This window comes from Streptomyces tibetensis, assembly GCF_040647715.1.
Classification (GTDB): domain Bacteria; phylum Actinomycetota; class Actinomycetes; order Streptomycetales; family Streptomycetaceae; genus Streptomyces; species Streptomyces tibetensis_A.
In genome coordinates this window covers 1-229,928 of record NZ_JBEZCR010000005.1, presented here as the reverse complement: position 1 = coordinate 229,928, position 229,928 = coordinate 1, and the positions used below count along the sequence as shown (strand labels likewise).

192 protein-coding genes and 2 pseudogenes (1 of these 194 running past the window's edge) are annotated in these 229,928 nt (G+C 72.0%); 102 read left to right on the top strand and 92 right to left on the bottom strand.

All coding sequences use genetic code 11. The annotated features are described in order from the left end of the window. Positions 1 to 999: the 5' portion of a sensor histidine kinase gene (locus AB0B29_RS15510; protein WP_362239215.1), read on the bottom strand. 1,575 nt of this gene lie to the left of the window's left edge; 999 of the gene's 2,574 nt are visible here — the first part of the coding sequence; the start codon lies at positions 997 to 999; its stop codon lies off the left edge, out of view. 194 nt (positions 1,000 to 1,193) lie between these two features. Further along, positions 1,194 to 2,204, bottom strand: coding sequence for a substrate-binding domain-containing protein (locus AB0B29_RS15505; protein WP_362239212.1), 1,011 nt, complete (start codon positions 2,202 to 2,204; stop codon positions 1,194 to 1,196). Positions 2,205 to 2,565: 361 nt separating this feature from the next. Here AB0B29_RS15505 and AB0B29_RS15500 point away from each other — a divergent pair, with 361 nt between their 5' ends. Next, a complete protein-coding gene (locus AB0B29_RS15500) occupies positions 2,566 to 2,910 on the top strand; it encodes an ArsR/SmtB family transcription factor (RefSeq protein WP_362239968.1) in 345 nt (114 codons plus the stop codon). Continuing rightward, positions 2,900 to 5,410 (top strand): magnesium-translocating P-type ATPase, encoded by a 2,511-nt coding sequence (gene mgtA / locus AB0B29_RS15495; protein ID WP_362239209.1) that lies wholly within the window; start codon positions 2,900 to 2,902, stop codon positions 5,408 to 5,410. The genes AB0B29_RS15500 and mgtA overlap by 11 nt, the downstream gene beginning before the upstream one ends. On the opposite strand, the gene AB0B29_RS15490 is transcribed toward mgtA, so the two are convergent. Further along, complete coding sequence (locus AB0B29_RS15490) at positions 5,401 to 6,981, bottom strand: LCP family protein (RefSeq protein WP_362239965.1); 1,581 nt, start codon at positions 6,979 to 6,981, stop codon at positions 5,401 to 5,403. The genes mgtA and AB0B29_RS15490 overlap by 10 nt on opposite strands. A gap of 77 nt (positions 6,982 to 7,058) precedes the next feature. On the opposite strand from AB0B29_RS15490, the gene tatA reads away from it, so the two are divergent. Then, positions 7,059 to 7,304 (top strand): Sec-independent protein translocase subunit TatA, encoded by a 246-nt coding sequence (gene tatA, locus AB0B29_RS15485; protein ID WP_362239206.1) that lies wholly within the window; start codon positions 7,059 to 7,061, stop codon positions 7,302 to 7,304. Here the strand turns inward: tatA and AB0B29_RS15480 are convergent. From AB0B29_RS15480 to AB0B29_RS15470, 3 genes are all read right to left on the bottom strand, one after another. Further along, positions 7,261 to 8,505: a cytochrome P450 family protein gene (locus tag AB0B29_RS15480; RefSeq protein WP_362239204.1), complete on the bottom strand. Its 1,245-nt coding sequence runs from the start codon at positions 8,503 to 8,505 to the stop codon at positions 7,261 to 7,263. The genes tatA and AB0B29_RS15480 overlap by 44 nt on opposite strands. Positions 8,506 to 8,629: 124 nt before the next feature. After that, entirely contained in the window at positions 8,630 to 9,085 is a 456-nt protein-coding gene (locus AB0B29_RS15475) for a DUF6114 domain-containing protein (protein ID WP_362239202.1), read from the bottom strand. Next, complete coding sequence (locus AB0B29_RS15470) at positions 9,085 to 9,756, bottom strand: DUF6230 family protein (RefSeq protein ID WP_362239199.1); 672 nt, start codon at positions 9,754 to 9,756, stop codon at positions 9,085 to 9,087. The genes AB0B29_RS15475 and AB0B29_RS15470 overlap by 1 nt, the downstream gene beginning before the upstream one ends. A gap of 631 nt (positions 9,757 to 10,387) precedes the next feature. Here AB0B29_RS15470 and AB0B29_RS15465 point away from each other — a divergent pair. Further along, complete coding sequence (locus AB0B29_RS15465) at positions 10,388 to 11,029, top strand: Tat pathway signal sequence domain protein (RefSeq protein WP_362239197.1); 642 nt, start codon at positions 10,388 to 10,390, stop codon at positions 11,027 to 11,029. A 19-nt stretch (positions 11,030 to 11,048) separates the two neighbouring features. On the opposite strand, the gene AB0B29_RS15460 is transcribed toward AB0B29_RS15465, so the two are convergent. After that, complete coding sequence (locus AB0B29_RS15460) at positions 11,049 to 11,963, bottom strand: lytic polysaccharide monooxygenase auxiliary activity family 9 protein (protein WP_362239194.1); 915 nt, start codon at positions 11,961 to 11,963, stop codon at positions 11,049 to 11,051. Positions 11,964 to 12,327: 364 nt separating this feature from the next. Between AB0B29_RS15460 and AB0B29_RS15455 the strand changes: the two genes are divergently transcribed. The 5 genes from AB0B29_RS15455 (at position 12,328) to AB0B29_RS15435 (ending at position 19,468) form a co-directional block, all read left to right on the top strand. After that, positions 12,328 to 14,127, top strand: coding sequence for a S8 family peptidase (locus AB0B29_RS15455; RefSeq protein WP_362239192.1), 1,800 nt, complete (start codon positions 12,328 to 12,330; stop codon positions 14,125 to 14,127). Between the two features lie 290 nt (positions 14,128 to 14,417). Then, a complete protein-coding gene (locus AB0B29_RS15450; RefSeq protein WP_362239189.1) occupies positions 14,418 to 15,065 on the top strand; it encodes a ScbR family autoregulator-binding transcription factor in 648 nt (215 codons plus the stop codon). 55 nt (positions 15,066 to 15,120) lie between these two features. Further along, a complete protein-coding gene (locus AB0B29_RS15445; RefSeq protein WP_362239186.1) occupies positions 15,121 to 16,311 on the top strand; it encodes a damage-control phosphatase ARMT1 family protein in 1,191 nt (396 codons plus the stop codon). Positions 16,312 to 16,443: 132 nt separating this feature from the next. Then, complete coding sequence (gene cyc2 / locus AB0B29_RS15440) at positions 16,444 to 18,609, top strand: germacradienol/geosmin synthase Cyc2 (RefSeq protein ID WP_362239184.1); 2,166 nt, start codon at positions 16,444 to 16,446, stop codon at positions 18,607 to 18,609. Between the two features lie 298 nt (positions 18,610 to 18,907). After that, positions 18,908 to 19,468, top strand: a complete 561-nt coding sequence (locus tag AB0B29_RS15435) for a PDZ domain-containing protein (protein WP_362239181.1) — start codon at positions 18,908 to 18,910, stop codon at positions 19,466 to 19,468. A gap of 24 nt (positions 19,469 to 19,492) precedes the next feature. Here AB0B29_RS15435 and AB0B29_RS15430 read toward each other — a convergent pair. Further along, positions 19,493 to 19,810: pseudogene (locus AB0B29_RS15430) on the bottom strand (metallophosphoesterase); the annotation flags it as partial. 179 nt (positions 19,811 to 19,989) lie between these two features. Between AB0B29_RS15430 and AB0B29_RS15425 the strand changes: the two are divergent. From AB0B29_RS15425 to AB0B29_RS15415, 3 genes are read left to right on the top strand one after another with little or no spacing between them, the layout of a single operon-like run. Beyond that, on the top strand, positions 19,990 to 21,117 hold the full coding sequence (locus AB0B29_RS15425) for a M24 family metallopeptidase (RefSeq protein ID WP_362239178.1): 1,128 nt from the start codon (positions 19,990 to 19,992) through the stop codon (positions 21,115 to 21,117). 46 nt (positions 21,118 to 21,163) lie between these two features. Continuing rightward, entirely contained in the window at positions 21,164 to 22,153 is a 990-nt protein-coding gene (locus AB0B29_RS15420; RefSeq protein ID WP_362239963.1) for an aminoglycoside phosphotransferase family protein, read from the top strand. A 39-nt stretch (positions 22,154 to 22,192) separates the two neighbouring features. Next, the gene (locus AB0B29_RS15415) at positions 22,193 to 22,894 is read left to right on the top strand and encodes a hypothetical protein (protein WP_362239175.1); all 702 of its coding nucleotides are present in this window, start codon (positions 22,193 to 22,195) and stop codon (positions 22,892 to 22,894) included. 57 nt (positions 22,895 to 22,951) lie between these two features. On the opposite strand, the gene treZ is transcribed toward AB0B29_RS15415, so the two are convergent. Beyond that, positions 22,952 to 24,697 carry a malto-oligosyltrehalose trehalohydrolase gene (gene treZ, locus AB0B29_RS15410; RefSeq protein WP_362239173.1) on the bottom strand — a complete coding sequence of 582 codons (1,746 nt, stop codon included), beginning with the start codon at positions 24,695 to 24,697 and terminating at the stop codon, positions 22,952 to 22,954. A gap of 173 nt (positions 24,698 to 24,870) precedes the next feature. Here treZ and AB0B29_RS15405 point away from each other — a divergent pair, with 173 nt between their 5' ends. Then, positions 24,871 to 25,422, top strand: coding sequence for a DUF1707 and FHA domain-containing protein (locus tag AB0B29_RS15405; protein WP_362239170.1), 552 nt, complete (start codon positions 24,871 to 24,873; stop codon positions 25,420 to 25,422). 330 nt (positions 25,423 to 25,752) lie between these two features. Next, positions 25,753 to 27,099 carry a M14 family zinc carboxypeptidase gene (locus AB0B29_RS15400; RefSeq protein WP_362239167.1) on the top strand — a complete coding sequence of 449 codons (1,347 nt, stop codon included), beginning with the start codon at positions 25,753 to 25,755 and terminating at the stop codon, positions 27,097 to 27,099. A 34-nt stretch (positions 27,100 to 27,133) separates the two neighbouring features. Here the strand turns inward: AB0B29_RS15400 and AB0B29_RS15395 are convergent, their stop codons facing one another. Both AB0B29_RS15395 and lpdA read right to left on the bottom strand, forming a co-directional pair. After that, complete coding sequence (locus AB0B29_RS15395) at positions 27,134 to 28,381, bottom strand: M14 family zinc carboxypeptidase (protein ID WP_362239164.1); 1,248 nt, start codon at positions 28,379 to 28,381, stop codon at positions 27,134 to 27,136. 56 nt (positions 28,382 to 28,437) lie between these two features. Continuing rightward, positions 28,438 to 29,928, bottom strand: coding sequence for a dihydrolipoyl dehydrogenase (gene lpdA / locus AB0B29_RS15390; RefSeq protein ID WP_362239162.1), 1,491 nt, complete (start codon positions 29,926 to 29,928; stop codon positions 28,438 to 28,440). A gap of 85 nt (positions 29,929 to 30,013) precedes the next feature. On the opposite strand from lpdA, the gene AB0B29_RS15385 reads away from it, so the two are divergent. Continuing rightward, a complete protein-coding gene (locus tag AB0B29_RS15385; protein WP_362239159.1) occupies positions 30,014 to 30,952 on the top strand; it encodes a LysR family transcriptional regulator in 939 nt (312 codons plus the stop codon). Between the two features lie 2 nt (positions 30,953 to 30,954). On the opposite strand, the gene treY is transcribed toward AB0B29_RS15385, so the two are convergent. Then, positions 30,955 to 33,324, bottom strand: a complete 2,370-nt coding sequence (gene treY / locus AB0B29_RS15380; protein WP_362239156.1) for a malto-oligosyltrehalose synthase — start codon at positions 33,322 to 33,324, stop codon at positions 30,955 to 30,957. A 108-nt stretch (positions 33,325 to 33,432) separates the two neighbouring features. Then, positions 33,433 to 35,601 carry a glycogen debranching protein GlgX gene (glgX, locus tag AB0B29_RS15375; protein ID WP_362239153.1) on the bottom strand — a complete coding sequence of 723 codons (2,169 nt, stop codon included), beginning with the start codon at positions 35,599 to 35,601 and terminating at the stop codon, positions 33,433 to 33,435. Positions 35,602 to 35,780: 179 nt separating this feature from the next. Between glgX and AB0B29_RS15370 the strand changes: the two genes are divergently transcribed. The 4 genes from AB0B29_RS15370 (at position 35,781) to AB0B29_RS15355 (ending at position 40,207) form a co-directional block, all read left to right on the top strand. Then, the gene (locus tag AB0B29_RS15370; RefSeq protein ID WP_362239150.1) at positions 35,781 to 36,626 is read left to right on the top strand and encodes a Tat pathway signal sequence domain protein; all 846 of its coding nucleotides are present in this window, start codon (positions 35,781 to 35,783) and stop codon (positions 36,624 to 36,626) included. A 57-nt stretch (positions 36,627 to 36,683) separates the two neighbouring features. Beyond that, positions 36,684 to 38,009 (top strand): copper amine oxidase, encoded by a 1,326-nt coding sequence (locus AB0B29_RS15365; RefSeq protein ID WP_362239147.1) that lies wholly within the window; start codon positions 36,684 to 36,686, stop codon positions 38,007 to 38,009. A 72-nt stretch (positions 38,010 to 38,081) separates the two neighbouring features. Next, positions 38,082 to 39,353, top strand: a complete 1,272-nt coding sequence (locus AB0B29_RS15360) for an SAV2148 family HEPN domain-containing protein (protein WP_362239960.1) — start codon at positions 38,082 to 38,084, stop codon at positions 39,351 to 39,353. Between the two features lie 131 nt (positions 39,354 to 39,484). Continuing rightward, on the top strand, positions 39,485 to 40,207 hold the full coding sequence (locus AB0B29_RS15355) for a 3'-5' exonuclease (protein WP_362239145.1): 723 nt from the start codon (positions 39,485 to 39,487) through the stop codon (positions 40,205 to 40,207). Between the two features lie 39 nt (positions 40,208 to 40,246). Here the strand turns inward: AB0B29_RS15355 and AB0B29_RS15350 are convergent, their stop codons facing one another. After that, positions 40,247 to 41,110: an aminoglycoside phosphotransferase family protein gene (locus tag AB0B29_RS15350; RefSeq protein ID WP_362239142.1), complete on the bottom strand. Its 864-nt coding sequence runs from the start codon at positions 41,108 to 41,110 to the stop codon at positions 40,247 to 40,249. Positions 41,111 to 41,270: 160 nt separating this feature from the next. Between AB0B29_RS15350 and AB0B29_RS15345 the strand changes: the two genes are divergently transcribed. The 5 genes from AB0B29_RS15345 (at position 41,271) to AB0B29_RS15325 (ending at position 46,477) form a co-directional block, all read left to right on the top strand. Continuing rightward, on the top strand, positions 41,271 to 42,251 hold the full coding sequence (locus tag AB0B29_RS15345; protein WP_436845847.1) for a carbohydrate ABC transporter permease: 981 nt from the start codon (positions 41,271 to 41,273) through the stop codon (positions 42,249 to 42,251). Then, positions 42,248 to 43,081: a carbohydrate ABC transporter permease gene (locus AB0B29_RS15340; RefSeq protein WP_362239137.1), complete on the top strand. Its 834-nt coding sequence runs from the start codon at positions 42,248 to 42,250 to the stop codon at positions 43,079 to 43,081. Before AB0B29_RS15345 ends, AB0B29_RS15340 begins: the two co-directional genes overlap by 4 nt. Continuing rightward, on the top strand, positions 43,081 to 44,355 hold the full coding sequence (locus AB0B29_RS15335) for an ABC transporter substrate-binding protein (protein ID WP_362239134.1): 1,275 nt from the start codon (positions 43,081 to 43,083) through the stop codon (positions 44,353 to 44,355). The genes AB0B29_RS15340 and AB0B29_RS15335 overlap by 1 nt, the downstream gene beginning before the upstream one ends. Before the next feature lie 71 nt (positions 44,356 to 44,426). Further along, positions 44,427 to 45,050: a TetR/AcrR family transcriptional regulator gene (locus AB0B29_RS15330; RefSeq protein ID WP_362239132.1), complete on the top strand. Its 624-nt coding sequence runs from the start codon at positions 44,427 to 44,429 to the stop codon at positions 45,048 to 45,050. Further along, the gene (locus AB0B29_RS15325; protein WP_362239129.1) at positions 45,047 to 46,477 is read left to right on the top strand and encodes an MFS transporter; all 1,431 of its coding nucleotides are present in this window, start codon (positions 45,047 to 45,049) and stop codon (positions 46,475 to 46,477) included. Before AB0B29_RS15330 ends, AB0B29_RS15325 begins: the two co-directional genes overlap by 4 nt. A 103-nt stretch (positions 46,478 to 46,580) precedes the next feature. Here the strand turns inward: AB0B29_RS15325 and AB0B29_RS15320 are convergent, their stop codons facing one another. Then, on the bottom strand, positions 46,581 to 47,531 hold the full coding sequence (locus tag AB0B29_RS15320; protein ID WP_362239126.1) for a zinc metalloprotease: 951 nt from the start codon (positions 47,529 to 47,531) through the stop codon (positions 46,581 to 46,583). Positions 47,532 to 47,766: 235 nt separating this feature from the next. Here AB0B29_RS15320 and AB0B29_RS15315 point away from each other — a divergent pair, with 235 nt between their 5' ends. The 3 genes from AB0B29_RS15315 (at position 47,767) to AB0B29_RS15305 (ending at position 50,477) form a co-directional block, all read left to right on the top strand. Continuing rightward, positions 47,767 to 48,084 (top strand): hypothetical protein, encoded by a 318-nt coding sequence (locus tag AB0B29_RS15315; protein WP_362239124.1) that lies wholly within the window; start codon positions 47,767 to 47,769, stop codon positions 48,082 to 48,084. Positions 48,085 to 48,270: 186 nt separating this feature from the next. Further along, complete coding sequence (locus tag AB0B29_RS15310) at positions 48,271 to 48,663, top strand: hypothetical protein (protein ID WP_362239121.1); 393 nt, start codon at positions 48,271 to 48,273, stop codon at positions 48,661 to 48,663. Then, on the top strand, positions 48,660 to 50,477 hold the full coding sequence (locus AB0B29_RS15305) for a caspase family protein (protein WP_362239119.1): 1,818 nt from the start codon (positions 48,660 to 48,662) through the stop codon (positions 50,475 to 50,477). The genes AB0B29_RS15310 and AB0B29_RS15305 overlap by 4 nt, the downstream gene beginning before the upstream one ends. Before the next feature lie 124 nt (positions 50,478 to 50,601). Here AB0B29_RS15305 and AB0B29_RS15300 read toward each other — a convergent pair whose 3' ends face one another. Next, positions 50,602 to 52,872, bottom strand: coding sequence for an MMPL family transporter (locus tag AB0B29_RS15300; RefSeq protein ID WP_362239117.1), 2,271 nt, complete (start codon positions 52,870 to 52,872; stop codon positions 50,602 to 50,604). Positions 52,873 to 53,211: 339 nt separating this feature from the next. Here AB0B29_RS15300 and AB0B29_RS15295 point away from each other — a divergent pair, with 339 nt between their 5' ends. Together AB0B29_RS15295 and AB0B29_RS15290 are read left to right on the top strand one after the other, a co-directional pair. Continuing rightward, entirely contained in the window at positions 53,212 to 53,760 is a 549-nt protein-coding gene (locus tag AB0B29_RS15295; protein WP_362239114.1) for a DUF1697 domain-containing protein, read from the top strand. Further along, positions 53,753 to 54,127: a DUF4440 domain-containing protein gene (locus tag AB0B29_RS15290; protein WP_362239112.1), complete on the top strand. Its 375-nt coding sequence runs from the start codon at positions 53,753 to 53,755 to the stop codon at positions 54,125 to 54,127. The genes AB0B29_RS15295 and AB0B29_RS15290 overlap by 8 nt, the downstream gene beginning before the upstream one ends. On the opposite strand, the gene AB0B29_RS15285 is transcribed toward AB0B29_RS15290, so the two are convergent. Then, entirely contained in the window at positions 54,108 to 54,965 is an 858-nt protein-coding gene (locus tag AB0B29_RS15285) for a transglutaminase-like domain-containing protein (RefSeq protein WP_362239110.1), read from the bottom strand. The two genes, AB0B29_RS15290 and AB0B29_RS15285, sit on opposite strands and share 20 nt — an antisense overlap. 152 nt (positions 54,966 to 55,117) lie before the next feature. Between AB0B29_RS15285 and AB0B29_RS15280 the strand changes: the two genes are divergently transcribed. Next, complete coding sequence (locus AB0B29_RS15280; protein WP_362239107.1) at positions 55,118 to 55,945, top strand: GvpL/GvpF family gas vesicle protein; 828 nt, start codon at positions 55,118 to 55,120, stop codon at positions 55,943 to 55,945. Between the two features lie 22 nt (positions 55,946 to 55,967). On the opposite strand, the gene AB0B29_RS15275 is transcribed toward AB0B29_RS15280, so the two are convergent. From AB0B29_RS15275 to AB0B29_RS15220, 12 genes are all read right to left on the bottom strand, one after another. Then, entirely contained in the window at positions 55,968 to 56,708 is a 741-nt protein-coding gene (locus AB0B29_RS15275) for a sirohydrochlorin chelatase (protein ID WP_362239105.1), read from the bottom strand. Positions 56,709 to 56,713: 5 nt separating this feature from the next. Next, positions 56,714 to 57,610 (bottom strand): ABC transporter permease, encoded by an 897-nt coding sequence (locus AB0B29_RS15270; RefSeq protein ID WP_362239102.1) that lies wholly within the window; start codon positions 57,608 to 57,610, stop codon positions 56,714 to 56,716. Then, positions 57,597 to 58,385 carry an ABC transporter ATP-binding protein gene (locus tag AB0B29_RS15265; protein ID WP_362239100.1) on the bottom strand — a complete coding sequence of 263 codons (789 nt, stop codon included), beginning with the start codon at positions 58,383 to 58,385 and terminating at the stop codon, positions 57,597 to 57,599. The genes AB0B29_RS15270 and AB0B29_RS15265 overlap by 14 nt, the downstream gene beginning before the upstream one ends. 47 nt (positions 58,386 to 58,432) lie before the next feature. Then, positions 58,433 to 59,536: an aliphatic sulfonate ABC transporter substrate-binding protein gene (locus AB0B29_RS15260; RefSeq protein ID WP_362239097.1), complete on the bottom strand. Its 1,104-nt coding sequence runs from the start codon at positions 59,534 to 59,536 to the stop codon at positions 58,433 to 58,435. Between the two features lie 222 nt (positions 59,537 to 59,758). Further along, complete coding sequence (locus AB0B29_RS15255) at positions 59,759 to 61,093, bottom strand: sulfate adenylyltransferase subunit 1 (RefSeq protein WP_362239095.1); 1,335 nt, start codon at positions 61,091 to 61,093, stop codon at positions 59,759 to 59,761. 2 nt (positions 61,094 to 61,095) lie between these two features. Beyond that, positions 61,096 to 62,034: a sulfate adenylyltransferase subunit CysD gene (gene cysD / locus AB0B29_RS15250; protein ID WP_362239092.1), complete on the bottom strand. Its 939-nt coding sequence runs from the start codon at positions 62,032 to 62,034 to the stop codon at positions 61,096 to 61,098. Next, entirely contained in the window at positions 62,031 to 62,567 is a 537-nt protein-coding gene (gene cysC, locus AB0B29_RS15245; RefSeq protein ID WP_362239090.1) for an adenylyl-sulfate kinase, read from the bottom strand. The genes cysD and cysC overlap by 4 nt, the downstream gene beginning before the upstream one ends. Positions 62,568 to 62,590: 23 nt before the next feature. After that, a complete protein-coding gene (locus tag AB0B29_RS15240; RefSeq protein WP_362239087.1) occupies positions 62,591 to 63,301 on the bottom strand; it encodes a phosphoadenylyl-sulfate reductase in 711 nt (236 codons plus the stop codon). After that, positions 63,298 to 63,486, bottom strand: coding sequence for a hypothetical protein (locus tag AB0B29_RS15235; RefSeq protein ID WP_362239084.1), 189 nt, complete (start codon positions 63,484 to 63,486; stop codon positions 63,298 to 63,300). Before AB0B29_RS15235 ends, AB0B29_RS15240 begins: the two co-directional genes overlap by 4 nt. After that, entirely contained in the window at positions 63,483 to 65,180 is a 1,698-nt protein-coding gene (locus AB0B29_RS15230) for a nitrite/sulfite reductase (protein WP_362239081.1), read from the bottom strand. Before AB0B29_RS15230 ends, AB0B29_RS15235 begins: the two co-directional genes overlap by 4 nt. Positions 65,181 to 65,351: 171 nt before the next feature. Beyond that, positions 65,352 to 65,435 (bottom strand): putative leader peptide, encoded by an 84-nt coding sequence (locus tag AB0B29_RS15225; protein WP_311241247.1) that lies wholly within the window; start codon positions 65,433 to 65,435, stop codon positions 65,352 to 65,354. A 126-nt stretch (positions 65,436 to 65,561) separates the two neighbouring features. After that, positions 65,562 to 66,134, bottom strand: coding sequence for a GNAT family N-acetyltransferase (locus tag AB0B29_RS15220; RefSeq protein ID WP_362239078.1), 573 nt, complete (start codon positions 66,132 to 66,134; stop codon positions 65,562 to 65,564). Positions 66,135 to 66,417: 283 nt separating this feature from the next. On the opposite strand from AB0B29_RS15220, the gene AB0B29_RS15215 reads away from it, so the two are divergent. The 7 genes from AB0B29_RS15215 to AB0B29_RS15185 all read left to right on the top strand — a co-directional run bounded on the left by AB0B29_RS15215 (position 66,418) and on the right by AB0B29_RS15185 (position 76,097). Further along, on the top strand, positions 66,418 to 66,951 hold the full coding sequence (locus tag AB0B29_RS15215) for a hypothetical protein (RefSeq protein ID WP_362239075.1): 534 nt from the start codon (positions 66,418 to 66,420) through the stop codon (positions 66,949 to 66,951). A 43-nt stretch (positions 66,952 to 66,994) separates the two neighbouring features. Next, positions 66,995 to 67,948: a hypothetical protein gene (locus AB0B29_RS15210; protein ID WP_362239072.1), complete on the top strand. Its 954-nt coding sequence runs from the start codon at positions 66,995 to 66,997 to the stop codon at positions 67,946 to 67,948. 57 nt (positions 67,949 to 68,005) lie between these two features. After that, positions 68,006 to 69,292, top strand: a complete 1,287-nt coding sequence (locus tag AB0B29_RS15205) for a peptidoglycan-binding domain-containing protein (RefSeq protein WP_362239069.1) — start codon at positions 68,006 to 68,008, stop codon at positions 69,290 to 69,292. Next, positions 69,289 to 70,059: an ABC transporter ATP-binding protein gene (locus tag AB0B29_RS15200; protein ID WP_362239066.1), complete on the top strand. Its 771-nt coding sequence runs from the start codon at positions 69,289 to 69,291 to the stop codon at positions 70,057 to 70,059. The genes AB0B29_RS15205 and AB0B29_RS15200 overlap by 4 nt, the downstream gene beginning before the upstream one ends. After that, complete coding sequence (locus tag AB0B29_RS15195; RefSeq protein WP_362239063.1) at positions 70,056 to 71,315, top strand: ABC transporter permease; 1,260 nt, start codon at positions 70,056 to 70,058, stop codon at positions 71,313 to 71,315. The genes AB0B29_RS15200 and AB0B29_RS15195 overlap by 4 nt, the downstream gene beginning before the upstream one ends. Before the next feature lie 106 nt (positions 71,316 to 71,421). After that, positions 71,422 to 75,537 (top strand): SGNH/GDSL hydrolase family protein, encoded by a 4,116-nt coding sequence (locus AB0B29_RS15190; RefSeq protein WP_362239060.1) that lies wholly within the window; start codon positions 71,422 to 71,424, stop codon positions 75,535 to 75,537. Between the two features lie 89 nt (positions 75,538 to 75,626). Continuing rightward, complete coding sequence (locus AB0B29_RS15185) at positions 75,627 to 76,097, top strand: hypothetical protein (RefSeq protein ID WP_362239057.1); 471 nt, start codon at positions 75,627 to 75,629, stop codon at positions 76,095 to 76,097. Here AB0B29_RS15185 and AB0B29_RS15180 read toward each other — a convergent pair. From AB0B29_RS15180 to AB0B29_RS15170, 3 genes are all read right to left on the bottom strand, one after another. After that, entirely contained in the window at positions 76,094 to 77,404 is a 1,311-nt protein-coding gene (locus AB0B29_RS15180; protein WP_362239055.1) for a hypothetical protein, read from the bottom strand. The genes AB0B29_RS15185 and AB0B29_RS15180 overlap by 4 nt on opposite strands. Positions 77,405 to 77,651: 247 nt before the next feature. Continuing rightward, positions 77,652 to 78,929: a GAF domain-containing protein gene (locus AB0B29_RS15175; protein WP_362239052.1), complete on the bottom strand. Its 1,278-nt coding sequence runs from the start codon at positions 78,927 to 78,929 to the stop codon at positions 77,652 to 77,654. A gap of 474 nt (positions 78,930 to 79,403) precedes the next feature. Next, on the bottom strand, positions 79,404 to 81,038 hold the full coding sequence (locus AB0B29_RS15170; protein ID WP_362239050.1) for an acyl-CoA dehydrogenase family protein: 1,635 nt from the start codon (positions 81,036 to 81,038) through the stop codon (positions 79,404 to 79,406). 110 nt (positions 81,039 to 81,148) lie between these two features. Between AB0B29_RS15170 and AB0B29_RS15165 the strand changes: the two genes are divergently transcribed. Together AB0B29_RS15165 and AB0B29_RS15160 are read left to right on the top strand one after the other, a co-directional pair. Beyond that, positions 81,149 to 82,330 (top strand): YihY/virulence factor BrkB family protein, encoded by a 1,182-nt coding sequence (locus tag AB0B29_RS15165; protein ID WP_362239047.1) that lies wholly within the window; start codon positions 81,149 to 81,151, stop codon positions 82,328 to 82,330. 383 nt (positions 82,331 to 82,713) lie between these two features. Next, the gene (locus AB0B29_RS15160) at positions 82,714 to 83,397 is read left to right on the top strand and encodes a helix-turn-helix domain-containing protein (protein WP_362239045.1); all 684 of its coding nucleotides are present in this window, start codon (positions 82,714 to 82,716) and stop codon (positions 83,395 to 83,397) included. Here the strand turns inward: AB0B29_RS15160 and AB0B29_RS15155 are convergent. From AB0B29_RS15155 to AB0B29_RS15115, 9 genes and pseudogenes are all read right to left on the bottom strand, one after another. Continuing rightward, positions 83,383 to 83,781, bottom strand: coding sequence for a VOC family protein (locus tag AB0B29_RS15155; protein ID WP_362239042.1), 399 nt, complete (start codon positions 83,779 to 83,781; stop codon positions 83,383 to 83,385). The two genes, AB0B29_RS15160 and AB0B29_RS15155, sit on opposite strands and share 15 nt — an antisense overlap. A gap of 217 nt (positions 83,782 to 83,998) precedes the next feature. Beyond that, positions 83,999 to 84,136: pseudogene (locus AB0B29_RS15150) on the bottom strand (RidA family protein); the annotation flags it as partial. 157 nt (positions 84,137 to 84,293) lie between these two features. Further along, a complete protein-coding gene (locus tag AB0B29_RS15145; RefSeq protein ID WP_362239039.1) occupies positions 84,294 to 85,337 on the bottom strand; it encodes a LacI family DNA-binding transcriptional regulator in 1,044 nt (347 codons plus the stop codon). A 184-nt stretch (positions 85,338 to 85,521) separates the two neighbouring features. After that, positions 85,522 to 87,279, bottom strand: coding sequence for a glycoside hydrolase family 43 protein (locus AB0B29_RS15140; protein WP_362239036.1), 1,758 nt, complete (start codon positions 87,277 to 87,279; stop codon positions 85,522 to 85,524). A 91-nt stretch (positions 87,280 to 87,370) separates the two neighbouring features. After that, positions 87,371 to 88,285 (bottom strand): carbohydrate ABC transporter permease, encoded by a 915-nt coding sequence (locus AB0B29_RS15135; RefSeq protein ID WP_362239033.1) that lies wholly within the window; start codon positions 88,283 to 88,285, stop codon positions 87,371 to 87,373. After that, positions 88,285 to 89,169, bottom strand: coding sequence for a carbohydrate ABC transporter permease (locus tag AB0B29_RS15130; RefSeq protein ID WP_362239031.1), 885 nt, complete (start codon positions 89,167 to 89,169; stop codon positions 88,285 to 88,287). Before AB0B29_RS15130 ends, AB0B29_RS15135 begins: the two co-directional genes overlap by 1 nt. 8 nt (positions 89,170 to 89,177) lie before the next feature. Next, complete coding sequence (locus AB0B29_RS15125; protein ID WP_362239029.1) at positions 89,178 to 90,515, bottom strand: ABC transporter substrate-binding protein; 1,338 nt, start codon at positions 90,513 to 90,515, stop codon at positions 89,178 to 89,180. Between the two features lie 409 nt (positions 90,516 to 90,924). After that, complete coding sequence (locus AB0B29_RS15120; protein ID WP_362239026.1) at positions 90,925 to 92,013, bottom strand: LacI family DNA-binding transcriptional regulator; 1,089 nt, start codon at positions 92,011 to 92,013, stop codon at positions 90,925 to 90,927. 450 nt (positions 92,014 to 92,463) lie between these two features. Continuing rightward, positions 92,464 to 93,477: a hydroxyacid dehydrogenase gene (locus AB0B29_RS15115; protein ID WP_362239024.1), complete on the bottom strand. Its 1,014-nt coding sequence runs from the start codon at positions 93,475 to 93,477 to the stop codon at positions 92,464 to 92,466. Between the two features lie 427 nt (positions 93,478 to 93,904). Here AB0B29_RS15115 and AB0B29_RS15110 point away from each other — a divergent pair, with 427 nt between their 5' ends. The 9 genes from AB0B29_RS15110 (at position 93,905) to AB0B29_RS15070 (ending at position 107,043) form a co-directional block, all read left to right on the top strand. After that, positions 93,905 to 95,254 (top strand): extracellular solute-binding protein, encoded by a 1,350-nt coding sequence (locus AB0B29_RS15110; protein WP_362239021.1) that lies wholly within the window; start codon positions 93,905 to 93,907, stop codon positions 95,252 to 95,254. Continuing rightward, positions 95,251 to 96,246 carry a carbohydrate ABC transporter permease gene (locus AB0B29_RS15105; protein ID WP_362239018.1) on the top strand — a complete coding sequence of 332 codons (996 nt, stop codon included), beginning with the start codon at positions 95,251 to 95,253 and terminating at the stop codon, positions 96,244 to 96,246. The genes AB0B29_RS15110 and AB0B29_RS15105 overlap by 4 nt, the downstream gene beginning before the upstream one ends. Continuing rightward, positions 96,243 to 97,106, top strand: coding sequence for a carbohydrate ABC transporter permease (locus tag AB0B29_RS15100; RefSeq protein ID WP_362239015.1), 864 nt, complete (start codon positions 96,243 to 96,245; stop codon positions 97,104 to 97,106). The genes AB0B29_RS15105 and AB0B29_RS15100 overlap by 4 nt, the downstream gene beginning before the upstream one ends. A 41-nt stretch (positions 97,107 to 97,147) precedes the next feature. Further along, entirely contained in the window at positions 97,148 to 98,671 is a 1,524-nt protein-coding gene (locus tag AB0B29_RS15095; protein WP_362239012.1) for a right-handed parallel beta-helix repeat-containing protein, read from the top strand. A gap of 41 nt (positions 98,672 to 98,712) precedes the next feature. Next, complete coding sequence (locus tag AB0B29_RS15090) at positions 98,713 to 102,051, top strand: alginate lyase family protein (protein ID WP_362239957.1); 3,339 nt, start codon at positions 98,713 to 98,715, stop codon at positions 102,049 to 102,051. Positions 102,052 to 102,075: 24 nt separating this feature from the next. Next, positions 102,076 to 103,332 carry an alginate lyase family protein gene (locus AB0B29_RS15085; protein WP_362239009.1) on the top strand — a complete coding sequence of 419 codons (1,257 nt, stop codon included), beginning with the start codon at positions 102,076 to 102,078 and terminating at the stop codon, positions 103,330 to 103,332. 102 nt (positions 103,333 to 103,434) lie between these two features. Then, a complete protein-coding gene (locus tag AB0B29_RS15080) occupies positions 103,435 to 105,051 on the top strand; it encodes a carboxylesterase/lipase family protein (RefSeq protein ID WP_362239006.1) in 1,617 nt (538 codons plus the stop codon). A 172-nt stretch (positions 105,052 to 105,223) separates the two neighbouring features. Further along, entirely contained in the window at positions 105,224 to 106,195 is a 972-nt protein-coding gene (locus AB0B29_RS15075; RefSeq protein ID WP_362239003.1) for an ABC transporter ATP-binding protein, read from the top strand. Then, a complete protein-coding gene (locus tag AB0B29_RS15070) occupies positions 106,192 to 107,043 on the top strand; it encodes an ABC transporter permease (protein WP_362239000.1) in 852 nt (283 codons plus the stop codon). The genes AB0B29_RS15075 and AB0B29_RS15070 overlap by 4 nt, the downstream gene beginning before the upstream one ends. A 22-nt stretch (positions 107,044 to 107,065) precedes the next feature. Here the strand turns inward: AB0B29_RS15070 and AB0B29_RS15065 are convergent, their stop codons facing one another. Continuing rightward, positions 107,066 to 108,139 carry a LacI family DNA-binding transcriptional regulator gene (locus tag AB0B29_RS15065; RefSeq protein ID WP_362238997.1) on the bottom strand — a complete coding sequence of 358 codons (1,074 nt, stop codon included), beginning with the start codon at positions 108,137 to 108,139 and terminating at the stop codon, positions 107,066 to 107,068. A 437-nt stretch (positions 108,140 to 108,576) separates the two neighbouring features. Beyond that, a complete protein-coding gene (gene mmuM, locus AB0B29_RS15060; RefSeq protein ID WP_362238995.1) occupies positions 108,577 to 109,488 on the bottom strand; it encodes a homocysteine S-methyltransferase in 912 nt (303 codons plus the stop codon). A 130-nt stretch (positions 109,489 to 109,618) separates the two neighbouring features. Between mmuM and AB0B29_RS15055 the strand changes: the two genes are divergently transcribed. Next, positions 109,619 to 111,010 (top strand): amino acid permease, encoded by a 1,392-nt coding sequence (locus tag AB0B29_RS15055; RefSeq protein ID WP_362238993.1) that lies wholly within the window; start codon positions 109,619 to 109,621, stop codon positions 111,008 to 111,010. Between the two features lie 188 nt (positions 111,011 to 111,198). Here AB0B29_RS15055 and AB0B29_RS15050 read toward each other — a convergent pair whose 3' ends face one another. Further along, positions 111,199 to 111,360, bottom strand: coding sequence for a hypothetical protein (locus tag AB0B29_RS15050; RefSeq protein WP_362238990.1), 162 nt, complete (start codon positions 111,358 to 111,360; stop codon positions 111,199 to 111,201). Positions 111,361 to 111,530: 170 nt separating this feature from the next. On the opposite strand from AB0B29_RS15050, the gene AB0B29_RS15045 reads away from it, so the two are divergent. Together AB0B29_RS15045 and AB0B29_RS15040 are read left to right on the top strand one after the other, a co-directional pair. Beyond that, positions 111,531 to 112,646, top strand: coding sequence for a glycoside hydrolase family 43 protein (locus tag AB0B29_RS15045; protein WP_362238987.1), 1,116 nt, complete (start codon positions 111,531 to 111,533; stop codon positions 112,644 to 112,646). Position 112,647: 1 nt separating this feature from the next. Further along, positions 112,648 to 114,060 (top strand): RICIN domain-containing protein, encoded by a 1,413-nt coding sequence (locus AB0B29_RS15040; protein ID WP_362238984.1) that lies wholly within the window; start codon positions 112,648 to 112,650, stop codon positions 114,058 to 114,060. A gap of 24 nt (positions 114,061 to 114,084) precedes the next feature. On the opposite strand, the gene AB0B29_RS15035 is transcribed toward AB0B29_RS15040, so the two are convergent. After that, on the bottom strand, positions 114,085 to 115,749 hold the full coding sequence (locus AB0B29_RS15035) for a rhamnogalacturonan lyase B N-terminal domain-containing protein (RefSeq protein WP_362238981.1): 1,665 nt from the start codon (positions 115,747 to 115,749) through the stop codon (positions 114,085 to 114,087). 191 nt (positions 115,750 to 115,940) lie between these two features. Between AB0B29_RS15035 and AB0B29_RS15030 the strand changes: the two genes are divergently transcribed. The 3 genes from AB0B29_RS15030 to AB0B29_RS15020 all read left to right on the top strand — a co-directional run bounded on the left by AB0B29_RS15030 (position 115,941) and on the right by AB0B29_RS15020 (position 119,643). Beyond that, on the top strand, positions 115,941 to 116,984 hold the full coding sequence (locus tag AB0B29_RS15030) for a rhamnogalacturonan acetylesterase (RefSeq protein ID WP_362238978.1): 1,044 nt from the start codon (positions 115,941 to 115,943) through the stop codon (positions 116,982 to 116,984). A gap of 79 nt (positions 116,985 to 117,063) precedes the next feature. Continuing rightward, positions 117,064 to 118,746 (top strand): DUF2264 domain-containing protein, encoded by a 1,683-nt coding sequence (locus AB0B29_RS15025; RefSeq protein ID WP_362238975.1) that lies wholly within the window; start codon positions 117,064 to 117,066, stop codon positions 118,744 to 118,746. A gap of 78 nt (positions 118,747 to 118,824) precedes the next feature. Further along, the gene (locus AB0B29_RS15020; RefSeq protein ID WP_362238973.1) at positions 118,825 to 119,643 is read left to right on the top strand and encodes an isocitrate lyase/PEP mutase family protein; all 819 of its coding nucleotides are present in this window, start codon (positions 118,825 to 118,827) and stop codon (positions 119,641 to 119,643) included. On the opposite strand, the gene AB0B29_RS15015 is transcribed toward AB0B29_RS15020, so the two are convergent. From AB0B29_RS15015 to AB0B29_RS14955, 13 genes are all read right to left on the bottom strand, one after another. Next, entirely contained in the window at positions 119,640 to 119,792 is a 153-nt protein-coding gene (locus AB0B29_RS15015; protein WP_362238970.1) for a hypothetical protein, read from the bottom strand. The two genes, AB0B29_RS15020 and AB0B29_RS15015, sit on opposite strands and share 4 nt — an antisense overlap. Then, positions 119,789 to 120,376: a TetR/AcrR family transcriptional regulator gene (locus AB0B29_RS15010; RefSeq protein ID WP_362238967.1), complete on the bottom strand. Its 588-nt coding sequence runs from the start codon at positions 120,374 to 120,376 to the stop codon at positions 119,789 to 119,791. The genes AB0B29_RS15015 and AB0B29_RS15010 overlap by 4 nt, the downstream gene beginning before the upstream one ends. Before the next feature lie 248 nt (positions 120,377 to 120,624). Continuing rightward, a complete protein-coding gene (locus AB0B29_RS15005; RefSeq protein WP_362238964.1) occupies positions 120,625 to 120,777 on the bottom strand; it encodes a hypothetical protein in 153 nt (50 codons plus the stop codon). A gap of 12 nt (positions 120,778 to 120,789) precedes the next feature. Beyond that, on the bottom strand, positions 120,790 to 121,134 hold the full coding sequence (locus AB0B29_RS15000) for a hypothetical protein (protein WP_362238962.1): 345 nt from the start codon (positions 121,132 to 121,134) through the stop codon (positions 120,790 to 120,792). Between the two features lie 307 nt (positions 121,135 to 121,441). Next, complete coding sequence (locus AB0B29_RS14995; protein ID WP_362238959.1) at positions 121,442 to 122,248, bottom strand: ABC transporter permease; 807 nt, start codon at positions 122,246 to 122,248, stop codon at positions 121,442 to 121,444. Between the two features lies 1 nt (position 122,249). After that, on the bottom strand, positions 122,250 to 123,053 hold the full coding sequence (locus AB0B29_RS14990) for an ABC-2 family transporter protein (protein ID WP_362238956.1): 804 nt from the start codon (positions 123,051 to 123,053) through the stop codon (positions 122,250 to 122,252). Between the two features lies 1 nt (position 123,054). Next, positions 123,055 to 124,050 carry an ABC transporter ATP-binding protein gene (locus AB0B29_RS14985; RefSeq protein ID WP_362238953.1) on the bottom strand — a complete coding sequence of 332 codons (996 nt, stop codon included), beginning with the start codon at positions 124,048 to 124,050 and terminating at the stop codon, positions 123,055 to 123,057. Between the two features lie 126 nt (positions 124,051 to 124,176). Next, positions 124,177 to 127,050, bottom strand: a complete 2,874-nt coding sequence (locus AB0B29_RS14980) for a glycoside hydrolase family 2 TIM barrel-domain containing protein (protein WP_362238950.1) — start codon at positions 127,048 to 127,050, stop codon at positions 124,177 to 124,179. A 12-nt stretch (positions 127,051 to 127,062) separates the two neighbouring features. After that, the gene (locus tag AB0B29_RS14975) at positions 127,063 to 127,947 is read right to left on the bottom strand and encodes a carbohydrate ABC transporter permease (RefSeq protein WP_362239954.1); all 885 of its coding nucleotides are present in this window, start codon (positions 127,945 to 127,947) and stop codon (positions 127,063 to 127,065) included. Between the two features lie 8 nt (positions 127,948 to 127,955). Further along, complete coding sequence (locus AB0B29_RS14970) at positions 127,956 to 128,921, bottom strand: carbohydrate ABC transporter permease (protein ID WP_362238947.1); 966 nt, start codon at positions 128,919 to 128,921, stop codon at positions 127,956 to 127,958. 20 nt (positions 128,922 to 128,941) lie between these two features. Further along, on the bottom strand, positions 128,942 to 130,207 hold the full coding sequence (locus AB0B29_RS14965) for an ABC transporter substrate-binding protein (RefSeq protein ID WP_362238945.1): 1,266 nt from the start codon (positions 130,205 to 130,207) through the stop codon (positions 128,942 to 128,944). Between the two features lie 220 nt (positions 130,208 to 130,427). Then, the gene (locus tag AB0B29_RS14960) at positions 130,428 to 131,675 is read right to left on the bottom strand and encodes an ROK family transcriptional regulator (RefSeq protein WP_362238942.1); all 1,248 of its coding nucleotides are present in this window, start codon (positions 131,673 to 131,675) and stop codon (positions 130,428 to 130,430) included. A gap of 201 nt (positions 131,676 to 131,876) precedes the next feature. Continuing rightward, positions 131,877 to 132,608 carry an ANTAR domain-containing protein gene (locus AB0B29_RS14955; protein WP_362238940.1) on the bottom strand — a complete coding sequence of 244 codons (732 nt, stop codon included), beginning with the start codon at positions 132,606 to 132,608 and terminating at the stop codon, positions 131,877 to 131,879. Between the two features lie 236 nt (positions 132,609 to 132,844). On the opposite strand from AB0B29_RS14955, the gene AB0B29_RS14950 reads away from it, so the two are divergent. Beyond that, a complete protein-coding gene (locus tag AB0B29_RS14950; protein WP_362238937.1) occupies positions 132,845 to 133,192 on the top strand; it encodes a helix-turn-helix transcriptional regulator in 348 nt (115 codons plus the stop codon). A gap of 47 nt (positions 133,193 to 133,239) precedes the next feature. Here the strand turns inward: AB0B29_RS14950 and AB0B29_RS14945 are convergent, their stop codons facing one another. After that, positions 133,240 to 134,505 (bottom strand): D-arabinono-1,4-lactone oxidase, encoded by a 1,266-nt coding sequence (locus tag AB0B29_RS14945; RefSeq protein ID WP_362238935.1) that lies wholly within the window; start codon positions 134,503 to 134,505, stop codon positions 133,240 to 133,242. A gap of 180 nt (positions 134,506 to 134,685) precedes the next feature. Between AB0B29_RS14945 and AB0B29_RS14940 the strand changes: the two genes are divergently transcribed. The 6 genes from AB0B29_RS14940 (at position 134,686) to AB0B29_RS14915 (ending at position 142,224) form a co-directional block, all read left to right on the top strand. Next, the gene (locus tag AB0B29_RS14940) at positions 134,686 to 135,693 is read left to right on the top strand and encodes a hydroxyacid dehydrogenase (protein WP_362238932.1); all 1,008 of its coding nucleotides are present in this window, start codon (positions 134,686 to 134,688) and stop codon (positions 135,691 to 135,693) included. A 126-nt stretch (positions 135,694 to 135,819) separates the two neighbouring features. Further along, positions 135,820 to 137,139 (top strand): radical SAM protein, encoded by a 1,320-nt coding sequence (locus AB0B29_RS14935; protein WP_362238930.1) that lies wholly within the window; start codon positions 135,820 to 135,822, stop codon positions 137,137 to 137,139. A 235-nt stretch (positions 137,140 to 137,374) separates the two neighbouring features. Further along, positions 137,375 to 138,865 (top strand): cellulose-binding domain-containing protein, encoded by a 1,491-nt coding sequence (locus tag AB0B29_RS14930; protein ID WP_362238927.1) that lies wholly within the window; start codon positions 137,375 to 137,377, stop codon positions 138,863 to 138,865. A gap of 208 nt (positions 138,866 to 139,073) precedes the next feature. After that, positions 139,074 to 140,180 (top strand): ribosome small subunit-dependent GTPase A, encoded by a 1,107-nt coding sequence (gene rsgA / locus AB0B29_RS14925; protein WP_362238924.1) that lies wholly within the window; start codon positions 139,074 to 139,076, stop codon positions 140,178 to 140,180. Between the two features lie 89 nt (positions 140,181 to 140,269). Next, on the top strand, positions 140,270 to 141,682 hold the full coding sequence (locus tag AB0B29_RS14920) for a DNA-3-methyladenine glycosylase 2 family protein (RefSeq protein ID WP_362238921.1): 1,413 nt from the start codon (positions 140,270 to 140,272) through the stop codon (positions 141,680 to 141,682). After that, complete coding sequence (locus AB0B29_RS14915) at positions 141,682 to 142,224, top strand: methylated-DNA--[protein]-cysteine S-methyltransferase (protein ID WP_362238918.1); 543 nt, start codon at positions 141,682 to 141,684, stop codon at positions 142,222 to 142,224. Before AB0B29_RS14920 ends, AB0B29_RS14915 begins: the two co-directional genes overlap by 1 nt. Here the strand turns inward: AB0B29_RS14915 and AB0B29_RS14910 are convergent. After that, entirely contained in the window at positions 142,203 to 143,441 is a 1,239-nt protein-coding gene (locus AB0B29_RS14910) for a multidrug effflux MFS transporter (RefSeq protein ID WP_362238915.1), read from the bottom strand. The genes AB0B29_RS14915 and AB0B29_RS14910 overlap by 22 nt on opposite strands. Before the next feature lie 56 nt (positions 143,442 to 143,497). On the opposite strand from AB0B29_RS14910, the gene AB0B29_RS14905 reads away from it, so the two are divergent. Further along, positions 143,498 to 143,995: a MarR family winged helix-turn-helix transcriptional regulator gene (locus tag AB0B29_RS14905; protein ID WP_362239951.1), complete on the top strand. Its 498-nt coding sequence runs from the start codon at positions 143,498 to 143,500 to the stop codon at positions 143,993 to 143,995. Positions 143,996 to 144,080: 85 nt separating this feature from the next. Here AB0B29_RS14905 and AB0B29_RS14900 read toward each other — a convergent pair whose 3' ends face one another. After that, positions 144,081 to 144,563, bottom strand: a complete 483-nt coding sequence (locus AB0B29_RS14900; protein ID WP_362238912.1) for a DUF456 domain-containing protein — start codon at positions 144,561 to 144,563, stop codon at positions 144,081 to 144,083. 211 nt (positions 144,564 to 144,774) lie between these two features. Between AB0B29_RS14900 and AB0B29_RS14895 the strand changes: the two genes are divergently transcribed. Together AB0B29_RS14895 and AB0B29_RS14890 are read left to right on the top strand one after the other, a co-directional pair. Beyond that, entirely contained in the window at positions 144,775 to 146,592 is a 1,818-nt protein-coding gene (locus AB0B29_RS14895; protein ID WP_362238909.1) for a protein phosphatase 2C domain-containing protein, read from the top strand. 66 nt (positions 146,593 to 146,658) lie between these two features. Beyond that, the gene (locus AB0B29_RS14890) at positions 146,659 to 148,401 is read left to right on the top strand and encodes a pyruvate dehydrogenase (protein WP_362238906.1); all 1,743 of its coding nucleotides are present in this window, start codon (positions 146,659 to 146,661) and stop codon (positions 148,399 to 148,401) included. Positions 148,402 to 148,507: 106 nt separating this feature from the next. Here AB0B29_RS14890 and AB0B29_RS14885 read toward each other — a convergent pair whose 3' ends face one another. After that, complete coding sequence (locus tag AB0B29_RS14885; RefSeq protein WP_362238904.1) at positions 148,508 to 149,938, bottom strand: helix-turn-helix domain-containing protein; 1,431 nt, start codon at positions 149,936 to 149,938, stop codon at positions 148,508 to 148,510. Between the two features lie 231 nt (positions 149,939 to 150,169). Here AB0B29_RS14885 and AB0B29_RS14880 point away from each other — a divergent pair, with 231 nt between their 5' ends. Both AB0B29_RS14880 and AB0B29_RS14875 read left to right on the top strand, forming a co-directional pair. Beyond that, positions 150,170 to 150,790, top strand: coding sequence for a hypothetical protein (locus AB0B29_RS14880; protein WP_362238901.1), 621 nt, complete (start codon positions 150,170 to 150,172; stop codon positions 150,788 to 150,790). A gap of 424 nt (positions 150,791 to 151,214) precedes the next feature. Beyond that, complete coding sequence (locus AB0B29_RS14875; protein WP_362238898.1) at positions 151,215 to 151,697, top strand: ATP-binding protein; 483 nt, start codon at positions 151,215 to 151,217, stop codon at positions 151,695 to 151,697. Positions 151,698 to 151,754: 57 nt separating this feature from the next. On the opposite strand, the gene AB0B29_RS14870 is transcribed toward AB0B29_RS14875, so the two are convergent. Both AB0B29_RS14870 and AB0B29_RS14865 read right to left on the bottom strand, forming a co-directional pair. Then, a complete protein-coding gene (locus tag AB0B29_RS14870) occupies positions 151,755 to 152,795 on the bottom strand; it encodes a DUF2637 domain-containing protein (RefSeq protein ID WP_362238896.1) in 1,041 nt (346 codons plus the stop codon). A gap of 308 nt (positions 152,796 to 153,103) precedes the next feature. Further along, positions 153,104 to 153,955, bottom strand: coding sequence for a (2Fe-2S)-binding protein (locus AB0B29_RS14865; protein WP_362238893.1), 852 nt, complete (start codon positions 153,953 to 153,955; stop codon positions 153,104 to 153,106). Between the two features lie 174 nt (positions 153,956 to 154,129). Between AB0B29_RS14865 and AB0B29_RS14860 the strand changes: the two genes are divergently transcribed. Both AB0B29_RS14860 and AB0B29_RS14855 read left to right on the top strand, forming a co-directional pair. Continuing rightward, on the top strand, positions 154,130 to 154,948 hold the full coding sequence (locus tag AB0B29_RS14860; protein ID WP_362238890.1) for a GntR family transcriptional regulator: 819 nt from the start codon (positions 154,130 to 154,132) through the stop codon (positions 154,946 to 154,948). 310 nt (positions 154,949 to 155,258) lie between these two features. Continuing rightward, positions 155,259 to 155,828 carry a DUF3291 domain-containing protein gene (locus AB0B29_RS14855; protein WP_362238887.1) on the top strand — a complete coding sequence of 190 codons (570 nt, stop codon included), beginning with the start codon at positions 155,259 to 155,261 and terminating at the stop codon, positions 155,826 to 155,828. A 19-nt stretch (positions 155,829 to 155,847) separates the two neighbouring features. Here AB0B29_RS14855 and AB0B29_RS14850 read toward each other — a convergent pair whose 3' ends face one another. Together AB0B29_RS14850 and AB0B29_RS14845 are read right to left on the bottom strand one after the other, a co-directional pair. After that, complete coding sequence (locus tag AB0B29_RS14850) at positions 155,848 to 156,615, bottom strand: hypothetical protein (protein ID WP_362238884.1); 768 nt, start codon at positions 156,613 to 156,615, stop codon at positions 155,848 to 155,850. A 165-nt stretch (positions 156,616 to 156,780) separates the two neighbouring features. Further along, positions 156,781 to 158,454: a PucR family transcriptional regulator gene (locus AB0B29_RS14845; RefSeq protein ID WP_362238881.1), complete on the bottom strand. Its 1,674-nt coding sequence runs from the start codon at positions 158,452 to 158,454 to the stop codon at positions 156,781 to 156,783. Between the two features lie 306 nt (positions 158,455 to 158,760). Between AB0B29_RS14845 and AB0B29_RS14840 the strand changes: the two genes are divergently transcribed. From AB0B29_RS14840 to AB0B29_RS14820, 5 genes are all read left to right on the top strand, one after another. After that, entirely contained in the window at positions 158,761 to 159,651 is an 891-nt protein-coding gene (locus AB0B29_RS14840; RefSeq protein WP_362238878.1) for an FAD binding domain-containing protein, read from the top strand. Next, entirely contained in the window at positions 159,651 to 160,232 is a 582-nt protein-coding gene (locus tag AB0B29_RS14835) for a (2Fe-2S)-binding protein (RefSeq protein ID WP_362238875.1), read from the top strand. The genes AB0B29_RS14840 and AB0B29_RS14835 overlap by 1 nt, the downstream gene beginning before the upstream one ends. A 2-nt stretch (positions 160,233 to 160,234) precedes the next feature. Then, positions 160,235 to 162,622, top strand: coding sequence for a xanthine dehydrogenase family protein molybdopterin-binding subunit (locus AB0B29_RS14830; protein WP_362238873.1), 2,388 nt, complete (start codon positions 160,235 to 160,237; stop codon positions 162,620 to 162,622). Between the two features lie 202 nt (positions 162,623 to 162,824). Further along, a complete protein-coding gene (locus AB0B29_RS14825; RefSeq protein ID WP_362238870.1) occupies positions 162,825 to 164,282 on the top strand; it encodes an NCS2 family permease in 1,458 nt (485 codons plus the stop codon). Between the two features lie 43 nt (positions 164,283 to 164,325). Next, positions 164,326 to 165,477 carry an XdhC/CoxI family protein gene (locus AB0B29_RS14820; RefSeq protein ID WP_362238867.1) on the top strand — a complete coding sequence of 384 codons (1,152 nt, stop codon included), beginning with the start codon at positions 164,326 to 164,328 and terminating at the stop codon, positions 165,475 to 165,477. A gap of 69 nt (positions 165,478 to 165,546) precedes the next feature. Here the strand turns inward: AB0B29_RS14820 and AB0B29_RS14815 are convergent, their stop codons facing one another. Next, positions 165,547 to 165,987 carry an SRPBCC family protein gene (locus AB0B29_RS14815; protein ID WP_362238864.1) on the bottom strand — a complete coding sequence of 147 codons (441 nt, stop codon included), beginning with the start codon at positions 165,985 to 165,987 and terminating at the stop codon, positions 165,547 to 165,549. A gap of 28 nt (positions 165,988 to 166,015) precedes the next feature. Continuing rightward, positions 166,016 to 166,783 (bottom strand): polysaccharide deacetylase family protein, encoded by a 768-nt coding sequence (locus tag AB0B29_RS14810; protein WP_362239948.1) that lies wholly within the window; start codon positions 166,781 to 166,783, stop codon positions 166,016 to 166,018. A 166-nt stretch (positions 166,784 to 166,949) separates the two neighbouring features. On the opposite strand from AB0B29_RS14810, the gene AB0B29_RS14805 reads away from it, so the two are divergent. The 3 genes from AB0B29_RS14805 (at position 166,950) to AB0B29_RS14795 (ending at position 169,655) form a co-directional block, all read left to right on the top strand. Then, positions 166,950 to 167,951: a glycosyltransferase family 2 protein gene (locus tag AB0B29_RS14805; RefSeq protein ID WP_362238861.1), complete on the top strand. Its 1,002-nt coding sequence runs from the start codon at positions 166,950 to 166,952 to the stop codon at positions 167,949 to 167,951. Beyond that, positions 167,948 to 168,547 carry a D-glycero-alpha-D-manno-heptose-1,7-bisphosphate 7-phosphatase gene (locus tag AB0B29_RS14800; RefSeq protein WP_362238858.1) on the top strand — a complete coding sequence of 200 codons (600 nt, stop codon included), beginning with the start codon at positions 167,948 to 167,950 and terminating at the stop codon, positions 168,545 to 168,547. Before AB0B29_RS14805 ends, AB0B29_RS14800 begins: the two co-directional genes overlap by 4 nt. Before the next feature lie 130 nt (positions 168,548 to 168,677). Next, complete coding sequence (locus tag AB0B29_RS14795) at positions 168,678 to 169,655, top strand: glycosyltransferase family 9 protein (protein WP_362238855.1); 978 nt, start codon at positions 168,678 to 168,680, stop codon at positions 169,653 to 169,655. A 15-nt stretch (positions 169,656 to 169,670) separates the two neighbouring features. Here AB0B29_RS14795 and AB0B29_RS14790 read toward each other — a convergent pair whose 3' ends face one another. Then, a complete protein-coding gene (locus tag AB0B29_RS14790; RefSeq protein WP_362238852.1) occupies positions 169,671 to 169,991 on the bottom strand; it encodes a DUF3040 domain-containing protein in 321 nt (106 codons plus the stop codon). A gap of 103 nt (positions 169,992 to 170,094) precedes the next feature. Beyond that, positions 170,095 to 171,021, bottom strand: a complete 927-nt coding sequence (locus AB0B29_RS14785; RefSeq protein WP_362238849.1) for a polysaccharide pyruvyl transferase family protein — start codon at positions 171,019 to 171,021, stop codon at positions 170,095 to 170,097. 159 nt (positions 171,022 to 171,180) lie between these two features. On the opposite strand from AB0B29_RS14785, the gene AB0B29_RS14780 reads away from it, so the two are divergent. Further along, a complete protein-coding gene (locus tag AB0B29_RS14780) occupies positions 171,181 to 171,303 on the top strand; it encodes a hypothetical protein (RefSeq protein WP_362238846.1) in 123 nt (40 codons plus the stop codon). Between the two features lie 36 nt (positions 171,304 to 171,339). Here AB0B29_RS14780 and AB0B29_RS14775 read toward each other — a convergent pair whose 3' ends face one another. Further along, on the bottom strand, positions 171,340 to 172,869 hold the full coding sequence (locus AB0B29_RS14775) for an MFS transporter (RefSeq protein WP_362239946.1): 1,530 nt from the start codon (positions 172,867 to 172,869) through the stop codon (positions 171,340 to 171,342). Positions 172,870 to 173,168: 299 nt separating this feature from the next. Between AB0B29_RS14775 and AB0B29_RS14770 the strand changes: the two genes are divergently transcribed. Both AB0B29_RS14770 and pntB read left to right on the top strand, forming a co-directional pair. Further along, on the top strand, positions 173,169 to 174,725 hold the full coding sequence (locus AB0B29_RS14770; RefSeq protein ID WP_362238844.1) for a Re/Si-specific NAD(P)(+) transhydrogenase subunit alpha: 1,557 nt from the start codon (positions 173,169 to 173,171) through the stop codon (positions 174,723 to 174,725). A gap of 6 nt (positions 174,726 to 174,731) precedes the next feature. Next, the gene (pntB, locus tag AB0B29_RS14765) at positions 174,732 to 176,165 is read left to right on the top strand and encodes a Re/Si-specific NAD(P)(+) transhydrogenase subunit beta (RefSeq protein WP_362238842.1); all 1,434 of its coding nucleotides are present in this window, start codon (positions 174,732 to 174,734) and stop codon (positions 176,163 to 176,165) included. A gap of 238 nt (positions 176,166 to 176,403) precedes the next feature. Here pntB and argG read toward each other — a convergent pair whose 3' ends face one another. The 4 genes from argG to AB0B29_RS14745 form a co-directional block, all read right to left on the bottom strand. Next, positions 176,404 to 177,858, bottom strand: a complete 1,455-nt coding sequence (argG, locus tag AB0B29_RS14760) for an argininosuccinate synthase (protein ID WP_362238839.1) — start codon at positions 177,856 to 177,858, stop codon at positions 176,404 to 176,406. 73 nt (positions 177,859 to 177,931) lie between these two features. Further along, positions 177,932 to 178,924: a methylmalonyl Co-A mutase-associated GTPase MeaB gene (meaB, locus tag AB0B29_RS14755; protein WP_362238836.1), complete on the bottom strand. Its 993-nt coding sequence runs from the start codon at positions 178,922 to 178,924 to the stop codon at positions 177,932 to 177,934. Beyond that, positions 178,921 to 181,095, bottom strand: coding sequence for a methylmalonyl-CoA mutase (scpA, locus tag AB0B29_RS14750; RefSeq protein WP_362238833.1), 2,175 nt, complete (start codon positions 181,093 to 181,095; stop codon positions 178,921 to 178,923). Before scpA ends, meaB begins: the two co-directional genes overlap by 4 nt. Continuing rightward, entirely contained in the window at positions 181,095 to 182,906 is a 1,812-nt protein-coding gene (locus tag AB0B29_RS14745; RefSeq protein ID WP_362238830.1) for a methylmalonyl-CoA mutase subunit beta, read from the bottom strand. Before AB0B29_RS14745 ends, scpA begins: the two co-directional genes overlap by 1 nt. 368 nt (positions 182,907 to 183,274) lie before the next feature. Between AB0B29_RS14745 and kdpF the strand changes: the two genes are divergently transcribed. The 5 genes from kdpF (at position 183,275) to AB0B29_RS14720 (ending at position 188,445) form a co-directional block, all read left to right on the top strand. Further along, entirely contained in the window at positions 183,275 to 183,364 is a 90-nt protein-coding gene (gene kdpF, locus AB0B29_RS14740; RefSeq protein ID WP_009326374.1) for a K(+)-transporting ATPase subunit F, read from the top strand. Position 183,365: 1 nt separating this feature from the next. Beyond that, positions 183,366 to 185,030 (top strand): potassium-transporting ATPase subunit KdpA, encoded by a 1,665-nt coding sequence (gene kdpA / locus AB0B29_RS14735; RefSeq protein ID WP_362238827.1) that lies wholly within the window; start codon positions 183,366 to 183,368, stop codon positions 185,028 to 185,030. Positions 185,031 to 185,068: 38 nt separating this feature from the next. Continuing rightward, a complete protein-coding gene (gene kdpB / locus AB0B29_RS14730; RefSeq protein WP_362239944.1) occupies positions 185,069 to 187,144 on the top strand; it encodes a potassium-transporting ATPase subunit KdpB in 2,076 nt (691 codons plus the stop codon). A 2-nt stretch (positions 187,145 to 187,146) separates the two neighbouring features. Further along, entirely contained in the window at positions 187,147 to 187,779 is a 633-nt protein-coding gene (locus AB0B29_RS14725) for a potassium-transporting ATPase subunit C (protein ID WP_362238825.1), read from the top strand. 171 nt (positions 187,780 to 187,950) lie between these two features. After that, positions 187,951 to 188,445, top strand: coding sequence for an ATP-binding protein (locus AB0B29_RS14720; protein WP_362238822.1), 495 nt, complete (start codon positions 187,951 to 187,953; stop codon positions 188,443 to 188,445). A 31-nt stretch (positions 188,446 to 188,476) separates the two neighbouring features. Here AB0B29_RS14720 and AB0B29_RS14715 read toward each other — a convergent pair whose 3' ends face one another. Continuing rightward, complete coding sequence (locus AB0B29_RS14715) at positions 188,477 to 189,904, bottom strand: hypothetical protein (RefSeq protein WP_362238819.1); 1,428 nt, start codon at positions 189,902 to 189,904, stop codon at positions 188,477 to 188,479. Positions 189,905 to 190,017: 113 nt separating this feature from the next. On the opposite strand from AB0B29_RS14715, the gene AB0B29_RS14710 reads away from it, so the two are divergent. Beyond that, a complete protein-coding gene (locus tag AB0B29_RS14710) occupies positions 190,018 to 191,259 on the top strand; it encodes a molybdopterin-dependent oxidoreductase (RefSeq protein ID WP_362238817.1) in 1,242 nt (413 codons plus the stop codon). 313 nt (positions 191,260 to 191,572) lie between these two features. Here the strand turns inward: AB0B29_RS14710 and AB0B29_RS14705 are convergent, their stop codons facing one another. The 3 genes from AB0B29_RS14705 to AB0B29_RS14695 are packed head-to-tail and all read right to left on the bottom strand — an operon-like array spanning position 191,573 to position 193,820. Beyond that, positions 191,573 to 192,331 (bottom strand): class I SAM-dependent methyltransferase, encoded by a 759-nt coding sequence (locus tag AB0B29_RS14705; protein WP_362238814.1) that lies wholly within the window; start codon positions 192,329 to 192,331, stop codon positions 191,573 to 191,575. Then, positions 192,328 to 193,023 carry a TIGR04282 family arsenosugar biosynthesis glycosyltransferase gene (locus AB0B29_RS14700; protein ID WP_362238812.1) on the bottom strand — a complete coding sequence of 232 codons (696 nt, stop codon included), beginning with the start codon at positions 193,021 to 193,023 and terminating at the stop codon, positions 192,328 to 192,330. Before AB0B29_RS14700 ends, AB0B29_RS14705 begins: the two co-directional genes overlap by 4 nt. Continuing rightward, positions 193,020 to 193,820, bottom strand: coding sequence for a glycosyltransferase family 2 protein (locus AB0B29_RS14695; protein WP_362238810.1), 801 nt, complete (start codon positions 193,818 to 193,820; stop codon positions 193,020 to 193,022). Before AB0B29_RS14695 ends, AB0B29_RS14700 begins: the two co-directional genes overlap by 4 nt. A 122-nt stretch (positions 193,821 to 193,942) precedes the next feature. Here AB0B29_RS14695 and AB0B29_RS14690 point away from each other — a divergent pair, with 122 nt between their 5' ends. Further along, the gene (locus AB0B29_RS14690; protein ID WP_362238807.1) at positions 193,943 to 194,731 is read left to right on the top strand and encodes a response regulator transcription factor; all 789 of its coding nucleotides are present in this window, start codon (positions 193,943 to 193,945) and stop codon (positions 194,729 to 194,731) included. Further along, the gene (locus tag AB0B29_RS14685; RefSeq protein WP_362238804.1) at positions 194,728 to 195,840 is read left to right on the top strand and encodes a sensor histidine kinase; all 1,113 of its coding nucleotides are present in this window, start codon (positions 194,728 to 194,730) and stop codon (positions 195,838 to 195,840) included. The genes AB0B29_RS14690 and AB0B29_RS14685 overlap by 4 nt, the downstream gene beginning before the upstream one ends. Before the next feature lie 203 nt (positions 195,841 to 196,043). Here AB0B29_RS14685 and AB0B29_RS14680 read toward each other — a convergent pair whose 3' ends face one another. Beyond that, positions 196,044 to 197,048, bottom strand: a complete 1,005-nt coding sequence (locus AB0B29_RS14680; RefSeq protein ID WP_362238801.1) for an NAD-dependent epimerase/dehydratase family protein — start codon at positions 197,046 to 197,048, stop codon at positions 196,044 to 196,046. Positions 197,049 to 197,172: 124 nt separating this feature from the next. On the opposite strand from AB0B29_RS14680, the gene AB0B29_RS14675 reads away from it, so the two are divergent. After that, positions 197,173 to 197,904, top strand: a complete 732-nt coding sequence (locus AB0B29_RS14675; protein WP_362238798.1) for a flavodoxin family protein — start codon at positions 197,173 to 197,175, stop codon at positions 197,902 to 197,904. 159 nt (positions 197,905 to 198,063) lie between these two features. Here AB0B29_RS14675 and AB0B29_RS14670 read toward each other — a convergent pair whose 3' ends face one another. Further along, positions 198,064 to 198,633 (bottom strand): isochorismatase family cysteine hydrolase, encoded by a 570-nt coding sequence (locus AB0B29_RS14670; RefSeq protein WP_362239942.1) that lies wholly within the window; start codon positions 198,631 to 198,633, stop codon positions 198,064 to 198,066. Positions 198,634 to 198,887: 254 nt separating this feature from the next. Here AB0B29_RS14670 and AB0B29_RS14665 point away from each other — a divergent pair, with 254 nt between their 5' ends. Next, positions 198,888 to 200,036, top strand: coding sequence for a winged helix DNA-binding domain-containing protein (locus AB0B29_RS14665; RefSeq protein ID WP_362238795.1), 1,149 nt, complete (start codon positions 198,888 to 198,890; stop codon positions 200,034 to 200,036). A gap of 80 nt (positions 200,037 to 200,116) precedes the next feature. Here the strand turns inward: AB0B29_RS14665 and AB0B29_RS14660 are convergent, their stop codons facing one another. The 3 genes from AB0B29_RS14660 to AB0B29_RS14650 all read right to left on the bottom strand — a co-directional run bounded on the left by AB0B29_RS14660 (position 200,117) and on the right by AB0B29_RS14650 (position 204,977). Next, entirely contained in the window at positions 200,117 to 200,908 is a 792-nt protein-coding gene (locus tag AB0B29_RS14660; RefSeq protein WP_362238792.1) for a S1 family peptidase, read from the bottom strand. A gap of 202 nt (positions 200,909 to 201,110) precedes the next feature. Then, on the bottom strand, positions 201,111 to 203,963 hold the full coding sequence (locus AB0B29_RS14655; RefSeq protein WP_362238789.1) for an ATP-binding protein: 2,853 nt from the start codon (positions 203,961 to 203,963) through the stop codon (positions 201,111 to 201,113). Between the two features lie 204 nt (positions 203,964 to 204,167). Continuing rightward, entirely contained in the window at positions 204,168 to 204,977 is an 810-nt protein-coding gene (locus AB0B29_RS14650) for a helix-turn-helix transcriptional regulator (protein WP_362238786.1), read from the bottom strand. 126 nt (positions 204,978 to 205,103) lie between these two features. Here AB0B29_RS14650 and AB0B29_RS14645 point away from each other — a divergent pair, with 126 nt between their 5' ends. Continuing rightward, positions 205,104 to 206,783 carry an AMP-binding protein gene (locus AB0B29_RS14645; RefSeq protein WP_362238784.1) on the top strand — a complete coding sequence of 560 codons (1,680 nt, stop codon included), beginning with the start codon at positions 205,104 to 205,106 and terminating at the stop codon, positions 206,781 to 206,783. Next, positions 206,780 to 208,366: an AMP-binding protein gene (locus tag AB0B29_RS14640; RefSeq protein WP_362238781.1), complete on the top strand. Its 1,587-nt coding sequence runs from the start codon at positions 206,780 to 206,782 to the stop codon at positions 208,364 to 208,366. The genes AB0B29_RS14645 and AB0B29_RS14640 overlap by 4 nt, the downstream gene beginning before the upstream one ends. An 18-nt stretch (positions 208,367 to 208,384) precedes the next feature. Here the strand turns inward: AB0B29_RS14640 and AB0B29_RS14635 are convergent, their stop codons facing one another. Both AB0B29_RS14635 and AB0B29_RS14630 read right to left on the bottom strand, forming a co-directional pair. Then, complete coding sequence (locus AB0B29_RS14635; protein ID WP_362238778.1) at positions 208,385 to 208,891, bottom strand: GNAT family N-acetyltransferase; 507 nt, start codon at positions 208,889 to 208,891, stop codon at positions 208,385 to 208,387. A 28-nt stretch (positions 208,892 to 208,919) separates the two neighbouring features. Next, positions 208,920 to 209,678, bottom strand: coding sequence for a hypothetical protein (locus AB0B29_RS14630; RefSeq protein WP_362238775.1), 759 nt, complete (start codon positions 209,676 to 209,678; stop codon positions 208,920 to 208,922). 209 nt (positions 209,679 to 209,887) lie between these two features. Between AB0B29_RS14630 and gcl the strand changes: the two genes are divergently transcribed. Then, complete coding sequence (gene gcl, locus AB0B29_RS14625; RefSeq protein WP_362238772.1) at positions 209,888 to 211,672, top strand: glyoxylate carboligase; 1,785 nt, start codon at positions 209,888 to 209,890, stop codon at positions 211,670 to 211,672. Positions 211,673 to 212,431: 759 nt separating this feature from the next. Here gcl and AB0B29_RS14620 read toward each other — a convergent pair. From AB0B29_RS14620 to AB0B29_RS14605, 4 genes are all read right to left on the bottom strand, one after another. Further along, on the bottom strand, positions 212,432 to 212,668 hold the full coding sequence (locus tag AB0B29_RS14620; protein ID WP_362238770.1) for a hypothetical protein: 237 nt from the start codon (positions 212,666 to 212,668) through the stop codon (positions 212,432 to 212,434). Between the two features lie 308 nt (positions 212,669 to 212,976). Continuing rightward, the gene (locus AB0B29_RS14615) at positions 212,977 to 214,434 is read right to left on the bottom strand and encodes a catalase (protein WP_362238767.1); all 1,458 of its coding nucleotides are present in this window, start codon (positions 214,432 to 214,434) and stop codon (positions 212,977 to 212,979) included. A 232-nt stretch (positions 214,435 to 214,666) separates the two neighbouring features. After that, complete coding sequence (locus tag AB0B29_RS14610; protein WP_362238764.1) at positions 214,667 to 215,557, bottom strand: 2-hydroxy-3-oxopropionate reductase; 891 nt, start codon at positions 215,555 to 215,557, stop codon at positions 214,667 to 214,669. A gap of 25 nt (positions 215,558 to 215,582) precedes the next feature. Next, a complete protein-coding gene (locus AB0B29_RS14605; RefSeq protein ID WP_362238761.1) occupies positions 215,583 to 216,404 on the bottom strand; it encodes a TIM barrel protein in 822 nt (273 codons plus the stop codon). 154 nt (positions 216,405 to 216,558) lie between these two features. On the opposite strand from AB0B29_RS14605, the gene AB0B29_RS14600 reads away from it, so the two are divergent. The 9 genes from AB0B29_RS14600 (at position 216,559) to AB0B29_RS14560 (ending at position 223,150) form a co-directional block, all read left to right on the top strand. Further along, positions 216,559 to 216,810, top strand: a complete 252-nt coding sequence (locus tag AB0B29_RS14600; RefSeq protein WP_361879652.1) for a thiamine-binding protein — start codon at positions 216,559 to 216,561, stop codon at positions 216,808 to 216,810. Beyond that, positions 216,807 to 217,175 (top strand): helix-turn-helix domain-containing protein, encoded by a 369-nt coding sequence (locus tag AB0B29_RS14595; protein ID WP_362238758.1) that lies wholly within the window; start codon positions 216,807 to 216,809, stop codon positions 217,173 to 217,175. Before AB0B29_RS14600 ends, AB0B29_RS14595 begins: the two co-directional genes overlap by 4 nt. A gap of 133 nt (positions 217,176 to 217,308) precedes the next feature. Then, positions 217,309 to 217,821, top strand: coding sequence for a 2-oxo-4-hydroxy-4-carboxy-5-ureidoimidazoline decarboxylase (gene uraD / locus AB0B29_RS14590; RefSeq protein WP_362238755.1), 513 nt, complete (start codon positions 217,309 to 217,311; stop codon positions 217,819 to 217,821). A gap of 4 nt (positions 217,822 to 217,825) precedes the next feature. Next, the gene (gene uraH, locus AB0B29_RS14585) at positions 217,826 to 218,224 is read left to right on the top strand and encodes a hydroxyisourate hydrolase (protein ID WP_362238753.1); all 399 of its coding nucleotides are present in this window, start codon (positions 217,826 to 217,828) and stop codon (positions 218,222 to 218,224) included. Between the two features lie 4 nt (positions 218,225 to 218,228). After that, positions 218,229 to 219,152 (top strand): factor-independent urate hydroxylase, encoded by a 924-nt coding sequence (pucL, locus tag AB0B29_RS14580; RefSeq protein ID WP_362238750.1) that lies wholly within the window; start codon positions 218,229 to 218,231, stop codon positions 219,150 to 219,152. Positions 219,153 to 219,269: 117 nt separating this feature from the next. Then, positions 219,270 to 220,649 carry an 8-oxoguanine deaminase gene (locus AB0B29_RS14575; RefSeq protein WP_362238747.1) on the top strand — a complete coding sequence of 460 codons (1,380 nt, stop codon included), beginning with the start codon at positions 219,270 to 219,272 and terminating at the stop codon, positions 220,647 to 220,649. Positions 220,650 to 220,912: 263 nt separating this feature from the next. Continuing rightward, positions 220,913 to 222,301 (top strand): nucleobase:cation symporter-2 family protein, encoded by a 1,389-nt coding sequence (locus AB0B29_RS14570; protein ID WP_362238744.1) that lies wholly within the window; start codon positions 220,913 to 220,915, stop codon positions 222,299 to 222,301. A gap of 226 nt (positions 222,302 to 222,527) precedes the next feature. Next, positions 222,528 to 222,905: a hypothetical protein gene (locus AB0B29_RS14565; RefSeq protein WP_362238741.1), complete on the top strand. Its 378-nt coding sequence runs from the start codon at positions 222,528 to 222,530 to the stop codon at positions 222,903 to 222,905. 62 nt (positions 222,906 to 222,967) lie between these two features. Then, positions 222,968 to 223,150: a hypothetical protein gene (locus AB0B29_RS14560; protein WP_362238738.1), complete on the top strand. Its 183-nt coding sequence runs from the start codon at positions 222,968 to 222,970 to the stop codon at positions 223,148 to 223,150. Between the two features lie 12 nt (positions 223,151 to 223,162). On the opposite strand, the gene AB0B29_RS14555 is transcribed toward AB0B29_RS14560, so the two are convergent. Then, positions 223,163 to 224,644: a hypothetical protein gene (locus AB0B29_RS14555; protein ID WP_362238735.1), complete on the bottom strand. Its 1,482-nt coding sequence runs from the start codon at positions 224,642 to 224,644 to the stop codon at positions 223,163 to 223,165. 203 nt (positions 224,645 to 224,847) lie between these two features. Here AB0B29_RS14555 and AB0B29_RS14550 point away from each other — a divergent pair, with 203 nt between their 5' ends. Next, positions 224,848 to 227,877, top strand: a complete 3,030-nt coding sequence (locus tag AB0B29_RS14550) for an AfsR/SARP family transcriptional regulator (RefSeq protein WP_362238732.1) — start codon at positions 224,848 to 224,850, stop codon at positions 227,875 to 227,877. Positions 227,878 to 228,023: 146 nt separating this feature from the next. Here the strand turns inward: AB0B29_RS14550 and AB0B29_RS14545 are convergent, their stop codons facing one another. Next, complete coding sequence (locus tag AB0B29_RS14545) at positions 228,024 to 229,634, bottom strand: glycosyl hydrolase (RefSeq protein WP_362238730.1); 1,611 nt, start codon at positions 229,632 to 229,634, stop codon at positions 228,024 to 228,026. Positions 229,635 to 229,928 lie beyond the last annotated feature (294 nt).

Here is a 229,928-nt window from a genome sequence, read left to right as displayed (position 1 = left end):
CAGCAGTGCGAGCAGCCCGCCGGCGCTCAGCAGGGCAGCCTTGAGCAGCAGGGCGTCCGCCTTGTCGGCGCTGCGCTGCAGCAGGCTCGCCGTCTGCTGCTGGATGAGGGCCGTGTACTGATCGGACAGCTTGTCCATGGCGGCGGACCACTGCTTCTGCGCAGGGGGCAGGGCGATCCGGTCGGCGGTGCCGCTCGCGTTGCGCGAGGCCAGCACCCGGTCCTCGACGGACTGCAGCGTCTGCCAGTCCCGGCTCGCCAGGATCCGCTCGGTCTGCGTCTTGGCGCTGCCCGTCAGCTGCGGCACGACCTGGTCCTGGACCAGCCAGCGCCGGGTGTTCACCAGCTCCGTGAACTGCGTCCACGTCTTGTCGTCCAGGTGCCCGTCCGGCCAGGCCAGGGTCAGCTGCGCGTCCTCCCGGGAGACCAGCTCCGCCGCGTGCTCGAGACCGATCAACGGGCCGGCCTGCGAGGTGAGGTCGCCGTCGTCGACCTGGGACAGCTCCTGGAAGGCGTGGATCTGGTCGTCGATGATCGACGAGTACTGGTCCAGCGCCTGCTGCGCGGTGATGTCCGTCGGGTGGTCCACCTGGTCCCGGTAGTACTCCAGGCTGCCCACCGAGCCCAGCACCGAGTACAGCCGGTCGGATATGCGCGCGGGTGCCTTCTCGATCGCGTCCGCCTGCCCGACCAGCTTGGCCACGGCCTTGTCGGTCTCCTCGCGCTGGGCGTCGAGGGCCGCCCGGGATCCCTTCGCTGAGGCCAGCCAGGCGGCCGACAGGCTGCGTTCCCGCTGCAGCGCGAGCGTCGCGTCGGTGCCCATGGCGCCGGTCGACCGGCTGAGCTCCGTCTGGTCGCGCAGCCTCAGGCCCTCCGAGAACATCTGGATCGTCGTCACGCCCCACATCGCGGCGAGGGTGACGCTGGGCACGAGGGCCAGGAGCACCAGGGAGAGGCGTATGGAACCGAGGCGGCGCCGGGCACCTGTCCGTCGAGGCATCGTCGTCCTAGGGCGATCAGCGGGGGCTGAGGAACGGGGAGGAGGGGGAGCGGTCGGGGGGTGTGGGGGACGGGCGAGGGGGTGGTGCCGTCCCGGGCACGGCACAAGGGATGCGCAGGATGTTATCCGTACAAGTGGACCTGCGGGCCGGGCCTGACCGAATCTTTGGCGACACCGTCACGGGAAGCGTCCGGTCACCGGGTTCCGGCGGCCGCGAACCTCGCCACCGCGGACACGTTCGACCTGGTCACGAACGCGGGGCCGGTGAGCACCGGCGCCGTCCCGCCGCCGCTGACGTTGCCGTTGGTCCGGTACAGCCACAGGGCGTCCACCGCCAGGTAGCCCTGGAGATAGGGCTGCTGGTCCACGGCGAACTGCACCTCACCGCTCTTCACCGCCTCGACCAGGTCCTTGTTCAGGTCGAACGTGGCGACCTTCGCCCGGCTGCCCGACTCCCGCACGGCCTTGACGGCACTGAGCCCGTACTGGGCGCCCAGGGTGACGACCTCGTCGATGCTCGTGTCCTGCCGCAGCCGGGCGGCGATCGTGGCGGTCACCGCGTTCATGTCGCTGCCGTCCACGTACAGGTTGTCGGTGTCGCCGCGGAACGTCTTCCGCATTCCGGCGCAGCGCGCCTCGAGGGCGACGTTGCCCCGCTCGTGCACCACGCACAGGGCGTGCTCGGCCTTGACGTCGTCCAGCTTGTCGCCGACGGCCCGGCCCGCGACGGACTCGTCCTGGCCGAAGTACTCCAGCAGCCCGGCGGGCCGCCAGGCGTCGATGCCGGAGTTGAGCCCGACCACGGGGATGCCGGCCGCCCTGGCCCGGGCGATCGGGCCCCGCATCGCCGCCGGCTTGGCCAGCGTCACCGCGATGCCGTCGACCTTGTCGCGGACCGCGTCCCGCACCAGCCCGGCCTGCGCGGTCGGGTCGGCGTCGCCCGCGTACGTCAGGTCGACGCCGTCCTTGGCGGCGGCCGTCTCGGCGCCCTTGCGCACGAGGTCCCAGAAGGCGTCCCCCTCGCCGCCGTGGGTGATCAGGGCGACCTTCATCCCGCCGCCCGGCCCGCCCGCGGCGTCGCCGCCGGCTCCGTCGTCGGCCGCGCCCAGGACGGAGCAGCCCGACACCAGCAGACACAGGGCGGACAGCAGAGCCGCGACACGGATGCCTCTGCCGGAGGTGGGAGGCGGGCAAGGAGTGTTCATGGGGGGCGGACCTCGCTGTGCGGCCGAGCAAGAGCAGGGTGAGAGCGCAGACGGGGCCGCAGGGCTGCACCGACCGGATGACTCTCGCTGGCCCGGAGCCAACCGTGTGTGACCACCGGTAGTCAAGTGAGCGGCCACATGCCGTGAGTTGATGCTGCCGCATCGTGATGATCTGTCCGGCCGGTCGAACGAAGGGGGGCGTGGTGCCTCCCACCTCGGCTTTTCCATACCGTCCGTGCGGTTCGGACGCCCGTGCGGACCGGCCTGACGACGTCAGGAACGCTCGCGCGGTGGGTCCTTCGGGCCCGCCTAGACTGGGGCGGCGCACGCAGCGAGGCAGACGACGGAAGGGGCGGTGACGGTGGCGGCAGCCGGCGGTGGTTTCGAGGACCCCTCCGAGGACGTGCTCGCCCAGGCGGCCGCGTCCTTCGCTCTGCTCGCCTCGCCCGCCCGGCTGCACATCGTCTGGGCGCTGGCGCAGGGCGAGAGCGACGTGACCGGGCTCGCCGAGCGGGTCGGCGGCGCGCTGCCCGCGGTCAGCCAGCACCTCACCAAACTGAAGCTGGCCGGACTCGTCCGCTCCCGCCGTGAGGGCCGCCGGCAGGTGTACTACGTCGACGATCCCGACGTCGTCGAGGTCGTACGGCTCCTGGTGGACCGGCTCACCGACCGCGCCGCACCGGCGCGCCGCCTCCATGGCCTCTGAGCCCGCCGAGGGCACCACACTGGAGGTGCTGCGGCGGCTGGAGTCGGGGCCCCGCGGGCTGACCGACACCGAAGCCGCCTCCCGGCTGGCCGCGTTCGGCGAGAACACGCTGCCGGACCGTCGCACCCCCTCCTGGCCCCGCCGGTGCGCACGCGCCCTGCGCGACCCCTTCACCGCCGTACTCCTCTGCCTGGGCCTGGTGTCCGCCGCCGTCGCCTCCTGGGGCACCGCCGTGGTGATCCTCGCCCTGGTCGCGGTCAGTTGTGTGCTGCGGGCGAGCGGGGAGCACCGGGCCGACCGGTCCCTGGCCGCCCTGCGCGAACTGGTCGCGGGCACCGCCACGGTGCTGCGCCGCACCGGCCCCGCCGCGCAGCCGGACCCCCGGGAGGTGCCGGTCGCCGAACTGGTCCCCGGCGACGTGCTCCGGCTCGGCCCCGGCGATCTGGTCCCGGCGGACGTACGGCTGCTGCGGGCCCGCGGGCTCATGGTGCAACAGGGGGCGCTGACCGGGGAGTCGGCACCGGTGGCGAAGCGGGCGGCCGACGACGACGCCCCCGACGAGTCCCGGCTGTGCTTCCAGGGCAGCACGATCGCCTCCGGCGGTGCCACCGCCGTCGTGACCGCGACGGGGGCCGCGACGCGGTTCGCCGCCGCCCACCGGGTGCCGGACGCGCCCCGGACGGGCGGTGCCTTCGACCGGTCCGTGCACGGCATCTCCTGGGTGCTGATCCGGTTCATGCTGCTGACGCCGCCGCTGGTGCTGATGGCGAACGCGACCCTGCGCGACCGCGGCCTGGAGACACTGCCCTTCGCGGTCGCGGTCGCCGTCGGGCTGACGCCCGAGATGCTGCCGGTGATCGTCACGACCTGCCTGGCCAAGGGCGCCGCCCACCTCGCCCGCGCGCACGCCGTGATCGTCAAACGGCTGCCCGCCCTGCACGACCTGGGCGCGGTCGACGTGCTGTGCGTGGACAAGACCGGCACCCTCACCCAGGACCGCCCGGTCGTCGAGGGCGCCCTCGACCCGGCCGGGCGGGACGACCCCGCGGTGCTGCACTGGGCCGCCGTCGCCGCCTGGTGGACCCTCCAGCTCGCCGAACTTCCGGCCCCCGACGCCCTCGACGAGGCCCTGCTGGAGGCGGCCGGGCCGGTGGGCGAGGAGTACGACGGGGTGGACGCCGTGCCGTTCGATCCGGTGCGGCGCACCTCGGCGGCGGTGGTACGCGGCGGCCTCGGACAGCACACCGTCGTCCTCACGGGCGCCGCGGAAGCCGTTCTGGAGCGCTGCGCGGCAGCGCCCGGCGAACGCGAGCGGTTGCTCGCCCTCGCCGCCCGGGAGGCGGACGCCGGGCTGCGGGTCCTGGCCGTCGCCACGGCCGACCGCCCCGCCGGCCCCCGCACGGCCGACGCCCGGGACCTGGCCTTCCGGGGCCTGGTGACCTTCCGGGACGCCCTCGCCCCCACCGCCGCCGAGGCGCTGCGCGCCCTTGCCGACCGTGGCGTCGCCGTGAAGGTCCTCACCGGCGACCACCCCGCCACGGCGGCCCGGGCCTGCCGGGACCTGGGCCTGGACCCGGGCGAGGTACGGACCGCAGCACAGGTCGCCGACGGCACCGGCGGGGTCGACTGCCCCGGCGGCTCGGTGGTCGTCGCCCGCTGCACGCCCGAGGACAAGGCCCGCGTCGTCACCGCCCTGCGCGCCGCCGGGCACACCGTGGGCTTCCTCGGCGACGGCGTGAACGACGTGGCGGCCCTGCGCGCCGCCGACGTCGGCATCGCACCCCGCTCCGCCGTCGGCGTGGCACGCGAGAGCGCCGACGTCGTGCTCGCCGACAAGGACCTCACGTCGATCGGTCACGCGATCACCGTGGGCCGGCACGCCAGCGGCAACATCGCCTCCTACCTGCGCGTCACGCTCTCCTCGAACCTGGGCAACGTCGTCGCCATGCTCGCCGCCGGTCTGCTCCTGCCCTTCCTGCCGATGCTCCCGGCCCAGGTCCTCGCCCAGAACCTGTGCTTCGACGCGGCCCAGCTCGCCTTCGCCCACGACCGTCCGGGCGCTGCGGCCCTGCGTGGCCCGGCGGTGCTGAGGCCGCGCGCCTTCCTCCGGTTCGCCCTCGGCTTCGGGATGATCAACGCGCTCGCCGACCTCGCGACCTTCGCCGTCCTCGCGCTGGCCCTGAACGGCCCCGACGCCGTGAACGACGAGGCCGTGTTCCATTCCGCCTGGTTCACCGAGAACCTGCTCACCCAGGCCGCGGTGATGCTGCTCCTGCGCACCGGCAGGCGTGACGCGGCGGGCCGCCCGCCGGGCCCGGTCGGCCTGGCGGCGGCCGCCCTCGCCGTCGTCGGCCTGCTGCTGCCGCCGAGCCCCCTCGGGGCGGCCCTCGGCATGACGGCGCTGCCCGCCGCGTACTACCTGCTGCAGGCCGCCGTCCTCGGCCTGTACGCCCTGGCCCTGGCGGCGGCCCGGACCCGGCACCGGCGGCGTCAGCCGTAGGTGAGGTTCGAGCAGGGGTTGTCGTCCGCGGACCTGGCCCCGTCGGCGACCTCGGACGGCACGGCGGTCGGCGCCGGGGAGGCCGCGGCGCCCGCGGCCGGGGCGTCCGCGTACGACTGCCCGAGGACGAGGCTGATCCCGCTGCCGGTCGTGGACCGGAGCTCGGCCCCGGGGAAGGCCCGTGCCACCGTCCGGGCCCGGTCCTCCAGGCCCGGTCCGTACTCGACCAGCGTGGTCGTGTGGTCCTGCTCGGCCGCCGTCGCGGTGCCCGTCACGGTGAAGCCGTCCCCGGTCAGGGTGGCGGCGGCGCGGGCGGCAAGACCCGGGACGGCGGTGCCGTTGTAGACGGCGACGTCGACTCCCTCACCGGAGACCGGCGCAGGGGAGGCGGAAGACGCTCCGGAACCGGAAGACCCTCCGGAGCCGGAAGCTCCGCCCTTCTTCCCGCCGGCGTTCTTGCCGTCGATCGTGCGGTCGGACCTGAGCGCGGCCCACAGGGCGTCCGCGTCCGGCTGGACGATCGCCACCCGGGATCCCTCGTAACGCCAGGGCAGGGTGACGAACTTGGTGTTGTGCAGGTCGATGTCCTTCAGGGACATCGCGAAGGAGATCAGCTTGTCGGCGGAGCCCAGGCCGGGGTCGACGGTGAGCGACTTCGTGGCGGCGTCCGCCAGCGGCAACAGCTTCGTGGGCGTGAGGCCCTTGCTCTTGACCTCCTTCAGCAGGCTCGCCACGAACGCCTGCTGGCGTTTGATCCGGCCGATGTCGGAACCGTCGCCGATGCCGTGCCGGATCCGGACGTAGTCCAGCGCCTTCTGCCCCGACACGGTCTGCTCCCCCTTGGGGAAGAGCAGCTTGCCCGGGGCGGTGAGGTGGGGGTTGAGGTCGTTCTCGTAGACGTTCTGCGGCAGGCACACGCGCACCCCGCCCACCACGTCCGTCAGCTCCGCGAAGCCCTTGAAGTCGACGACGACGGTGTGGTCGACGCGCAGCCCGGTGAGCTGTTCCACGGTGTTCTGCGTGCAGGCCGGGTTGCCCTCGGGGGTCTGGCCGACCGAGTAGGCGGCGTTGAACATGGTGTTCGGCCGGGCCTCGGTCCAGCTGCCGTCGGGCAGTTTGCAGGGCGGGATCGTGACCAGCGTGTCACGGGGGATGGAGACGGCGATCGCGTGCCGGTGGTCGGCGTAGACGTGCAGCAGGAAGGCGGTGTCGGAGCGGCCCACGTCGTCCTTCTCGCCGCCGCCCAGGGCGTTGTTGCCGCCGGTGCGTGAGTCGGAGCCGATGACCAGGACGTTCTGGCCCTTCGACGAACCGGCGTCGGGGCGGTTGTCGGAGACTCCCCCGGAGTCGAACGTGCTGATGTCGCCGTCCAGCTTCAGATACAGCCAGCCGGCACCGCCGGCGGCGAGGACGAGCAGCGCGAGGGTGACCAGGAGGGCGGTGCGTATGCCCCCTCCGCGGCGACGGCCGCGCCGGCGTTTGTGGTCCCGGGGCGCGCCCCGGTTGCCGCGGCCGGTGCCCCCGCTCCGGTGCCGCGGCGGGTCCGTCGTCCGATTGCTGGTGACCGTCATCGGCGTCTGTCTGCCTCTCACCCGTGGGTTGTACAGTTGCGCAATGTAGCAACTGTCGACGAGAGGAAGGGCAGGACGTGCTGCGCAACGGACTGGAGCCCTGGCATCTGCTGATCGTGGCGATCGTCGTGATCGTCCTGTTCGGATCCAAGAAACTGCCGGACACGGCACGATCGCTGGGCCGCTCGATGCGGATCCTCAAGAGCGAGGCCAAGGCTCTGAAGGAGGAGGGCGCCGCGGAGCCGCAGGGCCCGGACGCGGCGCCCGCCGCACCGCCCGTCAGCCGGTCAGGACCGGCAGCGACCGATGGCCGTGCGAGATGAAGGAGTCCACCGGCGCCAGGTCGCCCGCGGGTACGGCGAGAGTGAGGCCGGGGAACCGGTCGAACAGCGCCGGCAGGGCCACGCGCGCCTCCAGCCGGCCCAGCGGTGCGCCCAGGCAGTGGTGGACCCCGTATCCGAAGGCCAGGTGATCCTTCGAGGCTCGGGTGACGTCGAAGACGTCGGCGTCCGGGCCGTGCTGCTCCGGATCGCGTCCGGCGGCGGCGTACGCGGCGAGGATCGCCTCCCCCTTGCGGATCACCGCGCCGTCCGGGCCGCCCAGTTCGCCCAGGGGGAGGTCCTCGACGGCGTACCGCAACGGCAGGCTGGCCACCGGCGCCTCGGCCCGCAACGTCTCCTCGATCACGTCGTCCCAGGAGGCCCGCCCCTCGCGGACGTGCCCGAGCTGGGCGGGATGGGTGAGCAGCGCGTGGACGGCGTTGTCGAGCAGGTTGACCGTCGTCTCGTGACCGGCGCTGATCATCAGCATCAGCGTGTCGAGCAGCTCCTGTTCGCTGAGCCGGGTGCCGCTCTCCTCCTCGTGGGCCGAGATCAGCGCCGAGGTCAGGTCGTCGCCGGGCGCGGCCCGTTTCGCGGTGACCAGTTCCCCGAGGACGGCGTAGAACCGGGCGTAGATGTCGGCGACCTCGGCCGCGTCGGCCGAGGTGTGGAAGACGCCGTCCACCACGACCCGCAGCTCGGCACCCAACTCCTCGGGTAAGCCGAGCAGTTCGCCGATGACCTGGATGGGCAGCGGATAGCAGAACTCCTCCCGCAGATCGACCGCGAGCCCGTCGGCCCCCGCCTTGGCCACACGGTCGAGGAGCGCCGCGGTGATCTCCTCGATCCGGGGCCGCAGCGCGGCGGTGCGGCGGGCGGTGAACGCCTTGGAGACAAGCGTGCGCAGTCGTTTGTGATCGGTGCCGTAGGCCGTGAACATGTTCCGCACGGCGACCCACGTGTACAGCGGCCAGTCAGGTGAGACCTCGCCGTCGATCCAGCGCTGCCAGTGCCGGCGTGCGTCCTTCGACACCCGCGGGTCGGTGAGCAGCCGCTTCAGCAGCGGCGCGCTGCTGACCGCCCAGGCCGGCACACCGTGGGGGAGTTCGACGGGTGTGACCGGTCCGCGCTCACGGATCCGGGCGGCCTCGCCGTGGATGTCGCGGCCGGTCGGGTCGATCACCATCGGGCGGCTGAACTCCATCGGACTCTCCCTGGGCTGACGGCTGGTCGCGGGGCGCGCACACGCCGGTGGGCGAGCGCGCGACACGTCCAGCCAAGTGGCCGCGGCCGGGCGGCGCCAGGGAACGGGGCATCACTGACCTGATTCAGGCGGTCTGGCCGGTCCTCGCCTCCAGCGGCTGTGTGGCCCGCGCGGCCTTGGCCTCCCTGCGGCGCTGCCGGCGGCCGACGCGGGGTTCCTGGTCCGGGAGCCAGCCGAAGGCCAGGCAGCTGCCCACCATGCCCAGGAGCAGGCCGACGAAGAAACCGCCGAGGTTGGAGGTCAGCCAGGTGCCCAGGGAGGCCAGGACCCCGATGACCGAGTAGAACAGGCGCTGGGCGGGGTTGAAGAGGATCAGCACGCCGCACAGCAGCATCACGACCGGGAGCAGGTAACCGGCCAGGCCCTGCATGCCGACGTGCAGGATGACATCCAGCGACGCCTTCAGCGTGAGCAGCACCTCCGCCCCGCCCAGGGCGAGCAGCAGCCCGCCCCAGAACGGGCGGCCGGCCCGCCACTGCCGGAAGGCGGGCCGGACTCCCTCGCGCGGACCGCGCGACATCAGCAACCCGATCCGCTGAAGCCGAGCTTCAGACCGGGCAGCTTGAACACGCCGGCCGTCGTGGCGTAGTTGGTCTGCCGCAGGTTGGCGATGTGCACCGTGTCGGACTGCTGGCTGAACACGCCCTTCGGCCCGCGGCCCTTGGGACCGGCCTTGTTCAGGGTGCTGGCGTCGTTGCCGATCTCGATGTTGTTGAACGCGGCGTCACCGGTCAGCTCCGTGGAGTCGGTCGTCAGGTCGCTGGCGGAGACCTTCTGCGCGCCCTCACCCGCCCTGATGACCAGGTTCGTGCCGCCCAGGTCCACGCTCTGGCACAGCTTGGAGAGCGTCGCGTTCTTGATCACGGACGTGACGACCAGCACCTGGCCGCCGGTGTCGCCCGCGTTGGGGCTGCCTTCGGCCATCTCGTCCAGGCCGCCGAACTGCGCGAAGCCGGTGCCGTTCAGCTCGGTCGCGGTGACGGTGAACGGCATGCCGGAGATGGCGAACTGCACACCCAGCGCTCCCTCGGCGGTGAGGACCGCGAGGCCGGCGGCGGCCAGGGTGGCCGGTACCGCCATCACGGCGGCGCGGCGTGCCCGGACCCGCCCGCGTCGCGCGGGAGCGTTCCGGACGTCGGGGTCGGTGGCGCCGTCCGGTCTTTCGGGGGTGCGCTCGGCGGAGGAGGTCATGTGTGCTCCAGGTGCATGTGGGTGCGGATCGGACTTCGGTGGCACGTTGCCCTGGCGCGGACATCGACCGCGTACGCACGTCTCCCGCAACTCCCGGCGGTTGCAAGGGCTTTCTCGTTACGCCGCAGTAGCCGTCGAGGAAGTTACCGGGGGTTACATGAGGGGTCAAGGGAGTTGTGAACAAAGAGTGTCGATTCTGCGCCAGGGGTGAGCCACCCGTGCTCCGCAGGGCTCAGCCCACGTACAACTCCCTTGCAGAGTCTTGACGTTGACAGAGCCGCAGGTCTACAACTCTCCTCGTCCCACCGGATCCGTGGCGCCGGATCCGTCACGCGGCACGTCCTCGTGTCCCGGACCCCGCCCGTCCCCGTACGGGCATCTCGTCGCCCGGCGCGTCCGCACGGGCTTTCCTTCGCCCGAGCCCACGCCACGGCATGGCCGCTTCCCTGGCGCCGTGCCATCAGCCACCCCCCGCCCGGCCCGGCCGGAGGACCCCTCCCGTGTGAGCCTCCGGCCGGTGTCCGGCCTGCCGTTGCCGGGCCGTCACGTACGGAGAAGGCGTGACGGGCCGGCAACGGCGGACGCCCGGCGCCACCCCCTCACCCCCCGCTATGGAAAGAGGCACACCCGCATGCGTACACGCACCCTCCTCGCCCTCACCGCCGCCGTCGCCGCCCTGGGCCTCGCCGCCCCCGCCTCCGCGGCCGACACCCCCGTCCTGACCACCACCGACGGCTCGTCCGTCGCGGTCGGCGACGTCCTCGACGCGTCCCTGGCGAGCGGCACCGCCGCCACCTTCTACTCCAGCGCGACCGGCACCAGCGGCATCTCCTGCACCAAGTCGGCGTTCTCCGCCACCGTCACCGACAACCCGGCCGCCCCCGGCACCGCCACCGAGTCCCTGACCTCGCACAGCTTCGACACCAGCGGCTGCACCACCAACGTCATCGGGGTGCTCGGTGTCAGCGGCATCACCGTCGACAACCTGCCCTACACCACCAGCGTGTCCTCCGGCGGCGCCGTCTCCGTCACCCCGGCCGCGGGCTCCACCGTCCAGTCCACGGTCAAGCTGCGCACCCTGCTCGGCAGTGTCACCTGCGTCTACCAGGCCCCCGGCCTGTCCGGCACGGCGAGCAACACCGACAACAGCATCTCCTTCACCAACCAGCAGTTCACCAAGGTGTCCGGCTCGTCGCTGTGCTTCGCCAACGCCTTCTTCACCGCCAAGTACGCCCCGGTGACCAAGGGCGGCGTCGCCGTCAACGTCAACTAGGCGGCTGCCGGGCCCTGATTCAGCGCCGCCGTAGTCGTACGGCCAGGGCGGCGCCGCCGGTGAGCAACAGCACCGCCGCGGCGCCGCCCGCCAGCATCGGCGCGGACGGACCGGAGGCCGGAGCGGAGGTGGTGGCCAGCGGTGTGTGGTCGTCCTGCGGCGCGGGCCCCGAGGCCTGCGCGGCGGGGCTCGCCGCCGGCTTCTGCTTCTCCGGCTCGCTCGTCTGCCCGGCCTCCCCCTCTTCCCGCTCCTCGTTCTTCTGCTCCTTCTCCCGCGTCCGCGGCTGCCTCTGCGTCTCCGGGAACACCACGTCCGAGCACGAGTAGTAGGTGTCCGGCGTGCTGCTGTTCTGCCAGACCGTGTACAGCACATGGCGCCCGGTGCGGTCCGACGGCAGCCTCGCCTCGAAGCGGTACGCGCCGTCCGTCAGCGCCGGGTCCGTCACCTGGGCGAACGGCTTCTCGGGCAGGTCCGACCAGGACAGCGGCCCGGCCGGGTCGTAGCCGGGCTTGGTCAGATACATACGGAACGTACCCGTGTGCGGGATCGTCGAGACGTACCGCATCCGCAGGGTCGCGCCGGGCGTCATCCGGGTCGACGGCCAGTCCGCGCGGGCGAGATCGAGGCCCCGGTAGGCGGGCAGGCCGCCGCTGCACAGCTTCCCGTCCGGGACGACCTCCCGGTCCCGGCCGTTCACGTTCGCCACCCGCAGGTTGTCCCAGGCCGTGAAAGGCCCGCCGTTCGCCGCGACGGCCGCACGGCAGGCCGCCGTGCCCGTGCGGTCACCACCCTCGGGTGAGCAGGCCACCACCCGGCTCACCGGGTCCGTCGGAGCCCCGTGCGCCCGGGCGGGCCCCGCCGCCCACAGCGGCAGCAGCAGCGGGGTCACGAGGGCGGCCGCGAGTGCGGTGCGGTGTGCGGTCGTACGAGGCATGCGTCGGCTTCTCCTCGGCCCGGGCGAACGACGTTCGGTAGTGCAGTACGGGAAATCGACCCGACGCGTTCATCCCGCCACGACCTGCTCGAAAAGGGGTCCATCGGGCGCCCAACTGCCCGCCATAAAGGGTGGTGTTCCCGCCTGATCGAGGGTTTCCCCCGTATCCCGGTGACCTTCCCTTTGCCTATCGTTCGACCACAGCTGACCCACAGGTAACCCCGAACGGGTCCGCTTTCGCCTCACGCCTGGCCGGCCATCGCGTCGCTCTTCGCTTTTCGAACCACCCCCCTGCGCTTCGAGGACGAAGCGAGTCCACCGCCGCTCCGCCCAGCCCGGAGTCCGGCCACGAAAGGCAACGACCGTGCGTACCTCCCCAGAGCTCAGACGGAAGCTGATATCCGTCGCCGCAGTCTCCGTCGCCCTGCTGACCGCAGCCCCCGCCTCGGTCGCCGTCGCCCAGGAGGCCGGCCCCCGCCCGGCCACGGTGCCGGCCGCCCAGACCGAGGCCGCCCCCGGCATCCAGGCCGAGCGCCTCATCGTCGGCTACAAGGCCGGCGCCACCGAGGCCGAGTCCAACAAGGCGGCGGCCGCCGACGCCGAGTCCAAGGCCGAGAAGTCCGGCGAGGACATCGACTTCCAGCGCCGCCTCGGCACCGGCGCCGCCCTCGTCGAGCTGGGTACCAACCCCACCCGTGCCTCCGTCGCCGACGTCGTCGCCCAGTACCAGGCCGACCCGCAGGTCGCCTACGTCGTCCCGGACCGCCTGAACAAGCCGACGGCCGTCACCCCGAACGACACCGACTACGGCAAGCAGTGGGACCTGTTCGAGTCCACCGCGGGCATGAACGTCCCCGGCGCCTGGGACACCACCACCGGCAGCGGCGTCACCGTCGCCGTCATCGACACCGGCTACGTGGCCCACTCCGACCTGGCCGCCAACATCGTCGGCGGCTACGACTTCATCTCCGACACCGCCGTCTCCGTCGACGGCAACGGCCGCGACAGCAACCCGGCCGACCCGGGCGACTGGTACAACGACAACGAGTGCGGCCAGGGCATCCCGGCCTCCACCTCTTCCTGGCACGGCACCCACGTGGCCGGCACCATCGCCGCCGCCACCAACAACGGCAAGGGTGTCGCCGGTATCGCCTACGGCGCGAAGATCTCCCCGCTCCGCGTCCTCGGCAAGTGCGGCGGCTACGACTCCGACATCATCGACGCCATCACCTGGGCGTCCGGCGGCACCGTCTCGGGCGTCCCCGCCAACACCAACGTCGCCAAGGTCATCAACATGAGCCTCGGCGGAGGCGGCGCCTGCTCCTCCGCCACCCAGAGCGCCATCAACGGCGCCGTGAACCGCGGCACCACGGTCGTCGTCGCGGCGGGCAACGAGAACCAGAACGTCTCGAACGCCTCCCCGGCGAACTGCAACAACGTCATCGCCGTCGCCGCGACCAACCGCGCGGGCAGCAGGGCCTCGTACTCCAACTACGGCTCGCTCGTCGACATCGCCGCCCCCGGCGGTGAGACCCGCACCTCCACCGCCAACGGCATCCTCTCCACCCTGAACTCCGGCACGAAGACGCCGTCGAGCGAGAACTACGACTACTACCAGGGCACCAGCATGGCCACCCCGCACGTCGCGGGCCTCGCCGCGCTGGTGAAGTCGGCCAACTCCGCCCTCACGCCGGCCCAGATCGAGTCCGCCATCAAGGCCAACTCCCGCCCGCTGCCGGGCACCTGCTCCGGCGGCTGCGGCGCGGGCCTGGCGGACGCCGCCAAGACGGTCCAGGCCGTGAAGGGCGGTACGTCCACCGGCACGACCTTCTCCAGCACCACCGCCGTGGCCATCCCGGACAACGGCGCGGCCATCGAGTCGCCGATCACCGTCACCGGCCGCAGCGGCAACGCCCCCTCCGCCCTCCAGGTCGGCGTGGACATCACCCACACCTACCGCGGCGACCTCGTCATCGACCTGGTCGCGCCGGACGGCTCGACGTACCGCCTGAAGTCCGCCGCGTCGGACTCCGCCGACAACGTGAACACCACCTACACGGTGAACGCATCCAGCGAGGTGGCCAACGGAACCTGGAAGCTGCGCGTCCAGGACACCGCGGCGCAGGACACGGGCACCCTCAACGGCTGGAAGCTGACCTTCTGATCCCCGTGATCCTTCTTCCGGAACTCTGAACGAGGCGGGCCACAGAGCGGGCGGGCCGGCCGGTGCGGATGGGGCACCGGCCGGCCCGCCTTTACGTATGGCGCCGCATCCCCCACAGTCAGATACCGAACGCGCTGTTTTCTTTGACCAGTTACGCTTGTTTTGCCGGGTGTGCACCCGCACTCCGGCACACTGGTGTGATGAGCGCCGTCTCAGGGTGAGTTATCGTGTACGGGGGGTAAAAACAAACGGCATGACCCGTTCATTTCCGTCCCGGGAGAGTTCAGTCGATGGCGAGGCAGTTGCGAGCCGAGCAGACCCGCTCGACGATCATCACGGCCGCCGCTGACCTGTTCGACCGTCGCGGCTACGAATCGACCAGTCTCAGCGACATCGTGGAGCACGCACACGTCACCAAGGGTGCTCTGTACTTCCACTTCGCGGCGAAGGAGGATCTCGCGCACGCCATCCTCGAACTCCAGTCGCACACCGCCCGCCGGCTGGCGACGGAGACCGACAACCGCGGCCACACCTCTCTGGAGGCGCTGATGCGCCTCACGTTCGGCATCACCCGCCAGTCTGTCGAGGACCCGGTCCTACGGGCCGGGCTGCGGCTCGCCACGGGCGGGATCCGGCCCCGGCCGCCGCTGAGCCACCCGTTCACCGAGTGGCTGGACATCGTCACGGCCCGGCTCGTCGGCGCGGTCAAGGAGTCCGACGTCCACCCCGACGTCGATATCGACGTCGTGGCCCACTCGTTGGTCTGCTTCTTCGTCGGCACCCGCGTCGTGGGGCGCTCCCGCGAGCCGGTCGCACGACAGCCCCGCAGGACGGCCGAGATGTGGAACATACTGATCCGCGGCCTGGTCCCGGTCACCCGCCGAGCCCGTTATCTGAGCCTGGCGGCGCGCCTGGAGCGGGAGATCGCCCCCGTGTGACCGGACGGCGGGAGGCTCGACCCGCGCGAGGAGCACGCGCGTTACCGTGAGGCCCATGCCCGACACCCCTTCCGCACCCCTGCTCCTCGGCAACCAGCCGGGCTCCTTCCCCCACAGCGTGCTGGCCGAGCGGCACCCCGCGATCATCCAGCAGGTCCGCGAGGCCTTCCCCTACGAACCCGCGCAGCACCGCGCCCTCGACGAACTGCTCGCCGACTGCACCGAGGGCGTGATCGAACCGCTCCCCGCCGACGCGCACGACCGGGACCAGTGGGAGACCTGGGGGCTTCACGAACACACCGGACGCTCCTGGTTCGACGTGCCGTGGCTGTGGTCCGAGAGCTGGTTCTACCGCCGACTGCTCCAGGCCGTCGGCTTCTTCGGCCCCGGCCCCTGGCAGGGCATCGATCCCTTCCGCCCCTTCAAGCTCGCCGAACTCGACTCCGCCGAGACCGACCAGGAACTCGCCGCCCTCGACGACCTCGCCGACCGCCCCGCCGCCGAACAGGCCCAGGCCCTGCTGCACGGCTCCCTGTGGGGCAACCGCGCCGACCTCGGCTTCCGCCTCTCCGCGGAAGGCGCGCGGGCCGCGGACGCCGCGCCCGGCCTGGTCGCCGACGACAGCGACCGGCTCTGGTCGCTGCTGGACAGCGCCGACGGGGGCACCCTGTGCCTGGTGGCCGACAACGCGGGCCGCGAACTCGTCCCCGACCTCCTCCTCGTGGCCCACCTCCTTCGGACCGGCCGCATCGGGCAGGCGGTTCTGCACGTCAAGCCCTACCCGTACTACGTCTCGGACGCCACCACCGCCGACGTGGTCGACGCACTGCGCCGGCTGACCGGCGCCGGGGGAGTGGCCGCCGCGTACGGGCGGCGGCTGTGGTCCGCCCTGGCCGAAGGCCGCCTCACCCTGCGCGCCCACCCCTTCTCCAGCGCCCCGCTGCCGTACGAGGAGATGCCCGGCGACCTGCGCGCCGAGTTCGCCTCGGCCACGCTCACGATCGTCAAGGGCGACCTCAACTACCGCCGCCTGGTGGGCGACCGGCTGTGGGACCCGACGACTCCCTTCCCGGACGTCACGGCCCACTTCCCCGGTCCGGTCGCCGCCCTGCGCACTCTGAAGTCCGATGTGATCACCGGCCTCGACGCGCGGACCGAGGCCGCCCTGGTCGCGGCGGAGGACCGGCGCTGGCGCACCGGCGGCACGCACGCGCTGATCCAGGTACGGGACCCCGCCAAAGGGTGAGAGGAGCCGCGGTCGGGGGCGGAACGCCACACGTCCCGTCCCCGACTCCCGTGTTGGCCCACGATTCACGCGATAGTGTGATCATGTCCGGTCCGGCGGATGCCACCGCGGGCCCCCGGGTAGGGCCCGGCCATGACGCAGCCGTTCGAACTCCCGCACTTCTACCTGCCGCACCCCGCGCGGCTGAATCCGCACGTCGACGCGGCCCGGGCCCACTCGACCGAGTGGGCGCGCGAGATGGGCATGCTGGAGGGATCCGGCGTCTGGGAACAGGCCGACCTCGACGCGCACGACTACGGCCTGCTCTGCGCGTACACCCACCCCGACTGCGACGGCCCCGACCTCTCCCTCATCACCGACTGGTACGTGTGGGTCTTCTTCTTCGACGACCACTTCCTGGAGATGTACAAGCGCAGCCCGGACCGTGCCGCGGGCAAGGCGCACCTGGACCGCCTCCCCCTGTTCATGCCACTGGACGTGTTCGCTCCCGTGCCCGCGCCCGAGAACCCGGTCGAGGCGGGCCTCGCCGACCTCTGGGCGCGCACGGTGCCGAGGATGTCCGAGGGGTGGCGCCGCCGCTTCGCCGTCGCCACCGAGCACCTCCTCAACGAGTCGATGTGGGAACTGTCCAACATCAACGAGGGGCGGATCGCCAACCCCGTCGAGTACATCGAGATGCGCCGCAAGGTCGGCGGCGCCCCCTGGTCGGCGGGGCTCGTGGAGTACGCGACCGCCGAAGTGCCCGAATCCGTCGCCGGGACCAGGCCGCTGAGGGTGCTGATGGAGACGTTCTCCGACGCCGTGCACCTGCGCAACGACCTGTTCTCCTACCAGCGCGAGGTCGAGGACGAGGGCGAGAACAGCAACGGCGTGCTCGTCCTGGAGACCTTCTTCGGCTGCACCACCCAGGAGGCCGCCGACACCGTCAACGACATCCTGACCTCCCGCCTCCACCAGTTCGAGCACACGGCGTTCACCGAAGTGCCCGCCGTGGCCCTGGAGAAGGGTCTGCGGCCGGACGAGCTCGCGGCCGTGGCGGCGTACACCAAAGGTCTGCAGGACTGGCAGTCCGGCGGTCACGAGTGGCATCTGCGCTCCAGCCGCTACATGAACGAGAACGCGGTACGCAGCGGCAGCCCCTGGCCCGGGTGCACCGGCTTCGGCACCTCGGCGGCCGACGTCCGCACCCTGCTCGCCACCGCCGGAGTGGAGAGGCTGCGTTCCTTCACGCACGTGCCGTACCAGAAGGTCGGGCCGTCGCGCATCCCCGACATCCGCATGCCGTTCCCGCTGGAGCTCAGCCCGCACCTCGACAACGCCCGCCGGAACCTGCGCGAGTGGACGGGGCGCATGGGCATCCTCGCCGAGGGCGTCTGGGACGAGGACAAGCTCCGCGCCTACGACCTCGCGCTCTGCTCGGCCGGCCTCGACCCGGACGCCACGTCCGAGGCCCTCGACCTGAGCGCGCAATGGCTCGCCTGGGGCACCTACGGCGACGACTACTACCCGCTGGTATTCGGCCACCGCCGCGACCTCGCCGCCGCCCGGCTGACCACGGCCCGCCTGTCCGACTGCATGCCGGTCGACGGCGAGGAGCCCCCGCTCCCGGCCAACGCCATGGAGCGCGGGCTGGTCGACCTGTGGACGCGTACCACCGACGGGATGACGCCCGAGGCGCGGCGCACGTTCAAGGACGCGGTCGACGCGATGACCGAGAGCTGGGTGTGGGAGCTGTCCAACCAACTCCAGAACCGCGTGCCCGACCCGGTGGACTACCTGGAGATGCGCAGGGCGACCTTCGGCTCCGACCTCACCCTGAGCCTGTGCCGGAGGGGACACGGCCCGGCCGTCCCGCCCGAGATCTACCGCAGCGGTCCGGTCCGCTCCCTGGAGAACGCCGCGATGGACTTCGCGTGCCTGCTCAACGACGTCTTCTCATACCAGAAGGAGATCGAGTTCGAGGGCGAGATCCACAACGCGATCCTCGTCGTGCAGACCTTCTTCGGCTGTGACTACCCGACCGGGCTCGGCATCGTGCACGACCTGATGAGCCAGCGCATGCGCCAGTTCGAGCACGTCGTCGCACATGAACTGCCCATCCTGTACGACGACTTCCGGCTCTCGGCGGAGGCGCGGGCGTTGATGGGGGAGTACGTGTCGGACCTGCGGAACTGGCTGTCCGGCATCCTCCACTGGCATCGGGAGGTGGACCGCTACAAGGACGCGTGGCTGTCCCGGCGCGCCCACGGCTTCCTCCCGGACCGGCCACCCGCCGTACCCGTCCCCGCCCTTCGCTGACGGCGGAGGCCCGCCCGGCCGCAGGGCCACCGGCCGCCCTCCTTCGTCGGGGTGGCGATCGCCCGGCCGGAGGGCCACACCGGCCGGGCGCGCACCGTCTGCTCCACGGCTCGTACCGCACCCGGATCACCGGGTGCGGTACGAGCCGTGTCCGCGTTCGGTGCCGCTCCTGGCCGCTGCGGTCCCCGGCCAGTCTCACTCGTTCGTGGCTCGTCGGCCGCCGATGCGCCGGGTAGAGCACCTGCCGAGATCGCTCCGGGATCCGCCGGAGCCGATCGGCACCGTCCGGAGGCGAGCCATGGAACAGACCGCGCTGCGACCCAAGCCGATGCCGGGGCAGGACCCCGGCGGGGCCGCGCCGGCGACGGGGCCCGGCCCGTCACGGCCGCGCCCGCACGCGGCCCGGCGCCGGGGGAGGCGGCTCCTCGACGTTCTGCTCGCCGGGTTCGCCGGCGCGGTCCTGGTGCTGTCCGGGATGGGCCTCGGAGCGATGGGGACCACGGTGCTCGGCAAGGGCGGCCGCCTCGACCCACGCGGATGGCACACTCCGTCACGGCCCGTTCCCTCGCCCGCCTCCGCTGCCTCGCCGCCGGCCGCCGTCTCCCTCGGTGTGCAGGTGATGGACGCCCGCAAGCCGGGGGCCGTGGTCGTGGGACTGCACGTCCCCGGGCCGGCCCAGGCCGCCGGTCTGGTGCGCGGCGACGTCCTCCTCGCCTTCGGCGCGACCCGGATCGACACGGCCGCCGATCTGGCCCGGGCCGTCGCCCGCGCCCGCCCGGGCTCCGAGGTCAGGCTGACGGTGCGCCACCGCAGCGGCGGCTACGAGCAGCTGACCCTCGTACCGGCCGTCGCCGCGTGAGCCGCGCCCTCACGTGACGACGTCGTCGAAGACCTGCACGCTGTTGACCGGCCCCTCGCCCCCAGGGCGGTCCAGCAGCGCCTTGCGGTAGGGCGTACGGCTGTCGTGGTTGCCGGGGCAGGTCAGCACGGGGAACGGGTCGTCACCGGCGCGCAGTCCCAGGATGCGGGCGGCCTCCTCGTACTCGGGTTGCGTGCCGTGCTCAGCGATGTCCCCGGTCACCAGCAGCGCGTCCACGGGGCCCGGCAGTTCCCAGAGGCGGTCGCGCACTCGCTCGGCGCGTTCGGTGGCCCGCGTGCTCCCGTCCAGATGCAGATCGCTGATGTGTGCGAGTACCAGCACGGTCGTGCGCCCCTTCGATCGAGCTAATGGAAAGACTGCATCTAAGCATTAGCTTTCATGTCCAGGTAATCGACTGCCGCCAGGAAGGTCCCGGACGAATGCCCGCAGACGGCTCGCGCCACCCCCTTCGGCCGGGCAGGATGCTGCCCGTAGCCCCTTCGTCCGTCTGGGAGGCCCGGATGACCGGAAGCACGGCAGCGTCCTTCACCGCCGACGACTACCGGGCCCGCATGGAGCGAGCCGCGCGCACGGCCGCCGACGCCGGTCTCGCGGGCCTGCTGGTCGCCCCGGGGCCGGACCTGGTGTGGCTCACCGGCTACACGCCCCCGGCGGTCACCGAGCGGCTCACCCTGCTGGTCCTCGCCGCGGGGCGGGACCCCGTCCTGGTCGTCCCCGCCCTGGAGGCCCCGGACGCGCGCCGGGCGGCCGGTGCGGCCGCGCTGACCCTGCGCGACTGGACCGACGGCAAGGACCCCTACGCCGCCACCGCGGCCCTCCTGGACACCTCGGGCCGGTTCGGCATCAGCGACAACGCCTGGGCCCTGCACCTGCTGGCCCTCCAGCGGGCCCTGCCCGGCAGCTCCTACGCCTCCCTCACCGAGGCCCTGCCGATGCTGCGCGCCGTCAAGGACGCCGCGGAGCTGGACCTCATGACGGCCGCGGGAGCCGCCGCCGACGCGACGTTCGAGGAGATCCGCAGCGTCCCCTTCGCCGGACGCCGGGAAGCCGAAGTCGCAGCGGACCTCGACCGGCTGCTGCGCCGGCACGGACACGAGCAGGTCGACTTCACCATCGTCGCCTCGGGCCCGAACGGCGCGAACCCGCACCACGAGGCGGGCGAACGCGTCATCGCCCGGGGCGACATGGTCGTCCTCGACTTCGGCGGCCTGCGCGACGGCTACGGTTCCGACACCTCCCGCACGGTCCACGTCGGCGAGCCCACCGACGAGGAGCGCCGCGTGCACGCCGTCGTGCGTGAGGCCCAGGAGGCCGGCTTCCGCGCGGTGCGGCCCGGAGCGGCCTGCCAGGACGTGGACCGGGCCGCCCGCCGGGTCATCGCCGACGCCGGCTACGGCGAGTACTTCATCCACCGCACCGGACACGGGATCGGCGTCACCACCCACGAGCCGCCCTACATGATCGAGGGCGAGGAGCGGCCCCTCGTGCCCGGCATGTGCTTCTCCGTGGAACCGGGGATCTACCTGCCCGGCCGGTTCGGGGTCCGCATCGAGGACATCGTGACCGTCACCGAGGACGGCGGGCGGCGACTGAACACCACCCCACGCGAGCTGGTCATAGTGGAGTGAGGCCCCGATGTCCCCAGCACGCCTCCCGAACGGCAACGGCGCGACCATGACCCAGGCACCCACACCCACCGCGGACACCGTCCGCCGGCTGGTCCAGTCCCTCCTCGACGACGCAAAGGAGGGCAAGAACGCCAAGGACGCCACGAGCGGCAGGAGCGGCAAGGAGGACCGGCAGGGCGGAAGCGGCCCGGGCCCCGACGTCCGGCCCGCCACCCCGGACGCCGAACCCGTCACCTGGTGGGTCGGCACCCGCCACGTCCTGCGCCTGGCCCCCGACCGGGAGGCCACCCTGCGCCAGCGCCGCGAACTGCGCCTGCGCGACCTCGTCCGCCCGCACGTCCCGGCGGCCGTGCCGGTCAGCGTCGCGCACGGCGAGTGGGCACCCGGCCTGAGCTACACGCTGGACACCAAGGTGCCCGGCGGTTCGGGGGAGGAGCACGACGTGTCCGCCGTCGGAGAGGCCGACCTCGCCGGGCTCCTCACGGGCCTGCGCGAGGTGCCGGTCCGGCAGGCCGAGACCCTCGGCGTGCCGCGCGCCGCGCCGCGCTCCCTGGAGGCGCTGCGCCGGGCCGCCGTGCGAGCCGCCGAACGCCTCGCCGGCGCCGACGAGTTCGACCCCGCCCGCCTGAACCAGCTCACCCCGCCCGCCGCGTCCCAGCTCGCCGCGCAGCCCGGCTCGGCGGTCCTCACCCACCACGCCCTCACGGGCGGCCACCTCGTGGTCAGCGCCGACGGCAGGGTACGCGGCGTGCTCGGCTGGGCGGGCACGGCCGTCGGTGACCCGGCCGAGGACATCGCCGGTCTCGCCCTCGCCGTCGGCTCACCCGCCGCCGTACGCGCCGCCACCCTCGCCGGCTACGGCGCCCGCCCCTGCCTGCGCGGCCTGTGGCTCGCCCGCTGCGACGCCGTGGTCCATCTCGCCGACGACCTCACGGGCAAGGACGCCGCCCTGCTGCGGACCCGGCTGCGCCGCGCCTGGGAGCCGATCCTGCTGGAACGGGTGACGGACCTGGGGGACGCCGACGACGTCCCCTAGGGCCCCGGCGTCGCGATGCCGTACGGCTATCCTCCGCACATGAAGCCCAGCGCCGCGGCCGTGTTTCTGCTGACCGCCGCCCTCACGTGTCTGGCCGGCTGCTCCGGCACCACCGCGCCCGCCGCGCCGGGCACCACGGCGTCCCCGGCACGGCAGCAGACACCGGCAGAGCGCCTCACCGCGCTCTTGGTCACGGCGGCAGACCTCGGCAGCGGCTACTCCGTGCGGCCCTTCGACCCGGCCGGGGAGATGCCCGTCTTCGCCCGGTCCGCGCGAGAGATCACCGGCAACGCCTGCACCCCGCTGGCCGCCATGACGCACCAACTGCCCCTCGGCAGGCCGCAGGCAGTCCTGAGCCGCCTCGTGACGACCCGGGAGGCCCCCGGCACCCGCATCCACGTCACGCTCGCCGTCTACGACGAGGGCGGGGCGGTGACGGCGATGGACAGCCTCCTCGCCGACGCCGTGCAGGGCTGCTCCCTCGGCTTCACCGTCCAGGCGCACGGCAAGAGCGAGCTGTACGACCCGTTCGAGCCCGAGGACACGCCCACGGTCGGCGACGAGGCCCTCGCCTACCGCGGCGTCGTCACACCCGAAGACGGCACACCCCGGCCGCTCCGCACCACCGTCGTACGCCACGGGGACGTCATCGCCGTCTGCACCGCGGTCGGCGGCGCCCGTATCGCGAGGCCGGGGCTCCTCGCACCCGTCATCGAGGCGCAGGACGCCAAACTGTCCTGACCTGCCGCGCACTGCCCTGACCCGCCGGGCGCCGCACTCCCCTGACGTGCCGCGCGCTCACTCCTGCAGCAGCACCACGGCCGACTCCCCGGGCAGCCGCACCACGCCGTCCGCGCCGGGCCGGTCCACCGGCTCCCACGCGGCCAGCACGCGCGCGTGGGGGACACCGAGCGGCAAGGCCGCCTCCTCGGAGGCCAGGTTCACGGCCACGAGGACGTCCCCGCGCCGGAAGGCGATCCAGCGGCGCTCCTCGTCGTAGGCCACCTTGGTGTCGGCGAGGTCGGGGTCGCTCAGGTCCGGCTGCTCGTGACGCAGGGCCAGGAGCAGCCGGTACCAGGCCAGCATGCGCGCGTGGGGCTCGCGTTCCGGCTCGGACCAGTCGAGGCAGGAACGGTCCCGGGTCGCCGGATCCTGCGGGTCGGGCACGTCCTCCTCCTTCCAGCCGTGCGCCGCGAACTCCCGCCGCCTGCCCCGCCGTACGGCGTCCGCGAGTTCCGGGTCGGTGTGGTCGGTGAAGAACTGCCAGGGCGTGCCCGCCGCCCACTCCTCGCCCATGAAGAGCATCGGGGTGAAGGGCGCCGTCAGGATCAGCGTCGCCGCGCACGCCAGCAGCCCGGGGGAGAGAAGGGCCGAAAGCCGGTCCCCCTGGGCGCGGTTGCCGATCTGGTCGTGGGTCTGGCCGTAGCCGAGCAGCCGGTGCCCGGCCACCCGTGTGCGGTCCAGCGGGCGCCCGTGGTGACGCTGCCGGAAGCTGGAGTACGACCCGTCGTGGAAGTAGCCGCCGGTCAGGGTCTTGGCGAGCCCGCCGAGCCCGGCGCGCGCGAAGTCGGCGTAGTAGCCCTGCGACTCGCCGGTCAGGGTGGTGTGCAGGGTGTGGTGGAAGTCGTCGTTCCACTGCGCGTGCAGTCCGAGGCCGCCCTCGGCGCGGGAGGTGATGAGCCGCGGGTCGTTCAGGTCCGACTCGGCGACCAGGAACAGCGGCCGGTCCGTCTCGGCGGCCAGGGCGTCCACGGCCGTCGACAGCTCCTCCAGGAAGTGGCACGCGCGCGTGTCCACCAGCGCGTGCACCGCGTCCAGGCGCAGACCGTCGATCCGGTAGTCGCGCAGCCACGCCAGCGCGCTGCCGATCAGGAACGCGCGCACCTCGTCCGAGCCGGGCGCGTCCAGGTTGACCGCGGCGCCCCACGGAGTGTGGTGGGTGTCCGTGAGGTACGGGCCGAAGACGGGCAGGTAGTTGCCGGAGGGCCCGAAGTGGTTGTGCACCACGTCGAGCACCACGCCCAGGCCGAGTTCGTGAGCCCGGTCGACGAAGCGTTTCAGTGCCTCGGGTCCGCCGTACGGCTCGTGCACCGCCCACAGCGAGACGCCCTCGTAGCCCCATCCGTGCGTGCCCGGGAAGGGGGTGAGCGGCATCAGCTCCACGTGCGTGATGCCCAGTTCGGCGAGATGCCCGAGCCGCTCGGCGGCGGCGTCCAGGGTGCCCTCGGGGGTGTACGTCCCCACATGCAGCTCGTACAGCACCGCGCCGGGCAGGGGGCGCCCCCGCCACTGCGCGCGCCACGGGTACCGCTCGTGATCGACGACCGCGCTCAGCCCGTCCGGGCCGTCCGGCTGCCGCCTCGAGCGCGGATCGGGCAGCACGCGCCCGTCGTCCAGCGCGAAGCCGTAGCGGGACCCCTCGCGCGCATCGGCCTCGCCCCACCACCACCCCGCCCGTTGCGGATCGCGTTCCAGTACACGGGTGACGTCGTCGCACCGGAGCGTCACACGACGGGCCTGTGGTGCCCACACCTCGAACTGCACGGACGGTTCCCCTTCGTCTGTTCACCGTGATGTAGCCCGTCCATGGTGCGTCACACGAGATCAATCCGCCGGTGCATCCACCCATTTGCGGCGGGTCTCACCGGCTACGCGCGTGTGGCGGCCGATTTCCCGTTTTCTGGACAGCCCGGCCGCACTGCCCGACAATCACCAGCGTGACGTCGTCCTTCGAGTTCAACACGTCCCCCGCGCGGCTCTCCGACGCGGAGCGCGACCGGGTGCTGAAGGTGCTCCGCGACGGCGTCGCCGTGGGCCGACTGTCCCACGACACGTTCGTCCACCGCATGGAGCTGGCGCTCGCCGCCCGCCGCCCCGACGAACTCGCCGCGCTCACCGCCGACCTGCGCACCGAGAGCCGTCTCTCGCGTCTGGTGTTCGGCACGGTCGAGGCCGTCTCCGGTTTCTCCCTGCGGCTGCGCAGGGCCTGGCAGGCCGAGCGGCTGCCCAAGCTGCAGCTGCCCCATCCCTCGCACGGCCATCCGCTGCGCATAGGCCGCGACCCCGCGAGCGGACTGCGCCTCAACCACGAGACGGTTTCCCGCGTGCACGCGGAACTCCGGCACCAGGGCGGCCTGTGGGTCCTGCGCGACCTCGGCTCCACCAACGGCACGACGGTGAACGGCAGGCGCGTGGTCGGAGCGGCCGTCGTCCGCGAGGGCGACCAGGTGGGCTTCGGGCGCATGACGTTCCGACTGTCGTCGGGCTGACCTTCAAGCTGTCCTCACGCAGTCCTTCCGGCTGTCCTCCGGCAGTCCCTCCGGCTGTCGTCGGGCTGACCTTGCCGCTGTCCTCCGGTGTCGTTCCGGCCGTCGGCCGCCCGGCCTTCCGGCCGTCGGCCGCCCGGCCTTCCGGCCGTCGGCCGGCTGACCGGAAACGGAACCACGCCTCAGCTCTGGCCTGGGCCTTACCGCATGCGCGTCCCGGGAGGATGGCCGAAACCCCATCACGGCCCGCGGTGTTGACGGTGTTGACGTACCCCTCAAGTCGTGACTGACTGTGCGTACACCGTCTACACCTGGTGAAGCGACGGCACCGCATTGGGGAGGTGTGCCCTGCCGCCCCTGCTGCGTTACCCGACCGTCGACGAACTGGGTGCCCGGGCCGCCGCCCTCGTCGCCCGCCATCCCCGTGACGCCCGGCTGCGCCGGGTCGGCACCTCCCGCGCGGGCACCCCCATGTGGCTGCTCTCCGTGGGGCACGGCAGCCGCCAGGCGCTGGTCGTGGCCGGCCCCCACGCCAACGAACCGGTGGGCGGCGCCACCGTGCTGCGACTGGCCGAGCGGGCCCTGGCCGACCCGCGGCTCACCGAGGGCGCCGACGCCACCTGGAACCTGCTGCTGTGCCTCGACCCGGACGCATCGCGCCACAACGAGGGCTGGCTGCCCGGCCCCTACACGCTCGGCCACTACATCCGGAACTTCTTCCGGCCCGGCTTCCTGGAGCAGCCCGAGTGGCTGCCCGACGGCGCGGCCGGCGCCGCCCTGCCGGAGACCCGGGCCCTGCTCGACCTCCAGGACGAGCTGCGCCCCTTCCTGCAGTGCTCCCTGCACGGCGTCGACATCGGCGGCGGCTTCGTCGAGCTCACCCACGACCTGCCGGGCCTCGACCGGCGCCTGGCCCACATCGCCGCCCGGCTCGGCATACCGCGCGAACTCGGCGCGTACGACGCCCTGTACTGGCCCGGCCTCGGACCCGCCGTCTACCGGATCCCGCCGCCGCGCCGGGCCGATCTGGTCGCGGCCATCACGGAAGCCGCCGTCGAGTCGACGTGGTTCCACCCGTACCGGCACGGCACCGTCACCGCGGTCGTCGAGGCGCCCATGTGGGGCGTGACGGCCGTGACGGACGGCTCCCCGCCCACGGACCGGGACGCCGTGCTCCGGGCCGTCAGCCGCACCCTGCGCCACGACACGGGTCTCCTGCGGCAGCTCCTGGCCCGGATCCGGCCGCACCTCGCCACCGTGCCCGACGCGGCCCGCCTGCTCGCCCCCGTCGACGACTACCTCCTGGTCTGCCCCGGCCTCGCCGACGCCTGGGACCCCGACACCGGCGACGGTCCGGCCCACCCCCTCCCGCCGCTGAGCACCGCCCACCTGGTCGCCCTGCGCATCTCCGGACGGCGGCTCGTGCTGCGCCCCGCGGGACTGCTGCACCAGCTCGTACGGGCCGCCGGCCGCGACCCGGCCGGAGTGCTGCCGGAGCTGGACCTGCTGATCGACCAGTGGTGCGCCGAGTACCGCGACGACTACGGGGCGCGCTGGATACCGGTGGCCCGGCAGGCGGAGTACCAGGCCCGCGTGGTGCTCGCCACGTTCGAGCTGGCCGGGCGGCACGCGCGCGCGTGCTCAGAGCCCGGCGAGCCGGTACCGGTGCAGCGCGACTGAGCCGGCAGCCGTCCGACCGTGTGCCCGAGTGCCGTTACGCCCTCTCTCGCGCGTGCAGTGCCGCCGCGACGACCGTGCGGGACTGGTGCTCCACCTGGTGCTCCAAGGGCACCCAGCGGGCCCGGAAGCGTTCCGCGAAGGCGCCGCTCCAGGACGACACCAGCCCCTCGAGCTGCTTCGCCGCCTCGTCGTCGGCCCCGCGCAGCACGCGCAGCAGCATCGCCGCCGCCCGCAGCGGCACCCGGCGCACGAACGCGTCCACGCTGCCGACGTACGCCCGGGTGAGGTCGGCGGGCGGGGTGTGCAGCAGGTCGGAGGCCAGCCCAGGCACCAGTTCGAGACCCCACCGGGCGGCCCGCAGCAACGGCCCGTCCAGGTCCGCCAGCCGGGGCAGCGCATGGTCGAGCACACGCGTGACCTCCAGCGCGTCCCGCTGCAGCCGGCGGGCCAGCAGGCCGATCGCCGCCGCCGGAGCCGGATGCGGAGCCGGGTCGTCCACCAGGTCGCTCGCCCACATCGGCACCTCGACCACAGCGGTCAGCCCGCCGTACCGGTGGGCGTGATACCAGGTGCTGTGTCGCGCGTCGTCCGGCAGGCTCGGGTAGGCCGGCCCGGTCCCCGGCGCCGGCATGACGTGGACGCCCGGCCCCGACGCGGGCCAGCCGGCGGCGTCGGAGGCGCCGGTCTCCACCGGGATGTGCAGCTCGGCCGCCGACTTCGCGAACGGCTCCGCCAGCCCGGGCACGTCCCTCGTCAGCTGCACCCAGCTGCCGCCCAGGTCCGTGCCGTGCAGGGTGACCTGAAGGTAGGGGCGCAGCTCGTCGATGACGCCCGTCAGGGCCCGGGTCTCGGGCGGCAGCCGGTCCGGCGGCAGCAGGGAGGGCGCCCACTCGGGCTGTTCCGGGCCCGCGGGCCGGAAGAACCCGAGGTGGTAGTCGAAGAGGCTGCGCGGCGCCGGCGTCACGTGCAGGCTCGCCCCGTCGGGGTCCGCGCACAGCAGGAAGTGCCAGGAGACGCCGTCGCGCAGCTCCCGCTGCTCCAGGACCCGCCGGGCGACCGCGAGCAGGGTGCAGGAGCCGGTCGGCTCGTTGGCGTGGGCGCCGGCGACCACCAGTACGGCACGGCGTGCCCGGCCCACGGACAGCAGGTGCAGAGGCCTGCCCGCGCGTGAGGCACCCACCTGCCGCAGGGTGCACACACCAGGGCGCTGAGCGGTCAACGCCCGGGCAGCTGAGACCTGTTCGGTCACCGTCGGGTAGCGCAGCTCCGGCAGGACACTCACCCCCGTCACATCCCCCCGAGTTCGCCATCGCAGTACCCCACGGCCATGGTGCGGTGTCAAGGGCGCGACAGGGTGGTCTCCCGGTGGCGCCCGGAAGCACGGCCTGCCGCCTCCTGCTGGTGCAGCCCCCGCCCCGCCAGGGTGAGGAACACCTCGCCGACCGCCTCGGAGAGGGTCGGGTGCGGGTGGATGTGCCGGGCCACGTCCGACGGCTCGGCGTCCCAGGCGACGACCAGCTGGCTCTCGGCGATCATCTCCGACACGTGGGGACCCACCAGGTGCACGCCGAGCACCTGCTCGCCGGCCTCGGTGACGACCTTCACCATCCCGCCCTGCCCGTGCACCATGCCCTTCGCCACAGCCGTCAGGGGCATCGAGTTGCTCTCCACCTCGTACCCGCGCGCGCGTGCCTCGGCCTCGCTCAGACCGACGGCCGCCGTCTGGGGTGACGAGTACGTGACCCTGGGCACGGCCGCGTAGTCCACGGGCGCGGACGGCAGCCCCGCCAGCGTCTCGGCCACCAGCAGGCCTTCCGCGAACGACGCGTGGGCCAGTCCGAGCGACGGCGGGGGCAGCAGGTCGCCCACCACGTGGACACCGGGCACGGCCGTCTCCAGCCGGTCCCAGTCGGCCGGTACGACGAACCCGCGCGCGTCCGTGGCGAGGCCCGCGGCGGCCACGTCCAGGCCGTCGGTGACCGGGGCCCGCCCGACGGCCACCAGCAGCCGCTCGGCCTCCACCGTGAAGGTCTCGCCCCGGGCGGTGCGCACGCGTGCCCGCACCCCGTCGGCGAGGACCTCGGCGTCCAGCAGGCGGGCGCCGGCCCGGACGTCGATGCCACGCTTCTTCAGACCCCGGGTCAGATGCCGGCTCACCTCAGCGTCTTCCAGCGGCACGATCCTGTCGGCCGCCTCGACCAGGGTGACCTCGGCGCCCAGGGAGCGGTGGAACGAGGCGTACTCCACGCCGATCGCGCCGCCCCCGAGCACCAGCACGGACGCCGGGAGCCCGGGGGCGAAGAGGGCGTCGTCGCTCGTCACCACGCGCCGCCCGTCCGGCTCGAGCCCGGGGAGCGTGCGCGGCCGTGAGCCGGTGGCCAGAACCAGGCCGCGGCGCGCGGTGATTTCATGTTCGCCGCGCAGGCCCGCGTGGCCGCCCGGCGTGCCCGGGCCCGTCACCCGCACCGAGCGCGGCCCGGTGAGCCGCGCGTTCCCCGCGATCACCCGCACTCCCGCGCGTGCCAGGTGCGCCTGCACGCCCCGGTGGTTGCGGGCCACGATGTCGTCGCGCGTGGCCACCAGGGCGGACCAGTCGACCGCGTCCAGGGTCGCCTTCACGCCCCAGCGTTCGCGGGCCTCGGCGATACCGTCGACGAGTCCGGCCGCGTGCAGCATCGCCTTGCTGGGGATGCAGCCGCGGTGCAGGCACGTCCCGCCGACCTTGTCCCGCTCGACGAGCACGACCTCCAGGCCGAGGGCCGCGGCGCGCAGGGCGGTGCTGTAGCCGCCCGTGCCGCCGCCGATGACGATGACATCCGGTGAGTCCATGACCCCAGCCTCCGCCCGGCCCTTGCCATGCGTCCAAGGCAATGTTCTTGTGGAATCGATGCAGGACCTTTATGGGGGAGGGGTCGTGAGCCTGCGCCAGATGGAGTACTTCCTGACGGTCGTCGAGGAGGCGTCCTTCACGCGCGCGGCGGAGCTCCTGCACGTCTCGCAACCTGCGCTCTCCCACCAGGTCAAAGCGCTCGAACGGTCCGTGGGCGGAGCCCTCCTGGAGCGCCTGCCGCGGGGCGTGCGCCTGACACCGATGGGGCGCGCGTTCCGGCCGCACGCGGAACTCGCGGTGCGCAGCGCGGCACAGGCGCGCCGCGCGGCCCGCGCCGCGGCCGGTGCCGAGGGCGGCGAACTCCACATCGCCGCCGTCCACTCCGTCGCGGTCGGCGTCCTCCCGGACGTCTTCGCCCGCTGGCGCGCCGCTCACCCCCGCGTACTGCTGCACCTCCACGAGTACGCCACCTCCGAGGCGCTGGAGGAGCAGATCCTGCGCGGCACCGCCGATCTCGCCGTCGGCCCTGCACCGGCCGACCCGCCGGGCCCCGTCGTACCGGTCGGCCAGGAGGAGATCGTCCTCGTGGTGCCCTTCGACGACCGCTTCGCGGGCCGGACGACGGTGACGCTGCCGGAGCTGGCCGACCGCCACTGGGTGCGCTGCGCCATGGAGCCCGTCGTCCACGGAGAGCGATTCCTCGACTGGGCGTGCGGCCGCGCGGGCTTCACCCCGCGCACCGCCGTTTTCACCGAGCACACCTCCACGGCGGTGCGGATGGCCGCCGCCGGGGTCGGCGTCTGCGCCGCGCCCGCACACCTCGTCCGGGAGGCGGTCGGCGGGGGCTGCGTCGTCCTGACCCCCGACCCCGCCTGGCGGCGCACCCTGACGGTGTTCTCGCGTCTGCCGCCGACCGGCGCGGCGGAGAGGTTCGTCGACCTGCTGCGGACGTCCTGGCCGCGCCCGCGAGCCCCGCTGCCCGTCTACGAGGACTGCCCGCAGGACGGCCCGGCGGTCGCCTGAGCTCAGTCGCCCACCCTCTCCAGCAACGCCACCGGCAGCCCCTCGAACAGCTCCTCCACGCGCGCGTGCCCCGAGAACTCGCGCCCCGGCTCCAGCACGTCCGCCCAGCGGCCCGGCGGCAGCGGAAGCCGGGTGTCCCGCCAGCCGCCGGCCTCCGCGAGCCGCAGGGACAGGCGGGTCACGGCCGTCAGCACCTCTCCGGAGCGGACGAAGGCCAGGCAGTGCGCGGCCGCAGGTCCCTCCGCCGGCAACGCCATGTACGTCGCCGTGTCACCGAAGGCGCCGGGCCGCCGGGCCCGCAGCCCCAGCGCCGCCCTCGTCACCACCGTCTTCTCACCGGAGGTGCCGTCGGACTGCGCGGGCGGGAAGTCCACCGCCCGCCGGTTGTCCGGGTCGACCAGCGCCCGGTACTCGGCCTCCGTGCCCTGGTAGACGTCCGGGACACCGGGCATCGTCAGCTGCACCAGGGCCGTGCCCAGCACGTTGGCCCGGACGTACGGCGCCAGCGACTCCCGGAACGCGGCGATCCGCTCGCCCGGCGCCCCGCAGGGCCCGGCCGCCACGAACCCCTCCACCGCCTCCTCGTACGGCGGCTCCTGCTCGGTCCAGCTCGTGTACAGGCCCGCCTCCCGCACGTGCTTCAGCAGCGCCCCCTGCACCCGCTCCAGCGCATGCTGGGCCGGTCCCAGCCCGAACACCGTCTGCCAGGCCGCCCACGCCAGTTGTGCGTCCGGCACGCCCTCCCCGGTGCGGGTCACCTCCGCGAGCACGTCCGCCCAGCGGTCCGGGCACTCGGTGAGCACGTGCAGCGCCGCCCGGACGTCCGCACTGCGCTTGGTGTCGTGCGTCGTGGCCACCGTCCCGGTGAGGGGCCAGTCGCGCTGCAGCCGCGCGCAGTACGCGTGGAACTCCTCCGGTGACAGCGTGGGAGCACCCGGATTCCCACCCACCTCGGTCGCCGACAGCAGCGGCACGTACCGGTAGAACGCCGTGTCCTCCACCGACTTGGCCCGCAGCGCCGACGAGGTCTGCGCGAACCGCGTCCGGAACTCCAGCTGCGCCGGTTCGTCGCCGTACCGTCCCAGCACCAGGTCCCGCACCACGTCCACCGCACCGGCCTCCTCGGGCACCGCGAAGGCGTGCCGCGCCTCGGCGGCGGCCTCCTCGGTGACCACGGACGCCGCGTCGCAGGACTCGTAGGGCCGGTAGACCTCCATGCGGACCAGGAGCTCCTGCAGGGCGGTGCGCAGCGCCCAGGGAGCGCGGTCGCGCAGGGCGGGCTCCGGGGAGGTCGCGCACAGCCGGCTCGCCACCCGGGTGAGCCGGTCCGTCTCGGTCGCCAGCTCGTGCGTGAGGACCTTGTACGCCGCCCTGCGCACCGTCGCCTCCCACTGCCCGCCCCGGTCCGTCTGCGGGGCCGCGAAACGCCGGTAGCGCCCCAGCAGGTCCCCGAACCCGGCCGGGTCCGTGAACACCCCGTCCACGTGCCGCAGCGCGTCGTAGCCGGTGGTCCCCGCGACGGGCCAGGACGCCGGCAGCCGCTCACCGTCGGCGAGGATCTTCTCCACGACCGTCCAGCGGCCCCCGGTCGCCTCGTGCAGCCGCCGGAGGTAGCCGTCGGGGTCGGCGAGCCCGTCGGGGTGGTCGATGCGCAGCCCGTCGATCACGCCCTCGTGCAGCAGCCCGAGGATCTTGTCGTGGGTGGCCTCGAACACCTCCGGGTCCTCCACCCGCACCCCGATGAGCTCCGAGATGCTGAAGAACCGCCGGTAGTTGAGCTCGGTCCGGGCCAGCCGCCACCACACCGGGCGGTACCACTGCGCGTCCAGCAGGTGCGGCAACGGCAGGTCCTCGGTGCCCTCGCGCAGCGGCAGCACGTGGTCGTAGTAGCGCAGCACGTCACCGTCGACGCGCAGCTCGTCGAGCACGTCGGCCAGCGGCCCGCCGAGGACCGGCAGCAGCACCTGCCCGTCCTGCGCCTCCCAGTCGATGTCGAACCAGCGCGCGAACGGCGACTTCGGGCCCTCGCGCAGCACCTCCCACAGGGCGCGGTTGTGGCGCGGGGCCATGGCCATGTGGTTCGGGACGATGTCCACCACCAGGCCGAGCCCGTGCTCGCGCGCGGTACGCGCCAGCGCCCGCAGCCCCTCCTCGCCGCCCAGTTCCTCGCGCACGCGCGCGTGGTCGACGACGTCGTAGCCGTGCGTCGAGCCCGGCACCGCCTCCAGGACGGGGGACAGGTGCAGGTGCGAGACGCCGAGCGAGGCCAGGTACGGCACGACGGCCGCGGCTGCTCCGAAGGGGAACTCGGGCTGCAGCTGCAGCCGGTACGTGGCCGTGGGCACCACCGGGTCAAGTCGCTCAGGTGTCATGAAGACCTACGTACCCGCCCTGCCGCCGTTCGTGTCATCCCCCGCGGCAGGTGCGCCGCGCGTCGCCCGGACGAGTGGCTTTCCGGGCGACGCGCACGCGCCGGGCGGTCACACGGGCCGCTGGAGCACCGTCATGCTCCGGTCCGTCAGAGTCAGCCGGTCCCCGGCCTGCACCTTGGCGCCGGTGTCCGAGGGCACACCGGCCGCGAGGGCGGTGTCGACCACAACCTCCCACTGCCGCCCGTGGTTGACCGGAACCACGAACTCCAGCGGCTTCGGCGAGGCGTTGAACATCAGCAGGAACGAGTCGTCGGTGATGCGCTCCCCGCGCGCCCCGGGCTCGGAGATCGCGTTGCCGTTGAGGAACACCGTGAGCGCCGACGCCTGCGCCGAGTCCCAGTCCCGCTGGGTCATCTCCCGGCCGTCCGGGGTGAACCAGGCGATGTCGGACAGGTCGTCGTGCGTGCCCTCCACGGGCCGTCCGTGGAAGAAGCGCCGGCGGCGGAAGACCGGGTGGTTGCGGCGCAGCCACACCATCGCCCGGGTGAAGGCCAGCAGCTCCGTGCTCGCACCGCCCTCGCCGCCCCCGGCCCCCCCGGCTTCCTCGTCGCCCTCGTCGCCCTCGTCGTTCTCGGGCCATTCGACCCAGGAGATCTCGTTGTCCTGGCAGTAGGCGTTGTTGTTGCCGCCCTGGGTGCGGGCGAACTCGTCGCCGTGGCTGATCATGGGCACGCCCTGGGACAGCATCAGCGTCGCGATGAAGTTCCGCATCTGCCGCGCCCGCAGCGCCAGCACGTCCGGGTCGTCGGTCTCGCCCTCGGCGCCGCAGTTCCAGGACCGGTTGTGGCTCTCGCCGTCCCGGTTGTCCTCGCCGTTGGCCTCGTTGTGCTTGTCGTTGTAGGCCACCAGGTCGTGCAGCGGGAAGCCGTCGTGGCAGGTCACGAAGTTGATCGAGGCCAGCGGGCGGCGCCCGTCGTCCTGGTACAGGTCGGAGGACCCGGTAAGGCGGGAGGCGAACTCCGCGAGCGTGCGCTGCTCGCCCCGCCACAGGTCGCGCACGGTGTCCCGGTACTTGCCGTTCCACTCGGTCCACAGCGGCGGGAAGTTCCCCACCTGGTAGCCGCCCTCGCCCACGTCCCACGGCTCGGCGATCAGCTTGACCTGGGAGACCACCGGGTCCTGCTGCACCAGGTCGAAGAACGACGACAGCCGGTCCACCTCGTGGAACTGCCGGGCCAGCGTCGCGGCCAGGTCGAAGCGGAACCCGTCGACGTGCATGTCGGTGACCCAGTACCGCAGCGAGTCCATGATCAGCTGGAGCACGTGCGGGGACCGCATGAGCAGGGAGTTTCCGGTCCCTGTCGTGTCCATGTAGTAGCGGGGGTCGTCGGTCAGCCGGTAGTAGCGCGAGTTGTCCAGGCCCTTGAAGGACAGGGTCGGGCCCAGGTGGTTGCCCTCGGCGGTGTGGTTGTAGACCACGTCGAGGATCACCTCGATCCCGGCCTCGTGCAGTGCCTTGACCGCCGATTTGAACTCCAGCACCTGCTGGCCCCGGTCGCCCCAGGACGCGTAGGCGTTGTGCGGGGCGAAGAAGCCGATGGTGTTGTAGCCCCAGTAGTTGTTCAGGCCCATGTCGACCAGGCGGTGATCGTTCACGAACTGGTGGACGGGCATCAGCTCCAGGGCCGTGACCCCGAGCTCGGTGAGGTGCTCGATGATCGCCGGGTGCGCGAGGGCCGCATAGGTGCCGCGCAGCTCCTCCGGAAGGCCGGGGTGGCGCATGGTGAGGCCCTTGACGTGGGCCTCGTAGATCACCGTGTGGTGGTACTCGGTGCGCGGGCGCCGGTCGTCGCCCCAGTCGAAGTAGGGGTTGACCACGACCGACGTCATCGTGTGCGGCGCGGAGTCGAGATCGTTGCGCCGGTCGGGATCGTCGAAGTGGTAGCCGTAGACCTCCTCGCCCCAGTTGATCGAACCGCTGATCGCACGCGCGTACGGGTCGAGCAGCAGTTTCGCGGAGTTGCAGCGCAGCCCGCGCTCCGGGGCGTACGGGCCGTGCACCCGGAACCCGTACCGCTGCCCCGGCATGATGCCGGGCATGTACGCATGCCGCACGAAGGCGTCGCTCTCCCGGAGCTCGATCGCCGTCTCCGAGCCGTCGTCGTGCAGCAGACACAGCTCTACTCGGTCCGCGGCCTCCGTGAAGACCGCGAAATTGGTACCGGCGCCGTCGTACGTGGCACCGAGTGGATACGCCTCGCCAGGCCAGACCTGCATGGATACGACTCTTTCAGGTGTGCGGCGCCGGTGGGGACGCCTTGGTCCCGAGTCTCCCCGAAAGTGAGGGAACCTCCTATGACTTATCTCCCTCTCACCGAGTGACCAGTGCATACGCGGTATGCCAAACCAATGGGGCAATCACATACTCCCGGGGCTTGGGGGAGTAGGGGGAAGACGTGCGCAACATAGTGCACCGCCACCTGGGCAAGATGGTGGCCGGTACCGCCATCGCGGTGGCCGGGACCGCCGTGATGGTGGCGGTGACCCTGCCGGGCACGGCGGGGGCGGACGACAGCGGGTCCGGGGCGGGGCGGTCCGTCCCGCAGGAGGCCGGAGCCGCGGGGGCGGGCGCCGCGGGATCGAGTGCCGCGGGGGCGGGCGGCCGGGCCGTGGCGCCGGGTGTCGTCGAGGCGGCCCCCGCCGAGGGACAGCAAGGCGAGGGCCGTGATCCGCTGACCGACGACGAGCTGAAGCGGGTCGAGAAGATCGCCCTCAGCCGGGAGCTGTTCCGCAGCGGTGAGAGCGTCGACGGGGAACGCGGCCCCGAGCGCCTCACCGTCGACCTCGCCGAACCGGAGGCCGACGAGGCCGGCAGGCCGGACGCGCCCCGGCGCGCCGACGTGACGTTCTACGACTACCGGGACGACACCCTCGTCACCCGGACCGTCGATCTCGGCACCGGCAAGGTGGTGCACACCGACACCCAGCACGGCGTCCAGCCGCCGCTCAGCCGCGCCGAGAAGGCCGAGGCGGCCGGCCTCCTGATCGCCGACCCGCTCGGCTCGGGCCTGAAGGCCGACTACAAGGACGCCACCGGCAAGGCGCTCACCTCCCCGGACCAGCTCCAGCTCAGCGGAGCCGTCTACCGGGCCGCACCGGGCGCCCAGCCCACCGCGCTCGACCGGTGCGGAGAGCACCGCTGCGTCCGGCTGTTCCCGAAGGTCAGGAACGGGCCGTGGGTCGACGCCAGGTCGCTGGTGATCGACCTGAGCACCCGCAAGGTCGCCCGGCTCGGCCACTGACCGGCCCGCTTCACTCACCGTCCACCTCGCTCCTCCTCGTCAGGGAGTCATCTCGTCATGCGCGTGAACAGCAACAGCAAGGCCCGCACCCGCGCGGCCGTGGGCCTGACCGTGGCCGCGCTGGCCGCGGGCGCCACCGCCGGCGCGGGCCCGGCCACCGCCCAGCCGAAGGCCGCCCCCGCCGCGCCGCCCGCCGCCGACTGCAGCGCCGCCTACCGCGTCGAGCAGAAGCTCTCCTCCGGCACGACCTGGCGGATGTGCTGGCGCTACGACGGCAAGGCCGGCCTCGTACTGGAGAACATCTCGTACCAGCCCAAGGGCGAACCCAAACCGATCAAGGTCCTCAACAGTGCCCGCCTCGGCCAGATCCACGTCCCCTACGACGACGGCAGGGTCGAGTACGACGACCTGACCGGCTTCGACTTCGCCCAGGGCCTGATGAACCTGGCGCCGGGCGAGTGCCCCGGCGGCACCATCAAGACCGTCAAGGTCCCGGACTCCTGGAACGAGGACCCGAACGTCAAGGGCCTGTGCACCACCACCCGCTCCCGCGGCCACGCCTACCGCATGCAGGGCGACACCGCGAACAAGGTCTTCCAGGCCGAGGGCAAGGACCTCCTCGTCTACACGGTGAACCAGGTCGGCTGGTACGAGTACATGACCGAGTGGCGCTTCCAGGACGACGGCACGATCACCATGAACGTGGGCGCCACCGGCAGCCTGTCCTGGGACGACTACGACGCCGGCGACGGCCGCGGCTGGCCGATCGGCAAGGGCGCGAGCGCCGCCAAGGCCACCAGCCACAGCCACAACGCCTTCTGGCGCCTCGACTTCGCGCTCGACGGCTCCACGAAGAACACCGTCGAGCAGTACGACTCCACCGTCACCGCGCCCACCCGGGGCCAGCGGGCGCCCACCACCAAAACCACGCGCACCAAGGTCGCCAAGGAACTGGCCGGAGACAGCAAGAGCTACCGCTGGTGGCGTGTGGTCAGCGCGACCGGCAAGAACAAGGACGGACACGCGCGCTCCTACGAGATCGTCCCAGGACCCACCACCAAGTACCCGGGCCGCAGCTACACCAAGCACGACGTGTACGTCACGCAGTACAACAAGTGCGAACTGTTCGCCAGCAACAACCCCGGCAACTGCGGGGCGGGCGCCGGGAAGTCCGTCGACAAGTGGGTGAACGGACAGGCCCTGACCCACCCGGTGGTCTGGACGAACATCGGCTTCCACCACATAGCCCGGGACGAGGACCAGCAGCCGATGCCCGTCCACTGGCAGGGGTTCTCCATCGTCCCGCGCGACGTCACGGCCATGAATCCGCTCACTCCGGCCGAGCTCGGCTGGCAGAACGGGCACTGGCGGCCCCGGGGTTGAGAACCACCCTGCCCATCCGGCTGCACCGCCGACCGCTCCCGGAGTACCCTTCCTTGATCGTTGACAAGGGCAGTGTGCTGGGGAGCGGAAGGCGGTGCGCGGGTGGGCTCGGGAGGGCTGGAGCTGCCCCCTGGTGACGAGGGTCACGAGGGGAACTCCACAGACGTCCCGGCCGGAGCCGTGTCCCTGGCACGGCCGATGGACGCGACGGGCTCGATCGGCCCGGAACTGGACTGGAACGCCGACGCCTGGCGCGAGGTGCGCACCCGCGCCCAGCGGGCCGGCCGGGCCTACATCTGGCTGAACCTCGTCGAACAGCGGCTGCGCGCGGTGGTCGCCGCCGTGCTGCGGCCCGTGTACGAACCCGTCCACGGCGAGGACTGGGTGGTGGCCGCCGCCGGACCGGCCGGCCAGGAGTGGGTGCAGCGCGCGGTGGCGGTCCGCGAGGTCAGCCGCCGCAAGGGCTATCTGCTCGACCCGGCCGACGACAACGTCCTCTCCTTCCTCACCCTGCCGCAGCTGCGCGAGCTGATGGTGCAGCACTGGCCCTGCTTCGAGCCGTACTTCGACGACCGCCGCGACGTCGAACTCGCCCTGGACGAGCTGGAGGTCACCCGCAACGTCGTCTCCCGCAACCGGGCCCTGTCCGAGGCCGTGCTGAATCAGGCCGAGCGGGCCTCGGCCCGGCTGCTGGAGATGCTCGGCGCGGGCGGTGACGTGCCCTCGGCGCGCCGGCTGCCGATCGACGCGGTCGAGGACCTGGTCGGCGACCGGTACGCCGACGTCGTCGCCGTCCACCCGGACCGGGTGCGGCTGATGCGGCAGTTCCCGGCCGAGGACATCTTCGGCGGGGCCCGCCGCCTCGACGCCATCGGCATCGGCCTCAACCTGCTCGTGCAGAACTTCTCCGGCCGGCGTCTGGTGCGGCTGGCCGAGTCCGGCTGCCGGGTCAGGCTGCTGTTCCTCAACCCGGCCTCCAGCGCGGTCAAGCGCCGTGAGCGCGAACTGGGCATCAAGCGCGGCGAACTCAGCCGGGCCGTGGAGATGAACATCCTGCACATGCGCCGGGTGCGTGCCCGGCTGCGCGACCCCGGCGCCTTCGAGATCCAGGTGTTCGACGAGACGCCCCGCTTCACGGCGTACCTGGTGGACGGCGACGGCGCGGACGGCATCGCGGTCGTGCAGAGCTATCTGCGCCGCACCCGGGGCATGGAGGCGCCGGTGTTCGTGCTGCGCAACGGCAGCAAGGTGGTCAAGTCGGGCGAGATGGACGAAAGCGGGCTCTTTCCCACGTACCGCGAGGAGTTCGAGGTGATGTGGGCGGATTCCCGACCGGTGTCATGAACTGCGTCCCGTTGCGCGGTGGTTCTCCCGCCCGCCGCCGGGCATGAGCGGAACGCGATCCTCTGATTGTCAGTGGTGCATGCGAAGGTGGGGACCACTGGGGGAACGCACCACAAGAAGGGGGACCGCCCATGGGCTGGCACCGGGAGCTGCTGGTCGGCTTCGACCTGGAGACGACGGGTACGGATCCGCGCGAGGCGCGCATCGTCACGGGGGCCGTGATCGAGGTCAGGGGCACCGAGCCGATCGGGCGCCGCGAGTGGCTGGCCGACCCGGGAGTGCCGATCCCCGAGGACGCGGTGGCGGTGCACGGCATCAGCAACGAGCGGGCGGCGGCCGAGGGCAGACCGGCCGACCAGGTCGCGGACGCCCTCGCCGACGTCCTCACCTCCTACTGGAAGACGGGCGTACCGGTCGTCGCGTACAACGCCGCCTTCGACCTCACCCTGCTCTCCGCGGAGTTGCGGCGCCACGGGTTGCCGTCCCTGCGGGACCGCCTGGGCGGCGTGGACCCGGCCCCGGTCATCGACCCGTACACCATCGACCGCTGGGTCGACCGCTACCGTCGCGGCAAACGCAACCTCGAAGCGGTCTGCGCCGAGTACGGCGTCGTCCTCGACGCCGCCCACGACGCCATGGCAGACGCCTTGGCGGCGGCCCGCCTGGCCGGGGCGATAGCCGACCGCCACCCCAAGATCGCCACGCTCGGCCCGGCGGCGCTGCACCACCGCCAGATCGAGTGGTACGCGCAGTGGGCGGCGGACTTCCAGAGCTTCCTGCGCGGCAAGGGAGACCCCACCGCCTCGGTCGACGGGACGTGGCCGCTGCGCGAGTTGGCGGACGAGCCGGTCTGAGACAGCGGTCGGGCGGTCAGGCGGTCGGGAGCCGGGCGGTCAGAAGGGGTACCACCGCACCGTCTCGTCGCCGTCCCTGAGGGACTTCACCCGCCGCTCGAACTCGGCCAGCGCCTTGGGGTTGCTCGGCGCATGCTGCGCGACCCACGCACAACTGGCCGTCTCCCGGGCGCCGCGCAGCACACCACAGCCCTCCCAGCCGCGTACGTCCCAGCCGTAGGTCCGCGTGAACGAGGCGTACGCCTCGCCCGGCAGCCCGTACCGGTCGTGCGACAGGGCCATCACCACGAGGTCGTGCTCCCGCAGGTCCGCGGACACCGTCTCCAGGTCCACCAGCACGGGCCCGCCGGGTCCGACGTGCACATTGCGCGGCAGCGCGTCCCCGTGGATCGGCCCCGGCGGCAGATGCGGTGTGAGCGCGGCGGCCCGATCGGCGAACCCGTCGCGCCGCTCGCGCAGATACGCCGCGTCCGCGGGATCGATCGCATCCCCGGCGAGCCGCAGCCACCGCTCCACACCGCCCAGCAGATCGCGGGACGGGAGGCCGAAGGGAGGGAGAGGCAGGGCATGCACGACCCGTAGCAGTTCGGCCAGGTCCCGCGGCTCGGCGGGCCGCACCGGGTCCGGCAGCCGGTGCCACACCGTCACCGGATGCCCGTCGACCAGCAGGGCCTTCGGCTCGGCCGCCCGCACGGCCGGCACACCCGCCTCGGCGAGCCATACCGCGATGTCCAGTTCGCGGCGCGCCCGGTCGAGGAGTTCGGCGTCCCGGCCGACCTTGACGACCAGGTCACCGGCGGCGAACACCGCGTTCTCGCCCAGAGCGAGCAGCCGCGCCGCCCCGGCCGCACCGGGCAGCACCCCTGCCGCGTCCAGTACGTCCCGTGCCCGTGCCTCGTCCATCGTCCGCCTCCGTCGTCCACGCCTCGACCGTCGGGTTCCGGCCATCCACCGGTCAGTGTCGCATCGGCACAGGTCGGACGGCGTACACGGTGCCTTGACGAGGCATAGGGCCTCCACGACCATGACCAGGCCGGCCGAGCCGCGCGAAGGGGCTGATTCCGTGACACCGGTGACCGAGGCAGCGTCCCCTTCGCCCCCTCCGCAGCCCTCGCCGACGTCGTCGTCGAGGTGGCGGGCCGGCCGCAGACCCGGCCGGGACCGGCCCCGGCACGCCGCCGGCCACGGCGCCTGGTTCCTGGTGCTGCCCGCCCTGATCCCGATCCTCGTCCTCAGTGTCGGTCCGCTGCTGTACGGCATCCTGCTGGCCTTCACCGACGCCCAGTCGGGCCGCGTTCAGCCCACCCGTTGGATCGGCGCCCTCAACTTCCGGGACCTGCTGCACGACACGCTGTTCTGGGAGTCGTTCCGGGTCGGGCTGGCGTGGGCGGTCGGCGTGACCGTGCCGCAGTTCCTGCTCGCGCTGGGCCTCGCCCTGCTGCTCAACCAGGACCTGCGGCTGCGCTGGCCGGCCCGGGCCCTGGCGATCATTCCCTGGGCCATGCCCGAGGTCGTCGTCGGCATCATGTGGCGGCTCGTCTACAACCCCGACGCGGGCATCCTCAACGAGACCCTGCGGGACCTCGGGCTGGGCAGCGACCGGGACTGGCTCAGCGGACTGGCGACCGCGCTGCCCGCCGTGATCGTCGTCGGCGTCTGGGCGGGCATGCCCCAGACCACGGTCGCGCTGCTCGCCGGGCTGCAGAACACCCCGCGTGAACTGCACGAGGCGGCGGCGGTCGACGGCGCGGGTGCCTGGCGCCGCTTCCGCACGGTCACCTGGCCCGCCCTCAAGCCCATCGCCCTGGCCATCACCGCCCTCAACCTGATCTGGAACTTCAACTCCTTCGCCCTGGTCTACGTCCTGACCAGCGGCGGCCCCGGCGGCAAGACCCGCCTGCCCATGCTCTTCGCCTACGAAGAGGCCTTCCGCTACGGGCAGTTCGGCTACGCGGCGGCGATGGGCTGCGTGATGGTGGCTGTGATCTCCATCGCCCTGGCCGTCTTTCTCGCCGGCCGCCTCAGGGGAGGTGACGACGCGTGAAGACCGGCCGCCCGGCCCGCGTCGGCCAGTACGCCGCGCTGCTCGCCTACCTCGTCTTCCTGGCCTTCCCGTTCCTCTGGCTGGTCTCCACCGCGTTCAAGTCACCGCGCGAGCTGGGCAGCCTGCACCCCACGTGGACCCCGAAGGACCCGACCCTCGACAACTTCCGGCAGGCCTTCGACGAACAGCCGCTGCTGCACGCCGCCCTCAACTCCCTGCTCGCCGCGCTCGCGGCGGCCGTCGTCGCCGTGCTCATCGCGACGCCGATGGCGTACGTCGTCGCCCGGCGCCGTACCCGGCTCGCGAAGGCGGTGACGGGCTGGGTGGTGGTCAGCCAGGCGTTCCCGTTTGTCCTGCTGATCATCCCGCTGTTCCTGGTGCTGAAGAACCTCCGTCTGATCAACTCGGTGCCGGGGCTGGTGCTGGTGTACGTGGTGTGGGCGCTGCCCTTCGCGCTGTGGATGCTCGCCGGGTACGTACGGGCCGTGCCGCCCGAGCTGGAGGAGGCCGCCGCGGTCGACGGGGCGGGCCGGGTGCGGACGCTGGTGTCGGTGACCGCGCCGCTGCTCGCGCCGGGCATCGTGGCGACCGGACTGTTCGCGTTCATCACCGCGTGGAACGAGTTCTTCTTCGCGCTCGTGCTGCTCAAGACACCGGAGAAACAGACGCTCCCCGTGGTCCTCACCCACTTCATCGGTGCCGAAGGCGTCGCCGACCTCGGCCCGCTCGCGGCCGCGGCGTTCCTCGCGACCCTGCCGTCCCTGGTCGTCTTCGCCCTCATCCAGCGGCGGATCACGGGCGGGATGCTCACGGGGGCGGTGAAGAGCTGATGCGCACACGCCTGGCGGCCCTGGTCCTGCTGCTGCTCCTCGCCGGCTGCTCCTCCGGCGGCACCCGCGACGACGGGCGGATCACCCTGCGCTTGCAGTCCCTGGCCTGGCAGGAGGAGTCCGTCGAGGCCAACAAGCAGCTGGTGGACGAGTGGAACACCACTCACCCGGACGTCCGCGTCGAGTACGTCCAGGGCACGTGGGACAGCGTCCACGACCAGCTTCTCACCGCCTTCGAGGGCGGTGAGGCACCCGACATCATCCACGACGCCTCCGACGACCTCGCGGACTTCGCCTACGGCGGCTACCTCGCCGATCTGACCGGCCTGCTGCCCGCGAGGCTGAAGTCGGACATCCCACGGCGCAGTTGGGAGACCACGACCTTCGGGGACGGCGTGTACGGCGTGCCGTTCCTCCAGGAACCGCGCGTGCTCGTCGCCAACGCGACGTGGTTGCGGGAGTCCGGGGTACGGATCCCGACACCCGCGAAGCCCTGGAGCTGGGCCGAGTTCCGCCACATCACCGAGCGCCTCAGCGGCGGGGGGAAGTACGGCGTCGCCTGGCCGCTGAAGGAACCCGTGTCCGCGACGCTCAACCTCTCGCTGTCGGCGGGCGGGCAGCTGTTCCACCGCGGGCCGGACGGCAGAGTGACGGTGCGGTTCGAAGCGGCCGACCAAGTGGTGCCGCGCACCGTCCACGCCCAGGCGAACACCGACCGCAGCGCCTCGCCCACGACCCTGGGCAGCGGCGGCTCCGACACACTGCCCGGCTTCTTCGCGGGCCGGTACGCGATGGTCCCGCTCGGGTTCTCCTACCGCCAGCAGATCGCGCGGCAGGCCCCCGAGGGCTTCGACTGGCAGGTGCTGCCCGCACCGGCGGGGGCCGGCGGACTCACCCAGGGCGTCAGCCCGCAGACGCTCTCCATCGCCGAGGACTGCCCGCACAAGAAGGAGGCCGCGGAGTTCCTCGACTTCTTCCTCAGGCCGCGGAACATGGTCCGCCTCGCTCTCGGTGACTGGATGCTGCCCACCGGCACACAGGCCCTGAAGGACCCCGCCCTGCACCGGACGAAGGACGGCTGGGACACCGGCACCGCCCTCGCCGGACACCTGAGACCGGCACCCGCCCAGTCCGTCCGCGGCTACCCGGAGTGGAAGGACAAGGTCGCCACACCGGCGTTCCAGGAGTACTACAGCGGAGCGATCGGCCTGCGTGAACTGCGCGGTCGGCTGGAGAGGGACGGCAACCTGGTGCTGGCGCGCTACCAGCGCTGAGAGCCGTCCCCGGGCACTGCCGCGATCAAGGACGTAGACAGTGTCTACGGCTTCCTGGTAGACACTGCCGCATGGATGCCGAGAGGACGCTGCGGGAGCGGCTGGTCGATGCCGGGGTGGAGCTGGTGCTGTCCGAGGGCAGCGGTTCGGTCGGGCTGCGGGAGATCGCCCGCCGGGCGGGTGTGTCGCACGGCGCGCCGCGTCGGTACTTCCCCACGCACCGGGCGCTGCTGTCGGCCATCGCCCGCCGGGGCTTCGAGGAACTGGGCGCGCGGGCCGCCGCGGCCGCCTCCCACACCGCCTCGCCGCGTGCTGAGTTGACTGCGCTGACGCGGGTGTACGTCGCCTATGCGCGGGAGCGGCGTGGCATGTTCGAGTTGATGTTCCGTCATGACCTCCTCGACAGCGACGGGCAGAGCGAGGCTCCGGCCGGGCCCCGGCTGCGGGAGGCGACACTGCCGATGTTCCAGCGGGTCGTGGCGCTCGTCGCCCGGTGCCGGGGAGAGGTCACGCAGTCCTCGGCGGCCCTCACAGCGGCCGCCCTGTGGGCGAATCTGCACGGCATCGCCGAACTGTGGTCCTGGGGCAGCCTCCAACTCGCCATGGGCGGCACTGCGGGCGTGGAGCCCGCCGACAGCCCCGACCGGATCATCGAGGCGGCGCTGGACGCCCATCTCGGCCCGGCAGCCTCATGACCGGAGGGTTGCGGCGCTCCGCACCGCTCCTCGTCAGCGCGGCCGGGGCGATGATCGTCGCGCTGGACGGCACCGTCCTGTTGGTGGCGCAGCCCGCCCTGCAGCGCGCACTCGCCGCCGGCCCCGCACAGGTCCAGTGGACCAGCACCGGTTACCTCGTCGCGGTGGCTGCTCTGCTCGTCCTCGCGGGCCGGCTGGGGGACCGGTACGGGCACCTGCGGCTGCTGCGCACCGGTCTGTTCGGCTTCGGCGCCGCCTCCGCCGGAATCGCCCTGGCGCCCTCGGTCGGCTGGGTGATCGCCCTGCGCGTGGTCCAGGGCGTGTTCGGCGCCCTGCTCCAGCCGGCGACACTCGCGGTGCTGCGGTCGGTGTACCCGGACCGCGAGCTGCGTCGGGCGGTCGCCGTGCGGACCGGAGCCATCGCGGTGGCAGCCGGGAGCGGCCCGGTGCTCGGGGGAGTGCTCGTGGCGCACTTCGGATGGCGGGCGGTGTTCTGGCTCAACGTCCCGGTCGTACTCGCCGCGGTGCTGCTCGCTCTCGCGGTCCGCATTCCCGCCCCCGGGCGAGCGGCCCCGCAGCCACTCGACCTCACCGGCGCGGTGCTGCTGGCGGGCACCCTCGCGCTCCTCGTCCACGCCCTCGCGGGCGTCTCGGCGCACGGCTGGACCGCCGCACCCGCACTGCTCGAACTGTCCGCCGCGGCGGTCCTGGCAGCCACGCTTGTCGTGAGTCAGCGCCGGGCCGCCCATCCGGTCGTGCCGTCGGCCGTGACACGTTCGGTCCCGGTGACGGCCTCCATGACGCTGCTCCTGCTCGTCGGCGCGGGTCTGTTCGGCAGCCTGTTCACCGCCACCTTCCTCCTCCAGGGCGTCCTGGGCCTGGACCCTCTCGCCACCGGACTCCGGGTCCTGCCGCTCACGGTGCTGATGGTGCTCGGGGCGCCGCTGGCGGGCGCCGCCCTGGGCCGGTGGGGCCCGCGACGGACCGCCGTCACCGGAACGCTCCTGGTCGTGCTCGGTGTCGCGGGCCTCGCACGGCTGTCCGCGAGTGACGCGGTGGGGCCCACGGGTGCCTTCTTCGCCCTGATCGGTGCCGGGTTCGCCGCCGTCATGGTCACCGCCACCGGAACGGTCGTCGGCGACGCGCCGCCCGAGTACGCCGGAGCCGTCGGCGGGCTCAAGCAGACGGCGACGAACATCGGCCCGACCCTCGGCATCGCCGTCGCGACGAGCGTGGGCGCCGCCGCCTCCGCCGGCCCCACCCTGTTCGTCCTGGCAGCGATCGCGGCCCTCGGTCTGCTCCCCGCGGCGCTGCTGCCCGGGCACCGGAAGGCGGACATGCCGCAAGGACCACCCGGGCACGAAGCCGAAGTCCCGCCTGTCGGCAAGAGTCATGTGCACCCGCGGCGCACTCGCGACAGCGTATGACCGGCGGACGGCGCAGCCCCTCCGCACGCCCTCCCCGATCGCCGGGAACGTGCCGTTCTCTCGGCCTGGTGCTGTCGGCCGTGGCCGCACCCGTCAGGTCTCGTCACACCGCGACGGCCTGACGGCTGAGGGTCAGCCGGGCGTGGTCGAGCGTGGCGTCCATGCGTGCCGACTGGCCCTTGGTGAACATGAACATCGCGGCGTCGTCGGTGTAATCCATGTAGTTCATGAACATGTCGCCGTCCGGTCCGTTGCCGCACGTGACATGGGGGAAGGTGGGGGAACCGGCGTTCGCGCCGGCCTGGTTGGGGGTGTCCGCCACGAAGTCGCTGCCGCTGCACCCCTCGTCGTCGTCGCCCCAGATGTGCCGCAGGTTCAGCCAGTGCGCGATCTCGTGCACGGCCGTGCGGCCGCCGTCGAAGGGGGCCGTCGCGGTGCCGGTGGTGCCGAGGGCGGTGTGGGTGATGACCACGCCGTCCGTGGAGGCGGCGCCGCCCGGGAACTGGGCGTAGCCCAGCAGTCCGCGGCGCAACCGGCAGACCCACAGGTTCAGGTAGATGTCCGCGGGCCAGGCGTCCTGGCCCCCGCTCAGGGTGAACTTGACCATATCGTCGGTGTCCCAGTCGTCGACCGCGCTCTCGGTGCGCGTGATGCCGTCCGTGGGGCGGCCCAGCGGATCGGTCCGGGCGAGGTGGAACTGCAGGCGGGCGTCGGCCACCAGGTCCTGCCAGACCGCGGGCACTTTGCTCACGTCCGGATTGCTCGCGCGGAAGTCCTGGTTGAGCACGTCGATCTGACTGCGTATCTGGGCGTCGCTCACATTCTGTTCGGGGTGGCTGTGGACGATGTGCACGACGACCGGGATGTCGATCAGGCCTTGCCGGGAGGAGACCTGGTCCATCGACTCGTAGGCGAACGCGGTGTTCTCGATCAGGGCCCGGTTCTCGGCGTACTCCGGGTTGAGAGTGAGGAGTCTGCGGTGCACCTCCATGGCGCCGCACCAGCGGCTGTAGTCGGGCGAGGTGGCGCGAAGGAATGCCTGCGCATCGGACATGGCGTGCCCCTTCGAGGGGAGCGGGTGGGCCGCGCACGCGGCTGCGGAACTGCGCGTCTGAGACGCGTCGCGAGGGCCGGGCGACGTCGGGCGGAGCGGTCGGTTGCCCGTTCCCTCCGAACCCATACACTGACAAGTCTAGTCACTTCGTCATGAGGGCGACAATCTCTGCTCCATGGTGACGATCTCAGTGGTGACCATACGGATGGCGTCGTACGAGTGAGGTGGCCGGGTCATGCGAGAGCCCCCGCCGGGCCTTTTCCGCTCGTGGTTCCACTCCTACGAGGAGGACCACGACGACGTGCGGGTCTACCGGCCGGAGGACTTCCCCTTCCCGCCCGCGCGCGGCCGTCGCGGCATGGAGTTCGCCTCCGACGGCACCCTTGTCGACCATCCGCTGGGCCGCGGCGACGCCCCCGGCGCCGTGCCCGGCCGCTGGCGGCTCGTGTCGGACCGTCACCTCGCGCTCACCTTCCAAGGCGCGCGCCCGGACCGGGAACTGGAGATCGTGCACTGCGACGAGCGGGTGCTCCGGGTGCGGAGGCTGGTGTAGGGCCCGGGGCGCGAAACCGGGCCGCCACAAGTTGAACAAGGAACCTTACGGTTGATCCGTCAACTTCATCTCGTCGAGCTGCACTTGCCACCCCACTCTGAGCAGCGGAAACTGTAAACGATGACGTAGAGCCCACCGACGCTCCGACTCTGCGCCGCCCCGAGGGACGAACAAGGGGGTGACCCGGTGGAGAACGAACTGCACATCCTCCTCACCGAAGAGGACGCGGAAGCCGAACGCGTCGCGGAGCTGACCGGCTATCTGCGCGAGGAGCTGCTCGACCTCGACGTGGACGACGTCACCACGCTCCCCGGCGGGGAGGCCCCGCCCGGAGCGCGGGCCGTGGACGTCACCCAGATCGGTGCCCTGCTGGTGACCCTGGGCAGCTCGGCGACCGCCCTGAACCAGGTGATCACCGTGATCCGGTCGTGGATGGGCCGTCGCCACGACACCCACCCGTCCTTGCGCCTGCAGATGGGGGACGACGTCCTGGAGGTCTCCGAGGCCACCGACGATCAGGTCGCCCAGGCGTTCAGGACCTTCGTCGAGCGCCATTCGAAGGCCGGAGCCGAGCCATGACGGACTCCAGACACGCGCTGATCATCGCCAACGACCGGTACACCGACCAAGGGCTCAAGAAGCTCAGGGCCCCCGCCCAGGACGCCGCGGCTCTCGAGCGGGTGCTGCACGACCCGCAGATCGGCGACTTCGAGGTGGAGGTCGTGCACAACGCCTCGGCCGACCTCATGCGCAGACGCATCCAGGGCTTCTTCAACGACCGCCGCCGCGCCGACACCCTCCTGCTGCACTTCTCCTGCCACGGCCTCAAGAGCGAGTCCGGCGAGCTGTACTTCGCCGCCAGCGACACCGAGCCCCCGCTGCTGGCCGCCACCGCTGTCGCCTCCCAGTTCGTCCGCGGCTGCATGTCCGGCACCCGGGCCGGCCGCAGCGTCCTGTTCCTCGACTGCTGCTACGGGGGCGCCTTCTCGCGAGGCTCGGCCTCGGTGCGCGCCGCGGGGGACGTCAACGTCCTCGAGTCGTTCGCGAAGGACGAGCCGGTCAGTGGGCGGGGCTGGGCCGTCATCACCGCGTCCGACTCCATGGAGTACTCCTTCGAGGGCAGCGAACTCGCCGAGAACTCCGCTCCGCGGCCGTCGGTGTTCACACACGCGGTGGTCGAAGGCCTGGAGACCGGCGAGGCCGACCTCGACGGGGACGGCAACGTCTCCCTGGACGACCTGTACGAGTACGTCTACCGGCACGTACGGGAGCAGAACCCCCACCAGACACCGAAGAAGGCGGCGGAGCTGCAAGGGGAGCTGCACCTGGCACACAGCCGGCGCGGCGGCATCAAGATCGTCGCCATTCCCTCGCCGCCCTCCTTGCGGGCGGCCATGAACAGCGACGAGTTCCTCACCCGGCGGGGCGCCGTCACGGAGCTGTGCACGCGACTGCAGCGCCCCGAACTGCCCGTGGCGGAAGGGGCGCGCCAGCACCTGGCGGAGGTCGCCCACAACGAGGTCCAGCCGCTCGCCGATCAGGCGGCCGCCGCCTTGAGCGAGATCCGCCTGGCACCGTCCCCGGACCACCTGGACTTCGGCCGGGTGAAAAGGGGCTCGGCCCCTCCCGGGCGGTCCGTGACCATGCAGGGCCCACCGCTGGCCCGTCACTGCGTGGTCCAGCCCCAACAGCCGTGGCTGCGGGTCGATCCGACCCAAAGCGGTCTGGAGGTCCACGTCGACACCGCTGCCACGGGGCACCTCTCCGGGAACCTCGTGCTCAGGGGCGTGGCCGACGAGTCGGTGATCCACGTCGAGGCGGAGGTGACCCCGGCGGACGAGGACGGTCCCCCGAAGCCCGAACCGGACGTCCCGAACGACTCACCACCGCCGAAGACCCGAGCGGAGGACAAGCGGCACACGGTGGTCGTCGAACCCCCGCGCACCCCGCCCAGGCCCGAGGAGCCGCCCAGGAGCACGGGGGACCGGGAGCGAACGGACCGGAAGACCCCGTCCCGGCGCGCTCCCGCCCTCGCCGGCGCAGCCCTCGCCCTCGCCGTCACGGCGCTCGCCATGCTGGTCATGACCATCCAGAGGGGAGCGGTAGCCGTCGCGGAGCGGGCCGACGCAGGGGTGTACGGCAACGTCGAGGACGACATCCGCGGACAAGGAGCACTCACACCGCTCATCGTGTGCCTGATCACCGGCGGGGCGGCGCTGATCGTCGGCGCGTTCGCCCGGCACGATCTGCACGAACGGCGGGAGCACTACACGAGCCGGGCGGCCGGCGGCACACACAGCCTGACCTCGCTCGCGAAGGGGCTGGCGATCCCCGCGCTGATCCTCGCCGTCCTCGCGGGCATCGCTTACCTGGTGGGCAGCAGTCACTGGTGACCGACCGCCGCCCCGATCACGGCCGGTCCGGCGCTCCGGGCACCTGCGGGGCACGAGGCGCGAGGCACACGGAAGGGCCCGTCGGTTTCCGGGGAAACCGACGGGCCCCTTCGCGCGGCGGCGATCAGACCTTGAGCGGCTCGCCCTCACCGTCCCGCGCCGCCGGCTCGGCGACCGCCTGCGGCGCCTCGTCGTGCGTGAGGTCCGGCAGCCGGTGCAGCCACTTCGGCAGGTACCAGTTGCGCTCGCCGAGCAACGCCATCACCGCCGGCAGCAGCACGCCCCGGATGATCGTCGCGTCGATCAGCACCGCGGCCGCGAGGCCGACGCCCATCTGCTTCATGGACTGCATGGACAGCGTCCCGAAGATCGCGAACACGGCGACCATGATGACCGCGGCACTGGTGACCACCCCGGCCGTGGTGACCACGCCGTGCCGGATCGCGTCCTTCGTCGCAAGCCCCCGCAACCTCGCCTCACGGATCCGGGAGACCACGAACACGTGGTAGTCCATCGACAGGCCGAAGAGGATCACGAAGAGGAACAGCGGCAGCCAGGTGATGATCGCGCCGACGCCCTCCGCACCCACCAGGGACGCGCCCCAGCCGTGCTGGAAGACCGCGACGAGAATGCCGTACGCGGCGCCCACCGACAGCAGGTTGAGCACGATCGACGTGACCGCGATGGTCAGCGAGCGGAACGACACCAGCATCAGCGCGAAGGCGAAGACCACGACGAAGGCGAAGACCGGGAGGACCGCCCCGCCCAGCTGGTCGTTGAAGTCCTTCGACCCGGCGACCTGCCCGGTGATCGGCGCCTCGACGCCGTCGACCCTGCCGAGCGTGGCGGGCCGCACCTCGTCGCGCAGCTTCTCCAGGCTCCCACCGGCCTTGTCCAGGTCGGAGCCGCCGACCAGCGGGACGTACACGTAGGCCAGGTTCTGCGCGTCGTGCAGCTTGATCTCGACCGGACCCCGTGAGGCGCCCGAACTGATCGCCCGCGCGCGGAAGTCGGCGAGCGCGGACTTCACCTCGGGGGAGTTGATGTCCTTCGCCTTGACGACCACCTCGGCCGGCTCGGAGCCGCCGGGGAAGGCGTCGTTGAGCCGGTTGTAGGTCTGCACGATGGGCAGGGAGTCGCCGAACTCCTGGTCCAGGGTGAGCTGCTGGGTCTTCATGCCGAGCGCGGGCGCCGCGACCGCGAGCAGCGCACCGGCCGCCACGACCAGCGAGACGGCGGGCCTGGCGAGCACGACCTTCAGAACGGCGCTCCAGAACCGGCTGCCCTCGGAGGTCCGGCCGCCGGTACCGTTCCTGCGGCGCTTGTCGGGGTGCAGGAACGGGATCCGGCCCTTCTCCACGCGCTCGCCGAGCAGCGAGAGCAGCGCGGGCAGCACGGTCACCGAACCGACCATGGCCACCGCGACCACCATCAGGGAGGCCAGGCCCATCGCCTCGAACGTGGTGAGCCCGGTGAACAGCATGCCCGCCATCGCCACGCACACGGTGACACCGGAGACGATCACGGCACGGCCACTGGTCGCCGCGGCGATCCGCAGCGCGGTCTCCGCGTCCCGGCCCGCCGCCCGCTCCTCACGCTCACGGCGCAGGTAGAACAGGCAGTAGTCGACCCCCACGGCCAGGCCGACCAGCAGCATCACGGAGCTCGCGGTGTCGTCCATCGGCTGCCAGTGGCTGACGATGCTCATCAGCCCCATCGTCGCCATGATCGCGGTGAGCGCGAGCGCCACCGGGAGCAGCGCGGCGACCAGCGCGCCGAACGCGATCAGCAGAATGCCCAGGGCCACCGGCACGGCGGAGTACTCGGCCTTCTGGAAGTCGTCGCCGAACGCGTCGGAGAACGTCTTCATCATGCTGGCGCCGCCGATCTCCTCGATCCGCAGCGACGAGTGTTCCTTTTGCACGCCCGCGACGGCGTCGAGCACGGGCTCGACCCGGTCGCCCGCGGTGTCGGAGTCACCGCGCATGTCGAACTGCACGAGCGCGCTGCGCCCGTCCTTCGAGATCGTCCTCGTGTCGTACGGCGACGTCACGTCGGTGACCCCGCCGGTCCCCTCGACGGCCTCGACGACCGAGGCGACGGCGTTCCTGAACTCCGTGTCCGTGGCCTTGAGGGAACCGTCCTTCGCCTGGACGAGGACGGTCTCATTGGCCGGCTCCTCGATGCCGGCGTCCTCGATGATCCTGGCGGCGGTGTGGGTCTCGCCCGACAGCTGGTCGCTCTCCTTGACGTCGACGGTACCCATCGCCGAGCCGATCCCCATCGCCAGGACGACGAACAGCACCCAGATACCGACGGCGGCCCATCGGTGCCGGGCGCTCCAGCCACCGGCCCGGGCGGCGAAGCCCCGCACCCGTATGTCTCCGTTCCCCATGACCGGCTTGCCCCCTCGTGATGCGGTGGCGGCCCCCTGCCGCCCCCTTCCGCTTCGAAGGTATGGGCCGGATAAAGCCATCTCGTCGTGCTGTCCGGTGAAGTGGCGGCGCCGGAACTCATCCCCACGGACCGAGCCGCCTCCCCACTGGGGAGGACCCCCGGAGACTGTGGTCCCTTACACCTATCGACAGACAAACCGGGCTCCTCGGGTGTGTGGATCCTGAGCAGACGGTTGTGCCCCGCGAAGAGCGATGAGTAATTTACGGGGCCGGGCAGCTGCCCGCGCGGCCGTCGTGCCCACCCCCACGGGGCACGAAGGCCGCTTTATCGTGAGCGGATGACGACGACATACGCGGCGCTGCTGCGCGGCATCAACGTGGGCGGCAGCAGGAAGGTCCCCATGGCCGACCTGCGCACGCTCCTGACGGACCTCGGCCACGACGACGTCCGCACCTACCTGCAGAGCGGCCAGGCCGTGTTCTCCTGCGGACACGGCGGCGAGGAGTCGCTCGCCGCCGAGATCGCGCAGGCCGTCGAGAAGCGCTTCGGGTTCGGCGTCGACGTGATCGTGCGCGACCACGCCTACCTCCGGGCGATCGCCGACGCCTGCCCGTTCCCGGCCACCGGCCTGGAACCCAAGCAGCTCCACGTCACCTACTTCTCCGCACCCGTCACTGCCGACCGCTTCGCGGAGATCGACCAGGACGCCTACCTCCCCGAGGAGTTCCGCCTCGGCGACCGGGCCCTGTACCTGTACGCCCCGAACGGTCTGGGCCGCTCCAAGCTGGCCGAGCACCTGTCGAAGCCGCGCATCAACAAGGGCGTGATCGCCACGACCCGCAACTGGAACACCGTCGTCAAGCTGGTGGAGATGACGGGTGCCTGAGCACAACCCCGCGGTCGAATCCGCGATGGAGGGCGAACTCGCCCTGCTCACCCCGGAGGTCCGCCGCTCGGCCGACCGGGTCGGGGCGCTGCTCCACCCCGACTTCCACGAGTTCGGCGCCTCCGGCCGGCACTGGAGCCGGGCCGCCATCATCGCCTCCCTGGCCGCCACCGCCGAGCCGGGGGACCGCCCCGTCGCCGTCTCCGCCCTGCGCGGCGTCCAGCTCGCCCCGGACCTCGTCCACCTCACGTACGACACGGAGTACGACGGCAGCCGCGCACACCGCAGTTCACTGTGGCGGCGCACGGAGGGCCGCTGGCTGCTCTGGTTCCACCAGGCGACCCCGTTCAGCGCCCGGACAACGTGATCCGGCGCTCTCCCAGGTAGGGCGCGTACGAGGTGATCCCGGCCGGCACGGTCAGCCGCGGATCCGCGAAGAGCCGCGGCCAGTCGTCCTCAAAGCGGGCCGCGGCGACCGCGTCGGCCGCCGCCAGATCGTCCTCGGTGAGAGGCGCGCCCTTGCGGAGCCCCGGCTCCCAGCCGTCCCAGGGGAGCAGCTCCACACCGTTCAGCGCGGCCAGGTCGCGCAGGACGTTGCCCCGAACGAACCACAGGCCGCGCAGGCCTTCGACGGAGCCGAGGCCGCACGTCCCGGGGTCCACCCGCCCCTCACGGCAGGCCCGCCAGACGTCACCGGCCACCAGGAAGGCGCTCCGCGGCACGTCCATCGGGTCGAACGGCACGTCGTACCCGCTGTGGACCTGCGCGTCGGCCAGCCGCAGGCCGCCCTCCGGCGTCCGGTACTCCGTGACCCAGTGGTCCTCGTACCAGCCATCGGCGAAGTAGGTGGCGAACCCGCAGCGCAGACGTGCCGGCGTCCCCGTGGCCCGCAGCAGCGAGCACAGCAGCAGCGAGAAGTCCCGGCAGGTGCCCACGAACCTCCCGCCGGGCGCCCGGGGTTCGGTGAGGGGGGTGTTCCCGCGCTCCCGCAGGATCCGCAGGATCTCCGTGACGTACCGGGACTCGGCGTCGTGGTGCAGCCGCTCCTCGGGCACGTCGTACCCGAACCGCCCGCCCTCGCACCGGTGGATGATCAGGCCCCTGACCAGCGCGGCCAGCAGGCGCGGGTCGCGGGGCAGCCCGCTCGTGTCCAAGTCCCCGGGGTCGCTGTACGGCGTCTGCCGCGAAGAGAAGTCCTCGTTCATGCCGGGACCCTCGGCCCTGCCCCTGGGGCAAGGTCAAGCCGTCGGCCGGTCACCTGAACACCGCCGCAGCCCCCTGCGTACCTAGGGGCGGACGGCACGAGAACGGAGTCTCGCGAGAGGAATCGCACGGCCACCGACAGGAGCCCGCAGTCATGAGCGACACGAACCTCGTCTACGCCTACGCGGTCCTGCGCCGCACCCCCGAGGCCGCGGCGGCCACGCCCCATCTGCGCGGTGTCGCCGGAGAACCGATCCATCTGATCACCCCGGCGGTCACCGGCCCCCAGCTGGCCTTCGCCGTCGGCCACGTCCCGCCCGCCGACTACGGCGACATCCCGCTCCAGGCCCACCTCCACGACGTGGACTGGCTGGAGGCCACGGTCCGCTCCCACCACGCCGTGGTGGCCGCCCTGGTCGCCTCCGGAGCCGCCGTACTGCCCCTGCGCCTCGCCACCGTCTACCGCGACGAGGACGGTGCCCGGCAGGCCCTGGACACCCGGCGGGGCTACTTCCTCTCCCTGCTCGACCGCCTCACGGGCCACGTCGAACTCGAGGTCAAGATCTACGCCGCCCAGGACATCACCCCACCCGGAGCCGACACCGAATCCGCACCGGACCCGGTCACGGGCCTCGGGGTCGGCCGCGCCTACCAGGTCATCCGCCGCCGCAGACAACGCCGCAACGACGAGGCCTGGCGTACCGTCGCCCAGGCCGCCGCCCGCCTCACCGACACGGCCGCCGCCCTCGCCGTCGACCGCGTCGCCCACACCCCCGAACGCGGCAGCCCGGCGAGCTCGGCCCCCGGCACCAACATCGGCAACGACTCCTACCTCGTCCCGGCCGACCGCGTCCACACCTTCCGCACGGGCATCCTCGCGACCGCCGAGGGCGTCCCCGGCCTCCGCGTGGAGATCAGCGGCCCCTGGGCCCCGTACTCCTTCGCCCTGCAACCGGAACCGTACGAGGAACCGGCGGCGTGAGCGTCCCGCAGCCCGGCCCGCGTCAGGCGCTCACAGCCGACGGCAACGGCGTCCGAGCCGCCTCGTACCGCTCCAGCACCACCCGTGCCACCTCCGGCGCCGGGCCCAGGACGTCCGCCAGCACGTCCGCCTCCGCCGCGCCGCGGGCGATACGGTCCGGGAGGAAGCCGGGGGCCAGGACGTACGGGGCGACGGCGACGCGGGAGCAGCCGAGGGCGCGCAGGTCGCGGACGGCGTCCTCGGTACGAGGCAGGGATGCGGAGGCGAACGCAGGCCGCACGGCGCACCAGCCGGTGTGCCGCCACTCCCGCGCGATTTCTGCGATCACTGCGATCGCCTCCGGGTCGGTGGACCCCGCCGAGGCCAGGACGACCCCGGTCGAGGACTTGTCGGCGGGCGTCAGGCCCGCCTCGTACAGGCGCCGCTCCAGCGCCGCCAGCAGCAGGGGGGAGGGACCGAGGACGTCCGCCAGGTGGATGCGCAGCTGCGGCGGCGCGTCCGCGAGGACCGCGGGGATGTCCGCCTTCGCGTGGAACGCCCGGGTGAGGAGGAGGGGCAGGGCGACGACGTCGCGCACGCCCTGCACCGCCAGGGACTCCAGGACCCCTTGTACCGAGGGGACGTTGAAGTCCAGGAAGCCCGTCTCCACCCGTACGTCGGGGCGCGTCGCGCGCACCCGGCGTACCAGGGCGTGCACCGTCGCGGCATGCCGCGGGTCGCGGCTGCCGTGGGCGATGACGAGGAGGACGGGCTTGTTCGTCATGGACTTCAGTTCTTCACCAGCAGGCCGCGGCTGCGCAGCACCCACCGCTCCAGCGGGCTGAAGATCAGCAGGTCGATGGCGATGCCGACGATCAGGATCAGCAGGATGGCCTCGAAGACCATGGCCATGTCGCTGGCGTTGCGGCCGTTCTCCAGCAGCTGGCCGAGACCCACGCCGAGGTCGGGGAAGGACGCGATGATCTCGGCGGCCATCAAGGAGCGCCAGGAGAAGGCCCAGCCCTGCTTCAGCCCCGCCACGTACCCGGGCAGGGCGGCGGGCAGGACGATGTGCCAGGTGCCCTTGAGTCCCGTGGCGCCGAGCGTGCGGCCCGCGCGCAGGAACAGCGGGGGCACCTGGTCGACGCCGGAGACCAGACCGTTGGCGATCGACGGGACCGCGCCGAGCAGGATCACCGCGTACATCATCGAGTTGTTCAGACCCAGCCAGATCACCGCGGGCGGCACCCACGCGACCGACGGCAGGGACTGCAGCCCCGACAGGATCGGGCCGATCGCCGCGCGGATGAACCTCACCCGGGCCACGATCAGGCCCAGCGGCGTGCCGATCAGCAGGGCGAAGAGGAAACCGAGCAGACCGCGCGAGACGCTGGTCCAGATGTAGCCGAGCAGCTCGCCCTGGAGCCAGGCCGTCTGCACGACGTCCCACACCGCGGACGGCGCGGGCAGCTTGGTCGGGTCGTCGACGACCTTGAACGAGACGAGCGCCTGCCAGACCGCCAGTACCAACGCCACGGCGAGGACGGGCGGAAGGATCTTCTGGGTGAAGGTGTGCCGGAAGGGGACCCGGCCCGTCTGCCGCGTCTCCAGCGCGTCGAGGCCCGCCTCCAGCCCGGCGAGATCGTTGCCGTCCTTGGCGACGGCCGTCGAATCAGTGCTGGCCATGACGGCGGATCTCCCCACGCAGTTCTTCGGTGATCTCGACGGACAGCTCCGCCACGGCGGTGTCCTCGATGCGGCGCGGGTGCGGGATGCCGACCGTCCACTCCCGCGCGATCCGCCCGGGGCGGGACGACAGCAGCACCACGCGCTGCGCGAGCCGCACCGCCTCGCGCACGTTGTGCGTGACGAACAGGACGGACACCTGCGTCTCGCGCCAGATGCGGGTCAGCTCGTCGTGCAGCACGTCCCGCGTGATGGCGTCCAGCGCCGCGAACGGCTCGTCCATCAGCAGCAGCTTGCTCTCCTGCGCGAGCGCACGCGCCAGCGCGACGCGCTGGCGCATACCGCCCGACAGCTCGTGCACCCGCTTGCCGTGCGCGCCCTTCAGCCGGACGAGTTCGAGCAGTTCCTCGGCCCGCTCCCGGCGCTCGGCCTTGGGCACGCCCCGCAGCTTCAGGGCGAGTTCGATGTTCTTGCCCGCGGTCAGCCACGGGAACAGCGCGTGCTCCTGGAACATCAGCGCCGGGCGGCCGTCCGTGGCGATCTCGCCGGCGGTGGGACGGTCCAGGCCCGCCACCAGGTTGAGCAGGGTGGACTTGCCGCAGCCCGAGGCCCCCAGGAGGGTGACGAACTCTCCGGGCGCGACATCGAGGGTGATGTCGTCCAGGACGAGCTGCTGTCCGGCGGGGCCCGCGAACGATTTCGACACGTGCTCGATCCGGGCGGCGTGCGTGACCGACTCGGTGCCGTCGGCGGCCTTGGTGAGGGTCGTGGCCATGGTCGTCACCTCCTGGGAACTCTTCACAATGCGGCTTCGGATCGGGCTTACTTCGCGCCGAGACCGGCGTCGTCGACCGCGGGCTCGCCCTCGGCCTTCAGAACCTTGTTCAGCGGCGCGAGGTCGTAGATGCCCTTCAGGTCCGGCTTCTGCAGCAGCCCCGCCTTCACCGCATGCTCCGCCTCGGTGTTGAGGGTGGAGGCCAGCGGGTCGTTGGTGAACTGGATGGACTTCCACGCCGGGTCCAGCACATCGGCGGGCAGCGCCTTGCCGGAGTCGGCCTCCAGCTGCTTGTTCGCCGCCGCCTTCGCCGCGTCCGGGTTGGTGTTGATCCACTTGTTGGTCTCGACCGAGCCCTTGAGCACGGCCTCGACGACCTTCGGGTGCTCCTTGAGGAACTGCTGCCGCACGATGATGTTCGTGATCACGAACTTCTTGTCCGGCCACAGCGTCGACTCGTCGAGCAGCACCTTGCCGCCCTCGGCGACCAGCTTGGACGCGGTCGGCTCCGGCACCCAGGCGCCGTCGATCGACCCGGACTTGAACGCGTCCGGGGTGACCTTGTTGTCGCTGCGGACGACCGTGACGTCACCCTTGCCGCTCTGCGGGTCGACCTTCCAGCCCTGGTCGGCCGCCCAGTTGAGGAACGCCACGTCCTGCGTGTTGCCGAGCTGCGGGGTGGCGATCCGCTTGCCCTTGACGTCCTGCAGCGACTTGATCTTGTCCGGGTTGACCACGAGCTTCACGCCGCCGGACGCCGAACCGCCGATGATGCGCAGGTTCTTGCCCGCGGACTTGGTGTAGCCGTTGATCGCGGGGGAGGGGCCGATCCAGCCGATGTCGATGGACCCGGAGTTGAGCGCCTCGATCTCCGAGGGACCGGCGTTGAAGATGGCCGGCTCGACCTTGGTGGCGCCCAGGGCCTTCTGGAAGAAGCCCTTCTGCATGCCCACCAGCGCGGTGCCATGGGTGAGGTTGCCGAAGTAGCCGATCTTGACGGTGTCGAGACCCTCGATCTTCTTGGCCCCGGCGGCGACCTTGGCGGCGCCGTCGTCCTTGGCCTCGGAGCCGTAGCCGCAGGCGGCCAGCGTGAGCAGGGGAAGTGCGGCGATGACCGCGAAACCGCGGCGCAGAGCGGATGAAGCAGGCACGGGAGGTGGTCCTCTCGGAGGCCCGGCGGTCACGGTCTTTCAGGTCGTGGCCGGGAGGTCGGAAGGTTTTCGTCTACGGCGGTGGGGGGTGAGGGCGCGCAGGCAGTGCGCGTACGTCAGCGCACACATCGCGCCACTCCGCCCTGCCCGCTGCCGAGAGCACCGCTGCCGACGCGGCCGCCCTCCTTCGCGAACGTGGAGTAGAAGTCGGGGGGGTTCATGTCAGAAGTCCCACCCGTCGTCCTCGGACTCGTCCTTGACCGGCTCCGGGGCCGCGAACGACTCACCGACCATGCCGGCGGTGAGGGTCTGGCCGTCGTTCGGGTCGATCAGGATGAACGAGCCGGTGCGGCGCGAGTCGGCGTAGGAGTCGACCGGCAGCGGCTCGGCGGTGCGGATCTTCACCCGGCCGATGTCGTTGGCGACGAGCTGTCCCGGATGCGGGTGCAGGGACAGGTCGTCGAGCGTGAGACGGGACGGGATGTCCTTGACGATCGCCTTGACCGTGCGGGTGCCGTGCTTGAGCAGCACCCGGTGCCCGACCGTCAGCGGGGCGTCGGCGACGTGGCACACGGTCGCCTCGATGTCCTGCGTGGTCGCGGGCGCGTCCTTGCTCGGCACGATCAGGTCGCCGCGCGAGATGTCGATGTCGTCCTCCAGCAGGAGGGTCACCGACTGGGTCGTCCACGCCACGTCGACCGGCTCGCCCAGCAGGTCGATGCCGGAGATCTTCGAGACACGGCCCGACGGCAGCACCGTGACGGAATCGCCGACGCGGAAGGAACCGGCCGCGATCTGACCGGCGTAACCCCGGTAGTCCGGGTGGTCCGGGTTCTGTGGGCGGATCACGTACTGCACGGGCAGCCGGGCGTGGCAGTGGCTCAGGTCGTGGCTGACCGGCACCGTCTCCAGGTGCTCCAGCACCGTCGGGCCGCCGTACCAGTCCATGTTCGCGGACGGCTCCACCACGTTGTCGCCGACCAGCGCCGAGATCGGGATCGCGGTGACCTCGGGGACGCCCAGCTCCGTCGCGTACGCCGTGAACTCCTCGGCGATGGCGGCGAACACCTTCTCCTCGTAGCCGACGAGGTCCATCTTGTTGACGGCGAGGACCACGTGCGGCACGCGCAGCAGGGCGGCGATGGCCGCGTGCCGGCGGGTCTGCTCGACCACGCCGTTGCGGGCGTCGACCAGGATCACCGTCAGCTCGGCGGTGGAGGCGCCGGTGACCATGTTGCGCGTGTACTGCACATGCCCGGGGGTGTCGGCGAGGATGAACCGCCGCAGGGGCGTGGCGAAGTAGCGGTACGCCACGTCGATGGTGATGCCCTGCTCCCGCTCGGCCCGCAGACCGTCGGTGAGCAGCGCGAGGTCCGGCGCCTCCTGGCCCCGGCTCGCGGAGACGCGCTCCACGGCCTCCAGTTGGTCGGTGAGGACCGACTTGGAGTCGTGCAGCAGCCGCCCGACCAGGGTGGACTTGCCGTCGTCGACGGAGCCCGCGGTGGCGAACCGCAGCAGGGTGGTCTCCGCGAGTTCCTCGGTGGTGATCGTGCTCATCTCTAGAAGTACCCCTCGCGCTTGCGGTCTTCCATCGCTGCCTCGGACATCTTGTCGTCGGCGCGGGTGGCGCCGCGCTCGGTGAGCCGGGAGGCGGCGATCTCCACGATCACCTTCTCGATGGTGTCGGCCTCGGAGTCCACCGCGCCGGTGCAGGACATGTCACCGACGGTCCGGTAGCGCACGAGCCGCTTCTCGACCCTCTCGCCGTCCTTCGGCCCGCCCCACTCGCCGGCGGTCAGCCACATGCCGCTGCGGGAGAACACCTCGCGCTCGTGCGCGTAGTAGATCTGCGGCAGCTCGATGCCCTCGCGGGCGATGTACTGCCACACGTCGAGCTCGGTCCAGTTGGACAGCGGGAACACGCGGACGTGCTCGCCGGGCGCGTGCCGGCCGTTGTACAGGTTCCACAGCTCCGGGCGCTGGCGGCGCGGGTCCCACTGGGAGAACTCGTCGCGCAGGGAGAACACCCGCTCCTTGGCCCGGGCCTTCTCCTCGTCGCGGCGGCCGCCGCCGAAGACGGCGTCGAACTTCTCCGCCTGGATCTTCTCGGTCAGCGGCAGCGTCTGCAGCGGGTTGCGGGTGCCGTCCGGGCGCTCCTTGAGGACGCCGCGGTCGATGTAGTCCTGGACGGAGGCGACGTGCAGCCGCAGCCCGTGCTTCTCGACCGTGCGGTCGCGGTAGTCGAGGACCTCGGGGAAGTTGTGCCCGGTGTCCACGTGCAGCAGCGAGAACGGCACCGACGCCGGCCGGAAGGCCTTCAGCGCCAGGTGCAGCATGACGATGGAGTCCTTGCCGCCGGAGAAGAGGATCACCGGCCGCTCGAACTCGCCCGCCACCTCGCGGAAGATGTGTACCGCCTCGGACTCGAGGGCGTCGAGGTGGGAGAGCGCGTACGGGCTTTCGGTTCCCTCGGAAACGGTGGCGACGGTCGTCGTCATGCCAGTCCCCTTTCGCTGAGCAGGGCGTAGACGGACGCCGCGGACTCCTGCACGGTCTGGTTCTGCGACTCGATGCGCAGGTCGGGCGACTCGGGCGCCTCGTACGGGTCGTCGACCCCGGTGAGCCCCGTGAGCTCGCCCGCGGCCTGCTTGGCGTACAGGCCCTTCACGTCCCGCTCGCTGCACACCTCGACGGGCGTCGCGACATGGACCTCGACGTACCCGGTGCCGTTCGCCTGGTGGCGCTTGCGTACCGCCTCGCGGCTGTCCTGGTACGGCGCGATGACCGGGACGAGGGCGAGCACGCCGTTGCGGGCGAGCAGCTCGGCGACGAAGCCGATGCGCTGCACGTTGGTGTGCCGGTCCTCGCGGCTGAAGCCGAGGCCCGCCGAGATGAACTCGCGGATCTCGTCGCCGTCGAGCACCTCGACCCGGTGGCCCTCCTCGCGCAGGCGGCCGGCCAGTTCGTAGGCGATCGTGGTCTTGCCGGCGCTCGGCAGACCCGTGAGCCAGACGGTGGCTCCGGTCGTCACGTCACTCTCCTGACTTGTCGTCGTCATCCGTGCAGCCCGCACTCGGTCTTGCTGCGGCCGGCCCAGCGGCCGGCACGGGCGTCCTCGCCCTCCAGGACCCGGCGGGTGCAGGGGGCGCAGCCGACGGAGGCGTAGCCGTCCATCAGCAGCGGGTTGGTGAGCACCCCGTGTTCGGTGACGTAGGCGTCCACGTCGTCCTGGGTCCAGCGGGCGATCGGGGAGATCTTGATCTTCTGCCGCTTCTCGTCCCAGCCGACCACCGGGGTGTTCGCCCGGGTCGGGGACTCGTCACGGCGCAGGCCGGTCGCCCAGGCCTGGTAGTCCTTCAGGCCCTCCTCCAGCGGCTGCACCTTGCGCAGCTTGCAGCACAGGTCGGGGTTGCGGTCGTGCAGCTTCGGGCCGTACTGCGCGTCCTGCTCGGCCACCGTCTGGCGCGGGGTCAGGGTGATGACGTTGACGTCCATCACGGCGTCGACCGCGTCACGGGTGCCGATGGTCTCCTCGAAGTGGTAGCCGGTGTCGAGGAAGACCACGTCGACGCCGGGCATCGCCCGGGAAGCGAGGTGGGCGACCACCGCGTCCTCCATCGAGGAGGTGACGCAGAAGCGCTTGCCGAACGTCTCGGCCGCCCACGTGAGGATCTCCAGCGCGGAGGCGTCCTCCAGGTCACGGCCCGCCTGCTCGGCGAGCTTCTTCAGGTCCTCGGCGGAGCGCTCGTCCTGAACGGTCGTCATATCTGTGCTCCTCCCGATGCGGATCGCTTCGCTCCCCGGGACAGCAGCCCGAGGAACTTCAACGAGAAGGCCCGGTTGCACGCCGCGCATTCCCATGCGCCGTGCCCGCCGTCGGCGGCCTCGCTCGGACGCAGGTCCTCGTCGCCGCAGTAGGGGCAGTAGAACGGGGCGGCTCGCTCGCTCACGACAGGGCCTCCTCGCCGGCCCGCGCCGCCCAGGTGGCGAACCGCTCGCCGTCCTCGCGCTCGGCCTGGAACCGCTTCAGGACCCGCTCGATGTAGTCCGGCAGTTCCTCGGAGGTGACCTTCAGGCCGCGCACCTTGCGGCCGAAGCCCGCCTCCAGGCCCAGCGCCCCGCCCAGGTGCACCTGGTAACCCTCGACCTGCTCGCCCTGGTCGTCGAGCATGAGCTGGCCCTTGAGACCGATGTCCGCGACCTGGATACGGGCGCAGGCGTTCGGGCAGCCGTTGAGGTTGATGGTGAGCGGCTCGTCGAAGTCCGGCAGGCGGCGCTCCAGTTCGTCGATCAGCTGCGCGCCGCGCTGCTTGGTCTCGACGATGGCGAGCTTGCAGAACTCGATGCCGGTGCAGGCCATGGTGCCGCGCCGGAACGTGGAGGGCCGGGCGGTCAGGTCGAGCGCCTCCAGGGCCTCGACGAGCGACTCGACCTGGTTCTCCTCGACGTCGAGGACGATCATCTTCTGCTCGACGGTGGTACGCACCCGGCCCGAGCCGTGGGCCTCGGCGAGGTCGGCGATCTTGGTGATCGTCGCGCCGTCGACGCGTCCCACGCGCGGGGCGAAGCCGACGTAGAACCGGCCGTCCTTCTGCCGGTGCACACCGATGTGGTCGCGCCACTGCTGCGACGGCTGCTCGGGAGCCGGCCCGTCCACCAGCTTGCGCTTCAGGTACTCGTCCTCGAGGACCTGCCGGAACTTCTCCGCGCCCCAGTCGGCGACGAGGAACTTCAGGCGGGCGCGGGTGCGCAGCCGGCGGTAGCCGTAGTCGCGGAAGATCGAGATGACGCCCTCGTACACGTCCGGCACGTCGTCGATCGACACCCAGGTGCCGAGGCGCACGCCCAGCTTGGGGTTGGTGGACAGGCCGCCGCCGACCCACACGTCGAAGCCCGGGCCGTGCTCGGGGTGCTCGACGCCCACGAACGCGACGTCGTTGATCTCGTGCACCACGTCCAGCAGCGGCGATCCCGAGATGGCCGTCTTGAACTTGCGGGGGAGGTTCGAGTACGCCGGGTTGTTCAGGACGCGGCGCTTCATCTCCTCCAGGGCCGGGGTGGCGTCGATGATCTCGTCCTCGGCGATGCCCGCCACCGGCGAGCCGATCATCACACGCGGGGTGTCACCGCAGGCGGTGACCGTCGACAGGCCGACGCCCTCCAGCCGGTTCCAGATCTCGGGCACGTCCTCGATCCGGATCCAGTGGTACTGGACGTTCTGCCGGTCCGTGATGTCGGCGGTGCCGCGCGCGAACTCCTGCGAGATCTCGCCGATGACCCGCAGCTGACGCGTGGTCAGCGCACCGCCGTCGATCCGGACGCGGAGCATGAAGTACTCGTCGTCCAGCTCCTCCGGCTCCAGGACGGCCGTCTTGCCGCCGTCGATGCCGGGCCTGCGCTGCGTGTACAGACCCCACCACCGCATACGACCGCGCAGGTCGTTGGGGTCGATCGAGTCGAAGCCCCGCTTGGAGTAGATCGTCTCAATGCGTGTCCGCACATTGAGACCGTCGTCGTCCTTCTTGAACTGCTCGTTGCCGTTCAGTGGGGTGTGGTGCCCCACGGCCCACTGACCCTCACCGCGGTGACGGCTCACCTTGCGGCGTGGAGTCGCGGCGGCAGGCTTCTGCGGGGTGGCGGCCATGGTTGATACGTCCTTCGGGACAGCAGTGGGCAGGTGTCGGCGCGTGGCGCCGTCGATGAGGGGTGACGGGCGGGAGGCTCTGACCTGCGCGCGTGGACGCATGGGCAGAGGGCGCGTCATTGCGCGGGAGTGAGGCTGGAAAGAAAGATGTCGGGCCCGGGCTGAGTACGCTCAGTGCGCCGGACAGATGGCGCTGGACATGCGGCCGAGGTCGACGTGCCGCCGACTCACCAAGGCAATTCCAGTTCCAGACATGACGGAAGCGTGTCACGGCGATCTGGACACAGTCCAGCTTTGTCCAATATGCGGACACTCCCGTCTCGCAGGGCAAGACGGGAGTGTCGTTGGTCACATCGGGTGCCCCTGAGGTGTCCGTCCAGGTCAGGTGGGGAACGCCCCAGGCCACGGTCCTGGAGCGGCAACCTCCGCCTCCTCCTCGACCTTGGTGTCGAACAGCTTGAAGCCGCGCCGCTGGTAGTTGTCCATCGCGTGCTCGCCGTCCTTGCTGCAGGTGTGCAGCCAGACCCGCTTGGTCGGCGTCAGCCCCGCCCAGCGGTCCGCGAGGTCCCAGGCGCGGGCCGCGCCGTACGACAGCAGGTGCCCGCCGATGCGCCGGCCCCGGAACGCCGGGAGCAGTCCGAAGTAGACGATCTCCACGACCGCGTCGTCCTGCGCCTCCAGCTCCACGAACCCCGCGGGCGTGCCCCGGTCGTACGCCACCCACGTCTCCACGCCGGGCCGCTCCAGGTGCTCCACCCACCGCGCGTACGGCCAGCCGAGCCGGTCCGTCCAGAGGATGTCGCCGCCCACCGACGCGTACAGGAACCGGCTGAACTCGGGCGAGGGCACCTCGGAGCGGACGACCCGGACGTCCCCGTCCGGCGCGGCGGCCGGCAGCAGGTCGGTCGGGGCGGTCTGCTCCAGAGACCAGGTGGTTACGGCGATGGTCGGCATGAGGGTCAGCAAACCATCAGCGGTGACGACCTGTCGAACGCCCCGTCCCACGGGAGGGGGCGTCCCGAAGCCGGTGGAAGAGGGCCTTCGGTCACGTCATCGCAAAACCCAAATTGCAAAACTAAAGACGGGATCAAGACTGCACCGGGGTCCCGGAAAAGCGTTGACCGGTGCGTCGCGATCATGCCAATCTCAGGCCGTTCGACAAGAAATTGCACGGCCTCCCCCCACCCCCTTTCCACGCCTGCCTCCGGGCATTCGGATGAATCGGAAGAAGTGCATCATGGCCAGTGCTCTCACCGCGGTTCGGCATGTCGAAAGACGGGCGGTGGCCCTCGCCCTCGCCGTCCTCTCCTGTGCGGCTGCCACCACGGTCGCCACCGGCGGCCAAGCCCACGCGACCACCCCGATCTACACCTCCTCGCCGTGCATCTCCCGTGACTCCCGGGGATACGACCCGGACTGCGAGGCCGACCTCTTCATCAACTACAACTCCTCGCCCCAGAGCGGCGTCAAGCCGGCGCCGGGCGCGGCGGCCTCCATGTACGGGGACGTCTACGACTTCTCCGGCGGCCTGGACGGCAACGGCATCTACGTCTTCGTCTTCAGTACCGGAGGCAGCCTCCCGGGCGCAGGGCAGAAGATCAAGAACAACGCCGCCGCCGCCGACCCCTGCGGTGTGAACAACTACCGGATCTACTACAACTCCGGCTACACCGGCCACTCCCAGTACTTCGGCTCCGACCAGTTCTGCGGCGCGGACTTCAACTTCGACTCCACGCTGAAGAACGAAGACGCCTCCGAGCACTGGTCCTGACGGCGCTCGTGACCGGGCGACCCGTCGCGGCAGGGGAGAGATGATGCGCAGGTCGAGGGCCGCACGGCCCCTGGTGGCCGTGGTGGCGGGCGCGCTGCTCGCCCTGGCCGGATGTTCCCCCTTCGGCGCAACCGGCGATCCCGCGGCGGGAGATGCCCGTCCCGCGGGGTCCGGCACCCCCGCCTGGCCCGCGACGACGCCCCGGTCGGGACTCGCCAAGGGCCTGGTCCTCCCGCTGGAGGCCTACATGGAGCCGTACGCGGACACCGTGGCCGTCCAGCAGGCCGTCGACCGGCTCACCGCGCGGTGCATGAAACGGTACGGCTACGCCTACACCGCCCCGGCCCGAGGCATGACCCCACCGCCCAGCAGCGACGACTCCAACATGCCCCGGCGCTACGGCATCACCGACCGGGACCAGGCGGCCCGGTACGGCTACTTCCTCGGCGACTCGGGCCGCACACCGCCCCCGGCGCCGAGGCTCACGGCCGCCGAGACGGCCGTGCTCACCGGGCGGCTGGCCGTCACACCTGGGGCGAAGAGGGCCCCGGCGCGGATCGACGGCAGGCGCATCCCCGAGGACGGGTGTCTCGGGGAGTCGATCCGCCGGATCGGTCCGCGCATCGACGAGTCGCCGGCCAGCACGCTCGACTACGAGAGCCTGCGCCGATCGCAGAGCGACCCCCGCGTCCTGGCCGTCGTCGGCGCCTGGTCGCACTGCATGAAGGCGAAGGGCTACACCGTCGACAGCCCGCTCGACGCCGCGAAGCTCACCCCCGACACCCACCACGGACAGGCCGACCGGGCCGACATCACCACGGCCCTGACCGACATCGACTGCAAACGCCGGACCGGTCTGGTCAAAACCTGGTACACCGTCGAATCCGCGATCCAGCGGCAACAGATCGAACAGAACCAGCTTCAGCTGCAGCAGCTGAAAGACCGCATCGCCGCAGAAGTCAAAACGGCCATGGCGGTACTCGGCCGGAATTCCTGAACCGCAAACCTCGAAAATTTCGAAATCGCTGTGTCCTCGAAAGGAATTCCCTTCTCCATGGGATCGCGAACAGTCCGGAGGCGACGCACCGTCGTGGGCGTGGCCACCGCCGCCGGGCTCCTGTCGGTCGGCGGACTGGCCGGGTCGGGACTCGTGCGGTCGCCCTCCCAGGCGGCGGCCGACACCCGCCCGCCACCGCCGAGCGTGATCACCGCGCCGGTGGTGCGGCAGGTCCTGCGCTCCACCGTGGTGCTGCGCGGCACCTTCGCCAACGGGCGGACGGTCTCCGCGCAGCCCACGTCCGTGGCCGGTACCGCGGCTCCGTCCCGGCCCGCGCAGCTCGTCGTGACGGGGGTGTTCACCCGCGCCGGCCGCCGGGTGGAGGCGGCCAGGACACTGGTGGAGTACTCCGGGCGGCCGGTGTTCGCGCTGCCCGGAGCGGTGCCGGCCTACCGCGATCTGGTCTTCGGCGAGCAGGGCGGTGACGTCGGTCAACTGCAGAAGGCGCTGACCTCGCTCGGCTACGGCACCGGCGGTGACGACCGGGGCGTCTTCGGCCCCGGCACCGAGCAGGCGGTGCGCGCCCTCTACCGGCACCTCGGCCGCCCCGTCCCCGTGTCGCGGGACGACGGCACCACCGGCGACGACGAAAGCGGCGGCCGGGGTGACGTGGCTGCCGCCGCGCCGGACGACGCCGGCGCGGCGACGGCGCAGCACCGCGTTCCGCCCGCCGAGCACGCGATGGTGCCGGCGTCGGAAGTGGTCTTCGTGCCGTCGCTCCCGGCCCGGGTGGTGTCCGTCCCGGTGCAGGTCGGGGACCCGGTCAAGGGGCCGGTCATCACTCTCGCCCGAGGCGGCCCGACCCTCACCGGGCAGCTGGACCCGGCCCAGGCAGGCCTGGTCACCGCGGGAATGAAGGTGTCCGTCCTGGCCGAGGCGACCGGTGCGCAGGCCCGGGGCACCGTCGAGTCGGTCGGCGCCCTCGTCACCCCCGGCGACGGCAAGGACGGCCCCGAGGGCTCACCGGACTCCGGCGGCGCGGAGGGCGGCGGGGCGTACCGGCCGCTGGTCGTGAAGCCGGACAAGGCGTGGAGCGCGACCTTCGCCGGCCAGGACGTACGGATCACGGTGACCGCCGCGGCGACCGCGAAGGAGGTCCTCGCCGTCCCGGAGGCCGCGATCACCGCAGGCGCGGACACCCGGACGGCGGTCACGGTGGTCACGGACACCGGTGGCCGGCGGACCGTACGGGTGACGACGGGGGTGTCCGCGGACGGCCTGGTGCAGATCACCCCGGTCGGCGCGCGCCTGGGACCGGGCGCACGGGTCGTGGTCGGCACATGACGGCGGCCCCCGCGGACCCGGCCCCCTCCGACGAACCGCCCGTGGTCCTGCGGCTCGCGGACTGCTCGAAGACCTATCCGGGTTCGCCGCCCGTGCACGCGCTGCGCTCGGCCGACCTGACCGTGCGGGCCGGTGACTACCTGACCGTGGTCGGACCGTCCGGCTCGGGGAAGTCCACCTTGCTGAACCTGCTCGGGCTGCTCGACCGGCCCACGGCGGGCACCTTCACCCTCGCCGGGGTGGACGTGGCCGGCCTGCCGGAACGCGAGCGCACCGCCCTGCGCGGACGCCGCATCGGCTTCGTCTTCCAGGAGTTCCACCTGCTGCCGTACCGCACCGCACGGGAGAACGTCGCGCTGGCCCAGCTCTACGTCACCGGCCGCGCCGCCGACCGCGACCGCGCCGCCACCGACGCGCTGGAGCGGGTGGGCCTGGGGCATCGTCTGCACGCCCTGCCCACCACCCTCTCCGGCGGCGAGAGACAACGGGTGGCCATCGCCCGCGCCCTGGTCAACGAGCCGGACCTGCTGCTGTGCGACGAGCCGACCGGCAACCTCGACTCCGCCACCGCCACCACTGTCATGGACCTGCTCGGGCGCCTCAACGCGGCGGGAGTCACCCTCGTCGTCATCACACACGACCCGGCCGTGGCCGCCCGGGCCCGCCGCCGCGTCACCATCCTCGACGGCCGGATCCTGGCACCCGACGAGCACCCAGGGGCGACGGCGGCCGGACACCCGGCCCTCGGAAAGGCCGGTGCCCCGTGAGGACCCTCCTGCCCCGGCGGGCCGGCACCCGCCCCCTCGCCATCGCCCCGACCCGGCTGCACGTCCGTGACCTGTCGGCCGAGGCCCTGACCGGCCTGGTCCAGCGCCCGGGCCGCTCGACCCTGACCATGCTGGGCACCGTCCTCGGCGTCTGGGCCTTCGTGGCGGTACTCGGCCTGACCTCCACCGCGACCGGCCAGATCACCAAGTCCTTCAGCCTCCTGGAGGAGACCACGGTCACCGTGACGGACGCGGCCCCCGGCAGCACATCGGCCACCGGCTTCCCGCCCGACACCGACGCCCGGCTGAAGCGGCTCAACGGCGTGGTGTCCGGAGGCCTTTGGTGGACCGTGCCGGTACGCGACCGGATCATCTCGCCACGACCGGACGTCACTTCCGCCGACGCGCGAGCCCAGGGATCCGGCATCGGTGTGTACGCCGCCTCACCAGGCGCCCTGCGCGCCATGCGGCCCACCCTCTCCACCGGCACCCTCTACGGCACCTTCCACCAGGCCAGGGGCGAGCGGGTGTGCCTGTTGGGCATCTCGGCGGCCCGGCTGCTGGGCATCAGCCGGCTCGACGGCAGCCCCGCCGTCTTCATCGACGGAACCTCCTACAGCGTCCTGGGCATCGTCGCCGACACCGAACGGCTGCCCCAGACCCTGCTCGGCGTGGTCATCCCCACGACCACCGCGCTGCGCGCCTACGGCGCCCCCGCCGACGCGCCCGCACAGGCACTGATCCGGACTCGCCCCGGCGCGGCCCAACTGGTCGCGCGACAGGCGCCGTCGGCGCTGCGCCCGGACCAGCCGGACCTGATGAAGGCGACACCGCCGCCCGATCCGCACCGCCTGCGGGACCAGGTGGACACCGACCTGTCCGGGCTGTTCCTGGTGCTGGCCGTGATCTGCCTGGTCGTAGGGGCGTTCGGCATCGCCAACACCACACTGGTCGCCGTCCTGGAACGGAGAGCCGAGATCGGCCTGCGGCGTGCCCTGGGCGCACGCCCACGCCACATCACCGCCCAGTTCCTGACCGAGTCCACGGCCCTGGGCACCCTCGGCGGCCTGATCGGCACCTGCCTCGGCGTCGGCACGGTGCTCGGCACCGCCCTGGCCCGGGACTGGACAGCCGTGCTCCAGCCCGCAGCCGTCCTGCCCGCGCCGCTCGTCGGCACCGTCACCGGACTGCTCGCGGGACTGTATCCCGCGCTGCGGGCCGCCCGGACCGAGCCCCTCACGGCGCTGCGCCGGTAAGCCGCCGGCTCTCGACCCCGACTCCGTTCCCGAGCAGCCCCGCCCGACTCCCTTCCCGAGCAGCCCGCCCCTTCGGACCCCCTGTTCTTCCGACCTAGGAGAACCCTTGAGGCTGAGACGCAGACCCCGTACCCCCTTCGCGCTCCTGGCCGCCGCACTCACGGTCACGGGCCTGACCCAGACCGGGCCGGCCTGGGCCGCCCCACCGGCCGCACCGAAGACGAGCGCCTCGACGACCCGCGGCGCCGCTGACAGCGATCCGAAACCGCCACCGCAGGACCAGTCCTCCAAGGTGCTCTCACCGGGCACCGTGCTGCCGAAGACCTGGAAGTCCTCCGCCGACACGGCCGTGACCGTGGCCGGCGACGGGTCCGGTCTGCACGTGCTCACCGCAAAGAGCCGCGACGCCTACCAGTGGCGCACGCTCGCCACCCTCTCGGAGCCCGGCTTCGGCACCGACCTGTGGATCGGCAACGCGTGCGTGACCGGCTCAGGCAAGCGAGCGGTGGTGGTCTACGCGCCCAGGGACTTCACCAACCGGCCGGACCTGATGGAGCGAGGCGGTTTCGCGGCCGTCGTCGACCTGACCAGCGGCAAGGTGACCAAGCTCGCCGACACGGTGACCCTGGCGTACTTCGACCCCGGTTGCGGCACCGGGGAGACGGCTGTACTCACGCAGGTCGGTGACGACCGGACCGACCAGACCCGGCTGCTGACGGTGGACACCGTCACCGGTGCCGTCACCCACCGGCAGACCGCGAAGGTCCGCGTCACCTCGGCCGTCCCCACCGGCACCACCGTCGTCGGCGCGGCGGCCGGACGGCTGATCCGCTTCGACCGCACGAACCACGCCACCCAACTCGTCACCACCTCGGGCCCCGCCTACGACCTGCGGGCCGACAGCGGCGGCGGCATCGACTTCCTGGACGGCGCGGGCGGCAAGTCCCGCGCCCGCCGCACCGCCCACGGCACGACCTCCACCTTCGCCGAAGGCGCCACGGGCTCGCTGGGCCTCGCGGCCGGAACCTCCGGGCGGGTCTTCCTCACGGGCAAGCCCACCACCGCCCATCCGCCCGCCACCGTGCGGCGGCTGAAGGCGGCGGCCCACGCCACGGTGTCCTCCACCGGCGCGCTCGCCGTGGACCAGGCGGTGTCCGCGAGCCTGCGCAGCCACGTCAGCAACCCGCTGGCGGCGACCGCCTGGAACACCCCGGCACCGCTCCAGATCAAGACGGAGATACCCGCGACCGGGAGAAAGGTCGCCTTCACGGTGGGCGCGGCCCCTGTCACGCCCGGCGGCACGGGCAGAAAGGTCTCACCGGCCCTGACGGCCGACCGCACCACGGCCGCGGCGAAGCCCACGACGGCCGAGCCCGCCTCGGTGACCGACGCCAAGCCCGCTACAGCGACGGCCGGCAGAACCACCACCGCGGCACCGGCGACACTGTCGGCCGCGGCGATGTCCGCGGCGACGGTCACCACGGCGGCGGCGGGCGACCCCGACTCCACCGTCGACACCGACCGCGCCTGCTCCCAGCCCCGCAACGACCCGGCGCAGCAGGCCTACCAGCCGACGCCCAACCAGGTCGAGTGGGCCGTCGACATGGCCGTACGCGGCGACCTGACCAGCTCCTGGGTCCGCCAGGGCGGCTGGCGCACGGCCGACGGACTCGGCACGGTGAACCCGCAGGCCATGTTCCCGCTGCCCGGACTCACCGGCACCTCGGGCGGACGCATCCCCGCCCAGGTCCTGCTCGGCGTACTGGCCCAGGAATCCAACCTCTGGCAGGCCGAGGGCGGCGCCCTGCCCGGCCAGACCAGCTCCACCCTGGCGAGCACCAACGGCTTCTACGGCCACCCGAACACCCCGGCGACCCCCGAGGACCACTGGCTGATCGACTGGTCCAAGGCCGACTGCGGCTACGGCATCGGCCAGCAGACCGACGGCATGAAGACCGGCGACGCCGACGAACTCCCGGCCGCGCAGCAGAAGGCCATCGCCCTCGACTACACCTCCAACATCGCGGTCGCCGCGCAGACGCTCGAGAAGAAGTGGAACGAGCTCCACGACACGGCCGTATCGCCCGGCGGCATCAAGCTCAACACCGACGACCCCGCAGCCCTGGAGAACTGGTTCGCCGCCCTGTGGGACTACAACTCCGGCCTCAACTACTACGTCCCGGCCAGCCCCACCGCCCCCTGGGGCCTGGGCTGGCTCAACAACCCGTCCAACCCGCTCTACCCGCCCGACCGGCACGCCTTCCTCGACCAGAACACCTACGCCGACGCCGGCCACCCGCAGGACTGGCCGTACGAGGAGAAGGTGCTCGGCTGGGGCGCCTGGCCCATCGACACCGGCCGCGCCTACGCCGACAGCGGCACCGCGAACAACAGCAACACCGCCGGCTACTCGCCGGCCTGGTGGGACAACGACCGCGACCGGTCCTCGGTCAAACCCGACCTCGACACCTTCTGCTCCCCGGCCGTCAACGACTGCGACCCGTCCGCCCCGCCGCGCTGCGAGGTGGACCACCTCGGTCCGAGCTGTGACCCGCCGCACTGGTACCACGCCCCCCAGACCACCTGGAAGGTCGCCTGCGGCACCAGCTGCGGCCACGAGTACCTGACCTACCAGACTCTCAAGACCGAACTGGGCAACGGCAACAACGGGTCGGGCCACATGTGCGACAACGCGGTGCCGTCCGGTGCCGTCGTCGTGGACGACGTACCGGCCTCGGTGCCCGCGATGACCGACGGCTGCTCCAAATCCGGCTGGAGCAACGGCGGCACGTTCACCTTCAGCCCCTTCCAGGCCGACGCCCAGAACCACTACGAGGCCAAGGGCGACCTGCACCAGATAGGCGGCGGGTTCGGCGACCACTTCTGGTACGCCCACACCAGAAACCTGGACACCGGTGCGAACAACCAGTACAGCTACGACCTCTCGCAGACCCCCGACGTCTCCGGCGTCATGGCCGTCACGGGCACCTGGAAGCTGAGCTCGCAGCTCAGCGGCTGGACCCGGGTCCTGGTCCATCTGCCCGACACCGGCTCCCAGACGCAGGACGCCGTCTACACCGTGCACCCGGGAGCGGGGCCGGCCCAGAACCGCATCCTGAACGTGCACACGCAGACCAACTCCTGGGTCAGCCTGGGCGTCTTCGACTTCTCCCCGTCGTCCGGCGCCTACCAAGGCGTCTCCCTCAGCAACTTCGCCCCCGACGGCACGGCCGACGAGGACATCGCCTGGGACAGCGTCGCCTTCCAGCCCCTCCCGGCCAAGCCCAAGGACATCGTGGTCCAGATGGGCGACTCCTACTCCTCCGGCACCGGCGCGGGCTCGTACGACTACGGCACAGCCACCGGCCCCTACGCCTCCATCCCCACCCAGTCCTCTCCCGGGCACAACTGGAACGCCTGCCTGCGCAGCACCAACTCCTGGGCGCGCAAGGCCGATCTGCCCGGCACGAGCACGTCGATCGGGTCGCGTGCCGACGCCCTCGACAAGACGCTCGACTTCCACTCGGTGGCCTGCAGCGGGGCCTTCTCCTACGACCTCGACACCTCCCTCGACACTTACGGCAACGGAGGCCCGGGAACGCTCGGCCAGTACGGCGAGGTGTCCCAGCTGGACTCGGGCTTCCTCAACGACGACACCACGCTCGTCGCCCTCACCGTGGGCGGAAACGACGCCAACTTCGGCGGCACCGTGGGCGCCTGCGGGGACCTCAGCCAGGGGTGCCCTTCCGACTCGACGGTGCAGCAGAACCTCACCTACGCCACCGGGAAGATCCCCCCGCTGCTGCAGCACATCCACGACAAGGCACCCCACGCCAAGATCGTCCTGCTCGGCTATCCGGAGCTGTTCGACACCGGCAGCCTCACCTGCGTCAGCGTCATGACGGCGGGCGCGCGGGCGCAGCTGAACGTGTGGGCGGACGACATGAGGGACAAGGAGCAGGCAGCGGCGGCCACTGCGAAGGCCGCCGGCGTCCCCGTGACGTTCTACTCGCCCGACAGCGAGTTCTCCGGCTACCGCATGTGCGACTCGCCGTCCGGCATCAACGACCTGGTGGCCGGCCCCGCCGCCGACAACCCGGCCGACTTCTCCTGCCCCGGCAATCCCATCTGCCCGGGGATGGAGAGCTACCATCCCACCACCACCGGCACCTCCCGATACGCCCTGGCCTTCCAGAACGCCATGGCGGCGGCGAACTACTGACCCCTGAGACGGGTGGCCGCCCCACGCGGCAGCCACCCGCCCCCTGGCCCTCCGGGCCGCCCCAGTCCTCCCGGCACGGAGAAACACCCATGAATTCCGGTGCTGTCCCCCCGCCCCGGCGGACCGTGTACAGAGCCGTGGCCGTCGGCGGCACCTTCCTCGTCGTGGTCGCGGTCATCGCGCTCTTCTGGTCCATGGCGACCTGGCCGCACCCCCCGCCCGCGGGGACCACCACCCGGGGACAGGCGCGCGCACACATGCGGCAGGACGCCGTGCGCTACGCCGACGCCCTAGCCGCGGCGGGCCGCGACGCCCCCCTCACCCGGGAAGAGCTGCGCACTCTGCCGACCCCGGCCGGTCTCGCCATCGGAACCGCGACCGTCACGACGCGCGCCGCGTCCACGGTCGTGACCTTCTCCACCCACGCGTCCTACGGCAGTCCCACGGCCCGCACCGGGATCACGGCCTGCTACCGGGCCACTCTGACCGAGGGACACCCCACACCCACGCTCGCCGAGGTGCCCGTCGCCGCCTGCGGCACCCCGGGAAAGGCGTCCTAGCCGAGGGCCCGGTCGACCGACGTCAGCGGCAGCGCGAACAGCATCCGCCCCGACTGGGACCAGACCTCGCCGGTCTCCTCCCAGTAGGACAGGGAGGCCGACCCGCCGCTCCAGCAGTTCCGCGTCTCGTCCGTGCCGCACTCCGCCGCCCGGGCGCCCTCGGTGTCCTGGCGCCACAGCGTCCCGTGCCCGCCCGCACTGCCCGCCGCGCGGTCCAGATACCAGCGCGAGCGGTACGCCAGCACACCGCGCACCTCGGTCGTCTTCGTCTCGTACGCCTCGGTCGGAGCCGCCTGCCCCGAGGAGTCGGTGGTGAGCGGGCCGGAGCGGTCCGGGTCCCGGTTCAGCGCGTAACGCCACAGCCGGGTGCGCCGGTCGCCGTCCGCGGGCACCCACTCGCTCGCGACCAGACTGTCGGGGGAGGTGCTGCGGTCGAGGGAGACGGTGGCCGGGCGGGACGTGTCGCCCCCGCCGGGCAGGGTGTACGAGCCGACGGCCGGCAGCACGAACCGGTAGCGGTGCGCCGCCCAGCCGCCCCGCACCCGGCCGACCGCGTCGGACTCGACGGTGGCGCGCTGGATGCGGTCCATGTCGTACACGTACAGCGCGTCCCGGCCGCCCTCGCGGGTCGTCACCAGCAGCTTGTCCTGGTACCAGACCATGCCGGACAGGGGGGAGACCAGCCCCCGGTAGTCCCGACCGCCGTCCACCGGTACGGCCAGCAGGGCCCAGGTGTAGCGCAGCGCGCGGGGGTCGTTCGCGTCGACGAAGGCGACCTTGGCCAGGCCCTGCCCGGGGGCCGGCCCCTCCAGGGAGCCGCCCTCGGCGCCGCGGGTCCAGCCGGAGAGGATCACGCGGTTGCCGCCCCAGCGGCCGTCGTCGTCCGCGTCGCCCGAGGTCGTGACCGCGCCGGCCCGCCAGCCGCGGGTGTCGGAGCCGCCGAAGCAGTACGCGCGGGTGGCCGTGGGTTCCACCGGCAGCCTGCGCTTGTCGGTGCTGGAGCAGCCGGCCGCGTCCCGCAGCGGGAGGTCCGCGCCCTCCAGTACCGCGCCGACGCCGACCGGGCGGCCCATCTTCGACGCGAGCCGGTCCAGCCACCGCCCGGGCACCCGGTGCTCGGCCAGCGACGGCTGCCCGGCCCCGTCGGACGCGGCGACCTGCTTGAGGGCCCCGGGAGCGTCGGCGACCGTGGCCTGCGAGGCGCTGATCAGGGTGGCGGCGGCGGTGAGCGCGAGAGCCGTCCCGGCCAGGGTCGCGCGCAGCGCCCTGCCCCGCCTGCGCCGCCGGTGTCTGCCGCGATGCTTCATAACGTCCTCCCAGACGGACCAACTGCGCCTGATGATCCGCACGTTGACGGAGGAGCAGGTGGGGTGGTCCGTAGAGGGATGCTACGGCAGGTGAGCGGTGTCGCGGACGAAGACTCCGCAAATATGCGAAAGACGCACCCCCGAAGCGGCTTGTACGGCACGCGCAGTGAACCTCAGGGCGGCTTGTGGAGCACGCTCAGTGAACCTCAGGGCGGCTTGAGGGCGCTTTTGACACACGCAGTGAACCTCAGGGCGCTGCTTCGGCGTCGCGCCGCCTGCTCACCGCCGGCGCGGTCGAGTGCGGCAGCAGATCCCGGGGGTCGGCGGGAAGCAGCACCTCGACCTCGGCCTCCTCGGCGAAGCGGTACGGCCGGTGCTCCAGGAACGCCCCCAGATACCGCCGCACCCGCGACATCTCGGCCCGTACCGTCACCGTGCGGGCCGGGTCCCCGAACACGTCCCCCGCCAGCCCCGAGGCGCTGCGGCCGGAGCGGTGGACGGCGAGGAGGAACAGCAACTCCGCGTGCCGGGGACTCAGGTCCCGGACCCAGGAGCCGGCCCCGCCGCCCACCTCCACCGACCAGCGCCGCGCCTGCCTGAGGTCCAGCACGATCCTGGCCGGACCGTGCGGCACCGGCTCGTCGGCGGCCGCCCGCACCAGCCAGCCCCCGGCGAGCGGCTCCACCGAGCACGGCCCGAGCGCCGGCAGCCGTGCCGGGCCCGCCGACAGGGACCTCGGCAGGGCCACGCGCCGCACGTACGGCATCCCGCTGACCGCGGCGGTCCAGCCGTCCGGATCGACGACCAGGGCACGGCCGCCGAGCCGGGCCAGCACCGGCGCCGCCACCGCGCGCAGCCGCTCCAGCGACTCCGTGTGCATCTCCCGCAGCCGGGCCTCGGCCAGTTTGGCCACCGAACCGACCCAGGCGAGCGTGGCCGGATGCATCGTCTCCAGCGGCCCGCTGACGTCCACCACGCCGAGCAGCCGGCCGTCCCGCGGATCCGTCAGCGGAGCGCCCGCACAGGTCCAGCCGGCCTGGGAGCGCACGAAGTGCTCGGAGGCGAAGACCTGCACGGGCCGGCGCACGACGGCCGGGGTGCCCACACCGTTCGTGCCGACGACGTCCTCACGCCAGTCCGCACCCAGCTCGAAGCCGAGCCCGTCCGCCTTGCGCAGCACCGGCGGGCTGCCCTCGCGCCACAGCACCCGGCCGTCCTCGTCGGCCACCACCATGATGTGGTGGGCGAGGTCCGCGGCCGCCAGCAAACCCTCCCGCAGCACCGGTAGTACATGGCGCAATACCGACGTCTCGCGCCGCCCCTGCACCTCCTCGCGGGGCAGCGGGTCCGTCCGCACATCGTGGTCCGGGTCGATGCCGCCGCGCAGCATCCGCTCCCAGGACCTCTCGATCACCGGACGCGGTGACACCGGAGTGGGCTGCCCGGCCAGCCGCGCCGCGCGGACCTCGCTGAGGACCCGGGCCGCCCGTGTGCTGTCGACGGCGGCCAAGTGCGTGACATCCATGCGCGTGCGCCCCCGGAAGTCGCTTTTGACTGTCCGTCTCATAGTGCCGCCTGCCCCGGCCGGACGCGCACAGTCCGCACACAGTCGGCAGCAAGTTGCAACCCCCTGCAACCCTGGTGGACGGCCCGGCCTTGTCCGAAACTTGATCCGCGCCGTCCCGAGCGGCGTTCAGCGGCTCGAACGGGCCAGTACGGCGGGGGTGGTGCCGTGTCGGCGCAGCACCACCCTCGCTCTTCGCGGCCACGGAACCCTCGCGGCCACGCAACCCTCGCCGGCGAGCGACCCGCGCGGTCGCGGAACCTTCGCCGATGAGGAGCCTTCGCGGTCGCGGAACCCCGGCGAACGCGGAACCCCGGCGAACGCGGAACCCCGGCGAACGCGGAACCCCGGCGAACGCGGAACCCCGGCGAACGCGGATGACCGAATGACGCGGATGACGCTGATGACGCGGATGACGCGGATCAGCGGGCCGGATCAGGACACCGGCCGGGCCCGCTCCACCACCGACGCGAGATCCAACGAGTGCGGCAGCGTCCCGAAGGCAGCGCCCCCGTCCCCGCCGAGCCGCCCCGCGCAGAACGCGTCGGCGACCTGCGGCGGCGCGAAACGGACCAGCAGGGAACCCTGGAGCACCAGCGCGAGCCGCTCCGTCAGCCGCCGCGCCCGACCCTCCACGCCCTCCAGGTCGGCGAGTTCCGTCAGCAGGTTCTTGATGGCCGCGTCGAGACGGTGATCGGCGCCGCGCGCCTGACCGACCTCCCGCAGATACGCGTCCAGCGCCCCCGGCTCCCGTTGCAACGCCCGCAGCACGTCCAGCGCCTGGACGTTGCCCGCGCCCTCCCAGATGGAGTTCAGCGGCGATTCGCGCACCAGCCGCGGCATCTGGGACTCCTCGACGTAGCCGTTGCCGCCGAGGCATTCCGCGGCCTCCACGGCAACGGGCGGGCACCGCTTGGTCACCCAGTACTTGGCGGCCGGCACCGCGATCCGCAGCAGCGCCCGCTCCTGCTCGCCGCCGTCGTCGTACGCCGCCGCCAGCCGCAGCGCCAGCGTCGTCGCCGCCTCCGACTCCAACGCCAGGTCGGCCAGCACGTTGCGCATGAGCGGCTTGTCGGCGAGCTTCCCACCGAACGCCTCGCGGTAGGTGCAGTGGTGCACGGCCTGCGCCACGGCCTGGCGCATCAGGCCCGCCGAGCCCAGCACGCAGTCCAGCCGGGTCGCCGCGACCATCTCGATGATGGTGCGCACCCCGCGCCCCTCCTCGCCGACCCGGCGCGCCCAGGTCCCGTCGAACTCGACCTCGGCGGAGGCGTTCGACCGGTTGCCGAGCTTGTCCTTGAGCCGCTGGACACGGAACACGTTGCGTGAGCCGTCCCGGAGCACCCGCGGCACCAGGAAGCAGGTCAGCCCGTCCGCAGCCTGCGCCAGCACCAGGAAGCCGTCGGACATGGGCGCCGAACAGAACCACTTGTGCCCGGTCAGCTCATAGGTCCCGTCCTCGGCGAGGGGCCGTGCCGCCGTCGTGTTCGCCCGGACGTCGCTGCCGCCCTGCTTCTCCGTCATGCCCATCCCGAACAGCGCCCCGGCCTTCAGGTGCGCGGGCCGCAGCTCACGGTCGTAGACCATGGACGTCAGCCGGGGCTCCCACTCGGCGGCCAGGTCCGGGTCGGCGCGCAGGGCGGGCACCGCCGCGTGCGTCATCGACAGCGGGCAGCCGTTGCCCGCCTCGACCTGCGTCCACACCAGGAAGGCCGCGGCCCGCCGCAGATGCCCGGCCGGCCGGTCCCAGGCGGCCGTCAGACCGGCCGAGACGCCCTTGCCGAGCAGCCGGTGCCAGGACGGGTGGAACTCGACCTCGTCGACGCGGTTGCCGTACCTGTCGTGCGTGAGCAGCCGCGGCGGGTTCTCGTTGGCCAGCCGCCCCCACTCCTGCACCTGGGCCGAGCCGGAAGTCCGGCCGAGCCCGCTCAGCTCGACGAGGACCTCCTCGCGCAGGCCCGGATCGACATGCCGGTCGACCGCCTCGGCCAGGGCCCGGTCGGCGGAGAAGACGTCGTACCCGACCAGAGGCGGGACCTGGTTCGTCACGGTGTGGGTGCTGCCTGCCATGCTGCGAACGTACCCCGCGGTCGCACCTTGGCACCCGGTGGACCCGGCCCGGTCCGCGAAGACCCGGCCTGTGCGTGAGTGGGGACGGGCACGGCGGATACCGTTAGGGGGTGCAGCCAGCAAGTGAAACCCCCGACACGCCCTCCGGGCGCCTCCACCGGGCACGGGCCCTCTACCGGAACGTCTCCAAACGCAGGACCGCCTGGCTGTTGGTCAAGGACACCGTCAACTCCTGCGTCGAGTACCGCATCCTGGGCCTGGCGGCCGAGGCCGCGTTCTTCACTCTGCTGTCGGTTCCGCCGCTGCTGCTGAGCATGATCGGACTGCTCGGTTACGTCGACGCCTGGACCGGCGCCGACACCATCCAGAGTCTCCAGACCAACCTCCTGGAGGCCTCCCGCACGGTCCTGTCCGACCAGGGCGTGCGCGAGATCGCCCAGCCGATCCTGCACGACGTGATGAAGGGCGGCCGACCGGACGTCATCTCCATCGGCTTCCTGTTCGCCCTGTGGTCGGGCTCCCGCGCGGTGAACGTCTTCATCGACACCATCACCGTGATGTACGGCCTCGACGGCGTCCGGGGCATCGTCAAGACCCGTCTGATGGCCTTCCTGCTGTTCATCGTGGCCCTGCTGATCGGCTCGGTGGCGCTGCCGCTGATGGTGGCCGGGCCGGACGCGGTGGTGCGGATCGTGCCCTGGTCGACGACGGTCGTCCAGGTCCTGTACTGGCCCACGGTGATCCTGCTGTCGATCGCCTTCCTGACGACGCTGTACCACGTGTCCGTCCCGGTCCGCTCCCCGTGGATCGAGGACGTGCCCGGCGCGCTGGTCGCCCTCGGCATGTGGGTGCTCGGCAGCTTCCTGCTGCGGATCTACCTGACCAGCACGGTCGAGGGCCCCACGATCTACGGCTCCCTCGCCGCGCCCGTCGCCGTGCTGCTGTGGATCGGTGTGTCCGCGTTCGCCGTGCTCGTCGGGGCCGCCGTCAACGCCGCCATCGACCGGGTCTGGCCGGCCGCCGCGACGGCCGCGGCCCGCGAGGCCAACGAGCGGCTGCGGCAGGCCCAGGTCGCCGAGTACGTCGCCCGCGCCACCGCCACGGGCGAGGCCGACCCCGACATGCCCTCCGAGTTCCCGGAACGCTGGTCCCGTTTCCTGCCTCCCGAGGACGTCTCGGCCCGGCTGCGCACCCACGTGAGGAACACCCACGTGAAGAACACCCACACCAAGAGCACTCAGGTGAAGAACACCCAGGTCAACGGCGAGAGGAAGCCGCCCGAGGACACGTGACGGCGAGGCCCTCAATGCCTCCGGTTCCCTGCCGCGGCCTCCTCGCCCGCGAAGTCGCCGAAGAGCCGGGGCGCACGGCCCAGCACCCCCCCGGGCACCCCGTCCGCCCCGTGTGCGTCGCGGCCGCCGAGGAGCGGGCCGAAGATCTCCGTCGTCCCCGCCACCTCCTGAGGCGGCACAGCGAAACCGGTCAGCGTCTCTCCGTAGTCACGCGCCGACAGCGCCGGGCACGAAGGGCGGGCGCCACGTCGCTGCGACCGGTACGCCGATGAGCGCCCCGTCGCGGAGCCCGGGACCCCGACGGGCGCCCCGTCGCGGGGCCCGGGACCCCAGGCGCCCCATCGCGCCGGACCGCCGCCGGGGCGCGGCGTAGCGTGGCTCTCATGTACGTGGAGCGGGCGTCGCGGCTGCCCGGGGCCGTCGTGTGGACCAACAGTCCGTCCCGGCCCGGTGCGGGCCGGGTGCTGCCCGACGGGTGCATGGATCTGCTGTGGCACGAGGGGCGGCTGATGGTCGCCGGGCCGGACACCCGCGCCCACCTCCCGGACGGAGGGACCGGCCCCTGGGCCGGAGTCCGCTTCTACCCGGGCACGGCCCCGGGTCTCCTGGGCGTGCCGGCGCACCAGCTGCGCGACCGGCGCGTCGACCTCGCCGACCTGTGGCCGGCCGCGCGGGTGCGGCGTCTGGCCGACGGTGTGAACGCCGCCGCCGACCCGGCGAGCGGTCTGGAGGAGCTGGCGCTGCGCCAGGCGGCCGGTTCCGAACCCCCTGACCCGCTGCTCCGGCGGGTCGTCACCGCTCTCGACGCGGGGCGCCCCGTCGCCGCGACCGCCGACGAACTCGGGATCGGACCACGCCAGTTGCACCGGCGCTCGCTGTCCGCCTTCGGCTACGGCCCCAAGACCCTGGCCCGCATCCTGCGGCTGCACCGCGCCCTCGCACTGGCCCGGGCCGGTGTGCCGTTCGCGGAGACGGCCACCCGGGCCGGTTACGCCGACCAGGCGCATCTGGCGCGGGACGTGAGGGAGTTCGCAGGACTGCCGCTGGGTGAGCTACTCGGCGGCTAGCGGGGCGAACAGGTCCACCCCGTTGCCGTCCGGGTCGTGCACCACGGCGTACCGCTGCCCCCAGAAGGCGTCCCACGGCTTGAGCTCGCCGTGGTACCCGGAGCCGACCAGCTCGCCGTACAGCGCGTCCACCTCCTCCGGCCCGTCGCAGCGCAGGGCGAGCGAGGACCGGCCCCCGCCCGCGGGCGACCGCCACCCGGGCAGGAAGGAGCGGACCGTCTCCTCGGTGTCCAGCAGCAGCCGCAGCCCGCCGGGCAGTCCGGCCTCGGCGTGCGGCTGGTCCCCGGCGCCGTCCGGGAAGGCGAACCCGAGCCGGCGGTAGAACGCGACGGAGGCGGCCATGTCGGAGACGACCAGGCCGATGGCATCGAATCGTGCAGTCATGGAGCCACCGTAGGCAGGCACAGGAGATGCGGTCTTGAAGGAAACGGACACCTCCCCTGCCCTGGGCCACGCGCGGACACCCCCGCTGCGTCACCGGCACCGGCCCGCTCCGCGGGGACCCGTCTCGGCGCGCCGCGCGGGGACGCCTGCGTCAGGGCGGGGAGGTGTCGGTCCGGGCGGCGAGGTCTCCGTGAGGGCGGGGACGTGTCCGTCAGGCCGACCCGTCGGCCCCCGAGGCGTACTGACCGCCGATGAAGACGGTTTCACCGGGTGCCGACACGGCGTGGCTGTAGCCGAAGGGTGTGGGGTCGTGCAGCGTTGCCGGGTTGGTGATGGTGCGCGGGTCGCTCGTCATGGGAAGCAGCCCTTTCTCTGGGTACGTCCGCCGCCACACCGACGACGGGCCGGGCACCTGCGCCAACTCCCCGAACGCACAAGCGCATTCCCCGCTCCGTCGGCGCCCGGACAGGTCGTGCACGGGCACGGCGCGACCCCGGCGGCGCGCTTCGCACCTACAGGCGCGGCGCCGCCGTGCTCGCCCGTTCCACCAGCCGCGTCGACAACTCCGTACGCGTGCTCTCCGGGCGATGGCCGTCCATCATGCGCAGCAGTGACCGCAGAGCCGTGGCGGCCATCTCGGACAGCGGCTGGCGCACGGTGGTCAGGGCGGGAGAGGCCCAGCGCGCCTCGGGCAGGTCGTCGAAGCCGACCACGCTGATGTCGTCCGGGACCCTCAACCCCCTTTCGGCCAGGGCCTCGTAGGCGCCCAGTGCCATCCGGTCCGAGCAGACGAAGACGGCGGTCGGCGGCTCGGGCAGATCGAGGAGTTCCAGCATGCGGCGGTGGGCGACGCCCTCGTCGAAAGCGGCGTGCCGGACGTACTCGGCGCGGTACCGGACTCCGGCCGACGTGAGGGCGGAACGGTATCCGGCGACCCGGGCGCCGCTGCACATCGTGCGCCGGGGACCGGCGATGACGGCTACCCGCTCGTGGCCCAGGGACAGCAGGTGCTCCGTGGCGGTCAGGCCGCCCTGCCAGTTCGCCGCCCCCACCGAGACCACGCCCTCCGGCGGCTCCTGCACCGGGTCGATCATCACGAACGGGATGCGGTGCTGCTCCAGCCACGCGTACTGCGGGTCGCTCAGCTCGGCCAGGTTGAACACCACGCCTGAAGAGCCCCGGGCGACCAGCTTGTCCAGCCAGCCGCGCTCCGGGCGGCCCGCCCGGGAGCGGGTCGGCGCGGCCGACACCACGACCTCCAGGCCCGCGTCGTGGGCCGCCTCCTCCACGCCGTGCAGCACCGCACCCGACCAGGAACTCTCCAGCGAATGCACGACCAGGTCGACCAGCCGGGGTGCCTTCGCCGCGTCGAAGCGGGGTCTGCGCACGTACCCGAGCCGGTCGAGCGCCTCGGTCACGCGGCGACGGGTCTCGGGTGCCACGTCCTCGCGGCCGTTGACCACCTTCGAAGCGGTCGGCACCGACACCCCCGCCTCGCGCGCCACGACCGCCAGCGTCGGACCGGCCGCCACGTTCGCACTCGCCGTACGGACCATCGGGAACCCACCTCTCCGGCCCGCCGAGGGCCGTGGAAAGTTTCGACCAGCGCTGCACACGGCGGTCACGGGGTCCAACCGGGCAGAAAGCGCTTCCTATCGTAGGTGGGGTGCAGGACGGCGGGAAGAGAGGCGGATTCACTGCTTCGCGCCGGTCAAAACTTTCGAAACCCCGAACAGTGCCTCAGCCGGGTGTGCAGGTCAGCCGAAACCCGGTGAAGTCGGCTGTGAACGCCGCGTCCACGAGGTCCCGGGCGTGGATCCCCGCCATCGCGCCGGTGAACCGCAGCCGGGAGCCGTGGTCGTCGGACAGCCGGCCGAAGTCCAGCGCCGGCCCGACCGCCGTACGCACGCCGTCACGGACGTACCAGAAACGGGCCTCGGCCGCCTCGACCGTCACCCCCAGCGTCACCGGCCGCCCGTCCACCTGCCCCTCCACCCGACGATCCCCTGGTCCCTCCACCCGAGGGTCCACCGGCCCGTCCACCCGAGGGTCCACCGGTCCCTCAACCCGCCCGTCCACCGACTCCTGCATCCGACGGTCCACGGGCCCGTCCATCCGTCCGTCCGCCGGCACGTCGACGACGGTGACCTGCCGCAGGCCGTCCTCGTCCCGTTCGACGAGACTGAGCACCGTACGGCCAGGCCCACGGCCGCGGCCTCGTGTCCCGCGCCACTGCTGTCCGCGCTGCGTCTCTCCCTCCGGCTCCCCCCACGTCAGGTCCAGGGCGAGATACGCCTCGGGGTTGTACCAGAGCACCAGCCCGGCTGCCTGCGTGAAGGTCACCGGCCGGGCCTCCACGGTGACTTCGGCCTCCGCGTGGTGCTCGGTGAGCCGCTGGGCCAGCAGGGAGGCCGCCCACCGGGACTCCGGCCCGTGCCGGCCGCGCAGCCGGATCCACCCGGGGCGGCTCGTCGTGTCGGCCCAGGACGGGTCCGGCGGCTCGCGCAGGGTGCTCCACGGCCAGGACAGGTCCTCCGGCGGTGCGGCCGGTGGCAGCGGGTGCGGTCGCGTCGGCACCTCGACCTCGGCCGCCGGGTGCCACCCGCCCTGCGCCAGCCGGGGCCAGCCCTCCCCGTCCCAGGTCACCGCCTGGATCGCGGTCTCCCGGCCGAGGGTGCAGCGGCGGCCCTGCGGGGTGTGCAGCGGACGGGCCGTCAGATGGCTGAGCAGCCACTGTCCGTCCGCCGTCTCGACCAGCTCGCCGTGCCCGGCCTTCTGCAACGGCACCCCCGGATCGTCCCGGGTGGTCAGCAACGGCCGTTCGTCCAGCTCGTACGGCCCCGTCAGCTCCTTGCTCCGAGCCACCCGCACCCCGTGTTCCCACCCGGTGCCGCCCTCGGCGAGCACCAGGTGATACCAGCCGTCGCGCCGCAGCAGCTTCGGCCCCTCGATCAGCCGGTCGTGCTGGAGCAGCAGATGTGTGCCGCCGACGGGTTCCAGCGTCTGCCGGTCCAGCTCCGTCGCGACGATCCCCGCGAACCGCTCACCCCCGGGCCGGTGGTCGTTCTGCAGGTTCAGCAGCCACAGCCGGCCGTCCTCATGGAACAGCGCCGGGTCGAAACCGTGGCTCGCGACCCGGCGCGGGGTGCTCCACTCGCCGCCGATGCGGGAGGCCGTCGAGATGTACGTGTCGAGGTCGAAGTAGGGGGTGCCGACCGAGCGCACGACGGTGTACGTGACCCAGAACCGTTCCCCGTCCCAGCTCAGCGACGGGGCCCAGACGCCGCCCGAGTCGGGTACCCCGGCCAGCGAGTCGCCGGGGACGGCCCCCCGCACATGGCCCGCGTACTCCCAGTGGGCCAGGTCCCGGGAGCGGTGCAGCGGGATCGTCGGGAACCACTCGAAGGAACTGGTCGCCACGTAGTACCAGTCGCCGACCCGCACCATCGACGGATCGGGGGCGAAGCCGCGGAGGACGGGATTGTGCAGGACGGTCACGCATGAACTCCCGGAGCGTCGGCCGCCCTGGGGCCGCAGGGAGTCAGGGTCACCTGCGGCCCCCAGGAGTCGGGGATTGGGCGAAGGAGGATCACTTGAGGGCGCCGAGCGTCACGCCCGACCGCCAGTAGCGGCGCATCGCGACCATCATGATCGCCATCGGGACGATGGACAGCAGCGCGCCGGTGAGTACCAGGCCGGTCAGATCGATGCCCGACTCCAGACGGGTGCCGGACCAGTTGTAGAGACCGAGGTTGAGCGTCCAGTTCTCCTTGCCGCGCAGCACGGTCAGCGGCAGGAAGAAGGCGTTCCAGGTGTTGACGAAGGCCAGCAGGAACACCGTCGCGCCGCCCGTCGTCATCATCCGCAGCACGATGCTGAGGAAGATCCGCAGCTCCCCGGCGCCGTCGATCCGGGCCGCCTCCAGCAGCTCGTAGGGGATCGTCGCCTCGGTGTACACCTTGGCCAGGTACACACTGAACGGGTTGATCAGGCACGGGATCAGCATCGCCCACGGCGTGTCCACCATGCCGATCGCGGAGAACAGCAGATACAGCGGCAGCGTCAGCAACGCGATCGGGATCAGGAACGAGCCCACGACACACGCGAAGATCGCGTCGCGCCCGGGGAAGTCGAAGCGGGCCAGCCCGTAACCGGTTGCGAGCGCGATCAGCGTGCCGCCGAGCGAGCCGACGCCCGCGTAAAGGAACGAGTTGGCCGTCCACCGCAGGAAGATCCCGTCCTGGTAGGTGAACACCTGATGCAGGTTGTCCCACAGGTGCCAGCCCGAGAACCACAGGCCGTTGCTCTGGTAGAGCGCCGTGCGGTCCTTGGTCGCCGCGACGATCAGCCACCACACCGGGAACAGGCTGTAGGCACTGGCCAGCACCAGCCCGACCAGGAGGAAGCGCTGGCCACCCCGTCCGCGGGAGGCCGGATCCGGCTCGGACAGCCGCCGTACGCCACGGACTTGGGGCCGCTCGGTCGCCCGCTCGGTCAGCGTCATCAGTCGGCCTCCTTCGAGGTGAGCCGGTAGAAGAGGAAGGAGGCGATGCCCAGGATCAGGGCCAGGAGCACCGACAGGGCGGCCGCGTAGTTGTAGTTGCCCGCGTTGAACGCCTGGTTGTAGATGATCATGATCGGGGTGAAGCTGTCGCTGACCGTCTGCGGGGTGATGTTCCGGAACAGCGCCGGCTCGTTGAAGATCTGCAGCATCTGGATGATCGACAGCAGACCCGTCAGGACCAGCGCCCCGCGCACGAACGGGATCTTGATACTGCGTGCGATGCGCAGCTCGGAGGCGCCGTCCAGCCGGGCCGCCTCAAACAGCTCCCGGGGCACGCCCTGCAGCGCCGAGTAGATGATCACCATGTTGTAGCCGATGCCGTGCCAGGTCAGCAGGTTGCCGATGGACGGCCAGACCATCGACGGTGCGAAGAAGTTCCAGTCGAGACCGAGGGACTTGCCGATCGCGGTGAGCGGGCCGACGTCCGGGCTGTAGAGGTTGACCCACACGATCGCCGCGACCACGCCCGGGATCATGTACGGCACCAGCAGCACGATCCGGAACCTGCTCGCCACCCTGGACGTCAGCGCGTCCAGGAACAGCGCCAGCAACAGGCTGACCAGCAGCATCAACGGGATCTGGACACAGGCGAAGAGCACCACCCGCAGGATGGAGTTCACGAACGCCGAGTCCGTCAGCCCCTGGGTGTAGTTGTCGAGCCCGACGAACTCCGTCGTCGCACCGCCGAGGCCGAGCCCCGACTGCTTCTGGGTGAACAGCGACTCGTAGACCGCGTAGCCGATCGGAAGCAGATACAGAAACAGGAAGCCGAGCTGGAAAGGCACCGTGAAGGCGGCGCCTTTCCAGCGCATGGAGCGAATCATCGGATGCCTCAGCCCTTGACGCTGATACCGCGGGACTTCAGGTCCTTCACCGTCCACTCCTGCATGTGGGCAAGCAGGTCGGTGACCTTCTCCTGCTTGTTGACGACCTTGGCCCAGCCCGCCTGGAGCTCGGTGAACATCGCCGTCCAGTTGGGCCCGAAGGTCCAGTCCGTGGTGACCGTGCCCAGGCTGTCCGTCACGACCTTCTGCGCCGGCTCGTAGTTCTTGCCGAGCAGCTTCCGCGAGATCGACTCACCGACGTAGGAACCGCTGTCCTTGAGCGCCGGCATCACACCGTTGCCGGTCTCCGGGCTCGCCATCGTCTTGACCGCGTCCTGGTTCGTCGACATCCACAGGGCCGCCCGGGCCGCCTGCTGCTGGTCCTTGCACTGCTTGGTCACCAGGGTCACACTGCCGGTCAGGTTCGTGCCGGCCGGTGTCTTCGCCGCCTCGCCCTGGTACGCGGGCCAGGGTGCGAGCGCCCAGTCGCCGAAGGACTTGGTGAAGTTCTGCACCATGCCGGCCATCTGCCACGTGGAGATCTGCCGGGTCGCGGTGGCACCGCTGTCGTAACTGCGCTGCACGGCCGCGTAGTCGGCGAAGGACAGCTTGGCGTTCAGGTCGTTGTCGATGATCTCCTGGATCACCTTGGCGGCCTTCAGGGTGCCCTCGTCCTGGAAGTCCACCTTCCAGGCGTTGCCGTCGATCGCGTACCAGTGCGCCCCGGCCTGCATCGCGAGCACCTCGAGGGTGCTGGGGTCCTCACCGGCGTAGTTGGTGATCTTGATGTTGTGCTTCTTCAGGACCTTCCCGGCGGCGATGACGTCGTCCCAGGTCGCCGGAGGCTTGAGCCCGTACTTCTCGAAGATGTCCGTGCGGTAGATCGTGAACTGGGGCGCCGAGCTGGTGGGAACGCCGTAGAACTTGCCCTGCACCTGCGCGCTCGCCCAGGCGCCGCTGTTGAACTTGTCCTTCTCGCCCTCGACGTAACTCGTGATGTCGGCGAGGGCGCCCTGCGACACCCAGCTGGTGACGTACTCGGCGGTGTTCTGCACCAGACAGGGGGCGTTGCCGGCCTTCACCGCGTTGGTCAGCTGCTTCTGCATGGTCAGCTGGTCGGTGACCTTCGTGTACTGCAGCCGGACGTCCTTGTGCGACGCGTTGAACGCCTTGACGACCGCCTCCTGGCCATTGGCCCAGCCCCAGAAGGGGAGGGTGACCGGGCCGGACTTCGACGCCGCGTCGTCACCCGAGTCGGAACCGCCACAGGCGGAGAGCAGACCTGTCAGCGCGAGACCCGCGACAGCGGCGGAGGCGAACCTTCTCCGGGGGCTGGTGAAGTTCATCTGACCGTGATCCTTCGGAATAGGGCGTTCTCGGAACGAGAGGGCGGCGGTGGCTGAGGGTGCCGACGGGAACGGCGGCCGGAAACGCATCAGCTCGCGGTGGTGGGAGGTTCGACCAAGCGGAAGCTGTAGTAAGCGGTTGCTGGGACGTTAAGCGGATGTGTCCGCTCATAGCAAGAGGTGCGCGGCGATTCGTTTACGGCGGGCGGCCCGGGCCGGCCCCGTCGACCGCCCGGGTCGTGACGCTGTGGCACTGGACATCTGCGCAGGTCAATGCCGTGCGGCCAGGGCGCACGCCGACGTGCGGCGGGCGCGGCCAAGAGGCTCGGGGCGAACGTCGGAGCCCGAGTAACCGGTTACGTAACGGTCTCCGTGAGGGCGCGCGCCGGTCGCCCCCGGGGCAGGGGCGCTACCCGCGGGGGGCGGGCGGCTGGACCGAGTTGCGGACCACGACATGCGTGCCCAGGACCAGATGGTCGCCGTCGGCACCCTTGCGGCGGCCCGCGCCGCCCTCGCGCCGGTCGGCCACCGCCCGCAGCGCGACCCGGCCCATCTCCTCGTACGGCACGTGCACGGTGGTCAGTTGGGGGGTGAGCTGGGAGGCCAGCGGGATGTCGTCGTAACCGACGACCGAGACGTCGTCGGGCACCCGCAGTCCCGCCGCGCGCAGGGCCTGCATGGCACCCGCGGCTACCACGTCCGTCCCGGCGAGCACCGCGGTGAAGTCCGGCGTCTCGTGCAGGGCCGCCTCGACGGCCTCGTACCCGTGGTCGTAGTCGTACGGACCGTGCCGGACCAGCCCCGTGTCGAAGGGCACCCCGTACGCCTCGAAGGCCCGCTGGGCACCCCTCAACCGGCCTTGGGCGGTGGTCAGTTCGGCGTGCCCCGGCAGGACGAGGACGCGGCGGTGCCCCGCCGAGAGCAGGTGGCTGGCCATCGCGTAGGCGCCGCCCTCGTTGTCGTAGTCGACCGTCGTCGCGGGGACGTCACCCTCCAGCGGGGGCCGGCCCACCAGGACCAGATGCGAGCCGGCCGCGTCCAGGGAACGGGCGAAGCGGGCCATGCGCAGCTGGTACTCGTCGTAGTCGTAGGCGCCGCCGAGCAGGATCACCGCGGCGACGCCCTGCTGGCGCATGAGGTTCACCAGCGCGAGTTCCCGCTCGGGGTCGTCGCCGGTCGTGCCGACCAGGGAGAGCCAGCCGCGCAGGGTGGCGGCACCCTCGACGCCCTTCGCCACGTGGGCGAACGCGGCACCCGTGATGTTGTTGATGAGGATCGCCACCGTCGGTGTGCCGCCGCCGGCGAGCGAACGCGCGTGGGCGTTGGTGACGTAGTCCAGGTCCCGGACCACCTTCATCACCCGGCGGCGCAGCTCCTCGGACACCGGGTAGTTGCCGGAGAGCACCCGCGAGACGCTGGCCACGGAGACGCCCGCACGCTCCGCGACATCACGGATGGTCGCCCGGCCGGCGTCGCTCGTCGCCTTGCGCTGACTCACCCTTGGCTCCTTCACGGTAGTGGTCCGGCCCCGTAGTGGCCCGATCCATAGTGTTCCGGTCCGTTGTGGTCCGGCCGCCGGCGGACCGGTGCGGTGCGCCCGCTGCACGCGGCCGCCGGCCGGGGCCGTGGCGTCCCGTGGGCCGGTGCGCCGAGCCGTGGTGCGTCGGACCACGGTGCGCCGGGACATGGTGCCCCGGCCGCCGTGCCTCGGACCGCCGTCCCGGGCCTGCTGTTCCCGGGCCCGCTGGGCGGTGGAGCCGGTCGCGACGGCCCCGGGGCCATCGGTGCGGAAACCGTATCCCATCATTCCTCCAGGCCGGGGGGCCTGTGGACAACGGGCGCCGCGGTCCGCCGCCGCACCGTCCCACACCCGCGCCGGATCCGCCGTACACCACCCGCACCTGCGCCGGATCCACCGCACACCACCCGCGCCCGCGCCGGATGCGCCTCACGCCACCCGCACCAGATCCGCGCGCCGCACCTCGTGAAGCGGCCCTACGCCTGCCGCCAGGCGCTCCAGTTCCTCGACGACGATGCGTCCGAGCCGCTCCAGCTCGTTGCCGAGGGAACCGGCGATGTGCGGGGTGAGGAACACGTTGGGCAGCCGGTACAGCGGCGATCCGGCGGGCAGCGGCTCCGGGTCGGTCACGTCCAGCACCGCGCGCAGCCGGCCGGAGACCAGCTCGTCGGTGAGCGCCTCGTGGTCGACCAGCGCGCCGCGGGCGGTGTTGACGAGCACACCACCGTCCCGCACCAGCGCGAGCCGTTCGCGGTCGAGCATGTGATGGGTCGCCGGGATGTCGGGGGCGTGCAGGCTCACGATGTCGCTGCGTCGGAGCAGCTCCTCCAGCGACAGTGACTCGGCACCGAGGGCGGTGGCCTCGGCGGGGCTCACGTACGGGTCGTGCAGCAGGACGGTGAGGTCGAACGGCCGCAGCAGTTCCAGCAGCCGACGGCCCACGCGCGAGGCGCCGATGACGCCCACGCGCCGGCCGAGGTTGCCGGTCGCCGCGGTCTCGGCGGGGCCCGGGTAGGCGTGGGTCCGGCGGAAGCGCTCGCGGTGGTCGAAGGCGTCCTTGCCCAGCAGCAGGATCATCGCGAGCGTGTACTCCGCGACCGGCAGGGCGTTGCCCGTCACCGCGCTGGACACGATGACCCCGCGTTCCCACAGCGCCTCGCCGACCAGGGAGCGGACCGAGCCGGCCGCGTGCAGCACGGCGCCGAGCCGCGGAGCCGCCGTGAGGACGCCGACGTCCAGGTGCGGGCAGCCCCAGCCGGTGATCAGTACCTCGGCGGAGGCCAGGGCGGCGGTGCCGGCCGGGTCGGCGAAGTCCCGTACCACCAGCCCGGGATCGATGTCGGCCGTGCGCCTCAGCCGCTCCATCAGCGGCGGAGGGAAGAGCAGCGGGAGGTGAACCGGGTCCATCGCGAACACGGCCCGCGGCAGCTGAGGGCTGGGCATGACTCTCCTGGAGCAGGGGGGATGGAAACAGTTTCAGAAAGCGCCTTCTACCGTAGGTCTGTCAGGAAGCGGGGGTCAATCGCCCGTCGGGGGCGACGTGTGGAGGCGCAGAGGCGGGGCGGTTTCCGTTCCGTGGCTCCGCAGCGCAGCCCATCTCGGAAATCGATTACTACGATTTCGGTGGCGGAAGGTCAGACCGGGACGGGGCGCCCGAGGCGCTGAGCAGGGGCGAAGGACTCGAACGCAACCGGTTCCCCACGTAAGTGTTTTCGAAAGTTCGCTCAGGCTCTTGACGTGCCATCCGGCCCGGAAGAAGCTCTGGCCGACGCATAGCAACCGGTTGCTGAACGTTTTCTCCGGTCGGCGTCCCGAGTGTTCCGGCATGCGACCGGCATGTCGAACAGCAAGAGCAGGAGGTGGTGCGTCCATGCACCCACGTACCGGTGCATCCCTGAGCCGCCGCCGGTTCCTCGCCCTTTCGGCGGCCGGTGCCGCGACCGGTACGGCAGCGCTGAGCGGTTGCGCGATGCGGGTCTCCAGCGGTGTCAGTGGGGGAGGCGAGACCGTCACGGTGATGGCGAAGGCCGACGACTTCTCCCCGGAGCTGATCCGGCAGGCCCGGAAGGACCTCGGCGTCAAGATCGTCACGGTGCGCTACGACATCACCAAGCTCATCGGCATGATGACCAACGGCGCCCCGCCCGACCTGGTGCGCGGCGTCGGCGCCACGGACGCGCCCTACTTCGCGGCACGCGACGTGATGGAGGACCTGGACCCCTACTTCGCCCGGAGCGACGTCCTCAGGGCGGCCGACCTCGACCCGGTCAACGACCTGTGGCGCTACGACGGCCGCACCCAGGGCAAGGGCCCCCGCTACGGCATGGCGAAGGACTTCTCGCAGGACTCCATGTTCTGGTACAACACCGCTCTCTTCGACGAGGCGGGGGTCGGCCACCCGCCGGAGACCGAGCCGGTCACCTATGAGGAGTGGATGGAGGACGCCAGGCGGCTCACCCGGCGCAGGAACGGCCAGACGACCGTCTTCGGCGGCAGTTACCAGGGCGTGCTCACTCCCAATCTGCTGGCGAGCCTGACGGCGTCCGCCGGAGGCAACCTCTTCACCGACGACTTCTCCCGGATCGACTTCACCACCCCGGAGGCTCGCAAGGCCCTGGCCTGGTACGTCGAGTACGGCCGCAGCCGGGTCGGGCCCAGCATCGTCCAGCCCGACCCCAACGCCTGGGACGGCCCGACCTATCAGGCCGGCCGGATGGCCATGTCCAACTCGGGCTACTGGCTCGGCGGCCTGATCAACACCGACAAGAAGCTGGCGCCCCTGTCACGCCTCGCCCCGGCCCCGCTCTTCGCGGGCGGCCGACGGGTCAGCCCCTGCCAGGCCGGAACCGGGTTCTGGATGCCGAGGAAGGCCAAGAACAAGGACGCCGCCTGGCGGGTCTTCGAGTGGTTCTTCGGTGAGGGACCGGCCAGGGCCCGCGCCTTGGGCGGCTGGGGCATCCCCACGCTGAAGTCCCTGCGCCCGCTGATGCCCGCCCGGGAGGACTACCAAAAGCGCGTGCTGAAGGTGCAGAACGCCGAGCTGAAGCACTTCTCGGTGATCGCTTTCACGCCCTACGCCTCGGCGGACTCGCTCTACGCCCTCTTCAACCAGGAGGCACCGGCCGCGATGAACGGCCACATGTCCGTCGACGCCCTCGCGGGCCGCCTGAACTCCGTCATGAACGAGCAGCTGAAGCGCGGAAAGGAGCAGGTCGGATGACGGTTGACCAGATATCCGTCACCGGACGGCCCGGCGCGCCCGACGACATCGCCCGCAGGGCCCCGGCCGACCGGCCCCGGATCTCCATGACCGGCCGCAGGCATCGCGCTTTCTACCTGTTCACCGCTCCCTGGATCACCGGTTTCCTGCTGCTGACCGTCGTGCCGATGGCGTACGCGCTGTGGCTGAGTTTCACCACGTACGACGGCATCTCGCCGCACTGGCGCTATGTCGGCCTCGGCAACTACGCCGAGCTGTTCTCCGATCCGCAGACCTGGAACTCCCTCGGCCGCACGGGCTTGTTCGCGATCATCTCGGTGCCGCTGTCGATCATCGCGGGACTCGGCCTGGCCGTCCTGGTCAACCGGCCGATCAGGGCCCGCGGACTGTTCCGCACCCTGCTCTATCTGCCGGCCGTGGTGCCACCGGTCGGTGCCGGTCTCACCTTCAAGGCGCTCTTCGACCAGAACTCCGGTGCGGCGAACGGAGTCCTCACCCTCTTCGGGTTCGACGCGCTCGGCTGGCTGGCGGACCCCTACGCCCGCTACGTGCTGCTGATGAGTGTGCTGTGGGCCGCCGGAAACGTCATGATCATCTCGCTGGCCGGGCTCCAGGACGTGCCCCGGGAACTGCACGAGGCCGCCCGGATCGACGGAGCCGGCGCCTGGCGGACGTTCCGCAGCATCACCGTGCCGCTGCTGTCGCCGGTGCTGCTCTTCCAGACCGTCACCGGTGTGATCGCGTCCGTGCAGACCATCATGCCGCTGCTGCTCACCCCGGACGGCACGACGGCGGGCGTCACCGCGCTGCCGCAGTCCAACTACCTCTACATGATGCACGTGTTCTCGCAGTACTTCGCGCTCGGCCGCTACGGCTACGCCTCGGCGCTGCTGTGGGTGCTCTTCGTCCTGATTCTCATCGCCACCGGGCTCATCTTCAGGTTCACGTCCGGTGTGGTGTTCTACAACGTCGACCCGGAGGCGAAGAAGTGACCGCCACCAGTCTTCCTCCCGGATCCACGCCCCGGGTGCGGATCCGTGCCGGCCGCCTGGTCCTCTACACGGCCCTGGTCGTCGTCACCGGCCTGTTCGTCGGTCCGTTCGGCTGGCTGGTCCTCAGCGGTCTGAAGACCCCGGCGGAGCTGGCCGCCTCGCCCGGGCACTGGCTGCCCGCCCAGGTCCAGTGGCACAACTTCGCTGACGCCTTCAACCTGATCGACTTCCTGGGCTACGCCCGCAACTCCCTGATCATCGCGACCCTCTACGCCACTCTCGTCACCCTCAGCTCCGCCTGGGTGGGCTTCGGTTTCGCCCGTCTCGAGGCCCCGGGGAAGAAAACGCTGTTCGGCATCCTCATCGGCTCGATGATGCTGCCGCAGATGATCACTCTGCTGCCGACCTACCTGATCTTCGCGCAGCTCGGCATGGTCGACACGTACTGGCCGTGGGTGCTCTGGGGCCTGGCCGCCGCCCCCTATCTGGTCTTCCTCTTCCGCCAGTTCTTCGCCGGACTGCCCCGTGAGCTGGAGGAGGCGGCGATCGTCGACGGCTGCGGCTACGGCACGATCTTCTGGCGCATCTTCCTGCCGCAGTCCTGGCCGGTGCTCTCCGCGAGCTTCGTGATCGCCTTCACCTGGTCCTGGGGCGACTACATCGCCCCCCAGCTGCTGCTCTCCACCGACCGCTCCACCCTCGCGGTGGCGGTCATGTCCACCTACGTCACCTCGGCCGGTACCCCCGTGGCCAACCTCCAGGCCGCGGGCTCCGTGATGTACGTCGTGCCGATCCTGCTGATCTTCCTGGTCGCCCAGCGCGGCTTCATCGCCGGAACGTCCACCTCCGGCCTCAAGTAACCCGGCCCGCAGTCCTGTTCATCCTTCGCGAGGAGTCGCAGATGTCCCCGTCCCTGTCCCGCCGCAACGCCCTTCAGGCGGCCGGCGCCACCGTTCTCGCCGCCGGGTTCACCCCGCTGTCGGCGACCGCCGCCCGGGCGGACGAGGCCGCCGCCGTCGCGCCGAAGCTCGTCACCTACCCCCGCCCGTCCGCCATGCCGACCAACACCAGCTTCAAGGTGCGGGTGCGCACCGCCCCCGACGGCGAGTGGCAGACGCTGGACATCTGGCGGCCCCAGCTGGGCGAGATCAACCCGACCACGGGGTCCAGCAAGACCTACAACTCGTCACTGGCGTACTTCGACTTCCAGGGATCCGTCGAGGTGGAGGTCACCTACCTCAAGGGCGGCACCACCAAGGTGCGCGTGAGACCGGATTCCTACGGCATCAAGCCCGAAGTGGGGGGTGACACCCTGCGCTTCACGCTCGACCGGCCGCGCAACGTCGTCGTGCAGATCAACGACGACATCTTCGACTGTCTCCACCTGTTCGCCCGCGCGGTCGAGAAGAAGAAGCCCGCGCAGGACGACCCGAACGTCCTCTACTACGGCCCCGGCGTCCACACCACCGCCGACGGCACGCTGCTCGTCCCCTCCGGCAAGACCGTGTACCTCGACGGCGGCGCCGTCCTGAAGGCGACCGTGATCTTCCGGAACGTGGAGCACGCCGGGATCGCCGGCCGGGGCGTGCTCGCCGGAACGGCCGGCGGCGGCGCCCTGGTCGAGAACGCGCGGAACATCTCCATCGGCGCCGTCACCGCCCTCAACCCGAACGGCTACGCCGTCCAGCTCGGCGAAGCCACCGGCGTCACCATCAAGGGCCTGTGCTCCTTCAGCTCCAAGGGATGGGGCGACGGCATCGACGTCTTCTGCTCCAGCAACGTCGTCATCGACGGCGTCTTCATGCGCAACTCCGACGACTGCATCGCCATCTACACCCACCGCTGGGAGTACTACGGCGACACGAGCAACGTCACCGTGCGCAACTCCACCCTGTGGGCGGACGTCGCCCACCCCATCAACGTCGGCACGCACGGCAACTCCGACAACCCCGAGGTCCTGAAGAACCTCACCTTCAGGAATCTCGACATCCTGGACCACCGCGAGCCCCAGATGGGCTACCAGGGCTGCATCGCCCTCAACCCGGGCGACAGCAACCTCATCAAGAACGTCAAGGTCGACGGCGTACGCGTCGAGGACTTCCGCTGGGGCCAGCTCATCCACATGCGGGTCATGTACAACACGAAGTACAACACCTCGGTCGGCCGCGGCATCCAGGGCGTCTACGTCAAGGACCTCTCCTACACGGGCAAGCCGCTCGCCACCTGTCTGCTGCTCGGCTACGACGCCAAGCACGCCATCAAGGACGTCACGTTCGAGAACCTCGTGGTCAACGGCACGGTCATCGCCGACTCGATGAAGAAGCCGACCTGGTACCTCACCACCGACACCATCCCGATGCACGCCAACGAGCACGTCCTGAACCTGAAGTTCCTCACCACCGCCGAGGCGGCCGCCGCGTCATGAGCACCGACCCCACGCACACGCGCCCCGTGAGCCACAGCGCCATGCAACCCACCGCACCGAGCCGCCGCGGCTTCCTGGGTGGTGCCGCCGCCCTGCTGCTGGCGTCGGGCGCGAGCGGACTGCTCGCCCCCGGTACCGCCCGGGCCGCGGGCCGGGACGGCACCGCACCACGCACCTTCACCCACCCCGGCCTGCTGCACAGCGCCGACGACCTGGCCCGGATGAAGGCCGCCGTCGCCGCCAAGGAAACCCCGGTGTACGACGGTTACCTCGCCCTCGCCGCCCACGCACGCTCGAAGTCGACGTACGCCGTCCAGAACACCGGGCAGATCACCACCTGGGGCCGTGGCCCCACCAACTTCCAGAACCAGGCCGTCGCCGACTCGGCCGCCGCCTACCAGACCGCACTGATGTGGTGCATCACCGGCGAACGCGCCTACGCCGACAAGTCCCGGGACATCCTCAACGCCTGGTCGGCCTCCCTCACCGCCGTCACCGGAGCGGACGGGCCACTCGGCGCCGGACTCCAGGCCTTCAAGTTCGTCAACGCGGCCGAGTTGCTCCAGTACACCGGTTACGACGGCTGGGCGAAGGACGACGTCGCGCGCTGCAAAGAATCGTTCCTGCGCGTCTGGTATCCCGCCGTCTCCGGTTACATGCTGTACGCCAACGGCAACTGGGACCTCACGTCCATCCAGTCGATCCTGGCCATCGGCGTCTTCTGCGAGGAGCCCACCCTCTTCGAGGACGCGCTCCGGTTCGCCGCCGCCGGGGCGGGCAACGGCAGCGTCCCGCACCGCATCGTCACGGACGCCGGACAGGGCCAGGAGTCCGGGCGCGACCAGGGCCACGAGCAACTCGCCGTCGGCCTGCTCGCGGACGTCGCGCAGGTCGCCTGGAACCAGGGCGTCGACCTGTACGCCTTCGACGGAAACCGGCTGCTGGAAAACGTCGAGTACGCCGCCCGCTACAACCTCGGCGGCGACGTGCCCTTCGTCCCCGACCTGGACCGCACGGGCAAGTACATCAAGACGTCCGTCTCGTCGACGGGACGCGGCACCCTGCCCCCGATCCACGAGATGGCGTACGCGCACTACGCGGGCGTCCGCGGCCTCGACACGCCCTTCACGAAGGCGGCCGTCTTCCGCGGCGGCGGTGGTGCCCGCGTCGTCGAGGGCAGCAACGACGACCTGCCCGGCTGGGGCACCCTCACCTTCGCCGGCACGAAGGCCCCGCCTCCGTCCGCGCCCACGGCTCCGGCCGGTGTGACGGCGGTCGGCGGCGAGGGGTCCGTCACGCTGGCCTGGCTGCCGTCGGCGTGGGCCGAGTCGTACACCGTCCTGCGCGCGGCCGCCGCCGACGGGCCGTACGAGAAGCTCGCCACCGGGATCACCGGCCCGACGTACACCGACCGCCGGACCCACCGGGGACGCACCTCCTACTACAGGGTTGTCGCGGCCAACGCCCAGGGAACGAGCGACCGTTCGGCCTGGGCGGCAGCGGTCCCCGGGCTCCCCGGCCCCTGGCGGACCCGTGACGTGGGAGATGTCCGGATCCCCGGCTCGGCCGTCTTCGACGGGGAGCGGTTCGTTTTGGAGGCGTCCGGCACCGCCGACACCCACCGCCTGGCGTACCTGCCGCTGCGCGGCGACGGTATGGTCACGGCCCGGATCGTATGGCCACTCAGCTCCCAGTACTCGAAGATCGGCGTCACCGTGCGGGCCGCCCTGGACGCGGACGCCGCCCACGCGGCCATGCTGATCCAGGGCCTGCCGCTGCACACCTGGAGCGGTGTGTGGAGCGTACGGGCGAAAGCCGGGGGAGTGGTCAAAGGCACGGGAAGCACCCCCGTGCCCCCCTCACAGCAGCCGGCCGTCACGACCGGCGCCGCGTTCCCGATCTCCTCCCTCGGTGACCTCCCCGAGTCGGCGACCCCGCTCGAGGCCCCGTACGTCGAGGGCGCCGGCGACGGCTACCGGCTGCGCATGCCCTACTGGGTCCGGGTGACGCGCCGCGGCGGTCGCTGCACCGGAGCCATCTCCCCGGACGGTGTGCACTGGACCGAAGTCGGCACCAGCGACGTCCAGTTGGGCAGGACGGCCTACGTCGGTCTCACCCTCACCTCCTGCCTGGGCGTCGACGAGGACTACGCCGAGACCGGCACCGGCGCCTTCGACAACGTCGGCGTCACCTCCCGCACGGGCGGCGAGGTCTGGTCCGTGCCACGCCCCACCCGGGCAGCGGGCGACCTGCGGGCCGCACCGGGCGCCGACGCGGTCGAGCTGGCCTGGACCGACCCGGACCTCTCGGCCCGCTACACGGTGCTGCGCTCCACCTCCGCGAAGGGCCCGTTCAAGACTGTCGCGAGCGACCTCGGCCCCGTCGGCTTCGGCACCCGCATCCGCTACGCCGACGCGACCGGCACACCCGGCACGACGTACCACTACGCGGTGGCGAAGACGAACCGCGCCGGACACGGCCCGCTGTCGGCTCCGGCCAAGGCGACCATGCCGACACCCGCCACGCCCCGGCTCACCTCACCCACCGCGGCGTTCACCAACCAGGGCGCCCCCTTCCAGCACCTCCTGCGCGCCACGCACGAGCCGACCCGCTTCACCGTGAAGGGACTGCCCGACGGTCTGCGCCTCGACCGCCGCACCGGCCTGATCTCCGGAACCCCCACCCGGACCGGCGAGTTCACCCTCACCACCACCGCCGGCAACGCCGCCGGAGAGGCCACCGGCACGCTCACCCTCACGGTCGGCAGCCCGCCGCCCGCGCCCTGGACCCATGGCGACCTGGGCGACGTCATCCTCGACGACCGCGACCACGGCACCCTCGGCGTGGTCGCCGTCCAGACCCCCGGCAGCACCTCGTACGAGGCCGGCACCTTCGTGGTGCGGGGCGCCGGAACCGACCTCACCGTCAACAACCAGGGCATGACGGGCCAGTTCGTACGACGGCCCGTCAGCGGTGACTGCGAGGTCACCGTCCGCCTGGTCTCCCGCGCCGGAGCCACCGGCGACCGGGTCGGCCTGCTCATGGCCAAGTCCCTGTCGCCGTTCGACCTGGCGGCCGGGGCGATCGTCACCGGCGGAACGAGCGCCCAGCTGATGCTGCGCCCGACCGTCGCGGGAAAGTCCGCCTTCACGGGCAACGCGGCGGTCACCGCCCCTTGCCTGCTGCGGCTGAAGCGCACCGGGACGCACTTCACCGCATCCGCCTCGACCGACGACGGCGCCACCTTCACCCCCCTCGCCGACGGAGACATCCCCGGCTTCGGTGACGCCCCCTATCACGTGGGCCTCGTGGTCTGCTCCCGCGACCCCCTGGCCCGCAGCACCACCCAGTTCGACGAGGTGAGCATCACCCCCATGTAGTACCCCACGGATCGGAGAGCCCACATGAGCCGCACGTCCCCCCACACCCACCATCACGAGGGCGGCCGGGTGAGCCGCCGCGGTCTGCTCAGGACCGCAGGCGGCCTCACCGCGGCCCTCGCCCTCGGCGCCACGGCCACGGCCACAGCCACCACGGCCGGCGCCGCACCGGCCGCCTTCGCCCACCCCGGCATGCTCCACAACGCCGGCGACATCAACCGCGCCAAAGTCAGAGTCGCCGCGGGCGACGACCCCTGGCTCTCCGGCTGGAACAAGCTGACCGCCAACTCCCACTCCCAGTCCACCTGGACGCACCGGGCCACGGCGACGATCATCCGCGGCGGCACCGGAGAGAACTACCCGCAGCTCTACAACGACATCGCGGCCGCCTACCAGAACGCCCTGCGCTGGAAGGTCGGCGGCACCGAGGCCAACGCCCGGTGCGCCGCCGCCATCCTCAACGCCTGGTCACACACCCTGACCACGGTCACCGGCAACGCCGACCGGTTCCTCGCCGCCGGCATCTACGGCTGGCAGTTCGCGAACGCCTGTGAACTCATGCGGGACTACCCGGCGTTCGACCTCGCCGCCGCCCAGGAGATGCTGGTCAGGGTCTTCTACCCGCTCAACAACCAGTTCCTGACCGGCCACAACGACGCCTGCATCACCAACTACTGGGCCAACTGGGACCTGTGCAACATGGCCTCGATCATGGCCATCGGGATCCTCACCGACAACGCCGCCATGTACGACCAGGCTGTTTCCTACTTCAAGTCCGGCGCCGGAAACGGTTCCGTCCAGCACGCCGTTCCGTTCCTGTACGCAAACGTCGAGGGCTACGACCTCGGCCAGTGGCAGGAGTCGGGCCGCGACCAGGGCCACACCATGATGGGCATGGGCCAGATGGGCGCGCTCTGCGAGATGGCCTGGAACCAGGGCGACGACCTCTACTCCTACGACGGCCGCCGCTTCATGAAGGCCGCCCAGTACGTCGCCAAGTACAACCTCGACATGGACGTGCCGTTCACCACCTACACCTGGGGCACCGGTCAGAACTGCTCCCAGCAGTCACATACGGTGATCAGCACGGTCTCCCGCGGCCAGGCCCGCCCGGTCTGGGCGATGCTCCACTACCACTACGGGCGGCGCCTGCTCCTCGACGACAAGTACATCGCCCAGATGTGCTTCTCCGTCGCCCCCGAGGGCGGGGGAGGTGACTACGGCACCACCAGCGGCGGATTCGACCAGCTCGGCTTCGGCACGCTGATGTACGCCAAGTAACCCGAACAGTCCTCCCACCCACTCGTGCACCGGAATACCGGGCCACAATGAGGTGCTCTGATCTTCACGGTGCACGAGCGCGGTGAGGAAGCTGGTGGACGTATGACGACAGACCAGGCGGCCCCGCAGACGGACCCCGTGGTGAGCACGCCCTTCGGCGCCCTGCGAGGCCGGTACGAGCGCGGGGTCGCGGTCTTCCGCGGCGTCCCGTACGCGGCCCCTCCCTTCGGCCCCCGCCGCTTCCGCCCGCCCGTGCCGCTGCCGCCCTGGGACGGTGTCCGTGACGCCGGTGCCTTCGGCCCCACCCCGCCGAAACCGCCGTACTCCGACGCCTTCGCCCACTACCTGTCGGACCCGGTCGTGCCCGGCGACGACTGCCTCAACCTCAACGTCTGGACCCCGCAGCCCGATCCGAAAGCCCGCCTCCCCGTCCTCGTCTGGGTGCACGGCGGCGCCCTGACCAGGGGTTCTTCCGCCGTACCCGTCTACGACGGGCATGCCTTCGCCCGCGACGGCGTGGTCTGTGTCTCCATCAACTACCGGCTGGGTGTCGAGGGCTACGGACTGTTCCCCGACACACCCCCGAACCCCGGCCTGCGCGACCAGATCGCCGCCCTGACCTGGGTGCACGAGGCCATCGAAGCCTTCGGCGGCGACCCCGGCCGCATCACCCTCTTCGGCCAGTCCGCCGGGGCGATCAGCATCGGCGCCCTCATCGCCGCCCCGCAGACCCAGGGGTTGGTGCGGCGGGCCGTCCTGCAGAGCGGGCCGCCCGAGGCGTCCGAGCGGGCCAGGGTCCGGCGGATGGTCCGCCGCATGGCCTCCCGGCTGAAGATCCCCGCCACCGCCGAGGCCTTCGCCGCCGTCGACCGGGATCTGCTGCTGCGCACCCAGGCCGAGGTGGGCAGGCTGAGCAGCCCGGTGGTCGGCGGACCCGCCTTCGGTCTCGTCGTCGACGGCGACGTCGTCCCGCGCGACCCCCTCCAGGCCCTCACGGACGGCGGGGCGGCCCCCGGGGTCGAGCTGCTGCTGGGCTGGACCCGGGACGAATACCGGCTGTGGCTGGTGCCGGGCGGGCTCCTGGACCGCGTCGACCGCCTCGGGGCCGTCGCCCTCGCGGGTGCCATGGCCCGCTGCCACTGCGGCAGCGAGGTGCCGCGCGGCTACCGCACCCTGCACCCCGAGGCCGGCACGGCGGAGACCGTCGGCCAGCTCGTCACCGACCATCTGCTCCGCATACCCCTGCACCACTTGGCCGACGCCCGCACGGAACCGTCGTACGTCTACGAGTTCGCCTGGCCCTCGAACCTGCCCGGCCTCGGCGCCTGCCACGCGCTGGAGCTGGGCTTCGTCTTCGACACCGGAGACGTCCCCGAGTCGCGGAAACTCGCCGGGGAGGGCGCCCCGCAGGAACTGGCCGACGCGATGCACGGGGCGTGGGTCCGCTTCGCCACCGACGGCGACCCCGGCTGGGAGCGCTGGGACGCGACCCACCCGGTGCGCGTCTTCGGTGACCGGGCACCGGACGCCCGGAACGGCCTGGCCTACACGGCCCGCGGCCCCCGTGACCGTGAAATCGCCCTCTGGAAGGCCGACGCCCTCAGGCCCGCCGACCCCCCACCGGCCTCGGTCCTCGTCGACGACCCGCACGGTCGCGTCGTGGAACTGCGGTCAGCCGTACGGCGCCTGCGGCGCTCGGGCGCTCTCCGCCGTCACTGACGGCGCCGCCGCAGGGCGGGTCGTTCGGTAATGTGTTCGCCCGGGAGGGCCCGAACGGCCGCTGCCAGGAGGGCAACGCAGCCGCAGCCCACGTCCCATGACCACGGACGTCGGGTCTGCACGGCCTCCGGCCCTGCCCGCAGCACGGACCACGAGACGGACGGGGGAACCGATGACGACCGATCACGCCTTGTTCAAGGTGGGGAGCAGCCCACCGCGGGAGAGCGACACGGTCATCGACGTACGGGATCTGCGGATGCGCTACCGCAGCCAGGACGTGTTGAAGGGTGTCCGCTTCACGGCCCGGCGAGGCGAAGTCGTCCTGCTGCTCGGCCCGAACGGCGCGGGCAAGACGACCACCATCGAAATCCTGGAAGGCTTCCGGATGCGCTCGGCCGGGGACGTGACCGTCCTCGGCACCGATCCGGCCGCCGGGGACGAACGGTGGCGTGCGCGCCTGGGCATCGTGCTGCAGTCCTGGCGCGACCACGGCAAGTGGCGGGTGCGGGAGCTGCTGGCCCATCTCGGCTCCTACTACGTGCCGTACGCGACCGCTTCCGTGCCGCGCCCCTGGGACGTCGACGAGCTCCTCGCCGCAGTGGGGCTGACCGGGCAGGCGGACCAGCGGGTCGGGACGCTGTCCGGCGGGCAACGGCGGCGTTTCGACGTGGCCGTCGGCATCGTGGGCAGGCCCGAGGTGCTGTTCCTGGACGAGCCGACGGCGGGCCTGGACCCGGAGGCGAGGAACGAGTTCCACGGCCTGGTACGCGGCCTCGCGGACGAGAACACCACCGTTGTGCTGACCACGCACGACCTCGCCGAGGCGGAGAAGCTCGCCGACCGGATCCTCATTCTGGCCGGTGGCCGGATCGTGGCCGACGGCTCGGCGCAGGAGCTGTCACGGCAGGCGTCGGCCGAGGCCACGGTGCGCTGGACGCGGGACGGGCAGTCGTTCGAGGAGGCCACGGCCGAGCCCACCCGGTTCGTCCGCCGGCTGTTCGAGGAGCACGGCGAGGCGATCGGCGGGTTGGAGGTGCGCCGGGCGAGCCTGGAGGACACCTACCTGGCGATGGTGCGGGAGTTCGAGTCGGGCCACGGTCCCGACGAGCGGGCCGTACCGGCCTTCGGGGAGGGATCGCCGTGAGTGCGGTGTGGCACGCGGCGCTGGTGGGAGTACGGCGCGGCTGGACGGAACTTCGGCAGACCTTCACCACCGGCCAGGACGTGTTCGGCTACGCGCTGTGGACCGTTCTGCTCGTCGTGCCGCTGTACTTGGGCAGGGACGAACCGCTGAAGGGCGCCGGCATCTCCAACGGCGCGTTCATGCTGCCGAGCGTGCTGGGGATGACGCTCGCCTTCACCGGGCTGATGACCACGGCGCAGTTGCTCACGACCGAGCGCGAGGACGGCACTTTGCTGCGGGCCAAGGCCGTGCCCCACGGCATGGTTGGCCACCTGGTCGGCAAGATCGTCATGGTGTCCGGTACGGCACTCGCCTCCATGGCGCTCCCCTTCGCCGTGGGCGTGTTCCTGGTGGACGGAGTGGCCCGGCAGGGCGGCGGAGCGTTGCTGACGCTGGTGTGGGTGGTGCCGCTGGGTCTCCTGGCCACCCTGCCGATGGGCGCCGTCGTCGGCTCACTGGTCAACAGCCCGCGCACCGTCGGCTTGCTGATGCTTCCGGTGATGGGGCTCGTGGTGATCTCCGGGATCTACTTCCCGCTGTCGGAGCTGCCCGGGTGGCTGCAGACCGTGGGTCAGGTCTTCCCCTTCTACTGGCTCGGTCTCGGTCTCCGCTCGGCGCTGCTGCCGGCCGGCGCTGTCGCCGCCGAGGTCGGCGCGTCCTGGCGGCACCTGGAGACCGCGGGAGTGCTGTGTGCCTGGACCGTCGCCGGGCTGCTCCTCGCACCGTCCGTCCTGCGCAGGATGGCCCGCCGCGAGTCGGGGGCCGCGATGGCGGAACGGCACCGGAAGGCGATGCAGCGGGTCGGTTAGACAGGTCCGTGGACGCCGGAACCTATGCCGTCACAGGACCTGGACCAGGACCAGGCCCCACCGAGTCCCGTACCACCACGTGCGTGCCCAGCAGCAGATGTTCGTCCGGGGCGCCCGGGGTGTGCTCCAGGGCCGTCCGGACGGCGAGACGGCCCAGTTCCTCGTAGGGGACGTGGACCGTCGTCAGGGCCGGGTGCAGATCGCGGGCGAACGGAATGTCGTCGTAACCGGCGAGCGAGACGTCGTCCGGCACCTTCAGACCCGCTTCGTGCAGTGCGGTGAGGGCACCCGCCGCGACCATGTCCGTGGCCGCCACCACCGCGCTGAACTCCAGCCCGTCCGCCAGGGCCTGCCGCATCAGACGGTGGCCGGCGTCCCGCGTGAAGTCGCCGTGCAGGACGAGGGCCGGGTCGGGGTCGAGGCCCCGGGCCCGGTGGGCCGCGAGGTAGCCGCGTTCCCGGCCCAGGGCCGTCGTGTGGTCCGCCCGGCCGCCGAGGAACAGCACCCGGCGGTGGCCCCTCGCGAGCACGTGGGCGACCAGGGTGTGGGCACCGCCCTCGTTGTCGTACTCGATGACCGTCACCGGGGCGCCCGGGTCCAGCGGCGGCCGGCCGCACAGGACCAGGCGGGAACCGGCCGAGGCGAGGGAGTCGGCCATGCGGCGGGTGCGTTCGCGGTACGCGGGGGTGTCGGCCGTTCCGCCGACCAGGATCACGGCGGCGGCCCGCTGGGCGCGCATCATCTCGACGAACTCCAGCTCGTGCCGGACGTCGCCCTCCGTGCTGCACACCAGGCAGAGATGGCCGAGCCGGGTCGCCTCGCGCTCCACGCCGTGGGCCATGTACGCGAACGACGGGCCGGTGATGTCCTCCAGCACGAAGGCGAGAGTGGGCGTTCCGGCGCCGGCGATCGCCTTCGCCCGGGCGTCGGCCACGTAGTCCAGTTCTCGGACCGCCCGCATCACGCTCCCGCGCGTCGCCGCGCTCACCGGATACACCCCGCCCAGCACCCGGGACACCGTCGACGCGGAGACCCCCGCGCGCGCCGCCACGTCCCGGATGGTGCTACGGCTCGCGTCCCCGCTCTTCCTCGTCATGCCCCGCCTCGCCTCTCCCGGGCGCCGGTCAGCGCCCATCCCCCTGGGAACTGCGGCAACGCCGGTAGCAACCGGTTCCCACGACGGAGGCTAGCAGCGCGGAGCGAGGGGGGAGGAGGGCCGTGCGAACACCGGCCGGGCAGCGGGGCGTTTGGCCGGGGCCGGCGGGGTGCTGTGTGGGGACAGCGTGGGCGTTTCACCGGGGCGGCGGGGTGCTGCGTGGGGAAGCGGAGGCGTTTCACTGGGGCGGCGGGGGCGGTGCGCCGGGGCAGCGGGGTGCCTCGCCCGGACGGGGCGCAGTTCGCCGGGGTGAGCCTCACCGGGACAGCGGGGCACTGTGCCGAAGCGCCGGGCCGGTTCTGCGGGACAGCGGGGCATTGGTCCGGGGCGGTGGGTGCTTCGCCGGGGTGGGGGCGCCTCGCCCGGGTCGTCGGGCGCTACGCCGTCCTCAGGGTCTCGGCGATGCCCGCGATGGCGTCCGGCCCCACCCGGCAGCAGCCGCCGATCATCCGGGCTCCCGCCTGCTGCCAGCCCTTCACCTGGCCGGCGGTGAAGCTGGAGCGGCCGGTCCAGGCACGCACCCCGGCGTCCCACGTCTCGCCGCTGTTGGGGTAGACGACGACCGGCTTGCCGGTGACCCGCGCCGCCGTCGCCACCGCCGCCTCCACGTCCTGCGGCGCGCAGCAGTTCACCCCGACCGCGATCACCTCGTCCGCCTCGGCGGCCGGGGCGAAGGCCTCCTCCAGCGGCTGCCCGGCACGGGTGCGGTCACCGGCGACGGAGTACGTCAGCCAGGCCGGCACCCCGAGCCCGCGCACCGCCCGCAGCAGGGCCGTGGCCTCGTCGGCGTCCGGGACCGTTTCCAGGGCGAGGACGTCGGGCCGGGCCGCGGCCAGCACCTCCAGGCGCGGCCGGTGGAAACGCTCCAGCTCGTCCACGCTCAGCCCGTAGCGCCCCCGGTACTCCGAGCCGTCCGCGAGCATCGCCCCGTAGGGACCGGCCGAGGCCGCCACCCACAGGGGCCGGGAGACCCGCGCCCGCCGGGCCGCCTCCCGGGCCGACTCCACGCTCAGCGTCATGAGTTCGGCTGCCCGGTCGTGACCGATCCCGCGCTTGGCGAAGCCCTCGAACGTGGCCTGGTAGCTGGCCGTGATCGCCACGTCCGCCCCCGCGCGGAAGTAGGCGAGGTGCGCCTCGGTCACCGCCTCCGGCTGTTCGGCGAGCAGCCGGGCGGACCACAGCTCGTCGCTCAGGTCGTGCCCGGCCGATTCGAGCTGGTTGGACATGCCTCCGTCGAGGACGACCGTCCCGGCGGCGAGGGCTTCTGCGAGGGAGGGAGTGCTGGTCATGCCGACGACGGTAGTCGACGTTCCGCAGCGGACCCCAGCCGAGTGTGTCCATCTGATGAACAGGTCGACCAACATGTGGGATCGCGGCTTACGATCAGGACCCTCCTCCTCCGCTTGTACAGGAACTCTCATGACCGTCCCCAGCCCCAGCGAGGCCGCAGAGCCCGCCGACCGGGCCGCGACCGGAACCGCCGCGGCGCCCGCTCCCCGCCGCACCTTCGGCCTCGCCGCCGCCACGGCCCTCGTCATGGGCAACATCATCGGCGGCGGCATCTTCGCTCTGCCCGCCACCGTCGCCCCGTACGGCACGATCAGCCTGCTCGCTTTCCTCGTGCTCTCGGTGGGAGCCGTCCTGCTCGCGCTGCTCTTCGGCAAGCTGGCGCGCCGCAGCCCCGTCACCGGCGGCCTGTACGTCTACCCCCGGGATGCCTTCGGCGAGTTCGCCGGGTTCCTGTCGGCCTGGTCGTACTGGACGATGTGCTGGGTCAGCATCGCCGCCCTGGCCGTCGCGGTCGTCGGCTACGTCGAGGTCCTCATACCCCTGCACGGCAACCACGCCCTCCAGGCCCTCGTCGCGATGGCCGCCCTCTGGCTGCCGGCCGCGGCGAACTTCGCGGGCACACGCTGGGTCGGCGCGGTGCAGGTCGTCTCCACGGTCCTGAAATTCGTACCGCTGCTCCTGCTGGCCACGATCGGCCTGTTCTTCGTCGACGCGGACAACTTCGGCCCGTTCAACGCCTCCGGCCAGAGCGTCTCCGGCGCGCTGGCCGCCTCCGCCGCGCTGCTGCTGTACAGCTTCCTCGGCGTCGAGTCGGCCGCCGTCAGCGCGGGCGAAGTTCGTGACCCCGAGCGCACCGTCGGCCGGGCGAGCGTCCTCGGCACCCTGGCCTCCGCCCTCGTCTACGTCCTCGGCACCATCGCCGTCTTCGGTCTGGTCCCGCACGACCGGCTCGTCGACTCCGGCGCCCCCTTCGCCGACGCCGTCAACGCCCTCACCGGCAGCTCCTGGGGCGGCACCGCCATCGCGCTGGTCGCCGTCGCCTCGATCACCGGTTGCCTCAACGGCTGGATCCTCATGGCCGCGCAGATGCCGTACGCCGCCGCCCGCGACGGCCTCTTCCCCGCGCCCTTCGCCCGCCTCGGCAAGGGCGGCGTCCCCGGCTTCGGGGTGTGGGCCTGCGCGGTCCTCGGCAGCCTCCTCATCGCCCTCAACTACACGGCGGGACCGGACACCACGTTCCGCGTCCTGGTCCTGATCACCACCTTCACCGGTTGCGTGCCGTACCTGCTGTCGGCGGCGGCCCAGCTGTACTGGCTGGCCCGCGGCACCCGCAATCGCGTCCGCCCCGCCGGCCTCGCCCGGGATTTGACCGTCGCGGTCCTCTCCTTCGGCTTTTCGTTCTGGCTGATCGCCGGCGCCGGGTACGCGGCCGTCTACCAGGGCGTGCTGTTCCTCTTCGCGGGCATCCCGGTGTACGTGTGGCTGCGGGGACGCAAGGACAGGGCCGAGGTGCAGGCATAGCCCCCCAGGGCGGCATCGCCTTCGGCGCGAAGCACGCGGCACCCCTGCCGGGCACGGTGGCTGTGGGGGACGAGGTGGAGGTCGTGGCGTGGGGGAGTCGGAGCTGTGAGGCCGGAGCTCAGGCCGACCGAACGGGGCCGCCCCGGCGGATGGTCCGCACGGCGAACACCGTATCGCGAGGCTGATGATCAGGGGGAGCCCAGGGCGTAGGGCCACCAGCCGAAACCGATGTCCCCGGCGGAGGCCGCGCCGCCCGGGGGCGCGGCCTCCGCCGGGGGAGCGGTGAGCAGGGAGAGGACCGGCGTCGGGACGCCCGTGGCCGCTGCTGTGATGGGGGAGCGGCTGCGCACACCATGGGGGACGGGCCCGACTCGTGCAGAATCGGTGAACGACTCGCCCCGTCAGACCCGTTGACCTCCTCGTGGCGCACCCTTACCTTTTCGGCGTTCGTAATGACAGATGGCGTTCGAGATATCGGACGGCGTGGTGGTTTCCCCCCACCCCATGAGAGGCAGGCCGCATGAGCCGCGACCCTGTTCTGCCCGAAGCCCCCAGCCGCAGACTGCTGCTGAAGGGCGCCGCAGCCGCCGGCGCCTTTGCCACCGTCCCCGCCCTCCCCGGCGTGGCCCAGGCGGCACCCCCGGCAGAAACCGCTGCCGAAAAACCCGGAAGGCGCCCGAAGCCGGCCCCCTTCGTGAACCCGCTGGTCCGCAACCGGGCCGACCCGCACATCCACCGGCACACGGACGGCTTCTACTACTTCACCGCCACCGCGCCCGAGTACGACCGCATCATCCTGCGCCGCTCCCGCACCCTCGGCGGTCTCGGCACGGCGGACGAGTCCGTCATCTGGCGCGCGCACACCACCGGCCCCATGGGCGCCCACATCTGGGCGCCCGAACTGCACCGCATCGGCGGCAAGTGGTACATCTACTTCGCCTCCGCACCCGCCGAGGACGTCTGGGCGATCCGCATCTGGGTGCTGGAGAACGCCCACCCCAACCCCTTCCAGGGCACCTGGGTGGAGAAGGGCCAGATCAAGACGGCGTGGGAAACCTTCTCCCTGGACGCCACCACCTTCACCCACCGGGGCAAGCGCTACCTCGCCTGGGCCCAGCACGAGTCCGGCCTGGACAACAACACCGGCATCTTCCTCTCGGAGATGGCGAACCCCTGGACCCTGACGGGCCCCCAGGTGCGGCTCTCCACCCCGGAGTACGACTGGGAGTGCATCGGCTTCAAGGTCAACGAGGGCCCGTACGTCCTCAAGCGCAACGGCCGCCTCTTCATGACGTACTCGGCCAGCGCCACCGACTTCAACTACTGCATGGGTCTGCTGACCGCCGACGCCGACAGCCACCTCCTGGACCCCATGAGCTGGTCCAAGTCGCCGACCCCGGTCTTCACCAGCAACGACACGACCAAGCAGTACGGCCCGGGCCACAACTGCTTCACGGTCGCCGAGGACGGCCGCACCGACGTCCTCGTCTACCACGCCCGGCAGTACAAGGAGATCAACGGCGACCCGCTGAACGATCCCAACCGCCACACCCGCGTCCAGAGACTCGGCTGGAAGCCCGACGGCACCCCCGACTTCGGCATACCGGTCGCCGACACCGCGACGGCAGGTGACTGACATGAGACGTGCCTGCACCGCCCTGCTCGCCCTGTGTCTGGGGCTCTTCGGCGCCCTCGCCACCGCCGGCCCAGCCCAGGCCGCGCCCCAGACCGTCACCAACGGCACCCAGTTCACCGACACCTCGGGCGGCCCCGTCCACGCGCACGGCGGCGGAGTCCTCAAGGTCGGCAGCTACTACTACTGGTTCGGCGAGCACCGCAACGCCGACAACACCTTCCGGTACGTCGACGCCTACCGCTCGACCGACCTGAAGAACTGGGAGTTCCGCAACCACGTCCTGACCGAGGCGAGCGCCCCCGAGCTCGCGACCGCCAACATCGAGCGGCCGAAGGTCATGTACAACGCGGCCACCGGCACGTTCGTGATGTGGATGCACAAGGAGAACGGCACCGACTACAGCGAGGCCCGCGCGGCCGTCGCCGTCTCCGACACCGTCGACGGCGACTACACCTGGAAGGGCAGTTTCCGCCCGCTCGGCCAGCACATGTCCCGTGACATCACGGTCTTCACCGACACCGACGGCGCCGGATACATGATCTCGGCCGCCCGCGAGAACTACGACCTGCAGATCTACCGCCTCACCGCCGACTACACCGGCGTCGCGAGCCTGGTCGCCAACCCCTGGCCAGGTGGCCACCGCGAGGCACCTGCGCTGTTCAAGCGCAACGGGGTGTACTTCATGCTGACCTCCGGCGCGACGGGCTGGAACCCCAACCAGCAGCAGTACGCCACGGCCACCAGCATCGCCGGCCCCTGGTCGGCCATGAAGAACATCGGCGACTCGACGGCGTACGGCTCGCAGACCGCCTTCGTGCTGCCCGTGCAGGGCACCTCGGGCACCTCGTACCTCTACCTGGGCGACCGCTGGGGCAACTCCTTCGGCGGCACCGTCAACGACTCGCGGTACGTGTGGCTGCCGCTGACCTTCTCCAACTCGACCACGATGTCGATGTCCTGGTCGCCGGAGGTCACGATCGACACGGCCGCCGGAACCGTCACCGGCACCGGCGCCACGTACAACACGCTCATCGCCCGCCACTCCTCCAGGTGCGCGGACGTGACGAGCCAGTCGCTGTGGGCGGGTGCCCAGATCAAGCAGTACGACTGCAACGGAGGCGCGAACCAGAAGTACTGGTTCAAGTCCGTCGGAAGCGGTTACTACCAGCTGATGGTCAGGAACAGCAGCCTGTGCGTGCAGGAGAACGCGAGCACGGTCACGCAGGAGGACTGCACATCCTCCGCTACGAGCCAGCAGTGGTCGCTGACCACCACCGGCTCGTACGTGAACGTCAGGTCCCGCGCGAGTGGCGAGTGCCTGGACGTGAACGGGGCGTCCACCGCCAACGGTGCCGCGCTCATCACGTACACGTGCAACGGCGGCACCAACCAGCAGTGGACACGGGGGACATGACAACCGCCCACACGGCGAGGGTGCTCAGGTCAGCAGGTCGATCGCATCGACCGCCGTCCCCGCGCTGAGAAACCCGCTCGCCCCCGACCCGCTCACCACGTCGATCCTGAGCACGTTGTACTGACCGGCGTCCGCCTTCCAGGCGGACGCCGGGACGCTGTACGTGAACGTGTGGTTGTTGCCCCGGTAGGAACCGTTGGTCAGCGACCGGGTGTCCGGCTGGGTGGGCGGGGCGGGGATCGCCGAGGTCCAGGTGTCGTTGACGGTGACCTGGGGTCGGCCGTTCGCGTACGCCGTCGTCACCCCGATGCGCAGGGTGTGCGCGGCGGCCGCCTGGGCCGCCGTCAGCTTGAAGTACACGAGGATCCCGCTGTTGACGTCCTTCCAGAGGTAGCAGGGGAAGGCCGCCGTCTCACCGCTCCCGACGACCACGTTCCCCGTCCAGGACGCGGCCCGTGCGTCGGACGGATGCGCGTACGTCATCAGGTCCGCGTTCTTGAACCCGGCCGGCGTGCCGTTCCAGTCGCCGATCCGCCAGATCACGGACGCGTTGGAAGGGTCGTTGGAGGCGGGAATCGCGATCGTGTTCAGGGTCGTCGTGCCGCCCGCCGACACGCTCACCGACGTGGTGTACACGGCCAGTTCGCCCTTGAAGACGGTCAGGGTGTACGTCCCCGGGAGCACACCGGAAAGGGAGAAGTGACCGTCCGAGGCACGCGCCGGAGCCCAGTACTGCGCGGCCGGACCGGCGAGCCCGACGGTGTACGGGTACGCCGGGTTCCGCCCGGAGATCCCGACGCCCGCCACCTTGCCCCGGCCGCTCTCCGGCACGTACCCCGCGATGCCGAGCGAGTCGGCCCACGGTGTGGTCAGCGTGCCCGCGTACAGCGCCGAGGAGGGGGCCCCGCCGTCCGTGAAGGCGATGACGTACGGACCCTGGAGCCCGAATCGCTGCGCCTCGGTCTGGTTCTGGCCGTAGTAGAGAATCTCGTAGAGGCCGCCGCCGTCCGCGCTCTGGTGGCGCAGCAGCGAGCGGTAGAAGGGGCCGCCGGAGGCCTTCTCGTGGTTGCTGCGCACCATCCACAGCCCGACGCCGTCGGCGGACCAGCCGATGTGGTCGTAATCCATGACGCGCCGCCCCGAGTAGTGCTTCGAGCGGGTCTGGCCGTCGGATTTCCGGAAGACGTCCGAGGCCTCGATGGTGGTGGGCGCGTAGGTGTAGGAGTCGGGCTCGTCGTTGAGGAACGCGCCCTTCTTCACGCGCACGATGTACCGGGTCGCGGAGACGGAGGTGTCGGCCTTGTTCGTCCACAGATAGATGTTGTTCTCGCCGCTGCGGGCCGCGTAGTAGTGCTTCAGGGTGCCGTGCGTGACGGAGATCAGGATTGTCGAACCGGACTGCTTGACGCTCACGGTGGAGGCGCCGAGGCCGGACTCGATGTGCGAGTTCTGGCCGCCGTAGCCCTGGTACTCCGTACCCCGGTAGACCAGGGAGGTCAGGTCGCCGGTGGACTTGCTCACCTTGAAGACCAGCTGGGCGCCGGTGTCGACGACGTAGTTCGCGCCGTCGTCGCTCCAGCCGAATCCGGCAGCGTGCGCCGTGCGGGCGAGGGCCGCGCCGACGGCACCGGCGCCGGCGGCGAGGACGACGGTGCGACGGCCGACCGGTCGGTTCGTGGGTCCGGGCATGGGGGGTGCCTCCTGCGAGAGGTGGGGGGAGTGCAGTGGAAGCGAGGGTGACAGTTGAATCGATTTTGCGAAAGGGCTTTCACTGGTGTCCGGGCAGAGATCCCGTGGATGCTGCTCCAGGTCTAGAAAGCGCTTGTGCGGAGCGGTACGGTCCCCCTCCAGGTCGTGTCGTGTACCGGGAGGAGCCAGGAGTGAGACGTTTCAGCATCGTCGCCGTCGCGGTGGTGACCCTGGGGGCCGCATTGACGTCCGTACCCGCCCACGCGGAAGCGAGGGGCGGGGGCCGGGGCCTCGCCCACTGCGCCGCCGGCACCTGTCACTTCGACGTCCCGCCGGGCACCTACGACGTACGGGTCACCCTCGGCGGCAAGGCGGCGTCCAGCACGAGCGTCAGCGGTGAGACCCGCCGCTCCCTGCTCCCCGACACCGCCGCGCCGGCCGGACAACGCGTCACCCGCAGCTTCACGGTGAACGTCCGCAGCCCCGAGGGTGAGCCCACCGGCCCCGAGGGCACCACCGGCCTCGACCTGAAGATCGGCGGCTCCGCCCCCGCCCTCGCCGACATCCGGGTCACCCGGGCCCGGCCCACCCGCCAGATCTTCCTGGTCGGCGACTCCACCGTCTGCGACCAGCCCGGCGACCCGTACTCCGGCTGGGGACAGCAGCTGCCCCAGTACCTCCGCAAGGGCGTGTCCGTCGCCAACTACGCCGATTCCGGGGAGAGTACGGTCTCGTATCTGGGGAACCCGCAGCTGTGGGCCACCGTACGGCCCCTGATCCGCCCCGGCGATCTGGTCCTGGTCCAGCTCGCCCACAACGACAAGACCACGGACGAGGCCACCTACCGGGCCAACCTGGAAACCCTGGTGGCCGGCGTCCGGGAACAGGGCGGACGGCCGGTCCTTGTCACTCCCATCGTGCGGCGCTGGTTCAACCCCGACGGCACGCTGAACAACGGAACCGCGCTCCTGGTCAACGGCCTCGGTGTCGACCACCCGGCCGTGATCCGCGCGGTCGCCGCCGCCCGGGGCGTCCCGCTGATCGACCTCACGGCGAAGACCAAGGCGCTGGTGGAGTCCCTCGGCGTGGAAGGCTCGAAGGCGCTGTACCTCACCAACGAGGCGCGGGACAACACGCACACCTCCGTGCGCGGTGCGACGGCCTACGCGGGCCTCGTCCGCGACGAACTCGTCACCCGGCATCTGGTGCCGAAGCGCATGGTGCGGGTGGGATGAACTCCTGGGGCGCCCCGACCGGAACCGGGGCGCTCCAGGTCCGATCCGTATCCACCGGCCCGAGCACGAAAGACACCCGATGCAGCTGCCTCCCGCCGACCGCACGACGTCCCCGTTCACCGGCTACACCCGCGCCCACTGGGAGGCGGCGGCCGACTCCCTGCTCACCGCCGTCGAGCCGTACGCCACCGAGGACCGCGCCCTCTACCACCTGCCCGGCGACCGGGCCAGCTGGACGGGCCGCCTCTCCGACGGCCTGGAGGGCTACGCCCGCACCCTGCTGCTCGCCGCCTTCCGCCGCGACGAGAAGGCCCTGGAGCGGTACGCGACCGGCCTCGCCGCCGGCGTCTCGGGCGTCTGGCCCCGCATCGAGGACCGCCACCAGTCCCTGGTGGAGGCGGCGTCCATCGCCCTGGCCCTGCGCCTCACACGGGACCTGCTCTGGGACCGCCTGGACGACGGCGTGCGCCAGCGGGCGGCCGCCTGGCTGGCCGACGCCCTCACGGCCGAGCCCTGGCCCTGCAACTGGGAGCTGTTCCCGGTCACCGTGGGCGGCTTCCTGGCCGAGATCGGCCACGAGCCGGAGGCCTCCCGCTCGGCGATCGACCGCGGCCTGGAACGCATCGAGCAGTGGTACGTCGGGGACGGCTGGTACACCGACGGCGACGGCCGCAAGTACGACTACTACAACGGCTGGGCGATGCACCTCTACCCGGTGCTGCACGCCTGGCTGGAGCACGACGAACGACTGCTCCGGCTGTACGGCGACCGCCTCTCCCGGCACCTCTCCGACTACGCCCGCCTGTTCGGCGGCGACGGCGCCCCCATGCACCAGGGCCGCTCCCTGACGTACCGCTTCGCCACGACGGCGCCGCTGTGGCTCGGCGCGCTGACCGGCCGAACGCCGCTGCCCCCCGGCGAGACCCGGCGGCTGGCGTCGGGCGCGCTGAAGTACTTCCTGGACCGGGGCGCGGTGGACGACCGGGGTCTGCTCTCCCTCGGCTGGCACGGCTACGACGAGTCCGTGCTGCAGGGCTACTCGGGCCCGGCCTCGCCGTACTGGGCGAGCAAGGGCTTCCTCGGCCTGCTCCTGCCCCCCGGCCACGAGGTCTGGACGGCACCGGAGGAGCCCGCCCCCGCCGAACGCGCGGACTTCGTCATCCCCGTCGTCCCTCCCAACTGGCTGCTCCAGTCCACCCGTTCCGACGGTGTGGTCCGCCTCCACAACCACGGCAGCGAGGACGTCCGCTACGACCCGTACTACACGCGGCTGGCGTACTCCACCGTGACGACACCCGCCGACTCGTACGACAACAGCGTCCTCGTCGGCGGCGACCCGAGCCGCACGGGCATCGAGCCGCTCGGCGTGGGCGAGGGCTGGGCGGCCTCACGGCACACCGCGGGTGGGGGAGCGCGGGTGACGAGTGTGGTGCTGGTGCGCGGGGCGACGGAGGTGCGGGCACACCTGGTCTCGGGGGCGGAACCGGGGACGGAGGTCCGCGTGACCGGCTGGGCCGCGCCGGACGGCACCCGGGCGGACCTGCTGCCCGCCGTCGGTCTCGACGCCGGCCTCACCGGTGTCACCACCGGGGACTCCACCCTGTTCGTCGCCCTCGCCCGGCTCACCGCCGAGGCGGATCCGGTCCCGCTGGCGGAAACGGTCACGGTAACCGCTTCCGGGGAGGGGCGACTGACGGTCCGCTGGAGTGGCGGGCCCGAGGTGGAGGTCCGGCTGGAGGGGTCCGGCGTGCACATCGGCTGAGGTCGCCGCCGCTCCTGGGCCTCCGTGGTCCGCCGTTCTTCGGTCCGCGCCGAAGTGATCCGGGCCTAGCGTGGCGCCATGACCGCAGATCCGCAGCAGCAGCCGTCCGGCCGGACCGCCACCGCCTTCACCGCCCTGCACCGCGCCGGGGATCCCCTGCTCCTGCCCAACGCCTGGGATCACGCATCCGCCGGGGCCCTCGCGGCGCAGGGCTTCGAGGCGGTCGGGACGACGAGCCTGGGCGTCGCCGCGGCGGCCGGTCTGCCCGACGGGGCGGCGGCCACCCGGGAGGAGACGCTGCGGCTGGCCGTGGCCCTGGGCTCCGAGCCGTTTCTGCTGTCCGTCGACGCGGAGGCCGGATTCAGCGACGACCCGGACGAGGTGGCCGGGTTCGCGCGGGAGCTGTACACCGCCGGAGCGGTCGGCATCAACCTGGAGGACGGTCTCGGGCCGACCGCCCGCCACGCGGCGAAGATCGCGGCGGTCAAGCGGGCCGCTCCCGGCCTGTTCGTCAACGCCCGTACCGACACCCACTGGCTGGGCGACGGCGACGGCACCCTCGCGCGCCTCGACGCCTACCAACAGGCGGGCGCGGACGGGGTGTTCGTGCCGGGCCTCACCGATCTGCGGCGGATCGAGACGCTGGTGCGCCACCTGGAGGTGCCCCTCAACATCCTCTACTCACCCGGCGGCCCGTCCGTCGCCCGCCTCGCCGACGCGGGTGTACGCCGGGTCAGCCTCGGCTCACTGCTGTACCGGCGGGCACTGGGCGCGGCACTGGAGGCTGCGGCCGACATCCGCGCGGGCCGGCCGACGACGGGCACCACACCGCCGTACCACGACGTGGCGGGGCTCGCCGCGCCGAACCGCACGCCCCGCACCCCGACAAGGTCCTAAATGTCGAGCGCGGCGACCAGCAGGGAGACGGCGGCGAGGTCGGGAGCGTTGCGCAGGCAGGTCAGCCTCATGGTCCAGGGGCCGGTGCCGAGGGAGTAGCGCTCCGCGATGACACCGGCCGTGTCATCGGCCCGGGTGCGTTCGCTCATCCGGAAGTCCTCTTCTCGCCCGGCCAGTTCAGGAGCAGTACATGCAGGGCGTCGATCGCCCTGTCCCAGGAGACCTGCACGTCACGGGGCGCGCCGAAGGCGCCGGTGGACTCCAGGGCGCAGTAGCCGTGGAAGGTGCTGCGCAGCAGGCGCACGGCGTCGGTGAGGTCGGGTTCCTCCAGGCCGTAGGCGCGGAGCATGCCATAGGTGACGTCCGCCGTTCGCCGCATCGCCGGGGACTCCGTGACGAGCTCCCGGTCGATGCGGATCTGGGTCGCCGCGTACCGGCCGGGGTGCTCCAGGGCGTAGGCCCGGTAGGCGCCGGCGAACGCGGCGAGCGTGTCCCGGCCGGTCTCCCGCCCCTCGACCGCCTGCGCGATCCGGTCGATCATCTCGCCACCGGCGAGGAGCGCCATGCGGGTCCGCAGGTCCTTCAGGTTCCGGACGTGGGTGTACAGACTCGCGTCCTTGACCCCGAACCGGCGGGCCAGCGCGGACAGGGTGACGCCCTCGAGTCCTGCCTCGTCGGCGAGTTCCACCGCGGCCGCGACGAGACGCTCGGGGGTGAGACCGGCTCTGGGCATGGGGTCGGGGATCACCTCTCGAAGAGCGCGCCGCGCCGAGGGCGAGACCCCTCGGACGCACCACGTGATCGTAGCCGCAGGCGGGTGCGTGGGAGCGGGGTCCCGAAACCCGTCGGCACGGACCGCGCCCGCCCGTGCCGGTCCGTCACCGATGCCGCCGACCGCGCCCGCCCGTGCCGGTCCGTCACCGGTGGGCGCCGACCACGCCTTTGTGCCGGCCGCCGACCTTCACCACCAGTGCCGGTCCGTCACCGGTGGCGCAGGAGGTCCAGGTCCGTGCCCCAGGCGTCGAGGACCCGGTCGTGCCCGGCTCGGCGCGCCACCTCCTCGATCTCGTCGAAGAGGGCCCGCTGGGTGGGCGGGTCGCCGTCGGCCAGGACGCGCCGCAGGACGGGCAGCAACCGGTCCGCGGCTCACCGGGGGTCGCCCAGCGGCCGCCGTTCGAGCTCCCACCGCAGGAACTTGTCGTAGGGCCGGACACGGCGGTGCAGCGCGAAGAGCACCTCCAAGGCGTACGGGACGCTCTCGGCGGCGTCCAGGTGACCCAGGTCCGGGCGGTCGTCGCGGTAGCTCTTCAGCGAGCGGTAGGTCTGGTTGACGTAGGCGTCCAGCCAGCCGGCGGCCGCGTCCCGGGCCTCGTCGGCGCCGAGGGTGCGCTTGCCGTCGAGGATCCGGGCGACGGTCCCGTCCAGCCGGTCGAACAGCACCTCGGCGTGGACGTAGGAGTACCGCGCGAAGCTGTCCGGCCGGCCGGGCATCCCGCGGGTGCGGAACTCCGCGAGGGGGATGACGACGAGGTCGAGGTGGGCCGAGCGGAAGCGCGGCCGCGGGTACGGATCGGTTCGCGTCTGCGGCGCCGGGGGAGCGCGCCACCGGAGAGGTCACTTCACGCTGCCGAGGTTACCCGTCCCGGCCTTGGGGCTCAGCCCGTCGGACAGATCCGGCTCAGGCCTGCGCGGCCGTGGGAGGCACCTGCTCGATGTCACACCGTCAGGAGGTCACCCGGAACACCTCCCGGGCCGGGTCACCTCCGCGGTCTGGCCCCTGCACTAAGCGGCGGCACCGTCAGCCGTTGATGCCGCTGTAGTGCCGCAGACTCCACCGCCACACCAGCCGCGCCGCCAGATAGGCCAGCAGTCCGAGCAGGGGTGAGGCCGCCGCGAGCCAGTAGGGGACTCCGGTCGTGTGGCCGTGGCCCGTCAGGACCGCCGCCGGGAAGTAGGCGACGAACGCGAGCGGCAGGCCGAAGGTGAGGAATCCGCCCACCGCCCTGGGCAGGACGTTCAGGGGGTAACTGCCGAACGTGCCGAGGAGTTCCTCCAGCCAGCGGCCCCACATGTCGGCGGCCGGGAAACGCAGGGACGCACTGGCCACGACCGTGAACAGGGCGGCCTCCAGCAGCATGCCGCCGAGCACGGCCGCGACGAGATACGTGACACGGCCCGCCGTCCAGTCCAGGTCGCTGCGGGAGAGCGCGCCCACCATCAGGCCCGCCGCGACCGTGAGGTCCCCGATGGCGTTGGTCGGGAAGAACGCCAGCTGGATCTGGCGGTGGACCGGCATCGGGCGCATCAGGTAGATGTCGATGCGGCCCTCCTGGACCTGCCGTCCGGCCCAGTGCATGCGGCCCAGGAACAGCACGAACAGCCCGTGCGCCAGCATCCGCGTCGCCGGGATCAGCAGCACGTCGGAGCTGTCCCAGCCGCCCATCCCGGCGAACCGGGACAGCAGCACCGTCGCGAACACGATCACCGACACCTGCCAGATCGCCCCGATCGCGATCATCAGCAGGAACTCGGTGCGGTACTCCATCTGCGCACGGAAGTTGAGCGCCGTCACGCGCCACACGATCCGCAGAGCCTTGAGCGACATGTCAGCCTCCCTGCGAGATCACGCGCCGGGCGGCCCGCCGCCACAGCAACCGGGTGAACAACGCCAGCACCACGACCCACGCGGCCTGCACGGAGAGCTGGAACGCCGCGTCCGACAGGGGGATCCGCCCCACGTACAGCGACAGCGGCACGCTCAGTGTGGCCTGGAAGGGGAGGAACGCGCTCATCGTCACGAACCAGTCCGGGAAGAACCACAGCGGTGCGTACACCCCGGACAGCAGGTTCTGCGCGAACAGCAGGATCAGCATGGCCGCGGTGTTGCGGACCGTCCAGAAGCACAACTGGTCCAGGACCAGCATCACGTAGTACAGGACCCACTGCCCCAGCAGCATGCTGAGCAGGAACACCCCCGCCACGGCCGGGGACGGGGGCGGCTCGACGACGCCCGCGGCCAGGCAGATCGCGTACCCCGTCGACGCCCAGGCCAGGCCGTACAGTTGCTCGCCGGCGGCGCGCAGGGCGTAGTAGCGCTGCGGTGGCAGCGGGCGCAGGTACCAGTAGACGATGGTGCCGAAGTGCATGTGCTGCAGGACCGTGTCCCGGCCCGCGTACTGGTCCAGCTCCCGCAGCCGGGACGCCAGTACCGCCAGCACGGCGTAGGTGACCGCCTGGTCGCGGCTGAGCCCCGCGGTCGTGCCGGACTGCGCGTACAGGCCCCGCCACAGCGACCAGACCAGCACCACCTGCACGGCCAGCCGCAGGGCGACGGCGGTCATCCGGGGCGGTGCGTTCAGCTCGCCGAGCGGGGTGACACGGGCGGCGCGCCAGGCGTGGAGCACGGCCACGTCAGACCTCCCCGGCGTGGACGTAAGCGGCCCGCATCACGTCCTCGAGGTCCGCCTCGTCCAGCGCGATGTCCGTCACCTCGAACCGCTCGATCACCGCTTTCAGCGCCTGTTGGACGGTCGGCGCGTCCGGTCCGTCGGGGCCGAGGACGATCTGCGCGCCGGTGTGCCGCAGCAGCGTGGTGCCCGGCGGCGGCACGACCTCGGCGTGCGGATCGGCCAGCGTGGCCCGCACCTGCCAGGTGGAGCCGAACTTGCGGCGGATCTCGTCGAGCGTGCCGTCCAGCATCAGCCGGCCGTGGTTGACCAGCACGACCCGCTCGGCGAGCCGCTCGACCTCCGTCATGTCGTGCGTGGTCAGCAGCACCGTGCGGCCGCGCTGTTCCACCTGGTGCCGCAGGAACTCCCGCACCTGCTCCTTGACCACCACGTCCATGCCGATGGTCGGCTCGTCGAGGAAGACCACCGGCGGGTCGTGGAGCAGGGCGGCGGCCAGATCGCTGCGCACCCGCTGGCCGAGCGAGAGATGACGGACCCGGGTGTCCCAGAACGACGACAGTTCCAGGATCTCGTCGAACTCCGCCAGCCGCGCGCTGTGTTCGGCCTTGGGGACCTCGTAGATGTCCCGCAGGATCGCGAACGACTCGCGCACCGGCAGGTCCCACCACAACTGGGTGCGCTGCCCGAACACCGCGCCCACGTTGCGGGCGTTGCGCTCGCGCTCCCGGTAGGGCACCACGCCCGCGACCCGGGCCTCGCCGGACGTGGGGGTGAGGATGCCGGTGAGGATCTTGATGGTGGTGGACTTGCCGGCACCGTTCGGCCCGAGCAGGGCGAGGAGTTCGCCCGCGGCCACGTCGAAGGTGATGTCGGAGACGGCGTGCTTGGCCACCCGCTCGGGGTTGACCAGTGAACGGACGGCGCCCGCGAAGCCGGGGCGGCGGACGGTGGTGTGGAAGGTACGGGACAGCCCGCGGACCTCGATGGCGACACTCAACTGACCCACCAGCTCTCGTGCGGTGAACACAGCGGCGGCCGGTCGGCTCGAGGGCCGACCGGCCGCGGATGACACCCCGACACTGTCGGAATGTCGATCAATCGGTCAATCGATTAATCGGGTTTCTTACTCGGTGGTCGAGAACACGAACGAGAACTCCACCGGCTCCGCCTTCAGGAAGTACTGCGGCAGCGGACCCGGACCGCAGGACTGCGAGCCGATGCCGTGCAGCCCGTGGTCGAGGTTGACCCACACCGTGTCCCCGGCCGTGAGGTCGGAGCGGTGCCGGGCCGCGTCGAGCTGCTCGGTCGTCCAGCGCCGCGCGGTGAACCAGAACTCCGGGTCCCCCTCGATCCGCAGACCGCCCAGCTCCACCCAGCGCACGTCGGCACGGGCACCGTTCTCCTGCGGACGGACGTACGGCGTCTGCAGCCCGTCCACCGTGGACTGCCAGCGGCCCACCATGGACGCCGTCCTGGTGTCCGGGTAGGCCTCGCCGGGACCGCCACCGAACCACTCCACCCGGTCCGCCTCCGGCAGTCCGAAGCGCACACCGAGCCGGGGCAGCGGCACCGTCCAGTCGCCCTGAGGCGTCACGGACACGCTCAGCCGCAGCCGCTCACCGTCGGACGTCCAGCGGTACACCGTGTCCAGGCCCACCTCGCGGGCGGCGGGCGCCACCCGGGTCCGCACCGTCAGCGCGTCGTCGCCCGCCTCGACCGAGACCAGGCGGTGCCGCATCCGGTGCAGGCCGAGCGTGCGCCACAGCAGCCCGTAGCGGGTGTCGGTCTGCCACTCGGCGCCGTCGTCGTTGTCGGTCGTCGCCCGCCACACGTCCAGCCGTGGCGCCGCGCCGACCGCCACCCCGCCGATCGCCAGCAGCGCACCGGTACGGGCGTCGAAGGCGGCCGGGCCGAGCGTGATCCGGTCGCCGTCGCGCACGGGCCGGTCGGTCGCGGGGAACGACGGCAGCGGCCGCGCCGCCACCGCGAACTGGCCCCAGGCCACCACGTGCCCCTTCGCGGCCCAGGACGTGTCGTCGGCGAGCAGGGCCCGCACCGTCCACTGCCGCTCGCCGCCCCGGCCGTCCGCGGGCGGCTCCGGCAGCTTGACCTCGGCGCTCTCGCCCGGCGCGAGCGCCGGCACCGCGAGTGAACCCGACTCGACGGTCTCGCCGTCCACCTGGCACGACCACTCGAAGGCCAGCGCGGACAGGTCGGCGAAGTCGTGCTTGTTGGTGACCCGCACGGTGCCGTTGGTGCCGTCGCCCTCGATCAGGACCGGCTCGATGACCTTCTTGTACTCGATCAGGCCCGGCGACGGCGTCCGGTCCGGGAAGATCAGCCCGTCGCACACGAAGTTGCCGTCGTGCAGCTCCTCGCCGAAGTCACCGCCGTAGGCGTAACCGAGTTCGGCGTGCTCGACGCCGTGGTCGATCCACTCCCAGATGAACCCGCCCTGGAGCCGCTCGTGCTTCTCGAACAGCTCCTGGTAGTCGGCAAGGCCGCCCGGGCCGTTGCCCATGGCGTGACCGTACTCGCACTGGATGAACGGCAGTTCGCGGCGCCCCCGCGTACCGCCGTCGAGCCGCTGCCCGATCCTGGCGACCTCCTCGTGGGAGGCGTACATCCGCGAGTAGACGTCCGTGTCGCGGCAGTTCCAGTCGCCCTCGTAGTGCACCAGCCGCTCGGGGTCGCGGCCGTGGATCCACTCGGCCATGGCGGTGAGCCCACGGCCGGTGCCGGCCTCGTTGCCCAGCGACCAGAACACGATCGACGGGTGGTTCTTGTCCCGCTCGACCATGCGCGCGGCGCGGTCCAGCAGGGCCGGGGTCCAGCGCTCGTCGTCGACCGGGTTGTCCCGCCAGTCCTGCTCGACGAAGCCGTGGGTCTCCAGGTCGCACTCGTCGATGACCCACAGGCCGTACTCGTCGCACAGGTCGAGGAAGGCCGGGTGCGGCGGGTAGTGCGAGGTGCGCACGGCGTTGAGGTTGTGCCGCTTCATCAGCAGCACGTCCTCGCGCATGGTCTCCAGGTCGAGCGCGCGGCCGTGCCGGGGGTGCCACTCGTGCCGGTTGACGCCCCGGAACAGGATCGCCGTGCCGTTGACCTTGACGAGCCCGTCCTCCAGGACGACGGTGCGGAAACCGATCCGCAGCGGCACCCGCTCCCCGTCCGTGGCCAGCACGCCGTCGTAGAGCTTCGGCGTCTCGGCCGTCCACGGCTCGACGGCGACGGTGACCGGCTCGCCGGTCGCGACATCGATGTCCAGGGCCGGGACGGTCACCCGCCCCTCGACGTCGGAGTCGACGCGCAGGGTGCCCTCGCCGGTGGTGTGGTCGTAGGAGGCGTGCACGAAGAAGTCGACCGCGCTGCCCGGCGGGCGGTGCAGCAGCGTCACGTCACGGAAGATGCCCGGCAGCCACCACTGGTCCTGGTCCTCCAGGTACGACCCCGCCGACCACTGGTGCACACGCACGGCGAGCACGTTGCGGCCGGGCTTCAGCAGCTCACCGACCGTGAACTCGTGCGCGAGCCGGGAGCCCTTGAACTCGCCGAGCTCCGTGCCGTTCAGCCAGACCCGGGCGCACGACTCGACACCGTCGAAGCGCAGCACCGCCCCGCCGTCCGACGGCCAGTCCGACGGCAGGTCGAAGACGCGCAGGTGGTCACCGGTCGGGTTCTCCGTCGGGACGTACGGCGGGTCCACCGGGAAGGGATAGAGGTGGTTGGTGTAGATCGGGGAACCGAACGCCCCGTCGCCCTGGAGAACCCAGTGCCCGGGGACCGTGACCTCGGCCCAGTTCCCGGCGTCGTAGCCCTCCTCGGCGAACGAGTCGTCCTCGGCGTCGGCGGTGGCCGACACCCGCAGGCGCCAGCTGCCGTTCAGCGACAGGGACCGCGCGTCGGAGGACGCGTACCAGGCGCGGGGCGGCAGGGCCCCGCTGCCCGGGGAGACGTCCTCGACGTAATCGACGGATGGGGTCGTGCGGTAAGACATCGGTCTCCTAGCTCAGCCCTTGATGCCGGTCTGTGCGATCCCCTGCACCAGCCAGCGCTGGAGGAACAGGAAGACGAAGACCAGGGGCAGGATGGATACGGCCGTGGCCATGAAGATCATGTGGAACACGACGGTCTGGTTGGTCATGTAACTGGACAGCGCGACCTGCACCGTCCAGGAACCGGGGTCCTGGCCGATGACCAGAGGCCACAGGAAGGCGTTCCAGCCGTTGATGAAGGTGATGGTCGCCATCGCCGCGAAGAAGTTCAGCGAGTTCGGCACCACGACGCGCCAGTATGCGCCGAAGTAACCCAGCCCGTCCATGCGCGCCGCCTCCTCCAGCTCCTTGGGGAACCCCAGGAAGTACTGCCGGAACAGGAAGCAGGTGAAACCACTGAACAGCCCGGGAATGATCAGACCCCGGTAGGTGTCGACCCAGCCGAGCGAGGAGACCAGCACGAAGCTCGGCACGAAGGTGACCGCGGTCGGGACCATCAGGGTCCCGAGGACGGCGTAGAACACCTTGTTGGCGTGCTTGTAGGGGATGCGGGCCAGGCCGTAGCCGGCGAGGGAGCACACCAGCAGGACGCCGACGGTGTGCAGGGTGGCCACGACCGCCGAGTTCCACAGGGACTGGGCGAAGGGGACCGTCTCGTCGGTGAACAGCTCCTTGATGTTCCCCCACTGGAGGTCCGTGGGGAAGAACTTCCAGTTCTCTCCGGTGATCTCGGCATCGGTGGACAGGGCGTTGCGCACCAGGATGTAGAACGGGACCAGGAACAGGAACGCGGCGACGCCCGTGGCGATGTAGAGCCCGGTGGAGCTCATCACGCCGCCGGAGCGCCTGACCCGGCTGGGGGCGTCCGGCGCCGGTGCGGACTTGCGCACCTTGGTCATGGTGGTGGTCACTTGGACTCCTCACCCCTTCCGAAGCCCATGATCTTGCCCTGGAGCAGGGTCACGGCGCAGATCAGCACGGTCAGGATGAGTGCCCCCGCGCTTCCGGCGCCGTAGTCCTGGCTCTCGCCCAGGGCCTTGTAGTACAGCTCGACGAGCGGCGGGCGTCCCCAGGTGGTCTTCGACAGCAGGTTGAAGAACTCGTCGAAGGCCTGGTAGGCGGCGATCAGCAGCAGCAGGATCACCGCGGTGGAGGTGGCGCGCAGCTGGGGCAGGGTGATGTACCGGAAGGTCTGCCAGCCCGACTTTGCGCCGTCGATGGCGGCGGCCTCGTAGAGCTCGTCCGGGATGTTCTGCAGCGCCGCGATGAAAAGGATCATGTAGAAGCCGGACTGCAGCCACAGCCGGGCGGTCACGATGACCAGCCAGTACCAGGGCGGGTTGGGGTCGATCAGCCAGGCGATGTTCTCGATGCCGAACCAGCCCAGGACCGTGTTCATCAGACCGAAGCGGACCCCGCTGAAGATGGACATCTTCCAGATGAGCGCCGCGGCGACGTAGCTGACCGCGGTCGGCAGGAAGAAGACCGAGCGGAAGAACGCCCGCATGAACCGCATCCGGTTCACCAGCAGGGCCAGGCCCAGCGAGAGCGCCCAGGTGGTGGGCACGATGAACGCGGCGAAGACGGTGAAGGTGCCGAGCGAGCCGACGAAGTCGTCGTTCGTCAGCATGTACACGTAGTTGTCGAAGCCGACGAACTTGTCCGGCGTGACGGTGAAGCGGGCCTCGAAGAAGCTCAGCCAGAGGCTCCAGAGGATCGGCGCGTAGACGAAGATCGCCAGGCCGATCAGGAACGGCCCGGTGAAGAGCCAGAAGGCGTAGGCGGGGCTGCCCCGCAGGCCCCGCCGCGGCTTGGCCGGTGCGGCCTGTGCCGGGGCGGAGCCCGCGAGGTCGAGCTTGGTGGTCGTCGACATGTCGTGGTCCGTCCCGCGGCCTATCCGAAGAGCTTCTTGAGCTCGCGGTTGACGGCCGCGTCGGCCTTGTCGAGGGCCTTCTCCGGGTCCATGCTCTTGCGGACGGAGTTGGCGAAGACGTCCTCGAGGGCGGTGATCATCGCCTGGGTCCAGCCGATGTTGTCGAAGTGGCCGAACTCGTTGAAGAGCCTCACGCCCTCAGCGGCGTTGCCCGACTTGAGCTTGTCGGCCGTCTTGGCGAGCGAGGTGCGCGGCGGGATGTGGAAGCCGTAGGAGGTGGCCCAGTCCTCCTGGTACTGCTTCTGGTCGATCCACAGCCACTTCACGTACTCCTTGGCCGCGTCGACGTTCTTGCCCTTGGCGTTGACGAACATCGACCAGCCGCCGTTGTAGACGGACTGCTTGCCGGAGTCGACGGTCTTCGGGAAGGGGAAGACGCCCCAGTCGTCACCGAGCGCGTCCTGAATGGCCGGCATGGCCCACATGCCGCAGAACTGGATGGCGCACAGGCCCTGGTTGAACGAGGACGGGTCCCAGGACTCGGTCGGGGCGCCGAGGAGGAGGTCGCCGCTGGTGAACAGCTTGCGCATCTTCTTGATGCCCTCGACCACACCCGGGGTGTGGTAGGCGATCTCGTTCTTCTCGTTGAGGGTGTCCGCGCCGGCCGACCAGATCATCGGGTTGATGACCGAGTGCAGGTCGTTGCCCATGTACAGGCCCTTGACCTTGCCGGTGGTGAGCTTGGCGGCGGCCTCCATCAGCTCGTCGAGCGTGGTCGGCACCTCGACCTTGGCCTTCTCCAGCATCGACTTGCGGTAGAAGAAGAACTGCGGGTCGTCGATCATGCGGACGCCGTATATCTTCCCGTCGACCGTGTGCGACTTGATGTCGGCCGGGTTGAAGTCGTCCTTGACCGGGTCGATGATGTCGGTCAGGTCCGCCACCTGGCCGCTCTTCACCATCTGGATCTGCGGGTGGAACTCGAAGAGATCCGGCGCGTTCTTGGTGAGCAGCGCCGAGAAGAGCTTGCTCTCGAAGTCTGCGCTGGTGATCCACTGCGTGGTCACGTTGGCTTCCTTGTACGCCTTCGCGTACTTCTTGATGGCCTGCTCGGTGCCCGCCTCGCCGTACGCGTGGAACATCTGCGTCAGGTTGGTGCCCGAACCGGAGCCGCCGCCCCGGCCGTTGTTGCCGCCGCACGCGGCCAGCCCGCCCGCGGCGGCCAGGCCCATCGCGGCCCGCAGTACGTTCCGGCGGTCCCAGTTCATGTTGCTCGATGCCGACATGCTGACGTCCTTGTCTCGAGTGCGGCTGCGGCTCTGCGGCTCACTGCCTGATGGCTCACGGCCCGAAGGCTCGCGCCAGATGGCTCAAAGAGAGGTGCGGTGCGGGACGCTAGAGCTTCGACTAAGGCTTCGGCAAGGGGTTGGACGAAGTCTGTGCGAAGCGTTGTATCCCGTTCGCGATTTCGAACGCGTAGGGGGAGTGGAGGAGTTGGTTCCGCCGTTACGAGGATGGGGTGGTGGTACGGCTCCTCACGGGGGCGGCGCGTTTGCCGTTCTTCTGCCCGACGGTCTGCAGCGCGCCTTCGAGCGCGAACGTCGCCGCGCCGAGGCACACCGGGTCGGTGGGGATCGGGGAGAGGACGACCTCCGTGGCGGCCAGCGGCCGTGGCAGTGCGTGCCGGGTCACGGCCTCGCGCACCTCGTGCAGCAGCGGCTCGCCCAGGGTGCGGGCCACCCAGCTGCTCAGCACGACGATCTCGGGGTTGAACAGGTTGACCAGGTCCGCGACACCGGCGCCCAGATAGCGGGCGGTCTCGTGGACGACCCGGCGCGCCACGGGGTCGTCCGCCGCGACCCCGCGGGCCAGGGCGTCGATGGTCGCCGTCTGGTCCTCGGCGTGCAACAGCGGGCTGTCGGGACTGAGCTCGCGCAGGTTCAGCATGATGCCGCGCGCTCCGATGTACGTCTCCACGCACCCGTGGTTGCCGCAACGGCACAGGCGTCCGTCCAGCACCATCGTGGTGTGGCCCCACTCGCCGGCGCTGTTGCTGACCCCCCGGTGCAGTCCGCCGCCCAGGACGAGACCGGCGCCCACGCCCGTGCCCAGGTTGACCACCACGGCGTTCCCCCGGCCCCGGGCGGCCCCGAACCACAGCTCCGCGACCGCGCTGGCGCGCAGCGGGTTGTCCAAGTACAGCGGGTAGGCGATGTGCTCGGTGAGCAGGTCGAGCAGCGGTACGTCGTGCCAGTCCCAGTTGGGCGCGTACTCGGAGACACCGGTGGCGCGGTCCACCTGCCCCGGCACGCTCACCCCGACCCCCAGCACCCGGGCGCCCTCGATGCCCGCCTGGGTGACGACCGAGCCGACGGCGGTGACCACGTGGCCGACCACCTGCTCGGGCAGGCTCTCACCGGGCCGGACGTCCTCCTCGGCGCGGGCCAGCACGTTCAGCCCGAGATCGAACAGCTCCACATGGACGTACGTCTCGGCGATGTCGACGCCGATCAGCGCGCCGCCCGAGGCGTTGACCGCGACCAGCCCCCTGGGGCGGCCGCCCGCCGAGTCCTCGAAACCGACCTCGGTGATCATGCCCAGGTCGAGGAGCTCGCCGACGAGGGTGGCGACGGTCGCGAGGCTGAGCCCCGTGGCCGCTGCCAGCTCCTGCCGGGAGGTGGGTGACTCCGCAATGATCTGGCGCAGCACCTCGTAGCGGTTCGCGGTGCGGATGTCACGTGAGGTGCGCTTCACCGGGGTGCCCCATTCTTTCCCAGACCGGCCGGGCCGGATCGACGTCGGCACCGGCGCGGCGCAAGGCTATGGGCTGCCGGGGACTTTCGACAAGGGGTTTGGAAAGGGGCTTTATAAAGTCCCCGCCGGGCACGGGCGGGTGAGAGCCCGACCGTGGCCGGACCATGATGCCTCAGTACGGGTGCTCCGGCCCCTGGCGGGTCAGTCCCGCTGCTCGGCGGGACCGCCCGCGGGGGACGCCGGCACCTCGTCCGGGCGGTTCGCGCCGGCGACCGCGGCGCCCAGCTGCCGCTGCACCTGCTCCGGCAGCGTCGTGCCGCGTACGGTCCCCACCAGGTCGTGGGCCAGCTCGTGCAGTTTGGTGTTGGTGTTCTGAGAGGTCCTGACCAGCACGCTCCAGGCCGCCTCGGGGGTCAGGCCGAACGAGGCCATCAGGATGCCGCGGGCCAGGTCGATGGTGGGCCGGGTCTGCATGGCGCGGCGCAGCTGGGCGACCTCGGCACGCAGGACCTGGCCGTCCTCCTCCGGCGGGGTCGGGCCGGACGGGGCCGTGCCGGAGGGCGGGGTGGTGCTGGACATGGTCGTGCCGGACGGCGAGGTCGTGCCCGACGGGGCCGGCGGCGCGGCGCCCTCCGGCCGGCCGGAGTCCGTCAACGTCCCCCGCGTGCCGGTCAGGTCGAGAACGCGCTCGACCGCGACCCCGCAGGACCGGACGACGACCGACTTGCCCTGGTCGACGGCGCGATCGTGCAGCTCCAGCAGGGCGTTGAGGCCGGAGCAGTCGCAGAATCCGACGGCGTCCAGGTGCAGGTCGATGCCGCCGCCCGACAGGGTGAGCATGTCGTACAGCTCGGGCAGCAACCGCCGGCTGCCCAGGTCCAGCTCACCCCACATCGTCACGGTCATCCGGTCGCCGTCCGGAACGACGTCCATGGTCGCCATGCAGGGCGGGACCGCCGCCGGTGCACGGTCGTCCGCCGCGGTTGCGGCGTCCTCTCGGGTGTGAGACCGCGCAGCGTACGCAGGCTCCGGCATGGCCCTGTTCTCCCTCGTCCGTTCGCCTTGCCTCCGCTTCCAGCGTTGCCCCTCTACCCCATGCCCGTCAACCAATACATGAAATGCAGTACGTGTTTTTGGGTGCGTGAATGTTCTGTCGCTAGAGTTGGAGCATGGATGGAGTGCCCGAGCCACACACCGGATGGACGTTCCTCACCAACCATGCGCGTGTGCTGGCCGCTATTGCCGACAACCACAGTGCCCGTATCCGGGACATAGCGGCCCACTGCCGGCTCACCGAACGGGCCGTGCAGAAGATCATCGCCGACCTGGAGCAGGACGGGTACCTCTCCCACACCCGGGAGGGGCGCACCAACGCGTACCGGATCGACCCCGGCAAGGTGCTGCGCCACCCGGCCGAGGCGGGGCTGACCGTGGCGTCCCTGATGTCCCTGCTCGTCGAGGACGAGGCCGACCGCGCGACCTCCGGCACCCGCACCCGCCCGCACGCAGCGACCTGACCGTAAGGTCTTCACCGCCCCTCGGTGAGCGGCGGGACCCGCCGTCCTCATCCCGTCTGCGTCCGCGCGAGCACGTCCCGCACGAAGGCGTTGGCGAACTTCCCCCGCGGGTCCAGTTCCTGCGTCAGTGCGCGGAAGTCGCCGAGGCGCGGGTACAGCTCGCGCAGGGCGGAGGCGGGCAGGGTGAACACCTTGCCCCAGTGCGGGCGGGCCCCGAAGGGGGTCAGCGCCGCCTCGACCCGCCGCACCACCGGCAGGACCGCCCGCGTGTCCTCGACCCAGGTGAAGTGCGCCGCGACGGTGTCCCGCCCGTGCGAGGGGCTCAGCCACTGGTCGTCACCGGCGACCGTGCGTACCTCGCAGGTCTGCAGGACGGGGGCGACATGCTCCCGGATCGCGTCGAGCGCGTGCAGCATCTCCACGGCGTGCCCGCGCGGCAGCAGGTACTCCGACTGCAGCTCCGCCCCGCTGCTCGGTACGAACTCCGCCCGGAAGTGCGGAAGCCGCTGGTGCCACGGCCCCGGCACGCCGAACTGCTCCGTGCAGTTGACCGCGGGCATGCCCGGCACCGGGTGCATCTTCTCCGTGGCCGGAGCGGCCCAGGGGAAGGCGGGCAGCGGCTGGTCCGTACGCCGCTTGAGCCACACCTGCCCGAAACCGGGCTCGCGCCAGTCGGTGAACAGGCTGACGCTGTACCCCGTCGCCATCACCGTCTCGAACACGCCGGAGTCCAGGCCCTCCAGGGGCAGCCCGGTGAACACGTGCTGCTCGACCTCGTAGGCCGGCTCCAGGTCCAGGGTGAGCGCGGTGACGACGCCGAGCGCGCCGAGTGAGGTGACGGCCCCGCCGAACCGTTCCTCGTCCCGCCCCATGGTCACCACCGAGCCGTCGGCCGTGACCAGCTCCACCTCGCGCACGCAGGCCGAGAGCGGGCCGTTGAGCACCCCCGAGCCGTGCGTGCCGGTCGCGACCGACCCGGCCACCGAGATGTGCGGCAGGGAAGCCATGTTGTGCAGCGCGAGTCCCTTCCCGTGGACCCGGCGGGCCAGTTCCGCGTAACGCACACCGCCGCCGACCCGGACCGTCCGGGCCACCGTGTCGACCTCCACCTGAGGGGGCAGGTCCGCCAGCGACACCAGGACGCCCTCGGGGCCGGGTTCGGCGATCTCGTTGAACGAGTGCCCGCTGCCCAGGACCCGCACCCGGTCGCTGTCCGCGACGAGCGCGCGCAGCGCGGCCGAGGAGGCGGGCCGGTGCAGTTCCTTGGCCGCGTAGGTGATGTTGCCCGCCCAGTTGGTCACGGTCCCGTTCATCCGTCGTCCTTCCCCGAGGCAGCGGGGACAGGAAAGCCCCCGGGGCGGAACCTACCCGGCCCCCGGAGTCCGTTGCCGCCGCGGTCCGGATCGGCCTACGGTAGGGACCGTAGAGAGCGGTTTCTACACATGGTGCGGGAGCTGTCCGAGCAGCGCCCCCCGAGCTGGAAGGTAACCTCTTTGAGCCAGCGCCCCCAGGCACTGTTCGCCCTGGACGCCGCGAACGTGCCGCAGCTCTTCCCGCCCGAGGTGCTGGCGCGGCTGCAGAAGTCCGTGGACATGGACCCGGACCTCGTGGCCCGGGACTTCACCGACCCGCGGGTCCTCGATGCGCTGGCCCGGACCGAGGTCCTCGTGACGGGCTGGGGCTGCCCGCGGATCGACGAGACGGTGCTCGACGCCGCTCCCCGGCTGCGGGCGGTGCTGCACTCGGCAGGATCCGTGAAGTCCTTCGCCACCCCCGCCCTCCGGGAGCGGGGCGTCGCCGTCTCCTCGGCGGCCGCCGCCAACGCGCTGCCGGTCGCCGAGTACACCCTCGCCATGATCCTGCTCGCCGGGAAGGACGTCCTCGCCGCCCGCGACCGAATGCGCGCCGAGCGCACCTCCGCGGGCTGGGGCGTCATCCCCGCCATCGGCAACTACGGCCGCCGGGTCGGTGTCATCGGTGCCTCCCGCATCGGCCGCCGCGTCCTGGAACTGCTCCGCCCCTTCGACCTGCGGCCGGTCCTCACCGACCCCTACGTCGACGAGCGCCGGGCCGCCGCGCTCGGCGTCCCCCTACTGCCGCTGGACGAGTTGCTGCGCACGTCCGGCATCGTCACCGTGCACGCCCCCGAGACGCCCGAGACCCACCACATGATCGGCCGCCGCGAGCTGGCCCTGATGCCCGACGGGGCGGTGCTGATCAACACCGCGCGCGGCGCGCTGGTCGACCACGACGCCCTCGTGGCGGAACTGCGCACCGGGCGCCTGACCGCGATCCTCGACGTCACCGACCCCGAGCCGCTCCCCGCCGACTCGCCCCTCTACGACCTGCCCGGCGCCTTCGTCACCCCCCACCTCGCCGGCTCCCAGGGCAACGAGCTGGCGCGGCTCGGCCTGACGGTCGCCCAGGAGGCGGAGCGGCTGCTGGCCGGAGATCGGCCGGCGTACGCGGTCGACTGGGCGGCGCTGGAGCGTGAAGCCTGACGATCACCCCGGGACAGAGGGTGACGAACGGGGCATTCCATCGGCTCGGGGGACCCGGGTACCGGCCCCGCGCACCCAGGGGCATACCGTGAGGAGTCGTACGTCCGAACCGGGAGGAGAGACGGGATGGGCAGCCGTACCGCGCTGGTCGAGGATCTGATGGAGCGGTTCCCGCACGTGCCGCGGGAAGCCGTCTTCAAGGAGGACCTGCTCCGCGGCGGCGTCGCCTTCGACCCCTCCGCGCTCAGTGACAACGAGGGCGGCGAGGTCAAGCCGAAGTCGTACTTCATCTTCTCCTTCGACCACGGCACCCTGCCCGAGCTCGGCGAGGCGGCGCTGCGCCGGCCGCCCGAGGAGATCATCCTCACCGGTGGCCCCTACGACCTGCGCCGCACCGTCGTCTCGGTGCGCGTGAACCCGTCCTCGCCGTACCGCGTCGCCGCGAACGAGGACGGCGTACTCGGCCTCTACCTCGACGGCAAGCGCATCTCCGACGTCGGTGTGCCGCCGATGCCCGAGTACTACCGGCACACCCTCGCCAACGGGAAGTCGGTCATGGAGGTCGCCCCGACCATCCAGTGGGGCTACCTGATCTACCTGACCGCGTTCCGGGTGTGCCAGTACTTCGGGGCCAAGGAGGAGTGCCAGTACTGCGACATCAACCACAACTGGCGCCAGCACAAGGCGGCGGGCCGCCCGTACACGGGCGTGAAGGACGTCGACGAAGTCCTCGAGGCGCTCGACATCATCAACAGGTACGACACCGCGAAGGTGTCCACCGCGTACACGCTCACCGGTGGAGCGATCACGTCGAAGGTCCAGGGGCTGGACGAGGCGGACTTCTACGGGCGGTACGCCAAGGCCATCGAGGAGCACTTCCCGGGCCGCTGGATCGGCAAGGTCGTCGCCCAGGCGCTGCCCAAGGACGACGTCCAGCGCTTCAAGGACTACGGGGTGCAGATCTACCACCCCAACTACGAGGTGTGGGACGAGTACCTGTTCAAGATGTACTGCCCCGGCAAGGAGCGGTACGTCGGCCGCGACGAGTGGCACAAGCGGATTCTCGACTCGGCCGAGGTCTTCGGCGCGCGCAACGTCATCCCCAACTTCGTGGCGGGCGTGGAGATGGCCGAGCCCTTCGGCTTCAAGACGGTCGACGAGGCCATCGACTCCACCACCGAGGGCCTGCGGTTCTTCATGTCGCACGGCATCACGCCCCGCTTCACCACCTGGTGCCCGGAGCCCACGACGCCGCTCGGCAAGGCCAACCCGCAGGGCGCGCCGCTGGAGTACCACATCCGTCTGCTCCAGGCCTACCGGCAGACCATGGAGGACTTCGGCCTCTCCTCGCCCCCCGGCTACGGCCCGCCCGGCGCCGGCAACGCGGTCTTCTCGGTGAGTTCCTTCATGGACAGCCTCCCGGCCGACGCCCCCACCGCCGTTTGATAACGCTTCGATGACAACGTCCCACGGGGCGACACGGCATTGAGTCGCAGGGCGGCCGCATCCGTATGGCACACCGAGACCGGAGCCATGGGGGTGCGGCCGTCCTGTCGTGATATCTGAACAGGGCGCTTGTCAGTTGTGTGGGTGGCGTGAAAAGCTCTGCCCCTGCCGCGAGGTTCCCCCCAACTCCAATGCCGAAGTGGTGAGTTGACCTCGCTTTGGATGCAGGAGACTCATGCCCGACCTGCCGACCCCTCAGGACGCCACCGAGGCCGCGCTGTTCTCCGAGTGCTGGGACGCGGTCCTCGCGTACGCGGACCTGTGCACGTCCGGTTCCACGGCTGCCGCACAGCTCGGCCGTGAGGCGTTCGCACACGGCGTGCGCGAGGCCCGCGCCGCCGAGGCCGGCCAGGTCCGCGGCACCGCCCGGCGCCCGGCCCGGCTGCCCCGCATACCCCTGCTGCTGACCTCCGTGCGCACCACGGCCGCGGCCTGGGAGGAGGAGGGGCAGGGCCACAAGCTCGACCCCGACCTGCGCCTGTGGCTCCACTCGGACGCGGCCGCCCGCTACACCGGCCCGCCCCTGCAGCGCCCGCTCGCGCTGCGCGGCCTGCGCGATCTGCAGCAGCCGGATGCCGAACTGCTCTGGTTCGCCGAGGTGGAGGCGTTGCCGCTGCCCCTGGTCGCCCGCCGCCTCGGGCTCGATCCGGCCGGCGCCGCCGAGGAACTCCAGCAGGTGCGCACCCTGTTCCGGGACCGCTGCCACCGCAACCACCTCGACACGCCCATGGACGGCCGGTGCCGCAGCTACGCCCGGCTGCTCGACGCCGTCACCCGCTCCTCCGCCGCCGAGACCCCCGGCGACCTCTCCCGGCACCTCGCCACCTGCGTGCAGTGCGCCGAGGCCGCCGCCTGTCTGCGCCTGCACGGCGGAGGCCTGCCCGGGGCACTGGCCGGTGGGGTGATCGGCTGGGGCGGCCTCGCCTACCTGGAGCGCCGCCGCCGCGCCGCGGAGGTGCGGCTCGGCGCCGGCCGGCCCGGCTCGACGGACCGGCCGGGCGGGGAGCCGGAGGACGGGGAGCAGAAGGCGCGTGTCGCCCGCAACGGACTGCTCGTCGCCGCGGTCCTGGTCTCCGTCCTGGCCCTCGGGGTCTCCCTGATGCCCTTCGGCGGCGACGGCGACGACCTCGGCTCACCCGGCGTCGACCGACAGCCGGTGGCCGACAGCGCTCCGCCCCTGCCGTCCGCCCCCTCCCTGCCGCCCGCGACCTCGAAACCGGCCGACCGGGACACCCCGGCCTCGCAGCAGCCGGACAAGACCCGCAAGGCCGAGGACGAGAACCGCCACACCGAACCGCAGGGCACCTCCTCACCCACCGGCCGGGCCGAACCCGACGAGAACGAGGACCCCGCCTGCCGGGTCGAGTACGACCTGGTCAACCAGTGGCCCGACGGCTTCCAGGCCACCGTCACCGTCACCAGCACCCGGCCCCTCGACACCTGGCGCGTCGCCTGGTCCTTCCGGGACGGCCAGCAGGTCGGCCAGATGTGGGACGCCTCCGTCTCCCAGGACGGCTCCCGCGTCAGTGCCGCGGCCGCCGACTACAACAAGTCGGTCCCCGCGGGCGGCGACCTCTCCTTCGGCTTCCTGGCCTCCTGGCGCGGCAAGAACTCCCCGCCGTACGACTTCGAGCTGAACGGCCACGCCTGCGTGAAAAACAGTTGACGCACCCGCGTCACGGCGGGATAGCGTGACGTCGGTTCCGCGCACACCGCGGTTCCGTGCAGAGAAGATCCGAGCGACGAGGAGGTGTCGACCGATGGCTGTCATTGCGATGAGCGCTGCCCGCATCCAGTTCATGAAGTCCACCTCCATGGCCACCGGCTGATCCGACCGACTGTCGGACCGGGGGCCGACCTCGGAAGGGTCACCCTTGTCTTCCTCCTCTGCTTCATCCGTTTCCTCCGCGCTCGCCCCGTACGGCTGGGACGAGGCCTGGGCCGGGGCGTTCGCCCCGTACGAGGCCGAAGGGCTGCTGCCCGGCCGGGTCGTGCGGGTCGACCGCGGGCAGTGCGACGTCGTCACCGCCGGCGGGATGCTGCGGGCCGACACCGCGTTCGTCACCCCGCACGACCCCCTGCGGGTGGTGTGCACCGGCGACTGGGTCGCCGTCGAACCCGGCGGGAACCCGCGCTACGTCCGCACCTGCCTGCCGCGCCGCACCGCCTTCGTCCGCTCCACCTCCTCCCAGCGGTCCGAGGGACAGATCCTCGCGGCCAACGTCGACCACGCCGTCATCGCCGTGTCCCTCGCGCTCGAACTGGACCTCGGGCGCATCGAGCGCTTCCTCGCGCTCTCCTGGGAGTCCGGGGCCCAGCCCGTCGTCGTCCTCACCAAGGCCGACCTCGTGCCGGACGCCGTGACCCTCGCGCACCTCGTCCAGGACGTGGAGACGACCGCGCCCGGCGTGCCGGTCGTGCCCGTCAGCTCCCACGACGGCGACGGGCTCGACGTGCTCGGCGCGATCGTCGGGTGGGGGACGTCCGTGCTGCTCGGGCAGTCCGGTGCGGGCAAGTCGACCCTCGCCAACGCGCTGCTCGGCGAGGACGTCATGGACGTCCGGGCCACCCGCGACGTCGACGGCAAGGGCCGCCACACCACGACCACGCGCAACCTGCTCGCCCTGCCCGGCGGGGGCGTCCTCATCGACACCCCGGGGCTGCGCGGCGTCGGCCTGTGGGACGCCGAGACCGGCGTCGGGCAGGTGTTCTCCGAGATCGAGGAACTCGCCGAGCGGTGCCGCTTCCACGACTGCGCCCACGAGGCGGAGCCGGGATGCGCCGTGCTGGCCGCCATCGACAGCGGTGAGCTGCCGCAACGACGGCTGGAGAGCTACCGCAAGCTGCTGCGGGAGAACCAGCGCATCGTCGCCAAGACCGACGCCCGCCTCCGGGCCGAGATCCGCAAGGACTGGAAGCGGAAGGGGGCGATGGGCCGGGCCGCGATGGAGGCGAAGCGGGGAGCGCACTGGCGTTCGTAGCGGCCCCGCGTCCCGCCGGCCGGGCCCTGCCCGATCACGGTGTCCGATTTCCGCCAGCGGCCGGCCGGCCGACCGCGGAGACTGGACCTGTGACAGACCAGGAAACGGACGAGGACACCAGGTACGAGGCCGTACGCAGCCGGGACGCACGTTTCGACGGCGTGTTCTTCTTCGCCGTCGAGACGACCGGCATCTACTGCCGGCCGAGCTGCCCCGCGGTCACCCCCAAGCGGGCCAACGTGCGGTTCTTCGCCACGGCCGCCGCCGCGCAGGGCTCGGGCTTCCGGGCCTGCCGGCGGTGCCGCCCGGACGCCGTGCCCGGCTCCGCCGAGTGGAACGTCCGCGCGGACGTGGTGGGCCGGGCCGTACGGCTGATCGCCGACGGCGTCGTCGACCGGGAGGGCGTCGCCGGACTCGCCGGACGCCTCGGCTACAGCGCACGGCAGGTGCAGCGGCAGCTCACCGCCGAACTCGGTGCCGGGCCGGTCGCCCTCGCCCGGGCCCAGCGGGCCCACACCGCGCGCGTCCTCGTGCAGACCACCGAGCTGCCCATCACCGAGATCGCGTTCGCGTCGGGCTTCGCCAGCGTGCGGCAGTTCAACGACACGATCCGGGCGGTGTACGCGTCCACGCCGAGCGAGCTGCGCGCCACCGCGCCGCGCAACGCCAGGGGCCACCGTACGGCGACCCCGAACGCCGGCATCCCGCTGCGGCTCGCCCACCGCGGCCCCTACCGGGCCGGACCCGTCTTCGACCTGCTCGAACACCAGGCCGTACCGGGCATCGAAGAGGTGAGCGGTCCGCCCGGCGCCCGCACCTACCGGCGCACGCTCCGCCTCCCGTACGGCACCGGCATCGTCGCCGTCGACGAACGCCCCGGCACCGCCCGCACCGGGCTCGGCGCCCACCCGGGTGGCTGGCTCGACGCCCGGCTCCACCTCACCGACCCGCGCGACCTGACCACCGCCGTCCAGCGGCTGCGGCGGCTGTTCGACCTCGACGCCGATCCCTACGCCGTCGACGAGCGCCTCGCCTCCGACCCGCGGCTCGCACCCCTGGTCGCCGCCCGGCCCGGCCTGCGCTCGCCGGGCACCGCCGACCCGGAGGAACTCGCGGTGCGCGCCCTGACCGGCCGGACGGAGGCGGAACGGCTCGTACGCCGCTACGGCAAAGCCCTCGACGCCCCCTGCGGGAGCCTCACCCACCTCTTCCCCGAGCCGGCCGTGCTGGCCGGGGCCGAGCCCGCCGGCACCCTCGGGGCGCTCACCGCCGCTCTTGCCGACCAGGCCGTACGCCTGGACCCGGGCGCCGACCGGGACGACGCGCGGGACGCCCTGCGGGCCGTGCCCGGTCTGGACGCCCGTGCCGTCGCCGAGATCCGCACCCGCGCCCTCGGCGACCCCGACGTGGCCCCGCCGGGCCTCGACGCCCCCGACAGCTGGCGCCCCTGGCGCTCGTACGCCGTGAACCACCTGCGCGCAGCAGGGGAGTGGGAGTTGTGATGACCTGCCCGACCTACTGGACGAGTGTGCCCGGCCCCCTCGGGCCGCTGCTTCTCACCGCCGCCCCGACGGGCGAGCTGACCTCCCTGTCCGTGCCCGGGCAGAAGGGCGGACGCGTGGTGCGGGACGACTGGCGGCGCGACCCCGGGCCCTTCCGTCAGGCCGAGGAGCAGCTCGCCGCGTACTTCGCCGGGGAACTGAAGGAGTTCCGCCTGGCCTGGCGCACCGAGGGCACCGCCTTCCGCGAGAAGGTCTGGGCCGCTCTGGACGACATCCCGTACGGCTCGACGACCACGTACGGCGAGATCGCCGCGCGCATCGGAGCGCCCCGGGCCGCCGTGCGGGCGGTCGGCGGTGCGATCGGGGCGAACCCGCTGCTCGTGGTCCGCCCGTGCCACCGGGTGATCGGGGCGGACGGCACACTGACCGGCTATGCGGGCGGCCTGGACCGCAAGCTCCGGCTGCTGACGCATGAGGGGGTGCTGCCCGCCCAGGGCCTGTCCGACGGGTCGCACAGCCATCAGCCCACTGGTTCCGAGTAATCCGAAGGTTCGGCTGGAGCAGGGGGCTTGCCCTTGTCACGTGGGCGCCGTGCATTCGCGCGAGGCGCCCACGCACCGGCTCCTGCGGCCACTGCCGCGCACACCGCCATCCCGGCGAACAGCGGCAGGGCTGTGTCCGAGCCGCCGAGCCCGACGAGCGGTGCGACCACTGCGCCGAGTGCGTTCTGCGCCGTGCCGAGCAGCGCCGAACCTGTGCCCGCTGCGGTCGGTACCCGGCCGATGGCCAGCGCCGCCGCGTTGCCGACCACCAGGCCGAGCCCCGCGCACACCACCGCCAGCAGGGCCAGGCACGCGGCCACCGACAGCATGTCGGCCACTGTCGCGGCCAGCAGGGCCGCCGTCCCGGCGGCCATCGCCCGCAGGCCGGAGGCCAGTACCCGTTCGGGAGCGACGCGGCCTACCACCCGGGCACTCACCGCCGACGACACCGTCGCCACGACCGCCCCGCCCGAGAAGGCGACGGATGAGGTGCCCACGCCGAGCCCGAGAACGTTCTGAAGCAGGAACGGCGACCCAGCGATGTAGCAGAAGAGTGCGCCGAACGCGAACGTGAAGGCCAGCGAGTATCCGATGTACGCCCTGTCACTCAACACCTCCTTCACAGAACCAGCCAGTTGGCGCGCCCCTCTGGGCCGCCGCCGGTCCCGCGGCAGGCTCTCCGGCACGCCGACGACAACCATGACCGCAACCAGAGCTGTCATCGCGCCCAGCGTCCAAAACACGCTTCGCCAGCCGAGGCCCTCGATGGCCGTCCCGCCCAGGAGGGGCGCGACGATGGGGGCGATGCCCGTGAGAGACATGAGAAGGCCCAGCAGCCGAGCTGCCGCCGCGCCGTCGGCGACATCCGCGACCACGGCCCGGCCGATGACTATGCCGGCCGCCGCGGTGAACCCGGTCACAAGCCGTAGCGTGATCAGCCAGCCCAGCGATGGCGCGACCGCGCACAGGGCCGTGGCCACAGTGCACACTGCCGACCCGGCGAGCAGTGGTCGGCGTCGCCCGTAACGGTCGGACAGCGGCCCGAACACCAGGTTCCCGAGTGTCATCCCAGCGAGGAAAGCCGTCAATGTGAGCTGGACACCCGAGGCGTCGGTGCCCAGGTCGGCCGCCATACGTGGGAAAGCGGGCAGATACATGTCGGTCGACAGTGGACCGACGAATGAGAGCAGCGCGAGCACCACCGTGAGCACAGGCATGACCCCCCAGTTCCTTATAGTTATATAAATATAGTGAACGCTACCATGGACGTGTGATGGACGAGAATGAGACGGAGCAGCAGCTCTTCCGCGAGGCTCTGGCACTGGTCCCGGCGGTCTACGCGCTATCGCGGGTCCTGCGGTTCCAGGGCATGGATGAAGCCGGGTTGACCCGACTCCCGCCCTCCGAACTGGAGCTCATGCGTTATGTCCATGCCGAACCCGGGGCGACAGCGGGGGAACTGGCGCGCGAGCTGGGACTGCATGCCAGCAATGTGAGCGCGACCGTTCGCGGCCTGGTCAACGCCGGCATGCTGGAGAAGGAGAAGGACCCGGCAGATCGGCGGATCACGCGGCTGAAGCCCACGCTCAAAGCGGAACAGGGCATGGCCCTGATCGAGAACGCCTGGGGAGAGATGTTCGCCGAGGCGCTTGCCGCACTCACTGAGGAGCAGCGCGACTCGCTGAACGCGTCGGTGCCGGCGCTGAAGGCGCTGGGAACGGCCCTGAAGCGAGCCAAGGCCGACCGTGCGACCCGTGCCGGGGGCCGGTGACGGGATCGAGGTTTGGGCAGTGTCGGTTCAGCGGGGTCTGACCGAGGCGTGCCGGCCCCAGCGGGGCCCGCCGGAGGGCTGCGGCTCAACCCCAGAGGACCGCGCCCAGCCAGGCCGCCGCTATCAGCTGGCAGGTGAACAGTTCGGTCAGGATGCCGGAGCCGCCCGCGCGCATGACCGTGCGCAGGGCGGCCACCGCGTCGGTGTGACGGCCGAGGCGGAGCCGTTCGAAGAGGTAGACGCCGCCCAGGAAGCCGGGGATCGCGCCGAGCACGGGTATCAGGACGAAGCCCAGGACGGAACCGGTCCCGGCGCAGGCCAGCATGCGGCGGGTGGTGCGGTTCATGCGCAGCCGCCGGGGCGGGAGCGCCCAGCGGACGGCCTGGGAGACGAGCAGCAGGACCGTGGCTCCGACCAGGACCCACCAGGTGACGGGCTGCGGATCCTTCAGCGCCCACCACATGACCGCTGCCCACACCAGCAACGATCCCGGCATGGCAGGCAGCAGCACTCCGCACAGCCCGAGCAGGATGACCAGCCCGACCAGCAGGAGGTCCCACACTCCCATCTGACCAGACTGCCGGAACACCGGAGAACGCGCAGGTCAGAAGCGTGGCCGGGGCTCAGACCCGCAGGTCAGCCACGCGCGCCGCGCCGGGCTGCGTATTTCGCATGACCGTTCTACGGCTCACTCGACGTGCCGTTCACCGCCCCTTGGCGGGCCGGTTTTTTCCACAAGCCCCGTTTTCATCCGGCTCGTGCGGTGGACAATTACGGGCATGAGCCAGCAGGGGGGAAGGCCCACCGGTCACGAGGACGACTGGTGGAGGGAGTTGTACGACGACTCCACCGACGACACGGGCCCCGCACCGGCGCGGGATTCCCTCGACGACCGCTTCGCCTCGGCGTCGGGGGCGGTGGGAGACGCGACGCAGGCCCGAACCGGCTCCTCGGACCGGCCGGGGGCCTATGACCGTCCCGGCTTCTCGGACCGGTCGGGTTCCTCGGACCGTCGGGGCTCCTCGGACCGGTCGGCCGGGTGGGGCGTCGGAGCGGAGCCGGTGGTTCCGGCACCCCGGGCCGGGGCCGACGACATGCCGGACACGCCCCGCCCCAGCGGCAGCGCCCCGCAACGCGCGCCCTGGGAGCCACCACCGCCCGGCCCCACCGGGCCGACGAACTTCCCGACCAGGGCCCGCCCACCGCAGGGGACCGACCGGCCCCCCACCCCCGCCCCCTCGGACGAGCGCCCGGGCGCCTTCGCCTCGACCTCGGAGAGCTCCGGGCCGCCGCCCGCGCCGACGGTCCCCGACGTGGGGGCGCCCCGGGTTCCGCCCCCTCCCGCAACCCCTCCGACCTGGCCGGACCCCGAGGCCCACCCGGCTACGGGTGCGGCCCCGGAGCCCGTGGCCACCGAACCCCGCACGTCGGCCTCCCGCCCGCCCGGACCGGTCGCAGCCGCCCCGCCGCCCCCCGCCGAGCCGCCGTCCGTGGTCGCACCGCCCGAAGAGCCGCCGTCCGTACCGGCGCGTCCCGCCGACGCGCCGCCCGACGTGCCGCCCCCACCCCCGGCCACCGACCCCTCTCCCGACGAGCACAGCCCCCGGATCGAGCGCCCCGCGCCCGTCTCCCGGTCGCGTGGCTACGTCGGCACGCGGCCGCCCACGTACGACGCCGAACCCACCGCCCTCCCGGCCGCCGATCCGGACGATCTCGACGATCTCGTGGCGGACACCGTGCTGGATGGGGCCCGGTACGGGGCCTGTACGGTGCGGGCCGTCTCGCTGCGGGGCGACTCCGCCCGGTATCGCGGGGAACCCCGCCGGGACGCGCTGCTCACCGCCCGGTTCGGCGCGGGGGAGCACGCGCTGCTGCTGGTGGCGATGGCGACCGGCGCCCGGGCCACGCCCGGGGCGCACCGGGCCGCCGCCGAGGCCTGTCACTGGATCGGGCGAGCGGTCGGGCGCAGCCACGCACGGCTGGTGGAGGACATAAGGGACGGCCGGCGCGGCGACCTGAAGTCAGGACTGCACCGGCTCACCGACCGCAGTCTCGGCAAGCTGCGGGCCAGCGCCTCCGAGCAGGGCGTCGACCCCGCGGAGTACGCGGCCAGCCTGCGCTGTCTGCTGCTGTCGGCCGACCCCGGATGCCGGACGAGGGTGTTCTTCGGGGTCGGACCGGGCGGACTGTTCCGGCTGCGCGAGGGGGAGTGGCAGGACATCGAGCCGCAGGTCACCGAGGTCAAGGGCGACCCCGTCCTGGGCTTCGGCTCGCCGCCCTCCGAGACCCCCGAGGGCGACCGGCTCACCATGGACCTGGGCATCCCCACCCCGCCCAGCCCCTACGAGCCGGCCCCGGAGCCGCCCCGGGAGCCCTTCCGCTTCCGGACCTCCGTCGCCCGCCCGGGTGACACGCTCCTGATGTGCAGCGGCGGCCTCGCCGAACCCTTGCGCGGCGAGCCCGAACTGGGCGAGTACCTCGCCGAGCGGTGGTCCCGCCCCGAACCACCCGGCCTCGCCGCGTTCCTCGCCGACTCCCAAGTACGGGTCAAGGGTTATGCGGACGACCGTACGGCCGCCGCGGTGTGGGAGGCGTGAGCGCGACCCGTGTGACTTGATGGAACCCGGAGGGATCCCAGGAGACCGAAGGGGCAGACGACAACCATGGCCAAACAGAACGTCGCGGAACAGTTCGTCGACATCCTGACCCGCGCCGGAGTCAAACGGCTCTACGGCGTCGTCGGCGACAGCCTCAACCCGATCGTCGACGCCGTCCGCCGCAACTCCGCCATCGACTGGATCCACGTCCGGCACGAGGAGACCGCCGCCTTCGCCGCCAGTGCCGAAGCGCAGATCACCGGCGGCCTCGCCGCCTGCGCCGGTTCCTGCGGCCCCGGCAACCTCCACCTCATCAACGGCCTCTACGACGCCCATCGCTCCATGGCCCCGGTCCTCGCCCTCGCCTCGCACATCCCGTCCAGCGAGATCGGCCTCGGCTACTTCCAGGAGACCCACCCCGACCGGCTGTTCGCCGAGTGCAGCCACTACAGCGAGATGATCTCCAGCCCGCAGCAGATGCCGCGGCTGCTCCAGACCGCCATCCAGAACGCCGTCGGCCGCAGCGGCGTCAGCGTCGTCACCCTCCCCGGCGACATCGCCGACCGGCCCGCCCCGGAGAAGGCCGCCGAGACCGCCCTGGTGACCTCCCGCCCGACGGTCCGCCCGGGCGACGCCGAGATCGACCGGCTCGTCGAGATGATCGACGAGGCCGGCAAGGTCACCCTCTTCTGTGGCAGTGGCACCGCCGGAGCGCACGCCGAGGTCATGGAGTTCGCCGGGAAGATCAAGTCCCCGGTCGGGCACGCCCTGCGCGGCAAGGAGTGGATCCAGTACGACAACCCCTTCGACGTCGGCATGAGCGGACTGCTCGGATACGGCGCCGCCTACGAGGCCACCCACGAGTGCGACCTGCTGATCCTGCTCGGCACCGACTTCCCCTACAACGCCTTCCTCCCCGACGACGTCAAGATCGCCCAGGTCGACGTACGGCCCGAGAACCTCGGCCGCCGCTCGAAACTGGACCTCGCGGTGTGGGGCGATGTCAGGGAGACACTGCGCTGCCTGATCCCGCGCGTGCAGGAGAAGAAGAACCGGCGCTTCCTGGACCGGATGCTGAAGAAGCACGCGGACGCGCTGGAGGGGGTGGTCAAGGCATACACCCGCAAGGTCGAGAAGCACACGCCGATCCACCCCGAGTACGTGGCGTCCGTGCTCGACGAAGTGGCCTCCGACGACGCCGTGTTCACCGTCGACACCGGCATGTGCAACGTCTGGGCCGCCCGCTACATCTCACCCAACGGCCGCCGCCGCGTCATCGGTTCCTTCTCTCACGGCTCGATGGCGAACGCCCTGCCCATGGCGATCGGCGCGCAGTTCACCGACCGCAAGCGGCAGGTCGTGTCGATGTCCGGCGATGGCGGCTTCTCCATGCTGATGGGCGACTTCCTGACGCTGGTGCAGTACGACCTGCCGGTGAAGGTCGTCCTGTTCAACAACTCCTCCCTCGGCATGGTGGAGTTGGAGATGCTGGTCGCCGGCCTCCCGTCGTACGGCACCGCCAACAAGAACCCCGACTTCGCCGCCGTCGCCCGCGCCTGCGGTGCCTACGGAGTGCGCGTCGAGAAGCCCAAGGACCTCCCGGGTGCTCTGAAGGACGCCTTCAAGCACAAGGGACCCGCCCTCGTCGACGTCGTCACCGACCCCAACGCGCTGTCCATCCCGCCGAAGATCAAGGCCGAGATGGTGACCGGGTTCGCCCTGTCCGCCTCGAAGATGGTGCTGGACGGCGGGGTCGGCCGGATGGTGCAGATGGCCCGCTCCAACCTGCGCAACGTGCCCCGGCCCTGACCCTGACATCTGTCAGGACCGGCCCGGTCGGCATCCTCCTAGCCTGGTGGGGGCGTGATCACACCCCCACCACAGACCGACGCACCGAACACTTTGCGGACACGACCTAGTTGTACGGCATCCACGCGCGTGTCGAGATGTCGTACACGTAGCGGGGCAGGCCCTTGATGCCGCTGGTCCGGAACGGGCGGCCGTCGTCGTCGATCCGGACCGTGCCCGTGCGGCCCTGGGAGGACCAGTCCAGCTCCAGGTACCAGCGGCAGTCGCACGCCTGGGTCCTGGCGTTGACCAGCAGCACTTCGGGGTCCTGGGCGGACACCCGGTAGGGCATGCGCACCGCCGGGATCGGCGTACCGGTGTCGTTCCCGGCGACCGCGCGGGCGATGGGGCGGTCGTTGTCCAGGTTCACGTCGAAGGAACGCGGGGTGATCGCACCGCCGCAGCCCCGGTCCATGGCATAGGCGGTGCCCTGCGCCGGGGCCGTCCGCCCCACCACGCGCACGCGCAGCGCCTCCAGCACGACGGCTGTGCCGGTGCGCCCCTGCACGGTCAGCCGCACCAGCGTCTCGCCACCGTGCACCGCGTTCTGCGTCGCCGCCCAGACCCCGGCGTCCTGGGGTACCGGTGGCGGTGGGACCTGCGCGGGCGGCTTGGCGATGACGTAGTCGTGAGCACAACCCAGCTGCCAGGCCTGGGAGTCGGCCGACCAGGTGAGGGGTGGGGCGGTGGCGGTTCCGCCGGGAGGCGGGGTGGTGCGGGTGGAGGGGGACGGGGAGGGCTTCGGCTGCTTCGGAGTGACGGACGGTGAGGGCCGCCGAGTGGTGGGGGAGCTGTCGCTCGGGGTGGGCGAGGCGTTGTTCCGGTCCCGGGCTTCGGCCGTCGCCGTACCGGACGGGGCCGGTCCGGCCACACGGGTCCGGCCGCCGTCGGCACGCCGGTCGTCCGGCAGCGCGGCGAGGCTCCCGAGGGCCGCGAGCGCCGCACAGGCGGTGGCCACTCCGACCGCGACCCGTCTGCGGCGGTACCAGGGCCGGCGGGGGAGCGGGAGGTCTTCCGCAGGGGCGTCCACCGGGCCGTCCACGAGGGCGGATTCGGGGCCGCCCACCGCGTCGGATTCCGGGCCGTCCATGGGGGTGGATTCCGGGCCGTCCACCGCGTCGGACTCCGGGCCGTTCGCCAGGACGTCGACGACGGCCGGTGCGTACGCCGGTTCGTCCGCTCGGGCGGCGGCCTCGGCTGTCCGCGCCGGAGCGGCCGCACCCGCCGTCCGGGGCCGCTGTCGCGCCGCCACCGCCAGGAGCCAGCGGCGGTGAAGCTCCAGACGTTCCTCCGGGGACGCCCCGCACAGGGCGGCGAAGCGCTCCACGGGGGCGAAGTCGACCGGGACCGCGTCGCCCGCGCAGTAGCGGTGCAGGGTCGAGGTGTTCATGGCCAGACGCCGGGCCAGTGAACCGTAACTGCGGTCCGTGCGCTCCTTCAGCGTCCTCAGCAACGCAGCGAATGCCCCGACGTCGTCCACGTCGTCCTGTGCCGACACCGTTCCCCCGTCTCCTAGGTCCGACCCGGCCCGGAACGGCATCCCAGGCACCCCATGTACTCGCACGTCAGACGGGCTGGGATGGTTCCACCGGGGCCGATCCGAGGGGGGCTGTTGCATCCACCCGCCGGGACCGCTGATGCTCTTGGTGTCGCACCGACCGGGTCCGGGCCGACCAGCCGGCCTCGGGGCGGCATCCGGCATCCACGCACTCACCCACGGGGGACACCCATGCCCAAGCACATCCGAGCGAGCGCGCTCACCGCACTCACCGTCGCCGCCCTCACGGCGGGCACGGTCCTGACGGCACCGGCCGCGGGAGCCGCGCCGAAGGCCGCACCGAAGTTCCTGTCGGCGTCCCAGCTGCCCCCGCACCCGACCTCGGCCTGGACGGCCGGCCCGGTCACCGAAGGGTTCCCGGAGGGGCTCGGCTCCTGCGTGAGCACGGAGGGCGTGCCCTCCTACGACTACCGCCACCGGGAGTTCCGGACCGACCTGGACACGAACGCCGTGCAGCTGACCGTCGTGGCGGACACGGCCGCCCTGGCCAAGGCGCTCGCGAAGCACTACGACGACCTGATCCGCACCTGCGCCGACCGCATCGAGAAGAACGACCCCGAGGTCGAGGCCGAGGGCCGGGACTACGGCACCCTGCCTGTCGAGGAGGGCGCCCGCGTGCGCGGCCTGCACACCGAGACGTCGTGGGGCGCCACGGACGTCTCGCTGCTGTCCGTCGGGCGCGACGGCAGGACGGTCACCGTCGTGCGGTGGGCCCAGATGGGCGACTTCGCGGACGCCCCCGTCGCCGCCTTCAAGAAGACGACGACCACCGCCGTCAACAAGCTGTACTGAGCGGGCCCGACGGAAGACCGGGGCCGTCCTCCCGCCACGGGGGTGGGGAGGGCGGCCCGTACCGGTTCCGGCGGCCGTCAAGACCGTCGTACTTCGGCCAACTTCACCGGAGTGCGGCGCACGGGGGAGTGTCGCCCCGGCCCTTCGCCGCTTACGCAGGGATCGGCAGCCGGCCGGCGGCCCATCGTCCGATCTCCGGCGGTCAGGATCCGTCCGGGGACGACGACCGGCTGCCCTCTTGCCCCCCTTCCCTCTCTCGCCGTACCGCGCGGCGACCCGCCGCGCAGGCCACCCGCCGCGTTCCGGTGGCCGAACACCCGGTCGTTGACGATTCGACATGACTGCCGCGTTTCCGATGGGGCATGGATCCCCGTGAACGTGTTCGAGCAGGAGGGGAACCGACATCGGCGCGCGGGCGGGGGTCATGGAGAGGCAGGCACGACGAGGCGGTCCCATAGCGATCGAGGGCTTCTCGGCGAAGACGGTGGAGGACAGGACCGACGATGTCACGGAACACGATCAGGGGCCGCAGTTGAGGCGCCGACTCGGACGGGCGGACCTGCGGGCCGTCCCGGAAGCCCGCAGGGCCCTGCGGGAACTGCTCGGGCAGTGGGGGAAGCAAGGGCAGTCGGACGTGGCCGAACTGCTCACCAGCGAGCTCGTCACCAACGCGATCGTCCACACCGACCACGACGCGGTCCTCACGGCCACCGTCGGACCCCGCGGACTGCGGGTGGAGGTCCGGGACTTCGTCGCCCGCAGACCCCGGCCGCGCGTACCGGTCGCCGACGAGGGCACGAACGGCAGGGGCCTGTTCCTGGTGCAGTCCCTCGCGGACGCCTGGGGTGTCCGGCCGCACGGCGTGGGCAAGGCCGTCTGGTTCGAGCTGGGAGCCGGGGCGGCGTGAACGCCGAGGGGGCGCCGCCCGCAGGCCACGCCCCCTCACCGCTCTGCTACGGCCCGGCTAACCGAACTGCTGCTCAAGGTCCTTGAGCTTGCGCTCCAGGGAGTCCAGACGCGGCAGCGCCATGGTGTCGTCCTCCGCGGTGAGGTCGACGGTCACCGGGTCAGCTCCTTTGCGGACCGGCTGAAGGGAGGGACGCGAGCGCACGGGCAGGGGCTCCGGCGCGGATATGGCAGGCTCCGCGGAGACCTGCGAGGAGCCGCGCTCCACCTGCACGTCCAGCTGCCGTCCGCCACCCCGGCCGAAGTGGCCGCGGTGACCGCGGCTGAGCGCCTTCAACTGGGCCCGCTCCACGCGCTGCTGGTCGCGCCGCCGCTGCCGGGTCTCTTCCTTCTTGCGCCGGTCGTCGCGCACCTCGTCGACCGCCTCGTCCAGGCTGCGCACACCCTCGAGGAGCATCAGCGACCAGGCGCGGTAGGTCTCGCGGGGAGCCCGCAGCCAGCGCACCATGCGAATCTGCGGCAGCGGACGGGGCACCAGGCCCTGCTCCCGCAGTGCGGCGCGGCGGGTCTGCTTCAGCGCGCGGTCGAAGAGCACCGCCGCCGACAGGGACATGCCCGCGAAGAAGTGGGGGGCACCCGCGTGACCGATGCCGCGCGGCGCGTGCACCCAGTTGAACCAGGCCGCGGCGAAGGCGAACGTCCAGACCAGTATCCGGGAGCCGAGCGCCGCGTCACCGTGGCTGGCCTCGCGCACCGCGAGGACGGAGCAGAACATCGCCGCGCCGTCCAGGCCGAACGGGACGAGGTACTGCCAACCGCCGGACAGTCCGAGGTTCTGCTCGCCGAAGCCGACCAGGCCGTGGAAGGAGAGCAGGGCGGCGACGGCCGCACAGCAGAAGAGGAGGAGATAAGAGAGGGTGCCGTAGAGGGCTTCCTTGCGTCTGCGGCGTTCCTCGCTGCGCTCCCAGGAGTCGTCCGCGCTCGTGTCCTTGACCGAGGAGCGCTTGCCGCGCGCGAGCACCGCCACCGCCGCCAGCATGCCCAGGAGAAGCACGGCGCCCGGAAGCAGCCAGTTCAGCGATATGTCGGTCAGTCTCATCTGGGTGGTCCCTTGCATTGGGATAGGGCGTAACGCCCGCCATAGTGGCCCAATCCCATCGACCCTCAGGGGGTTTCGGGGCAAGAGGCCGCCAAGGAAGTGCAAGGGAATGCCAAAGGCGGCGTTCTGCTCGAACTGCCGCTTGAGGTTCGGGAGTTGAGTTCGAACAAGACTACCCGTACGAGTGGTTCCCCGGAAAGTTCCCGTGACTCGTGAGGATGATGTGAATCGCCGGGGGGTACGTGGGTGTCCGGTTTCGCGATGATCCTACGGGACGGCGGGAGAGACGGGACGGGCCCCGTCGGGTCTCAACCGGCCGTCGCCAGCAGCTTGGTGACGCGGTCCGTGTCGCAGGTGCGCGGGCAGGTGGCGCAGGTGTCCTCCGGGCGCAGCGTGTAGAACATGCAGCAGCTCGCGCGGTCCCGGGTGAGCAGCGGCTCGCCGCCCGGGCCGGTCAGCTCCCGGAACGCCGCCGTGCCGACGTACGGCTTGGTCGCCCCCGGCAGGAGCAGCTCCAGTTCACGCATCGCACGCCGCTCCTCGATCTCGCCGAGCAGCTGGGCGACGTACCACAGCCCCTCGACGATCTCGTCCGTCGCCATACCCCACAGGGCGCGCCCGCGGCGTCGCATCCGGGGGCCGAAACCGGTCAGTACCGGTTCCAGGTGCTCGGCGACCGCCGCCCGGACCTCCGCCCGCAGCGCCTCCTCGTCGGGGACGACCCGGGCGCCCGGCAGCGCGGCCGCCTCATCGCCGGGCAGGCAGGCGAAGCCCCCGGGGCGGACGGCCAGGTGTCCGAGGGCGTGGCCCGGGGCGGTGCGGTCGTAGGAGACATGGGTCACGGGGTAGCGGGGGACCCGGCGGTGCAGGAACCACGGCACGGTGATCAGGAGGCAGGCGGGCCAGGCGTAGCGGTGCAGGCCGAAGCTCGCGACGACGTCGGGGCGGGCCGGTGTGCCGTAGTCGCGCTGGATCTGGTCCACGTCCCACGCCAGGAAGCGGTCGAGGGCGGGGCCGGCGGCCGCGAGGTCGGCGGCCGTGGTCCAGCCGTGGCCGTGCGGGGTCTCGTCGGCTGCGCTCAGTTCGGTGACGGCGAGCCCCGGGAGAACCTCGGCCAGGCGGGCGTAGGCGCCGGAGACGGCCGAAAGGGGCGCAGGCATGTGGTCACCGATCTGTCGGGTGAACAGGGTGTTGCAGGTAAGCCTAACCTTACTCAAGATCTTGAAAGATTGAACGAGGATGTGAACTCGGGGCCGGGGCGCTTATGGTGCTTGACGGACGAGTAACAACCCGCCGCAATGACGCCAAGTACCGACACGTCCGGAGGAGGACCCGTGAGGCAGGGAGCGCAGGGCTCCGCGGAAACGGGGACTCCGTGGCCGGCGGCGGGAGCGGACGCGCCAGGTGGTCCGGCAGGTGCGGCGGAGCAGGCGCGGATGCCGCGGCAGGCCGGGGCCGTGCGGGGCGAGCACACCCACAGTGAGCCGCCCGCGCCGGTCGCCCCGCGGGTGCGGCCGGTGGTCCAGCGGGCCTCGGTGCGCGGGCAGATCCTGGACGCGCTGCGTGCCGCGCTGGTGGCGGGGGATCTACGGCCCGGAGAGGTGTACTCGGCGCCGGTGCTGGGCGAGCGGTTCGGGGTGTCGGCGACGCCGGTCCGCGAGGCCATGCAACAACTGGCCCTAGAAGGGGCCGTCGAGGTCGTGCCGAACCGTGGGTTCCGGGTGGTCGAGCGGGGTGTGCGGGAACTGGCCGAACTGGCCGAGGTCCGGGCGCTGATCGAAGTCCCGGTGATGCTTCGGCTGGCCCGTACCGTGCCCGCCGACCGCTGGGCCGAGTTGCGCCCGCTGGCCGAGGCGACGGTGCGTGCGGCGTCCTCCGGCTGCCGCGCGACCTACGCGGAGTCCGACCGGGGGTTCCATCGGGCCGTGCTGTCCCTGTCGGGCAACGTGCAGCTGGTTCAGATCGCGGAGGACCTGCACCGCAGGGCGCAGTGGCCGCTGGTCGGGGGCGGCCGGGGTGCTCGGGGGCGTGCCGAGCTGCTGGCGGACGCGCACGAGCACACGGCGCTGCTGGACGCGCTGGTCGCACGGGACCTGGATGTGGTGCGGGCGCTGGTGGGCGAGCACTTCGCGGGGGCGGCTGCGGCGGGCTGAGCGGCGGTGGTGGGCACGGGCCGCGCTGGGCGGATGCGCGGGTGGTCCCGGCTGCGCGCCTGCCAGGGGTGCGCCCGACACGTCCCCTTCTCGCCTTACGCGGGTGCGGGAGTGGCGTGGTCACGCCAGTGGCCCCTGTATGCCGGGTGATGCGTGTGCCGCAGCCCGTCCAGCCCCAGCTCCCCGCAACGCACGGTACGAGAGGCCATGTGGGCAGGGAAAACGCAACTTCGACAGGGTCCGCAGAGGTCGCTACCTTCACCTGGCCGTCGGGCGATCGTGCCCGGGCACCCCGACCAGGGAGAGACGCATGTCCCGTCTTGCGCTGTACACGTTCGGCGTTCTGAAGTCCCCTCTCGCCGATACCGCACCTCTCATGCGCGACTTCCACGACAGAGCCGAGCCCGTCTATCGGACGATCAGCGAGCACCCCGGGTACCTCGGGCATGCCGAAGCGGCGGACGGCGGCCGGGGCTCGCACTTCGACCTGGACTGGGGTGCGTGGGGGGACTTCACCGTACCGAGCTGGTACGGCAAGGGCCGGACCGTGGAAACCGTCGCCCTGGCCGCGACCCTCTCCCTCTGGACCGGCCTGCGCCCCGCCTTCGACGCCGTCTACACCGGTGTGCACCGTGAGGCGCTGAACCGGCGTCACGACTGGTTCGAGAGGACAGGACACCCGGCGTACGCGTTCTGGTGGGTCTCCGAGGGCGTGATACCCAGCTGGCGGGAAGGGGTTTCCAGGCTGGAACACCTCCACGGCCACGGCTCGACGCCGCACGCCTTCACCTTCCACCACTCGTTCACCCCGGACGGAACTCCGGGCAGGATCAAAGGCATCGGGGCGAAGAGCGACCCGGGCGCCGGCCGGGAAGCCTGAGCGAACGCCTCGGTTGCCCTCAAGCCGTCGCAACCGGCGGTACCGGCGGAGCCAACTGGCGGGCCAGCCACGTCGGTACGCCCCCCAGGAGGCGGAACAGCCGGCGGGCCTCCTCCCGCAGCCGGGACGCCTCCGGCTCCGTCTCGGTGTCGGCGAGGGACACCAGCGCCGGAGCCGTACCGACGAGATAGCCCAGCTCCTCCCGGATCCGCAGCGACTCCGCGAATCCGTGCCGCGCCTCCGCCAGCTCCCCCTCGCGCAGCGCGAGTCCGGCCAGGTGGCGCCAGGTGAACGACAGCAGCAGCGGGTCGGAGTGCGCCGTCGCGCCCGCGTGGGCACGGCGGTACGCGGCGCGGGCGGCCTGGGGCGCGCTCGTCAGGTTCTCGGCCAGGAGCCCGCGCCGGAAGTCGAGCAGGGCCCGCGCCGGAGCCGCCGGAGGGACGAGCGCCGCAGCCCGGCCGAGCGCGGCCCGTGCCTCGTCGGCCCGGTCCCGCACCGCGAGCAGGGTCGACGCGTAGGCCAAGTACCCGCGTTCACAAGCGGCCGCGCCCCGTTCGTCGTCGCTGTGGGCCATCGCCTCGGCCGTGCGCAACGCGTCCTCGGCCTCCTCCCAGCCCTGCTCGGTGTACAGACACCGTTCCACCAGGAGCGACGCGCGTTGGAGCGCCGCCGCCGGTGTGGACGGCAGGAGCAGTGCTGCCGCGTCGGCCCAGCACCCGCGGGAGCGCAGCCGCCATACCGCGGTCTGGAGGGGATCGTCACCGGCGGTCGTTCCGTTACCAGACATGGCGGTATGCGCCACGTTGCCCTCCCCGAGCACGCCATCGAGCTGTTGAGTGGTGGCGGCATCTCAGCATGAATCGGCGGGCCGGGCCAAGGGGGCGGGTGAAGGATTTCACAAAGTCGTGGGACTCGGAGGTGCCCCGTGTTTGCCGCCGGGACACCCCGCGTATCAGCTCATCCGCAGTGCCAGGAAGAAGTCCAGCTTGTCCTCGAGGCGTGACAGGTCACGGCTCGTCAACTGCTCGATCCGTCCGACCCGGTAGCGCAGCGTGTTGACGTGCAGGTGCAGACGGGTGGCGCAGCGGGTCCAGGAGCCGTCGCAGTCGAGGAAGGCCTCCAGCGTCGGGATCAGCTCGGCGCGGTGGCGGCGGTCGTAGTCGCGCAGGGGGTCCAGGAGGCGGGCCGTGAAGGCGCGGCGGACGTCGTCCGGGACGAAGGGCAGCAGCAGGACGTGCGAGGCCAGTTCCTGGTGACCCGCCGCGCAGACCCGGCCCGGCCGGGCCGCGGCGACGCGCCGGGCGTGGCGGGCCTCCTCCAGCGCGCCGCGCAGGCCCTCGGCCGAGTGGACGGCCGCGCTGACGCCCAGGGTGAGCCGGCCGTCGTCGTCGAGGCCGGCCGTGAGGGGGTCCCGTACCGATGCCAGGAGCGTGTCCGCGAGGACGCCCGCCTCCGAGCCGTCGTGCTCCGTCGAGACGGCCGGGAGGGGAACCAGGGCGATGGCCTCGTCGCCCGTGTGGGCCACCGCGATGCGGTCGGAGTGCTCCGGCCCCGCGACCGCCGGATCGACGAGGACCTCCTCCAGCAGGGCCTGGGCCACCGGGCCGCCCTCGATCTCCCCGCCCTCCCAGTCGACGCGCGCCACGACCACCTGCCAGTGCGGCGCGGCGCCCAGACCGGGCAGCAGCACCGGCGCTGCCACGCGCAGGCGGGCGGCGATCTCGGCGGGCGCGGCGCCCGTCTGGACCAGTTCCAGGACCTCCTGGGCCAGGCGGCGGCGGACCGTGCGGGCCGCGTCGCGGCGGTCGCGTTCGACCGCGATCAGCTGGGTCACGCCGTAGAGCAGGTCCAGGCGTTCCTCGGGCCAGTCCCCGGCGTCCGCCTCCACGGCCAGCAGCCAGTCCGACAGGACGGTCTCGCGGACGTCCCGGGCCGGCTGCGGGGAACGGCCCGTGGAGCGGACGGGGAACAGGGAGTACGTCGTGGCGCCCAGGGCGACGCGGTGGGGGCCGCGGCGGCCCGTGCGGGTGGCGGCCAGGTGTTCTCCGGCGAGCCGGGCACACGTCTCGGCCGGCAGGGCGGGGCCCGCCGCCTTCGAGCCGGCGATCGGGCGGCCGGTGGGGGAGAGGACCCAGGCCCGCAGGTCCAGGTCCGTGCCCAGCAGGTCCAGGACCACGTCGGGGCCGCCGCCCGCCGGGCCCGCGGTCATCATGCGGCGGTGGCGGTCGACCACCGCCGCGAGGTCTCCCGCACGCTCGCCGGAGACCTGCCGGACGACGTGCTCGGTGATCGTCGCGAACGCCACCGACTCGTGCACCGCGAAGAGCGGCAGGCGATGGCGGGCGCAGGCCACGACCAGGTCCTCCGGCACGTCGCCGAGCTCGGCCTCGCCCGCGGCGAGCGCCGTCACACCCGCCTGCACCAGGATCCGGACGAACGATTCCGAGTCGCCCGCGTCCCGGCGCCAGGCCAGGCCCGTGAGCACCAGCTCGCCGCCCCCGAGGTAGCGGCTGGGGTCGCGCAGGTCGGTGGTCATCACGCCCCGCACGGTGCGGTCCAGCTCGTCCTCGCCGCCGAGCAGCTTGAGGCCCAGCGCGTCGGTGTCCAGCAGTGCGCGCAGCCGCATTCTCGTCGCCGCCGTTCTTTGTCTCGAAATCAAGCCCTGCCCCGGCTGTGTTCCAGGTCACGCGGTCGTGTCGCGTGTTTCCACAGGGGAACGAGGAGGTTTCCAAGGGCTTCCGTTCATACGAATCTACAAGATGCCTGCCCTGGCCAGCCAACTCCTTCATGGTTTCCGTGACTGACTCGCTCGGCGCAGCGCGCTGTGTACTGAGGCCACTACGCGTGAACAGCACATGAACGAGCCGGGACCGCCGCACACGGATTGGCTCAATCTGAACGCCCCACGAGAAGACGAAGAAGAGAGCCGGTCATGGACTTCCTTCGCCCCGCCAGCTGGGAGGAGGCGCTCGCAGCGAAAGCCGAGCACCCCACAGCTGTGCCGATTGCGGGTGGCACCGACGTGATGGTCGAGATCAACTTCGACCACCGCCGGCCCGAGTACCTCCTGGACCTGAACCGCATCGGCGACCTCTCCGAGTGGGAGGTCGGCGAGGAGAGCGTGCGGCTCGGTGCCTCCGTGCCGTACACGAAGATCATGGAGAACCTCCGCGCCGAGCTGCCGGGTCTCGCCCTCGCCTCGCACACGGTCGCCTCCCCGCAGATCCGCAACCGCGGCGGCGTCGGCGGCAACCTCGGCACCGCCTCCCCGGCCGGCGACGCCCACCCGGCCCTGCTCGCCGCGGGCGCCGAGGTGGAGGTGGAGTCGGTGCGCGGGAGCCGTCTCATCCCGATCGACGCGTTCTACACCGGTGTGAAGCGCAACGCGCTGGCCGCCGACGAGCTGATCCGCGCCGTGCACGTGAAGAAGGCCGACGGACCGCAGCAGTTCTCCAAGGTGGGCACCCGGAACGCGATGGTCATCGCCGTGTGCGCCTTCGGGCTCGCGCTGCACCCCACGACGCGGACCGTGCGGACCGGCATCGGCTCGGCCGCCCCGACACCCGTCCGGGCCAAGGCCGCCGAGGAGTTCCTGAACGCCGCGCTGGAAGAGGGCGGCTTCTGGGACAACGGAAAGATCGTCACCCCGGCGGTCGCCAAGCAGTTCGCGGACCTGTGCTCCGCCGCCTGCAACCCGATCGACGACGTCCGGGGCACCGCGAGCTACCGCCGCCACGCGGTCGGCGTCATGGCCCGCCGCACCCTGACCTGGACCTGGGAGTCCTACCGCGGCACCCGCCGCCTCACCGAGGGAGCTGCGTGATGCGCGTCAACTTCACGGTCAACGGCCGTCCGCAGGAAGCCGACGACGTGTGGGAGGGCGAGTCCCTGCTGTACGTGCTGAGGGAGCGGCTCGGGCTGCCGGGTTCGAAGAACGCCTGCGAGCAGGGCGAGTGCGGCTCGTGCACGGTCCGCCTGGACGGTGTGCCGGTGTGCTCGTGCCTGGTCGCCGCGGGACAGGTGGAGGGCCGCGAGGTCGTCACCGTCGAGGGGCTCGCCGATTTCGCCAAGCAGCGCGCCGAGGGCGGCTGCGCGTCCGGCGCCTGCGGTACGTCGCTGCAGAGCGCCCAGGCGTGGGAGGCGAAGGGCACCGACTCGCAGACCGGCGAGGGCACCGAGCTGTCCACGATCCAGCAGGCGTTCATCGACGCCGGCGCCGTCCAGTGCGGCTTCTGCACACCGGGCCTGCTGGTCGCGGCCGACGAGATGCTGGAGCGCAACCCCAACCCGAGCGACGCCGACATCCGCGAGGCGCTGTCGGGCAATCTGTGCCGCTGCACCGGCTACGAGAAGATCATGGACGCGGTCCGCCTCGCGGCCGCCCGGCAGTCGGAGGCGGTCTGATCATGGCGTCCCCCAGTGGAACCCCCACGAAGATCACCCAGGGCTCCCGGACCAAGGGCGGCATCGGCGAGTCCACGCTCCGCCCCGACGGCACCCTCAAGGTCACCGGCGAGTTCGCGTACTCGTCCGACATGTGGCACGAGGACATGCTGTGGGGGCAGATCCTCCGCTCGACCGTCGCGCACGCCGAGATCGTGTCCATCGACACGAGCGAGGCCCTGGCCATGCCGGGTGTGTACGCCGTCATGACGTACGACGACCTGCCCACCGACGTGAGGAACTACGGGCTGGAGATCCAGGACACCCCGGTCCTCGCCCACGGCAAGGTCCGTCACCACGGCGAGCCGGTCGCCATCGTCGCCGCCGACCACCCGGAGACCGCGCGCCGGGCCGCCGCGAAGATCAAGGTCGACTACCGCGAACTGCCCGTCATCACCGACGAGGCCTCCGCCACCGCCCCGGACGCGCTCCTCGTCCATGAGAACCGCGACGACCACCACGCGGGTCACGTCCCGCACCCCAACATCGTGCACCGCCAGCCGATCGTCCGCGGTGACGTCACGGCCGCCCGGGAGCGGGCCGACGTCATCGTCGAGGGCGAGTACACCTTCGGCATGCAGGACCAGGCCTTCCTCGGCCCCGAGTCCGGCCTCGCCGTGCCGGAGGAGGACGGCGGCGTCCACCTCTACATCGCCACCCAGTGGCTGCACAGCGACCTGCGCCAGATGGCGCCCGTGCTCGGCCTGCCCGAGGACAAGGTGCGCATGACGCTGTCCGGTGTCGGCGGCGCGTTCGGCGGCCGCGAGGACCTGTCGATGCAGATCCACGCCTGCCTGCTGGCTCTGCGCACCGGCAAACCCGTAAAGATCGTCTACAACCGGTTCGAGTCGTTCTTCGGGCACGTCCACCGCCACCCCGCCAAGCTCCACTACGAGCACGGGGCCACCAAGGACGGCAAGCTCACCCACATGAAGTGCCGCATCGTCCTGGACGGCGGCGCCTACGCCTCCGCATCCCCGGCCGTCGTCGGCAACGCCTCCTCCCTGTCCGTCGGCCCGTACGTGGTCGAGGACGTGGACATCGAGGCCATCGCCCTCTACACCAACAACCCGCCCTGCGGCGCGATGCGCGGCTTCGGCGCGGTCCAGGCGTGCTTCGCCTACGAGGCGCAGATGGACAAGCTCGCAGCCAAGCTCGGCATGGACCCGGTGGAGTTCCGCCGGCTCAACGCCATGGAGCAGGGCACGCTCCTGCCGACCGGGCAGCCCGTCGACTCCCCGGCCCCCGTCGCCGAACTGCTGCGCCGTGTCAAGGCGATGCCGATGCCGCCGGAGCGCCAGTGGGAGTCCAGCGAGGGCGCCGACGTACGGCAGCTGCCGGGCGGCCTGTCCAACACCACGCACGGCGAGGGCGTCGTCCGCGGGGTCGGCTACGCCGTCGGCATCAAGAACGTGGGCTTCTCCGAGGGGTTCGACGACTACTCCACCGCCAAGGTGCGCATGGAGGTCATCGCCGGCGAGCCCGTCGCCACCGTGCACACCGCCATGGCGGAGGTCGGCCAGGGCGGCGTCACCGTCCACGCGCAGATCGCCCGCACCGAGCTGGGCGTCGCGCAGGTGACCATCCACCCGGCCGACACCCGGGTGGGCAGCGCCGGTTCGACGTCGGCCTCCCGGCAGACGTACGTCACCGGCGGGGCGGTGAAGAACTCCTGCGAGCTGGTCCGCGAGAGGGTCCTGGAGATCGGGCGCCGCAAGTTCGGCTCCTACCACCCGGCCTGGGCGACGGCCGAACTGCTCCTGGAGGGCGGCAAGGTCGTCACCGACGGCGGCGAGGTCCTCTCCGACCTGGTCGACGTCCTCGAGGACGAGATCGTCGAGGTCGAGGCGGAATGGCGGCACCGGCCGACCGAGCCCTTCGACCTGCGCACCGGCCAGGGCAACGGGCACGTCCAGTACTCCTTCGCCGCACACCGGGCCGTCGTCGAGGTCGACACCGAGCTCGGCCTGGTCAAGGTCATCGAACTGGCCTGCGCCCAGGACGTCGGCAAGGCGCTCAACCCGCTGTCGGTGCTCGGCCAGATCCAGGGCGGCACCACCCAGGGACTGGGCGTGGCGGTCATGGAGGAGATCGTCGTCGACCCGAAGACGGCGAAGGTCAAGAACCCCTCCTTCACGGACTACCTGATCCCCACCATCCTCGACACGCCGACCATCCCGGTCGACGTCCTCGAACTCGCCGACGAGCACGCCCCGTACGGCCTGCGCGGCATCGGCGAGGCACCCACCCTGTCGTCGACCCCGGCGGTCCTCGCGGCGATCCGCGCGGCGACCGGTCTGGAGCTGAACAGGACGCCGGTCCGCCCCGAGCACCTGACCGGCACCGCGTAGGAACCCTCCGGGCGGCGCAACGGAACGTCACACACTCCGCGCCGCCCGGAGTACCGGGCACCGCACCGCTCGCGGTCCCCGGAAGAGTCGAATCGTTCGCCTCGGGCCGTCCCCCGGGTCGTGCGGCCGCAGCACCATCCCAAATCCCGCAAGCGCCAAGGCAAGACGCGGGTGCCCCTTTGAACCTTGGGAGTAGGCCCACATGACCCAGCAGTCAGTAGAGCCGAGGACCACAGCCGACGACGCGGGCGAAGGCACCCGCGTCCCGGCCGGACGGTCCTGGCTCGACCGGTACTTCCACATATCCCACAGAGGGTCCAGCGTCGCCCGTGAAGTGCGCGGCGGCGTCACGACCTTCATGGCGATGGCGTACATCCTCCTGCTCAACCCCCTGATCCTGTCCGGCAAGGACGTCGCCGGGGACACCCTCGCCCAGCCGGCCCTGATCACCGCGACCGCGTTCGCGGCGGCCTTCACCACCCTGCTGATGGGCTTCGTCGGCAAGGTGCCGCTCGCGCTCGCCGCCGGCCTCTCCGTCTCCGGCGTGCTCGCCTCCCAGGTCGCACCCCAGATGACCTGGCCGCAGGCGATGGGCATGTGCGTGATGTACGGCGTGGTCATCATGCTGCTGGTCGTCACCGGCCTGCGCGAGATGATCATGAATGCGATCCCGCTCGCGCTCAAGCACGGCATCACCATGGGCATCGGCCTGTTCATCGCCCTCATCGGCTTCTACAAGTCCGGCTTCGTGCACCAGGGCAAGGCCACGCCCCTCGCGCTCGGCCCGGCGGGCGAACTGGCCGGCTGGCCCGTGCTGCTCTTCGCCGGGACCCTGCTGCTGATCTTCATGCTGCAGGCCCGGAACGTTCCCGGTGCCATCCTCATCGGCATCCTCGGCGGCACGGTCGTCGCGGCGATCCTCAACGCCGCCGGCGTCATCGATCCCCGGCAGTGGGCGGGCGGCGCACCGGAACTGCACGGCAGCGCCGTCTCCATGCCGGACTTCTCGCTCTTCGGCGACGTCGAGTTCGGCGGCTGGGGCGAGGTCGGCGCGATGACGGTCGGCATGATCGTCTTCACTCTGGTGCTCGCCGGGTTCTTCGACGCCATGGCCACCATCATCGGCGTCGGCACCGAGGCCAAGCTCGCCGACGACAAGGGCCGGATGCCGGGCCTGTCCAAGGCGCTGTTCATCGACGGGGCCGGCGGCGCGATCGGCGGCGTCGCGGGCGGCTCCGGCCAGACCGTGTTCATCGAGTCGGCCACCGGCGTCGGCGAGGGCGCCCGCACGGGACTCGCCTCCGCGGTCACCGGCCTGTTCTTCGCGGCCTGTCTGTTCTTCACCCCGCTCACGGCGATCGTGCCGCAGGAGGTCGCGTCCGCCGCCCTCGTCGTCATCGGCGCCATGATGCTGATGAACGCCCGGCACGTGGACTGGGCCGACCGGGCCACCGCCGTCCCGGTGTTCCTCACGGTCGTGCTGATGCCGTTCACCTACACCATCACCACCGGTGTCGCCGCGGGCGTCATCTCCTACGTCGCCATCAAGACCGCCCAGGGCAAGTGGCGTGAGATCGGCGTCTTCATGTGGATCCTCACGGCGGTGTTCCTCGTGTACTTCGCCCTCAACCCGATCGAGAGCTGGCTGGGCGTCCACTGACGGCCTGCCCCCCCTTTCCCCGACCTCGAGGAGACCGAGACAGATGCTGGACATCGCCGAGGAGCTGAACCGGTGGGTCGAGCAGGGCCGTGACTTCGCCGTCGCCACCGTGGTGGCCGTCGGCGGCAGCGCGCCCCGGCAGCCCGGCGCCGCGCTCGCGGTGGACGCCGAGGGCACGGCGATCGGCTCGGTCTCCGGGGGCTGCGTGGAGGGCGCGGTCTACGAACTGTGCGAGCAGGCGCTGCGGGACGGCGAAACCGTCCTGGAGCGCTTCGGCTACAGCGACGACGACGCCTTCGCCGTGGGTCTGACCTGCGGCGGCGTCATCGACGTCCTGGTCACCCCGGTGCGGGCCGCCGATCCGGTCCGCCCGGTGGTAGCGAGTGCGCTCACCGCCGCCGCCAAAGGGGAGGCGGCGGCGGTGGCGCGGATCGTGTCGGGCCCGCGCGAACTGACGGGCCGGGCCCTGGTGGTCCGCCCCGACGGTTCCCACGAGGGCGGCTTCGGGGCCCATCCGGAACTGGACCGCACGGTCGCCGCCGAGGCCGGTGCCCTCCTGGACGCCGGCCGCACCGGCACCCTGGAGATCGGCGAGCAGGGCTCACGCTGCGGAGCGCCCCTCACGGTCCTGGTCGAGTCCTCGGTGCCCGCACCCCGCATGATCGTCTTCGGGGCGATCGACTTCGCCTCCGCCCTGGTCCGCATGGGCAAGTTCCTCGGCTACCACGTCACGGTGTGCGACGCGCGCCCCGTCTTCGCGACCCGGACGCGCTTCCCCGAGGCCGACGAGATCGTGGTCGACTGGCCCCACCGCTACCTGGAGGGCACACAGGTCGACGCCCGGACGGTCCTGTGCGTGCTGACCCACGACGCCAAGTTCGACGTGCCCCTGCTGAAGCTGGCACTGCGCCTGCCGGTGGCGTACGTCGGTGCCATGGGCTCCCGGCGCACCCACCTGGACCGCAACACCCGGTTGCGTGAAGTCGGCGTCACCGACATGGAGTTGAGCCGGCTGCACTCGCCGATCGGCCTGGACCTGGGGGCCCGTACGCCCGAGGAGACGGCTCTGTCGATCGCGTCGGAGATCGTCGCCGGACGGCGTGGCGGCAGCGGGGTCTCCCTGACCGGGGCGCACACGCCGATCCACCACGAGCCGGACCCGGGCACCGTCGGGCGGATCGGCTCGGTGGCCTGAGGCCCGCCGGGCGGATCGGGTCGGTGGCCTGAGGCTCCGGCCGGGGCCGCCCCGCCCGCGGCCGGTGCGTCAGGGCTGTCGGAGCAGGTGGTTCAGGGCCCGCCCGAACACGTACCGGGAGGAGCGCCCCACCGCGCCGTCGAAGAGCGACGGCAGGAACCGGACCCGGATCTCCTCCCGCCAGATCACCCGCGCGCGGCCCCCCGGCCCGGGCCGCACCTCGAGTTCGGCCCACCCCAGCACCACCCGGCCCCGTTTCTCCAGCCGGCACAGCCCCGCCGCCCCACCCTCGGGCGGCCGCCACACGGTGATCTCCATCGGATCGTCGAAGGCCAGCGGACCCACGCCCGAGCGGGCCACGACGAGGGTGCCCTCGCGGGTCGGCTCGTGCGGTACGGCCCTGACCACCGTCAGCGGCACCGTGTCACCGTGCCGCTGCCACCGGGTGATCCGCCGCCATGCCTCGTCGAGGGGGAGCGGGGCCGTGCGTTCGAGCTGGAAGTTCGCCACGGCACGATCGTAGGGAACGCGCGGGGTGTCACCGGTACACCTCGCCCGGCTCCGCCTTTCCCGGTGCCAGCAGCTGGGGCACCGTCACCAACACGTAGCCGCGTTCCTTCAGGGCGTCGATGATCCCCGGCACCGCCGGCACCGTGCCGTCGTAGAGGTCGTGGAGGAGGATGATCCCGTCCCGTGAGGACTGGGCGAGGACGCGGCGGGTGATCAGGTCGGAGTCGGTCGTCCGGTAGTCCTTGGCGGTCACGCTCCACAGCACCTCGGCCAGGCCCAGTTCGCGGCATATCTCGTGCACGGTGTCGTCGGTGCGGCCCTGCGGCGGGCGCATCAGGGTGGGGCGCCGGCCGGTGAGGCGCTCTATCTCCTGGTTGGGGCGCTCCAGTTCCTCGCGTATCTCCTCGGGTCGGAGCCGGGTCAGTATCTTGTGGTCCCAGGTGTGGCCGGCCACCTCGTGACCCTCGTCGGCCATGCGCCGTACCAGCTCCGGGTACTTCTCGATGTGCCGTTTCCCGAGGAGGAAGAAGGTCGCCGGGACCTGCTTCTCCTTCAGGATGTCCAGCAGCCGTGCGGAGTGCTCGCTCGGTCCCGCGTCGAACGTGAGGGCGATGCACTTGACGTTGCGGCAGTCGACAGCGCCGAAGCGGGCCGGTTGCATGTCGGTGGCCGGGTGGGCCCGGGCAGCGCTGGGGGCCGTGGTGCCGGCCCCCGAACAGCCGCTCAGGGTGAGAGTGAGGGCGGCGGTCGCCGCGAGCGTTCCGGCGGTTCGGAACGCGGTCCCCGTTTTCTTCATCTTCTTGGTCAGAGAAGGCATGCCGGGACTATACATCGCGTGTATACGCGCGGTTTATAGTTGCCCGGGGTGTCCCCCGACGGCCCGGCCTCGTGTTTGAGGAGAGCCGTACCGCGGCACTCGCCAGCACGGCAGTCCGCGGTGCCGTCGGAGGGAGGAGTGCCCGTTGACCTCGTACGCCGTCGTGATCCCCACCCTCGTGCCGGACACCCTCGCCGACTGTCTCGCAGCGCTGGCCGCCGCGACCGGGCCACGCCCCGAGGAGATCGTCCTGGTCGACGACCGGACCGACCCCGAACCCGGGTCGCTGCAGCACCCGTTGAGCGTCCTCGGCGATCTGCGGGAGCGGACCATCGTGCTGGGCGGCGGCGGTCGTGGGCCCGCCGCCGCCCGCAACACCGGACTGCGCGCCGTGAGTACGCCGTGGACCGTGTTCCTCGACGACGACGTCCAGGTGGGGGCCCGCTGGTGCGACCAGCTGGCCGAGGACCTCGCCGGGGCGTCCCCCGACACCGCGGGTGTCCAGGGCGTCCTCGCCGTGCCGCTGCCCGGTGAACGCCGTCCCACCGACTGGGAACGCGGCACCGCGGGACTCGTCCGGGCCCACTGGGTCACGGCCGACATGGCCTACCGCACCGAGGTCCTCCAGCAGATCGGCGGCTTCGACGAGCGCTTCCGGCGCGCCTTCCGTGAGGACGCCGACCTCGCGCTGCGGGTCCTGGACTCGGGCTGGCGCATCCGGCAGGGCCGCCGCACCGCCCGCCACCCGGTGCACTCCGCCTCCCGCTGGGCGTCCGTGCGCCAGCAGCGCGGCAACGCCGACGACGCCCTCATGCGGCATCTGCACGGCCCCGACTGGTGGGACAAGGCCGTCGCGCCGCGCGGCCGGATCCGCACCCACGCGGCCATCACGACCGCAGGCGTGGTCGCCTGCGCCCTCGCCGCCACCGGGCACGGCCGGGCCGCCACGGCCTGCGCGCTCGGCTGGGCGGCCGGCACGGCGGAGTTCGCCCGCGCCCGTATCGTTCCGGGCCCGCGCACCCGCCACGAGGTCACGACGATGCTGGCGACCAGCGTGCTCATCCCGCCCACCGCGACCTGGCACCGGCTGGCGGGTGCCTGGCGCCACCGTCACACCCCCGCCTGGCAGGAGGAGGCCACCCCGTGAGCCCGGTGAAGGCCGTGCTGTTCGACCGCGACGGCACGCTCGTCGAGGACGTCCCGAACAACGCCGACCCCGATCGCGTACGCCCCGTCGACGGCGTACGCGAGGCGCTCGCGCTGCTGCGCGAGCGCGGCATCCGCACCGGTGTCGTCACCGACCAGCCGGGTGTCGCGGGCGGGCTGCTCTCCGACGCCGACGTCCGCCGCGTCCATCGCCGCGTCGACGAACTCCTCGGCCCTTTCGACGTGTTCGCCGTGTGCCCGCACGGCCCCGACGACGGCTGCCGCTGCCGCAGGCCACAACCCGGCATGCTGCTGTGGGCGGGCGGGCGGATCTGCACCGGGCCCGCCGAGCTCGTCGTCATCGGCTCCACCGCCGCGGGTGCCGAGGCCGCGCGCCGGGCGGGCGCCCACGGCATCCTCGTCCCGAACGGGCACACCAGCCCCGAGGAGACCGCCCGGGCCGATCACGTCGCCCCGGACCTGCTCACCGCCGTCCGGGCGGTACTGGACGAACCGCCGAAGGGCCGCGTCCTCGCCGACGAACGCCCCATCCATGAGGCGTTCACGACCGGCCCCGGGCCGGACGGCCACCTGTGACGGCCGGGTGCGCACGAGACGGTCACCCTCACCGGGGCCGTCCTGAGTGCTAGTGGCCCGGAGGTCCGTACAGCACCCGAAGGGCGGGTCTGCGGCGGCGGGCGCGGCCCGTGCCGGGCAGGCTGCTGGCATGACCCCGGACCGGACAGCGCAGCCCGTACGCCCCCGCCTGCTCGTCCTGCGCGCCCTCGGGCTCGGGGACCTCCTCGCCGGGGTCCCCGCGCTGCGTGGGCTACGGCGGGCCCACCCGGAGCACGAACTCGTGCTGGCAGCGCCCGCCGGGCTCGCGCCGGTCGCGCACGCCACGGGGGCCGTGGACCGGCTGCTGCCCGCGAGTGCCCCCGGCCGGGCCGTCCCGCGCACGCTCGACTGGGCCGGTCCGCCCCCGGACATCGCCGTCGACCTGCACGGCAACGGCCCGCCCAGTCACCGGCTGCTGCTGAGCCTGCGCCCGTGGAAGCTCCTCGCCTTCGCCCACCCGGACCTGCCCGGCGTCGAGGGCCCGCCCTGGTACCCGCAGGAGCACGAACGTGACCGCTGGTGCCGGCTGCTGCGGGCCTACGGCATCGACGCCGACCCGGGCGATCTGCTGCTGCCCCGGCCGGGGACCGCGTCCCCCGCGCCCGGGGCGGTCGTCCTCCATCCCGGCGCCGGGGCGCCCGCGCGCTGCTGGCCCGTCGAGCGGTACGCGGCCGTCGCGGCCGAACTGCGCGCCCGGGGCCTGCGGGTCGTGGTGACCGGCGGGGCGGCCGAGAGCGACCTGGTGGCCCGGCTCGCCAAGGAGGCCGGCCTGCCGGACACCGACGTGTTCGGCGGCGGCCTCCCCTTCGAGCGACTGTCCGCACTGGTCGCCGGTGCCCATGCCGTGATCAGCGGCGACACGGGCATCGCCCACCTCGCGGTCGCCCACGGTGCGCGCTCGGTCACCCTGTTCGGCCCGGTCGCGCCGAGCCGCTGGGGCCCGCCGCCCGACCCGCGTCACCGTGCCCTGTGGTACGGCCCGGAGGGCGATCCGCACGGCCGCCGCCCCGACCCGGCGCTCCTGCGCATCACCGTCGACGACGTCCTGCGCGCCGTCGCCGAACTGCCCGGCGCGCAGCGGACGTAGCAAAGCGGGCCGCGTTCAGCTCCCGCACCACCGGCACATCAGCCGGAACCCGGCGAACATCGTCAGGGGCCATGTCGCGGCGAACGCCCATATCACCCCAGGCTCCGACGTGACGATCCCGGCGACCATCAGCCCCGTCGACATCGCGAACAGGACGGCCACGGTCCAGACGCGAGGGCGGTAGGCGGCCAGACGGGCCAGGGCGCGGGAGGGGTCGGGGCGGCGGCTCACGCGATGGGTACGCAGCTTGCGGTCGAGGCGACGGTCGCGGCGCAGGGCCCGTTCCATCTCATCGAGGATGCGCTGCTCATTCTCGGGAAGTCGGCCGATGGACACGCTCTCTCCTTCCGGGCGGCCGGACCGTCTCTCCTGCAGGGGGACGTGCGGCGGGGAAGTACAGCGGGGGACGTACAAGCGGATGCCCCGTGGGGCCGCCGAGCTAACCGGGCACCGGCCGCGCCAGTGCCTCGACGAGCCGGTCCGCGCTGTCGGGCACGGTGCCCTCGCGGAAACCGTCACGGATCTGCCGCGCGGTCACCCGGCCGCCGGTCAGGCACCAGTCCCACCAACGGTCCAACTGCCGCACGTCCAGCCGCTCGGCGGGCACCAGCGCGGGCCAGCCGCAGGCACGGGCCTGTGCGGTCAGCTTGGCGCCGCCCGCGACCGGGTCGACGGCCAGCACCGGCGTGCCCACCCGCAGCGCGATCACCAGCCCGTGCAGCCGGTCGGTGACGACCAGGTCCAGCCGGGCCAGTACCGACTGCAGCTGTGCGGGCGTCGCGCTCAGATGCCAGTCGTGGGTGTCCAGCCGGGTCTCCAGCTCCAGCCTGCCGCAGTCCTTCGTGGCCAGCCAGCGCGTCACCTCCTCGGCGACCTGCCCGTGCCGCCGCAGCTGCCCGTACTCGTGCTGCCCGTGCGCGAGGATCACCCCGACCACGGGGCGTGCCGGCACGTCCGGGGCGCGGGCCGCGAGGTCCTCCACCGGCTCGCTGTCCGGTCCGTCCCGGGGCAGTACCCGGTGGAAGCCGGTCACGGCCGAGCTGCCGGGGTCGATCACCGAGGTGCCGACGGCGATTCGCACGCAGTGCGCGAACCGCCGGTGCAGTTCCTCCACCTGCGGCCCGTGCAGCGGGCCGCACACGAACACGAGATGGGTGTAGTCCTCGGGCCACAGCCGGTCCAGATGCAAAGCCTCCGGACGGAAGCGGGGACTCCAGGCGACGTCGTAGGGGATGCCCGTCCCCCGCAGCACGTCCTCCACCCGGCGCAGGGCCAGCACGTCCCCGGCGGTCGCCTCCCGGTCCTGGAAGCTGAACCACCCGGTGAGCAGCACCCTGCGCGGTCGGTTGCCCTGTTGTGTGTGCACATGCCCTGAGTGCCCGTCTCCAGCAAAGACATTCAGGGCATTACGGTCATCGACCGTCCTGTCACCGCGTGTGAAAGGTTCCCGGCCCGAGGCCCTGTGCCGGTCCGCCGGTGCCGACGCCGTGGCCGAGGCCGAGGCCATGGTGCGGGCCGGGGCGACGTGGTGCATCCGGTCGCCGACCGGCACTACGGGCAGCGCGGCGGCCGCCTCGCCGCCCCGTTCGGCCATCTCTGGATGATCTCCCAGACGATCGAGGACCTGACCCCCGGGCAAACCCACTAGCGCACGGGCGAGTTGTCCACCTCCTGACGGGCTTCGTCAGCGGGCCTGCGCCGCCGGTTCCTCCACCTTCGCGTTCGCGTCCACCGTGCCGCCCGGGTGCCGCAGGGCGCACAGGAAGGCGATGCCCAGCGCGATGGCCATGCCGTAGAACACCCACTGGTTGGCCTGCGCGAAGTCCATACGGATCGCCGACATCGCATCCCGGGTCGCCTCGGCGGCGGGGCCGGTGCCGGTGGGCGGCCGGGCGTCGCCGTTGCCCGTGACCGATTCGGTGACGTCGCGCGCCACGCTCTGCGCCGTCCCCGTGGGCACGCCCCGGGACTCCAGGGTGCCCGTGACGTTGTCGGTCGTGACGTGCGTCAGGATCGTGCCGTAGATCGCCATGCCCACGCTGGCCGCGAAGTTGCGCACGGTCTGGGTGATGCCGGTGACCTCGCCGTAGGAGGCGCCGATGGCCCGGTTCACGGCGTCCGTCGACGCCGGCGCCAGGATGAATCCGATACCGGCCCCGGCGAGCGCCGCGTAGAGCCACTGGTCGTGCATGGTCAGGTTGGTGAGTTCGCCCGCCCAGAGCGCGAACCCGACGGCTCCCACCACCCCGCCCAGCTTCAGGGCCGGCCTCGCGCCCTTCTTGTCGAGGATCCGGCCGCCCCACTGGGAGGCGATCGCGAAGCCCACGAAGACGTACAGCAGGAACAGCGCCGCCTGGTTCGGAGATGCGCTCAGCGACACCTGGGCGTAGACGGAGGCGAAGAAGAACAACGGGACGAACGCGAGCATCGCGAAGAACAGCACCAGCGCGTCCACGCTGAACGCCTTGTCGCGGAAGACCCGCAGATCGATCAGCGGATGCTCCACCCCGCGCTCGAAGCGGACGAACCCGGCCAGCACCGCCAGGCCGCCCACGATGCAGACCCAGGTCGCCCAGCTGCCCCAGCCCCAGGAGAAGGCCTGCTGGAAGCCGAGGACGCTCAGACCCATGCCGATCGCGATGAGGACGGCACCCGGCACGTCCAGCGTGCCGGACCGCCGCCGGTCGGGGATGTGCGCCAGGGCCGTCAAGACCAGCGCCACGACCGCCACCGGGACGTTGACCCAGAACACCGCCCGCCAGGTCCAGTCGGTCAGCCAGCCGCCCAGCAGCGGACCGACCGCGGTCAGCGCGCCGGTGACTCCGAAGAACAGCGCGAGGGCACGCCCGCGCCGCTCGACCGGGAACACCGCCACCACCACGGCCAGGGCCGCGGGGAACAGCAGGGCCGCCCCCAGCCCCTGGGTGGCGCGGAAGATGATCAGCCAGGCCTGCGCGCCACCCCCCTCGGGGACACAGCCGCACAGCACCGACGAGACGACGAACACCAGCGTGCCGATCACCACGACCCGGCGCGGACCGTAGAGGTCCGCCAGACGGCCGCCGAGGGCGAAGAAGGCCGCGAGGGCCAGGAGATAGGCGTTGACCACCCACTGCATGCCGGAGGACGACAGACCCAGTTCACGGACGATGTCCGGGGCCGCGATCGACACGATGGTCTGGTCGATGAACGTCATGGCGACGGCGAACATCATCGCCGCCAGCGCGACACTCTGCTGCGGTGCGGAACGGGAGGGGGCCGCGGCCTCGCCGCGCCCCGGGCGCGTGCTGCTCACGACTTCAGTCTGCGCCCGGCCCTGGTGGGTCGCATCACCTGGCTCGTCGGCACCGGGAGTCACGCTGATACCGCTAAACGCGCTCTCCGGCAACCCCTCGGTGGTGTGAGGACGACCTCCTCGGCCATGTGACCGTGGTCCGCCACGGATGCCGCGTCGAACGTGCAGGATGCGGGCACCAAGGAGGACAGAGAGTCGAACGACGGGAGAGGCAGACGATGGTCCCAGCGGAACCGCAACCCCAGGGGATCGGCATACCGGCCGAATCCACTGCGGGCGAGACCAGGGTGGCGGCCACGCCGGCCACCGTGGGGAGACTCGTCGCGCTCGGGTACGACGTCACGGTCGAACCGGGGGCGGGAGCCTCGTCCCGCTTCTCCGACACGGCCTACGAGGAGGCGGGAGCCCGGCTCGGGGACCCGTGGCAGGCAGAGATCGTGCTGAAGGTCAACGCCCCCTCGACCGAGGAGATCGGCCGGCTGCGCGACGGGGCGACGCTCATCGCGCTGGTCAGCCCCGCCTTGAACCCGGACCTGGTGGAGGAACTGGCGCGGCGCCCCATCACCGTGCTGGCCATGGACGCCGTGCCGCGCATCTCGCGCGCCCAGTCGCTGGACGTCCTCAGCTCGATGGCGAACATCGCCGGATACCGGGCCGTGGTCGAGGCAGCGCACGCCTTCGGCCGCTTCTTCACCGGCCAGGTCACCGCCGCCGGCAAGGTGCCGCCCGCCAAGGTGCTGGTGGCCGGGGCCGGAGTGGCCGGGCTCGCCGCGGTCGGCGCGGCCCGCAGCCTCGGCGCCGTGGTCCGGGCCACCGACCCGCGTCCCGAGGTCGCCGAGCAGGTGCGCTCCCTGGGCGGGGAGTTCCTCACCGTGGGCGCCCAGCAGGAGGTGAGCACCGACGGCTACGCCAAGGCCACCTCGGACGACTACAACCGGCTCGCCGCCGAGCTCTACGCCGAGCAGGCCGCCGACGTCGACATCATCATCACCACCGCGCTCATCCCGGGCCGTCCCGCGCCGAGGCTGATCACCGCCGAGGACGTGGCGCGCATGAAGCCCGGCAGCGTCATCGTCGACATGGCGGCCGCCCAGGGCGGCAACGTCGAGGGCACGGTCGCGGGCAAGGCGGTCGTCACCGACAACGACGTGACGATCATCGGCTACACCGACCTGCCCGGCCGGCTCCCCGCCCAGGCCTCGCAGTTGTACGGCACGAACATCGTCAACCTGATGAAGCTGCTCACCCCGGGCAAGGACGGGCGGCTCGTCCTCGACTTCGACGACGTGGTGCAGCGGTCGATGACCGTGGTCCGCGAGGGCGAGAAGACCTGGCCGCCGCCCCCTGTCCAGGTGTCGGCCGCGCCCGCCCCGGCCGCGGCCAAGGAGCCGGGACCGGCCCCCGCCGGGACACCGGCCAAGCCCGCCCGCCCGGCCTGGTCCTCCTACGCCCTCGTCGGTGCCGGGGCGCTCGCACTGTTCCTGGTGACGGCCTTCTCCCCGAGCGAACTCCTCGGCCACTTCACGGTCTTCGTCCTGGCGATCGTCATCGGCTTCTACGTCATCGGCAACGTGCACCACGCACTGCACACCCCGCTGATGTCGGTCACCAACGCCATCTCCGGCATCGTCGTGGTCGGCGCGCTGCTGCAGATCGGGCAGGGCGACACCGCCGTCACCGTGCTGTCGTTCGCCGCGATCCTGCTGGCGAGCATCAACATCTTCGGCGGATTCGCCGTCACCCGCCGCATGCTCGGCATGTTCTCGAAGGGCTGATCAGGGATGACCACAGACACGGCCGCTCAGGCCGCCTACGTCGTCGCCGCGCTGCTGTTCATCCTCAGCCTCGCCGGCCTCTCCCAGCACAGGACGTCCCGTTCCGGAGTCGTCTGGGGCATCGCGGGCATGGTGGTGGCCCTGGCCGCCACGGTCGGGCTCGCCTCCCGCAGCATCTCCGCGACCGGACTGGTGTTGATCGTCGTCGCCACGGCCCTCGGCGCGGGCATCGGCCTGTGGCGGGCCCGGGTCGTCGAGATGACCGGCATGCCCGAGCTGATCGCCATCATGCACAGCCTCGTCGGTCTCGCGGCCACGTTCGTCGGCTGGAACGGCTACCTCGACGTCGACGCCGAGCTGTCCGGTTCGCTGCTGGGCATCCATCACGCCGAGGTGTTCATCGGGGTGTTCATCGGCGCCGTCACCTTCACGGGCTCCGTCGTCGCCTACCTGAAGCTGTCGGCGCGCATCAACTCCCGTCCGCTCACGCTGCCCGGCAAGCACGTCCTCAACATCGGCGCGCTCGTCGCGTTCGTCGCGCTGACGGTGGCGTTCGTCATCCGCCCGAACATGGGCCTGCTCATCGCGGTCACCGTGATCGCACTCGCCCTCGGCGCGCATCTGGTCGCCTCGATCGGCGGCGGTGACATGCCGGTGGTCGTCTCGATGCTCAACAGCTACTCCGGCTGGGCCGCCGCCGCTTCGGGCTTCCTGCTCGCCAACAACCTGCTCATCGTCACCGGCGCGCTGGTCGGCTCCTCCGGTGCCTACCTGTCGTACATCATGTGCAAGGCGATGAACCGCTCCTTCATCTCGGTGATCGCGGGCGGTTTCGGCACCCCGGCGGCGGCCGCCGACGAGGGCGAGCAGGGCGAGCACCGGGAGATCAACGCCGAGGAGACCGCGGAACTCCTCGGCAACGCCACCTCGGTCATCATCACGCCGGGCTACGGCATGGCCGTTGCCCAGGCCCAGTACCCGGTCGCCGAACTGGCGCGCAAGCTCCGCGACCGGGGCGTGGACGTGCGGTTCGGCATCCACCCCGTGGCCGGCCGGCTGCCCGGGCACATGAACGTGCTGCTCGCCGAGGCCAACGTGCCGTACGACATCGTCCTGGAGATGGACGAGATCAACGACGACTTCGCCGCCACCTCGGTCGTCCTGGTCATCGGTGCCAACGACACGGTCAACCCGGCCGCCACCGACAACCCGTCCAGCCCCATCGCCGGCATGCCGGTCCTGCACGTGTGGGAGGCGTCCGACGTGATCGTCTTCAAGCGCTCCATGGCTGCCGGTTACGCGGGCGTGCAGAACCCGCTGTTCTTCCGCGAGAACACCCAGATGCTGTTCGGCGACGCCAGGCAGCGCGTCGAGGACATCCTGCGCAGTCTGGACGCCCTGGACACACCGGTCCGGGAGATGGCCGGCACGACTCGCTGAGCCCGTGGTGCCCCGCCGGTAGGCGCCGGCGGGGCACCGGGCGTCCGAGGGTGCGGCCGGCACGGGTTTCGGCCCGACGACGCGGAACCCCTGCGGGAACCGCGAGTCACAGGCGGACTGCCTGGCCGGTACGGAACTCGAGGGTGCGGGCGCAGGACGGAACGGTCCGCCTTGTGGACGGCACGCGCTGAGGCCGGTCCGGCGCGATGCCGGACCGGCCTCGTGGCCGTGCTGGGGGTCAGTCCGTGCCGGACTCCATCGCCGCGCGGTCCAGCCACGCGTCCTCCTCCGAGACCTCACCGCGGGAGGCGATGGCCTCGGCACCGCCCTGCGGCAGCTCCGGCATGGTGCCGATGAGGCCGGTCGCGGCGGCCTGGGAGGCGCCGATGGTGGGGCTGCCCGTGCCGATCAGGCCGATGCCGGCGTACTGCTCCAGCTTGGCCCGGGAGTCGGCGATGTCGAGGTTGCGCATCGTGAGCTGGCCGATCCGGTCCACCGGGCCGAACGCGGAGTCCTCGGTGCGCTCCATGGACAGCTTGTCCGGGTGGTAGCTGAACGCGGGGCCGGTGGTGTCGAGGATCGAGTAGTCCTCACCGCGCCGCAGCCGCAGCGTCACCTCGCCGGTGACGGCGGCGCCGACCCAGCGCTGGAGCGACTCGCGGATCATCAGCGCCTGCGGGTCCAGCCAGCGGCCCTCGTACATCAGCCGTCCGAGACGCCGGCCCTCGGCGTGGTACTGGGCGAGGGTGTCCTCGTTGTGGATGGCGTTGACGAGGCGCTCGTAGGCGGCGTGCAGCAGGGCCATGCCCGGGGCCTCGTAGATGCCGCGGCTCTTGGCCTCGATAATCCGGTTCTCGATCTGGTCGGACATGCCCAGGCCGTGCCGGCCGCCGACGGCGTTGGCCTCCATGACCAGGTCGACGGGGGAGGCGAACTCCTTGCCGTTGATCGACACCGGACGGCCCTCGGCGAAGCCGATCGTCACGTCCTCGGCGGCGATCTCGACCGACGGGTCCCAGAACCGGACGCCCATGATCGGCTCGACCGTCTCGACGCCGGTGTCCAGGTGCTCCAGCGTCTTGGCCTCGTGGGTGGCGCCCCAGATGTTGGCGTCCGTGGAGTACGCCTTCTCCGTGCTGTCCCGGTAGGGCAGGCCGTGGGCGAGCAGCCACTCCGACATTTCCTTGCGGCCGCCGAGCTCGGTCACGAAGGCCGCGTCGAGCCAGGGCTTGTAGATCCGCAGGTGCGGGTTGGCGAGCAGGCCGTAGCGGTAGAACCGCTCGATGTCATTGCCCTTGAAGGTCGAGCCGTCGCCCCAGATCTGGACGTCGTCCTCGAGCATGGCCCGCACCAGGAGCGTGCCGGTGACGGCCCGGCCGAGCGGGGTGGTGTTGAAGTACGCCCGTCCGCCGGAGCGGATGTGGAACGCGCCGCAGGTCAGTGCGGCCAGGCCCTCCTCGACCAGCGCGGCACGGCAGTCGACCAGACGCGCGATCTCGGCACCGTAGGTCTTGGCACGTCCGGGCACCGAGGCGATGTCGGGCTCGTCGTACTGGCCGATGTCGGCGGTGTAGGTGCACGGGACGGCGCCCTTGTCGCGCATCCACGCGACCGCGACGGAGGTGTCGAGACCGCCCGAGAAGGCGATGCCGACGCGTTCGCCGGCGGGCAGGGAGGTGAGGACCTTGGACATAGAAAGAGTATGTATCACTTTGCATAGTCATGCAAGCCGGGTGTGCGAATTCGCCGTTCCGGTTGCCTGCGCTTCAGGAACCCGCGGCCTCGGAAGCCCCGAGCGCACCGAGGATCCGCTCGGCGGCCAGCGTCGGGGTGAGCTCGCCCTCCCGGACCTGTTGCTCCAGCACCGGTGCCAGCGCCCGCACCGCAGGGTCGGCCTGGAGACGGCCGAGGAGTTCGTCGCGGACCATGGTCCAGGTCCAGTCGACCTGCTGGTCGCGGCGCTTGGCGGTGAGGCGGCCGGTGGAGTCCAGCAGGGTGCGGTGCTGCTCCAGGCGCTCCCACACCGTGTCCAGGCCGGTCGACTCCCGGGCACTGCAGTGCAGCACCGGCGGCGTCCAGAACGCGTCCTTGCCGTGCATCAGCCTGAGCGCGCCCGCCAGTTCCCGCGCGGCGGCCCGGGCGTCGCGCTCGTGCGGTCCGTCCGCCTTATTGACGGCGATCACGTCGGCCAGCTCCAGCACGCCCTTCTTGATGCCCTGGAGCTGGTCGCCGGTGCGGGCGAGGGTGAGCAGCAGGAAGGTGTCGACCATGTTCGCGACGGCCGTCTCGGACTGGCCGACGCCGACCGTCTCCACCAGGATCACGTCGTAGCCGGCCGCCTCCATCACCACGATCGACTCGCGGGTGGCCTTGGCGACCCCGCCCAGCGTGCCGGCCGTGGGGGAGGGGCGCACGAACGCCGCCGGGTCCACGGCCAGGCGCTCCATCCGGGTCTTGTCGCCCAGGATGGAGCCGCCCGTACGGCTGGAGGACGGGTCGACGGCCAGCACCGCCACCCGGTGCCCGAGCGAGGTCAGCAGCGTGCCGAACGCGTCGATGAACGTCGACTTGCCCACGCCCGGCACCCCGCTGACCCCGATCCGCCGGGCCCGGCCGCTGTGCGGCAGCAGGGCGGTCAGCAACTCCTGGGCCAGCGACCGGTGCTGGGGCCGGGTCGACTCGACGAGGGTGATCGCGCGGGCGATGATCGCCCGCTTCCCGTCGAGCACGCCCTTCACATACGCGTCGACATCGATCACAGCTCGTGCCCGAGGCCGTCCGACAGCCGCTGCACCAGGTCGTGGGCCGCGTCCGGGATCACCGTCCCGGGCGGGAAGACGGCCGCCGCGCCCATCTCCAGCAGCGTCGGCACGTCCTGCGGCGGGATCACCCCGCCGACCACGATCATGATGTCCTCGCGCCCCTCCTCGGTCAGCGCCTCGCGCAGCGCCGGGACGAGGGTGAGGTGACCGGCGGCCAGCGAGGAGACGCCGACGATGTGCACGTCCGCCTCGACCGCCTGGCGGGCGACCTCGCCGGGGGTCTGGAACAGCGGGCCGACGTCCACGTCGAAGCCGAGGTCGGCGAAGGCGGTGGCGATCACCTTCTGGCCGCGGTCGTGACCGTCCTGGCCCATCTTCGCGACCAGGATGCGCGGACGGCGGCCCTCGGCCTCCTCGAAGGCGGACACCAGGGTGCGGGTGCGGTCCACGCTCGGGGACTCTCCGGTTTCGTTGCGGTACACGCCGGAGATCGTACGGATCTGCCCCGCGTGCCGGCCGTACACCTTCTCCAGGGCGTCGGAGATCTCCCCGACGGTGGCCTTCGCGCGGGCCGCGTGCACGGCCAGCTCCAGCAGGTTGCCCTCGCCGCCGGCGGCCCGGGTCAGCGCGTCCAGCGCGTCCTGGCAGGCCCGCTCGTCCCGCTCCGCGCGCAGCCGCCGCAGCTTCTCGATCTGCTGGGAGCGCACGGAGGAGTTGTCGACCTTCAGGACGTCGATCTGCTCGTCGGTCTCCACCCGGTACTTGTTGACGCCGATGACGGGCTGGCGGCCCGAGTCGATCCGGGCCTGCGTGCGGGCCGCGGCCTCCTCGATGCGCAGCTTCGGGATGCCCGCGTCGATGGCCTTGGCCATGCCGCCCGCGGCCTCGACCTCCTCGATGTGCTGCCAGGCCCGCCGCGCCAGGTCGTACGTCAGCTTCTCCACGTACGCACTGCCACCCCACGGGTCGATCACCCGGGTCGTGCCGGACTCCTGCTGGAGCAGCAACTGCGTGTTGCGGGCGATGCGCGCCGAGAAGTCGGTGGGCAGCGCGAGCGCCTCGTCGAGGGCGTTGGTGTGCAGCGACTGCGTGTGGCCCTGGGTGGCCGCCATCGCCTCGACGCAGGTGCGCGTGACGTTGTTGAAGACGTCCTGCGCGGTCAGCGACCAGCCCGAGGTCTGCGAATGGGTGCGCAGCGACAGCGACTTGGCGTTCTGCGGGTCGAACTGCCTCACCAGCTTCGCCCACAGCAGGCGCGCCGCCCGCAGCTTGGCGACCTCCATGAAGAAGTTCATGCCGATCGCCCAGAAGAACGACAGCCGCGGCGCGAACGCGTCCACGTCCAGGCCCGCTTCACGGCCCGCCCGGATGTACTCCACGCCGTCCGCGAGGGTGTACGCCAGCTCCAGGTCGGCCGTCGCACCCGCCTCCTGGATGTGGTAGCCGGAGATGGAGATGGAGTTGTAGCGCGGCATCCGCTGCGAGGTGTACGCGAAGATGTCGGAGATGATCCGCATCGACGGCTTCGGCGGATAGATGTAGGTGTTGCGGACCATGAACTCCTTCAGAATGTCGTTCTGAATGGTTCCGGCCAGCTTCTCGGGCGGTACGCCCTGCTCCTCCGCCGCCACGATGTACAGCGCCAGCACCGGAAGCACCGCGCCGTTCATCGTCATCGACACGGTCATCTTGTCCAGCGGGATGCCGTCGAACAGCTGCCGCATGTCGTAGATCGAGTCGATGGCCACGCCCGCCATGCCGACGTCACCGGTCACCCGCGGGTGGTCGCTGTCGTAGCCGCGGTGCGTGGGCAGGTCGAAGGCGACCGACAGGCCCTTCTGGCCGGCCGCCAGATTGCGCCGGTAGAAGGCGTTGGACTCCTCGGCCGTCGAGAAACCGGCGTACTGGCGGATCGTCCAGGGCTGGTTGACGTACATCGTCGGGTACGGGCCGCGCAGGTACGGTGCCGCTCCCGGCCGGGTGTCGAGGAAGTCCAGGCCCTCCAGGTCACGGCCGGTGTAGAGCGGCTTGACGGCGATGCCCTCCGGGGTCTCCCAGAGCAGGTCGTCACCGCCGGAGGCGTTCTTGACCGCCGTCCGCCACTCGTCGGCGCCGCCGTCGGGGGCCGGGGTGCCCAGCTCGATCCCGGAGAAGTCGGGGATTGCCATCAGGACACAACTCCCATGCGGTCGAGGGTGGCGGACAGCACGGCGACGGCGTCACAGCCCGCGAACACGTACGCGTCGACCCCGGGGTACTCCCCGGGACGGCCCGCGAGGAACACATGCCGCGCACCGGCGGCCTTCAGGTCCCGGACGGTGGCCTCGGCCTGCTCCGCGTACAGCGTGTCGCTGGAGCACAGCACGGCCTCCGTCGCACCGCTCTCCTCGAAGGTGCCCTCGGTGACCGGCTCGATGCCGCCGGCCTGGAAGAGGTTCGAGGCGAACGTGAGGCGCGCGGTGTGGGCGGCGGCCGGGCCCAGCGCGGCGAGGAAGATCCGCGGCCGGGACCCGGTCGCGGCGAGGTGGGCGTCGGAACGGGCGCGCAGCGCCTCGTACGCCTCGTCACGGCGCACGCGCGGCAGCCCGCCGGAGCGCGGCTCGGGAGCGTCGGCGCGGACGAGCGGCTTCTCCGCGAGGAACGGGAACTCGCTGACGCCGGTGATGGGTTCGCGCCGCTTGGCCAGCCGGCCGGTGCGCGCCTGCCAGGTCTCGGCGAGATCCCGCTCCAGGTCACCCGAGCGCAGAGCGGCCGGCAGGCCGCCGAGGCGCTCGATCCGCTGGAAGAACTCCCAGCCCGCCCGGGCGAGCTCGTCGGTGAGCCGCTCCACGTACCAGGAACCGCCCGCCGGGTCGATCACCCGGGCCAGGTGCGACTCCTCGATGAGGATGGTCGAGGTGTTGCGGGCGATCCGGCGCGCGAAGGCGTCCGGCAGGCCGAGGGCGTGGTCGAAGGGCAGCACGGTGACCGCATCGGCCCCGCCCGCGCCGGCGGCCAGCGTGGCGATCGTGGCGCGCAGCATGTTCACCCACGGGTCGCGGCGCGTCATCATCACCGGCGAGGTGACCACGTGCTGGAGCTGCGCCCCCGCGCGCGGCGCGCCGCAGGCCTCGGCCACCCGGGCCCACAGCCGGCGCGCGGCCCGCAGCTTGGCGATCGTCAGGAACTGGTCGGCGGTCGCCGCGTACCGGAACTCCAGCTGGGCACAGGCCTGTCCGACGTCCAGCCCGGCCCCGGTCAGCTCCCGCAGGTACGCCACCCCGGTGGCCAGCGAGCAGCCCAGCTCCTGGGCGGCCGAACCACCGGCCTCGTGATACGGCAGCGCGTCCACGGTCAGCGCCCGCAGCCCCGGGTACTCCCCGGCGCACAGCCGCGCGAGCTCCGCCGCGGGTGCGGTCTCGCACCGCTGTCCGGTACGGGCCTCGTGGCCGAGCGGATCCGCACCCAGGTTGCCGCGCGCGGCGTCCCGGGCGACTCCCCGCTCCTCGTACACCCGCAGCAACTCCCGCGCGGCGGGCCCTGTGTCGTGCCCCGCGTCCAGGACGACGGGCGCCAGATCGAGGTAGACGCCGTCGAGGACCCGGCCGAGGTCCGGCACGGCGATGCCGCCCTCTCCGACCGTCAGCCACAGGGACGTGACGCCGTTCTCCAGGTCCCCGAGCACCGCGTCACGGTCGGCCGTGGAATGCCGTTGCCGTACGTCCCAGCCGTCGACCGTGTTCCCCTCGGGGCGGCCGCCGCGCACAAAGGGAGCGAAACCGGGGAAACCCGGCTCGGGCGCGGAGTCGTGGGCGGTGTAGAGAGGGCGGGTGCGCAACCCGTCCTCCAACGCGGTGGACAGGGCTTCCTCGGCCTCGGCCCCCTCGACGTCCTTGCCCGCTTTGCGCAGTACACCCGCCACAAGGCGCTGCCACTGCTCGTGGGGCACGTCAGGGAACTCGCCGGCCAGCTCAAGCCCGTCGTCAGGCAGGACCGTCATGCTCGGATGTTAGGCCACGTTAACGAACGAGCAGCAGAGGGAACGGCTGTGACCTTGCCCTCGCCCGGCCTGTGACCTCGCTCTCCCCATCCGCGCGACCGGTCCGGGAGACGGGAATCGCCGCCCATGTTAGCGACGGATCCGCTCCCCGGGGCCCGAAGCGTCAAGGTGCCGTCAAGGCCGTGGCCACCGCCGTAAGGGAGCCGTCAACGAACGGTCCGGTCCGGCCGCCCGGGCGCTTTCCTCGAAGCGTCCGCACGTCCCCACACCTCACTCCAGGAGTCCGCGATGGCCGATACGGCCTTCGTCCTCACCGTGCTCGCGGCTTTCGCGCTGGTGGCTCTCGTCGCCAAGGGGGTGACGAAGCTGTGACCGCCGAGAACGTCGTCGGCCTGGTCGTGGCCGTCGCCCTGCTGGGCTATCTCGTCCTCGCCCTGATCTTCCCGGAGAGGTTCTGAGATGGGTCCCGTCCTCGCCGGCGTCCTCCAGCTGCTCGCCCTGGTGGCGGCGCTGGCACTCGCGTACGTCCCCGCCGGCAGCTACCTGGCCCGGGTCTACACCTCGAAGAGCCACCTGCGGGTCGAGAAGTGGATCTACCGGAGCATCGGAGCCGATCCGGACACCGAGATGATCTGGACCGCGTACCTGCGGGGCCTGCTCGCCTTCTCGGTCGTCGGCGTGCTGTTCCTCTATCTGCTCATGCGGCTCCAGGGCGTCCTGCCGGGCTCGTTCGGCTTCGCGTCGGTCGACCCGGCGCAGTCGTTCAACACGGCCGTGTCGTTCGTGACCAACACCAACTGGCAGTCGTACTACGGCGAACAGACCATGGGGCACGTCGTGCAGACGGCCGGTCTCGCCGTGCAGAACTTCCTCTCCGCCGCCGTCGGCATGGCCGTCGCCGTGGCCCTGGTCCGCGGCTTCGCCCGCTCTCGCACCGGCGACCTCGGCAACTTCTGGTCCGACCTGGTGCGCGGCACCGTACGGATCCTGGTGCCCGCCGCGGCCGTCGCCGCCGTCGTCCTGGTGGCCTGCGGCGTCATCCAGAACTTCTCCGGGATCCACGAGGTCGGCCAGTTCACGGGGGGCTCCCAGCAGTGGAACGGCGGCGCGGTCGCCTCGCAGGAGGCCATCAAGGAGCTGGGCACCAACGGCGGCGGCTACTTCAACGCCAACTCCGCCCACCCCTTCGAGAACCCGACGCCCTTCACCAACCTCTTCGAGATCTTCCTGCTCCTCCTCGTCCCGTTCGCCCTGACCCGCACGTTCGGGCTGATGGTCGGCTCGGTGCGCCAGGGGTACGCGATCCTCGCCACGATGGTCACCATCTGGCTGGGCTTCGTGGTGCTGATGATGTGGACGGAGTTCGCCCACCACGGCCCGGCCCTGCACGCCGCGGGCGGGGCGATGGAGGGCAAGGAGGTCCGCTTCGGCATCGGCTCCTCCTCGATCTTCGCGGTGTCGACGACCCTCACCTCCACCGGCGCCGTCGACTCCTTCCACTCCTCCTTCACGGGCCTGGGCGGCGGCCTCACCATGCTCTCGATGATGCTGGGCGAGATCGCCCCCGGCGGCACCGGATCCGGCCTCTACGGCATGCTGGTCCTGGCGGTCATCGCGGTGTTCGTCTCCGGTCTCATGGTCGGCCGCACACCCGAATACCTGGGCAAGAAGATCGGCGCCCGGGAGATGAAACTCGCCGCCTGCTACATCCTGATCACCCCGGCCCTCGTCCTGGTCCTCACCGCCCTCTCCATGGCCCTGCCGACACCGGCCCACTCGATGCTGAACCCGGGCGCGCACGGATTCTCCGAGATCCTCTACGCCTTCACCTCCGCCGCCAACAACAACGGCTCGGCCTTCGCCGGCCTGAACGCGAACACCGACTGGTTCAACACCACGACCGGACTCGCGATGCTGCTCGGCCGCTTCCTGCCCATGATCTTCGTCCTGGCCCTGGCCGGCTCGCTGGCCGGACAACGCCCGGTCCCGGTCACCGCCGGCACCCTGCGCACCGAGAAGCCGCTCTTCAGCGGCCTGCTGGTCGGCGCTGTACTGATCATCACCGGTCTGACCTACTTCCCGGCGCTCGCGCTGGGCCCGCTCGCCGAGGGACTGGCGTCGTGACCACCCGCACCGCCCGCACCGAACCCCACGAGGACTCCATGTCCACTCCCACCCTGACACCCCACCCCGACACGCCGGCGGCGCCCACGACTCCCGGTGGCCGTGCCGGAGCGGGCCTGTTCGACCCGGGGCAGCTCGTCACGTCGCTGCCGAAGGCGCTGCGCAAACTCGACCCGCGGGTGATGGTCAAGTCACCCGTCATGTTCGTGGTCTGGATCGGCTCGGTCCTGACGACCCTGTTCTCCTTCGGGGACCCGGGTGACTGGTTCGGCTGGACGATCAGCGCCTGGCTGTGGCTGACCGTCGTCTTCGCGAACCTGGCCGAGGCGGTCGCCGAGGGCCGCGGCAAGGCGCAGGCCGACACCCTGCGCCGGGCCACCACGGACCGCGTGGCCCGCAAGACCGACGGCACGCTCGTCCCCGGCACCGAACTGCGGATCGGGGACCTGGTCGTCTGCGAGGCGGGCGACGTCATCCCCGGCGACGGGGACGTCGTCGAGGGCGTGGCCAGCGTCGACGAGTCGGCCATCACCGGCGAGTCGGCTCCGGTCATCCGCGAGTCCGGCGGCGACCGTTCGGCCGTCACGGGCGGTACGAAGGTGCTGTCCGACCGGATCGTCATCCGCATCACCACCAAGCCGGGCGAGACCTTCATCGACCGGATGATCGGCCTCGTCGAGGGCGCCGCACGACAGAAGACACCCAACGAGATCGCGCTGAACATCCTGCTCGCCGCGCTGACGATCGTCTTCCTGCTGGCCTGCGCCACCCTGCCGCCCCTGGCCGGCCACGCCGGCACGCGGCTGTCGATGGTCGTACTGGTCGCCCTGCTCGTCTGCCTGATCCCCACCACGATCGGCGCCCTGCTCTCGGCGATCGGCATCGCGGGCATGGACCGGCTGGTGCAGCGCAACGTGCTGGCCATGTCCGGGCGGGCGGTCGAGGCGGCCGGTGACGTGTCGACGCTGCTGCTCGACAAGACGGGCACCATCACCTTCGGCAACCGGCAGGCCGTCGAGTTCGTGCCGGTCGACGGGGCGACGGACGCCGAGGTCGCCGGCGCCGCCCAGCTGTCGTCGCTGGCCGACGAGACCCCCGAGGGCCGCTCCGTCGTCGCACTGGCGAAGGAGCGGTACGGGATGTACGAGCGTGAGCCGGCCGGTGCCGAGTGGGTCGCGTTCACGGCGCAGACCCGGATGTCGGGTGTCGACGTGGACGGGCGCAGGATCCGTAAGGGCGCGGCCGGTTCGGTCATCGCCTGGGTGCAGGGACAGGGCGGCGAAGTCGCCCCGGGCGCCCGGGAGGTGACCGACCGTATCTCCGAGGCGGGTGGCACCCCGCTCCTGGTCGCCGTCGAGGACGCTCACGGTGCCCGGATCCTCGGCGTCGTCCACCTCAAGGACGTCGTCAAGGACGGCGTGCGGGAGCGGTTCGCGGAACTGCGCCGCATGGGCATCAGAACCGTCATGATCACCGGCGACAACCCGCTGACGGCCCGGGCCATCGCCGAGGAGGCCGGTGTCGACGACTTCCTCGCCGAGGCCACCCCCGAGGACAAGATGGCCCTCATCAAGCGCGAGCAGGCCGGCGGCAAGCTCGTCGCGATGACCGGAGACGGCACCAACGACGCCCCGGCACTGGCCCAGGCGGACGTCGGCGTCGCCATGAACACCGGCACGTCGGCCGCCAAGGAGGCCGGCAACATGGTCGACCTCGACTCCGACCCGACCAAACTCATCGAGATCGTCGAGATCGGCAAGCAGCTCCTCATCACCCGGGGCGCGCTGACGACGTTCTCCATCGCCAACGACGTCGCCAAGTACTTCGCGATCATCCCGGCACTGTTCGCGTCGGTCTATCCGGGCCTGGCCAAGCTCAACATCATGGGCCTGTCATCGCCCCACTCCGCGATCCTGTCGGCCGTCGTCTTCAACGCGCTGATCATCGTCGCCCTGGTGCCGCTGTCCCTGAAGGGCGTGCGCTACCGGCCGCTCAGCGCCGACCGGCTGCTCCGCCGCAACCTCACCGTCTACGGCCTCGGCGGGCTGATCGTCCCCTTCCTCGGCATCAAGCTCATCGACCTGATCGTCTCCCTCCTCCCCGGGATCGGCTGACCATGAACAACTCCCTCAGGAACACCGCCCGGTTGCTCGGGGCGGGCCTGCGCGCACTCCTCGTGCTGACCCTGGTGACGGGCGTCCTCTACCCGCTCGTCGTCACCGGCATCGCCCAGGGACTGTTCCCGGGGAAGGCGAACGGCTCCGAGGTCGAGGCGGGCGGCAGGGTGGTCGGCTCGTCCCTGATCGGCCAGCAGGGCTACAGCCTGGACTACTTCCAGCCACGCCCCGCCGGCGGCCTGGGCGAGAACTCCCTCAACACCCGGTACAAGCTGATCCTCTCCGGCGCCACCAACCTGTCCGCCGACAACGAGAAACTGGTCAGGTCGGTCCAGGCGGCCAAGGCCGAGGTGGTCAAGGAGAACTCGACCGCCGGCCACCGGGTGAACCCGGCCGACGTCCCCGCCGACGCCGTCACCTCCTCCGGCTCCGGCCTCGACCCCGACATCTCCCCGCGCTACGCCGACCTGCAGGTCTACCGGGTCGCCGAACGCAATCACCTGCCCGTCGCGCAGGTCCGGCGCCTCGTCGACCGGCACACCGAGAGCCGCACCCTTGGCTTCCTGGGCGAGCCCCGCGTGAACGTCCTGGAACTCAACATCGCGCTCAAGGCCCTCGCGGCGAAAAGGTGACGGCCGTCACGCCCTGCGCCGCATGGCCCCACCGGGCCATGCGGCGCAGAGCACACCCGACGACCTGCCGTCGGCAGTGTGCGTGCTGAGCGCCTGGGTAGATGAACGACCGAAAGGCCACTTGGCAACACGAACAACCTGGCAATTCGAACCACAACGAAAGAGCCCCGTATGGTCATCCCGCTTATGAAGCAGGCGGAAGATGAGCCGGGCGCGGACGAGCGGGCCACCCTGAGCTACGGCGTGGCCTGGGCAGAAGGCGCAGCGTGTGCTGTCGAGGCACGCCGGGCGCTGCAGGCGTTCCTGTCGCACGTACCGTGCACCGGTCGCACACACGTGCCGGCCCCCCTTGCGATCGACGCCGAACTGGTCGTCAGTGAACTCGTCACCAACGCGATCCGGCACGCACCCGGCCCGTGCGGCATGACGCTCCGGATGTCCGGCGACGCACTGGCCATCACCGTGTGGGACACCTCCGCCGAGCAGCCGGTGGTCAGGAGGCGCGACGGACAGCGCTTCGGAGGCCACGGGATGCACGTGGTGCACACGGTCAGCAGCGAGGTGTCCGTCGTGTCCCTGGGCGACGGCAAGGAGATCACCGCGTGCCTGCGCCCCGTGCCGGACGACGGCCCCGACGAGATCCTCGAAGCCGGCCCTGCCGCTTGACGCCGGCAACGCGTCCTCCTCCCGGCGGCGTTCACCACCCGGTGAGCAGCAGATGGTTCACGAGCAACGCGAGCAGTGCCTGGGCGGTGAGCCAGAGGCGAGGGCGGGTGAGGAACGCACAGGCCGGGAGCAGCCACAGGGCGAAGGGGAGCCAGATGCGTTCCGTCTCCGCCTTGCTCATGCCGGACAGGTCGGCGACCAGGAGCGCGGCCAGCGCGGCGCACACCAGGCAGGCGAGGCGGAGGTCGGCCCGGGGCCCGACGCCCCGTGGGGGGCGGGGGCAACCAGGCGGCTGCGGGCCGTGGGTGGCGTGGGGGGCGGTTCCCCGCGCCTCACGGTGCCGTACCAGAACGGCCGCCGCCCGCCGCAGCCCCGCCGCCGTCGCCAGGCCCGTGCTGAGCACCGCGCAGGCCAGGTTGGCCCACACCCAGTAGCCGTAGGGACGGATGCCGCCCGCGCCCTGGCCGTAGCGCGTCACCAGCAGGCGGTAGGCCTCCCACCAGTCGAAACCCGCGAGCGTGAACAGCGTGGGCACCACGGCGAGCCCGGCGAGCAACGCCGCCGGCAGCACCGGGCGTTCCCGCAGCCCGCGGCGGCCGAGCACCAGGGCCGCCGCCGTGATCAGCGAGACGAGGGTGAGACCGTACGACAGGTAGCAGGCCAGGCCGAGCAGCAGCCCGGACGCGCCGGCCCACCCCGGGGATCTCCGGGTGACGGCCAGCGCCGAGAACGCCACGGCCCATGCCGCGACCGCCGCGAAGTACGCGTCGGCCGAGGTGCCCATCCACACGGCCGCCGGGGCCAGGACCAGGAAGGGGGCAGCCCGGCGGGCGAGCGCCTCGTCGGCCAGGGCGCGGATCGCGACCAGCACGGCCACGCAGGCGGTCGCCCCGACGACGACGCACCACGTCCCGGCCCAGCCCCCGCCCCGCAGCCCGATCCGGTCGAGCAGCACGAAGGTGAGGGTGGCGGCGGGCGGGTGCCCGGCGACGTGGGCGGGCCAGTTGTCGGGCGAGTCGAGCAGGATGTGGCCGGTGAAACCCCGCAACGCTGCCGGGATGTCGTCGAACCGGTCGATGACCCGCAGGTATTCGTGGCGGGTGGTGAGCCTGCGGGCGATACCCCGGTGCCATCCGTCGACCAGGGCGAGGGAGAGGATCCACACCATGGCCGTGCCCCAGGCGGCCGGGAGCAGGGCGCGCCAGGGGAGACGGGCCGCCAGGACGGGCCCGTGGGCCACGGTGGCGACCGCCACCAGGACGGCGGCCGGGGTGCCGGGGCCCAGATGCGGCCCCCAGGACGCCAGCAGCGGGGGCCAGTCGACGAACAGCGTCCGGCTGGTGTCCTCGATGTGGCGGCCGGCCAGTACGGACGCCGCCACGAGCAGCGCGGCGGCCCCGGCGGCGTACACATCGCGGCGCAGGTTTCGGGACGGCGTGGTGGGAGGCGTGCGGATCACACGGGCACGCTAGGCCGCGCGGCCGGCCGCGGACCGCCGACCGGGCCCGACGTCAGCGTTTCGTCATGGGTCGCGCACCCTTCCGCGGGGTGTCCGCGGCCTACCGTCGGTTCATGCGAGACGATCCACGCGATCCGCGGCTCCCCACGTCCCCCGGCTTCTGGCGCAGCCCCCTGCGAGGCCCCTGGTTCACCTCGGTACTGGGCCTGGTCCTCCTGGCCGGCATCACCGTGCTGTTCGTGACGGGACTCCTCTCGTACGCCGCCTACAACCCGGACCTGTCGCCGGTCAACGACAAGACCCCGGACAAGGGGATCCTCGGTTTCTACCTGTTCGCCTGGCCGACGGACCCGCACTGGCTGTACCGGCTGAACCAGGGCGTCCACGTCACCCTCGGCATCACTTTGATCCCCGTCCTGCTCGCCAAGCTGTGGTCCGTCGTGCCGAGGCTGTTCGCCCTGCCGCCGGCCCGCTCGCTCGCGCACGCCCTGGAGCGGATCTCGCTGCTGCTGCTGGTCGGCGGCGGGCTCTTCGAGTTCGTGACCGGCGTCCTCAACGTCCAGCTCGACTATGTCTTCCCGGGCTCGTTCTACCCCCTGCACTTCTACGGCGCCTGGGTGTTCTTCGCCGCCTTCGTGGCCCACGCCCTGCTGAAGACGCCCACGGCGCTGCGCAACGTGCGGCGGCTGCGGGAGGAGAAGAACGACCTGGTCTCCCCGCACCCCGCCGAGCCGACCGTCTCCCGGCGGGGCGCCCTGTGGTTCGTCGGGGGCGGCTCGCTGCTGCTGTTCGTCACGACCGTGGGGCAGAACTTCGGCGGCCCGCTGCGGCGCACCGCCCTCCTCGCCCCGCACGGCGGTGGCGAACCCGGCAGCGGCCCGAACGGCTTCCAGATCAACAAGACCGCCGCGTACGCCGGGATCGACCCGGCCGAAGGGGCCGCGGACGCCTGGCGGCTGGTCGTGACGGGACGTACCGGAACGGTCCGCCTCAGCCGGGCCCAGCTCGCGGAGCTCCCTCTGTACAGCTCGGCGTTGCCCATCGCCTGCGTGGAGGGCTGGTCCACGCCCGACCAGTGGTGGCTCGGCGTGCGGCTGCGCGACCTCGCGGCCCTCGTCGGGTACGAGGACGATCCGCCGGACCTGTTCGTCGAGTCCCTCCAGCGGCACGGCGCCTTCCGCAAGGCCGCGCTGCGCGCCAATCAGGTGGCCGACCCGCGTTCCCTGCTCGCCCTGTACGTCAACGGCGAGGACCTGTCCCCCGACCACGGCCACCCGGCGCGGATCATCGTGCCCGCGGCGCCCGGCGTGCTGAACACCAAATGGGTGGCCCGGATGACGTTCGGAGACCTGTGATGCGAGGACGCGCCGTCATCGGCAGCCCCCTGCAACTCCTGGTGCTCTGCTGCTCGTTCGCCCTGGCCCTCTACGCGGGCGTGCGCCTGCTGGCAGGGGACTGGTTCGGCGTGGCCCTGTGGGTCGTGGGCGTCGCGCTGCTGCACGACCTCGTGCTGCTGCCGCTGTACGCGGCGGCGGACCGGGTGGTGGTGCGGGGGCTCGACGGGGTCCGCCGCCGGGAGTGGGCGATGTACGTACGCGTACCCGCCGCCCTCTCCGGGCTGCTGCTCCTCGTGTGGTTCCCGCTGATCAGCTCCGTGGTGCAGGCGCGCTACCGGTCCGCCACCGGCCTGCCGCCGGAGGTGTTCCTCACGCGCTGGCTGCTGATCACCGCAGCTCTCTTCGGTGGCTCGGCGCTGCTGCTGGCGGCGCGGCTGCTGCGACTGCGCAGGGCCGCGAAACGCCGTCCGCCTGCCGTCCACTGACCGGCCCGCTCCCAGTCGCGCGCGTGCCGCAGCAGCGCGCGGGTGCCGAGCCGGGCCCAGGGGAACGGGGCGCCGGAGGCGGTGCGGGCATCGGTGATGTGGACGTCCAGGCGTTCGTCGACGTCCGCCGGGGCGGTCTCGGCGATCAGCAGGCCGCCGGGGCGCAGGAGTTCCGCGACCCGCCGCAGCAGGGCACGGGGGTCGCCGCCGATGCCGATGTTCCCGTCCATGAGCAGCACGGTGTCCCAGCGGCCCTCACCGGGCAGGGGCGCGAAGACGGAGCGCCGCAGCGCCCGGCCTCCGAGCCGGACGCTGTGCTCCACCGCGGCCCCGCTGACGTCGATCCCGAGGGCGGTCCGGCCCCGGGCGGCCAGTTCCGCCACGAGCCGGCCGGGCCCGCACCCCACGTCCAGCACGGCCCCTTCGCACCGGTCCAGCACGTCCCGGTCGACCGCGTCGGCCCGGGCGCACCAGCGTTCCACCTCCAGCGGCAGCAGCCAGCCGTCCGGACGCCGCAGGAACAGGGGACCGCGGCCGGCCCGCAGGGCGGCGTCATAAGGGCCGGCGTCGGCCCAGGCCGGGGCGGTGGCGGGCGGGGCGCTCATCGAGGACCGGCCGTCGATGAAGCCGGCCCGGCGGCGGGCGGCTCGGCATGCGGCCCGGTATGGGGTGGCCCGGCGGCGGGCGGTCTGGCCTGCGTGCACCGGGCGAGCCGCGCCGCGAAGTGCCCCCGTGGGGCCAGTGCGGCCACCGCGTGGGCGTCGGGAGCGGTGTCGACATCGCGCAGGGGCGGCAGGTCGCGCACCCGCAGTCCGGCCGCGACGAGCCGTCCCCGCTGTACGGCACCCGTCACCGGTGTCGACATGGGAACGCCCCGCAGCAGAGCGGGGTCCGGACACGCCAGGCCGAGGGCCCAGAAACCGCCGTCCTCGGCGGGGCCGAACCAGGCGTCGCAGCCGGTGAAGTCCACGGTGAGCAGCTCCGGGGTCACCTGCGGGGTGTCCATGCCGATGAGCAGAGCCGGTCCGGTGCAGCGCGCGAAGGCCTTCGCCAGCCGCTCGTCCAGAGGGCCGGCGCACTGGGCCACGACGTCGAAACCGGGCGGCAGCCAGGGGCCGGGGGCACCGTCGAGCACGAGAACGCGCCGGGTGGCGGGTGCGGCGGCCACGGCGTGCAGGGTGTCCGCGAGGGCCGCTTCGGCCAGTGCGGCCGCCTGCTGCGGTGTGAACGGCGGCGTGAGCCGGGTCTTCACCCGGCCCGGCCGCGGCTCCTTGGCGATGACGAGGAGCGTGGTCAACGGACGGTTCCCCCTTCGTGCTCGGAGGCGCCTTGGGCAGAGGTGCCGTGCGCCGGGGCTTCGTGGGCAGGCGTGTCGCGCGCAGGGGTGCCGTGCGCCGGGGGTTCGTGTGCCGGGGCCTCGTGCACCGGGGGTTCGGCCAGCACGCGGCTCATGTCCCGTACGGCCTGCCACGTACCGCGCCACGTACCGGTCACCTTCGAGGCGCCCGTGCGCGGCAGATACGGCACGTCGTGCTCCTCGATCCGCCACCCCGCGTCGGCCGCGCGGACCACCATCTGCAGCGGATAGCCGCTGCGCCGGTCGGTGAGGCCGAGGGCGAGCAACGGCTCACGGCGGGCGGCGCGCAGGGGACCGAGGTCGCGCAGGCGCAGCCCGGTGCGCCGGCGCAGCATCCGCGCCAGCGCGAGATTGCCGGCCCGGGCGTGCGGCGGCCACGCGCCCCGCCCCTGCGCACGCCGCCGCCCGAGCACCAGGTCGGCCCGTCCGTCGCGCACGGCGCGTACGAAGGGGACCAGGAGGGCGGGGTCGAGGGAGGCGTCACAGTCGCAGAAGCACACCACCTCGGCGGTGGCGGCCGTCAGCCCGGCGTGGCAGGCCGCGCCGAAGCCCCGCCGCGGCTCGTGCAGCACGGTCGCGCCCCGCGCTCGGGCGACATCGGCCGAGCCGTCCGTGGAACCGTTGTCGACGACGAGTGCGCGCCAGCCCGGCGGAATCCGTTCGAGCACCCAGGGAAGGGCCTCGGCCTCGTTGAGGCAGGGCAGCACCACGTCGACGTCCGAAGGTGTCGTCGTCACGGTCTCACCCTACGAACGCGAATCGGGCATACCGGACCATCGGTCCTTACGAAACGCGGACGTCGGCGGCCCGGGCGGCTCTCGTGCCCCCGCCGACGGTGGTGCGGTGCCAGGCTGGAGACATGCAACAACAGCCGTACGAGCCCCTCCGGACCGACGGCGGGCCCCCCAGGATCCTGGTCGTGGACGACGATCCGACCGTCGCCGAGGTCGTCGCCGGGTACCTGGACCGCGCCGGTTACAGCGTCGACCGCGCCGACGACGGCCCGGCCGCCCTCACCCGCGCCGCCGCGCACCGCCCCGACCTGGTGGTGCTCGACCTGATGCTGCCCGGCATGGACGGCCTGGAGGTGTGCCGACGGATCCGCGGACAGGGGCCCGTGCCCGTCATCATGCTCACCGCCCGCGGCGACGAGGACGACCGCATCCTGGGCCTCGAGGTCGGCGCCGACGACTACGTCACCAAGCCCTTCAGCCCCCGCGAACTCGTCCTGCGCGTCGAGTCGGTGCTGCGCCGCAGCCGCCCCGCCGCCACGGGGGGCCGGCTGGGAGCGGCCGGCCTGACCGTGGAGCCGGCGGCCCGCCGGGCCACCAAGAACGGCACCGAACTCGCCCTCACCCTGCGCGAGTTCGACCTGCTCTCCTTCTTTCTGCGGCACCCGGGGCGGGCGTTCGGCCGCGAGGACCTGATGCGCGAGGTCTGGGGATGGGACTTCGGTGACCTGTCGACCGTCACGGTCCACGTCCGCCGCCTGCGCGGCAAGGTCGAGGACGACCCGGCCCGGCCCCGCCTGATCCAGACCGTCTGGGGTGTGGGCTACCGCTTCGAACCCGGTTCACCCGGTTCACCCGGTTCACCCGGTGAACCCGGTGCCGCCGGTGTGCTCGGCGACGGGGGCGACCGACCGTGAGCGACACGTTTCTGATCGCCCTGTACGCCTTCGCCGGTGCCGCCGCGACGGGGCTGGCCGGAGCGGGCGTGCTGCGCCTGATCCGCCGCCGTTCGCTGACCGTCTCCCTCGCCGTGGTGGCGGCGGTCGGGGTCGTCGCGATGCTCGCCGGCACGCTCGCCGTGGCCTGGGCGATGTTCCTGTCGGCGCACGACCTGACCGTCGTCACCACGGTCGTCGCCATGGCGGCCGTCGTCTCGCTGGCCACCGCCCTCCTGCTGGGCCGCTGGGTCGTCGCCCGCAGCCGTGAACTCGCCCTGGCCGCGCGTTCCTTCGGGGACGGCGGGGACTTCGCCGCACCCGACGGGCCGGCCACCGCCGAACTCGCCGCGCTGAGCCGGGAGCTGGCGGCCACCAGCGCCAGGCTGGCCGAGTCCCGGGAGCGGGAACGCGCCCTGGAGGCGTCCCGTCGTGAACTCGTCGCCTGGATCTCGCACGACCTGCGCACTCCGCTGGCCGGTCTGCGCGCCATGTCGGAGGCCCTCGAGGACGGCGTCGCCGCGGACCCGAACCGCTATCTCCGGCAGATGCGCACGGAGGTCGAGCGCCTCAACGACATGGTCGGCGACCTCTTCGAGCTCTCCCGCATCCACGCCGGGACCCTGGCGCTGACGCCCACCCGGATCTCCCTGTACGACCTCGTCGGCGACGCCCTCGCCGGTGTCGACCCGCTCGCCCGCGAGTACGGGGTGCGGCTGGTGGGCGGCCGTATCGAGCCGGTGCCGGTCGAGGTGGACGGCAGGGAGATGAGCCGGGTGCTGGGAAACCTGCTGGTCAACGCCATTCGCCGGACACCGGCAGACGGCACGGTCGCCATCGCCGCCGAGCGTTCGCCCGAGGGCGTCGTCCTGTCCGTGACGGACGCCTGCGGCGGTATCCCCGAGGAGGACCTGCCGCGCGTCTTCGACACCGGCTGGCGCGGCACACATGCCCGGACGCCCCCCGCGGGTGCGGGCCTGGGCCTCGCCATCGTCCGCGGCATCGTGGAGGCTCACCAGGGCCGGACCGGCGTACGCAACATCCCCGGCGGGTGCCGCTTCGAGGTGGTGCTCCCGGCGGCCGCGTCCTGAGCGCCGCGCAGCCGCCGGGGTCTGTCCTGCGCGCGTGTGTCCGCGGGCCGTCGTCTCCTGTGCGTCGCTGAAGCCGCCGGGGTCTGTCCTCTGCGCGCGCGTTTGCGGGTGGTCGTGGCCTGTGCGCGGCCCAAGCCGCCGGGTCCGTTCTTCGCGTCTCCCTGACCCGGCCGAGTTCGAACCCGGCCCGGAGCCGCTCCGGCCTACCCCTCGCGCATCCCGGCCCGGGCGAACTCCCTCATGCCCTCCTCGAAGCCGACCTCGGTCTTCCATCCCAGCTCCGCCCGCAGCCGGGACGAGTCCGCGGTGATGTGCCGGACGTCCCCGAGCCGGTACTCACCCGTGACGACCGGCTCGGGCCCGCCGTGCGCGGTCGCCAGGGCCCGGGCCATCTCGCCCACGGTGTGCGGGTCGCCGCTGCCGGTGTTGTAGGCGGTGAGCGTGCCGGGCGCCGCGGCCTCCGCCTCCAGCGCCACGGCGTTCGCCGCCGCCACGTCCCGCACGTGCACGAAGTCCCTGCGCTGCCGCCCGTCCTCGAAGACCCGGGGGGCCTCGCCCCGCGCGAGCGCGGAGCGGAAGAACGAAGCGACACCGGCGTAGGGGGTGTCCCGGGGCATACCCGGCCCGTACACGTTGTGGTAGCGCAGCGACACCGCGGACCCGCCGGTGCAGCGCGCCCAGGCGGCGGCCAGATGCTCCTGGGCGAGTTTGGTCGTCGCGTACACGTTCCGCGGATCGGCCGGGGCGTCCTCGCGGACCAGCCCGGGGGAGAGGTCCTGCCCGCACTCGGGGCAGGCGGGCTCGAACCGGCCCGCGTCGAGAGCGGCGACGGCCCGCGGCCCGGGCCTGACCACCCCGTGCCGCGCGCACACGTACCGCCCCTCCCCGTAGACGACCATCGACCCGGCGAGCACGAGGGCGCGTACTCCCGTCTCCGCCATGGCCGCGAGCAGCACGGCCGTCCCCAGGTCGTTGTGCGAGACGTAGTCCGCCGCGTCGGCGACCCCGTCGCCGAGCCCGACCTTCGCGGCCTGGTGGCACACGGCGTCCACCCCGGCCAGGGCACGGCACACCGCCTCGGGGTCCCGCACGTCCGCCGCGGGAGCCTCTCGTACGTCGAACACGATCGCCTCGTGCCCCCGCTCCCGCAGGGCGGCGACCACGTGGGAGCCGATGAAACCGGCACCGCCGGTGACCAGTACGCGCATACGGGCACGCTAGGCGCTCACCCCCGCAGTCTCGCGGGAGCACGGCCGTCCGTCATGACTCCGTAAGACGTGTGCGGGTGCGCCGAACCCCGGCAAAACGGACTCCGTGCGAGACCCTGCTCCCATGACAGCACCCTCCGCATCCGATGCGGTCCACCGCTTCGACGACCTGACCGCCCTCTACATCAACTGCACCCTCAAGCCGTCCCCGCAGCGCAGCCACACCCAGGGGCTGATCGACAAGAGCCGGTCGATCATGGACGGCGCGGGGGTGACCACGGAGCTGATCCGTGCCGTCGACCACGACATCGCACCCGGCGTCTACCCGGACATGACCGAACACGGCTTCGCCTCGGACGTCTGGCCGGCGCTGTACGAGAAGATCATGGCGGCGGACATCCTGGTCCTGGCCGGGCCGATCTGGCTGGGTGACAACAGCTCCGTCACCAAACAGGTCATCGAGCGCCTCTACGCCTGCTCCTCGCTGCTCAACCCCCAAGGCCAGTACGCCTACTACGGCCGGGTCGGGGGCTGTCTCATCACCGGCAACGAGGACGGCATCAAGCACTGCGCGATGAACGTCCTCTACAGCCTCCAGCACCTCGGCTACACGATCCCGCCGCAGGCTGACGCCGGCTGGATCGGCGCGGCCGGCCCCGGGCCGTCGTACCTGGACCCGGACTCGGGCGGCCCCGAGAACGACTTCACCAACCGCAACACCAGCTTCATGACCTGGAACCTGATGCACATCGGGGCCCTGCTCAAGCGCGCCGGAGGAGTCCCCGCCCACGGCAACCAGCGCTCGCAGTGGGACGCCGGCTGCCGCCCGGGCGCGGACAACCCCGAGCACCGCTGACCGCGGGGCCGGCCCGGATGGGCCAGTTCTCACGCGATGGTGACGCGCAACCGGAACCGGTGGTCGCTCTCCGTCCCAGCGGTCACGGTGGTCACACCTGACACAGGTAGGGAGTCCCGCAGGCCGAGAGGAGCCCCCACGGCCGCTCCTCAGGCCGCCTCAGGACGCACGGGACGGGAACTCGGTCTCCTTCGCCGTGATGATCCGGGCGCCCATGTTGCGCTCCATCATCTCCAGGGCCGCGGAGGCCAGGTGGGGATGGATGGAGGCGACGGCGTCCCTCGGCACCGTCACCTCCAGGTGACGGATGTGCGCGTCCAGCGCGGAGTACAGGACGCACTGCTCGGTGACCTGGCCGGTCAGCACCACGTGTCCGACGTCCAGGCTCCACAGCAGGTAGGACAGCGGCGTCTCGAAGAAGACCGAGTGGCGGGCCTTCATGACGAACAGCGACCGGTCGTCGGGCCGGATGGGCTCGATCAGGTGGGCGTTCGGCTGGGACAGGGCCGCGTCCAGCAGCTCCCCGTGGTGCGAACGCCACCGGCCGAAGTTGTCGTTCACGTAGATCACGGGAACGTCCGCCTCGCGGGCCCGGCCGAGCAGCTCCGTCAGGACGGGCACGACCGGCTCGACGGACGGCACGAGGAGCTCGGCGTCCTCGTGGTCGTAGGTGCTGATCATGTCGATCACGATCAGAGCAGACCGCGTCGGGTCCGCGCCTCGTTCCATGCCCTCCACCGTCCGTCCGGTGCTGTCACTCATGGGATCCGGCGAGTTCTGGTCGGGGTGGTCGAAGCATCGGATCTCCCGGGTGGAGCTGTGGTGCGGGTTCAGGGAACGCACTTCTGAGTACCCGGGGGCGCGGCGGGCGTAACGACCCGCCCGGGCCTCATCGGTCCGGGCTACGAGGACGGGAGCCCGGTCGGCCGGGCCCGTCGGGTTGCGGCCAGAACCTGTCCGCAAGGCCCGCTACCGTGCCTCACATGACGAACACCCAGCGGAGCGTCGCCGGCACGGCACCCCTGCTCGACGCGCGGGCCCTCAACCGCGCGACCCTCGACCGGCAGTTGCTCCTGCGCCCCGCCCGGCTCTCCGTCGCGGCGGCCGTCGAGCACCTGCTCGGGCTCCAGGCGCAGAACGTCAAACCGCCGTACTACGCGCTCGCCGCCCGGCTCGACGGGTTCACCCCCGAGGCGTTGTCCCGGCTGATGGCCGACCGCGAGGTCGTCCGGATCGTCACGATGCGCTCCACGATCCACACCCACACCGCGGACGACTGCCTCACCCTGCGGCCGCTGGTGCAGCCCGCCCGCGACCGGGAGCTCGTCGCCTTCCGCAAAGGACTGGCCGGGGTCGACCTGGACCGGCTGGCCGGGCTCGCCCGCGACCTCGTCGAGACCGAGCCCCGCACCATGGGGCAATTGCGCGAGGCCCTGCTCAAGGAGTGGCCCGACGCCGATCCGCAGGCTCTGGCCGTCGCCGCGCGCTGCCGCCTCCCGCTGGTGCAGGTGACGCCGCGCGGTCTGTGGGGGCGCAGCGGCCAGGTCAGTCTCACCACCGCGGAGCACTGGCTCGGCCGGTCCGCGCAGCCGGCCCCGACGCCCGACGCGGTCGTCCTGCGCTACCTCGCCGCCTTCGGGCCGGCCTCCGTGAAGGACATGCAGGCCTGGGCCGGCATGACCCGCCTGCGCGACGCCTTCGAGCGCCTCCGCCCGCAGCTCCTGACCTTCCGGGACGAAGCCGGCGTGGAGCTCTTCGACCTCCCGGACGCCCCCCGCCCCGGCCCGGAGACCCCGGCACCGCCGCGGTTCCTCCCCGAGTTCGACAACCTGCTGCTCTCGCACGCCGACCGCGGCCGCGTGATCCCGCCGGAGCACCGGGGCCGCTCGTGGAAGGGCAACATGGCCTTCCGCACGCTCCTCGTCGACGGCTTCCTCGCGGGGCTGTGGCGGCTCACCGAGGACGCCCTCGTGATCGAGCCCTTCGACCGGCTCACCCGGAGCCGGCGGGACGACGTCACCGCCGAGGGGGAGCGGATGCTGCGCGTCATGCACCCGGGGTCGTCGTACGACATCCGGTTCGGCTCGTACGGACCTAGCGCCGCGCACCGACTCGCGTCGCGGCATGGATAGGGGGCGTTGCGGGCCGCTCGTGGAGGCCCGCAACGCCCCCCGGTCAATCACCTGAGGGATACTCAGGAGCTAGTGGTCGATCACGAGTTGACCTGCGTCGTGACCAGGTTGGAGAAGGTGGTCAGCCGGGTGTAGACACCCGGGTAACCGGCCTGGGCGCAGCCTTCGCCCCAGGAAGTGATGCCTGCCAGGACGCCCCCGATGAGCAGGGGGCCGCCGCTGTCGCCCTGGCAGGTGTCCACGCCGCCGGAGGTGTATCCGGCGCACACCATGTCGCTCTGCACGAAGTCGGAGCCGTAGGAGCTGCCACAACTGGAGTCGGACACGGTCGGCACGGTCGCGGTGCGCAGCTGGTTGGAGCTGCTGCCGTTCGAGGAGGTGGTGCCCCAGCCGAGGATGCGGGCGGTGGTGCCGGCCGCGTACACCGAGGTCTGGGAGGCGGAGACGTACTTCGCCGTGGTGTACGGCATCGACGTCGACAGCGTCAGCACGGCGACGTCGTCGCCGTTGGTGGCGTCCGTGTAGCTCGGGTGGATCCATATCTTGCTGACTCTGCTGACCGTGCCGTTGGTGCCGTTGAGGTAGGTCCGGCCACCGACGACGCGCACACTGCTCGTGGTCTCGCCCACCATGCAGTGCGCGGCGGTGACCACCTTCGTGGGCGAGACCAGCGTGCCGCCGCAGAACTGGTTCTGCGAGGCGTCCGTGATCTGCATGACGAACGGGTACGCGGACGTCGTGGTCGTGGTACCGCCGACGATCGGCTGGGGCGCGGCGACGGCCGTGGGGGCGGCGAGCAGCGCGGTCGTGGCGGCGGCGGCGGTCGCCGCGACGACGGCGGCGGCCTTCTTGGCAGCGTTGAGCCCGAACATGGGTCTCCTTGGGGAGTTGCCGGTGGGGGGTCGCGCGGGTGGAGAGGACGGGGACCCTGACACCTTTGTTCGGATCTCCGTGTGCCCGGCGAGCGGCACGCCCCAAAGCTAGAGCCAGGACGAGGGGGCTCCCAATGAGGGAACCCCCTAAGGGAGTTGGGCAGGGATAACCCTCGGTCCGGCGCCGTAAACCCAGGTGGGGTCAGGTCGTTCGGCGGCCTGCCGCCAGCCGGACGATGTCCACCCGGGAGCGGATGCCGAGCTTGCGGTAGACCCGGGTGAGGGTCGCCTCGACGGTCTTGACGCTGATGAACAGGCGTGCCGCGATCTCCCGGTTGGTCGCACCCTCCATCACCAGCGAGGCGACCTGACGCTCCATCGCGGCGAGCCCCTCCAGCGCGTCCAGGGCCACGGGCGGTGCGGCGGCGGCCGGTTCCACCGCCGTGGGGCCCGCCGTGGCGGCGGCGTCGACCTGCCGCAGCCAGGGCAGCGCGCGGCAGCGCCGGAACAGCCGCGCCGCCTCGTCGTACGACACCGGTCCCGGCAGGGGCCTGGCGCCCGGGCGGGGTGAGGCGGCGGCCTGAGCGCGCAGGCGGGCCAGCGCGAAGGCGGCCCGGGCCTCCTCCAGGCCGTACCCGAGCCGGCCGAGCCGGTCCTGCACGGACGTCAACCGGACGACGGCGGCCTCGTGTTCGCCGCGTGCCGCCCGCACCAGTGCCTCGGCCCGGTCCAGGACGGCCAGCACGCTCTGCCGGCCCAGCCGCAGCGCGTGCGCCCGGGTCGTGTCGATGACGTCCTGGGCCTCGCCCGGTTCCCCGATGCGGACCAGGGCCTCGGCGAGGTCACCGTGCCAGCGCCCGCGCCCGGGGTCGTTGATGCCGAGGCCCTGCTCCAGCTCCCGCACCCGGCGCAGCGAACGGACGGTGGCGGCCGGGTCACCGGCCACCAACTGGGCGTAGCCCAGCGCCGCCAGGGCCCGGGACAGGTACATCTGGTCGCCGTCGACCTCGGCGTGGTCCGCCGCCTCCCGGGCGAGCGCCAGGGCCCGCTCGACGTCCCCGGCGGAGGCCTCCGCGAGGGAGGCCAGCATGGCTGAGGCGCCCTCGCCGATCCCGGAGTCCCGGGCGAGCCGCAGGCTCTCGCGAGCCAGGTCCAGGGCCCGGCCGCAGTGCCCCGAGCGCAGTTCCGTGTCGGCGAGGAAGCGCAGGAAGTGCACCTCGCTCTCGACCATGCCGCGCCGGCGGACCTCCCGCAGCAGCGCGGTGATGGTCGCCCGCGCCTCGGGCAGCTGGTCGCTCATGATCAGCCAGCGGAAGCGGGCCGACCCGGCGCCGTTGTGGTGGCAGGCCACGTACGGGTCCTGGGGCTCCTTCAGGGCCCGTTTGACGGTCATGGGGGCGTCCGGGTGGCCCATCAGGGTCTCGGTCGAGGCCTGGAAGGACAGGGCCATCAGCTCGGTGCGCCGGTCCCCGCCCCGGGCCGCCAGCTCCGCCGCGTGCGCCGCCTCCTGGCGGGCCTCGGCGAAGTCGCCCTCGACGACCAGGCCGCGCCAGGCCAGCTGGTAGTGGACCTGGGAGAGGAGGCACGGGTCGTCGCCCGCGTCGGCCAGGACTTGGGGGAAGACGGCGTCGACCTCGCCGAGGGCCTGCCCGGCCGCCTCGATGACCACCATCCAGGCCCGGACCCGCTCGGCGGGCACGGTGGCACGCGTCAGTACGTCGCGTGCGATGTCCCGGGCGAGATCGGCCTCGCCTGCGGTGATCGCGTCCTCCGCGGCCAGCAGACGCCGCTCGTCGGGGCCGGGGGTGCTGTCCGCCGGGGTGTGCCGGGCGGCCAGCAGTCCGAGCGAGGCGGCCACGGAGGGCGCCCCGCGGTCCCGGGCCAGCGCACCGGCCTCGGCGAGCCGGGCCGCGACCTCCGGGTCGGTGCCGGTGGTCGCCAGGGCGAGGTGCCGGGCCCGCTCGATCGGGTCGGAGGCCGCCGTGGACAGCGCGGCGTGCGCGGCCCGCCGTTCCTGTGCCGGGGCCTCCGCGTAGAGCGCGGCCGAGATCAGCGGATGCGCGAACCGCAGGGCCGGTGCCTCGGAGTCCGTGGCCAGCAGCCCCAGCGCGGCTGCCTGGGCCGTCTCGGCCTCGGCGTGCTCCCGCCCGGCCGCGTGCAGCAACGCCAGGGTGGGACGGGCACCGGCGCTGGCCACCAGGAGGGTGCGGCGCGCCTCGTCGGACAGCATCTCCAGCCGGCTCAGCACCAGGGCCCGCAGCGAGGTGGGCACCGGCAGCGGCTCGCCCGGGCGCGGCCGGGCCGGGCTCTCGGCCAGGGCCCGGCCCAGTTCCAGCGCGAAGAGCGGGTTGCCGCCGCTGGTGCGGTGGATGTCGCGGATCGTGGAGCGGGACAGGGGCGAGTAGCCGCGATGGTCGAGCAGCGCCGAGACCTGCGTGCGGGTCAGCGGGCCCAGCCGGACAGCGAGCGTGTCGGGCGGGGACGCGGGCAGGTGCCGGTCGTACTCCTGGCCCTCGGTGCGCACCGCGCACAGCATCTGCACGGGCGTGTCACCCAGCCGGCGGGCCGCGAAACCCAGCAGCTCCGCACTGGCGGCGTCCAGCCACTGCAGGTCGTCGGCGACCACCAGTACCGGTCCCTTCGCGGCGAGGACCCGCAGCGCCGACAGCACCGCCAGGCGCAGCGCGAGCCCGTCCCGCTGGAGCGTGGACTCGCCCCGGCCGGTCAGCGCCGACTCCAGGGCGGTGCGCTGGGCGCCGGGCAGCGCACCGGACACGTCGTCCAGGACCAGACCGAACAGGTCGGCCAGCGCAAGGAAGGGAAGGTGGGATTCGGACTCGGTCGCCGAGCACCGCAACACCGTCCGGTCCGCACCGACGTAATCCGAGGCCAGCGCCCGCAGCACCGTCGACTTTCCAATTCCGGCGGGGCCGTGGAGCAGCACACTGCCCCCGCGGCCGAGCTGCTCGCGCGCCGCGGTGAACAGATCCTCCCGGCCGATGACCAGGTCGGGGCGGCTCCTGGGAGGCTCCTGGAAGTCCCGTCGTACGGTCACCGCTCCCCTCCCTGTGTCGTGTCCTGGCCAATATTAGGCAACGGTTCTTTGAATTTCGGAGGGACGACCTCGTGAGGGAAATAACAACACGTGAAGGCGTGAGAATTCTCCGGACTCCTGAATGCCCCGGAAGACGGGCTCGGCGCCCTGTCGGGAGCCCCTCGGCGAAGCGCTCGTACCGGCATCACGGAAAACACCACAAACCTACGGCAACCACCCCGCCCGTCGCGCGGCGACCACGGCCTCGCCGCGAGTACGGGCCCGCAGCTTCCGCATGGCCGACCGCAGATACCCCTTGACGGTCTCCGGCGTCACGCCCAGCCGCTCCGCGGCGACCGCGTTCGTCGCCCCCGCCGCCACGCACGCCAGCACGTCCACCTCGCGCGGTGCGAGCCCGACCCGCGCCGGCCCGGCGGACTCGGCCGTCAGCAGCGCACAGACCTCGTGCACCTCTGCACGCAGCTGAGGGTCCGCGATCCGCGGGGCCAGGGCCCGCAGGGCCGCGTGCGCCTCCCGCACCCGTTCCCACCCCGGGCCCGCTCCGGCCCCGGCGGCGAGCGTGCGGACCTCGTCCCGGACGACCAGGGCCCGCTCCAGGTCCCGTGCCGCCTCCAGCGCCGCGTCCAGCATCCGTCCGCCCAGCGGCAGGGACGTGCGCAGCGCCCCGTACAGCACCCCACGCACCCGGTGCCGCACCACCACCGGTACGGCCAGCACCGAGCGCAGCCCCTCAGCGGCCACCGGGGCGTCGTACTCGTGGCTGATCTGCCGCGACGCCGAGTAGTCCGTCACCACGCACGGCCGGGCCAGCGCCACCGTCTTGCCGCCGAGACCGGTACCGGACGTCACCACCAGCGAGCGCAGGGCGTGCGTCGCCGTGCCGCTCAGTTCGCTGATGCGCATCTGCTGCCCGGCCTCCAGCAGGCCGCCGAAGGCCACGGGAAGGCCGGTGCCCCGCCGCAGTCGCAGCAGCGCGTTGCGTATCTCGACCGCGTCGGACGCGTCCGTCGTCACCTGATCCGCCCCTTCGTCACGGCACCTGTGCGGGCGCACCCCCCGTTCGGGGGTAGTGAGACCTGCATCACGGATTACACGATGGCTCAGAGCCGCCCGGCAATGGTCCGGCACCCAGGAGGACAGATGACATCGGCGACGGAGCTGTTCCGCGACGCGCGGGATTTCCTGCTCGAACACCGCGAGGACTACCCGACCGCCTACGCGGGCTTCCGCTGGCCCCGCCCCGAGTACTTCAACTGGGCGCTGGACTGGTTCGACGTGATCGCCGACGGCAACGACCGCACCGCCCTGCACCTCGTCGAGGAGGACGGCCGCGAGACCCGGCTGTCCTTCGGGGAGATGTCGCAGCGGTCGGACCGGTTCGCCACCTGGCTGCGCGAGCGGGGCGTGCGCGCCGAGGACCGGATCCTCGTCATGCTCGGCAACCAGGCCGAACTGTGGATCACCGCCCTCGCCGCGATGAAACTGCGCGCGGTGGTCATCCCGGCCACCCCGCTGCTCGGCCCCGCCGACCTGCGCGACCGCGTCGAACGCGGCCGGGTCCGGCACGTCATCGCGCGCCCCGAGGACACCGCGAAGTTCGCCGAGGTCCCCGGCGACTACACGCGCATCGCCGCGGGCGCCGCCGACGCGGTGCCGCAGGGCTGGCTGCCGCTGGACGACGCCCACGGCGCCTCGGCCGCCTTCACCCCGGACGGCCCGACCCGGGCCGACGACCCGCTGATGCTGTACTTCACCTCCGGCACCACCGCCCGGCCCAAGCTCGTCGAGCACACCCACACGTCGTACCCGATCGGCCATCTGTCGACCATGTACTGGATCGGCCTGCAACCCGGCGACGTGCATCTGAACATCTCCTCACCCGGCTGGGCCAAGCACGCCTGGTCCAATCTCTTCGCCCCGTGGAACGCCGAGGCGACGGTCTTCCTGCACAACTACACGCGTTTCGACGCCGTCCGTCTCATGACCGAGATGGACCGGGCGGGCGTCACCACCTTCTGCGCCCCGCCGACCGTGTGGCGCATGCTCATCCAGGCCGACCTGACGCAGCTGCGCACCCCGCCCCGCGAGGTCGTCGCGGCCGGTGAGCCGCTGAACCCGGAGGTCATCGAGCAGGTCCGCCGCGCCTGGCACCTCACCATCCGGGACGGCTTCGGCCAGACCGAGACGGCCGTCCAGGTCGCCAACAGTCCCGGCCAGCCGCTCAAGACCGGCTCGATGGGCCGGCCGAGTCCCGGATACCGCGTCGAACTCCTCGACCCGGTGTCCGGCGCGCCGGGCGCGGCGGAGGGCGAGATCGCGCTCGACCTGTCGGACCGCCCCGTCGGCCTGATGACCGGCTACCACGGCGACGCGGACCGGACGGCCGAGGTGATGGCCGGTGGTTACTACCGCACGGGCGACGTCGCCTCCAGGGACGACGAGGGGTATCTGACCTACATCGGCCGGAGCGACGACGTCTTCAAGGCCTCCGACTACAAGATCAGCCCGTTCGAGCTGGAGAGCGCGCTGCTGGAGCACGAGGCGGTGGCCGAGGCGGCGGTCGTCCCCGCGCCGGACGAGCTGCGGCTGGCCGTCCCCAAGGCGTACGTCGTGCTCGCCGAGGGCTGGCAGCCGGGCCCCGACACCGCCAAGGTCCTGTTCGAGCACTCCCGCGAGGTGCTGGCCCCCTACAAGCGCATCCGCCGCCTGGAGTTCGCCGACCTGCCCAAGACCGTCTCCGGCAAGATCCGCCGGATCGAGCTGCGTGAGGCCACGGCGGCCGGTTCGGACGCCGAGTACCGCGAGGAGGACTTCCGGTGAGTTCCTACAGCCACGGCACCAGTGGGACGACGTTGCTCGGCGACACCGTCGGGGCCAACCTGGACCGCGCCGTCGCCCTGTGGCCGGACCGTGAGGCCCTGGTCGACGTGCCGTCCGGGCGGCGCTGGACGTACGCCGAGTTCGGCGCGGCGGTCGGCGAACTGGCCTCGGCCCTGCACGCCTCCGGCGTCGCCAAGGGCGACCGGGTGGGCATCTGGGCGGTCAACTGCCCCGAGTGGGTGCTCGTCCAGTACGCCACCGCCCGCATCGGCGCGATCATGGTGAACATCAACCCGGCCTACCGCACCCACGAGGTGGAGTACGTCCTGAAGCAGGCGGGCGTGTCCCTGCTGTTCGCCTCCCTGAGCCACAAGACGAGCGACTACCGGGCGATGGTCGAGCAGGTCCGCGGCGGACTGCCGGAGTTGCGTGAGGTGGTCTATTTCGGCGCCCCGGGCTGGGAGGCGCTGCTCGGCCGGGCGACGGCCGACGCGGTGTACGCGGAACTCTCCTGCGACGACCCGATCAACATCCAGTACACGTCGGGCACGACGGGCTTCCCCAAGGGAGCGACCCTCTCCCACCACAACATCCTCAACAACGGCTACTTCGTGGGGGAGTTGATCGCCTACTCCGAGCAGGACCGGATCTGCATCCCGGTGCCCTTCTACCACTGCTTCGGCATGGTGATGGGCAATCTCGCCGCCACCTCCCACGGGGCCTGCATGGTCATCCCGGCCCCCTCCTTCGACCCGAAGGCGACCCTGGAGGCGGTCCAGCGGGAGCGCTGCACCTCTCTCTACGGCGTCCCCACCATGTTCATCGCGGAGCTGAACCTCCCCGACTTCGCCTCCTACGACCTGTCCTCGCTGCGCACGGGCATCATGGCGGGCTCGCCCTGCCCGGTGGAGGTGATGAAGCGGGTGGTCGCCGAGATGCACATGGCGGAGGTCTCCATCTGCTACGGCATGACCGAGACCTCCCCGGTGTCGCTGCAGACCCGCAGGGACGACGACCTGGAACACCGCACCGGCACGGTCGGCCGTGTCCTGCCCCACATCGAGGTGAAGATCGTCGACCCGGCCACGGGCGTCACCCGGCCGCGCGGCACGGCGGGCGAGTTGTGCACCCGCGGCTACAGCGTGATGCTCGGCTACTGGAACGAGCCGGAGAAGACCGCCGAGTCCGTCGACGCCGGCCGCTGGATGCACACGGGCGACCTGGCCGTGATGCGCGAGGACGGTTACGTCGAGATCGTCGGCCGCATCAAGGACATGATCATCCGGGGCGGGGAGAACATCTACCCCCGCGAGATCGAGGAGTTCCTCTACGGCCATCCGAAGATCCAGGACGTCCAGGTCGTCGGCGTCCCGCACGAGCGCTACGGCGAGGAGGTCCTGGCCTGCGTGATCGCCCGCGACCCGGACGACCCGCCGACACTGGAGGAGCTCCGTACCTTCTGCGAGGGGCGGTTGGCGCACTACAAGGTCCCAGCCCGGGTGCGGATCCTCGACTCCTTCCCGATGACGGTGTCCGGGAAGGTGCGCAAGGTGGAGCTGCGGGAGAGGTTCGCAGGGGGCTGAGGGGCGCGACCGCGCCGGTCACAGCGGTGCGCGCATGCACACCCGCGGCCAGCGGTCGAGGCCGTGCGCCGCCTCCGCCGCGCGGATGGCGCGGAGGCCGGGCGTGAGGTCCGCATCGGGGAGGATCCGGAAGCCGAGGCGGGCGTAGTACGGGGCGTTCCACGGGACGTCCGTGAAGGTGGTCAGCGTCAGGGCCGTCAGACCCTCCTCGCGGGCGCGGTCGGTGGCGTGGGTCAACAGAGCGCGGCCCACGCCCCGGCGTGCGGCGCGTGGGTGGACCGAGACCTGCTCGATGTGCAGGGCGCCGTCGACCGGTTCGGCGAGGAGGTAGGCGGCCGGCCCGTTCCGTTCGTCCGCCGCCACCCAGCAGCGGCCCGCCCTGCGGTAGTGCTCCAGGGTGTCGAGCGCGAATGGTTCGTCGTCCGCGATCTCCGGCATGCCGAGGTCGCGGAAGACGGCGCCGGCGGCACGTTCGATGTCCTGGAGGGCGGGGAGTTCGGCGGGGGCGGCGCTGCGGATACGCATGCGGTGAGTATGCGCCGCGTGGTGGTGGTCAGGGGGCCCGGTGCTCCGTACCGGTGCCGGTGCCGGACAGGACGTCGGCCGGGGCGTTCACCGGCCTCGGCGTGCCGGTGAGGTCGAGGAGGAACAAGGCGACGCCCAGGGTGTCGGCGCGGGCCCGGGCGTCGTCCGCGTATCCGGCGAGGGAGAAGTAGAGGCACTCCGCGGACTCCGTCATGGCCGTGAGCCACAGGCATTCGACGTCCCTGAGGGTCGCCGGGCGTACCGCGGGGTCCACCTGCGCGACGACCCCGCGGGCGGCGAGTCCGATGCCGGAGGGCGGACGCTGGTCCGCCCTGCGTACACCCCGGTAGCCGAGCCAGCGCAGATACAGGGCGGTGGCCGTGACGGCGTCGCGCGCGGTACGGATGGTGACGGAGAGGAAGGGGGGCCGGGCGGCCGCGGCGGCACGCCGGTCCGTCGCCGCCTCCGGGGCGGGCGGGACATCCGCCGGGGGCGTGTCGTCCCGAGCGGCAGCACCCTGCTCGTCCTCCTCCGCCAGCGCCACCCGCAACACCACCCCGCACGGACACCCCACCTCCGGGCGCGGCCACTCGCCGCGCCGCCCGCAGGAGCCGCACCGCACCGCCACCCAGTCGTCCTGCCAGACCCGGTGCGAGACGGGCGTCGCCGTACCGTCCCGGTCCAGTCGCGGGGCGACCGGCGCACCGCAGGCGCACGGGTAAGCCGGTGCCGTGTAGCGGTGCTCGCGGCGGCAGGCCGGGCAGCGCACCGCAACGGTCTCGGCCATGGCCACTCCAGAACCGTGTCGTATCGGGACAGCGGACCCATCGTGCTCCCTCGGGCCCCGCCCTGTCCGGCGCTTTCCGTCTCTTGACGCCCTTCGCCCGCCCCACCTACATTCATTCCAGATCGTAGAAAACAATTTCCGCAATACGGAAGAGCTCACCGCGGGGCGCGACGGGAGTGCGAATCCGACAGCCGAAGCAGGAGTACTCGATGGCTCGAATGACCGCTGCCCGCGCGGCAGTTGAGATCCTCAAGCGCGAGGGCGTCGCCGACGCGTTCGGTGTCCCCGGCGCGGCGATCAACCCGTTCTACGCGGCGCTCAAAGCCTCGGGCGGCATCGCCCACACCCTCGCCCGGCACGTCGAGGGCGCCTCGCACATGGCCGAGGGCTACACCCGCACCCACCCCGGCAACATCGGCGTCTGCATCGGCACGTCGGGCCCGGCCGGCACCGACATGATCACGGGGCTGTACTCCGCGACCGGCGACTCCATCCCGATCCTGTGCATCACGGGCCAGGCCCCGACCGCCGTGATCCACAAGGAGGACTTCCAGGCCGTCGACATCGCCTCCATCGCCAAGCCGGTCACCAAGATGGCCGTCACCGTGCTGGAGGCCGCGCAGGTTCCCGGCGTCTTCCAGCAGGCCTTCCACCTGATGCGCTCCGGCCGCCCCGGCCCGGTCCTCATCGACCTGCCGATCGACGTGCAATCGACGGAGATCGAGTTCGACCCGGAGACCTACGAGCCGCTCCCGGTCTACAAGCCCGCCGCGTCCCGCGCCCAGATCGAGAAGGCGATCGGGATGCTGAACGCGTCGGAGCGGCCGCTGATCGTCGCGGGCGGCGGCGTCATCAACGCCGACGCCGCCGAACTCCTGGTGGAGTTCGCCGAGTTGACCGGAACGCCGGTCGTCCCGACCTTGATGGGGTGGGGGATCCTGCCCGACGACCACGAGCTGAACGCCGGCATGGTCGGCCTGCAGACCTCGCACCGCTACGGCAACGCGACCTTCCTGGAGTCCGACTTCGTCCTCGGCATCGGCAACCGCTGGGCCAACCGCCACACCGGCAAGCTCGACGTCTACACGGCCGGGCGAAAGTTCGTCCACGTCGACATCGAGCCCACCCAGCTCGGCAGGATCTTCGCCCCGGACTACGGCATCGCCTCCGACGCCAAGGCCGCCCTGCGGCTGTTCGTCGAGGTCGCCCGCGAGCTGAAGGCCGCCGGCACGCTCCCCGACCGCTCCGCGTGGGCCGAGGCCGCGCAGGAGCGCAAGGCGACCCTCCAGCGCCGTACGCACTTCGACGACATCCCGATCAAGCCGCAGCGCGTCTACGAGGAGATGAACAAGGCCTTCGGCCCGGAGACCCGGTACGTCTCCACCATCGGCCTCTCGCAGATCGCCGGTGCGCAGATGCTGCACGTCTACCGGCCCCGCCACTGGATCAACTGCGGCCAGGCGGGCCCGCTCGGCTGGACCATCCCGGCCGCCCTGGGCGTGGCCAAGGCCGACCCGGAGGCGCCCGTCGTCGCGCTCTCCGGCGACTACGACTTCCAGTTCATGCTGGAGGAACTGGCCGTCGGCGCGCAGCACCGCATCCCGTACGTCCACGTCCTGGTGAACAACTCCTACCTGGGCCTGATCCGGCAGGCGCAGCGGGCGTTCGAGATCGACTTCCAGGTCAACCTGGAGTTCGAGAACCTCAACTCCCCGGAGCTCGGCGTCTACGGCGTCGACCACGTCAAGGTCGCCGAGGGCCTCGGCTGCAAGGCGATCCGCGTCACCGACCCCGCCGAGCTGGGCGACGCCTTCGAGCAGGCCAAGAAGCTGGCCGCGGAGCACCGGGTCCCGGTCGTCGTCGAGGCGATCCTGGAGCGCGTCACGAACATCTCCATGTCGACGACCAACGACATCGGCAACGTCGTGGAGTTCGAGGAGATCGCCACGGAGCCGGGCCACGCGCCGACCTCGATCAGGACGCTGAAGGTCTGACGCCGGGAGAGCAGGGGGGCGGCCCGTTCATGGGGGGACGGGCCGCCCCTGCGCGTCCGTGGGGCGGCCCTTCCATGGGGGACGCGCCGTCCGTGGGGCGGCCCGTCCGTGGGGGACGTGCCGCCCCCAAGGCGTGTCCGTGCCGCGTCGCGTGCTCGCGCATGGCCGCTCACGCACGCGCCGCTCGGGCATGTCCGGGCCGCCTTCCCGCACGTGGCCGCTCTCGCACGTCGGGGCCGCCTTCCGGCGCGTGGCCGCTCATGCACGCACCGGGTCAGCCGCCCCCGCCTGCGCATCCGCCCCCGCCGGCACCGCAGTGGTGGTAGCCCCCGCCGCCGTTCCTGCCGCGCGGTGAGTCCTTGAGGAGGCTCTTGCCGCCCACCTCGGCCCGGCGGACCAGACCCGCCCGCAGGGCGAAGCGCGGCACCACAGCCGCAGGGCCGCCTCGCCGTGCAGGGCGACCAGCAGCAGCCGTTCACCGTCGGTCAGTCCGTGCCTGCTCGCCGGCAGGGGGTGGTCCTGTCGCAGGCCGCGGACGTGGCGGCGGGCGGCGCGGGTCGGCCCGAGCAGGGGACAGCGCAGCAGCCCCGCGGTCGCTCATGGCTTCACCCCCCTGCCGGGGCCCGCCCGCCCCCGTGCCGGCGGGCCCCTGTGACGAGAATGTGCCCGGCCCCGGGGGCAGTTGAAGCCCCCGGGGCCGGGTTCAGAGGTTCCTTTGAGGGTTTCGTACGGGCTGTACGACCGGTGGCGTAGACGCGCTCACGCCTCGTGGTGTTCCGACAGCCCCGGCCAGTCGTCCGGACCGCCGCCCTGCCATTCGACGAGGTCGCTCTCGGCGACGTCGGTGACGTACAGGTCGGCCAGGCGCAGGATCTCGGTGACGTCGTCGGTGTGGGTGGCGACGCCCAGCGGCTCCTCGCCCAGGGTGACCCGGCGGGAGCCGTCCAGGGCGGGGGCGCGGACCACGACGTGCGGTTGCTCGGTGGGAGGTGCCATGCCTTCAGGCTGCTGCCGACCGGACCGATCCGCACCCTGAGGGGCTTGGCCGTCCGGCGGCGCGAGGCTGGGCGCGACAGGACGTTCGCGCCGCCGGACGGGGTCGGGGGAGAGGGGTGGGTGGTGCTGGGACCGCGGCGGGTGCGACGGGCTCCGGGGCCGGCTTCCCTCAGGTCGAGAAGCCGGTCCGGGCCCTTCACCACCGCACTGGCTCGCAGCCGCCGCGGTCCGCGCCCTGACCGTGTCCGTGCCCGGGGGACCACCCCTCATCCGGGTCGCCCCGGGCGGTCGGGCACGGTCAGGGAGTCTCAGTCCTCGCGCAGGGCGCGGACCGCATCCTCCACGCGCCGCCCGTACTCGGGGTCGGCGGCGTGGAAGTGCGCGAGGTTCTTCTCGATCACGTCGTCGCGGGAGACCTTCGACAGGCCGCCCGCGATGTTCGCGATCAGGCGGGACTTCTCCTCGGCCGACATCAACCGGAACAGCTCGCCGGCCTGGAAGAAGTCGTCGTCCTTGGCGTGGAGCGGTGCCTCGTGGGTGCCGGTGTGGCCGGTCACCGCCAGCGGCGCCGACAGGGGGCGGCCGGTCTCGGCCGGGCCGTCGTAGGAGTTCGGCTCGTAGTTCTTGGCGTAGCGGCCCTGCGGATTGGACGCCATGAGGCCGTCGCGGCCGTAGTTCCGCGCGGTCGTGGCCTTCGGCGCGTTGACGGCCAGCAGCGTGTGGTTGACGCCCAGGCGGTAGCGGTGGGCGTCCGCGTAGGCGAACAGCCGGCCCTGGAGCATCTTGTCGGGCGAGGGGCCGATGCCCGGCACGAAGTTGTTCGGGGAGAACGCGGCCTGCTCGACCTCGGCGAAGACGTTGTCCGGGTTGCGGTCCAGCACCAGCCGGCCCACGCGCCGGAGCGGATGGTCCGCGTGCGGCCACACCTTGGTCAGGTCGAACGGGTTGAAGCGGTAGTCCGCCGCCTCCGCCGCCGGCATCAGCTGCACGTACAGCGTCCAGGACGGGTGCACGCCCCGCTCGATGGCCTGGAGCAGGTCCGTCTGGTGCGAGTACGGGTCCTTGCCCGCGATCCCGGCGGCCTGCTCGCTGCTCAGGGAGCGGATGCCCTGGTTGGTCTTGAAGTGGTACTTGACGAAGAAGGCCTCGCCCCGGCTGTTGGTCCACTGGTAGGTGTGCGAGCCGTAGCCGTTCATGTGCCGGTACGAGGCCGGGATGCCGCGGTCGCCCATCAGCCAGGTCACCTGGTGCGTGGCCTCGGGGGAGTGCGCCCAGAAGTCCCAGACGTTGTCCGGCTCCTGACGGCCGGTGAAGGGGTCGCGCTTCTGCGAGTGGATGAAGTCGGGGAACTTGATCGGGTCCTTGATGAAGAACACCGGGGTGTTGTTCCCGACGAGGTCGTAATTGCCTTCCCCGGTGTAGAACTTCACCGCGAAACCGCGAGGGTCGCGCACCGCGTCCGCACCTCCGAGCGAGTCGGCCACGGTCGAGAAGCGCACGAACACCTCGGTGCGCTTGCCGACCGAGTCGAGGAAGTCGGCGTGGGTGAAGTCCGTGACGTCGTCGGTCACTTCGAAGTGGCCGTAGGCACCCGAGCCGCGGGCGTGCACCACCCGCTCCGGGATGCGCTCGCGGTTGAAGCGCGCCAGCTTCTCCAGCAGATGCTGGTCCTGCAGCAGGAGCGGGCCGCCGACGCCGGCGGTGGCGGAGTTCTGGTTGTCGGCGACGGGGGCGCCGGACTCGGTGGTGAGCACGCGCTGCGACATCGTGACCTTCCGTACGAGAGGGCAGCGGAAACCTGTTTCCGCTTCGTGGAGCCTAGGGTCGGGGCGATCGGAGCGTCAACAATTTGTTGAAGCGGTGGGCATGGCCGGGTCCGGGCGGCGCCGCCGCTCTGGGCGCGACAGGACAGGTGTCAGCGGCGGCGCCGCCCGGGGTTCGGGGACCCCCCGGGGCTACGGGGCTACGGGGAGTCGGGAGGAGGTCGGAGAGGTGGGGTCAGACCTGGGTGCCGGAGAGCCGCTCCACGGCTCGCAGCAGCGCCGAGTGGTCCAGGCCGCCGTCCCCCTGCGCACGCAGGCTCGCGATCAGCTGGGCGACCACGGCGCCGACGGGCAGGGCCGCGCCGACGTTGCGGGCGGCGTCGGTGACGATGCCCATGTCCTTGTGGTGCAGGTCGACCCGGAAGCCGGGCTTGAAGTCCCGGCCGAGGAAGTTGTCCTTCTTGCGGGTCAGCACGGTCGAGCCGGCGAGTCCGCCGCCCAGGACGTCCAGGGCGGCCTTCAGGTCCACGCCGGACTTCTCCAGGAAGACCACGGCCTCGGCGCACGCCTGGATGTTCACGGCGACGATCAGCTGGTTGGCGGCCTTGACCGTCTGGCCGGAGCCGTGCGGACCGCACAGCACGATGGTCCTGCCGAGTGCTTCGAGGAGCGGCTTCGCGGCGTCGAAGTCGGCTTGCTCGCCGCCGACCATGATGGACAGCACGGCCTCGATGGCGCCGGCCTCGCCGCCGGACACGGGGGCGTCCAGGACGCGGATGCCCTTGTCCTTCGCCGCCTTCGCCAGATCGACCGAGGTCTGCGGGGTGATCGAGGACATGTCGATCAGCAGCGCGCCGGACCGCGCGTTCTCCAGGATGCCGTCGGGGCCGTAGGCGATGGCCTCGACCTGCGGGGAGGCCGGGACCATCGTGATGACGACGTCGGCGTCCTTGACGGCCTCGGCGATCGAGGAGGCGGCCGTGCCGCCGGCGGCGGCCAGGCGGTCCAGCTTGTCCTGCTCCAGCGTGTAGCCGGTGACCTGGTAGCCCGCCTTGATCAGGTTCTCGGACATGGGGGAGCCCATGATGCCGAGTCCGATCCAGGCGACCTTGGGGAGTGAGCTCATGATGGGGTGCCTTTCGGATACGGGGTCAGCGGGACAGCCAGTCGAAGGCCTCGGCGCTCGGGCGGTCGCCCGGCTTGTACTCGAGACCGACCCAGCCGTCGTAGCCCGCCTTCTGCAGCTGGTCGAGAAGGTCTTCGAGGGGCAGCGAGCCCGTGCCGGGCGCTCCGCGGCCCGGGTTGTCGGCGATCTGGACGTGCCCGGTCTTCGGTGCGAACCGCTCGATCACCGCCGGCAGGTCCTCGCCGTTCATGGACAGGTGGTAGAGGTCCATGAGGAAGCGCGCGTTGCCGAGCCCCGTCGCCTCGTTGACCTGGTCGACGACCTCGACGGCGGCGGGCGCGGACACCAGGGGGTACCGGGGTGACTCCGGCTCGTTGAGCGCCTCGATCAGCAGGATCGCGCCGATCCGGTCGGCGGCGCGGGCCGCGAGGGCCAGGTTCTCCAGCGCGAGTGCGTCCTGCTCGGCCGGGTCCACACCCTCGACCCGGTTGCCGTACAGGGCGTTGAGCGCGGTGCAGCCCACGGAGGCTGCGAAGTCGGCGGCCACGTCGATGTTGGCGCGGAACCGCTCCGACTCCTCGCCGGGGACCGACAGGGCTCCGCGGTCCGGGCCCGGGAGCTGCCCGGCGTAGAAGTTCAGGCCGGTGAGCCGGACGCCGGCGTCCTCGATCGCGCGCTTGAGGGCGTCGAGCTCGGAGCGCTCGGGGACGGGTGAGTCGACCCAGGGCCACCACAGCTCGACCGCGGTGAAGCCCGCCGCCGCGGCGGCCGCGGGGCGCTCCAGGAGAGGCAGCTCCGTGAAGAGGATCGACAGGTTGACGTTGAAGCGCTGGTCTGCGAATCCCATCGGGGCGGCGCTCCCTTCCTTGTCTCTGCTGCACTTTCCGCTCTACTTCCGTATTGCGGAATCTTGTTTCTGCTTAACGGAAGATTGCCCGCGGGGTGCGAGGGCTGTCAAGAGGGGCTGCCGGAAAGTCCGTCCCGCGCGTTAGGTTGAGCGCGTGCGACTGAGAGTGGAGTTCACGACCGAGCCGTTCGACCTGGACGAGGCGCCCGCGCACGCGGTGGTGGCCCGCGAGGTCGTGGAGGCCGCCGAGCTGGACGCCGTCGACGTGGGCCCGTTCGGCAACACCGCGGAGGGCGGTGCCGACGCGGTGCTCACCGCTGTGGACGCCCTGCTCCGCAAGACCCTGGAGGCCGGTGCCACCCGCGTCTCGCTCCAGGTCAACGTGGTCGAGGAGGGCGGGGCGTGAGCGGCGCGGGGGACGAGTCGTTCATCGCGGCCGTGAAACCCCTGGTCGACGCCATGGGCGGCGAGATGATCCCGCCCGACGAGGCCGGCCCCGACGACGTCGTCCTGGCCTGGGAGGGCAGGGACGCCGTCGCCGTACGGCTGCCGCAGCTCGCCGACTCCCTCGATCACATCCTGGCCGCCATGGAGCGCCGCAAGGGCATGCCGCTGGCCGATCTGGACCGCAGGGCCAAGCAGGAGGTCGTGCGGATACTCGAGGCGCGCGGCGCCTTCTCCGTCCGGCACGGCGTGGAGACGGTGGCGAGCGCCCTCGGCGTCAGCCGTTTCACCGTCTACAACTATCTCAACCGCGAGAAGGGGGCCTGACCGGCCTCGGGTGTACCGGTCCGGTTTCGCGCCACCGAATTTTCAACAAACTGTTGACGTGCTGTCGCGGGAGGGCGTTAGCTATCGGCACGCCCGTTCAGCACGACGGCCGAATCCGGCCACGGAGGCTCCCGTGACGTCCCCTTCCACGCCGCCGGGCCTGACCCGGTTCAACACCCTCGAGGAGCACGCGGCCCACGCCGCCCTCCACGAGGTGTGCGCCGCCACGGCGTGGGCGAAGCGCCTGCTGGCCGCCCGCCCCTACGCCACCTGCGAGGACCTGTACGCCGCGAGCGACGCCGCCATGACCGACCTGACGGCCGCCGACCTCGACGAGGCGATGGCCGGGCACCCGCCCATCGGCCGCCCCCGGCCCGGTGACCCCACCTCGGCCCGGGAGCAGCGCGGCATGGCCGGCGCCTCCGACGCACTCAAGGCGGAGATGCTGGAGCTGAACCTCGCGTACCAGGAGAGGTTCGGCCATGTCTTCCTGATCTGCGCCACCGGCCGGACCGGCGAGCAGATGCGCGACGCGGTCAGGGAACGGATCGGCAACACACCGGAGCAGGAGCGGGAGATCGTCCGCACCGAACTGGGGAAGATCAACCGCATCCGCCTCGCCCGGCTCGTCGAAGAGGAAGCCTGACCCCATGAGCACCAGCACCACCGCCTCCGTGTCCACGCACATCCTGGACACCAGCGTCGGCCGCCCCGCCGAGGGCGTCGCCGTCCACCTGTCCGCCCGCTCGGGGCGTACAGCCGACTGGCAGGCGCTCGGCGGCTCGGCGACCGACGCGGACGGCCGGTGCAAGGACCTCCCGGCGCCGCCGGAGGGCACCACCCACGTACGGCTCGACTTCGCGGTGGAGCCGTACTTCGAAGGATCTGCGAAGAAGCAAGCCGATGCGCAGCAGGACGCCCCCGCGAACCGGGACAGCGGTGCGTTCTTTCCAGAGGTGGCCATCACCTTCGCCGTCGAGGCCGGTGAGCACTACCACGTACCGCTGCTGCTCAACCCGTTCGGCTACTCCGTATACCGAGGGAGCTAGCTACATGCCCACGATTCTTGGACAGAACCAGTACGGCAAGGCCGAGAACCGAGTCGTCAAGATCACGCGGGACGGCGCCACCCACCACATCAAGGACCTGAACGTCTCCGTCGCGCTGAGCGGCGACATGGACGAGGTCCACTACTCCGGCTCGAACGCCAACGTCCTGCCGACCGACACCACCAAGAACACGGTGTACGCGTTCGCCAAGGAGCACGGCATCGAGTCCGCCGAGCAGTTCGGCATCCACCTCGCCCGGCACTTCGTGACCTCGCAGGAGCCGATCAAGACCGCCCGGATCCGCATCGAGGAGTACGCCTGGGAGCGGATCGAGGCCTCCGACGCCACTTCGCAGTTCATCGGCGCCGACGAGGTCAAGCACTCCTTCGTCCGCAAGGGCCAGGAGACGCGGCTCACCCAGATCACCTACGACGGCTCGTCGTGGGAGGTCGTCTCCGGTCTCAAGGACCTCGTCGTGATGAACTCGACCAACTCCGAGTTCTGGGGCTACGTCAAGGACCAGTACACGACCCTGAAGGAGGCCTACGACCGCATCCTGGCCACCGAGGTCTCCGGCCGCTGGCGCTTCAACTGGACCGACGACGAGCAGCGCATGCCGAACTGGGAGAAGTCCTACGAGCAGGTGAAGAAGCACATGCTCCAGGCCTTCGCCGAGACCTACTCGCTCTCGCTCCAGCAGACCCTGTACCAGATGGGTTCGCGGATCATCAACAACCGCAGCGAGATCGACGAGGTCCGCTTCTCCCTCCCGAACAAGCACCACTTCCTGGTGGACCTGGAGCCGTTCGGGCTGAAGAACGACAATGAGGTGTACTACGCGGCCGACCGCCCCTACGGCCTGATCGAGGCGACGATCCTGCGGGACGGATGCGAGCCGCGGATCCCCGTGGACCTCACCAACCTCTGAGGTTCCCTCTTTCGGCACCCGTGGCCGGGGAACCCTTCTCCCGGCCACGGCACTCAAATCTCCCGGGGTCCTGCCGTGCCCTCTCTGAACAGCACACTTCGTGAAAAGGGACGAACCATGGCAGCAGACCGGCGCATCGTCATCGAGAACTGCGCGATCGCGACCGTCGACGGACACGACACCGAGTACGCCTCCGGGCACGTCGTCCTCGCCGGCAACCGCATCGAGTCGCTCGGCGCGGGCGCGGCCCCCGAGGGCCTGGAGAACGTCGTACGCCGTATCGACGCCACCGGCCACCTCGTGACGCCCGGCCTGATCAACACCCACCACCACTTCTACCAGTGGATCACCCGCGGTCTGGCCACGGACCACAACCTCTTCAACTGGCTCGTCGCGCTGTACCCCACCTGGGCGCGCATCGACGAGCCCATGGTCCGCGCCGCCGCCCAGGGCTCCCTCGCCATGATGGCCCGCGGCGGCGTCACCACCGCCATGGACCACCACTACGTCTTCCCGCGGGGCGCCGGCGACCTCTCCGGCGCGATCATCGGCGCCGCCCGCGACATGGGCGTCCGCTTCACCCTCGCCCGCGGCTCCATGGACCGCAGCGAGAAGGACGGCGGCCTCCCCCCGGACTTCGCCGTGGAGACCCTCGACGGTGCGCTGGCCGCCACCGAGGAGACCGTGCGGCAGCACCACGACTCCTCCTTCGACGCCATGACCCAGGTCGCCGTCGCGCCCTGCTCCCCCTTCTCCGTCTCCACCGAACTGCTCCGCGACGGCGCCCAGTTGGCCCGCCGTCTCGGCGTCCGCCTGCACACCCACGGCTCGGAGACCGTGGAGGAGGAGAAGTTCTGCCACGAACTGTTCGGCATGGGCCCGACCGACTACTTCGAGTCCACCGGCTGGCTCGGCGAGGACGTGTGGATGGCGCACTGCGTCCACATGAACGACTCCGACATCGCCGCCTTCGCCCGCTCCCGCACCGGCGTCGCGCACTGCCCGTCCTCCAACGCCCGCCTCGCCGCCGGCATCGCCCGTGTCCCCGACATGCTCGCGGCCGGCGTCCCCGTCGGCCTCGGCGTCGACGGCACCGCCTCCAACGAGTCCGGCGAACTCCACACCGAGCTGCGCAACGCCCTCCTCATCAACCGCCTCGGCGGCCACAAGGAGTCAGCGCTGAACGCCCGTCAGGCCCTGCGCCTCGGCACGTACGGCGGCGCCCAGGTCCTCGGCCGGGCGGCGGAGACCGGCTCCCTGGAGCCCGGCAAGCTCGCCGACCTCGTGCTGTGGAAGCTGGACACGCTCGCCCACGCCTCCATCGCCGACCCGGTGACCGCCCTGGTCTTCGGCGCGGCCGCCCCGGTCACCGCCTCCTTCGTGAACGGCCGGCAGATCGTCGAGGACGGACGGCTGCTCACGGCCGACGAGGACGCCATCGCCCGCGCCACGCGCGACGAGGCCTGGCGGCTGGCGAAGATCGCCGCCGAGGCCTGACCACCCGATGACTCCGGCCGGGAGGGACGGCTCCCGGCCGGTGGCCGTGGACCCGAGCGGGGTCCACGGCGGCTGTCTCCGGGGCGTGCGCCCACGCGCGCCCCGGAACGGCCACCCCCCCCGTCACCTGCATGTCCGGTCCCTCCCCCAAGCTCTCGGCTTCGCTCGAGCGGGGAAGTGCCCCCATGACCGCTCGCACCACCTCCTTGACACCCGCGGCCGCCGCTCGGCGCAGCCGTGTAACCGACCGGAGGGACGCCGCCGTGGCCGACCACCCCGTTGACGAGAAACTCCCCGCGCTCAAGATGGCGACGACCGGCCTGCAGCACGTGGCCGCCATGTACGCGGGCGTCGTCGCCCCGCCCCTGATCGTCGGCGCTGCCATCGGCCTGACCGCCACCGACCTGACCTTCCTCACCGGCGCCTGCCTGTTCACCGCGGGCCTCGCCACCTTCCTGCAGACCCTCGGCGTCTGGAAGATCGGCGCCCGCCTGCCGTTCGTCAACGGCGTCACCTTCGCCGGTGTCGCCCCGATGACCGCGATCGTCGCCTCCACCCAGGACAAGTCCGACGCCCTGCCCATCATCTTCGGCGCGGTCATCGTCGCCGGACTCCTGGGCTTCCTCGCGGCCCCCGTCTTCTGCAAGGCGATCCGCTTCTTCCCGCCCGTGGTCACGGGCACGGTCATCACCCTGATCGGCATATCGCTGCTCCCGGTCGCCTTCGGCTGGGCGCAGGGACCCAACCCGACAGCGTCCGACTACGGTTCGGCGACCAACCTGGGCCTCGCGGCCGTCACCCTGCTGATCGTCCTGCTGCTGCGGCGCTTCACCACGGGCTTCGTCAAGCAGATCGCCGTGCTGCTCGGGCTGGTGATCGGCACGCTGATCGCGATCCCCTTCGGCGCCACGGACTTCGCCCCCGTCGCGGACGCGGACGTCATCGGCTTCCCGACCCCGTTCCACTTCGGCGCCCCGCAGTTCCAGCTCGCCGCGATCATCTCGATGTGCGTGGTGATGGTGGTGTCGATGACCGAATCGACCGCCGACATGCTGGCCCTGGGCGAGATCGTCGAGCGCCCGGCCGACGAGCGGACCATCGCGGCCGGCCTGCGCGCCGACACCCTCGGCTCGGCGATCAGCCCTCTCTTCAACGGCTTCATGTGCAGCGCCTTCGCGCAGAACATCGGCCTGGTCGCCATGACGAAGATCCGCAGCCGCTACGTCGTCGCAGCGGGCGGAGGCTTCCTGGTGCTGATGGGCCTGTGCCCGATGGCGGCCTCGCTGATCGCCGTCGTACCGCGCCCGGTGCTCGGCGGGGCGGGCGTGGTCCTGTTCGGCTCGGTCGCCGCCAGCGGCATCCAGACCCTGGTCCGGGCCGCCCTGGACAAGGACAACAACGTCCTCATCGTGGCCGTCTCCCTGGCCGTCGGCATCATCCCGATCACGGCCCCGGAGTTCTACCACGCCTTCCCGGAGACGGCCCGCATCGTCCTGGACTCCGGCATCTCCACGGGCTGTGTGGCGGCCGTACTGCTCAACATGGTCTTCAACCACCTGGGACGGAGCGCCCGCGACGCCCATGACGTGACCCACCCGATGGAGGCGGGCGAGGAACTCACGAGCGCGCCGAAGGCACCGGCCGCGTCCTGACATCGGGGCTCCGGTTCGACTTCCGCACGAACATGATCACAGTTGATGGCTCGTCAGAGTGCGAGCGCTATCGTGATCGCGCTTGCCCTCGTTGATCGTTCTTCCGGAAGGGACCCATGTACTTCCCCCGTCGTGCCCTGGTCGTACTCGCCAGCCTGGCCGCCCTCATGAGCGCCAACCTCTTCGCTTCTGCCCCGCGCAGGCCGCCACCTCGTGCTCGGGCACCGTGACCCACAGTCAGGCCATCAAATTACCGGGCAGCAGCACTGTCATCGGCGAGCTGACCATCTATTACAACAGCAGCAACGGCGGCACCAACAGTGCCTGCTTCTATCACCGCGGACCCTCGTACGGCGTTGCAGCCAACACCTATGTCGGCATCTACAGATGCGCACAGAGATCCGGCGAAGGACAGATGTGCCGCAACACCACCCCTGGTGACATCGACGAGGGAAACTACTCCTACCAGGCTGGCCCTGTCGGTGTGACGGGCACGGCGAACTACTGCGTGGGCGCCCACGGTTGGATCGTGTGGGAGCACCCCGCCCCTGACGTGGGGAAGGTGATCATGGGCGTGGCTACTCCGATCACCAGGGGCTGCTGAGCGGCTCGTTCGCAGCCGGCACCGTGCTGCCGCCCGGCTGGATGCGGGCGGCACCGGTACGATTGCTGGCGCATGCCGACCGGCGCCGCTGGCCGCTGGCCTCGGTGCCGGTGGGAGGCCAGATCTGCGTCAAGCACAAGTCCGGGGACATCGCTCTGCTCACGGTCCAGACGAAGTCGACCGCGCTGCCGGAACTGGCCGCCCTCACGATGGACATGACGATCTGGCGCCGTGCGGCGACCTGACCGGCCGCGCGGTCACACGGTGAGCTTCACCGCCTCCAGCCAGACGTCGTTGTCCAGGGTGCCGCCGAAGGTGAAGTCGGGGCGGGGCTTGCTGCATACCCGTCCGCCCCAGTCGTGGCCGCGCAGGCGGACGGTGTTGCAGATCTCGCCGGTGCCGACGTTCATCGCGAAGCCCAGCATGTTCGGCGCGTTCCGCTTCGCGCTGCCGATGGTGAAGTTGCGGCCGTCGCCGGTGACGGCCGTCCAACTGGGCTGCCACTCGCCCCGGCCGTCGACCGGCTTCGACGTGTGCCGGAAGGCGTTGGCGGCGGATCCGCCGACGCCGTGCACCGCGATGTTGAGGGCCTTGACAGGCCGGTTCCGGCCCGAGGTGCCGGCCATCGTGCCGTCGCACACCGGCTTCTGCCAGCCCTGCCCGGAGACGTACGCGCGGTAGCAGATGTGCCGCCCGGAGGGGTCGCTCGCGGCGAGCCGCTTCACGGCACTGGCCGCGGTGTCCTGCGGGGGCTCGGCGGTGACGGTGGTGGTGGCCGCCGGGGGCCTGGCCGTGACGGTGACCGTGACCCTGCCCGCGCCGTCCGTCCCCGAGGTGTCCTTCGGTTCGGGCTTCTTGCCGCTCCCCTCCTTCCCTTTGCCCTTGCCCTTGCCCTTGCCCTTGCCTGTGTCCTTGTCCTTGTCCTCGGCCGAGGGGGAGGCGGACGGAGGCGGGATCGGCAGCGAGGACGGTGACAGGGCCGGTGAGGCCGAGGCCGACGAGCCGCCCGCACGCGCGGCGGTCTCCTCCCGGTTTCCGCCGTCGCCGGAACCTCCGCTCCCCAGGATCACCAGCGGCACGATGACCAGCGCGGCCACACCGAGCGCCACCGGCCCGACCACCAGGGGCCTGCCGAGCAGGCCGGGCCCGTCGAACTCGTCGTCCGACTGACGGGACCCGGGCCGGCGAGCGGGCAGGGCGGGCGCGGGTTGTGAATCGGGGCGGGTGGGCGGGGACCCGTCGCGCTGTGGTCCTGGGCGGGTGGCCTGCGTCCCCTCGGGATGCGGGCCGGGGCTGGGGGCCGGGGGTCCTTCGGGCTCGGGCAGCGTGTAGGCCGCCTCGTCGAATTCGTCAGGATCGGGATCGTCCCGGTCCTCCCCTGCGAAAGCATCGGCCTCGTGGACGAAGGGCGATACCGGATCCGCCTCCTCCTCCTGCTGCCGCAGCGCGCTGGAGCCGTCCGGGAAGACCTCGACGTGCGCCACATACCCGGCGCCGGGGTCGGAGATCGCCGCCGAGACGGCGGTGTCCCGGTCGCGCGCGTGTCGGTGCAGGAGGTCGAGGATCGCGGCGTCGACCGTCGTTCCCTCCGCGACCGGCACCGGTGCACCGTCGACGGCGGCCGATCCGTCGCCGGAGATGACCACCGTGAAGTGCGGGGACGGCTCGGACTTGTCCCGCCGCGCGGTGTGTTCGCCCACGGAGACCTGCTCGTCCGCTTCCTCTTGGCCCGGGCTCATCGGCGTTCCTCTCTGCTGTTCCCGGCCGGTAGCCCGGCCGGGGCTGTGTCGGCGGTGCCCGCGTACGCAACGGACACCGGCCGTCCGCGGTTCAACTCGCCGGTGAAAAGGGGGAGAAGCGGCACGTCAGCGGTGACAAGTGACGGAACGGCATGTTCCGTTGAGATGCGCGGGCCGGAGCGGGTGCGCACTAGAGTCCGAACGTGGACTACGTGAATACCTTCCGTTTCGCTGTGCTGGGACCGGTCCGGGCGTGGCGCGGGGAGCGGGAACTCGACATCGGATCGCCGCAGCAGAGAGTGGTGCTGGCAGCGCTCCTCTTACGACGCGGGCGCCCCCTTCCGCTCGGCGAACTCATCGACGCCGTCTGGGGAGAGGAGCCGCCCGCTGCCGCCGTGTCCGTACTGCGGACCTATGTGTCGCGCCTGCGCAAGGTGCTGGAACCCGACCGAGGCCCGGACGGGCAGCCCCGGGTGCTCGTCTCCGTCGGTGACGGATACCTGCTGCGCGTTCCGGACGACGGCCTGGACCTCGCCGTGTTCCAGTCCCGGGTCGCGCAGGCGAAGAAGGCGCGCGCCGCGGGCGACGTGTCCGGCGCCGCGGAGCTGCTGCACGCCGCACTCGACGGCTGGAAGGGCGCCGCACTGACCGGCCTCCCGGGCCCGCTCCCCGAGACAGCGCGCTCCTGGCTGGACGAGGAGTGGCTGGCCGCGCTGGAGGCCCGGCTGGACGCCGACATCGAGCTCGGACGCCATCACGAGGTGATCGCCGAGCTGTTCCCACTCACCGCCCGACACCCCCTGCGGGAGGAGCTGTCCCGCCTGCTCATGCTCGCCCTGTACCGGTCGGGACGGCAGGCCGAGGCGCTGGCCGCGTACCGCGGGACACGCGCCGCCCTGGTGGCGGAACTGGGCGTCGAACCCGGGCTGTCGCTCCGGGACCTGCACGACCGCATCCTGGCCGCCGACCCGGCCCTGATGCCGCACCCGGCCCGGCATCCGGCTCCGGCGGCGCCCGGGCAGGCCGGACCGTCCGTATGGGCGGCGGCACCGTCCGGCGCCGCACCGCAGGACGGGACGACGGCCGACGGCGCGACGGCGGAAGGGGCGCCGGACGGCGCGGCCCGCTTCGGCGCCGCCGACGCGTACGGCCCGGCGTTCCAGCCGGCCCGCCCCGCCCAACTGCCGGCGGACCTGCCGACGTTCGCCGGGCGCGACCCCGAACTCGACCTGATCGGCAACCTGCTGCCCCACGACGGCAGCCCCCCGTCGACCGTGGTCATCAGCGCGATCGGCGGCATGGGCGGGATCGGCAAGTCGACCCTGGCCGTGCACTGGGCCCACCGCGTCGCCGACCGGTTCCCCGGCGGTCAGCTCTACGTCAATCTGCGCGGCTTCGACCCGACCGGCTCCGCGCTGACACCGGACGAAGCGGTACGCGGCTTCCTCGACGCGCTCGGCGTACCGCCGATGCGCATACCCGCCGGCCTCGACGCCCAGGTGGCGCTGTACCGCAGCCTGCTGGCCCGCCGCAGGGTGCTGATCCTGCTCGACAACGCCCGCGACACCGAACAGGTGCGCCCGCTGCTGCCCGGCTCCCCGGGCTGCCTGGTCATCGTCACCAGCCGCAACCGGCTCACGGGCCTGGTCGCCGGCGAGGGGGCACACCCCCTGACGCTGGACCAGCTCTCTCCGGCCGAGGCGCACGACCTGCTGGCCCGGCGCCTCGGCGCGGACCGGCTGGCCGCGGAACCCCGGGCCGCGAACGAGATCGTCGCGCGGTGCGGCCGCCTGCCGCTGGCGCTGGCCATCGTCGCCGCGCACGCCTGCGCCCACCCCGCCTTCCCGCTCAGCGCCATCGCCGACGAGGTGAGCGAAAGCCACGGCAGCCTGGACGCCTTCACCGGGGGCGACGACATCACCACCGACGTACGGGCCGTCTTCTCCTGGTCCTACAAGGCGCTGTCCGCTCCGGCCGCGCGTCTGTTCCGGCTCCTGGGCCTGCACGCGGGGCCCGACATCTCCGCGCCGGCGGCGGCCGCCCTCGCCGGACTCGCCCCGCGTGAGGCGCGCGGGCTCCTCGCCGAACTGACCCGTGCCCACCTGCTCACCGAGCACTTCCCGGGTCGCTACACCCTGCACGACCTGCTCCGTGTGTACGCCGCCGAACGCGTGGGTGTGGAGGAGGCCCCGCAGGAGCGGGATCTGGCGCTCCACCGGTTGCTGACCTGGTATCTGCACACAGCCGACGCGGCCTACCCGCACATCACCCCCAACCGCCGTCGCATCCCGCTGGAGCCACGGCCGGAGGACTGCCGCCCGTTGGAGTTCACCACGCACGAACGGGCACTGGAGTGGTGCGAGACCGAACGGCCCAACCTGATCGCCGCCGTGCACCAGGCCGCCCAAGCGGGGTACACCGGCACCGCGTGGCGACTGCCCGCCGTCCTGTGGGGCTTCTTCTACCTCCGCAGTCACGTGCACGACTGGCTGGACACCGCTCGGACGGGTCTGGCCGCCGCCCGCGGCGCCGGGGACCGGGAGGGTGTGGCCCAGGGCCTGTCCGACTCGGCCGCCGCGCTGCGCAACGCCGGCCGGTTCGACGAGGCCGTCGAGCACCTCCACCAGGCGCTCGAGCTGAGCCGGGAGCTCGGGGACAGGGTGGCCAGGGCCTCGGTGATCGCCAATCTGGGCGACGCCTACCTGCACGCGGGCCGGCTCCGTGAAGCCGTCGAGTACGCCCGCCGTGGGCTGGCCCTCGACCGCATCGCGGGCAACGTCTGGGGCGAGGGCATCGCCCTGAGCAACCTGGGCGACGCCTACCAGCGGATGGGGCGCTACGACGAGGCCCTCGACTGTCTGCAGCGGGCGCTGGTCGTGCTGCGGGCGGGCGGTAACCGCTGGGTCGAGGGCGTCACCCTCGACATCCTCGGCACGATCCACCACCGGCTCGGCCGCCACGGCGAGTCCGTCGGCCACTACCGCCGGGCGCTCGAGACCCACCGGGACATCGGCAACCGGTGGGGCGAGGGCCACACTCTGGGCCACCTCGGCGACGTCCACCTCGACGGCGGGGAGCCCGAGGCGGCCCGGGCGAGCTGGCGGCACGCCCTCGCGATCTTCGCCGAGTTCGGCCATCCGGACGCCGAGCAGGTCCAGGAGCGCCTCGACCGACTGCCGGACGGCCCGGCCGACGCGCGCGCCCGGGAGGCCCTGCCGAGACGGACCGCCTGACATGGCTCTCCTTCGTGGGTGATGCCTGCCGGCGGTGCGCCGGCAGGCATCCGCACAACGCGTGCGGGGGTGAGGACGGTTCAACACCGGCGAGCCGTCCTCACCGCCGGGCGGTGCCTCAGCGCACGTCGCGGTAGAGGGGTGCCTCAGCGCACCTCGCGGTAGATCCGCCCGCTCGCGCCGGGCACCGCCCCGTCGTACAGACCCGTCGGGCTGGTCTCCTTCGACAGCGCGAACCAGGCGTACCGCTCGACGAAGTCCAGCTTGCCCAGCATCTCGGTGGAGGACCGGACGAAGTCGCTCTGCTCCTGCTCGCTCGGGTAGCGCGGGGCGCCCCGGGAGAAGTCGGTCAGGGCGTACTCGGTGAGCCAGACCGGCTTCTTGTAGCGGTCGTGGACGGCCTGCAGATATCCGCGCAGCTGGTCCGCCGCGCCGGGCCCGAAGTCGGCGCCGTACCAGTGCAGGGGGATGAAGTCGACCCGCAGGCCCCGCTGCTCAGCCCCGGTCATGAACCGGTCCAGCCAGCCGCCCGGCACGTCCGCGCCGGAGGCGACCGCGGGCGCGCCCAGCCGCAGGCCGGTGGACTCCAGCCGGGGCCACAGGTCGAGCGCCTGCTCGGGTGACATGGCGGCCTGGTCCGGATGGTCCGGCTCGTTGAAGCCCAGGAGCGCCTTCCCCGCGCGGGCTGCCTTCCCCAGTTCGGCGTCGGTGACCGAGCCCGGGCCCCAGATCATCGGGACGAACTCGGCGCCGGTGGTGCCGGTGACGCCGTCGGGGGAGGAGGCCCAGTTGTAGTACCAGGACGAACCGGAGTCGGCCAGGGCCTCGGAGGCGCCGGCGACGGAGTTCAGGCCGACGCCCTTGCGGGAGGCGGGCGGGGTGCCGCCGCCGCTGCCCGGCCGCTCGGTGACGGCGGGGCCGGGCTCGGGTGCGCCGGCGCCGTCGCCGGTGCCGTGGAAGGTGACGGTCAGGCCCGTGCATTCCCGGCACTGGTACACGACCTGGTTGCCCTGTTCGGTGTCGTGCTTGGACCAGCTGTACGCCGTCGGGCACCGCGCTGCGAGCGCGTCACTGTAGGGCGTCCTGGCATCCCGGTTCGGGTTGACGCACACCAGGGGCCGGCCGGTGGCCCCGTCCTCGACCAGGTCGTCCGCCGGGCAGGCGGCCAGCAGATCCGTGGCGCACCCGGCCGGCGCGCACTCGCCCGACCGGGGCGGCGTCACGCCGTCCGGCGTGATGGTGACCGGCGACGCGACGGCGTTGACGTAACTGACGTTGTACCAGGGTGCCGCGCCGTCCTTCGGGTCGAAGTTGAACTCGGCCAGGCCGGTGGGCTGCTCACCGGTCGAGCACCGGTCGGCGTAGGGGCCGCAGTCGCCGACGGCGCAGTGGAAGGTGCTTCCCTCCTCGCCGGTGCAGCCCTCACGGGCGAAGAACTTGCCGCGCCAGTGCCCGGCACCGGAGTGCTCGGGGACGGTGACCGTGGCCGACGCGCCCGGGTCCAGTGTGGGCAGCCCGGTGAGCGGGGCCGAACCGTCGGCGTTGACGGTGCTTCCGATCCAGATGCGGTGGTCCGTGGTGTTGCGGAAGGTGACGGTGTGCTCGGGGGAACCGACGCCGGCGGCCGGTGTCCCCGCGATGCTCACGCCGTCCGGACGCTGGTCCTGGATCAGCAGCGCGGTGCCGGTGACGCCGGCCACGACCAGGAGCAGCGCGAGCAGGAACGCGGCGCGGCGGCGCAGGAGCGGTCTACGCATGGACCTCGCCTCCCGCCGGGGCGACGTACGTCATGTCCGTCCTCTCTTCTGGGGGATGGGGTAGGGGTGGGTCTGAGGGCGGGGGAGACAAGCGCTCCCCGGACAGGAGGCGACAACGGGTGGGCCGGGGGCGGCGGTTCAGCTGTCCGGACCGCCGCGACGGCACGACGGCCGCCTCCCGGGGGAGGCGGCCGCTTGCACCGGGCCGGCGTGCACCGGGCCGGCGTGCACCGGGCCGGCGTGCACCGGGCCGGCGTGCACACCTAGGAAGAGCACACCCAGGCGCCCCCCACA

Excerpts from the sequence above, each read along its gene's own strand:
- AB0B29_RS15505 (WP_362239212.1), bottom strand. The coding sequence starts at position 2,204 with ATGAACACTCCTTGCCCGCCTCCCACCTCCGGCAGAGGCATCCGTGTC.
- mgtA (WP_362239209.1), top strand. The coding sequence starts at position 2,900 with ATGGCCTCTGAGCCCGCCGAGGGCACCACACTGGAGGTGCTGCGGCGG.
- AB0B29_RS15490 (WP_362239965.1), bottom strand. The coding sequence starts at position 6,981 with ATGACGGTCACCAGCAATCGGACGACGGACCCGCCGCGGCACCGGAGC.
- AB0B29_RS15480 (WP_362239204.1), bottom strand. The coding sequence starts at position 8,505 with ATGGAGTTCAGCCGCCCGATGGTGATCGACCCGACCGGCCGCGACATC.
- AB0B29_RS15475 (WP_362239202.1), bottom strand. The coding sequence starts at position 9,085 with ATGTCGCGCGGTCCGCGCGAGGGAGTCCGGCCCGCCTTCCGGCAGTGG.
- AB0B29_RS15470 (WP_362239199.1), bottom strand. The coding sequence starts at position 9,756 with ATGACCTCCTCCGCCGAGCGCACCCCCGAAAGACCGGACGGCGCCACC.
- AB0B29_RS15465 (WP_362239197.1), top strand. The coding sequence starts at position 10,388 with ATGCGTACACGCACCCTCCTCGCCCTCACCGCCGCCGTCGCCGCCCTG.
- AB0B29_RS15460 (WP_362239194.1), bottom strand. The coding sequence starts at position 11,963 with ATGCCTCGTACGACCGCACACCGCACCGCACTCGCGGCCGCCCTCGTG.
- AB0B29_RS15450 (WP_362239189.1), top strand. The coding sequence starts at position 14,418 with ATGGCGAGGCAGTTGCGAGCCGAGCAGACCCGCTCGACGATCATCACG.
- AB0B29_RS15445 (WP_362239186.1), top strand. The coding sequence starts at position 15,121 with ATGCCCGACACCCCTTCCGCACCCCTGCTCCTCGGCAACCAGCCGGGC.
- cyc2 (WP_362239184.1), top strand. The coding sequence starts at position 16,444 with ATGACGCAGCCGTTCGAACTCCCGCACTTCTACCTGCCGCACCCCGCG.
- AB0B29_RS15435 (WP_362239181.1), top strand. The coding sequence starts at position 18,908 with ATGGAACAGACCGCGCTGCGACCCAAGCCGATGCCGGGGCAGGACCCC.
- AB0B29_RS15425 (WP_362239178.1), top strand. The coding sequence starts at position 19,990 with ATGACCGGAAGCACGGCAGCGTCCTTCACCGCCGACGACTACCGGGCC.
- AB0B29_RS15420 (WP_362239963.1), top strand. The coding sequence starts at position 21,164 with ATGACCCAGGCACCCACACCCACCGCGGACACCGTCCGCCGGCTGGTC.
- AB0B29_RS15415 (WP_362239175.1), top strand. The coding sequence starts at position 22,193 with ATGAAGCCCAGCGCCGCGGCCGTGTTTCTGCTGACCGCCGCCCTCACG.
- lpdA (WP_362239162.1), bottom strand. The coding sequence starts at position 29,928 with ATGGACTCACCGGATGTCATCGTCATCGGCGGCGGCACGGGCGGCTAC.
- treY (WP_362239156.1), bottom strand. The coding sequence starts at position 33,324 with ATGACACCTGAGCGACTTGACCCGGTGGTGCCCACGGCCACGTACCGG.
- glgX (WP_362239153.1), bottom strand. The coding sequence starts at position 35,601 with ATGCAGGTCTGGCCTGGCGAGGCGTATCCACTCGGTGCCACGTACGAC.
- AB0B29_RS15365 (WP_362239147.1), top strand. The coding sequence starts at position 36,684 with ATGCGCGTGAACAGCAACAGCAAGGCCCGCACCCGCGCGGCCGTGGGC.
- AB0B29_RS15355 (WP_362239145.1), top strand. The coding sequence starts at position 39,485 with ATGGGCTGGCACCGGGAGCTGCTGGTCGGCTTCGACCTGGAGACGACG.
- AB0B29_RS15350 (WP_362239142.1), bottom strand. The coding sequence starts at position 41,110 with ATGGACGAGGCACGGGCACGGGACGTACTGGACGCGGCAGGGGTGCTG.
- AB0B29_RS15335 (WP_362239134.1), top strand. The coding sequence starts at position 43,081 with ATGCGCACACGCCTGGCGGCCCTGGTCCTGCTGCTGCTCCTCGCCGGC.
- AB0B29_RS15330 (WP_362239132.1), top strand. The coding sequence starts at position 44,427 with ATGGATGCCGAGAGGACGCTGCGGGAGCGGCTGGTCGATGCCGGGGTG.
- AB0B29_RS15325 (WP_362239129.1), top strand. The coding sequence starts at position 45,047 with ATGACCGGAGGGTTGCGGCGCTCCGCACCGCTCCTCGTCAGCGCGGCC.
- AB0B29_RS15320 (WP_362239126.1), bottom strand. The coding sequence starts at position 47,531 with ATGTCCGATGCGCAGGCATTCCTTCGCGCCACCTCGCCCGACTACAGC.
- AB0B29_RS15315 (WP_362239124.1), top strand. The coding sequence starts at position 47,767 with ATGCGAGAGCCCCCGCCGGGCCTTTTCCGCTCGTGGTTCCACTCCTAC.
- AB0B29_RS15305 (WP_362239119.1), top strand. The coding sequence starts at position 48,660 with ATGACGGACTCCAGACACGCGCTGATCATCGCCAACGACCGGTACACC.
- AB0B29_RS15300 (WP_362239117.1), bottom strand. The coding sequence starts at position 52,872 with ATGGGGAACGGAGACATACGGGTGCGGGGCTTCGCCGCCCGGGCCGGT.
- AB0B29_RS15295 (WP_362239114.1), top strand. The coding sequence starts at position 53,212 with ATGACGACGACATACGCGGCGCTGCTGCGCGGCATCAACGTGGGCGGC.
- AB0B29_RS15285 (WP_362239110.1), bottom strand. The coding sequence starts at position 54,965 with ATGAACGAGGACTTCTCTTCGCGGCAGACGCCGTACAGCGACCCCGGG.
- AB0B29_RS15280 (WP_362239107.1), top strand. The coding sequence starts at position 55,118 with ATGAGCGACACGAACCTCGTCTACGCCTACGCGGTCCTGCGCCGCACC.
- AB0B29_RS15275 (WP_362239105.1), bottom strand. The coding sequence starts at position 56,708 with ATGACGAACAAGCCCGTCCTCCTCGTCATCGCCCACGGCAGCCGCGAC.
- AB0B29_RS15270 (WP_362239102.1), bottom strand. The coding sequence starts at position 57,610 with ATGGCCAGCACTGATTCGACGGCCGTCGCCAAGGACGGCAACGATCTC.
- AB0B29_RS15265 (WP_362239100.1), bottom strand. The coding sequence starts at position 58,385 with ATGGCCACGACCCTCACCAAGGCCGCCGACGGCACCGAGTCGGTCACG.
- AB0B29_RS15255 (WP_362239095.1), bottom strand. The coding sequence starts at position 61,093 with ATGAGCACGATCACCACCGAGGAACTCGCGGAGACCACCCTGCTGCGG.
- cysD (WP_362239092.1), bottom strand. The coding sequence starts at position 62,034 with ATGACGACGACCGTCGCCACCGTTTCCGAGGGAACCGAAAGCCCGTAC.
- AB0B29_RS15240 (WP_362239087.1), bottom strand. The coding sequence starts at position 63,301 with ATGACGACCGTTCAGGACGAGCGCTCCGCCGAGGACCTGAAGAAGCTC.
- AB0B29_RS15230 (WP_362239081.1), bottom strand. The coding sequence starts at position 65,180 with ATGGCCGCCACCCCGCAGAAGCCTGCCGCCGCGACTCCACGCCGCAAG.
- AB0B29_RS15225 (WP_311241247.1), bottom strand. The coding sequence starts at position 65,435 with ATGTCTGGAACTGGAATTGCCTTGGTGAGTCGGCGGCACGTCGACCTC.
- AB0B29_RS15220 (WP_362239078.1), bottom strand. The coding sequence starts at position 66,134 with ATGCCGACCATCGCCGTAACCACCTGGTCTCTGGAGCAGACCGCCCCG.
- AB0B29_RS15215 (WP_362239075.1), top strand. The coding sequence starts at position 66,418 with ATGGCCAGTGCTCTCACCGCGGTTCGGCATGTCGAAAGACGGGCGGTG.
- AB0B29_RS15210 (WP_362239072.1), top strand. The coding sequence starts at position 66,995 with ATGCGCAGGTCGAGGGCCGCACGGCCCCTGGTGGCCGTGGTGGCGGGC.
- AB0B29_RS15205 (WP_362239069.1), top strand. The coding sequence starts at position 68,006 with ATGGGATCGCGAACAGTCCGGAGGCGACGCACCGTCGTGGGCGTGGCC.
- AB0B29_RS15200 (WP_362239066.1), top strand. The coding sequence starts at position 69,289 with ATGACGGCGGCCCCCGCGGACCCGGCCCCCTCCGACGAACCGCCCGTG.
- AB0B29_RS15185 (WP_362239057.1), top strand. The coding sequence starts at position 75,627 with ATGAATTCCGGTGCTGTCCCCCCGCCCCGGCGGACCGTGTACAGAGCC.
- AB0B29_RS15180 (WP_362239055.1), bottom strand. The coding sequence starts at position 77,404 with ATGAAGCATCGCGGCAGACACCGGCGGCGCAGGCGGGGCAGGGCGCTG.
- AB0B29_RS15175 (WP_362239052.1), bottom strand. The coding sequence starts at position 78,929 with ATGGATGTCACGCACTTGGCCGCCGTCGACAGCACACGGGCGGCCCGG.
- AB0B29_RS15170 (WP_362239050.1), bottom strand. The coding sequence starts at position 81,038 with ATGGCAGGCAGCACCCACACCGTGACGAACCAGGTCCCGCCTCTGGTC.
- AB0B29_RS15160 (WP_362239045.1), top strand. The coding sequence starts at position 82,714 with ATGTACGTGGAGCGGGCGTCGCGGCTGCCCGGGGCCGTCGTGTGGACC.
- AB0B29_RS15155 (WP_362239042.1), bottom strand. The coding sequence starts at position 83,781 with ATGACTGCACGATTCGATGCCATCGGCCTGGTCGTCTCCGACATGGCC.
- AB0B29_RS15145 (WP_362239039.1), bottom strand. The coding sequence starts at position 85,337 with ATGGTCCGTACGGCGAGTGCGAACGTGGCGGCCGGTCCGACGCTGGCG.
- AB0B29_RS15135 (WP_362239033.1), bottom strand. The coding sequence starts at position 88,285 with ATGACGCTGACCGAGCGGGCGACCGAGCGGCCCCAAGTCCGTGGCGTA.
- AB0B29_RS15130 (WP_362239031.1), bottom strand. The coding sequence starts at position 89,169 with ATGATTCGCTCCATGCGCTGGAAAGGCGCCGCCTTCACGGTGCCTTTC.
- AB0B29_RS15125 (WP_362239029.1), bottom strand. The coding sequence starts at position 90,515 with ATGAACTTCACCAGCCCCCGGAGAAGGTTCGCCTCCGCCGCTGTCGCG.
- AB0B29_RS15115 (WP_362239024.1), bottom strand. The coding sequence starts at position 93,477 with ATGCCCAGCCCTCAGCTGCCGCGGGCCGTGTTCGCGATGGACCCGGTT.
- AB0B29_RS15110 (WP_362239021.1), top strand. The coding sequence starts at position 93,905 with ATGCACCCACGTACCGGTGCATCCCTGAGCCGCCGCCGGTTCCTCGCC.
- AB0B29_RS15105 (WP_362239018.1), top strand. The coding sequence starts at position 95,251 with ATGACGGTTGACCAGATATCCGTCACCGGACGGCCCGGCGCGCCCGAC.
- AB0B29_RS15095 (WP_362239012.1), top strand. The coding sequence starts at position 97,148 with ATGTCCCCGTCCCTGTCCCGCCGCAACGCCCTTCAGGCGGCCGGCGCC.
- AB0B29_RS15090 (WP_362239957.1), top strand. The coding sequence starts at position 98,713 with ATGCAACCCACCGCACCGAGCCGCCGCGGCTTCCTGGGTGGTGCCGCC.
- AB0B29_RS15085 (WP_362239009.1), top strand. The coding sequence starts at position 102,076 with ATGAGCCGCACGTCCCCCCACACCCACCATCACGAGGGCGGCCGGGTG.
- AB0B29_RS15080 (WP_362239006.1), top strand. The coding sequence starts at position 103,435 with ATGACGACAGACCAGGCGGCCCCGCAGACGGACCCCGTGGTGAGCACG.
- AB0B29_RS15075 (WP_362239003.1), top strand. The coding sequence starts at position 105,224 with ATGACGACCGATCACGCCTTGTTCAAGGTGGGGAGCAGCCCACCGCGG.
- AB0B29_RS15065 (WP_362238997.1), bottom strand. The coding sequence starts at position 108,139 with ATGACGAGGAAGAGCGGGGACGCGAGCCGTAGCACCATCCGGGACGTG.
- mmuM (WP_362238995.1), bottom strand. The coding sequence starts at position 109,488 with ATGACCAGCACTCCCTCCCTCGCAGAAGCCCTCGCCGCCGGGACGGTC.
- AB0B29_RS15055 (WP_362238993.1), top strand. The coding sequence starts at position 109,619 with ATGACCGTCCCCAGCCCCAGCGAGGCCGCAGAGCCCGCCGACCGGGCC.
- AB0B29_RS15045 (WP_362238987.1), top strand. The coding sequence starts at position 111,531 with ATGAGCCGCGACCCTGTTCTGCCCGAAGCCCCCAGCCGCAGACTGCTG.
- AB0B29_RS15040 (WP_362238984.1), top strand. The coding sequence starts at position 112,648 with ATGAGACGTGCCTGCACCGCCCTGCTCGCCCTGTGTCTGGGGCTCTTC.
- AB0B29_RS15035 (WP_362238981.1), bottom strand. The coding sequence starts at position 115,749 with ATGCCCGGACCCACGAACCGACCGGTCGGCCGTCGCACCGTCGTCCTC.
- AB0B29_RS15025 (WP_362238975.1), top strand. The coding sequence starts at position 117,064 with ATGCAGCTGCCTCCCGCCGACCGCACGACGTCCCCGTTCACCGGCTAC.
- AB0B29_RS15020 (WP_362238973.1), top strand. The coding sequence starts at position 118,825 with ATGACCGCAGATCCGCAGCAGCAGCCGTCCGGCCGGACCGCCACCGCC.
- AB0B29_RS15015 (WP_362238970.1), bottom strand. The coding sequence starts at position 119,792 with ATGAGCGAACGCACCCGGGCCGATGACACGGCCGGTGTCATCGCGGAG.
- AB0B29_RS15010 (WP_362238967.1), bottom strand. The coding sequence starts at position 120,376 with ATGCCCAGAGCCGGTCTCACCCCCGAGCGTCTCGTCGCGGCCGCGGTG.
- AB0B29_RS15000 (WP_362238962.1), bottom strand. The coding sequence starts at position 121,134 with ATGCCCGGCCGGCCGGACAGCTTCGCGCGGTACTCCTACGTCCACGCC.
- AB0B29_RS14995 (WP_362238959.1), bottom strand. The coding sequence starts at position 122,248 with ATGTCGCTCAAGGCTCTGCGGATCGTGTGGCGCGTGACGGCGCTCAAC.
- AB0B29_RS14980 (WP_362238950.1), bottom strand. The coding sequence starts at position 127,050 with ATGTCTTACCGCACGACCCCATCCGTCGATTACGTCGAGGACGTCTCC.
- AB0B29_RS14975 (WP_362239954.1), bottom strand. The coding sequence starts at position 127,947 with ATGACCAAGGTGCGCAAGTCCGCACCGGCGCCGGACGCCCCCAGCCGG.
- AB0B29_RS14970 (WP_362238947.1), bottom strand. The coding sequence starts at position 128,921 with ATGTCGACGACCACCAAGCTCGACCTCGCGGGCTCCGCCCCGGCACAG.
- AB0B29_RS14965 (WP_362238945.1), bottom strand. The coding sequence starts at position 130,207 with ATGTCGGCATCGAGCAACATGAACTGGGACCGCCGGAACGTACTGCGG.
- AB0B29_RS14955 (WP_362238940.1), bottom strand. The coding sequence starts at position 132,608 with ATGGACGTCGTTCCGGACGGCGACCGGATGACCGTGACGATGTGGGGT.
- AB0B29_RS14950 (WP_362238937.1), top strand. The coding sequence starts at position 132,845 with ATGGATGGAGTGCCCGAGCCACACACCGGATGGACGTTCCTCACCAAC.
- AB0B29_RS14945 (WP_362238935.1), bottom strand. The coding sequence starts at position 134,505 with ATGAACGGGACCGTGACCAACTGGGCGGGCAACATCACCTACGCGGCC.
- AB0B29_RS14935 (WP_362238930.1), top strand. The coding sequence starts at position 135,820 with ATGGGCAGCCGTACCGCGCTGGTCGAGGATCTGATGGAGCGGTTCCCG.
- AB0B29_RS14930 (WP_362238927.1), top strand. The coding sequence starts at position 137,375 with ATGCCCGACCTGCCGACCCCTCAGGACGCCACCGAGGCCGCGCTGTTC.
- AB0B29_RS14915 (WP_362238918.1), top strand. The coding sequence starts at position 141,682 with ATGACCTGCCCGACCTACTGGACGAGTGTGCCCGGCCCCCTCGGGCCG.
- AB0B29_RS14910 (WP_362238915.1), bottom strand. The coding sequence starts at position 143,441 with ATGCCTGTGCTCACGGTGGTGCTCGCGCTGCTCTCATTCGTCGGTCCA.
- AB0B29_RS14905 (WP_362239951.1), top strand. The coding sequence starts at position 143,498 with ATGGACGAGAATGAGACGGAGCAGCAGCTCTTCCGCGAGGCTCTGGCA.
- AB0B29_RS14900 (WP_362238912.1), bottom strand. The coding sequence starts at position 144,563 with ATGGGAGTGTGGGACCTCCTGCTGGTCGGGCTGGTCATCCTGCTCGGG.
- AB0B29_RS14895 (WP_362238909.1), top strand. The coding sequence starts at position 144,775 with ATGAGCCAGCAGGGGGGAAGGCCCACCGGTCACGAGGACGACTGGTGG.
- AB0B29_RS14890 (WP_362238906.1), top strand. The coding sequence starts at position 146,659 with ATGGCCAAACAGAACGTCGCGGAACAGTTCGTCGACATCCTGACCCGC.
- AB0B29_RS14880 (WP_362238901.1), top strand. The coding sequence starts at position 150,170 with ATGCCCAAGCACATCCGAGCGAGCGCGCTCACCGCACTCACCGTCGCC.
- AB0B29_RS14875 (WP_362238898.1), top strand. The coding sequence starts at position 151,215 with ATGGAGAGGCAGGCACGACGAGGCGGTCCCATAGCGATCGAGGGCTTC.
- AB0B29_RS14870 (WP_362238896.1), bottom strand. The coding sequence starts at position 152,795 with ATGAGACTGACCGACATATCGCTGAACTGGCTGCTTCCGGGCGCCGTG.
- AB0B29_RS14865 (WP_362238893.1), bottom strand. The coding sequence starts at position 153,955 with ATGCCTGCGCCCCTTTCGGCCGTCTCCGGCGCCTACGCCCGCCTGGCC.
- AB0B29_RS14855 (WP_362238887.1), top strand. The coding sequence starts at position 155,259 with ATGTCCCGTCTTGCGCTGTACACGTTCGGCGTTCTGAAGTCCCCTCTC.
- AB0B29_RS14850 (WP_362238884.1), bottom strand. The coding sequence starts at position 156,615 with ATGTCTGGTAACGGAACGACCGCCGGTGACGATCCCCTCCAGACCGCG.
- AB0B29_RS14845 (WP_362238881.1), bottom strand. The coding sequence starts at position 158,454 with ATGCGGCTGCGCGCACTGCTGGACACCGACGCGCTGGGCCTCAAGCTG.
- AB0B29_RS14840 (WP_362238878.1), top strand. The coding sequence starts at position 158,761 with ATGGACTTCCTTCGCCCCGCCAGCTGGGAGGAGGCGCTCGCAGCGAAA.
- AB0B29_RS14835 (WP_362238875.1), top strand. The coding sequence starts at position 159,651 with ATGCGCGTCAACTTCACGGTCAACGGCCGTCCGCAGGAAGCCGACGAC.
- AB0B29_RS14830 (WP_362238873.1), top strand. The coding sequence starts at position 160,235 with ATGGCGTCCCCCAGTGGAACCCCCACGAAGATCACCCAGGGCTCCCGG.
- AB0B29_RS14825 (WP_362238870.1), top strand. The coding sequence starts at position 162,825 with ATGACCCAGCAGTCAGTAGAGCCGAGGACCACAGCCGACGACGCGGGC.
- AB0B29_RS14820 (WP_362238867.1), top strand. The coding sequence starts at position 164,326 with ATGCTGGACATCGCCGAGGAGCTGAACCGGTGGGTCGAGCAGGGCCGT.
- AB0B29_RS14810 (WP_362239948.1), bottom strand. The coding sequence starts at position 166,783 with ATGAAGAAAACGGGGACCGCGTTCCGAACCGCCGGAACGCTCGCGGCG.
- AB0B29_RS14795 (WP_362238855.1), top strand. The coding sequence starts at position 168,678 with ATGACCCCGGACCGGACAGCGCAGCCCGTACGCCCCCGCCTGCTCGTC.
- AB0B29_RS14775 (WP_362239946.1), bottom strand. The coding sequence starts at position 172,869 with ATGATGTTCGCCGTCGCCATGACGTTCATCGACCAGACCATCGTGTCG.
- AB0B29_RS14770 (WP_362238844.1), top strand. The coding sequence starts at position 173,169 with ATGGTCCCAGCGGAACCGCAACCCCAGGGGATCGGCATACCGGCCGAA.
- pntB (WP_362238842.1), top strand. The coding sequence starts at position 174,732 with ATGACCACAGACACGGCCGCTCAGGCCGCCTACGTCGTCGCCGCGCTG.
- argG (WP_362238839.1), bottom strand. The coding sequence starts at position 177,858 with ATGTCCAAGGTCCTCACCTCCCTGCCCGCCGGCGAACGCGTCGGCATC.
- scpA (WP_362238833.1), bottom strand. The coding sequence starts at position 181,095 with ATGGCAATCCCCGACTTCTCCGGGATCGAGCTGGGCACCCCGGCCCCC.
- AB0B29_RS14745 (WP_362238830.1), bottom strand. The coding sequence starts at position 182,906 with ATGACGGTCCTGCCTGACGACGGGCTTGAGCTGGCCGGCGAGTTCCCT.
- kdpA (WP_362238827.1), top strand. The coding sequence starts at position 183,366 with ATGGGTCCCGTCCTCGCCGGCGTCCTCCAGCTGCTCGCCCTGGTGGCG.
- kdpB (WP_362239944.1), top strand. The coding sequence starts at position 185,069 with ATGTCCACTCCCACCCTGACACCCCACCCCGACACGCCGGCGGCGCCC.
- AB0B29_RS14725 (WP_362238825.1), top strand. The coding sequence starts at position 187,147 with ATGAACAACTCCCTCAGGAACACCGCCCGGTTGCTCGGGGCGGGCCTG.
- AB0B29_RS14720 (WP_362238822.1), top strand. The coding sequence starts at position 187,951 with ATGGTCATCCCGCTTATGAAGCAGGCGGAAGATGAGCCGGGCGCGGAC.
- AB0B29_RS14710 (WP_362238817.1), top strand. The coding sequence starts at position 190,018 with ATGCGAGACGATCCACGCGATCCGCGGCTCCCCACGTCCCCCGGCTTC.
- AB0B29_RS14705 (WP_362238814.1), bottom strand. The coding sequence starts at position 192,331 with ATGAGCGCCCCGCCCGCCACCGCCCCGGCCTGGGCCGACGCCGGCCCT.
- AB0B29_RS14690 (WP_362238807.1), top strand. The coding sequence starts at position 193,943 with ATGCAACAACAGCCGTACGAGCCCCTCCGGACCGACGGCGGGCCCCCC.
- AB0B29_RS14680 (WP_362238801.1), bottom strand. The coding sequence starts at position 197,048 with ATGCGCGTACTGGTCACCGGCGGTGCCGGTTTCATCGGCTCCCACGTG.
- AB0B29_RS14675 (WP_362238798.1), top strand. The coding sequence starts at position 197,173 with ATGACAGCACCCTCCGCATCCGATGCGGTCCACCGCTTCGACGACCTG.
- AB0B29_RS14670 (WP_362239942.1), bottom strand. The coding sequence starts at position 198,633 with ATGGAACGAGGCGCGGACCCGACGCGGTCTGCTCTGATCGTGATCGAC.
- AB0B29_RS14665 (WP_362238795.1), top strand. The coding sequence starts at position 198,888 with ATGACGAACACCCAGCGGAGCGTCGCCGGCACGGCACCCCTGCTCGAC.
- AB0B29_RS14660 (WP_362238792.1), bottom strand. The coding sequence starts at position 200,908 with ATGTTCGGGCTCAACGCTGCCAAGAAGGCCGCCGCCGTCGTCGCGGCG.
- AB0B29_RS14645 (WP_362238784.1), top strand. The coding sequence starts at position 205,104 with ATGACATCGGCGACGGAGCTGTTCCGCGACGCGCGGGATTTCCTGCTC.
- AB0B29_RS14635 (WP_362238778.1), bottom strand. The coding sequence starts at position 208,891 with ATGCGTATCCGCAGCGCCGCCCCCGCCGAACTCCCCGCCCTCCAGGAC.
- AB0B29_RS14630 (WP_362238775.1), bottom strand. The coding sequence starts at position 209,678 with ATGGCCGAGACCGTTGCGGTGCGCTGCCCGGCCTGCCGCCGCGAGCAC.
- gcl (WP_362238772.1), top strand. The coding sequence starts at position 209,888 with ATGGCTCGAATGACCGCTGCCCGCGCGGCAGTTGAGATCCTCAAGCGC.
- AB0B29_RS14620 (WP_362238770.1), bottom strand. The coding sequence starts at position 212,668 with ATGGCACCTCCCACCGAGCAACCGCACGTCGTGGTCCGCGCCCCCGCC.
- AB0B29_RS14615 (WP_362238767.1), bottom strand. The coding sequence starts at position 214,434 with ATGTCGCAGCGCGTGCTCACCACCGAGTCCGGCGCCCCCGTCGCCGAC.
- AB0B29_RS14610 (WP_362238764.1), bottom strand. The coding sequence starts at position 215,557 with ATGAGCTCACTCCCCAAGGTCGCCTGGATCGGACTCGGCATCATGGGC.
- AB0B29_RS14605 (WP_362238761.1), bottom strand. The coding sequence starts at position 216,404 with ATGGGATTCGCAGACCAGCGCTTCAACGTCAACCTGTCGATCCTCTTC.
- uraH (WP_362238753.1), top strand. The coding sequence starts at position 217,826 with ATGAGCACCAGCACCACCGCCTCCGTGTCCACGCACATCCTGGACACC.
- pucL (WP_362238750.1), top strand. The coding sequence starts at position 218,229 with ATGCCCACGATTCTTGGACAGAACCAGTACGGCAAGGCCGAGAACCGA.
- AB0B29_RS14575 (WP_362238747.1), top strand. The coding sequence starts at position 219,270 with ATGGCAGCAGACCGGCGCATCGTCATCGAGAACTGCGCGATCGCGACC.
- AB0B29_RS14555 (WP_362238735.1), bottom strand. The coding sequence starts at position 224,644 with ATGAGCCCGGGCCAAGAGGAAGCGGACGAGCAGGTCTCCGTGGGCGAA.
- AB0B29_RS14545 (WP_362238730.1), bottom strand. The coding sequence starts at position 229,634 with ATGCGTAGACCGCTCCTGCGCCGCCGCGCCGCGTTCCTGCTCGCGCTG.